The sequence below is a fragment of the Sphingomonas sp. Leaf257 genome, from assembly GCF_001422185.1.
Lineage (GTDB): Bacteria > Pseudomonadota > Alphaproteobacteria > Sphingomonadales > Sphingomonadaceae > Sphingomonas > Sphingomonas yabuuchiae.
Map to the genome: position 1 here is coordinate 1 of NZ_LMMH01000003.1, position 227,928 is coordinate 227,928.

214 protein-coding genes, 3 tRNA genes, 2 riboswitches and 1 other annotated feature (1 of these 220 only partly in view) are annotated in these 227,928 nt (G+C 66.8%); of the genes, 93 read left to right on the forward strand and 124 right to left on the reverse strand.

From position 1 onward, the window contains the following. The 6 genes from ASF14_RS03900 to ASF14_RS03925 form a co-directional block, all read right to left on the reverse strand. Positions 1-1,279: methyl-accepting chemotaxis protein (locus tag ASF14_RS03900; RefSeq protein ID WP_082442074.1), on the reverse strand; the 1,279-nt coding region annotated here is incomplete at its 3' end. A gap of 357 nt (positions 1,280-1,636) precedes the next feature. Beyond that, complete coding sequence (locus ASF14_RS03905; protein WP_056431945.1) at positions 1,637-2,134, reverse strand: chemotaxis protein CheW; 498 nt, start codon at positions 2,132-2,134, stop codon at positions 1,637-1,639. 4 nt (positions 2,135-2,138) lie between these two features. After that, positions 2,139-4,109, reverse strand: coding sequence for a chemotaxis protein CheA (locus tag ASF14_RS03910; protein WP_056431947.1), 1,971 nt, complete (start codon positions 4,107-4,109; stop codon positions 2,139-2,141). Next, a complete protein-coding gene (locus tag ASF14_RS03915; protein ID WP_056431950.1) occupies positions 4,106-4,474 on the reverse strand; it encodes a response regulator in 369 nt (122 codons plus the stop codon). Before ASF14_RS03915 ends, ASF14_RS03910 begins: the two co-directional genes overlap by 4 nt. Continuing rightward, positions 4,471-4,782 (reverse strand): STAS domain-containing protein, encoded by a 312-nt coding sequence (locus tag ASF14_RS03920; protein WP_056431953.1) that lies wholly within the window; start codon positions 4,780-4,782, stop codon positions 4,471-4,473. Before ASF14_RS03920 ends, ASF14_RS03915 begins: the two co-directional genes overlap by 4 nt. 454 nt (positions 4,783-5,236) lie before the next feature. Then, positions 5,237-6,055, reverse strand: a complete 819-nt coding sequence (locus tag ASF14_RS03925; RefSeq protein ID WP_056431955.1) for an arylamine N-acetyltransferase family protein — start codon at positions 6,053-6,055, stop codon at positions 5,237-5,239. 68 nt (positions 6,056-6,123) lie between these two features. Here ASF14_RS03925 and ASF14_RS03930 point away from each other — a divergent pair, with 68 nt between their 5' ends. Next, positions 6,124-7,059 (forward strand): L-threonylcarbamoyladenylate synthase, encoded by a 936-nt coding sequence (locus ASF14_RS03930; RefSeq protein WP_056431958.1) that lies wholly within the window; start codon positions 6,124-6,126, stop codon positions 7,057-7,059. 247 nt (positions 7,060-7,306) lie between these two features. Here the strand turns inward: ASF14_RS03930 and msrA are convergent, their stop codons facing one another. Continuing rightward, the gene (gene msrA / locus ASF14_RS03935) at positions 7,307-7,846 is read right to left on the reverse strand and encodes a peptide-methionine (S)-S-oxide reductase MsrA (protein WP_056431961.1); all 540 of its coding nucleotides are present in this window, start codon (positions 7,844-7,846) and stop codon (positions 7,307-7,309) included. Between the two features lie 79 nt (positions 7,847-7,925). Between msrA and galE the strand changes: the two genes are divergently transcribed. Then, complete coding sequence (galE, locus tag ASF14_RS03940; protein WP_056431964.1) at positions 7,926-8,930, forward strand: UDP-glucose 4-epimerase GalE; 1,005 nt, start codon at positions 7,926-7,928, stop codon at positions 8,928-8,930. 4 nt (positions 8,931-8,934) lie between these two features. Next, the gene (locus ASF14_RS03945) at positions 8,935-9,774 is read left to right on the forward strand and encodes an HpcH/HpaI aldolase/citrate lyase family protein (protein WP_056431967.1); all 840 of its coding nucleotides are present in this window, start codon (positions 8,935-8,937) and stop codon (positions 9,772-9,774) included. Here ASF14_RS03945 and ASF14_RS03950 read toward each other — a convergent pair. The 3 genes from ASF14_RS03950 to ASF14_RS03960 form a co-directional block, all read right to left on the reverse strand. Next, the gene (locus ASF14_RS03950) at positions 9,751-10,482 is read right to left on the reverse strand and encodes a phosphatase PAP2 family protein (protein WP_236696921.1); all 732 of its coding nucleotides are present in this window, start codon (positions 10,480-10,482) and stop codon (positions 9,751-9,753) included. The genes ASF14_RS03945 and ASF14_RS03950 overlap by 24 nt on opposite strands. A gap of 449 nt (positions 10,483-10,931) precedes the next feature. After that, positions 10,932-12,011, reverse strand: a complete 1,080-nt coding sequence (locus ASF14_RS03955; RefSeq protein WP_056431970.1) for a glycosyltransferase family 2 protein — start codon at positions 12,009-12,011, stop codon at positions 10,932-10,934. Continuing rightward, the gene (locus tag ASF14_RS03960) at positions 12,008-14,500 is read right to left on the reverse strand and encodes a DegT/DnrJ/EryC1/StrS family aminotransferase (protein ID WP_056431973.1); all 2,493 of its coding nucleotides are present in this window, start codon (positions 14,498-14,500) and stop codon (positions 12,008-12,010) included. The genes ASF14_RS03955 and ASF14_RS03960 overlap by 4 nt, the downstream gene beginning before the upstream one ends. Positions 14,501-14,718: 218 nt before the next feature. Here ASF14_RS03960 and ASF14_RS03965 point away from each other — a divergent pair, with 218 nt between their 5' ends. Further along, on the forward strand, positions 14,719-15,138 hold the full coding sequence (locus ASF14_RS03965; RefSeq protein ID WP_236696922.1) for a DUF2721 domain-containing protein: 420 nt from the start codon (positions 14,719-14,721) through the stop codon (positions 15,136-15,138). A 17-nt stretch (positions 15,139-15,155) separates the two neighbouring features. Here ASF14_RS03965 and ASF14_RS03970 read toward each other — a convergent pair. Both ASF14_RS03970 and folK read right to left on the reverse strand, forming a co-directional pair. Beyond that, positions 15,156-15,231 (reverse strand) — tRNA-Lys (locus ASF14_RS03970). 20 nt (positions 15,232-15,251) lie between these two features. Further along, on the reverse strand, positions 15,252-15,728 hold the full coding sequence (folK, locus tag ASF14_RS03975; RefSeq protein ID WP_056431975.1) for a 2-amino-4-hydroxy-6-hydroxymethyldihydropteridine diphosphokinase: 477 nt from the start codon (positions 15,726-15,728) through the stop codon (positions 15,252-15,254). Between the two features lie 22 nt (positions 15,729-15,750). Here folK and ASF14_RS03980 point away from each other — a divergent pair, with 22 nt between their 5' ends. Further along, positions 15,751-16,425 (forward strand): uracil-DNA glycosylase, encoded by a 675-nt coding sequence (locus ASF14_RS03980; RefSeq protein WP_056432474.1) that lies wholly within the window; start codon positions 15,751-15,753, stop codon positions 16,423-16,425. A 136-nt stretch (positions 16,426-16,561) separates the two neighbouring features. On the opposite strand, the gene aguB is transcribed toward ASF14_RS03980, so the two are convergent. The 9 genes from aguB to ASF14_RS04025 all read right to left on the reverse strand — a co-directional run bounded on the left by aguB (position 16,562) and on the right by ASF14_RS04025 (position 24,436). Next, on the reverse strand, positions 16,562-17,410 hold the full coding sequence (gene aguB, locus ASF14_RS03985; RefSeq protein WP_056431977.1) for an N-carbamoylputrescine amidase: 849 nt from the start codon (positions 17,408-17,410) through the stop codon (positions 16,562-16,564). A gap of 33 nt (positions 17,411-17,443) precedes the next feature. Further along, a complete protein-coding gene (locus tag ASF14_RS03990; RefSeq protein ID WP_056431981.1) occupies positions 17,444-18,454 on the reverse strand; it encodes a hypothetical protein in 1,011 nt (336 codons plus the stop codon). A gap of 53 nt (positions 18,455-18,507) precedes the next feature. Beyond that, a complete protein-coding gene (locus ASF14_RS03995; protein ID WP_056431983.1) occupies positions 18,508-18,960 on the reverse strand; it encodes a hypothetical protein in 453 nt (150 codons plus the stop codon). A 116-nt stretch (positions 18,961-19,076) separates the two neighbouring features. After that, entirely contained in the window at positions 19,077-20,051 is a 975-nt protein-coding gene (locus ASF14_RS04000; protein WP_056432477.1) for an agmatine deiminase family protein, read from the reverse strand. Positions 20,052-20,062: 11 nt separating this feature from the next. Further along, on the reverse strand, positions 20,063-21,694 hold the full coding sequence (locus ASF14_RS04005; RefSeq protein ID WP_056431986.1) for a M28 family peptidase: 1,632 nt from the start codon (positions 21,692-21,694) through the stop codon (positions 20,063-20,065). 14 nt (positions 21,695-21,708) lie between these two features. Further along, positions 21,709-22,569 (reverse strand): Brp/Blh family beta-carotene 15,15'-dioxygenase, encoded by an 861-nt coding sequence (locus tag ASF14_RS04010; RefSeq protein WP_056431993.1) that lies wholly within the window; start codon positions 22,567-22,569, stop codon positions 21,709-21,711. Beyond that, positions 22,569-23,264 carry a bacteriorhodopsin gene (locus ASF14_RS04015; protein WP_056431997.1) on the reverse strand — a complete coding sequence of 232 codons (696 nt, stop codon included), beginning with the start codon at positions 23,262-23,264 and terminating at the stop codon, positions 22,569-22,571. The genes ASF14_RS04010 and ASF14_RS04015 overlap by 1 nt, the downstream gene beginning before the upstream one ends. A gap of 157 nt (positions 23,265-23,421) precedes the next feature. After that, positions 23,422-24,036: a 30S ribosomal protein S4 gene (gene rpsD, locus ASF14_RS04020; protein WP_042490485.1), complete on the reverse strand. Its 615-nt coding sequence runs from the start codon at positions 24,034-24,036 to the stop codon at positions 23,422-23,424. A gap of 160 nt (positions 24,037-24,196) precedes the next feature. Next, positions 24,197-24,436, reverse strand: coding sequence for a hypothetical protein (locus ASF14_RS04025; RefSeq protein WP_156361034.1), 240 nt, complete (start codon positions 24,434-24,436; stop codon positions 24,197-24,199). An 89-nt stretch (positions 24,437-24,525) separates the two neighbouring features. On the opposite strand from ASF14_RS04025, the gene ASF14_RS04030 reads away from it, so the two are divergent. Then, complete coding sequence (locus ASF14_RS04030; protein WP_056432003.1) at positions 24,526-24,834, forward strand: chorismate mutase; 309 nt, start codon at positions 24,526-24,528, stop codon at positions 24,832-24,834. A gap of 147 nt (positions 24,835-24,981) precedes the next feature. On the opposite strand, the gene ASF14_RS04035 is transcribed toward ASF14_RS04030, so the two are convergent. The 6 genes from ASF14_RS04035 to rpiB all read right to left on the reverse strand — a co-directional run bounded on the left by ASF14_RS04035 (position 24,982) and on the right by rpiB (position 28,639). Beyond that, on the reverse strand, positions 24,982-25,713 hold the full coding sequence (locus tag ASF14_RS04035) for an RNA methyltransferase (RefSeq protein ID WP_056432004.1): 732 nt from the start codon (positions 25,711-25,713) through the stop codon (positions 24,982-24,984). Between the two features lie 3 nt (positions 25,714-25,716). Beyond that, a complete protein-coding gene (locus ASF14_RS22465; protein WP_056432007.1) occupies positions 25,717-26,037 on the reverse strand; it encodes a GIY-YIG nuclease family protein in 321 nt (106 codons plus the stop codon). Positions 26,038-26,207: 170 nt separating this feature from the next. After that, the gene (gene nrdR / locus ASF14_RS04045; protein ID WP_056432010.1) at positions 26,208-26,675 is read right to left on the reverse strand and encodes a transcriptional regulator NrdR; all 468 of its coding nucleotides are present in this window, start codon (positions 26,673-26,675) and stop codon (positions 26,208-26,210) included. After that, positions 26,676-26,867 carry a hypothetical protein gene (locus tag ASF14_RS04050; protein WP_056432013.1) on the reverse strand — a complete coding sequence of 64 codons (192 nt, stop codon included), beginning with the start codon at positions 26,865-26,867 and terminating at the stop codon, positions 26,676-26,678. A gap of 12 nt (positions 26,868-26,879) precedes the next feature. Further along, complete coding sequence (gene glyA, locus ASF14_RS04055; protein ID WP_056432479.1) at positions 26,880-28,178, reverse strand: serine hydroxymethyltransferase; 1,299 nt, start codon at positions 28,176-28,178, stop codon at positions 26,880-26,882. Between the two features lie 17 nt (positions 28,179-28,195). Continuing rightward, a complete protein-coding gene (gene rpiB, locus ASF14_RS04060; protein WP_056432018.1) occupies positions 28,196-28,639 on the reverse strand; it encodes a ribose 5-phosphate isomerase B in 444 nt (147 codons plus the stop codon). Between the two features lie 118 nt (positions 28,640-28,757). Between rpiB and ASF14_RS04065 the strand changes: the two genes are divergently transcribed. After that, positions 28,758-29,207, forward strand: coding sequence for a hypothetical protein (locus tag ASF14_RS04065; protein WP_056432023.1), 450 nt, complete (start codon positions 28,758-28,760; stop codon positions 29,205-29,207). Positions 29,208-29,251: 44 nt separating this feature from the next. Beyond that, positions 29,252-29,800 carry a Uma2 family endonuclease gene (locus ASF14_RS04070; protein WP_056432026.1) on the forward strand — a complete coding sequence of 183 codons (549 nt, stop codon included), beginning with the start codon at positions 29,252-29,254 and terminating at the stop codon, positions 29,798-29,800. 80 nt (positions 29,801-29,880) lie between these two features. Here the strand turns inward: ASF14_RS04070 and hemA are convergent, their stop codons facing one another. From hemA to ASF14_RS04095, 5 genes are all read right to left on the reverse strand, one after another. Continuing rightward, positions 29,881-31,122: a 5-aminolevulinate synthase gene (gene hemA / locus ASF14_RS04075; RefSeq protein WP_056432029.1), complete on the reverse strand. Its 1,242-nt coding sequence runs from the start codon at positions 31,120-31,122 to the stop codon at positions 29,881-29,883. Positions 31,123-31,273: 151 nt separating this feature from the next. Continuing rightward, positions 31,274-32,173, reverse strand: a complete 900-nt coding sequence (locus tag ASF14_RS04080; protein ID WP_056432034.1) for a pirin family protein — start codon at positions 32,171-32,173, stop codon at positions 31,274-31,276. Next, complete coding sequence (locus ASF14_RS04085) at positions 32,166-32,627, reverse strand: NUDIX hydrolase (protein ID WP_056432037.1); 462 nt, start codon at positions 32,625-32,627, stop codon at positions 32,166-32,168. The genes ASF14_RS04080 and ASF14_RS04085 overlap by 8 nt, the downstream gene beginning before the upstream one ends. Beyond that, positions 32,624-33,316 (reverse strand): glutathione S-transferase, encoded by a 693-nt coding sequence (locus ASF14_RS04090; RefSeq protein WP_056432040.1) that lies wholly within the window; start codon positions 33,314-33,316, stop codon positions 32,624-32,626. Before ASF14_RS04090 ends, ASF14_RS04085 begins: the two co-directional genes overlap by 4 nt. A 4-nt stretch (positions 33,317-33,320) precedes the next feature. Then, the gene (locus ASF14_RS04095) at positions 33,321-33,605 is read right to left on the reverse strand and encodes a BolA family protein (protein WP_056432045.1); all 285 of its coding nucleotides are present in this window, start codon (positions 33,603-33,605) and stop codon (positions 33,321-33,323) included. Between the two features lie 40 nt (positions 33,606-33,645). Between ASF14_RS04095 and ASF14_RS04100 the strand changes: the two genes are divergently transcribed. Beyond that, positions 33,646-34,275 (forward strand): J domain-containing protein, encoded by a 630-nt coding sequence (locus ASF14_RS04100; protein ID WP_056432048.1) that lies wholly within the window; start codon positions 33,646-33,648, stop codon positions 34,273-34,275. Between the two features lie 32 nt (positions 34,276-34,307). On the opposite strand, the gene ASF14_RS04105 is transcribed toward ASF14_RS04100, so the two are convergent. Next, positions 34,308-35,072, reverse strand: coding sequence for a VOC family protein (locus ASF14_RS04105; protein WP_056432050.1), 765 nt, complete (start codon positions 35,070-35,072; stop codon positions 34,308-34,310). Between the two features lie 187 nt (positions 35,073-35,259). Here ASF14_RS04105 and cobS point away from each other — a divergent pair, with 187 nt between their 5' ends. The 4 genes from cobS to ASF14_RS04125 all read left to right on the forward strand — a co-directional run bounded on the left by cobS (position 35,260) and on the right by ASF14_RS04125 (position 39,581). After that, positions 35,260-36,264 carry a cobaltochelatase subunit CobS gene (gene cobS, locus ASF14_RS04110; RefSeq protein WP_056432053.1) on the forward strand — a complete coding sequence of 335 codons (1,005 nt, stop codon included), beginning with the start codon at positions 35,260-35,262 and terminating at the stop codon, positions 36,262-36,264. Between the two features lie 5 nt (positions 36,265-36,269). Continuing rightward, a complete protein-coding gene (gene cobT / locus ASF14_RS04115) occupies positions 36,270-38,093 on the forward strand; it encodes a cobaltochelatase subunit CobT (RefSeq protein WP_056432057.1) in 1,824 nt (607 codons plus the stop codon). Continuing rightward, entirely contained in the window at positions 38,090-38,335 is a 246-nt protein-coding gene (locus ASF14_RS04120; RefSeq protein ID WP_056432059.1) for a ribbon-helix-helix domain-containing protein, read from the forward strand. Before cobT ends, ASF14_RS04120 begins: the two co-directional genes overlap by 4 nt. Positions 38,336-38,552: 217 nt before the next feature. Then, positions 38,553-39,581, forward strand: coding sequence for a PepSY-associated TM helix domain-containing protein (locus ASF14_RS04125; protein ID WP_082442063.1), 1,029 nt, complete (start codon positions 38,553-38,555; stop codon positions 39,579-39,581). On the opposite strand, the gene ASF14_RS04130 is transcribed toward ASF14_RS04125, so the two are convergent. Together ASF14_RS04130 and ASF14_RS04135 are read right to left on the reverse strand one after the other, a co-directional pair. Beyond that, positions 39,562-39,918 carry a GntR family transcriptional regulator gene (locus ASF14_RS04130; RefSeq protein ID WP_042487130.1) on the reverse strand — a complete coding sequence of 119 codons (357 nt, stop codon included), beginning with the start codon at positions 39,916-39,918 and terminating at the stop codon, positions 39,562-39,564. The genes ASF14_RS04125 and ASF14_RS04130 overlap by 20 nt on opposite strands. 83 nt (positions 39,919-40,001) lie before the next feature. Beyond that, a complete protein-coding gene (locus tag ASF14_RS04135; RefSeq protein ID WP_082442075.1) occupies positions 40,002-40,592 on the reverse strand; it encodes a nitroreductase family protein in 591 nt (196 codons plus the stop codon). Between the two features lie 129 nt (positions 40,593-40,721). Between ASF14_RS04135 and ASF14_RS04140 the strand changes: the two genes are divergently transcribed. Beyond that, a complete protein-coding gene (locus tag ASF14_RS04140; RefSeq protein WP_056432069.1) occupies positions 40,722-42,308 on the forward strand; it encodes a peptide MFS transporter in 1,587 nt (528 codons plus the stop codon). A 199-nt stretch (positions 42,309-42,507) separates the two neighbouring features. On the opposite strand, the gene ASF14_RS04145 is transcribed toward ASF14_RS04140, so the two are convergent. Both ASF14_RS04145 and ASF14_RS04150 read right to left on the reverse strand, forming a co-directional pair. Continuing rightward, complete coding sequence (locus ASF14_RS04145; RefSeq protein WP_056432072.1) at positions 42,508-43,500, reverse strand: aldo/keto reductase; 993 nt, start codon at positions 43,498-43,500, stop codon at positions 42,508-42,510. Beyond that, on the reverse strand, positions 43,497-44,741 hold the full coding sequence (locus ASF14_RS04150) for a dicarboxylate/amino acid:cation symporter (protein WP_056432075.1): 1,245 nt from the start codon (positions 44,739-44,741) through the stop codon (positions 43,497-43,499). The genes ASF14_RS04145 and ASF14_RS04150 overlap by 4 nt, the downstream gene beginning before the upstream one ends. A 99-nt stretch (positions 44,742-44,840) precedes the next feature. Here ASF14_RS04150 and glmM point away from each other — a divergent pair, with 99 nt between their 5' ends. From glmM to ASF14_RS04175, 5 genes are all read left to right on the forward strand, one after another. Beyond that, positions 44,841-46,181: a phosphoglucosamine mutase gene (gene glmM / locus ASF14_RS04155; RefSeq protein WP_056432077.1), complete on the forward strand. Its 1,341-nt coding sequence runs from the start codon at positions 44,841-44,843 to the stop codon at positions 46,179-46,181. After that, the gene (locus ASF14_RS04160) at positions 46,181-46,405 is read left to right on the forward strand and encodes a DUF1272 domain-containing protein (RefSeq protein ID WP_056432079.1); all 225 of its coding nucleotides are present in this window, start codon (positions 46,181-46,183) and stop codon (positions 46,403-46,405) included. Before glmM ends, ASF14_RS04160 begins: the two co-directional genes overlap by 1 nt. Before the next feature lie 57 nt (positions 46,406-46,462). After that, complete coding sequence (gene gpmA / locus ASF14_RS04165; protein ID WP_056432082.1) at positions 46,463-47,149, forward strand: 2,3-diphosphoglycerate-dependent phosphoglycerate mutase; 687 nt, start codon at positions 46,463-46,465, stop codon at positions 47,147-47,149. Positions 47,150-47,618: 469 nt separating this feature from the next. Then, positions 47,619-48,077 (forward strand): 5-(carboxyamino)imidazole ribonucleotide mutase, encoded by a 459-nt coding sequence (purE, locus tag ASF14_RS04170; protein ID WP_236696923.1) that lies wholly within the window; start codon positions 47,619-47,621, stop codon positions 48,075-48,077. A 4-nt stretch (positions 48,078-48,081) separates the two neighbouring features. Continuing rightward, the gene (locus ASF14_RS04175) at positions 48,082-49,137 is read left to right on the forward strand and encodes a 5-(carboxyamino)imidazole ribonucleotide synthase (RefSeq protein WP_056432097.1); all 1,056 of its coding nucleotides are present in this window, start codon (positions 48,082-48,084) and stop codon (positions 49,135-49,137) included. Between the two features lie 3 nt (positions 49,138-49,140). Here ASF14_RS04175 and ASF14_RS04180 read toward each other — a convergent pair whose 3' ends face one another. The 5 genes from ASF14_RS04180 to ASF14_RS04200 form a co-directional block, all read right to left on the reverse strand. Continuing rightward, positions 49,141-49,689 (reverse strand): DUF2335 domain-containing protein, encoded by a 549-nt coding sequence (locus ASF14_RS04180; RefSeq protein ID WP_056432100.1) that lies wholly within the window; start codon positions 49,687-49,689, stop codon positions 49,141-49,143. 5 nt (positions 49,690-49,694) lie between these two features. Beyond that, entirely contained in the window at positions 49,695-49,898 is a 204-nt protein-coding gene (locus tag ASF14_RS04185; RefSeq protein WP_156361035.1) for a hypothetical protein, read from the reverse strand. A gap of 115 nt (positions 49,899-50,013) precedes the next feature. Next, complete coding sequence (locus ASF14_RS04190) at positions 50,014-51,819, reverse strand: DUF885 domain-containing protein (protein ID WP_056432106.1); 1,806 nt, start codon at positions 51,817-51,819, stop codon at positions 50,014-50,016. 242 nt (positions 51,820-52,061) lie between these two features. After that, positions 52,062-52,361: a hypothetical protein gene (locus ASF14_RS04195; RefSeq protein ID WP_056432109.1), complete on the reverse strand. Its 300-nt coding sequence runs from the start codon at positions 52,359-52,361 to the stop codon at positions 52,062-52,064. Positions 52,362-52,373: 12 nt separating this feature from the next. Continuing rightward, positions 52,374-55,226, reverse strand: a complete 2,853-nt coding sequence (locus tag ASF14_RS04200; protein WP_056432112.1) for a M16 family metallopeptidase — start codon at positions 55,224-55,226, stop codon at positions 52,374-52,376. 212 nt (positions 55,227-55,438) lie between these two features. Between ASF14_RS04200 and clpB the strand changes: the two genes are divergently transcribed. Then, on the forward strand, positions 55,439-58,018 hold the full coding sequence (gene clpB / locus ASF14_RS04205; RefSeq protein WP_056432115.1) for an ATP-dependent chaperone ClpB: 2,580 nt from the start codon (positions 55,439-55,441) through the stop codon (positions 58,016-58,018). 39 nt (positions 58,019-58,057) lie between these two features. Here clpB and ASF14_RS04210 read toward each other — a convergent pair whose 3' ends face one another. The 4 genes from ASF14_RS04210 to ASF14_RS04225 all read right to left on the reverse strand — a co-directional run bounded on the left by ASF14_RS04210 (position 58,058) and on the right by ASF14_RS04225 (position 68,939). Further along, positions 58,058-58,792: a 2OG-Fe(II) oxygenase gene (locus ASF14_RS04210; RefSeq protein ID WP_056432117.1), complete on the reverse strand. Its 735-nt coding sequence runs from the start codon at positions 58,790-58,792 to the stop codon at positions 58,058-58,060. 136 nt (positions 58,793-58,928) lie between these two features. Continuing rightward, complete coding sequence (locus ASF14_RS04215) at positions 58,929-62,195, reverse strand: TonB-dependent receptor (RefSeq protein WP_056432120.1); 3,267 nt, start codon at positions 62,193-62,195, stop codon at positions 58,929-58,931. A 418-nt stretch (positions 62,196-62,613) separates the two neighbouring features. Next, positions 62,614-65,685 carry a TonB-dependent receptor domain-containing protein gene (locus ASF14_RS04220; protein ID WP_056432123.1) on the reverse strand — a complete coding sequence of 1,024 codons (3,072 nt, stop codon included), beginning with the start codon at positions 65,683-65,685 and terminating at the stop codon, positions 62,614-62,616. A gap of 365 nt (positions 65,686-66,050) precedes the next feature. After that, positions 66,051-68,939 carry a TonB-dependent receptor domain-containing protein gene (locus tag ASF14_RS04225; RefSeq protein ID WP_056432126.1) on the reverse strand — a complete coding sequence of 963 codons (2,889 nt, stop codon included), beginning with the start codon at positions 68,937-68,939 and terminating at the stop codon, positions 66,051-66,053. 325 nt (positions 68,940-69,264) lie between these two features. Here ASF14_RS04225 and ASF14_RS04230 point away from each other — a divergent pair, with 325 nt between their 5' ends. Continuing rightward, complete coding sequence (locus ASF14_RS04230) at positions 69,265-69,699, forward strand: hypothetical protein (protein ID WP_056432129.1); 435 nt, start codon at positions 69,265-69,267, stop codon at positions 69,697-69,699. A gap of 4 nt (positions 69,700-69,703) precedes the next feature. Here the strand turns inward: ASF14_RS04230 and ASF14_RS04235 are convergent, their stop codons facing one another. Genes ASF14_RS04235 through xseA form a run of 3 tightly spaced genes read right to left on the reverse strand, consistent with a single transcriptional unit; the run spans position 69,704 to position 72,224 of the window. Continuing rightward, positions 69,704-70,588, reverse strand: a complete 885-nt coding sequence (locus tag ASF14_RS04235) for a M23 family metallopeptidase (RefSeq protein ID WP_082442064.1) — start codon at positions 70,586-70,588, stop codon at positions 69,704-69,706. Next, positions 70,585-70,785 carry a DUF2093 domain-containing protein gene (locus tag ASF14_RS04240; RefSeq protein WP_056432488.1) on the reverse strand — a complete coding sequence of 67 codons (201 nt, stop codon included), beginning with the start codon at positions 70,783-70,785 and terminating at the stop codon, positions 70,585-70,587. The genes ASF14_RS04235 and ASF14_RS04240 overlap by 4 nt, the downstream gene beginning before the upstream one ends. Positions 70,786-70,802: 17 nt before the next feature. Continuing rightward, on the reverse strand, positions 70,803-72,224 hold the full coding sequence (gene xseA / locus ASF14_RS04245; RefSeq protein WP_056432131.1) for an exodeoxyribonuclease VII large subunit: 1,422 nt from the start codon (positions 72,222-72,224) through the stop codon (positions 70,803-70,805). On the opposite strand from xseA, the gene purD reads away from it, so the two are divergent. From purD to ASF14_RS04260, 3 genes are all read left to right on the forward strand, one after another. Continuing rightward, on the forward strand, positions 72,223-73,500 hold the full coding sequence (gene purD / locus ASF14_RS04250; protein ID WP_056432133.1) for a phosphoribosylamine--glycine ligase: 1,278 nt from the start codon (positions 72,223-72,225) through the stop codon (positions 73,498-73,500). The genes xseA and purD overlap by 2 nt on opposite strands. Before the next feature lie 63 nt (positions 73,501-73,563). Beyond that, positions 73,564-74,283, forward strand: a complete 720-nt coding sequence (locus ASF14_RS04255) for a hypothetical protein (RefSeq protein ID WP_056432136.1) — start codon at positions 73,564-73,566, stop codon at positions 74,281-74,283. A gap of 34 nt (positions 74,284-74,317) precedes the next feature. Further along, positions 74,318-74,875 carry a hydrolase gene (locus ASF14_RS04260; RefSeq protein ID WP_056432140.1) on the forward strand — a complete coding sequence of 186 codons (558 nt, stop codon included), beginning with the start codon at positions 74,318-74,320 and terminating at the stop codon, positions 74,873-74,875. 51 nt (positions 74,876-74,926) lie between these two features. On the opposite strand, the gene ASF14_RS04265 is transcribed toward ASF14_RS04260, so the two are convergent. Then, on the reverse strand, positions 74,927-75,271 hold the full coding sequence (locus ASF14_RS04265; protein ID WP_168371500.1) for a hypothetical protein: 345 nt from the start codon (positions 75,269-75,271) through the stop codon (positions 74,927-74,929). A gap of 116 nt (positions 75,272-75,387) precedes the next feature. Continuing rightward, entirely contained in the window at positions 75,388-76,689 is a 1,302-nt protein-coding gene (locus ASF14_RS04270; protein ID WP_056432146.1) for a hemolysin family protein, read from the reverse strand. A 144-nt stretch (positions 76,690-76,833) separates the two neighbouring features. Between ASF14_RS04270 and ASF14_RS04275 the strand changes: the two genes are divergently transcribed. Both ASF14_RS04275 and ASF14_RS04280 read left to right on the forward strand, forming a co-directional pair. Next, entirely contained in the window at positions 76,834-77,511 is a 678-nt protein-coding gene (locus ASF14_RS04275; RefSeq protein WP_056432149.1) for an OmpA family protein, read from the forward strand. Between the two features lie 150 nt (positions 77,512-77,661). Further along, entirely contained in the window at positions 77,662-77,868 is a 207-nt protein-coding gene (locus ASF14_RS04280; protein WP_056432151.1) for a hypothetical protein, read from the forward strand. A gap of 7 nt (positions 77,869-77,875) precedes the next feature. Here ASF14_RS04280 and ASF14_RS04285 read toward each other — a convergent pair whose 3' ends face one another. Together ASF14_RS04285 and ASF14_RS04290 are read right to left on the reverse strand one after the other, a co-directional pair. Then, positions 77,876-78,325 (reverse strand): nucleoside deaminase, encoded by a 450-nt coding sequence (locus tag ASF14_RS04285; protein WP_168371501.1) that lies wholly within the window; start codon positions 78,323-78,325, stop codon positions 77,876-77,878. Between the two features lie 65 nt (positions 78,326-78,390). Then, entirely contained in the window at positions 78,391-78,615 is a 225-nt protein-coding gene (locus ASF14_RS04290) for a hypothetical protein (protein ID WP_056432156.1), read from the reverse strand. Between the two features lie 184 nt (positions 78,616-78,799). On the opposite strand from ASF14_RS04290, the gene rpmB reads away from it, so the two are divergent. Beyond that, positions 78,800-79,108: a 50S ribosomal protein L28 gene (gene rpmB / locus ASF14_RS04295; RefSeq protein ID WP_056432158.1), complete on the forward strand. Its 309-nt coding sequence runs from the start codon at positions 78,800-78,802 to the stop codon at positions 79,106-79,108. Positions 79,109-79,290: 182 nt separating this feature from the next. Here rpmB and ASF14_RS04300 read toward each other — a convergent pair whose 3' ends face one another. Continuing rightward, on the reverse strand, positions 79,291-80,301 hold the full coding sequence (locus ASF14_RS04300; protein ID WP_056432161.1) for an esterase-like activity of phytase family protein: 1,011 nt from the start codon (positions 80,299-80,301) through the stop codon (positions 79,291-79,293). 190 nt (positions 80,302-80,491) lie between these two features. Between ASF14_RS04300 and ASF14_RS04305 the strand changes: the two genes are divergently transcribed. Continuing rightward, positions 80,492-80,830, forward strand: coding sequence for a glycine zipper 2TM domain-containing protein (locus ASF14_RS04305; RefSeq protein ID WP_056432164.1), 339 nt, complete (start codon positions 80,492-80,494; stop codon positions 80,828-80,830). Positions 80,831-80,986: 156 nt separating this feature from the next. On the opposite strand, the gene phbB is transcribed toward ASF14_RS04305, so the two are convergent. The 3 genes from phbB to ASF14_RS04320 all read right to left on the reverse strand — a co-directional run bounded on the left by phbB (position 80,987) and on the right by ASF14_RS04320 (position 85,021). Then, the gene (phbB, locus tag ASF14_RS04310; protein WP_056432167.1) at positions 80,987-81,709 is read right to left on the reverse strand and encodes an acetoacetyl-CoA reductase; all 723 of its coding nucleotides are present in this window, start codon (positions 81,707-81,709) and stop codon (positions 80,987-80,989) included. Positions 81,710-81,794: 85 nt separating this feature from the next. Continuing rightward, the gene (gene hemH / locus ASF14_RS04315; protein ID WP_056432171.1) at positions 81,795-82,808 is read right to left on the reverse strand and encodes a ferrochelatase; all 1,014 of its coding nucleotides are present in this window, start codon (positions 82,806-82,808) and stop codon (positions 81,795-81,797) included. Continuing rightward, positions 82,808-85,021, reverse strand: a complete 2,214-nt coding sequence (locus ASF14_RS04320; RefSeq protein ID WP_056432173.1) for a xanthine dehydrogenase family protein molybdopterin-binding subunit — start codon at positions 85,019-85,021, stop codon at positions 82,808-82,810. The genes hemH and ASF14_RS04320 overlap by 1 nt, the downstream gene beginning before the upstream one ends. 492 nt (positions 85,022-85,513) lie before the next feature. Here ASF14_RS04320 and lgt point away from each other — a divergent pair, with 492 nt between their 5' ends. From lgt to ASF14_RS04345, 5 genes are all read left to right on the forward strand, one after another. Next, positions 85,514-86,398 (forward strand): prolipoprotein diacylglyceryl transferase, encoded by an 885-nt coding sequence (gene lgt / locus ASF14_RS04325; protein ID WP_156361042.1) that lies wholly within the window; start codon positions 85,514-85,516, stop codon positions 86,396-86,398. A gap of 40 nt (positions 86,399-86,438) precedes the next feature. Next, complete coding sequence (locus tag ASF14_RS04330; protein ID WP_056432181.1) at positions 86,439-87,521, forward strand: class I SAM-dependent methyltransferase; 1,083 nt, start codon at positions 86,439-86,441, stop codon at positions 87,519-87,521. Then, the gene (locus ASF14_RS04335) at positions 87,518-88,027 is read left to right on the forward strand and encodes a GNAT family N-acetyltransferase (RefSeq protein WP_056432183.1); all 510 of its coding nucleotides are present in this window, start codon (positions 87,518-87,520) and stop codon (positions 88,025-88,027) included. The genes ASF14_RS04330 and ASF14_RS04335 overlap by 4 nt, the downstream gene beginning before the upstream one ends. After that, positions 88,024-88,788 carry a peptidoglycan editing factor PgeF gene (pgeF, locus tag ASF14_RS04340; protein WP_056432186.1) on the forward strand — a complete coding sequence of 255 codons (765 nt, stop codon included), beginning with the start codon at positions 88,024-88,026 and terminating at the stop codon, positions 88,786-88,788. Before ASF14_RS04335 ends, pgeF begins: the two co-directional genes overlap by 4 nt. Before the next feature lie 79 nt (positions 88,789-88,867). Beyond that, a complete protein-coding gene (locus tag ASF14_RS04345) occupies positions 88,868-90,196 on the forward strand; it encodes a cystathionine gamma-synthase family protein (protein ID WP_056432492.1) in 1,329 nt (442 codons plus the stop codon). A gap of 4 nt (positions 90,197-90,200) precedes the next feature. On the opposite strand, the gene ASF14_RS04350 is transcribed toward ASF14_RS04345, so the two are convergent. Continuing rightward, on the reverse strand, positions 90,201-90,773 hold the full coding sequence (locus ASF14_RS04350; protein WP_056432189.1) for a TetR/AcrR family transcriptional regulator: 573 nt from the start codon (positions 90,771-90,773) through the stop codon (positions 90,201-90,203). Positions 90,774-90,775: 2 nt separating this feature from the next. Continuing rightward, positions 90,776-91,237: a nuclear transport factor 2 family protein gene (locus tag ASF14_RS04355; protein WP_056432192.1), complete on the reverse strand. Its 462-nt coding sequence runs from the start codon at positions 91,235-91,237 to the stop codon at positions 90,776-90,778. A gap of 249 nt (positions 91,238-91,486) precedes the next feature. Here ASF14_RS04355 and ASF14_RS04360 point away from each other — a divergent pair, with 249 nt between their 5' ends. Beyond that, positions 91,487-91,909 carry a globin family protein gene (locus ASF14_RS04360; RefSeq protein ID WP_201780537.1) on the forward strand — a complete coding sequence of 141 codons (423 nt, stop codon included), beginning with the start codon at positions 91,487-91,489 and terminating at the stop codon, positions 91,907-91,909. Continuing rightward, positions 91,909-92,670, forward strand: coding sequence for a methyl-accepting chemotaxis protein (locus ASF14_RS04365; protein WP_056432194.1), 762 nt, complete (start codon positions 91,909-91,911; stop codon positions 92,668-92,670). The genes ASF14_RS04360 and ASF14_RS04365 overlap by 1 nt, the downstream gene beginning before the upstream one ends. A 144-nt stretch (positions 92,671-92,814) precedes the next feature. Here the strand turns inward: ASF14_RS04365 and ASF14_RS22470 are convergent, their stop codons facing one another. Further along, positions 92,815-93,672: a cold-shock protein gene (locus ASF14_RS22470; RefSeq protein WP_056432196.1), complete on the reverse strand. Its 858-nt coding sequence runs from the start codon at positions 93,670-93,672 to the stop codon at positions 92,815-92,817. A gap of 337 nt (positions 93,673-94,009) precedes the next feature. On the opposite strand from ASF14_RS22470, the gene ASF14_RS04375 reads away from it, so the two are divergent. The 7 genes from ASF14_RS04375 (at position 94,010) to ASF14_RS04405 (ending at position 100,034) form a co-directional block, all read left to right on the forward strand. Further along, positions 94,010-94,630 (forward strand): ribonuclease D, encoded by a 621-nt coding sequence (locus ASF14_RS04375; RefSeq protein WP_042487278.1) that lies wholly within the window; start codon positions 94,010-94,012, stop codon positions 94,628-94,630. Positions 94,631-94,668: 38 nt separating this feature from the next. Continuing rightward, complete coding sequence (lptC, locus tag ASF14_RS04380) at positions 94,669-95,295, forward strand: LPS export ABC transporter periplasmic protein LptC (RefSeq protein ID WP_056432199.1); 627 nt, start codon at positions 94,669-94,671, stop codon at positions 95,293-95,295. A 17-nt stretch (positions 95,296-95,312) separates the two neighbouring features. After that, the gene (locus ASF14_RS04385) at positions 95,313-95,855 is read left to right on the forward strand and encodes an LptA/OstA family protein (protein ID WP_056432203.1); all 543 of its coding nucleotides are present in this window, start codon (positions 95,313-95,315) and stop codon (positions 95,853-95,855) included. Positions 95,856-95,922: 67 nt separating this feature from the next. Next, a complete protein-coding gene (lptB, locus tag ASF14_RS04390; RefSeq protein WP_380772688.1) occupies positions 95,923-96,705 on the forward strand; it encodes an LPS export ABC transporter ATP-binding protein in 783 nt (260 codons plus the stop codon). Positions 96,706-96,840: 135 nt separating this feature from the next. Further along, complete coding sequence (rpoN, locus tag ASF14_RS04395) at positions 96,841-98,325, forward strand: RNA polymerase factor sigma-54 (protein ID WP_056432206.1); 1,485 nt, start codon at positions 96,841-96,843, stop codon at positions 98,323-98,325. Positions 98,326-98,396: 71 nt separating this feature from the next. Further along, positions 98,397-98,768 carry a hypothetical protein gene (locus ASF14_RS04400; RefSeq protein ID WP_056432209.1) on the forward strand — a complete coding sequence of 124 codons (372 nt, stop codon included), beginning with the start codon at positions 98,397-98,399 and terminating at the stop codon, positions 98,766-98,768. 774 nt (positions 98,769-99,542) lie between these two features. Further along, entirely contained in the window at positions 99,543-100,034 is a 492-nt protein-coding gene (locus ASF14_RS04405; RefSeq protein WP_056432212.1) for a MucR family transcriptional regulator, read from the forward strand. An 846-nt stretch (positions 100,035-100,880) separates the two neighbouring features. Here ASF14_RS04405 and ASF14_RS04410 read toward each other — a convergent pair. From ASF14_RS04410 to flgB, 13 genes are all read right to left on the reverse strand, one after another. Further along, positions 100,881-101,771: a flagellar motor protein MotB gene (locus tag ASF14_RS04410; protein ID WP_056432215.1), complete on the reverse strand. Its 891-nt coding sequence runs from the start codon at positions 101,769-101,771 to the stop codon at positions 100,881-100,883. A 3-nt stretch (positions 101,772-101,774) separates the two neighbouring features. Then, positions 101,775-102,638, reverse strand: coding sequence for a flagellar motor stator protein MotA (motA, locus tag ASF14_RS04415; protein ID WP_042487297.1), 864 nt, complete (start codon positions 102,636-102,638; stop codon positions 101,775-101,777). 101 nt (positions 102,639-102,739) lie between these two features. Further along, positions 102,740-103,633 carry a flagellin N-terminal helical domain-containing protein gene (locus tag ASF14_RS04420; RefSeq protein WP_056432218.1) on the reverse strand — a complete coding sequence of 298 codons (894 nt, stop codon included), beginning with the start codon at positions 103,631-103,633 and terminating at the stop codon, positions 102,740-102,742. A 5-nt stretch (positions 103,634-103,638) separates the two neighbouring features. Next, positions 103,639-104,982: a flagellar hook-associated protein FlgK gene (flgK, locus tag ASF14_RS04425; protein ID WP_056432221.1), complete on the reverse strand. Its 1,344-nt coding sequence runs from the start codon at positions 104,980-104,982 to the stop codon at positions 103,639-103,641. A gap of 15 nt (positions 104,983-104,997) precedes the next feature. After that, complete coding sequence (locus tag ASF14_RS04430; protein ID WP_236696924.1) at positions 104,998-105,267, reverse strand: rod-binding protein; 270 nt, start codon at positions 105,265-105,267, stop codon at positions 104,998-105,000. 56 nt (positions 105,268-105,323) lie between these two features. Further along, on the reverse strand, positions 105,324-106,421 hold the full coding sequence (locus ASF14_RS04435; RefSeq protein WP_056432224.1) for a flagellar basal body P-ring protein FlgI: 1,098 nt from the start codon (positions 106,419-106,421) through the stop codon (positions 105,324-105,326). An 11-nt stretch (positions 106,422-106,432) separates the two neighbouring features. Further along, positions 106,433-107,101 carry a flagellar basal body L-ring protein FlgH gene (locus ASF14_RS04440; RefSeq protein WP_056432502.1) on the reverse strand — a complete coding sequence of 223 codons (669 nt, stop codon included), beginning with the start codon at positions 107,099-107,101 and terminating at the stop codon, positions 106,433-106,435. Between the two features lie 74 nt (positions 107,102-107,175). After that, on the reverse strand, positions 107,176-107,964 hold the full coding sequence (gene flgG, locus ASF14_RS04445) for a flagellar basal-body rod protein FlgG (RefSeq protein WP_056432226.1): 789 nt from the start codon (positions 107,962-107,964) through the stop codon (positions 107,176-107,178). A gap of 13 nt (positions 107,965-107,977) precedes the next feature. Next, complete coding sequence (locus ASF14_RS04450; RefSeq protein ID WP_056432229.1) at positions 107,978-108,733, reverse strand: flagellar basal body rod protein FlgF; 756 nt, start codon at positions 108,731-108,733, stop codon at positions 107,978-107,980. 30 nt (positions 108,734-108,763) lie between these two features. After that, positions 108,764-110,056, reverse strand: a complete 1,293-nt coding sequence (locus ASF14_RS04455; RefSeq protein WP_056432232.1) for a flagellar hook protein FlgE — start codon at positions 110,054-110,056, stop codon at positions 108,764-108,766. A 29-nt stretch (positions 110,057-110,085) separates the two neighbouring features. Next, positions 110,086-110,781: a flagellar hook assembly protein FlgD gene (locus tag ASF14_RS04460; RefSeq protein ID WP_056432236.1), complete on the reverse strand. Its 696-nt coding sequence runs from the start codon at positions 110,779-110,781 to the stop codon at positions 110,086-110,088. A 2-nt stretch (positions 110,782-110,783) separates the two neighbouring features. Further along, positions 110,784-111,194: a flagellar basal body rod protein FlgC gene (gene flgC, locus ASF14_RS04465; RefSeq protein WP_056432238.1), complete on the reverse strand. Its 411-nt coding sequence runs from the start codon at positions 111,192-111,194 to the stop codon at positions 110,784-110,786. Between the two features lie 3 nt (positions 111,195-111,197). Then, entirely contained in the window at positions 111,198-111,548 is a 351-nt protein-coding gene (flgB, locus tag ASF14_RS04470) for a flagellar basal body rod protein FlgB (RefSeq protein ID WP_056432241.1), read from the reverse strand. A 222-nt stretch (positions 111,549-111,770) separates the two neighbouring features. Between flgB and ASF14_RS04475 the strand changes: the two genes are divergently transcribed. The 9 genes from ASF14_RS04475 (at position 111,771) to ASF14_RS04515 (ending at position 119,523) form a co-directional block, all read left to right on the forward strand. Then, positions 111,771-112,481 carry a motility protein A gene (locus ASF14_RS04475; RefSeq protein ID WP_056432243.1) on the forward strand — a complete coding sequence of 237 codons (711 nt, stop codon included), beginning with the start codon at positions 111,771-111,773 and terminating at the stop codon, positions 112,479-112,481. Further along, a complete protein-coding gene (locus ASF14_RS04480) occupies positions 112,478-113,029 on the forward strand; it encodes a hypothetical protein (protein WP_236696925.1) in 552 nt (183 codons plus the stop codon). Before ASF14_RS04475 ends, ASF14_RS04480 begins: the two co-directional genes overlap by 4 nt. Then, entirely contained in the window at positions 113,026-113,523 is a 498-nt protein-coding gene (locus tag ASF14_RS04485; RefSeq protein ID WP_056432246.1) for a flagella basal body P-ring formation protein FlgA, read from the forward strand. The genes ASF14_RS04480 and ASF14_RS04485 overlap by 4 nt, the downstream gene beginning before the upstream one ends. A 105-nt stretch (positions 113,524-113,628) precedes the next feature. Continuing rightward, positions 113,629-113,919: a flagellar biosynthesis anti-sigma factor FlgM gene (flgM, locus tag ASF14_RS20610; protein WP_076714620.1), complete on the forward strand. Its 291-nt coding sequence runs from the start codon at positions 113,629-113,631 to the stop codon at positions 113,917-113,919. Continuing rightward, the gene (locus ASF14_RS04495) at positions 113,916-114,227 is read left to right on the forward strand and encodes a hypothetical protein (protein WP_056432249.1); all 312 of its coding nucleotides are present in this window, start codon (positions 113,916-113,918) and stop codon (positions 114,225-114,227) included. The genes flgM and ASF14_RS04495 overlap by 4 nt, the downstream gene beginning before the upstream one ends. 221 nt (positions 114,228-114,448) lie before the next feature. After that, positions 114,449-115,306 carry a hypothetical protein gene (locus ASF14_RS04500; protein WP_056432251.1) on the forward strand — a complete coding sequence of 286 codons (858 nt, stop codon included), beginning with the start codon at positions 114,449-114,451 and terminating at the stop codon, positions 115,304-115,306. Between the two features lie 3 nt (positions 115,307-115,309). Beyond that, positions 115,310-117,391 carry a flagellar biosynthesis protein FlhA gene (gene flhA, locus ASF14_RS04505; protein WP_056432254.1) on the forward strand — a complete coding sequence of 694 codons (2,082 nt, stop codon included), beginning with the start codon at positions 115,310-115,312 and terminating at the stop codon, positions 117,389-117,391. Further along, positions 117,388-118,206, forward strand: a complete 819-nt coding sequence (locus tag ASF14_RS04510; protein WP_056432257.1) for a sigma-70 family RNA polymerase sigma factor — start codon at positions 117,388-117,390, stop codon at positions 118,204-118,206. Before flhA ends, ASF14_RS04510 begins: the two co-directional genes overlap by 4 nt. A 90-nt stretch (positions 118,207-118,296) precedes the next feature. Next, complete coding sequence (locus ASF14_RS04515; RefSeq protein ID WP_056432259.1) at positions 118,297-119,523, forward strand: ABC transporter permease; 1,227 nt, start codon at positions 118,297-118,299, stop codon at positions 119,521-119,523. A gap of 134 nt (positions 119,524-119,657) precedes the next feature. Here ASF14_RS04515 and ASF14_RS04520 read toward each other — a convergent pair whose 3' ends face one another. Both ASF14_RS04520 and ASF14_RS04525 read right to left on the reverse strand, forming a co-directional pair. After that, positions 119,658-120,512: a flagellin N-terminal helical domain-containing protein gene (locus ASF14_RS04520; protein ID WP_056432262.1), complete on the reverse strand. Its 855-nt coding sequence runs from the start codon at positions 120,510-120,512 to the stop codon at positions 119,658-119,660. Between the two features lie 213 nt (positions 120,513-120,725). Beyond that, on the reverse strand, positions 120,726-121,652 hold the full coding sequence (locus tag ASF14_RS04525) for a flagellin N-terminal helical domain-containing protein (RefSeq protein ID WP_056432265.1): 927 nt from the start codon (positions 121,650-121,652) through the stop codon (positions 120,726-120,728). A gap of 286 nt (positions 121,653-121,938) precedes the next feature. Here ASF14_RS04525 and ASF14_RS04530 point away from each other — a divergent pair, with 286 nt between their 5' ends. From ASF14_RS04530 to fliS, 18 genes are all read left to right on the forward strand, one after another. Beyond that, positions 121,939-123,222, forward strand: coding sequence for a sigma-54 interaction domain-containing protein (locus tag ASF14_RS04530; RefSeq protein ID WP_056432268.1), 1,284 nt, complete (start codon positions 121,939-121,941; stop codon positions 123,220-123,222). Next, complete coding sequence (fliE, locus tag ASF14_RS04535; protein WP_056432271.1) at positions 123,219-123,593, forward strand: flagellar hook-basal body complex protein FliE; 375 nt, start codon at positions 123,219-123,221, stop codon at positions 123,591-123,593. Before ASF14_RS04530 ends, fliE begins: the two co-directional genes overlap by 4 nt. Position 123,594: 1 nt before the next feature. Further along, positions 123,595-125,406, forward strand: coding sequence for a flagellar basal-body MS-ring/collar protein FliF (fliF, locus tag ASF14_RS04540; RefSeq protein ID WP_056432274.1), 1,812 nt, complete (start codon positions 123,595-123,597; stop codon positions 125,404-125,406). Then, a complete protein-coding gene (fliG, locus tag ASF14_RS04545; RefSeq protein ID WP_056432276.1) occupies positions 125,406-126,419 on the forward strand; it encodes a flagellar motor switch protein FliG in 1,014 nt (337 codons plus the stop codon). Before fliF ends, fliG begins: the two co-directional genes overlap by 1 nt. Then, the gene (locus ASF14_RS04550; RefSeq protein WP_056432279.1) at positions 126,412-127,209 is read left to right on the forward strand and encodes a FliH/SctL family protein; all 798 of its coding nucleotides are present in this window, start codon (positions 126,412-126,414) and stop codon (positions 127,207-127,209) included. Before fliG ends, ASF14_RS04550 begins: the two co-directional genes overlap by 8 nt. After that, entirely contained in the window at positions 127,203-128,552 is a 1,350-nt protein-coding gene (locus ASF14_RS04555) for a FliI/YscN family ATPase (RefSeq protein WP_056432283.1), read from the forward strand. The genes ASF14_RS04550 and ASF14_RS04555 overlap by 7 nt, the downstream gene beginning before the upstream one ends. Positions 128,553-128,575: 23 nt before the next feature. Then, positions 128,576-129,013 (forward strand): hypothetical protein, encoded by a 438-nt coding sequence (locus tag ASF14_RS04560; protein ID WP_236696926.1) that lies wholly within the window; start codon positions 128,576-128,578, stop codon positions 129,011-129,013. A gap of 10 nt (positions 129,014-129,023) precedes the next feature. Further along, positions 129,024-130,616, forward strand: a complete 1,593-nt coding sequence (locus ASF14_RS04565) for a flagellar hook-length control protein FliK (RefSeq protein WP_156361038.1) — start codon at positions 129,024-129,026, stop codon at positions 130,614-130,616. A 10-nt stretch (positions 130,617-130,626) separates the two neighbouring features. Beyond that, a complete protein-coding gene (locus ASF14_RS04570) occupies positions 130,627-131,331 on the forward strand; it encodes a flagellar basal body-associated FliL family protein (RefSeq protein WP_056432291.1) in 705 nt (234 codons plus the stop codon). 3 nt (positions 131,332-131,334) lie between these two features. Continuing rightward, positions 131,335-132,312 (forward strand): flagellar motor switch protein FliM, encoded by a 978-nt coding sequence (locus ASF14_RS04575; RefSeq protein WP_056432294.1) that lies wholly within the window; start codon positions 131,335-131,337, stop codon positions 132,310-132,312. Continuing rightward, positions 132,309-132,599: a flagellar motor switch protein FliN gene (gene fliN, locus ASF14_RS04580; protein ID WP_042487397.1), complete on the forward strand. Its 291-nt coding sequence runs from the start codon at positions 132,309-132,311 to the stop codon at positions 132,597-132,599. The genes ASF14_RS04575 and fliN overlap by 4 nt, the downstream gene beginning before the upstream one ends. Positions 132,600-132,606: 7 nt before the next feature. Beyond that, on the forward strand, positions 132,607-132,963 hold the full coding sequence (locus ASF14_RS04585) for a flagellar biosynthetic protein FliO (RefSeq protein ID WP_056432296.1): 357 nt from the start codon (positions 132,607-132,609) through the stop codon (positions 132,961-132,963). Further along, complete coding sequence (gene fliP / locus ASF14_RS04590) at positions 132,960-133,853, forward strand: flagellar type III secretion system pore protein FliP (protein WP_056432299.1); 894 nt, start codon at positions 132,960-132,962, stop codon at positions 133,851-133,853. Before ASF14_RS04585 ends, fliP begins: the two co-directional genes overlap by 4 nt. Before the next feature lie 257 nt (positions 133,854-134,110). Continuing rightward, a complete protein-coding gene (gene fliQ, locus ASF14_RS04595; protein WP_042487406.1) occupies positions 134,111-134,380 on the forward strand; it encodes a flagellar biosynthesis protein FliQ in 270 nt (89 codons plus the stop codon). 2 nt (positions 134,381-134,382) lie between these two features. Beyond that, on the forward strand, positions 134,383-135,156 hold the full coding sequence (fliR, locus tag ASF14_RS04600; RefSeq protein WP_056432302.1) for a flagellar biosynthetic protein FliR: 774 nt from the start codon (positions 134,383-134,385) through the stop codon (positions 135,154-135,156). Continuing rightward, on the forward strand, positions 135,156-136,283 hold the full coding sequence (locus ASF14_RS04605) for an EscU/YscU/HrcU family type III secretion system export apparatus switch protein (protein ID WP_056432304.1): 1,128 nt from the start codon (positions 135,156-135,158) through the stop codon (positions 136,281-136,283). The genes fliR and ASF14_RS04605 overlap by 1 nt, the downstream gene beginning before the upstream one ends. Before the next feature lie 91 nt (positions 136,284-136,374). Beyond that, positions 136,375-137,853 carry a flagellar filament capping protein FliD gene (fliD, locus tag ASF14_RS04610; RefSeq protein ID WP_056432307.1) on the forward strand — a complete coding sequence of 493 codons (1,479 nt, stop codon included), beginning with the start codon at positions 136,375-136,377 and terminating at the stop codon, positions 137,851-137,853. A 1-nt stretch (position 137,854) separates the two neighbouring features. Continuing rightward, entirely contained in the window at positions 137,855-138,274 is a 420-nt protein-coding gene (fliS, locus tag ASF14_RS04615) for a flagellar export chaperone FliS (protein WP_056432310.1), read from the forward strand. Positions 138,275-138,402: 128 nt separating this feature from the next. Here the strand turns inward: fliS and ASF14_RS04620 are convergent, their stop codons facing one another. From ASF14_RS04620 to argH, 5 genes are all read right to left on the reverse strand, one after another. Further along, a complete protein-coding gene (locus ASF14_RS04620; RefSeq protein WP_056432313.1) occupies positions 138,403-139,356 on the reverse strand; it encodes a zinc transporter ZntB in 954 nt (317 codons plus the stop codon). Beyond that, on the reverse strand, positions 139,353-140,126 hold the full coding sequence (locus ASF14_RS04625) for a precorrin-2 dehydrogenase/sirohydrochlorin ferrochelatase family protein (protein WP_056432316.1): 774 nt from the start codon (positions 140,124-140,126) through the stop codon (positions 139,353-139,355). The genes ASF14_RS04620 and ASF14_RS04625 overlap by 4 nt, the downstream gene beginning before the upstream one ends. 278 nt (positions 140,127-140,404) lie before the next feature. Further along, positions 140,405-141,667 carry a diaminopimelate decarboxylase gene (gene lysA / locus ASF14_RS04630; RefSeq protein ID WP_056432319.1) on the reverse strand — a complete coding sequence of 421 codons (1,263 nt, stop codon included), beginning with the start codon at positions 141,665-141,667 and terminating at the stop codon, positions 140,405-140,407. Beyond that, positions 141,667-141,903: a hypothetical protein gene (locus ASF14_RS04635; RefSeq protein WP_056432321.1), complete on the reverse strand. Its 237-nt coding sequence runs from the start codon at positions 141,901-141,903 to the stop codon at positions 141,667-141,669. The genes lysA and ASF14_RS04635 overlap by 1 nt, the downstream gene beginning before the upstream one ends. Next, positions 141,900-143,267: an argininosuccinate lyase gene (gene argH / locus ASF14_RS04640; RefSeq protein ID WP_082442068.1), complete on the reverse strand. Its 1,368-nt coding sequence runs from the start codon at positions 143,265-143,267 to the stop codon at positions 141,900-141,902. Before argH ends, ASF14_RS04635 begins: the two co-directional genes overlap by 4 nt. A 16-nt stretch (positions 143,268-143,283) precedes the next feature. On the opposite strand from argH, the gene ASF14_RS04645 reads away from it, so the two are divergent. Then, positions 143,284-143,889, forward strand: coding sequence for a TlpA family protein disulfide reductase (locus ASF14_RS04645; protein WP_056432324.1), 606 nt, complete (start codon positions 143,284-143,286; stop codon positions 143,887-143,889). Positions 143,890-143,994: 105 nt separating this feature from the next. Here ASF14_RS04645 and ASF14_RS04650 read toward each other — a convergent pair whose 3' ends face one another. Beyond that, the gene (locus ASF14_RS04650; RefSeq protein ID WP_056432327.1) at positions 143,995-146,982 is read right to left on the reverse strand and encodes a TonB-dependent receptor domain-containing protein; all 2,988 of its coding nucleotides are present in this window, start codon (positions 146,980-146,982) and stop codon (positions 143,995-143,997) included. A 196-nt stretch (positions 146,983-147,178) separates the two neighbouring features. Between ASF14_RS04650 and ASF14_RS04655 the strand changes: the two genes are divergently transcribed. Both ASF14_RS04655 and mdoH read left to right on the forward strand, forming a co-directional pair. Beyond that, positions 147,179-148,726: a glucan biosynthesis protein gene (locus ASF14_RS04655; protein ID WP_236696927.1), complete on the forward strand. Its 1,548-nt coding sequence runs from the start codon at positions 147,179-147,181 to the stop codon at positions 148,724-148,726. After that, entirely contained in the window at positions 148,723-150,522 is a 1,800-nt protein-coding gene (mdoH, locus tag ASF14_RS04660; RefSeq protein WP_082442069.1) for a glucans biosynthesis glucosyltransferase MdoH, read from the forward strand. The genes ASF14_RS04655 and mdoH overlap by 4 nt, the downstream gene beginning before the upstream one ends. 105 nt (positions 150,523-150,627) lie before the next feature. Here the strand turns inward: mdoH and ASF14_RS04665 are convergent, their stop codons facing one another. Beyond that, on the reverse strand, positions 150,628-151,626 hold the full coding sequence (locus ASF14_RS04665; RefSeq protein WP_056432330.1) for a ligase-associated DNA damage response exonuclease: 999 nt from the start codon (positions 151,624-151,626) through the stop codon (positions 150,628-150,630). A gap of 19 nt (positions 151,627-151,645) precedes the next feature. On the opposite strand from ASF14_RS04665, the gene ASF14_RS04670 reads away from it, so the two are divergent. From ASF14_RS04670 to ASF14_RS04685, 4 genes are all read left to right on the forward strand, one after another. After that, on the forward strand, positions 151,646-154,057 hold the full coding sequence (locus tag ASF14_RS04670; protein WP_201780538.1) for a ligase-associated DNA damage response DEXH box helicase: 2,412 nt from the start codon (positions 151,646-151,648) through the stop codon (positions 154,055-154,057). 240 nt (positions 154,058-154,297) lie between these two features. Beyond that, entirely contained in the window at positions 154,298-156,397 is a 2,100-nt protein-coding gene (locus tag ASF14_RS04675) for a RelA/SpoT family protein (protein ID WP_056432333.1), read from the forward strand. 410 nt (positions 156,398-156,807) lie between these two features. Further along, positions 156,808-158,223 (forward strand): M48 family metalloprotease, encoded by a 1,416-nt coding sequence (locus ASF14_RS04680; protein ID WP_056432336.1) that lies wholly within the window; start codon positions 156,808-156,810, stop codon positions 158,221-158,223. Between the two features lie 316 nt (positions 158,224-158,539). Then, positions 158,540-159,532 carry a glycosyltransferase family 2 protein gene (locus ASF14_RS04685; RefSeq protein ID WP_056432339.1) on the forward strand — a complete coding sequence of 331 codons (993 nt, stop codon included), beginning with the start codon at positions 158,540-158,542 and terminating at the stop codon, positions 159,530-159,532. 3 nt (positions 159,533-159,535) lie between these two features. Here ASF14_RS04685 and ASF14_RS04690 read toward each other — a convergent pair whose 3' ends face one another. The 5 genes from ASF14_RS04690 to ASF14_RS04710 form a co-directional block, all read right to left on the reverse strand. After that, complete coding sequence (locus ASF14_RS04690) at positions 159,536-160,684, reverse strand: AAA family ATPase (RefSeq protein ID WP_056432342.1); 1,149 nt, start codon at positions 160,682-160,684, stop codon at positions 159,536-159,538. A 404-nt stretch (positions 160,685-161,088) separates the two neighbouring features. After that, a complete protein-coding gene (gene pnp, locus ASF14_RS04695; RefSeq protein WP_056432345.1) occupies positions 161,089-163,428 on the reverse strand; it encodes a polyribonucleotide nucleotidyltransferase in 2,340 nt (779 codons plus the stop codon). A 244-nt stretch (positions 163,429-163,672) separates the two neighbouring features. Then, on the reverse strand, positions 163,673-163,942 hold the full coding sequence (gene rpsO / locus ASF14_RS04700; RefSeq protein WP_007406197.1) for a 30S ribosomal protein S15: 270 nt from the start codon (positions 163,940-163,942) through the stop codon (positions 163,673-163,675). Positions 163,943-163,954: 12 nt separating this feature from the next. Continuing rightward, positions 163,955-164,956, reverse strand: coding sequence for a tRNA pseudouridine(55) synthase TruB (truB, locus tag ASF14_RS04705; RefSeq protein WP_056432348.1), 1,002 nt, complete (start codon positions 164,954-164,956; stop codon positions 163,955-163,957). A 27-nt stretch (positions 164,957-164,983) separates the two neighbouring features. Next, complete coding sequence (locus tag ASF14_RS04710; protein ID WP_056432351.1) at positions 164,984-165,592, reverse strand: thymidine kinase; 609 nt, start codon at positions 165,590-165,592, stop codon at positions 164,984-164,986. Positions 165,593-165,643: 51 nt separating this feature from the next. On the opposite strand from ASF14_RS04710, the gene ASF14_RS04715 reads away from it, so the two are divergent. Further along, positions 165,644-166,228 carry a YceI family protein gene (locus ASF14_RS04715; RefSeq protein WP_156361039.1) on the forward strand — a complete coding sequence of 195 codons (585 nt, stop codon included), beginning with the start codon at positions 165,644-165,646 and terminating at the stop codon, positions 166,226-166,228. A gap of 418 nt (positions 166,229-166,646) precedes the next feature. Here ASF14_RS04715 and rbfA read toward each other — a convergent pair whose 3' ends face one another. The 6 genes from rbfA to rimP form a co-directional block, all read right to left on the reverse strand. After that, complete coding sequence (rbfA, locus tag ASF14_RS04720) at positions 166,647-167,054, reverse strand: 30S ribosome-binding factor RbfA (protein ID WP_056432357.1); 408 nt, start codon at positions 167,052-167,054, stop codon at positions 166,647-166,649. 104 nt (positions 167,055-167,158) lie between these two features. Continuing rightward, positions 167,159-170,074 (reverse strand): translation initiation factor IF-2, encoded by a 2,916-nt coding sequence (infB, locus tag ASF14_RS04725; protein ID WP_056432360.1) that lies wholly within the window; start codon positions 170,072-170,074, stop codon positions 167,159-167,161. Then, positions 170,071-170,874: a DUF448 domain-containing protein gene (locus tag ASF14_RS04730; protein ID WP_443025752.1), complete on the reverse strand. Its 804-nt coding sequence runs from the start codon at positions 170,872-170,874 to the stop codon at positions 170,071-170,073. Before ASF14_RS04730 ends, infB begins: the two co-directional genes overlap by 4 nt. Next, positions 170,855-171,091 carry a tautomerase family protein gene (locus ASF14_RS04735; protein ID WP_056432362.1) on the reverse strand — a complete coding sequence of 79 codons (237 nt, stop codon included), beginning with the start codon at positions 171,089-171,091 and terminating at the stop codon, positions 170,855-170,857. Before ASF14_RS04735 ends, ASF14_RS04730 begins: the two co-directional genes overlap by 20 nt. Continuing rightward, the gene (nusA, locus tag ASF14_RS04740) at positions 171,091-172,713 is read right to left on the reverse strand and encodes a transcription termination factor NusA (RefSeq protein WP_056432365.1); all 1,623 of its coding nucleotides are present in this window, start codon (positions 172,711-172,713) and stop codon (positions 171,091-171,093) included. The genes ASF14_RS04735 and nusA overlap by 1 nt, the downstream gene beginning before the upstream one ends. Then, positions 172,713-173,291, reverse strand: coding sequence for a ribosome maturation protein RimP (gene rimP, locus ASF14_RS04745; RefSeq protein WP_056432368.1), 579 nt, complete (start codon positions 173,289-173,291; stop codon positions 172,713-172,715). Before rimP ends, nusA begins: the two co-directional genes overlap by 1 nt. Positions 173,292-173,469: 178 nt before the next feature. Here rimP and ASF14_RS04750 point away from each other — a divergent pair, with 178 nt between their 5' ends. Next, complete coding sequence (locus ASF14_RS04750) at positions 173,470-174,672, forward strand: PQQ-dependent sugar dehydrogenase (protein WP_056432518.1); 1,203 nt, start codon at positions 173,470-173,472, stop codon at positions 174,670-174,672. A gap of 163 nt (positions 174,673-174,835) precedes the next feature. Then, complete coding sequence (locus ASF14_RS04755) at positions 174,836-176,080, forward strand: ROK family transcriptional regulator (protein ID WP_236696928.1); 1,245 nt, start codon at positions 174,836-174,838, stop codon at positions 176,078-176,080. A 116-nt stretch (positions 176,081-176,196) separates the two neighbouring features. Here ASF14_RS04755 and ASF14_RS04760 read toward each other — a convergent pair whose 3' ends face one another. Together ASF14_RS04760 and ASF14_RS04765 are read right to left on the reverse strand one after the other, a co-directional pair. Next, the gene (locus ASF14_RS04760) at positions 176,197-177,618 is read right to left on the reverse strand and encodes a sugar porter family MFS transporter (protein ID WP_056432371.1); all 1,422 of its coding nucleotides are present in this window, start codon (positions 177,616-177,618) and stop codon (positions 176,197-176,199) included. A 161-nt stretch (positions 177,619-177,779) separates the two neighbouring features. Then, positions 177,780-178,847: a LacI family DNA-binding transcriptional regulator gene (locus ASF14_RS04765; protein ID WP_056432374.1), complete on the reverse strand. Its 1,068-nt coding sequence runs from the start codon at positions 178,845-178,847 to the stop codon at positions 177,780-177,782. A 112-nt stretch (positions 178,848-178,959) separates the two neighbouring features. Continuing rightward, positions 178,960-179,069, forward strand: a riboswitch (SAM-I-IV-variant riboswitch). Between the two features lie 44 nt (positions 179,070-179,113). Between ASF14_RS04765 and ASF14_RS04770 the strand changes: the two genes are divergently transcribed. Next, positions 179,114-180,184: a threonine aldolase family protein gene (locus tag ASF14_RS04770; RefSeq protein ID WP_056432377.1), complete on the forward strand. Its 1,071-nt coding sequence runs from the start codon at positions 179,114-179,116 to the stop codon at positions 180,182-180,184. Between the two features lie 38 nt (positions 180,185-180,222). On the opposite strand, the gene ASF14_RS04775 is transcribed toward ASF14_RS04770, so the two are convergent. From ASF14_RS04775 to ASF14_RS04810, 8 genes are all read right to left on the reverse strand, one after another. Beyond that, a complete protein-coding gene (locus ASF14_RS04775) occupies positions 180,223-180,567 on the reverse strand; it encodes a hypothetical protein (protein WP_056432379.1) in 345 nt (114 codons plus the stop codon). Between the two features lie 53 nt (positions 180,568-180,620). Continuing rightward, on the reverse strand, positions 180,621-181,160 hold the full coding sequence (locus ASF14_RS21995; protein ID WP_082442070.1) for an OmpA family protein: 540 nt from the start codon (positions 181,158-181,160) through the stop codon (positions 180,621-180,623). Between the two features lie 126 nt (positions 181,161-181,286). Beyond that, positions 181,287-182,366: an AI-2E family transporter gene (locus tag ASF14_RS04785; protein WP_056432384.1), complete on the reverse strand. Its 1,080-nt coding sequence runs from the start codon at positions 182,364-182,366 to the stop codon at positions 181,287-181,289. Positions 182,367-182,681: 315 nt separating this feature from the next. Continuing rightward, positions 182,682-187,196, reverse strand: coding sequence for a glutamate synthase large subunit (gene gltB / locus ASF14_RS04790; RefSeq protein ID WP_056432387.1), 4,515 nt, complete (start codon positions 187,194-187,196; stop codon positions 182,682-182,684). Beyond that, entirely contained in the window at positions 187,196-187,774 is a 579-nt protein-coding gene (locus tag ASF14_RS04795) for a DUF2059 domain-containing protein (RefSeq protein ID WP_156361040.1), read from the reverse strand. Before ASF14_RS04795 ends, gltB begins: the two co-directional genes overlap by 1 nt. Continuing rightward, positions 187,774-189,225, reverse strand: a complete 1,452-nt coding sequence (locus ASF14_RS04800; protein WP_056432392.1) for an NAD(P)-dependent oxidoreductase — start codon at positions 189,223-189,225, stop codon at positions 187,774-187,776. The genes ASF14_RS04795 and ASF14_RS04800 overlap by 1 nt, the downstream gene beginning before the upstream one ends. Positions 189,226-189,390: 165 nt before the next feature. After that, positions 189,391-190,200 (reverse strand): undecaprenyl-diphosphate phosphatase, encoded by an 810-nt coding sequence (locus ASF14_RS04805; protein WP_236696929.1) that lies wholly within the window; start codon positions 190,198-190,200, stop codon positions 189,391-189,393. Between the two features lie 87 nt (positions 190,201-190,287). Further along, the gene (locus ASF14_RS04810; protein ID WP_056432399.1) at positions 190,288-191,220 is read right to left on the reverse strand and encodes a complex I NDUFA9 subunit family protein; all 933 of its coding nucleotides are present in this window, start codon (positions 191,218-191,220) and stop codon (positions 190,288-190,290) included. Positions 191,221-191,324: 104 nt separating this feature from the next. On the opposite strand from ASF14_RS04810, the gene ASF14_RS04815 reads away from it, so the two are divergent. Then, positions 191,325-191,411: transfer RNA gene (locus ASF14_RS04815), tRNA-Leu, on the forward strand. A 166-nt stretch (positions 191,412-191,577) separates the two neighbouring features. Here ASF14_RS04815 and cobA read toward each other — a convergent pair. The 8 genes from cobA to ASF14_RS04855 all read right to left on the reverse strand — a co-directional run bounded on the left by cobA (position 191,578) and on the right by ASF14_RS04855 (position 201,627). Further along, a complete protein-coding gene (gene cobA, locus ASF14_RS04820; RefSeq protein ID WP_056432402.1) occupies positions 191,578-192,369 on the reverse strand; it encodes a uroporphyrinogen-III C-methyltransferase in 792 nt (263 codons plus the stop codon). Further along, positions 192,359-194,950, reverse strand: coding sequence for a nitrate reductase (locus ASF14_RS04825; protein ID WP_056432404.1), 2,592 nt, complete (start codon positions 194,948-194,950; stop codon positions 192,359-192,361). The genes cobA and ASF14_RS04825 overlap by 11 nt, the downstream gene beginning before the upstream one ends. Before the next feature lie 163 nt (positions 194,951-195,113). Next, a complete protein-coding gene (locus tag ASF14_RS22405; protein WP_269083237.1) occupies positions 195,114-195,248 on the reverse strand; it encodes a hypothetical protein in 135 nt (44 codons plus the stop codon). A gap of 132 nt (positions 195,249-195,380) precedes the next feature. Next, positions 195,381-195,719, reverse strand: a complete 339-nt coding sequence (gene nirD, locus ASF14_RS04835) for a nitrite reductase small subunit NirD (protein WP_172839614.1) — start codon at positions 195,717-195,719, stop codon at positions 195,381-195,383. Continuing rightward, positions 195,716-198,196 carry a nitrite reductase large subunit NirB gene (gene nirB, locus ASF14_RS04840; RefSeq protein ID WP_056432410.1) on the reverse strand — a complete coding sequence of 827 codons (2,481 nt, stop codon included), beginning with the start codon at positions 198,194-198,196 and terminating at the stop codon, positions 195,716-195,718. The genes nirD and nirB overlap by 4 nt, the downstream gene beginning before the upstream one ends. A 28-nt stretch (positions 198,197-198,224) precedes the next feature. After that, a complete protein-coding gene (locus tag ASF14_RS04845; protein ID WP_056432413.1) occupies positions 198,225-199,472 on the reverse strand; it encodes a nitrate/nitrite transporter in 1,248 nt (415 codons plus the stop codon). 380 nt (positions 199,473-199,852) lie between these two features. Continuing rightward, complete coding sequence (locus ASF14_RS04850) at positions 199,853-201,049, reverse strand: ABC transporter substrate-binding protein (RefSeq protein WP_056432416.1); 1,197 nt, start codon at positions 201,047-201,049, stop codon at positions 199,853-199,855. Further along, positions 201,046-201,627 carry an ANTAR domain-containing response regulator gene (locus ASF14_RS04855; RefSeq protein WP_056432420.1) on the reverse strand — a complete coding sequence of 194 codons (582 nt, stop codon included), beginning with the start codon at positions 201,625-201,627 and terminating at the stop codon, positions 201,046-201,048. The genes ASF14_RS04850 and ASF14_RS04855 overlap by 4 nt, the downstream gene beginning before the upstream one ends. A 152-nt stretch (positions 201,628-201,779) precedes the next feature. Here ASF14_RS04855 and ASF14_RS04860 point away from each other — a divergent pair, with 152 nt between their 5' ends. Both ASF14_RS04860 and ASF14_RS04865 read left to right on the forward strand, forming a co-directional pair. Next, a complete protein-coding gene (locus tag ASF14_RS04860; protein ID WP_056432423.1) occupies positions 201,780-203,873 on the forward strand; it encodes a TonB-dependent receptor in 2,094 nt (697 codons plus the stop codon). A 241-nt stretch (positions 203,874-204,114) separates the two neighbouring features. After that, entirely contained in the window at positions 204,115-204,570 is a 456-nt protein-coding gene (locus tag ASF14_RS04865; protein ID WP_082442071.1) for a DUF3429 domain-containing protein, read from the forward strand. Positions 204,571-204,574: 4 nt separating this feature from the next. On the opposite strand, the gene ASF14_RS22410 is transcribed toward ASF14_RS04865, so the two are convergent. After that, the gene (locus ASF14_RS22410; protein ID WP_269083238.1) at positions 204,575-204,706 is read right to left on the reverse strand and encodes a hypothetical protein; all 132 of its coding nucleotides are present in this window, start codon (positions 204,704-204,706) and stop codon (positions 204,575-204,577) included. Between the two features lie 85 nt (positions 204,707-204,791). Between ASF14_RS22410 and ASF14_RS04870 the strand changes: the two genes are divergently transcribed. The 6 genes from ASF14_RS04870 to ASF14_RS04900 all read left to right on the forward strand — a co-directional run bounded on the left by ASF14_RS04870 (position 204,792) and on the right by ASF14_RS04900 (position 212,409). After that, positions 204,792-204,866: transfer RNA gene (locus ASF14_RS04870), tRNA-Thr, on the forward strand. A 99-nt stretch (positions 204,867-204,965) separates the two neighbouring features. Further along, entirely contained in the window at positions 204,966-206,258 is a 1,293-nt protein-coding gene (locus tag ASF14_RS04875; RefSeq protein ID WP_056432429.1) for a dicarboxylate/amino acid:cation symporter, read from the forward strand. Positions 206,259-206,331: 73 nt separating this feature from the next. Beyond that, positions 206,332-208,458, forward strand: a complete 2,127-nt coding sequence (locus tag ASF14_RS04880; protein ID WP_056432527.1) for a transglycosylase domain-containing protein — start codon at positions 206,332-206,334, stop codon at positions 208,456-208,458. A gap of 351 nt (positions 208,459-208,809) precedes the next feature. Then, positions 208,810-208,865: a sequence feature (sul1 is cis-regulatory element that is thought to sense ions involved in sulfur or methionine metabolism; They are found in Alphaproteobacteria), on the forward strand. Between the two features lie 69 nt (positions 208,866-208,934). Further along, positions 208,935-210,416: a SulP family inorganic anion transporter gene (locus tag ASF14_RS04890; protein WP_056432435.1), complete on the forward strand. Its 1,482-nt coding sequence runs from the start codon at positions 208,935-208,937 to the stop codon at positions 210,414-210,416. Positions 210,417-210,475: 59 nt separating this feature from the next. Continuing rightward, entirely contained in the window at positions 210,476-211,492 is a 1,017-nt protein-coding gene (locus ASF14_RS04895; protein ID WP_056432438.1) for a threonine aldolase family protein, read from the forward strand. Continuing rightward, positions 211,489-212,409: a DMT family transporter gene (locus tag ASF14_RS04900; RefSeq protein ID WP_056432442.1), complete on the forward strand. Its 921-nt coding sequence runs from the start codon at positions 211,489-211,491 to the stop codon at positions 212,407-212,409. The genes ASF14_RS04895 and ASF14_RS04900 overlap by 4 nt, the downstream gene beginning before the upstream one ends. On the opposite strand, the gene ASF14_RS20615 is transcribed toward ASF14_RS04900, so the two are convergent. After that, positions 212,319-213,134 (reverse strand): NAD(P)-dependent oxidoreductase, encoded by an 816-nt coding sequence (locus ASF14_RS20615; RefSeq protein ID WP_082442080.1) that lies wholly within the window; start codon positions 213,132-213,134, stop codon positions 212,319-212,321. The genes ASF14_RS04900 and ASF14_RS20615 overlap by 91 nt on opposite strands. Positions 213,135-213,285: 151 nt before the next feature. Beyond that, the gene (locus tag ASF14_RS04905; RefSeq protein ID WP_082442072.1) at positions 213,286-214,992 is read right to left on the reverse strand and encodes a M28 family metallopeptidase; all 1,707 of its coding nucleotides are present in this window, start codon (positions 214,990-214,992) and stop codon (positions 213,286-213,288) included. 138 nt (positions 214,993-215,130) lie between these two features. On the opposite strand from ASF14_RS04905, the gene pepN reads away from it, so the two are divergent. Beyond that, positions 215,131-217,734 (forward strand): aminopeptidase N, encoded by a 2,604-nt coding sequence (gene pepN / locus ASF14_RS04910; RefSeq protein ID WP_056432533.1) that lies wholly within the window; start codon positions 215,131-215,133, stop codon positions 217,732-217,734. Positions 217,735-217,860: 126 nt separating this feature from the next. Here the strand turns inward: pepN and ASF14_RS04915 are convergent, their stop codons facing one another. From ASF14_RS04915 to ASF14_RS04935, 5 genes are all read right to left on the reverse strand, one after another. Further along, the gene (locus ASF14_RS04915; protein ID WP_056432445.1) at positions 217,861-218,787 is read right to left on the reverse strand and encodes an alpha/beta hydrolase; all 927 of its coding nucleotides are present in this window, start codon (positions 218,785-218,787) and stop codon (positions 217,861-217,863) included. A gap of 189 nt (positions 218,788-218,976) precedes the next feature. After that, the gene (locus tag ASF14_RS04920) at positions 218,977-219,336 is read right to left on the reverse strand and encodes a tRNA-binding protein (protein ID WP_056432448.1); all 360 of its coding nucleotides are present in this window, start codon (positions 219,334-219,336) and stop codon (positions 218,977-218,979) included. Next, positions 219,323-219,994: a glutathione S-transferase family protein gene (locus ASF14_RS04925; protein WP_007405605.1), complete on the reverse strand. Its 672-nt coding sequence runs from the start codon at positions 219,992-219,994 to the stop codon at positions 219,323-219,325. The genes ASF14_RS04920 and ASF14_RS04925 overlap by 14 nt, the downstream gene beginning before the upstream one ends. Before the next feature lie 86 nt (positions 219,995-220,080). Continuing rightward, positions 220,081-221,469: a PepSY domain-containing protein gene (locus ASF14_RS04930; RefSeq protein ID WP_236696930.1), complete on the reverse strand. Its 1,389-nt coding sequence runs from the start codon at positions 221,467-221,469 to the stop codon at positions 220,081-220,083. 22 nt (positions 221,470-221,491) lie between these two features. Then, entirely contained in the window at positions 221,492-223,621 is a 2,130-nt protein-coding gene (locus tag ASF14_RS04935) for a TonB-dependent receptor (RefSeq protein WP_156361041.1), read from the reverse strand. A 214-nt stretch (positions 223,622-223,835) separates the two neighbouring features. After that, positions 223,836-224,055, reverse strand: a riboswitch (cobalamin riboswitch). A gap of 88 nt (positions 224,056-224,143) precedes the next feature. On the opposite strand from ASF14_RS04935, the gene ASF14_RS04940 reads away from it, so the two are divergent. Next, positions 224,144-224,461 (forward strand): hypothetical protein, encoded by a 318-nt coding sequence (locus ASF14_RS04940; protein WP_056432539.1) that lies wholly within the window; start codon positions 224,144-224,146, stop codon positions 224,459-224,461. Positions 224,462-224,549: 88 nt separating this feature from the next. Here ASF14_RS04940 and ASF14_RS20620 read toward each other — a convergent pair whose 3' ends face one another. Genes ASF14_RS20620 through ASF14_RS04955 form a run of 4 tightly spaced genes read right to left on the reverse strand, consistent with a single transcriptional unit; the run spans position 224,550 to position 225,537 of the window. Beyond that, a complete protein-coding gene (locus tag ASF14_RS20620) occupies positions 224,550-224,696 on the reverse strand; it encodes an entericidin A/B family lipoprotein (RefSeq protein WP_082442073.1) in 147 nt (48 codons plus the stop codon). 58 nt (positions 224,697-224,754) lie between these two features. Beyond that, entirely contained in the window at positions 224,755-224,937 is a 183-nt protein-coding gene (locus tag ASF14_RS04945) for a hypothetical protein (RefSeq protein WP_056432454.1), read from the reverse strand. Next, complete coding sequence (locus tag ASF14_RS04950; protein WP_056432457.1) at positions 224,934-225,188, reverse strand: CsbD family protein; 255 nt, start codon at positions 225,186-225,188, stop codon at positions 224,934-224,936. The genes ASF14_RS04945 and ASF14_RS04950 overlap by 4 nt, the downstream gene beginning before the upstream one ends. 28 nt (positions 225,189-225,216) lie before the next feature. Further along, a complete protein-coding gene (locus ASF14_RS04955) occupies positions 225,217-225,537 on the reverse strand; it encodes a hypothetical protein (RefSeq protein ID WP_042487616.1) in 321 nt (106 codons plus the stop codon). A 324-nt stretch (positions 225,538-225,861) separates the two neighbouring features. Between ASF14_RS04955 and ASF14_RS04960 the strand changes: the two genes are divergently transcribed. Further along, entirely contained in the window at positions 225,862-227,046 is a 1,185-nt protein-coding gene (locus ASF14_RS04960) for an alpha/beta hydrolase-fold protein (protein WP_056432460.1), read from the forward strand. 45 nt (positions 227,047-227,091) lie between these two features. On the opposite strand, the gene ASF14_RS04965 is transcribed toward ASF14_RS04960, so the two are convergent. Beyond that, a complete protein-coding gene (locus ASF14_RS04965) occupies positions 227,092-227,511 on the reverse strand; it encodes a DUF3597 family protein (protein WP_056432462.1) in 420 nt (139 codons plus the stop codon). Positions 227,512-227,663: 152 nt separating this feature from the next. Here ASF14_RS04965 and ASF14_RS04970 point away from each other — a divergent pair, with 152 nt between their 5' ends. Beyond that, on the forward strand, positions 227,664-227,928 hold the start of the coding sequence (locus ASF14_RS04970) for a DUF4142 domain-containing protein (RefSeq protein WP_056432465.1). Its footprint extends 320 nt past the window's final position; the window shows 265 of its 585 coding nt (coding positions 1-265); the start codon lies at positions 227,664-227,666; its stop codon lies off the right edge, out of view.

The following is a 227,928-nucleotide window of genomic DNA, read 5'->3' on the forward strand; positions in this document are numbered from 1 at the left end:
CCTCGGCGGCCACCACCGCAAAGCCGCGCCCATGTTCGCCCGCACGGGCCGCCTCGACCGCCGCATTCAGCGCCAGCAGGTCGGTCTGGCGCGCGATTTCTTGGACGATGCCGATCTTCTCCGCGATGGTGCGCATGGCGACCACGGCCTTCTGCACGGCCTGACCACTCACCTCGGCATCCTGCGAGGACTGGCGCGCGATCTTCTCGGTCTGCGTCGCATTGTCGGCATTCTGTTTGATGTTGGCGGCCATCTGCTCCATCGAGGCAGAGGCTTCCTCGGCAGCGGCGGCCTGTTCGGTCGCGCCCTGGCTCACCTGTTCCGACGAGGACGACAGCTGCTGGCTGCCCGCCGCGACATTCTGCGCCGCCTGGGTCGCATCGCCCACGACACCGCGCAGACGCTCGACCCTCGACACCAGGGCATGGCCCAGCACGTCCTTGTCCGACAGCGGCTGATGCTGGACGGTCAGGTCGCCGCCCGCGATCGTGTCGGCCAGCTGCGCACTCTCGCGCAGGTTGGCGGTCATGCGGTTGACCGTGTCGACCAGGTCCTTGATCTCGTCATTCGAGGTGACGGCCACGTCCTGCGACAGATCGCCGATCGCCACCGCGTCGATCGCCGCCGAAACCTTGTTCAGCCCCTGCGACACGAGACGCGAAATCCACAGCGCACCGCCGACCGCGACCAGCAGCGCCAGTGCCGCCGTGGCGAACAGGACATTGCGGGCATTGGCATATTGGGCGCTGGTATCGGCATCGGCCTGCTTCATCGCGTCCTTGGCAAGGCCGACGATCTGGTCGATCTGGCCGCTGATCTGGCCCGCGACTTCACGCGACTTGGTGACCGAAATCCGTCCGGCTTCGGCATTGCCGTTGGCCAGCGCCAAGGTGCGGATCTGATCGTTGATCGGCACATACTGGTCGAATAGCGACTGGACCTGCATCCAACGCGGCTTGCCCTCCGTCGTGGAGATGGCCAGACCGGCGGCGATCAGCTCGCGCGTTTCGTTGCGCGACTTCAGGACCTCGGCATCGAACTTCCGGGTCAGCGCATTATCATCCGTCAGTGCCATGTTCTTTTCGAACCGCAGCACCCGGTTCATCCGCTCGTTGACGCTGAGTGCGATTTCCAGTCGCTTCGACGGACCGGCGATGACGTCGGTGATCGCGGTGTTCAGCGCGCTCATCTTCATCACGCCGACGCCGACGACCGCCAGCAGAAGGCAGACGATCAGCGCGAATGTCGCGCCCAGCTTCATTTTTATCGTGGCTCGCATGATCAGGATCCTCCCCGAAAATATCGATGGTGGTGTGAAACGCCGACACGCTGTCGGACGCCCGATGAATGGTCGTACAGGCCGGACAAGGGTCCGGCGGGAATGTCAGGAATACTGCCCAATACGCGGGCGTCGGCGGCGATCTCGCCATTCGGCATCGTGCCGGGGCGGTCCCGCGAAATGCGACACGGTCGCTCCCGGGGCGGGAATTTCCCCGCCGGGGGGCTGCACCGGGATGGCCATGATGGACAACCCGACCCGGTGCAGTGCGGTCCGATCCGTTTGCAGAGGCGTCGATACGAAATGCTATCGCATGCTCATGGCCTGAAAGGCGTCCGACGCTCTCTGTGTTAGGGGTCAGTGGATGGTGGTCTCGGCGTCGCTGGTCAGGCGGGCGAACAGCGCCGTCAGGTCCGGCAACACCACGAGGTCGCCCTCGCGCCGCACCAGGCAGCGGACATGGTCGCGTGGCCAGCGCATGCCGATGACCGGCGCCTCCTCGGCATCCCCCGCGTGCAGCACCGTGACCTCGTTCACCCGATCGGCGGTCAGGCCGATCAGAAAGGGGTCGCCATTCACGTCCAGCTCGATCACGATGATCCGGCTGTCGGCGGTGTTGGCATGCGCCTCCATCCCGAACGAGCCGCGCAGATCGGCCAGCGGCACGATGCGGCCGCGAAAGTTGATCACCGAGGCGGCGAGCGGATCGGCGCCCGGCACCATCGTCACCGGCATCATGTCCAGGATTTCGCGGACGATGCCCGCCTCCAGCGCGAAGGTCTCGCCGCCCAGGCCGAAGGTCAGGACCTCCAGGCCGTTCTCGGGCGTCCAATTGGGTACTTTGTGATAGGGCATGGGCTTATCCAGCGGCCAGACGCCGCTCCTCCCTGGGCTGGCTCATCGCGATGAGCTGGGCGATGTCGAGGATCAGGGCGACCGAACCGTCGCCCAGGATGGTCGCGCCCGCAAAGGCCGCGACGTTGCGGTGTAAGGGCGACATGGCCTTGATGACCGTCTGGTGGTTGCCGACGATCTGGTCGACGACCAGTCCGACGCGCTCCGCCCCCGTGCCGACCACCACGATCTTCTGATAGGTGTCGGGCTTGGTCCCGGTCTCGAACAGGTCGCGCAACCGCAGGAAGGGCACCAGGCGTTCGCGCAGCGTGATGATGCTGCGCCCGCGCGAGCGCAGATCCTCCTCCAGCGACAGCTCCAGGCATTCCTCGACCGCGGCGAGCGGGATGACATAGCGTCCCTCGCCCACGCGGACGAGCAGCCCCTCGATGATCGCCAGCGTGAGCGGGATGCGCAGCGTGATGGTCGAGCCCTTGCCCGACACGCTCTTCACGTCGATCGAGCCGCGCAGGCTTTCGATCGTGCGCTTGACCACATCCATGCCGACGCCCCGGCCCGACAGGTTCGTGACCTGCGCCGCCGTCGAGAAGCCGGGGTGGAAGATCAGGCCCAGCAGTTCGTCCTCGCTGACCACCTGGCCCGGCTGGATCAGGCCGTTGGCCTCCGCCTTGGCGCGGACCCGTTCGACATCGATGCCGCGACCGTCATCGGTGATGGTGATCAGGACTTCGCCGCCCGCCTGATGCGCGCTCAGGCGGATGACGCCGTTGGCCGACTTGCCCGCCGCGATACGGTCCTCGGCCTTTTCCAGGCCATGGTCGCAGCTGTTGCGGATGATATGGACCAGCGGGTCGAACAGACGCTCGATGACGGTCTTGTCGACCTCGGTCGTCTCGCCTTCGGTCACCAGCTCGATCGCCTTGCCGGTTTCGTTGGCCAGATCGTGGATCAGGCGGCGGAAACGGCCGAACAGCGTCGACACCGGCACCATGCGCAGGATCATCATCGTGTCGCGCATCTCGCCCGCCAGACGCTCGATCTCTTCGGAGACCGACCGCAGGCTGAGGTCGTGGCCATGCCCGGCCAGCTGCGACAGACGGCTCTGTGCGATCACGAGTTCGCCGACCCGGTCCATCAGCTCGTCGAGACGCTCGGCGGGCACGCGGACATGCTCGCCCTGGGCCCGGTTTGCCGAGGCGGCGCGCGGCGTGATGTCGTTGGCCGCCACCGGCGCATCGACGACGACCGGCGCCTGTTCGGGGGCCGCCGCCACGTCCGCTTCCCCGGCCTCTTCGACCGCCAGCGGGGCGATGGTGATGTCCATATCGTCCATGACGAACAGGAACACGTCCTCGATCGCCTCGCGCGAAATGTCGCCGATCAGCGTGCAGTCCCAGCCGATAAAGCAATGACCGGGGTTGAGATCGTCCAGCGCCGGCAGCTTGTCGAAGGTCGCGACGATGGTCGCCTCACCCAGCTCGCGCAGTTCGTCGAGCAGCGCCAGCGGGCTGGTGCCATTGGCCATCGCGTCGGGCGGCAGGCGAAAGGACAGGGTCCAGCCCTGCTTGCGCGGGGCAGGCGCGGCCACGGGGGCCGAGATACCGGCGGCCGCGTCGACTGCCGTCGCCAGCCGGTCCAGGATCGCCTGACCATGGGCGGCGGGCGCATCGCCATCGACCATCGCGCGCATATGGTCCGCCGCCGACAGGATCACCGACACCAGGTCCGGCGTCGCACGGACATCGCCCTTGCGCACGCGGTCGAACGCGCTCTCGCAGTGATGGGTAAAGGCGGCCAGCGCATCGAAGCCGAACATCGCGCCCGAGCCCTTCAGCGTGTGAAGGCCACGGAACACGGCGTTGACGAGGTTCATGTCGTCCAGCCGGTGCCCCAGGTCGAGCAGGCCCTGTTCGACCTGTTCCAGAAGCTCGCCCGCCTCGATCCGAAAGGCGGCTGTCGGATCTTCGCCGCTCATCGCGCGAGGACCTTCTGGGCGACGCGGATCAGCTGTTCGGGCTGGAAGGGCTTCACCAGCCAGCCGGTCGCGCCCGCTGCCTTGGCCTGCGCCTTCATCGAGTCATCGGACTCGGTGGTCAGGAAGATGATCGGCACGCCCGCCTGGGCGGGCTGCTGGCGCAGCGCACGGATCATCTCCAGACCGTCCATATTGGGCATGTTCAGGTCGGTGACGATCAGGTCGAACCGGGTCCCGGTCGCCTTGGCCAGGCCCTCGGCGCCATCGGCGGCTTCCGTCACCGTATAGCCCGCGCCGGTCAGGGCGATGCGGATCGCCATACGCAGGCTCGCGCTGTCGTCGACGGTCAGGATGGAAGCGGTCATTGGGCGGTATCTCCGTGAAGCCAGAATTGGGTGTCGTCGACCGAGGCGGGCAGGAAGGCCGCGCGGGTCAGCAGGGCGTGAAGCGTCGCGTCGGCGGGCGCCGACAGCGCGAAATCGCACCCCGCCGCCGCCGCATGGACACGCGCCGCCTGGACGAGTTGGATGACGCTAAGGTCCGGTGAGGCGGCGCCGGACAGGTCCAGTCGGACGGTCGCGTCAGGGGCGATCGCGTTCTTCAAATCTTCGGCCAAAGCGCCGATGGTCGGCAGGCACACATCCTCGCTTGCCATCACCATGGTGATCGACATGATCTTTCCTTCAGGTCAAAGGTTCGGACACGCAGGATCGCCCTGCGGCCCCATCAATATTTCACGAAATACGCATCAACGCCGACTGGGCCGTGTACATCACGGCCTGCGAGTGGAATCGCTCGGCTGAACCCCCTCAGTCCCAGCCGGGGCTCATCGCACCCAATCATCTCTTATGTCCCCCAAGTTCATTCGGGGGTGTATCGCGCAATGGTAAAATCCGACTTAAATATACAAGACATATGACGGAAATGGGGAATGGCTGCACCATGGCCCGTTTGCCACGTGCAACACCTTGCATATCGTCGGAATCACGAGGGCAGCCGTCATCTGGCCGTCACCTGAGCGGGCGGTACATGGGCACCACCCGCCAGCCGCCGGCTAACATGGATCAAGCAATAATCTGTCTAACCCGATCCGGATGCCGGATCATGACGGCACAAGAACGAATCAGTTATTCGCTAAACAGCGTACCCGCGTCTTGGCTGCTCAGGTCGATGCCGAACATCAGGCTCAACCGCATCCGATAGACCCGCGGATCGGTGATCGTCGCGGCGGTTTCATCCTCCCCCACGCGGCGGCGATAATGCCGGTCGGTCAGGGCCGCGAAGCCGCGCGGCAGAACGATGCTGACGATCGTCGCCTGACGGAAACGGCTCTCCGGCGCGGTCGAGGTCCAGTGATTGGCCAGCGCCAGGTCGGCGTCCCACACATGGTCGGTGGTGAAGCTGTACTGGGGCTGCCACCCCTCGCCCGTCGCGCGGCCATCGGTCAGGCCGGGATGACCGTTGCGAAGCACCATCCAGCCATGCTGCGGATCGCGGTCCAGCCGGAACAGCGCGCCGTCGGGCGCGGTCGCCTCGGCCCCTTCGACCAACGGCATGGACGGCAGATAGCTGCCCCCGAAGCCCGCATCGGCGATCCAGTCCTGTCCATCGATATGGACGAGGCTAAGCGTGTGGGTCGTCGGCGGCACGTCGGTCGCCGCCAGCCAGACCCGCGCGAGCAGCGGCCGCGCATGGAAGCCATGCGCCGCCAGCGCGTCGAGGAACAGGCGGTTCTGCTCGAAGCAATAGCCGCCGCGCTTGGCCGTCACCAGCTTGGCAAAGACCCCGGCGCTGTCGATCGCGATGGCACGGCCCAGCCGGACATCAATATTCTCGAACGGAATCGCCTGGCGATGCGCCCATTGCAGCCGCCCCAGCCCTTCGGCATCGACGGTCACGCGCGAGGGCAGAGCGATACGGGCGAGATAGGAATCGAGATCGAACATGCGTGCGTCCTTTAAGGGGCCCGGCCCCTTCTGTCACCGCACGCGAGGGGATATAGGCCGGGGCGATCATGACCTTTCCCCTCGAAGACCCGACCCTGCCCTTCGGCCCCGATGCGATCCGCGCCGCCTCGGCAGTGATCCTGGATGGCGGCATCGTCGCCGTGCCGACCGAGACGGTGTATGGCCTCGCCGCCGACGCGACGGCGGCCGAGGCGGTGGCGCGGATCTATGCGGCGAAGGGGCGGCCCTCGTTCAACCCATTGATCGTCCATGTCCCCGATCTGGCGGCGGCGCTGGCGCTGGCGGACTTCGACGACGACGCGCTGGCGCTGGCCCGCGCCTTCTGGCCGGGACCGCTGACGCTGGTGCAGCCGCTGAAAGCGGGGACGGGGATCGCCTCGCTGGTCACGGCGGGGCTGGATACGGTCGCGATCCGCGTGCCGCGCCACCGCGCGATGCAGGCCCTGCTGGCCGAGACCGGCCGCCCGCTCGCCGCCCCCTCCGCCAATGCCAGCGGCGGGATCAGCCCGACCCGCGCCGCCCATGTCCGTGCCAGCCTGGGGCCGGAGGTGCCGGTCCTCGATGACGGTGCGACCGAGGCGGGGCTGGAATCGACCATCGTCTCGGGCCGCACCATCCTGCGTCCTGGCCCGGTCACGGCGGCGATGCTGGCGGCGGTGCTGGGCGATGTGGAGCAAGGCCCGGAAGCCCCCGCCATCGTCACCGCGCCGGGCCAGCTTGCCAGCCATTATGCGCCGCGCAAGCCTCTGCGCCTGAACGTCACGCACGCGGCGGCGGACGAGTGGCTGATCGGTTTCGGAGGTGTAAGCGGGCAGGACAGCCTGTCGGAACGCGGCGATCCGATCGAGGCGGCAGCGCGTCTGTTCGATGCACTCCACCGCGCCGATGCCAGCGATCGCGCGAAGTTGGCCGTGGCGCCGATCCCGGCGGACGGCATCGGCGAGGCGATCAACGACCGGCTGCGGCGCGCGGCGACGCGCTAGGGTCTGGGCCGAGTTCGCGGTGTGCACTTCGACTTCGCTCGGTGCGAGCGGACTTGGGGGATCGCCCCCCCCCCGTTCAGACTGAGCGAAGTCGAAGGCCAAGGGATGCCGCAAGGGCGTTTTTGGGCGAAGGTCCGTGCATGGCCTTCGACTACGCTCAGGCTGAACGGATGTTGGGATTAACTCAAGGCCTCCGTTCACGCTGAAGGAAGCCGAAGCGCACACCCCGGCCCCCCGCCAGGATCCCTTACGCCGTCACCGCCTTAGACCGCGCGGCGAAGCTCTTGCGCAGCTTCTGCAGCTTGGGCGGGATCACCGCCATGCAATAGGGGTTCGACCGGCCCGACGTTTCCCAATAATCCTGATGGTAATCCTCCGCCGGATACCACTGCGCCATCGGCTCGATCGTGGTCACGACCGGCTTGTCCAGCCCGGCTTGGGCCCTCTCGACGGCGGCCTTCATCGCGGCCTCCTGCGTCTCGTCCGCCGGGAACATCGCCGAGCGATATTGCGTGCCGACGTCATTGCCCTGGCGATTGAGCTGCGTCGGGTCATGGGTCGCGAAATAAATGTCGAGCAGATCGCCCAGCGCCAGCTGCTCCGGATCGAAGCCGATGCGGATCGCCTCGGCATGGCCGGTGTCGCCGCCGCACACCTGCTTGTAGGTCGGGTTGGGCACGGTGCCCCCGATATAGCCGCTTTCGACCGATTCGACCCCGATCACGTCCTTGAACACCGCCTCGGTGCACCAGAAACAGCCCCCGGCCAGCGTTACATATTCGGTCACTCGGAATCTCCTTGTCGTCTTGTATGCTTAGATAGGAAGCGGCTAGGCCACGGCAATCCAGCGACTTGGGGCAAAAGTAATGGCGACGATCGACGGTAAGGTGATGGTGACGGGCGGCGCCGGTTATATCGGCAGCCATGCCGTGCTGGCGCTGCTGGATGCAGGCTATGAGGTCGTCGTGCTCGACAATCTCGTCACCGGCTTCGACTGGGCGGTCGATCCGCGCGCATCGCTGGTCGTGGCCAATGTCGCCGACGACGACGCGGTGCGTGCCGCGATCCGTGAGCACCGGGTCCGCGCGATCATGCACTTTGCGGGCTCGATCATCGTACCCGAGTCGGTCACTGACCCGCTCAAATATTATCGCAACAACACCGCCGCCAGCCGCTCGCTGATGGAAAGCGCGGTGGCAGAGGGCGTCGCCCACTTCATCTTCTCGTCGACCGCCGCCACCTATGGCACGCCCGAGCGGGTGCCGATCAAGGAAAGCGATCCCAAGGCGCCGATCAACCCGTACGGCATGTCCAAGCTGATGACCGAGATCATGCTGAAGGACGTCGCCGCCGCGCATCCGATCAATTACTGCGCGCTGCGTTACTTCAATGTCGCGGGCGCCGATCCGCAGGGCCGTTCGGGCCAGTCGACGGTCGGCGCGACGCACCTGATCAAGATCGCGGTCGAGGCGGCGATCGGCAAGCGCGACGCCGTCGGCGTCTATGGCACCGACTTCGCCACCCGCGACGGCACCGGCGTGCGCGACTATATCCACGTCTCCGATCTCGCCGCCGCGCATGTCGCCGCGCTGGAACTGCTGGTCGAGCAGCCGGGCGAGAGCCACACGCTGAACTGCGGCTATGGCCGTGGCTTCTCGGTGCTGGAGGTGCTCGATGCGGTCGACCGCGTGACCAACCTGACGATCGAGCGCCGCATGGAAGGCCGCCGCGCGGGCGACCCGGCCGAGCTGGTCGCCGACAATGGCGCGATCCTGGCCACCCTGTCCTGGCGGCCCGAGCGGGACGATCTGGAAGGCATCGTTCGCGACGCGCTGGCCTGGGAGCGCAAGCTGGCCGAAATGGGCCGCTGATCCGGTGCGGTTGCGCTCGCTCCTCTTCGTGCCGGGCGACCGGCCCGAGCGGATGGCCAAGGCGCTGGGGATGGGCGCGGATGCGCTGATCCTGGACCTGGAGGATGCGGTCGCCCCCGATGCCAAGCCGCGCGCACGCGAAGAAGTGGCTCGGTTCCTGGACCAGCCGCGTCAGCCCGGCGTGCAGCTGTTCGTGCGCATCAACCCGGTCGATGGCCCGCTGGCGGCGGACGATCTGGCCGCGATCCTGCCTGCCCGGCCCGATGGCATCGTCCTGCCCAAGGCCGAGGGGCTGGTCAGCCTGCATGCGCTGGCGGCACGCGGGGTGGCGCATATCCCGATCCTGCCGATCGCGACCGAGACGCCGTTGGCGCTGTTCCGGCTGCACGAATATGCTGGATCGCCGCTGCCGCTCGCCGGGCTGACCTGGGGCGCGGAGGATCTGCCCGCCGCGATCGGTGCCGTCACCTCGCGCGAGGCGGATGGCGGCTATACCGCGCCCTATCAGCTCGCCCGGTCGCTGACCCTGTTCGGGGCCCATGCGGCGAGCGTGGCGGCGATCGAGACGGTCTATCCCGATTTCGCCGATCTAGAAGGGCTGGCCGCCTATGCCGCGCGCGGGCGGCGCGACGGCTTTACCGGCATGATGGCCATCCATCCGAGCCAGGTGGCGGTCATCAACGCCGCCTTCACCCCCTCTCCCGAGGAGCTGGCGCGCGCGCAGGCGATCGTCGATCTGTTTGCGGCGAATCCGGGGGCCGGTGTGCTCCAGCTGAACGGCAAGATGCTCGACGCACCGCACCTGAAGGCGGCGCAGGCGTTACTGGCGCTCGGCCACCCATGACCGGCGGGCCGCCGCCGTCGCCCACCACCAGCCCAGTGCCCAGATCGTGCCGAAGCTCCAGCCAGCCGCCACGTCGGACGGCCAGTGCACGCCCAGATAGACACGGCTGACCCCGATCGCCCCGACCAGCAGCACCGCGATCCCCACAATGGCATGGCGCACCCGGCGATGATCGGTCAGCTGCGTCGCGAGGGCCGCCAGCGTCAGATAGACCATCGCGCTGCCCGCCGCATGGCCGCTGGGGAAACTGGCATTGTGGACATCGACCCAGTGCGGCACCAGGTCGGGCCGTGGGCGCGCGACCATCAGCTTCACCCAGGTCACGACCGCACCGCCGCTGATCCCCGAAAGCGCCGTCATCAGCGCCAGCAGCCACCAGCCGCGCGCCAGCAGCAGGACCGCCGCGCCCACCACCATCAGGACCAGCACCGGCACGCTGCCCAGCGCGGTGAAATCCACCGCCGCCGCGCGCAGCCCCGGCGACGACGCATGGGTCCGCAACCCGGTCAGGATCGCCCGATCCCAATCGAAGGGCCAGTGATCGACCGCCAGTCCGAACAGCAGCAACAGCGCGAGCGCCACCGCCCCCGCCGCCACCCCGCGCAATGCCATCGGCATGGCCGACAGGCGCGGTGGGGCGGCAAGCGGCGAATCACGCGATTCGTCGCGCGACGAATCGCTGCCCGAAAAACGGGTCTGATCGATCATGGGAATGGCCTCGTCATGCCCGGCCTTTGTGGCGAATGCTCTTCAAGGGCAAGCGAATCAGGCTTTCAGACCGGGGCTGAACGAGCTTTTCGTCATGGCCAAGCCATTGAATGGCCGACAGCTCTTTCAGAAACGGTCCGATCGATCAGCGTCATTCGAAAAACGGGTTTGTCTGTTAACCAGTTCTGTTTCATAAATGAGGCACGCCGACGACCACGATTGGCGGGAGAGGACTGCACCACCATGGAAGAGCACATGATTTCGCCGATCGATCGCCTGATGATCCTGACCATCGGTGCGGTATCGAGCTGGCTGGCCGTCGGCGGCGTCGCCCTGGGCGCGTCCAAGCTGATCGAGCACCTTTTCTAAGACAGGTCGGCGCAATCCCCGGCGCTTTCGGCGGCTGGGGATTGCCACGGGAAACGGCGCATGGCTCGGGCTTGATCGGATCAGTCCCGGTCATGGGCGCCCCCTTTCCGATATAGGTGCCGCGCCATACCGATCGCGCGCCATCGCAGCAGATCGTCGACACTGGCATAGCCCAGCCCCAGATGCGGCGGCCGCGACGCCAGCACATCCCCCAGCGTGACCTGGCCGCCCCGCAGCGCCGCCCGCGCCATTTGCCGCCATCGTCGCGCGGTTTCCCAGCGGATCAGCGTCAGGCTCTGCGCATCGGGCGCGAACCGCTCGACGAACGCGCTCTGGAGTTGCGCGATGGCCTGCCCCAGGCGGCGCAGGGTTGCGCCATCCGGGACCGGCACACCCCCCATATTATGCTGGACCAGCAGCCGCGCGACCTCGTCCGCATCGTCGCCAAGCAGCGGCGCATGCGCCTCGGCCAGCACCCGTGTCGCGCTGGCGCGCATCATCGTCGTGAACCGCTTCGACGCGCCGCCTTCATGCTGGCGATAGATCAGCAGCGGCTCATCGAGTCGCGCGATGCGCCCGAATGCGCCGATGCGGTGATACAGGTCGAAATCCTCGGCATAGAGGATTTCGGGCCGGGTGAAGGGGTCGAGCCGCCGCGCGACATCGGCGCGGACCATCACGGTCGACCATGCCAGCGGATTTTCGATCCAGCTCAGCCAGGCGATCAATTCGGGCGTGGTGTGCGGCGCATAGTCCATAGGCAGCACGCGCCGCCCGACCAGCTGCTCGGTCTGGGTGCCGACCAGCACGATATCGGAATGCGCCTCCAGAAACGCGACCTGCCGCGCCAGGCGTTCCGGGCGGCACAGATCGTCCTGGTCCAACCCCGCCAGATAGCGCCCCCGCGCCTCGGCAAATCCCCGGTTGCGCGTTGTCACCGGGCCGCCATTGACCGCATTTTCGATCAGGCGAACGCGGGGATCGGGCCAGTTCCGCACCAGTTCGCGGGTGCCGTCCGACGAACAGTCGTCGACGACCAACGCCTCCCAGCCGGTCAGCGTCTGCTCGCCCAGGCTCGCCAGCGTTTCGCCGATCAGCGCCGCGCCGTTATAGGCGGGGATGACGACGCTGACGACAGGATCGGCGACCGGATCGCTCATGCCGCCGCGCTGCTCCGTGCCGCCGCATCCTGCCTGAGCAGCTGGTCGACGATCATCTGGCCGACATCATTCTGCCAGAGCCACAAGCCATTGGCCTGCCCCCGGAAACTCTTCTCCCCACCCAGCGCGCCCCAGGGTACGAAACCGGCGGAAAGGCCGATGCCAAAGACGCCGGGCACCGGCCGATCCTGATCGTCGAGGACGCGGCAATGCCGGTCGACCATCGGCCGCCCCGCGCGGTGCGCCAGCGCGATCGGCTGTCCGTTGACGTCGAACAGCGGCAGCGCGCGCGGACGATAGCCGAGCGCCCCGACCACCAGGTCGGCCTCGCCGATGATCCGACGCGCTTCGGCATCGTCCTCGCCCGCGATCCGGTGAAGGCGCAGGCGCGGGTCGGGCGTCCGTCCGCCCAGGCCCAGCATCCGCATCACCAGCTCGCGCGACTCCAGCCGAAGCCCGGCAAGGCGCAGCACAAACCCGCTGACCGGGCAGATATCGTCGGCGGTGAAGTCGGTGAAGCCTTCCGCCGCCGCCGCCTCGACCGATGGGAAGAAGGGCTTGGGCGGGGTGCGCACCATCAAAGTGATCGCGCCCGCCCCCCAGGGCAGGTCATGGCATTTGAGCAGCTGCACCGCGGAGGCCAGCGCGCTGGTCGAGGCCCCGACGATCACCACACGCGGCGCGCGCCGGTCGGCCAGCCGTGCCGCCACCGCCTCCAAGCCGCCCCGCCGCAACAGCAGGTCGGAGCGCATCAGCCGGTCACCCGCCAATTCACCCAGGCTGGCGCCCGCAACCCTCTTGTCCGCGACATGCGCGTCGGTCTGGTAGCCGCCGGTCGCCACGACCAGATGGCGCGACGTCAGGATGCGCTGCCCTTCGCGACCGACAATGGTGGTCCGCCAGAGCCCGTCCGCCGTGGCTTGGGCGCTCAGCGCCTCGGTATCGGTGCGGATTTCACCACCATGCGCCGTCACGATGCCGCGCAGCCGCTGCGCGGTCGCCGCCAGCAACGGCGCGGTCTCGGCCAGCGGCGCGCCCAGCGCCCCGCAATGCCGCGCCATCATCTGCCCGGCCGGATGCGTCTCCAGCGCGGCGAGTTCGGGATAAGGGTTGCCGCGCACCGCCGACAGGAAGGTTTCCGCCGTGGTGTCCGAACGGATCGCATAGCCGCCCAGCGCGCCCGGCCCGACATGGGGCGACCGCTCGACCAGCACGAGGCCGTCGCCGGCCAGCCGCTCCAGCAATCCCTTCTTGCTCGCGGCAGTCAGCACGGCGGTGCCCGCCGGTCCGCCGCCGATCATCACGCAGCCCAGCACGGCGTCGCCGCGCGCCTGCCCTGCCCCCGACCCGGCATCGGCAGCAACATGCGCGATCGCGCGCATCAGCCGCCCGGCCACGATCGTCGCATCGCCGGGCTGCATCGCATCGGTGATCGGCAGGCTGAGCATCCGCGCCGAAACATCATCCGCCACCGGCGTCGCCTCGACCAGCGCGGTGTCGCGGAACAGCGTCTGCTCCCCCAGATGCGGGCTGAAATACTGCCCCGTCCCGACCCCGTCCGCCGCCAGGGCTTCGGCGATGGCGGTTCGGCGCGAGGCCAGTTCGGGGGGAAGCAGCACCGGCATGAACTGAGTCGCCTGCCGCCTGGCCGTCCCATGCTGGCAGGTCAGCCCGGTCAGCGCCGCGCGATATTCGCGGTCCAGCGCGGCGCGGGCGTCGCAGATCCTATCGAGTTCGGCCAGCTTGCTCCGTGCCATCAGGCCCAGTATCTCGGGCATCTTGGCGTTGATGCCCGGCAAGGTCGCGTTGCGCCCGCTCTCGAAACCGAAATTCACCATTGCGCGCAGCTGGTCGATCCGGTCGGCATCGCCGCTATAGACCAGCCCGCCCTCGCCGACCGAAAAGGTCTTGGTCGCGTGCATCGAATAGACCAGCGCAAAGGGCGCCCCCGTGCCGAAGCCCCGCCCCGCTTCGTCCAGCGTCCCCAGCGAGGCCGCCGCATCGATGACGACCCCGACCTCGTACCGCCGCGCCAGCCAGGCATAGCGATCCAGGTCGATGACCGTGCCGAAGGTCGCATAGGGCACGACGACACCGATCCGGCCGCCATGCTGCGCCAGCATCCGCTCTTCCTCGGCCGCGTCGGCGGTCCAGTCCTGCGGGTCGATATCGACGATCAGGGGGGTCAGCCCGGCCCAGATCGCCGCCTGCGCCGTCGCGGCAAAGGTCATGGCGGGCATCATGGCGAGCGTGCCGGGCCGGGGATGCAGCCCCGCCGCCTGCCGGATGGCGATCATCAGGCCCAGCGTCGCATTGCCGACCGCCAGCGCCGCACCGCGCCCGTCGAACAGCCGTGCGACCATCTCGGCTTCCAGCACGCGGACCTCGGGGCCGTTATTGCTGAACTGGCCGGACGCCTCGATCCGCTTCAGGCCCTCCATCTGTTCGGACAGCCGGGGCGGTCGCGGCGCGATGAGCGGAAATTCCATCTGCCTTTCCCCCTTAAAACGCCCCGTCTTTCCATATCCGTCCTAAAAAGCTCTTAGCACAAGATGATTGGGATCACACGATCGTCCCCGCCATCCCATTTCGGGAGAGACGTCCCGCCGCTTTATACTGGTCCCGGCCAGCGGCGGTCCTTCGGCGATGCTTATCCCGGGAACATTGGCGCCATTTGTTCGATCGTTGATCTTCCGAGAAGCGAGCCATGATGACCGAACCCCTAAACGCCGCTGCCCGCGTCATCCAATTGGCCCTGACGCCCATCTTCCTGCTGACCGCCGTGGGATCGCTGCTGAACGTCTTTGCGACTCGGCTGGGGCGGATCAGCGACCGGATTCAGGGGTTGAAGCGGGATGGCCGGACGAACGGCTATGAGATGCGCCGCCTGCGCCTGCGCTCGAAGATCCTCGACATCGCCGTCACGCTGACCGCGGCGGCGGGCGCGATGACCTGCTGCGCGGCGATCACCCTGTTCCTGGGGACGCTGCGCGACTCGCGTCATGCGGGGGTGCTGTTCTTCTTTTTCGGCGGCGGACTGATCTGCGCGGTGGCAGGGCTGGCGTGTTTCGTCGGGGAAATCACGATCGCGGGCCGCGCGCTTCGCGACGATCATGACGAAGGCTGATCGGTATATCATCCCGGTGGTGGGTCCGCCGGGACTCGAACCCGGGACCTCTCGATTAAAAGTCGCTTGCTCTACCAACTGAGCTACGGACCCTCCATCGGGGTGGAAGCGACCTAGGGGCGCGGACGCCTGCGGTCAACACCATGTCGCATATGGCGCACAAACCGTCCGTCACGCGGGTCGCGCCAGTCCGCCGCGATCGCCGCCAGCGGGTGCAGCACGAAGTCCCGCGTCGCATAGGCCAGGTGCGGCACGACCAGGCCGGGCGAGCGCCACCGCCCCCCTGACCATAATATGATGTCCAGGTCGATCACCCGCGCACCCCAGCGCTGCCCCCGCCGCCGCCCGAAATCGCGCTCGACGGCTTTCAGCATACGAAGCATCGCGGGCGGGTCCAGCGGGCTTTCGACCAGCGCGGCGGCATTGGCGAAGGCGCGGATCGACGGGCCGATGGGCGCGGTCGTCAGGATCGGCGACACCGCATAGACGCCGGGCAGGGCCGCCAGCGCCGCGCGGATTTCATCCCGCGGGCCGCCATGCCGCCCCGGACGGTTGGAACCCAGTGCAATGGCATAGCTTGTCGTCGTCATGCCCTGCGACTACCCGAGCGCGATGCCTGACGCATCCTTTCCTGTCATCCCGGCGCCCCTGGCCCCGATCCAGCCGCCGCGCGACTGCCCGCTCTGTCCCCGCCTGGTCGAGGTCCGCGAGACCGTCGCCGCCGAATATCCCAATTGGTGGAACGCCCCCGTGCCGCCGTTCGGCGATGGCGAGGCCTGGCTGGCGATCGTCGGCCTCGCCCCCGGCAAGCATGGCGCGCACCGCACCGGCCGCCCCTTCACCGGCGATGGCGCGGGGCCGCTGCTCTATGGCACGCTGGCCAAATTCGGCCTGGCCGAGGGCGAGTTCGCCGCCAAGGTCGATGACGGCGTGACGCTGAAGGGCGCGGTGATCCTGAACGCGGTCAAATGCCTGCCGCCCGAGAACAAGCCGACGCCGGACGAGATCCGTACGTGCCGCACCTTTCTGGAACAGGAACTGGCCGCGCTGCCCCGGCTGTCGGTGGTCATCGCATTGGGCGAGATCGCGCACCGATCGGTCATCAAGGCACTGGGCGGTCGGCTGCCCAAGGCGCGATTCGCGCATATGGCCGAACATCGCCTGCCCGGCGGCGGACCGGTAATTCTCGATAGCTATCACTGCTCGCGCTACAACCAGAATACCGGGAGACTGACGCCCGAGATGTTTGAGGCCGTGTTCGCGCGGGCGATGGAGTTGCGGGGCTGAACCTATTCCTCCCCAAGCTCGCTTGGGGAGGGGGACCACCGCGAAGCGGTGGTGGAGGGGCATCGCCGCGGGCCGGCACGCTCCTCCGTCAGGCCTGACGGCCTGCCACCTCCCCTTACAGGGGAGGAATGAAAAATCAGATATCCTGGACCAGTCGCCCGTACAGTTCCGGCCGCCGGTCACGGAAGAAGCCGAAGGCGGCGCGGTGGCGCTTCACCCGGTCGATGTCGAGCGTGGCGACGATCACGCCCTCTTCCTCGCGGTCCAGCTCGGCCAGGATGTCGCCGCGCTCGTCGCAGATGAAGCTGGTGCCGTAGAAGGTCTGGCCATGTTCGCAACCGACGCGGTTGGCGGCGACGATCGGCACGACGTTGGAGACGGCATGACCGACCATCGCACGGCGCCACAGCCGCGCGGTGTCGAGGCTGTCGTCATGCGGTTCGCTGCCGATCGCGGTCGGATAGAACAGGATTTCCGCGCCCATCAGCATCATCGCGCGCGCCGTCTCGGGATACCATTGGTCCCAGCAGATGCCGACGCCCAGCTTGGTCGCGGGGCCGTCCCACACCTTGAACCCGGTATTGCCGGGGCGGAAATAGAATTTCTCCTCATAGCCCGGACCGTCCGGGATATGGCTCTTGCGATAGACGCCCGCGACCTTGCCGTCCGGGTTGACCATCGCCAGCGAGTTGTAGTGATGCGGCCCGTCCGCCTCGAAGAAGCTGGTCGGGATATGGACCTTCAGCTCAGCGGCCAGTTCCTGCATCGCGCGCACCGCCTGATGCTCGGCGGTCGGCTTGGCGTTGGTGAACAACCCCTCATCCTCGACGCGGCAGAAATATTCGCCCTCGAACAATTCGGGCGGCAGGATCACCTGCGCGCCTTGGCGTGCCGCCTCGCGGACGAGGCGCGACACCTCGGCGATGTTGCGGTCGATATCGGCGGTAAAGGCCAGTTGCAGCGCAGCGACGGTGATCTGGGTCATGGCCCTGCCCTTTAATGGCTCCGCACGCGGGCGTCACCCCGCTTCCGCATCCAGCCGGGCCCGCAAGGCATCGAGAAACGGCCCCGGCTCGTCCAGCCGCAACGCCACCGCCCGCACCGGATCGCGCCGCCACCGCGAGCGCGGCGGCAAGGGCTCGGACAGGCGGATCAGCATATTTTGCCAGGCGAGCAGCGCGATGTTCCAGCTATCGGGTGCGCGCACCGTCTCGCCATCGGGATTGGCCGTCACCGCCACGATCGCCGCATAGGGAATGGTTCGGTCGACCAATAGTCCGGCCCGCAGCCGCACCCCCGCCGGAGTAAGCAAAACCGGCGACAGGCGCAGCGACTTGATCAGGCCGATCAGGTACAGCAGCGACACATCGCTGATGACGAACATCACCATCGCCGCGGCCCGGCTCCAATGCGCGACCAGCAGATGCGTGACGGTGATCTCGATGCAGGAAATGACCAGCAGCGCGATCATCATCGGTTGCAGATGGCGGTGATAGGCAAAAGCGTGCGCCCCCGCCGGGATGTCGGGTGCCGCGCGCCAACGGAACAGCGCGAGGTGGAGCAGCCGGGCCTCCGCCAGCGCCAGTCGCACCAGCGGCCGGGGCAGCATCTCCTCCAGCAGCGCCGACCAGCGATCCGGATCGGCCGGGTTCCATGCGCGCTGCCGCGCCGCCACCCGCCATAGCCCCCATCCGCCATGCAGCGCGATCGCGACGACCGGAACCATCGTCGCCCAGGGCATGGCGAACAGCGCCACCCGGATCGGCGGCGGCGACAGGCTGAATACCGCCATGCCTGCGGACGCCATCGTGGCGATTCCCGCACGCCAACCCGGCCGCCGCGTCCGGCTCAACAACCCCAGCATCATCGCATCCGAGGCGATCCAGAGGAACAGCAGCGCCGCTGCGCGGGGATAAGCCTGCGCTATCGGCAAACGGAGCAAAACCGCCGCACCGGCGATGGCCAAGGCAGGCGCAATGGCGGGGAGGATCGGACGAGCGAACCCGTCGGCGGATCGGACGGCGGTCATGGCGACTCCCCTGATCGGTGGCGCCGCGATGCTAGCCCTTGCCGCCCCGCGCGTCACGCCGTCAGGCGGGATGCCGGGACGGGATCGAGCAGGATCGAGCGCAGGACCACCGGGTAGAAGCTTTTCATCTTCAGGTCGCACAGCGCCATCAACCGCTGGTTGAGCGCGCGGGTCACCCCGACATATTCGTTCCACCGTTCCTCGATGGCGCGGGCGGTCCAGGTTCCGATATGTTTGGAATAGGTCAGGCGCAGTTCGCGCGTCTCGACCACGACCGCCTCGCATCCGGGAATGCTGGCCATCAGCCGCCGTTCGCGCAGCGGGGTCAGCAGCAGTTCGTCCTCGCTCTTCAGATGCTTGGTGATGACCTGCGCGATCCGCGTGCGGGCCGGGCCCAGGAGCGGCGCGGCCTCGGCATAACGCAGGTCGAACAGGGCCATGAGAACGCCGACGGCGCGCGCTATGTCCTCGTGTTGCGCACGGAGCAGATTGATGGTGACTTGCAAGATGTGGGGCTCCGATCCCGGACGGGTGAATGTACCACCCTAGCCAACCCACGGTTTATGCACGGTAAAGGGAAAGGCCCGCGCTTCGACGAAGAAGCACGGGCCAGGGAGACATATCAGCCGATCGTCGGAATCTGCTGCGAGATGCAGTGGAAGCTGCCGCCGCCGGTCAGGATCGCGTCGGCGCGCAGGCCCACGACCTGGCGGTCGGGGAAGATCGCCTGGATCGCGGCGACCCCGGCATCGTCATTCTCGCTGCCGTAGAGCGGCACCACGACCGAGGCGTTGCCGATATAGAAGTTCATATAGCTGGCGGGCACGACCTCGTCGTCGCGCAGCACGCGGCCCGGCGACGGGATGCCGACGACCTCCAGACCGGCGGCCTGCGCGTCACGCTTGGCGGCGGCATAGACCTGCCAGTTGGGGTCGTTCTCGGCGGCTTCGGGGATGGCGACGCGGTTGGGGCCGACGAAGCGTGCCAGATTGTCGACATGGCCATCGGTATGGTCGTTGAGCAGGCCGTTGCCCAGCCACACGATCCGGGTCAGCCCCAGATCGCTGGCCAGCCGCTCGGCGATTGCGACTTCGGTCAGTTCGGGATTGCGATTGGGGTTTAGCAGGCACTGACGCGTCGTCACGACCAGCCCGGTGCCGTCCCCGTCGATCGCGCCGCCCTCCAGCACCCATTCGCAGCGAGTGGCGGAAAGCCCGCGATCCTCGGCCAGCCGCGCGCCGACCGTGTCGTCGCCGGGCAGGTCGTACTTGCCGCCCCAGCCGTTGAACTGGAACAGTCGGGCCGAGCCGTCACCGGTGATGATCGGGCCGGTATCGCGCAGCCAGATATCGCCAAAGGGCTGGACGACCACGTCCGCCATGTCGCCCGCCATCGCGCGCGCGGCATCGGCCGCCTCGCCATCGGCGGCGACCAGGATCACCCGCTCGCCCCGGCCATCGGCATGGACGGCGCGGGCAAAGGCCAGCACCTCCTCGCGCGCCGGGTCGAGATCCTCTTCCCACAGCTCCGGATGGCTGGGAAAGCCGATCCATACGGCGTCATGCGGGGCCCATTCGGGCGGCGGGGGCGTGGTCACGGTTGGCGTGGTCACTGGACGTTCTTCCTGCTTTGATCGCGAATGCCGCGAAATTCGGCGGTGGGATACCAGTTGGGCCACAGGCCCGGCCGGTCGGCGAGCGTCCTGCCCAATTGATAATAGACCGTCAAATCCTCGACCGCGCCCGACCAATCCCAGCGGGGATCATATTCGTCGGCGGGCTTGTGATAGCGGTTGGCGACATAGTCCTCCGACGCCGCCTTGCCCGCGGCGACGCCGCCCATCACCTTGTCCTGCCCCGAGCCGCCGTCGAGCATCGGCACGCCCAGCTTGGCGAACGAGAAATGGTCGGAGCGGTAATAGCTGCCACGCTCGGGATTGGCCTCCTCGCCGATATAGCGGCCCTGCGCGCCGACCAGCGACTTGGCGATATCCTCGATCTCGGACTTGCCCTTGCCGACCAGCACGAAGTCCTTCGACCGGCCGGTGACGTTCAGCCCGTCCATGTTCACCCCGCCCACGGTACGGGCGAGCGGGAAGACGGGATGCTGCGCATAATAGCCCGAGCCGAGCAGCCCGCTTTCCTCCGCCGTCACCGCCAGGAATGCGATGGAGCGCTTGGCCGGTCCCGCCTTGGCTTGCGCCTCGGCCAGAGCGGCCAGCCCCGCCACGCCGGTCGCATTGTCGAGCGCGCCGTTGCAGATATCGTCACCGTCCACCGCGTCGCAGCGGCCCAGATGGTCCCAATGCGCCGAATAGAGGACGTAATCGCCCGGCTCGGCCGTGCCCGGCAGGACGCCGATCACGTTCTTCGACGCCTGGCGCCGGATCGTGTTGGCGAAGCCGCCCGACAGGGTCAGGCCGAGCGGCACCGCCTTGAACCCCTTTTGCTGCGCCGCTTTGGTCAGCGTGGCGAGGTCCTTGCCCGCCGCCTTCAGGATGCGCTGCGCCACCGGTTGCTGTAACCAGCCGATGACCTGGCTCTGGTCCCGATGGTCGCCCGGCTCGTCCAGCTCCAGCTGCGGCCCGGTCCAGGAGGATTGCACCACCGCCCAGGGATAGGCGGCGGGTTCGGTCTGGTGGACGATCAGCGCGGCGGCGGCACCATGCTTGGCGGCATTCTCGAACTTGTAGGGCCAGCGACCATACCAGGTCATGGCGCGGCCCTCGAACGGCCCTTCGCGGCCCATGGTCTGCCAATCGGCATCGTTGATCAGGATGACCACCGTCTTGCCGCGCACATCGACCCCGGCATAATCGTCCCAGCCCTTTTCGGGCGCGGTGATGCCGTATCCGACGAAGACCAGCTCGCTGTCCTTCACGTCGATGCGCGGGGTCACCCGATAGGTGCCGACGACCATGTCGGTGCGATAGGCGAGCGGGATCGGTGCACCCTTGCCCTTGATGGTGAAGGGCTGGACATCGGTGGCGGTGATCTCGACCATCGGCACGTCCTGGGTCCAGCTGCCCTTGTTGCCGGGCTTCAGACCCGCCTTCTGAAAGCGGTCGATGATGTACGCGACCGTCTTGTCCTCGGCCGGGGTGGTCGGCGCGCGGCCTTCATAGGCGTCGGAGGACAGGGTCTGGGTGACCGTCTTCAGCGTATCGACCGAGATGGCGGGCTTGTCCTGCGCCATCGCAGTGCCGGAGAGGAGGAGGGACAACAGAACCAGACGGCGCATGACAGGCATTCCCCTTATGTTTGGGAATGTTGTGCCCGGCCGCCGATCGCAGGGCAAGGGTGTGCGACGGGGCGGCCTGCCCGCTCCTCGAACCATGGTGTCACCAGCAGATGGGGCATCGCCAGGGCCGCGATACCGGCAAACAGGGCACGGACGCCGGTCCCCTCGCGATAGACGAAAAATGCCCCCGCCGCCGCCGCGATGAGAAGGGCCGCAAGCAGGATGGGACCGACCGCGCGAAGATAGGCGCGATGGCTGACGCAACCGATCTCTTGCCGCCGCAGATCGGTCTGCGGAAGCGCGTGCAGAACCAGAAAACCGATCGAAAAGCCGATCAGCGGCGGCAGGACCAGCAACGCGCCGGTGCCGATCAACAGGCGCCCGTCGCGGCGCCGTGCTGCGATGATCAGAACCAGCGCCGTCGCACCGACCCCGGCAACGGTCAGCAGGAGAAGCACGGTCGTCGAAATGTCATGGCCTGCCGCGAAAGCGAGGATGTCGCCATAACCCTCGCGATGCAGGATCACCGGCGTCGCCACCAGCGAGATGCCGCGCGCCGTCCGTTCCAGCGGAGCACCACGGGGTGCATCTTCGACCCCGAAATGAATGGCCGAGGCCGCGAGGAACAGGGGCAACGCAATCTGCGGATACCCCGTCCACCACATCAGGCAGATCAGGGACACAGAGATATACAGGAACAGGAACAAGGGGCGCCGATCCGGTGCGACGATCGCCAGATCGCTGGCCCCGTGCGCCATGCCGAGGACACCGATGGCCAGGATCGCAAAGCCCAGCTGGATCGGCAATGAACCGGCGGAGGCGGCCAGCGCCGCCCCCACCAGCATGGTCCAGCCGATGGCCGGGGCACGGGTCATCAGGCGCGATGGTCGTGCAGCGCCGTCTTCAGATTGGCGGCCGCATAGAAGGCGTAGACGACCTTCGCCAACACATCCATGATCAGGATCGCCCAGACCGACGTCGGATCGCTGATGATCTTCAGGCCTTCCGGCCCGACCAGGAAGACGATCGGGTACAGGAACCAGATCACCGTCAGGAACACGACGTTTTTGCGATAGGCCGTGCCCAGGGCTTCGCCCCGCTCGGCCGCCAGGACGCGCAGCGGCCCCCACAGCAGATACAGCACGCCAACAAAGGCCGCGCACGACCAGAGATACCATACCCATTTCAGCACGGGCACGAGCGCCAGCGACGAGATCAGGCCGGTAACGATCATGAGGACGTCGAGGACGATGATCGCGGTCAGATAGCCGCCGACCTCCCCCGTCTTGCCCCGCTCGTGAAAAGCCAGCAGCACCAGGCTGGCGAGCAGGATCGGCGTCGTGACGGACCAGTCGGCGTAACGGGCCAGATAGGTCACCGATCCGTCGATGTTGATCAGCGTGCCGATGCCGAAGGCCATGGCAAGATAGGCCGTCGCGGCGATAAATGGCACGGCGGCATGGAGCAATGTGTGATGCAGCGACGGCGACGTCTTGCTGCCTTTTGCGTAAATGGCCAGCGAGGCCAGAGACATGATCGTAAAGCCGATCAGGAACGCCATCCAATCCATCTGCAACCCTCCGGTTAAGGGGCGACAGTGGGCCGACCCATGACCTGAACAGCGCATCGGGTTTGTCGATCCGGCATGACGCAAATGTTAGAATGGAAAACAAAAAAGGGCGGCCCCGAAGGACCGCCCTTTCCGAAACTTCGGTAAGACCCGAAACTTAGCGCGAATAGAATTCGACGACCAGGTTCGGTTCCATCTTCACCGGATAAGGCACCTCGTCCAGGGTCGGGATGCGGGTCAGCGCGACCTTGGTGTTGCCGTCGGCGGTGACATAGTCCGGCACTTCACGCTCGGCGAGCTGCTGTGCTTCCATGACCAGCGCCATTTCGGTCGCCTTCGAACCCAGCGAGATCTCGTCACCGACGAAGCAGCGACGCGACGCGATGTTGCACTTCACGCCGTTGACGCGGATGTGGCCGTGGCTGACCAGCTGGCGCGCAGCGAAGATCGTCGGCGCGAACTTGGCGCGGTACACGATCATGTCCAGACGCTGCTCGAGCAGGCCGATCAGGTTCTGCGAGGTATCGCCCTTCATGCGGGCGGCTTCCTGGTAGCAGGCCTTGAACTGCTTCTCGGTCACGTCGCCATAATAGCCCTTCAGCTTCTGCTTGGCGCGCAGCTGCAGACCGAAGTCCGACATCTTGCCCTTGCGACGCTGACCGTGCTGGCCGGGGCCGTATTCACGCTTGTTGACGGGGCTCTTGGGGCGACCCCAGATGTTCTCGCCCATACGGCGATCGAGCTTGTACTTTGCGCTTTGACGCTTCGACATGTGTAATCCTTGGCAATTACGAACGACGTTGGTCCCGGTATCGCACCATGCAAGCCTTTATGGGGACAAGCGCAGGCCCACCGCTTCACCGGGATGCGGGGGCAATTGCGAAGCGGCGCGCCTAGACGACGGGCGCGCCGGAGTCAAGCGAAGCGGGCGATCAGCGTCCGCTGGCGGTGTTCAGCCGCCCAGTGGCGTTTTCCACGTCGTTGCGCGCATTGGCCGCGATCTCGTCCCATTCCGCCTGGGTCTTGCAGATCCGCTTGGCCGACAGGCGCGAGCCGGTGGTTTCCTGGACCCGGCAGATCTTCTTTTCCTTTACCGGCGCGGGCGCGGGTTCGGCCTGTTGCCCGGTCAGGGCCAGCAGCAGCAACGTGGTCAGGATCGTCCTATCTCCCAATTGGAACGCGCCGCCATGCTATCCTGCGCACAGTCCGATCGGCAAGCCGGACTGGACAGCGGGAACGCCACCCGGCAGAGCCTTGGCCCATGACCCAGATTCTCGCCGGACCCGATTGCACCACCATGGCGGAGGTCCGCGCGGGCGTGGACCAGCTCGACCGCGAACTGGTCGCCCTGCTCGCGCGCCGCTTCGCCTATATGGACGCCGCCGCCCGGATCAAACCGACCCGCGACCGCGTGCGCGACGAGGACCGCAAGACCCAGGTCATCGACCAGGCCCGCGACGAAGCCCGCCGCCTGGGCGTCCCCGAAGCCGTCGTCGCCGACATCTGGGAGGTGCTGGTCGAAGGCTCGATCGCCTATGAATTGGCGGCGTTCGACCGGACACGGGGGTAAGCGGGCCCCGTCTCTGCCCCTGCACCCCCATCTCGGTTCAGCCTGAGCGAAGTCGAAGGCCACGCCCCTAGGCCCGCCACAGGGGCCGTTTGGCGGAGGCCATCCCTTGGGCTTCGACTTCGCTCAGCCTGAACGGGCGTGGACGAATTACCGCTGACGCGGCCGTGCCAGTGTCGACAACACGCCGCGCAGCGTCCGCACCTCCTGGCTCGACCAGCCGGGCTTGGTCAGCAGGGTGCGCAGCGTGCGCTTGCTCGCCGGGGTGCGGTCGGGCGGGAAGAAGAACCCCGCATTCTCCAGCATATCCTCCAGCTGGCCGATCATGCCGTCCAGCTCGCCCTGCGGCGCGACTTCGGGCAGTTCGACCTCGGGCGGTTGGGCCAGTGCGATACCCTTGGACCATTCATAGGCGATCAGGATCACCGCCTGTGCCAGGTTCAGGCTGCCGAATTCCGGGTTGATCGGCACCGTCACGATCTTGCGCGCGATGGCGACGTCGTCGGTTTCCAGCCCCGACCGTTCCGGCCCGAACAGGAAGGCCGCGCGGCCCACCGTATCGGCATGGATTTCGCGCGCCGCCTCTTCCGGGGTGACGACCGGCTTGGTCACGCCGCGCTTGCGCACCGTCGTCGCATAGACCTGCGCACAATCGGCGACGGCGTCGGATACGCTTTCGTAGACCTTGGCCTGTTCCAGCACGATGTCCGCGCCCGACGCCGCCGGGCCCGCCTGCGGATTGGGCCAGCCGTCGCGCGGGGTGACGAGGCGCATCTCGACCAGCCCGAAATTCAGCATGGCACGCGCGGCCTTGCCGATATTCTCGCCGAGCTGCGGGCGGACCAGGACGATGACGGGGGGCTGGGATTGGGGCTTGGACAAAATTCAATCTTCCGTTCGCCCTGAGCGAAGTCGAAGGGCACGTTCCGCGCGCGGTATCGCGGCTTCTGTGAGCGCCGTCCAGTCCGATGCGATCAGCGCGGCCTTCTTGGCGCGGGACCCGCCCTTGATCTGGCGTTCGGCGGTCAGGGCTTCGTGGCGGGAGGGGAAGTCCTGGACCCAGGCCAGTTCCACGGGGCGGCGGGCTTGGGTGTAGCAGGCGAGTTCGCCGGAGTGGTGCTGGGCGATGCGATGTTCAAGATTGTCGGTGTGGCCGGTGTAATAGCTGCCGTCGGAGCAAAGCAGGATGTAGCAGTAGAAGGCCATCTCATCAGGCTATCGCTTTTGGAGTTTGCGGCAAGGGAGTCCCTTGGGCTTCGACTTCGCTCAGCCTGAACGGGGGTGGGGGATGAGCGGCGGTCAATACGATGCTGGATTAAAACAGCCGTTCAGGCTGAGCGAAGTCGAAGCCCACGCCCCGACGCCCGCCCCACAGCTCATTCCCCCCGAGGCGCCACCTCTTCAACCGTCCCGGCAAAAGCCTCGAAATCCTTCGCCTCACCGAACTCGCGATAGACGCTGGCGAAGCGGATATACGCCACCGAATCCAGGCCCTTGAGCCCCTCCATCACCATCTCTCCGATCCGCTTGGACGATACCTCGCCCTCGCCGCTCGTCTCGAGCTGGCGCTGGATGCCGGACACCAGCTTCTCCACCCGTACCGGATCGATCGGTCGCTTGCGCGTCGCGATGGCGATGGATCGCACCAGCTTCTCGCGGTCGAAGGGTTCGCGCCGGTCCTCGCTCTTCAGCACGAACAACTCGCGCAGCTGGATGCGTTCGAACGTCGTGAAGCGCGCGCCGCAGCCTTCGCATTGGCGGCGGCGGCGGATGGCCGCCCCGTCTTCGGTGGGGCGGCTGTCCTTTACCTGACTGTCTTCATGGCCACAAAAGGGGCAGCGCATTCAGATCTTCTTCTTGGCCTTGAGATAGGCATAGCCCGCACCCGCCGCCGCGCCGAAGATCGGGCCGACGAACGGCACCGGGATCGCGACGACCGCACCGAGCGCGCCCCATTTCGCCATGCTCTTGCCGAGGCCGGGGGTCGACTTGATGTCGTTCTGCACCTCGGAAAACTTCTGGTCGAACTTGGCCATGCGATTACGTCCTTATCCCTGGTAGATCGGAAAGCGTGCGCAAAGCTCACGCACACGGGCACGAACGTTTGCCTCGACCTCCGGGTCCCCATGTTCGCCCTTGGCCTTCAGCCCGTCGAGCACATCGGCGACCATATGGCCGATCTGTTCGAACTCGGCCGGACCGAAACCGCGCGTGGTCCCGGCGGGCGAGCCGACGCGGATGCCGCTGGTCTTCATCGGCGGCAGCGGATCGTTGGGGATGCCGTTCTTGTTGCAGGTGATGCCCGCCCGCTCCAGCGCCTCGTCGGCGTCGCGGCCGGTGATGCCCAGCGGGGTCAGGTCGACCAGCGCCAGATGCGTGTCGGTGCCGCCCGCGACCAGGTTCGCCCCGCGCGCCTTCAGGGTCGCCGCCAGCGTGCGGGCATTCTCCACGACCGCCGCGATATAGGTCTTGAACTCGGGCTGGAGCGCCTCGCCGAATGCGACCGCCTTGGCGGCGATGACGTGCATCAGCGGGCCGCCCTGCAGGCCGGGGAAGACCGCCGAGTTGATCTTCTTCGCGATCGCCTCGTCATTGGTCATGATCATGCCGCCGCGCGGACCGCGCAGCGTCTTGTGCGTGGTGGTGGTCACGACATGCGCATGGCCGAACGGGGTCGGGTGCAGACCGCCCGCGACGATGCCCGCGAAGTGCGCCATGTCGACCATGAAATAGGCGCCGACCTCGTCCGCGATGGCGCGGAACTTGGCGAAGTCGATGACGCGCGGATAGGCCGAGCCGCCCGCGATGATGATCTTGGGTTGGCACTCGCGCGCGATCCGGGCGACCTCGTCATAGTCGATCAGGTGCGTCTCGGGATCGACGCCGTACTGGACGGCGTTGAACCACTTGCCCGACAGCGCGGCCTTGGCACCGTGCGTCAGGTGGCCGCCCGCGTCGAGCGACAGGCCCATGATCGTGTCGCCCGGCTTGGCCAGCGCCAGCATCACCGCGCCGTTCGCCTGCGCGCCCGAGTGCGGCTGGACGTTGACGAAGTTGCAGCCGAAGATCTGATTGGCGCGGTCGATCGCCAACTGCTCGACCTCATCCGACGGCGCGCAGCCCTGATAATAGCGCTTGCCCGGATAACCCTCGGCATATTTGTTGGTGAAGACGGACCCTTGCGCTTCCATCACCGCTTTGGAGACGATGTTCTCGGAGGCGATCAGCTCGATCTGGGTCTGCTCGCGTTCCAGCTCGTGCGCGACACCGGCGAAGACGGCGGGGTCGGCATCGGCGAGGGTGCGGGTGAAGAAACCGGCGGGCTGGACGTCGTTAAGCGTGCTCATGAGGGTATCCTTGGCGTTCAATTCTGGGCGGGCGCGGTGGACAGCATGTCGACACGGCGCTGATGACGTCCGCCCTCGAACGGGGTGGACAAGAAAGCTGTGAGGCAGGCCTTGGCCATTTCCTCGCCGATGACGCGCGCGCCCATGGCGATGGCGTTGGCGTCGTTATGCTGACGGGCGAGCGCGGCCGACAGCGGCTCGGACACCAGCGCGCAGCGGCAGGCGGGGTTGCGGTTGGCCGCGATCGAGATACCGATGCCCGATCCGCACAGCGCGACGCCACGCTCGGCGCGACCATCGGCCAGCGTTTCGCCGACCGCGCGGCCGAAATCGGGATAATCGACGCTGGCATTGCCGTCGGTGCCCAGGTCCAGCACCTCATGCCCCTGTTCGCGCAGCCAGTCCGCCAGCACGGTCTTCAACGAGACGGCGGCATGATCGGATGCGATCGCGATGCGCATGGGACGGGCGCTCCTGATGGGGTCGAATGGAATGCCCGCGCCTTTACGCGCGCAACGGGCCCATGGCTACCCCTTCGCGCAACGGAACGTGCGCCGCCGTTGGGGGGTTCTGCGCGCCATGAAGCGTATCCTGATCCTCACCGCCCTCTCTGCCCTGACCGCCTGCTCACGCGAGACGCCGGAGGAGGTCAGGAACGCCGCGGCTCCCACCGTCAACGCCACCAGCGCCGCCGCGACGACGGGCCCGGCGGGGGACGGGTCGACCTTCACCGGCCTGCCGAAGAAAAAGGGCCCCGATTATGTCGGCCGCTATGTCGGGGTGGAGGGCATGTACCTCAACATCAAGCACGCAGCGACGCCGGGCCGTTATCGCATGGAGATGCAGTGGGACCTCGACAACAAGGGCGAGTTCCGGGGCGAGCAGGTCGGCGACACCATCGTGTTCGAGCGCGGCGGCGTGCGCGAGACGCTGCGCCCGACCAATGGCGATGCAACGGGATTGAAGTATCTGGCGGGCAAGACCGAGTGCCTGACCGTCAAGACCGGCGAGGGCTATTGCAAGAGGTGAAGCGCGGCTAGGCTCGCGCCGCCCGCCATGATAGGATTGCATCCGTGAACCAGCTGGCCCGCCTCTCCTCGGACACCCGCGCGCGCTTCACGGCGCTCGAATTTCTGCACATGGTCGAAAGCGGTGCCTTCGAGAGCATGAAGGTCGAACTGATCGACGGGGAGCTGGAGCGGATGAACCCGCCAATGGGTAGCCATGCCAGGGCGCAGTCCGATGTCTTGATTGAACTGGCGTCGGTGGTGTCGAAAGACCGGTTATGCGGTGAGATCGGAATCATCCTGAACGACTCGACCGTCGTCGCCTGCGATGCCGCGCTGCTGCGCCAGCCGTTGGTCGAGAACCGCTTCCTGACGCCGTATGATGTGCAGTTGGTCGTCGAGATCGCACAGACCACGCAAAGCCGCGATATGGGGCTCAAGCGGATGCTTTACGCCCAGGCGGGCGTCCCGACCTATTGGGTGATCGACGGGGTGCGCCGCGTCGTCCATGTCTATGCCGATCCGGTCGAGGGCGACTATTGCAGCGTTCACACGGTGCGGTTCGGCGAGGCACTGGCGGTCCCGGGCAGCGACGCCGCAATCACACTCGATTAAGACTCGACCTCAGAAATGGTGACCACCCCGGCGAAGGCCGGGGTCCGGTTCCCATACGATAGATGGCGAAGGGCCGCCCCTTACGCCGCCATCTTCAATTCGAGCCGCTCCCAGATTTCGACCAGCGCCGACACCAGTTCGGCCATCATCGCCTCGTCATGCGCGGGGCCGGGGGTGAAGCGCAGCCGCTCGGTACCGCGGGGCACGGTCGGGTAATTGATCGGCTGGACGTACACGCCATATTCGGCGAGCAGGATGTCGCTGATCTTCTTGGCCTTGACCGGATCGCCGACCATCACCGGCACGATATGCGTCTCGCCCAGCATGACGGGCAGGTTCGCCTCGCTCATCATCGCCTTCAGCTTCGCGGCGGCGGCCTGCTGCCCCTCGCGCTCGACCGAACTCTGCTTCAGGTGACGCACGCTCGCCAGCACGCCCGCGACCAGCACCGGCGACAACGAAGTCGTGAAGATGAATCCCGGCGCATAGGAACGGATCACGTCGACGATCATCCGGTCGGCCGCGATATAGCCGCCCATCACGCCGAACGCCTTGCCCAGCGTGCCCTCGATCACGGTCAGCCGGTGGGCGACGCCGTCGCGCTCCGAAATGCCGCCGCCGCGCGCGCCGTACATGCCGACCGCATGCACCTCGTCGAGATAGGTCAGCGCGTTGTACTTGTCCGCCAGATCGCAGATCGCCGCGATCGGGGCGACATCGCCCTCCATCGAATAGACGCTCTCGAACGCGATCAGCTTGGGCACCGCCGGATCGGCCGCCGCCAGCAGTTCCTCCAGATGCGCCAGATCATTGTGGCGGAAGACCTGCTTCTCGCAGCCCGAATTGCGGATGCCCGCGATCATCGAGGCGTGGTTCAATTCGTCGGAAAAGATCACGCAGCCCGGCAGGATCTTGGCCAAGGTCGCCAGCGTCGCCTCGTTGGAGACATAGCCGCTGGTGAACAGCAGAGCCGCTTCCTTGCCATGCAGATCGGCGAGTTCGCCTTCCAGATCGACATGATAGTGCGTGTTGCCGCCAATGTTGCGCGTGCCGCCTGAACCGGCGCCGACGTCGTGCAGCGCTTCCTCCATCGCGGCGATGACCTTCGGGTGCTGCCCCATCGCCAGATAGTCGTTGGAGCACCAGACCGTGATCGGCTTGGGCCCGTTATGCCCGGCAAAACACCGCGCATTGGGAAACATGCCCTTGTTGCGCAGGATGTCGATGAAGACGCGGTAACGTCCCTCGGCGTGCAGGCGGTCGATCGCCTGGGTGAAGACGCGGGAATAATCCACGCGCACGTCCGTGCCTTCGATGCTCATGGGAGGGGAATGTAGGCGCAAGCCGCCCATGAATCGAGTCGGGAACTGCGCTCACTGTGATCGATCATGGTGGACATATTGTCCCAAGGACCGATCGGTTCCCGATATGCCCAGTTTGGAGCGTCCCCCCCTGCCGGATGAAGCGTTCGAATCACGGATAGCTGACGGTCTTCGGAATCTCCGGGATCTCGATCCGCTCGGCATCGTCGCCCGGCACGGTCGGAAACTCCCGCGCGCGCCAGGCCCGCTTTGCCTCCTCGATCCGCTCGCGACGCGAGGACACGAAATTCCACCATACATGGCGCGGCGTCGTGAACGCATCGCCGCCGCACAGCATCACCCGCCCACCCGATTCGGACCGCAGGGTAGCAGCGATCCCCGGCTTCAGGATGTAGAGACGCTGCGGTTCCAGCGGCATCCCCTCCAGGCTGGCCTCGCCCAGCGCGCAATAGACGGCGCGCTCCTCGGCCGAGGGGTCGATGGGAATGCTGCCGCCCGGCTCCAGCGCGATGTCGGCATAGATGGTACCCGCATAGGTCGTCGTCGGTGCCCTTTGCCCCCACAGCTCGCCCATGATGACCCGCGCGGTGGCACCCTGCCCCTGGATTTCGGGCAGTGCCTCGGCGGGAACATGCTCGAAACAGGGATCGATCTCCTCCTGCGCTTCGGGCAGCGCCAGCCAGGTCTGGATGCCCGACAGGACCGGGCCCTGCGGCCGCATCTCGCCCGGCGAGCGTTCGGAATGGACGATTCCATGGCCTGCGGTCATCAGGTTCACCGCACCCGGCTCGATCACCAGATCGCTGCCCAGCGAATCGCGGTGGCCGATCGCGCCGTCGAACAGATAGGTGACGGTCGCCAGGTTGATATGCGGATGCGGCCGCACGTCGATGCCGGAGCCGGGTTGCAGCTGCGCCGGGCCCATCTGGTCGAAGAAGATGAAGGGGCCGACCATCGTCCGCTCCTTGTTGGGCAGCGTCCGGTGGACCTTGAACCCGCCCAGATCGTGGCTGGAGGGTTGCAGGGTGCGCAGCAGGAAATCGTCAAACATGGCTTTGCTCCGTGGGGGCCGGCTCCGTGGCGTCGAGCAGCGCGATCAGGTCGGTCGGAAAATAGGGTTCGGTATGGGCGGCCAGCTCTTCACGGCTGAACCAGCGCCAGCTCTGCATGACCCGCTGCTCCAGCACGGTGTGCCCCGCCCCCGTCACCTCATGGGCGTCGATGTCGACGCGGAAATAGCGTTCGTCGGCCGCGACCTCGACACCCTCGATGGTCAGGAACTCGACCTGCCGCCGTGCGACCTGCGGCCCGCAATCGCGGTCGAGGCCGGTTTCCTCCAGCAACTCGCGGCGCGCGGCCCGTTCATAGCTTTCCCCCGGATCGACCGCGCCGCCCGGCGTGCACCAGAAGGGCGGGCGATCATCGGGGGTGAAGCGGAACATCAGGGTCCGGCCCGCCCCATCCACCAACAGGATGCGCGCGGCGGGACGGGGTATGCGGGTCATTCGGCGTCAAACTCCAGATAATGGCGGAAGATTCCGTCCTCATTGAACGCCTGTCGCCGGTCGCTGTCCAGATAGGCGGCAATGCCGGGCACGGCCTTTACACGGTCGTACAGGGCGATGAGCGCGGGATAGTCGCCCTCGACCGCCGCCATGCGCCTGGGGAACATGTAGCGCAGACCCGCGATCAACTGGAACAGCGAGGTATCGACCGGCGACCAGCCCCCGCCCGCCATCCACTCGCCGTCACCCAGTGCATCCTCGAAATAACCGAGGAATTTGGGGAGCCGTTCCTGGCGGAACTGGGCGGCGGCGCGGGCGGCCTCGGGCTTCTGTTCGTGATAATAGGCGCCGGTCGCGACCGGATGATGCACATTATGCACCTCGGCCACCATGTCGCTGATCGTCAATTGCAGCTGGTTCAGCCACAGCCGCTCGCCCACCGGTGCCAGATCGTGCCGCTCGGTCAGCCAGTGAAGGATGTTGGCGACCTGCGCGATCGCCTGTCCCCCGGTGCGCAAATATGGCGGGGCGAAGGGCAAACGGCTCCCCTTGCGCATGTCGGCGAGCAGCGCCTCGGCCCCCTCCTCCACGCCCCGGTCGCGATAGGGCAGACCTGCGGCCTCCAGCACCAGCCGGACGAACTCGCCGCGTCCCGGCAGGCCGGGCCAGTACCACAGGTCATAGGGCATGAGATTATTCTCCGGGTGCCTTCGCGCTGATCGCCAGCGCATGGATACGCTCCGACAACAGATCGGCGAGCGCGTGGTTCACCATGCGCTGGCGGGCGACACGCGACTGGCCTGCGAAAGCGGGCGCGACGACGATGACGCGGAAATGGCTCTCGCCGGTGCCGTCATCGCCCAGATGGCCGCGATGCATCGCGCTTTCGTTGATGACTTCCAGGTGCGCAGGCGACAGCGCCTGGGTCAGGCGAGCGGTGATCTGGTCTGCGATCGGGGCGGTGGTGATATCGGTCATGGCCCCTATATAGACGGTTTTTCAGGACAAGCGGATAGCCGTGGCGCGTCGGTCGAGCAGCGATACCCCCAAGGACAAACCCCCAAGGGAAAAAACGGGCGCACGGTTTCACGGCCGCGTCGAGAATAGCGACCGTCTGTGCGACCATGCGGGCTGCACCGAAGCGGGCGAGTTCCGTGCGCCGCCGGCCGAGGGTACGCGCAGCGGCGACGGGCCGGGCCAGTTCCGCTGGTTCTGCCTGGAGCATGTCCGCGCCTTCAACAGCCGCTACAATTTCTTCGACGGCATGAGCGCGGACGAGATCCACCGCGCCCAGCGCCCCTATGCGGGCTGGGAGCGCGAAACCCGCGCCTTTGCGCAGAACGGCACCGATCCGGGGCCGCGCTGGGCCGATTTCTCCGATCCATTGGACGCCATCGCCGCGCGCTATCGCCGCGAGGTCGCGCCCGAGCGATCGGACGGCAAGCCGCTGTCGGGGCAGGATCGTGAAAGCCTGAAGGTGCTGGGGCTGGAGGCGAATGCCGATCGCGGGGCGCTCCGGCGGCGATATAGCGAGTTGGTGCGGCGCTATCACCCCGACCGCAATGGCGGGGATCGTGCCCATGAGGCGCGGCTGCAAAAGGTGATCGCGGCCTATCAGCAACTCCGCCAGGCGCCCGCATTCGCGTGACGCCAAATTCCTCCCCTTGCAGGGGAGGATCATTACTTCCGCGGCCCGACCAGTCCGAATCGCGCGCCCTGCGGGTCGCGGGCGGACAGCGAATAGTCCCCGCCCGGAATCTCCATCGGCCCGAACTCGATCGTACCGCCCCGCTCGACCACCCGCGCCGCCGCCGCATCGATATCGTCCACCGCGACATAGAAATGCCAGCCAGGCTCACCCCCCGGCGGACAGCCCATCAGCGCGCCCAGCACGACAGGCCCATCGGCCAGGAAGCGATACTCCCCCAGCTCGCCCATCGGCATCCCGCCCTGATGGCTCCAGCCGAAATGCCGTCCGAAAAAGGCCAGCGCCCGGTCGGGGTCGCTCGCGATCCGCTCGTTCCAGACGATATGGCCGGTCGCCGGGCCGGTGCCGTGCTCGACGAAGGAACGCGACGGCTGCGCCGCTTCCGGCGCCATGATGTAGAAGGGTGCGCCCAGCGTATCGGTGACCAGCGCCATGCGCCCCACCCCGTCCATCGTCCAGGCGGGCATCAGCACCTGCCCGCCATCCTCGATGATGGCCCCCAGCGATTCGTCAACATCGACCACCGGCAGATATCCGAACCAGACCGGACCGCCCGGCGAACCATCGGGCCGCTGCATCAGCCCGCCGATCGCCTCGCCTTCGGGCGTCGCGAAGATGCGATAATCGATTCCGGCAATACCGCTGTCGCCGATCTGCCAGCCGACGACATGGGTATAGAAATCCTGCGCCGCCGCGATGTCGTCGGTCAGCAATTCGTACCAGATGAAATTCGCCATGATCGCCCCGCCCTTTTACCCGACAGATCAAATGCTTGCCCCGTGACGCGACTCGCACGCCAAGAGCCCGAGGATGACCCCGAAGCCATCGCCCCGCAATCGCCGGAAGACCCGTTTCGTGCGATCACCGCCATTGAGTAGGGAGCCGCGCTTGGCTTAAGGCGTTGAGCGACGAGACGAGGGCCTGATGACCAACATCCCGAATACGCTTCCCGACAGCCGCGATACGACGATTCTCGATGCACCCGACAAGATGGTGTCGGTGCGCGACCTGTTCGGCATCGACACCGACATGGAGGTTCCGGCCTTTTCGGTGTCGGACGAGCGCGTCCCCGATCTCGATCCCGCCTATGTGTTTGATCCCGACACCACGCTGGCGATCCTGGCGGGTTTTGCGCACAACCGCCGCGTGATGGTGCAGGGCTATCACGGCACCGGCAAGTCGAGCCATATCGAACAGGTCGCCGCCCGCCTCAACTGGCCGTGCATCCGCATCAACCTGGACGCGCATATCAGCCGTATCGACCTGATCGGCCGCGACGCCATCGTCCTGAAGGACGGGCAACAGGTGACCGAGTTCCGCGAGGGCCTGCTCCCCTGGGCGCTCCAGACGCCGACCGCGCTCGTCTTCGACGAATATGATGCGGGCCGCCCCGACGTGATGTTCGTGATCCAGCGCGTGCTGGAGACGGAAGGCAAGCTGACCCTGCTCGACCAGAACCGCGTGATCCGCCCGAACAAGTGGTTCCGCCTGTTCGCCACCGCCAACACGGTCGGTCTGGGCGATACCAGCGGCCTGTATCACGGCACGCAGCAGATCAACCAGGGCCAGATGGACCGCTGGAACATCGTGGTCACGCTCAACTATCTGCCCGCCGTCACCGAGGCGCAGATCGTGCTCGCCAAGTCGGGCGAATATGACAAGCCCGATGGCAAGCAGCTGGTCGAGAACATGGTCCGCGTCGCCGACATGACCCGCAAGGGCTTCGTCAACGGCGACATCTCGACCGTGATGAGCCCGCGCACGGTCATCACCTGGGCGCAGAACACGCTGATCTTCGGCGATCCGGGCTTTGCCTTCCGCCTGTCCTTCCTCAACAAGTGCGACGAGAATGAGCGCGCGCTGGTGGCGGAATATTATCAGCGCGTCTTCGGCAAGGACCTGCCCGAAAGCGTCGTCGGCCGGGCCTGATCCCCTTGGGCAACGAAACCCCTCTCGACCGGTTCAAGGCGGTCCTCGGCGGCACGGCGCGCACCATCGCGCAGGAGCCGGAGGTCGAGCTCGCCTTCACCGCCGATGCGCCGACCTCCTCGGGCAAGCATATCCGCGTGCCCATGCCCGGCCGTGCGCTGCCCGCCGAACAGGTGGCCGAGGCGCGCGGGTTCGCCGACGCCTTCGCGCTGCGGCTGAAGCTGCACGACACCGCGCTCCACGCCAAGGCCGCCCCGGTCGAGGCGGTGGCGCGCGCGGTCTATGACGCGGTAGAGACGGCCCGGATCGAGGCACTGGGCGCGCGCGGTTATGCCGGGATCGGCGACAATCTCGCCCATGCGCTGGACGTACGGTTGCGCTCCGACCCGCTGACCCGTGCGCGCAACCGCGACGAGGTGCCCTTGTCGACCGCGCTGGGGCTCATCCTGCGGGAACGGATGACCGGACGGCCTTCGCCTGCCGAAACCGCACCCGCCTTGGCGCTGGTCCGCGACTGGCTGGAGGGGGCGACCAATCTCGACGCGCTGGCGGGCGCGATGGACGACCAGAAGGCGTTCCAGTCGCTGACCGCCAAGATGCTCGCCGATCTCGAACTCGCCGAGCCGCCTGCCGAACCCGATCAGGCCGATGAAGGCGGCGACGATCAGGAAGGCGAGGACGAACAGCAGCAGGACGAGAGCGAAGAGGATAACGACGAACAGGGCCAGGGCGAAGGCGAGGTCGAGGCGCACGCCGAGAAGCGCGACTCGGACAGCGAGGACGGCGAATCGCAGGAGCAGAGCCAGGATTCGCTCGACGATCTCGACGGCGAACCCGGCGAGGATGGCGACGAAGGCAGCCAGCCGACCCGTCCCAACCGCCCGCTCAACGATCTGGCGTCGCAATTCGACTACAAGCCCTGGACCACCCAATATGACGAGGTGATCGCGGCGGGAGAGCTGTGCGACGCCGACGAACTGGCGCGGCTCCGCGGCTATCTCGACCAGCAGCTGGCGCATCTGCAATCGGCGGTGTCGAAGCTCGCCAACCGCTTGCAACGCCGGTTGATGGCACAACAGTCGCGATCCTGGGATTTCGACCAGGAAGAGGGTATTCTCGACGCCGCGCGCCTCGCCCGCGTCGTGGTCAATCCCGGCCAGTCGCTGTCCTATAAGATCGAGCGCGACACCGACTTCCGCGATACGGTCGTCACCCTCCTGATCGACAATTCCGGGTCGATGCGCGGGCGGCCGATCGGCATCGCGGCCATCTCCGCCGACATCCTCGCGCGCACGCTGGAGCGCTGCGGGGTGAAGACCGAGATTCTCGGCTTCACCACCCGTGCGTGGAAGGGCGGACAGAGCCGCGAGACGTGGCTGGCGGCCGGTCGCCCGCCGCAGCCGGGGCGGCTGAACGACATCCGCCACATCGTCTACAAACAGGCCGACGAGCCGTGGCGGCGGGCGCGCAACAATTTGGGCCTGATGATGCGCGAGGGGCTGCTCAAGGAGAATATCGACGGCGAGGCGCTGATGTGGGCGCATAGCCGGTTGATCGCGCGGCCCGAGGAGCGGCGCATCCTGATGGTCATCTCCGACGGCGCGCCGGTCGACGATTCGACGCTGTCGGTCAATTCGGGCAGCTATCTGGAACGCCACCTGCGCCAGGTGATCGGCTGGATCGAAAGCAAGAGCCCGGTCGAACTGATCGCGATCGGCATCGGCCATGACGTGACCCGCTATTATGCGCGCGCGGTGACGATCATGGATGCCGAGCAGCTGGGCGGCACGATCATCGAGCAGCTGGCCAGCCTGTTCGACACCGAATGAGCCGGATCGCGGCCCCGGCGGAAGGATTCGTCGGTCCGGTCAAACGCTCGATCACCATCGCCGGGCACCAGACCTCGATCAGTCTGGAGCCGGTCTTCTGGACCGCGCTCGAAGAGGCGGCGCTGGCGCACGCCCTGCCGCTGTCGGCTCTGGTCGCGGAGATCGATGCGCTGCGGATCGTGGTGGAAGACCCGCCGAATTTGGCCAGTGCGATCCGGTCCTGGTTGTTCCTGCGGCGGTGATTCCTTTCTTAAGGCAGCTACGCCTTCCCCACCTCCGTTCAGCCTGAGCGAAGTCGAAGGCCAAGGGATGGCCTTTGTGATTCAGGCGAGGGCGAGGGCATGGGCTTCGACTTCGCTCAGCCTGAACGGGGGGTGGGGAATGAGGCCGCTATAGAACGCCCCCGATTGACGCCGCCCTTCGCCTCCGGCAGGGCGCGCCGTCTGTTTCGGGGTTTGTGTGGCCGGAATTTCCCTTCGCGATACGGCATTGCAGGTCCATCGCTGGCTGGGGCTGGCGATTGGGTTGATCGCGATCGTCCTGGCGATCTCCGGCGCGATCCTGGCAGCCTCGCCGATGCTGGAGCGGATCGCCAATCCCGCCCGCTTCCGGATCAGCGGCGAACAGCGGCAGGCCGCCTCCCTCTATAGCGACGCCGCGCATCGCCGCCTGCGCCCCGGCGAGCGGATCGCGGCGCTGTCGCTGGAACAGGGTTCGTCGCCCGTCATCGTCACGCTCAAACGAACTGGCAACCGGACCGACGACCGGGCGCAGCGGCTGCTCTTTCTCGACCCGCCGACCGGGCAGGTTCTGGCGAGCGGCTGGAAGGATGGCGGCGTCATCGGTGCCGCACGGCGGGTGCATGACGGACTGTTCCTATCGGGCCTGGGCCGATGGATCGTCGGTCTGGGCGGTATCGGGCTGGTGCTCGCCAGCCTGACCGGGCTTTGGGCGCAGGCGACCCGCGAGCGACCGAAGGCATCCGCCAAGCGCCCCTGCCACGAATCGCGGTGGACGATCATGCACCGTCGCGTCGGCCTATGGTCGGCGATCCCGGTATTGGCGCTGACCGCGACCGGGCTGGCAATCGTCCCGGCACCCGGCATGATCTCCACCCCCGCCGCGCCGCCCGTTACCCGTGCGGCCTTACCTGTCGACCGTGTCGTTGCCAGCGCGAAGGCATGGACGCACGGCACGCTGCGCACGATCGACTGGCCGACCGAGCGTTCGCCCGACTGGATCCTGCATTTCGAGGGTGGCGAACCGAGCGTCGTCAAGGTCGCCGACGATAGCGCCAAGGCCCTGGCCGCGCCCGCTTATGCCGGGCCGGTCATGCTGTCCTGGGTCCGCCGATGGCATGGCGGACAGGGGATGCCATGGATTTGGTGGCCGCTCGCCGCGCTGACGGGGTTGCTCGCGGCCTGGGTCGCGGCGACCGGGCTGATCGCCTGGGGTCGCCGCCCGAAGGTCAGACGCGCTCGGCGTTGAGCAGATCGGCGGGGTCGAGGCCCAGCAGTTCGATATGGTCGCGGATGCGCGGCCATTGCACCGACAGGAAGCTCTGCCGCTCCGCGCTTCGCAACCGGTCGGCCGCGCCCGGCATCACGAACATGCCGACCCCGCGCCGCACCTCGACATAGCCGTCGTCCTGAAAGCTCTGATAGGCCTTGGCGACGGTCAGCGGGTTCGCACCCTGTTCGGCGGCCAGCGCTCGCACCGAGGGAAGCTGGTCCCCCGTGCGATAGGTACCGTTGAGAATGCCCGCCGCGATCGTCCCGCGCAGGCGGATATAGACCGGGCTGTCGTCACCGCTAAGAGCTGTCATGCCGAGTTAATACAGCATGCGCGACGCGATGTCGAGCCGCTATCGCGATAACGTTTGCAAGACCGCCGTGCGGGACGCTCGCTTCATCCGTTCCAGGTCGAGACGATCTGGCCCATGTCGGGGCGCGGCCGTTCGTCGAGCGGACGGCCGGGCGTGCCGATGAAGACGAAGCCGACGATCCGCTCGGGCGCGGTGCCGAACGCATCGCGCACCGCATCGGAAAAAGCGGGCCAACCGGTCAGCCAGCCCCCGGCATAGCCCATGGCATGGACGGCATGGAGCAGGTTCATGCACGCCGCCCCCGCCGACAATTCCTGTTCCCACAGCGGAATATGGCTGTCCGTGCGGGGCGACGACAGGACGACGACCAGATCAGGGGCCTGATGCGCGAATTGTTCGAGCGCGGCGATCTCGGTCGCGCCCGCCTGCGGCCGTTCGGCGCGATAGGCGGTGGTGATGACCTCGGCCAGCTTCGCGCGCGCTTGCCAAGGCACGATCACGAAGCGCCACGGGGCCAGCTTGCCATGATCGGGCGTGCGCGCCGCGATGCTCAGGATCTGCGCCAGTTCGTCCGGACGGGGGCCGGGGGCGATCAGGTCGCGCGGCTTGCCCGAACGGCGGGTTGTCAGCAGCGAAAGCGGGGTCGAGCGGTCATTGAAAGCCATGTCGGTCATGGCTTCGATCCTTACGTCGTCGCGCATGATATTTACAGTCGCGGCTTTGGCGTTAGGTTACCGAACCATTACGCCCCCGCGTGCGCCCCTGGTCGCACCGGGGGCGATCCCGATGGAGTGAACGCCAGTATGGCGAGTGCGTATGAGGCCGCCGCGCGCGGCAAAACGGTTTTGGGACACCCCCGAGGCCTGTTCCTGTTGTTCTTCACCGAAATGTGGGAGCGTTTTTCCTTCTACGGAATGCGCGCCATCCTGGTCTTCTACCTGACCAAGCATTTCCTGTTCACCGACGAACCCGCCTTCGGCATCTATGCCGCCTATATGTCGCTGGTGTATTTCACACCGGTGATCGGCGGCTATCTGGCCGACCGGTATCTGGGGGCCAGACGCGCGGTGCTGGCGGGCGGGGTGTTCATCGCCTTCGGCCATTTGCTGATCGCCGCGATGGAAGGGCCGCAGGGTGCGCAGGGCGTCTATCTAGAAGGTTTCTACCTCGCGCTGGCCGCGATCGTGATCGGCACCGGCTTCCTCAAGGCCAATATCTCGGTGCTGGTGGGACAGCTTTACGCGCGCGACGACATGCGCCGCGATCCCGCCTTCTCGATCTTCTACATGGGCATCAACGGCGGCGGCGCGCTCGGCCCGATCGTGTGCGGCGTCCTGGGTGAAACCGTGGGCTGGGCCTATGGCTTCGGCGCGGCGGGCGTTGGCATGCTCCTCGGTCTGGTCGCCTTTATCGGCCTGAAGCGCGAACTGCATGGCGCAGGCGAAGCGCCTTCGCTGCCCGTCCTGCGTGCGCCGGTCGTGGCCGGTCTGTCGCGCGAGTGGCTCATCTATCTGGGCGGGATCGCCGCGACACTCGTGACGTGGCAGCTGATCCGGTATCAGGACGCGGTCGGCACGCTTTTGATCGTGTTCGGCATCGGCACGGTGGGCTTCATCCTGTGGCGGGCGGTGTTCACCTTGGAAAAGGTCGACCGCGACCGTATTCTGGCCGCGCTGTTCCTGATCGCGCTCTGCCCGCTCTTCTGGGCCTTGTTCGAACAGGCGGGCTCCTCGCTCAACGTCTATACCGACCGCTCGGTCGACCGCAGCCTGCTCGGTTGGACGATTCCGGCCTCGGCCTTCCAGTCGGTGAATTCGATCTTCATCATCGCGTTGGCCCCCGTGTTCGCCGCGGTCTGGACCTTCCTGGCCAAGCGGGGTTGGGAACCGAGCGCGCCGTTCAAGTTCGGCATCGGCCTGGTCGGCGTGGGCGCGGGCTTTCTGGTGCTGGTGGCCGGTGCCGCCCTTTATGCAGGCGCACCGACACCGGTGATCTTCGTCATCCTCGTCTATCTGATCCACACCATGGCGGAACTGTGCTTCTCGCCGGTCGGTCTGTCGGCCATGACGCGGCTGTCGCTGCCCAGCATGACGGGCCTCATGATGGGCACCTGGTTCCTGGCGACGGCGGCGGGCAACTTCATCGCTGGCCTGATCGCGCAGGCGACCGGCGGTGAGGGCGCGGGGCCGGAAAAGGTGCTCGACGTCTATACGCGGATCGGCTGGTTCTCGATCGGGATCGGCGTGGTCGTGCTGGTCGTATCGCCCTTCATCGCCAAGCTGATGCACCTGGACCTGCTGAAGGCCGAAGCCGCGCTGGCCGGGGACAAGGAATTGGCCGAACCGGCGGCGGCGGGCATCGATACGCGGCTGGAGCAGAAGCCGCTGTAACGAAGGGCCGGTCCGTCGTTTCGAGCGGCAGACCGGCTTTTTGGTTCGCGCGGAGGCGCGGAGACGCAGAGAGGTTCGAGCGCGCTTCAACGCCTCAGCGCATTTCGGCGTTCGGCTTTGCCGCACCGTCATAGTGTTAGGCCAGCCTAACGGCTGGATACGCCCCCTCCGCGTCTCCGCGCCTCCGCGCGAACCAAAATCAGAGCCGCGTCATCGCCATCGCTCGCTCGCCGTAGCGCGGCCCCGCCGTTCCACCGCGCGGCGAGGCTTCGTCCAGCTTCGTCAGATCCTCCGCTGACAATTCCAATTCCGCCGCCTTCATCGAGTCCTCCAGCGTTGCGCGTCGCTTGGAGCCGGGGATCGGCACGATATCGTCGCCTTGCGCCAGCAGCCACGCCAGCGCCACCTGCGCCGCACTGGCGTCATGCGCGGCAGCGATCTGCTTCACCACCTCGACGACCTGAAGGTTGCGATCGAAATTCTCCTCCGAATAACGGGGATCGCCCAGGCGATAATCCCCCTCGGGCAGGTCCTCGCGCCGGGTGATCTGCCCGGTCAGGAACCCGCGCCCCAGCGGGCTGTACGGCACGAAGCCGATGCCCAGTTCACGCACCACGGGCAGGATGTCCGCCTCGACATCGCGCTCCCATAGCGAATATTCCGACTGGACCGCCGCGATCGGGTGGACGGCGGCGGCGCGGCGGATCGTCTCGGCGCTCGCCTCCGACAGCCCCAGCCGGCGCACCTTGCCCTGCTCGACAAGGCGGCCCATCGCGCCGACCGTCTCCTCGATCGGGACATTGGGGTCGACGCGGTGCTGGTAGAACAGGTCGATCGTCTCGACACCCAACCGCTTGAGCGATCCCTCGCACGCCCGCTGGACATTGGCGGGGGTGGAGTCGACGCCCGTCATGCCGTTCTCGTCATAGCGAAAACCGAACTTGGTCGCGATCATCACCGCGTCGCGCTTGCCGCGAATAGCCTGGCCGACCAGTTCCTCATTGACCAGCGGGCCATAGATTTCGGCGGTGTCGAACAGGGTCACGCCCAGTTCGATCGCGCGGTGAATGGTCGCGATGCTCTCCGCCTCGTTCGCCTCGCCATACATGTTCCGGCCGACACCGGCCATCGGCATGCAGCCGAGGCCGAGCGCGGAAACCTCGAAATCGGGGCCGAGCGTGCGATACTTCATGAGACGTCCTCGTCGATGGTGCGGCTGCCCCGGGAAACGGTCGCGGTGGCGGCAAGGTCCATGCTGACATTGCCCAGCGTCCGGAAGATGTCGGGAATCGTCTCCACCGCGATGAGCAGCCCCAAGGGCGCGGCAGGCACCCCCAGCGCGACGCAGACCGGCGCGATCGAGGCGAAGAAGGTGATCTGCGACGGCAGGCTGGCCGAGCCGAGCGAGCACAGGATCGCGACCACCACGGCGGCGGCGACCGAGGCCATGCCGGGCACGATGCCGAACCAGTCGGCGATATAGAGCGCCACCGCGACGTTCATCGCGGGCTGCGTCCCCCGGAACATCGCCACCGCCATCGGCAGGACGAGGCCTGCGGTCGCAGGCGCGATGCGTAGCGTCTTCGTCCCCTCGATCATCGCGGGCAGGCTGGCGAGCGAGCTCTGCGTCGAGATGGCGACCGCCTGGGCCGGGGCCAGCGCGCGGGCGAATCGCGACAGCGGCACCCGCGCCGCCAGCAGCGCCACGCCGTACGCCATCAGCATCACGATGACGCCGATACTGGCGATGATCGTGATGTAATGCGCCAGCGCTCCGAACGCCCCGCCCCCCGCCGTCGCGCCCACGACGAAAGCCAGCGCGAAGACGCCCAGAGGTGCCAGCCACAACACCCATCCGATCAGCACCAGCATCGCATCGCGGATCGCGGTGAAGAATTGCAGCAGCATCGCCCGCCCCTCCCCCTCGATCCGTGTGATCGCAAAGGCGAAGGCCAGGGTGAACAGGATCAGCGACAACAGCGCATTGTTCGTGGCGGCGGCGAAGATGTTGGTCGGCACGATGCCGGTCACGAACTCGGCGATCGGCGGCGGCGGCGCGACCGGTTCGGCATGGCCCAGCGCCGCCTTCAGCGCGGCGGCCGCCTCGCGCGGGATGGGCAACAGGTGCAGCAGGGCGGGCGTAACCAGCGCCGCCATCGTCGCGGTCAGTGTGACCAGCACCAGAAAGGTCATGATCGCCCGCCCCGCGATCCGCCCCGCCTGTGCCGCCTGCGCGGTCGAGGCGACGCCGGTGATCAACAGCGTGACGACCAGCGGGATGACCGTCATCTGCAACCCGTTCAGCCACAAGGTCCCGACCGGCCGCGCGACGAACACCGCGCCCGCCGCCATCGACGGGGCGAGCGTCGCCGCCCCCACGCCGATCAGCAGACCGGCGGCAAGGCAAAGAAGGATCAGGGTCGCGCGCGACATGGATGGTTCTCGCCTATTTGGAGCTTTGGCCAAGGTCGCGCTAAAGGATGCGCAACCCGATTGTTCCACATCCTCTTAATCCGGCAGGGACTTGGCCGCATGGCAAGAAAATATTTCGGCACTGATGGCATTCGCGGCGCGACCAACGGCGCGGTCATGACGGCCGAGATGGCGATGAAGGTCGGCATGGCCGCCGGCGCCTATTTCCAGCGCGGCGACCACCGCCACCGCGTCGTCATCGGCAAGGACACCCGCCTGTCGGGCTATATGCTCGAATCGGCGCTGGTCGCGGGGTTCACCAGCGTTGGCATGGATGTCGTCATGCTCGGGCCGCTGCCCACGCCCGCGGTCGCGATGCTGACCCATTCGATGCGCGCCGATATCGGCGTGATGATCTCGGCCAGCCATAACCCTTTCGCCGACAACGGCATCAAGCTGTTCGGCCCCGACGGTTACAAGCTGTCCGACGAGGCGGAGGAGTCGATCGAGGACCTGATTGAGCAGGATGTGCCGCTGGTCCCCTCGGGCAAGATCGGCCGCGCGCGCCGGGTCGACGACGCCGCCGGGCGCTATATCCACTTCGCCAAGTCCACCTTCCCGCAGGCGCTGCGCCTCGACGGCCTGCGCGTCGTGATCGACTGCGCCAATGGTGCCGCCTACAAGGTCGCGCCCGCTGCCTTGTGGGAACTGGGCGCGGATGTGGTCGCGATCGGCGTGACCCCCAACGGGACCAACATCAATGATGGCGTCGGCTCGACCGCGCCGCAGACGCTGGCCGAAACGGTGGTGGCGAGCGGGGCGGATATCGGCATCGCGCTGGACGGCGACGCCGACCGGCTGATCATCGTCGACGAGACCGGCGCGGTGGTCGATGGCGACCAGCTGATGGCGATGATCGCGACCAGCTATGCGCGCGAAGGACGACTGGCGGGTGGCGGCCTGGTCGCGACCGTCATGTCGAATCTGGGTCTGGAGCGGCATCTGGCCGCACAAGGCCTGGGCCTGATCCGCACCAAGGTCGGAGACCGCCATGTGCTGGAGGCGATGCGCACGCGCGGCTATAATGTCGGCGGCGAGCAGTCGGGGCATATCATCCTGTCCGACTATGCCCGCACCGGCGACGGTCTGGTCGCCGCGCTCCAGGTGCTGGCCGAACTCAAGCGCGCGGGCGCGCCCGCCAGCGAGGTGCTGCACCGCTTCGATCCGCTGCCGCAGTTGCTCAAGAATGTCCGCTTCGCGGGCGGCAAGCCGCTGGAGCATGAAAAGGTCCAGGGCGTCATCGCCGCCGCCGAGGCCGAGCTGGCCGGGCGCGGCCGCCTGGTCATCCGCCCGTCGGGCACCGAGCCCGTCATCCGCGTGATGGCCGAGGGCGAGGACAAGCGTCAGGTCGAAACCCTTGTCGACCGCATCTGCGACGTGGTGCGCGAGGTGGCCGCCTGATGCTGGAGATGCGTCCCGATTGCGAGCGCTGCGGCGCGGACCTGCCCCCGAGCCAGGGGGGCGCGTTCATCTGCTCGCTCGAATCCACCTATTGCGCCGAATGCGCCGACGAGCTGGACGAGACCTGCCCCGATTGCGGCGGCGAATTGCTCGACCGACCGACCCGCATGGGCCGCGTACTGAAGGCCAATCCCGCTTCGACGCAACCCCGCTTTCGCGGCTAACCTCGACCCCGCGTGCCCGCGGCTCTATGCGGGCAGTATCACATACAAGGAGTTTCCATGCCCCAGCTCGTCCTGATCCGCCACGGCCAGTCCGCCTGGAACCTGGAGAACCGCTTCACCGGATGGTGGGACGTCGACGTGACGGCGCAGGGTGCCGCCGAGGCGCGCGCGGCGGGCGCGATGATGGCGGAGAAGGGCTTGGACTTCGACCTGACCTTCACCAGCCTTCAGACCCGCGCGATCAAGACGCTGAACCTGGCGCTGGAAACCATGGGTCGCCTCTGGCTCCCGACCGAGAAGCATTGGCGGCTGAACGAGCGCCATTATGGCGGGCTGACCGGCCTGGACAAGGCCGAGACGGCCGCCAAGCATGGCGACGAACAGGTGAAGATCTGGCGCCGCAGCTTTGACGTGCCCCCGCCCCCGGCCGAGGCGGGCGGCGAGTTCGATGTGTCGAACGATATCCGCTACAAGGGTATCGACGTGCCGCAGACCGAAAGCCTGAAGGACACGATCGCCCGCGTCCTGCCCTATTGGGAAGAGCGCATCGCGCCTGCGCTGCGCGACGGCAACCGGGTGCTGATCTCGGCCCATGGCAACTCGCTGCGCGCGCTGGTCAAGCATCTGTCGAACATCCCGGACGACGAGATCACCGGCCTGGAAATCCCGACCGCCCAGCCGATCGTCTATGAACTGGCCGACGACCTGACCCCGACCGACCGCTATTATCTGTCGGAGCGGTAAGCGATCGGGAGACGCGAGGCGATCGAACGTCTGATTGCCTCGCGTCCCAATCACTTTGCGCCGTTGCGGCTTCGCGTGAACCATTTGCTTCTCACGCGAAGCCGCAAAGACACGAAGATCTTATTCGCGCGGAGACGCGGAGGCGCGGAGATTGGTCGGCGGCGCAAGCCTGTCGCCCCAATGGCAGCGCATTGTCGTCTTCCGTTCAAGAGGGTGGGCCACGCGGCCGCCCATACCGGCACCTCCGCGTCTCCGCGTCTCCGCGCGAACCCAACTCTACCCTACGCTCAGGCTGAGCGAAGTCGAAGTCCACGCCGCCACGCCTGCACCAAAATGCGCGAGAGAGTATACGGAAACGCATAGCAATGGTTGCCCCCCTCGCCGCGTGCCGCTAGTCAGCCCGCTTCCCCGGCGACGGGGCCAAAGGGGCTAGAGCGGAACAGCGGATATGATTTCGGTCGGGATCATCATGGGGTCCACGTCGGACTGGGAAACCATGCGGCACGCCGCCGAGACTCTGGAGGCGCTGGGCGTCGACCACGAGACCCGCGTCGTCTCCGCGCACCGCACGCCGCAGCGCCTGTACGATTACGCCACCGGCGCCGCCGATCGCGGGATCAAGGTCATCATCGCCGGTGCGGGCGGTGCCGCGCATTTGCCCGGCATGGCCGCGTCGATGACGCATCTGCCGGTGCTGGGTGTGCCGGTCGAGTCCAAGGCGTTGAAGGGCATGGATAGCCTGCTCTCGATCGTCCAGATGCCCGGCGGCATTCCCGTCGGCACGCTGGCCATCGGCAAGGCGGGCGCGATCAATGCGGGCCTGCTCGCCGCCTCGATCCTTTCGCTGTCCGACGAGGGCCTTGCCGAGCGCCTGAAGGCGTGGCGCCAGCGCCAGACCGACAGCGTCGCCAACGATCCGCAAGGGTAAGCCAATGTTGAAGCCGGGTTCGACGATCGGGATTCTGGGCGGCGGCCAGCTGGGCCGGATGCTGGCGGTGGCCGCCGCACAGCTCGGCTATCGCACCCATGTGCTGGCCCCCGATGAGGAAAGCGTCGCGGCGCAGACCGCGTCCTCGCTGACCCGCGCCGATTATCACAACAAGGTGGTGCTGGCCGATTTCGTCGCCGCCTGCGACGTCGTGACCTACGAATTCGAGAATGTCGACGTGACGCCGGTCGAATGGCTGGCCGAGCGGCTGCCCGTCCACCCCGCTCCGGCAGCGCTCCGCGTCGCGCAGGACCGGATCGCCGAAAAGAGCTTCGTCGAGAAGGTCGGCGGGCGCCCCGCCCCCTGGGCCGAGGTCAACTGCGCCGCCGACCTGACCGCCGCGCTGGAGCGGATCGGCTGCCCCGCCATCCTGAAGACCACGCGCTTCGGCTATGACGGCAAGGGCCAGGTGCTGATCCGCGACATCGCCGAGGCGCCTGCCGCGTTCGAGGCGATCGGCGGCCCCGCCGTGCTGGAAGGATTCATCCACTTCAGCCATGAATTCTCGATCCTGATCGCACGTGGGCTGGACGGCAGGACGGTACGCTACGACCCGCCGCACAATGTCCACCGCGACGCGATCCTGCGCACCTCGACCTTGCCCGCGCCGTCCGAGATAGCGGCGCAGGCCGAGGAAGCGACTGCGCTCGCCATCCGCATCGCCGAAGAACTGGGCTATGTCGGCGTGCTGGCCTGCGAGTTCTTCGCGACCGAGAACGGCCCCGTCTTCAACGAGATGGCCCCGCGCGTCCACAATTCGGGCCACTGGACGATCGAGGGGGCCGAAACCTCGCAGTTCGAGAACCATATCCGCGCGATCTGCGGCCTGCCGCTGGGTGATACGTCGCTGACCGGCGCGCATGTGCAGATGGAAAACCTGATCGGCGACGATGCGTGGGAGTCCGCACTGACCGAGAAGGGCACGCATCTGCACCTTTACGGCAAGGGCGAATCACGGCCCGGTCGCAAGATGGGGCATATCACGCGAGTGCTGCGCTAAGCCCTATTCCGGCTTATCATCGGCCGTTCGCTCACCATAAGCTTCCGCCGCTTTGCCGACTACGAAAATGCCGACGATACCGACCAGAGTTCCGATGGCGACCTTGCCAGCCATGGCAGTGTCGCCAAGATAGGCTAGATATCCGGCAAACAGCAGGATGAAGATAGCAAGCACCAGCGCATAATGCTGGCCGCGGGATTTCAGCGCATATTCCTGCCTCATGAGGTCGTTAGGTATTGCGTGTCTGGCCGCCTGCTCACGCTCTGCCATCCGCATGATGCGCTCGGCAAAACTTTCATCGATCGCTTTATAGTTTGCCAGTTCTCGCGCAGGCGGTAGCGGCCCGGAATGGCGAGTGGTCGTCTGGGATATCTGTGCGAGAATCAGTTCGGCTTTTTGTAGATTTTCCGCCGGGATCAATGGTGCCAGCTGTTCCAGGACTTCAGCCGTTTGCTGATGCTCGGCTTCTTTCTCAGTCAGTGTGGGAGGCGCGTCTTCTTTCGATGGCACGGCCTCCAGCGTCGGGCGGCCTCCCTCAACCGAACCTGCCATGGCGTTTAGCGCAGTCCCGGAAAATCAGCCGCACGGTCGATCGCGTGGCGCAGATAGCGCCCCACGGCATTCCAGTCGCCCGCCATCGCTTCACGGTCACGCGTCGGGACTGGCATTTTCAGATTCTGGTCGAGTGTGATGGTTGCGGCACCCATCAACATCAACGTACCGGCATCCCGTCGACGGAGGCGGCGATGGAACTTGGTCATGGTCCGCATCCTCTTCATGGTTTCGTACATATGGACGTAGACGTCGGTTCTGACAATATACCCGTATAGGGTACTCGATATCCGTAAACGCGCCCTGAACAGGTAGGCTCCGCCGTCAAGTACGCGCCCATTCCTCCCCGACACGACGCAACACGTCGAGCGGTACGCGGCCATGCCGCAGCACGGCGGTATGGAACGCCTTCAGGTCGAAACGGTCGCCCTTTTGCTTCTTGGCGGAATCGCGAATCTCGACGAACACCGAATGGCCGAGCTTGTAGCTCGCCGCCTGACCGGGATTGACGCAGTAACGCTCGACCTCGCGGGTGGCGAAGCCCTCCGCCTCACCTTCCGCCTCGACGAAATGGCGGATCGCCTGTTCGCGGGTCCAGCGCAGATGGTGCAACCCGGTATCGACGACGCAGCGATTGGCGCGGAACAGCAGGAACTTCAGATAGCCCAGCTGCCCCAGCGGATCGTCGTCATACATGCCGATCTCGTCCGCCAACTGCTCGGCATAGAGGGCCCAACCCTCGCCATAGCCCGAAAAGCCGTTGATCTTACGGATCAGCGGCAGGCGCGTGTTCGACAGCGCAAGGCCGCTCTCCATCTGATGGCCCGGCAGCCCCTCGTGATAGACGGTCGTCGCCAGGCAGAATTTGGGCCAGTCGGCGCTGTCCTTCAGGTTGAAATAGACGAGGCCGGGGCGCGAGCCGTCGATCGCGGGAGCCTGCGCAAAGGCCGCCGCCGCGCCCGCCTCGGTCTGCGGCGGCACGCGGCGCACCTCGAAGCCGTAAGGCGGAATGCGCTCGAACACCTGGGGCAGGCGGGTGCGGATCGCGTCCAGCCGCGCGTTGCAATAGGCGATGGCCGCGCGCTTGCCCTCATCGGTATTGGGATAGAGCTGGTCGGCATTCTTGTAGAGCGCGGCCATGCGCTGCCCGACACTGCCCTTGGTATAACCCTGTTTCCGGAGCAGCGCATCGAGCCGCGCCGACAGCATCGCCGCCTGCTCGCGGCCAAAGCGGTGCACCTCATCGGGCGAGAAGCTGGTCGTCGTATTGGCCTTCAGCGCCACCGGATAATAAGCCGCGCCGTCACGCAGTTTCCAGACGCCCGCGTCATGCGTCGCCCTGGCCCGGAGCGCCCTGGCATAGGCGATCTGGCGGTCGAGTGCGGGCAGCACCTCGGCATCGTAAATAGTCCTGGCCTGTGCGGCGTAACGATCGCCCAGCCCCTTTTCGGCCGTGCGACGCGCGAGCGACTGGACGACCAGCGCCTGGTCGGCGGGCTGGCGCGTCTTGCCCATCTGTTCGAGCGCGAGGTCCAGGATGAAGTCGGGCGGCACCACGCCTTGCCCCGCGTCATGGCGCATCCGGTCGGTTTGCGCGTCGATCTGCCGGGCAAAGGCGCGCATCCGCATCAGATAGGCGTCGGCATCGCCCGTGCTGGCGATCTTGTGTTTGGTGTCGAGGAAATCGGGGACCGACTGGTATGCGCCCGACAGCTGCGACACGACATAGGGGCTGGGACCGTAGGAGCTGCCGCCGAAATCGAACGCCTGCACGGCCTGGGCCGAACGGCGGGTATAGAGGATCGATTCCAGGTCGATCCGCTCCTCGGGCGACAGGGCGGCGGGATCGATCGCCCGCAACCGGGTCAGATCGGCCTGGGTCGCGGCCTTCGCCGCCGCGATTCCGGCGGGCGACTGGTCGGAAAGTCGGCTGCGCAGATCGGCATTCGCGCCGGTGTCGAGGCCGAGATTGGTCGCGGCTTCGGGGCTGCGGCGGAGCTGTTCCTGGACCAGCGTGTCGAACAATCCGGTCAGCTGGGTGGACGGCGTGTTCTGTGCAACGACGCCCTCGCTGCCCGCCGCCACGGCGAGTGCCGCCGATCCGCCCAGGAAATGCCGCCGGTCTATCATGCTGGTCCCCTTTTCGGTTTTCGGGGGGCAGCGTAACGGGATTTGGCGGGAATTGAACCGGTTATGTCGCGACGGTTTTCGCGTGGGCTTCGACTTCGCTCAGCCTGAACGGCTGTTGGGGTATGGGACTGGATACCAAATTTCGTTCAGCCTGAGCGAAGTCGAAGCCCACGCCCCACCCCAATGAAAAAGGGCGGCCTGTCCACCGACGCGCCGCCCTTCCACAATTCAGCCCGCGGAAATTACCCCGCGCGCGTGCCGGACAGCGGGAAGCTGCCGAACGCGCCCGCACCGACGGAGCCGGTCAGCATATCGCCATCGGCGGTCGCTTCGCAGTCCAGCGTCATCGGCATCGGCGAGGAGATCGACATCTTCCACGTGATCGTATTGCCCGACACGTCGCCCTCGATCTCCATCGCGCCCATCTGGCCGCCGCCGGAACCGGTGAAGCGATCGCCCTCGGTCGTGACCGTCAGCGTCATTTCCTGGTCACCCAGCGGCGACTTGACGATGCAGTCCCAGGTTCCGTCGATTCCCGCCATTCTCACTCTCCCTTATTGTGCCGCCGGGGCGGTCGCGACGATCGCCGACGGTTCGACCACCTCGACGGGCAGGCCGAGCGTATCGAGCTGCGGCTTGACCGTCTTGGCATCGCCGACCACCACCCAGACGAAGCTCTTGGGGTTCAACGCCGTCTGGATCGACTTGTTCAGCGCCGGCAGGGTCATCGCCTGATAACGCTGGGTGATCGTCGCATAGTAATTGTCCGGGCGACGGTACAGGTCGTTGGCCTGCATCGCCGACAGGACCGCCCCCGAGGTTTCGAAATTACCCGACAGCGAACGGATCGCGCCGGTGATCGCGCGGTCATATTCGACCTGATCCATCGGCTTGGTGGTCAGGAACTCGGCCACGTCGGTGCGCAGCGCGTCGATCGACGGGCCGGTCTTGTCCGCCTGCACCGGTGCCGACATGATATAGGGCGCCGCGAATTCCGACGTCTGGAACCCGCCCCGCACGCCATAGGACCAGTGCTTGTTCTCCCGGATATCGGTGTTGATGCGGCTGAGGAAGCTGCCGCCCAACGCGTCGTTCGCCGTGTTCTGGAGCAGCAGGTCGTCCACCCCCTTCAGCGCGGTCGGCGCGCCCGCCATGATCATCGACTGCGGGCTGTCGGGCCGGTTCACCAGCACGATCTTCGGCGCGGAGGGCTGGCCGGCGGTGAAGCTCTTCACGCCCGCCGTACCGGTGCCCTTCCAGTCGCCGAACACCCGGTCGAGCGCGGCCTTCACCTCGGCCAGCGGACGGTCCGAGGTGACGAAGATCTTCGCCTTGTCGGGACGCAGCCACGCCTGCTGGAACGCGATCAGCTGCTCGCGGGTCATCGCCGCGACCGCCGCCGGATCGCCCGCCCCTTGCGCCTTGGCATAGGGGCTGGTGGGTCCATAGACGAGCGGCGGCAGGACGCGGCCCGCCAGCCCCTGCGGGCTGGTCAGCTCCTGCTTGATGCCCGCCAGTGTCTGCGCCTTCACTCGCGCCAGTTCGGGATCGGGGAAGGCCGGGTTGCGCAAGATATCGGCATAAAGGTCGAGCGCGGGGGCCAGGTTGATGCTCGGCACGTCCAGGCCGACGACGGTGCGGTCGTTCGTCGCGCTCGACCCGATCGAGGCGCCCAGCCGCTCCTGCTCCTCGGCGATGGCGATGGTGTTGCGATGGGTCGTGCCCTCGTCGAGCATCGCCTGCACCATCCGCTGCGTGCCCAGCTTGCCGGGCACGTCGGCGGCGATACCGGCATCGAACGAGGTCGCGATCTGCGTGACCGGCACAGCGGTGCGCTGGGCGTAGATCAGCTCGATGCCATTGGCCAGGCGGCTGCGCTGGACGGCGGGGAAGCTCAGCGGCTTGACCTGTCCGACATCGGGCAGCGGCCCGCGCGTGCCCTTGGGCGCCTGTTCCGGGGCGGCGGGCACATCGGCGCGCGGCGGCACCTTGGCTTCCTCATAGGCGTCCCGCGCCCCCGGCACGACGGTCAGGGTATAGGCCGGGCGCGACAGCCACTTGTTGGCCGCCGCCTTGACGGTCGCGGGCGTCTGCGCGGCGATCCCCTCGAGCTGCTTCTTATATTTGCCGGGATCGTTCGAATAGAGCGTGCCCTCGGCCAGCGCGACCGCCTTGCCGCCGAAGCCGCCGACCGACTCCAGCCCCTGGACGCGACCCGACACGAAGCGGGTCACGGCGCGCTGCACCTCATCGGCGGTCGGGCCGTTCTTCAGGAAGTCGGCGAGGATCTCATCCATCCGCTTGTTGACCAGCGCCGGATCGACGCCGGGACGGACGATCGCCATCATGTTGAACATGCCGACCTGCGAGAAGGGACGGTCGCCCGCCGACACCTGCACCGCCAGCTTTTCCTGCTTGACCAAGATATTGTCGAGCCGCGACGAGGCGAGCCCGCCCAGAATCGAACCGGCCACGACCAGCGAGGCGGTTTCAGGATCGTTCAGCCCCGGCACCGCCCAGTTGCGGCTGATCATGACGGCGGCGACGCGGTCCTTCATCTCTTCGTTGACGGGCGCGGGCAGCGTCGGGATGGTGACGGTCGGCAGCACGCTCTTCGGACCCGGCTGGATCGCACCGAAATATTTCTCGACCAACGGCTTGGCGGTGGCGACATCGATGTCGCCCGCCAGCACCAGCACGGCATTGTTCGGGCCATAATGGCTACGGAACCAGTCCTTCACCGTCTCCAGCGAAGCCTGGTCGAGATCGGCCATCGAGCCGATGGTCGAATGGGCATAAGGATGCCCCTGGGGGAACAGGCCGCTCAGGATCTTGTACTGGGTCAGGCCATAAGGCTGGTTGTCGCCCTGGCGCTTCTCGTTCTGGACGACGCCGCGCTGCTCGTCGAGCACCCCTTGCGTCACCGCGCCGAGCAGATAGCCCATGCGGTCCGATTCCAAGAACAGCGCGCGGTCGAGCGCGGCGGTCGGCACCGTCTCGAAATAATTGGTCCGGTCGAAATAGGTGGTGCCGTTGTAATCGGTGGCGCCCACCGACTTGAGCGGCGCGAAGAAATCGCCCGGCGCATTTTCCGAGCCGTTGAACATCAGATGCTCGAACAGATGGGCAAAACCCGTCTTGCCCTTGGGCTCGTGCTTAGACCCGACGTCATACCACACGCTGACCGCCACGACGGGCGCCTTGCGGTCGGTATGGACGACGACGCGCAGGCCGTTCTTCAGCGTGAAGGTCTGATAGGGGATGTCGACCGCCTTCACGAGCGCCGAGACGGGTGCGGGCTTGGCGGCGGCCACGGTCTTCGGCGCGGCCTGGGCCAGAACGGCCTGCCCCGGCACGACGAACGCAAGGGCGGCGGCGCCGGTCAGCGCCACGGACTTGATACGCATCTTTTTGAGTCTCCCCACTCAGGTGTATGGCCCGAGCATAGCGCCCGCGCGGCGGACCGCAATCCGGCGTGACGTACGGATTTCAGCAGGAAAGTCTTTCGACCCTTTCGTTATCGAAACGGCCATCCCATGTTGCGGACAGGAAATTCCGCCCACCCCTTGTGTTGCCAAAATGCAACACCATCTGATCTGGAAAGCGACAGGAAGACCAGATGAACCTCGAAAAATTCACCGACCGCGCAAAAGGCTTTCTGCAAGCCGCGCAGACCGTGGCGATCCGCAACAGTCATCAGCGTATCGCCCCCGAACACCTGCTCAAGGCGCTGATCGAGGACGATCAGGGCATGGCGTCTGGCCTGATCCAGGCGGCGGGCGGCGATGCCAAGCGCGTCGAGCGCGAGACCGATGCGGCGCTCAGCCGTATTCCGGCCGTCTCCGGCTCGGGTGCACAGAGCTCGCCCGGCCTCGACAATGACCTGGTCCGCGTGCTCGACCAGGCCGAACAGGTTGCGCACAAGGCAGGCGACAGCTTCGTCACCGTCGAGCGGTTGCTGCTGGCGCTGGCGCTGGCTTCCACCACGGCCGCAGGCAAGGCGCTGGCGGCGGGCGGGGTGAATCCACAAGCCCTGAACGGCGCGATCGAGCAGTTGCGCCAGGGCCGCACCGCCGACACGGCGGGCGCGGAGGATCGCTATGACGCGCTGAAGAAGTTCGCCCGCGACCTCACGCAAGTGGCGCGCGACGGCAAGCTCGATCCCGTGATCGGCCGCGACGAGGAAATCCGCCGCACGATTCAGATCCTCGCGCGCCGGACCAAGAATAATCCTGCGCTGATCGGTGAACCCGGCGTCGGCAAGACCGCCATCGCCGAAGGGCTGGCGCTGCGCATCGCCAATGGCGACGTGCCCGACACGCTGAAGGACCGCAAGCTGATGGCGCTCGACATGGGCGCACTGATCGCGGGCGCCAAATATCGCGGCGAGTTCGAGGAACGGCTGAAGGGCGTGCTCGACGAGGTGAAGGCGGCCGAGGGCGACATCATCCTGTTCATCGACGAGATGCACACGCTGATCGGGGCCGGGAAAGGCGACGGGGCGATGGATGCCTCCAACCTCTTGAAGCCCGCTCTCGCTCGCGGTGAGCTTCACTGCGTCGGCGCGACGACGCTCGATGAATATCGCAAATATGTCGAGAAGGACCCCGCACTCCAGCGGCGGTTCCAGCCGGTCTTCGTCGGCGAGCCCACGGTCGAGGACACCATCTCGATCCTGCGCGGGCTGAAGGAGAAATACGAACTCCATCACGGCGTGCGCATCACCGACGGCGCGCTGGTGGCGGCGGCGACCTTATCCAATCGCTACATCACCGACCGCTTCCTGCCCGACAAGGCGATCGACCTGATGGACGAGGCCGCCAGCCGCATCCGCATGGAGGTGGAGTCCAAGCCCGAGGAGATCGAGACGCTCGACCGCCGCATCCTGCGCCTGAAGATCGAGCGCGAGGGACTGCGCCGGGAAAGCGACGCCGCCAGCATCGACCGGCTCGGCCATCTGGAGGAGGAACTCGCCAATCTGGAGGAGCAGTCGCACACGCTGACTCAGCGCTGGCAGGCCGAGAAGGACAAGATCGCGGGCGAGGCCAAGCTGAAGGAACAGCTCGACCAGGCGCGCATCGAACTCGACCAGGCGCAGCGCAGCGGTGACCTCGCCAAGGCGGGCGAGCTCTCCTATGGCCGCATCCCGCAGCTGGAGAAGCAGCTGGCCGAAGCGCAGTCCGCGACCGAGGGTGCGATGCTGCGCGAGGAAGTGACCGCCGACGATATCGCGGGCGTGGTCAGCCGCTGGACGGGCGTGCCGGTCGACCGGATGCTGCAGGGCGAGCGCGAGAAGCTGCTCCGCATGGAGGAGGTGATCGGCAAGCGCGTCATCGGCCAGGAAGATGCGGTCCGCGCCGTTTCCACCGCCGTCCGCCGCGCGCGTGCCGGGCTACAGGACCCGAACCGGCCGCTAGGCTCGTTCCTGTTCCTCGGGCCGACCGGCGTCGGCAAGACCGAGCTGACCAAGGCGCTTGCCGAATTCCTGTTCGACGATCCTTCCGCCATGGTGCGCATCGACATGAGCGAGTTCATGGAGAAGCACAGCGTCGCCCGGCTGATCGGCGCCCCTCCGGGCTATGTCGGCTATGAGGAAGGCGGCGTGCTGACCGAGGCGGTGCGGCGCAGGCCCTATCAGGTCGTGCTGTTCGACGAGGTGGAGAAGGCGCATGGCGACGTGTTCAATGTGCTGCTCCAGGTGCTGGACGATGGCCGCCTGACCGATGGCCAGGGGCGGACGGTCGACTTCTCGAACACGCTGATCATCCTGACCTCGAACCTGGGCAGCCAGTATCTGGCGGCGGTCGAGGACGGACAGAGCGTCGAGAGCGTCGAGCCGCAGGTGATGGAGATCGTGCGCGGCCATTTCCGCCCCGAATTCCTCAACCGGCTGGACGAGATCATCCTGTTCCACCGGCTGGGCCAGAGCCATATGGGCCCGATCGTCGACATCCAGGTCGGCCGCGTCGCCAAGCTGCTGGCGGATCGCAAGATCGGCCTGCACCTGACCGATGCCGCGCGCGAATGGCTGGGCCGGGTGGGTTACGACCCCGTCTATGGCGCACGCCCCCTGCGCCGCGCGGTCCAACGCCACCTCCAGGACCCGCTGGCCGAGGAAATCCTGCGCGGGAATGTGAAGGACGGCGCGACCGTCACCGTCGACGAGGGCGACGGGAAACTGGCGCTGTCGGTGGGGTGAACCCGCGCGAGGCCGGGAAACCGTCCCGGCCTCGCCCCCTCAGACCGGAACCGGCCCGCGCCGCAACCAGCCGGTGATCGCATAACGGCGATAAGGCGCGGCGCGAGTTACTTCCGACACGCTATGCGGTTGCGGCACGGCGAAGATGTTGAGCGTGTTGAACTGCGGCACCCAGGCTTCAGCCGCGTCGCCCTGCACGCCGTGAAACAGCAAGAGCCCGCCCCATTCGCACCGCCATGCCGGCGTCAGCCCCAGCACATAGGCCGCCACCCTGTTCTTGCCCGCCACACCGTCGTCATGGCCGGTCAGGAAATCTCCAGGAGCATAGGCCGTCGCCTGCGCATCGGCCATGGCGACTGCATCATCGCCCACTATCTTGCGCAACATATCGAGCGTCGCTTCCTGCGACATCCAGCGGGCAAAGACCGCCAAGGGATCGTCGCTCGCGATCCGCGCGGCCGCACCATCGGGCGTACGAATGGTCTCGTAACGATATTGGAAGCCATGGCGCGCGCCTGCATAGACGGCATCGTCCAACGCCTGCCGTTGCTCCGGGCTCATGCCCTGGCGCGTCGTGCGATCCAGTTCGAACAGGCGATCGCCACTGTTCACCACCTGACGCCAGTCGCCACGCTGGCGCAGATGCTCATGCCACCAGACCGCGCATTCCTCAGTCAGGATGGCCGGAATCCGCACCCGCCCGTCCCGCGCGAAGTCCCGCGCCAGGCGATCGGTGTCCAGGGACGGATTGAGTCGAAGCGGCGGTCGATTCATGTTGCGACTGTTCAACCATCCGCCAGCCGCCAGCAACCGTAAACACGCCCGATCGATCGTGTGCCGCAGCCAAAGAAAAAGGGGCGGCCCGTCAAGGACCGCCCCCTAGCAGAGTTCGCCGAAGCAAACCCTGGGGTTAGAAGTTCACGCCGAACTGGATACGCGCCGAGCGGCCCGCATTGTACGACGTCGGCAGCGAATAGACCGGCTGCGGCGCACCCGCCGAGGTCGTACCCGTTTCCTGCAGGCGCAGGACCGGCTTCGAGTTGAAGACGTTGAACACCGACAGACGGACAAAGCCGTTGAAGGCGTCGGTCGGCACGGCCACCGTCGCGTCGAGGTTGAGCAGCGCCAGCCAGTCCGACTTGAGCTGCGAACCGCGGTTCACCACCTGCAGGGTGCTGGGGCGCGCGCCACCGGCCCGGTTGAACGGGTCGTTGATGACGGTGAAGCCCGCCGGGTTACGAACGACCGATCCATTGACGAGGTTACAATAGGCGCCGCTGGTCGTGTAATACAGACCGGTGATGCCGCCCGGCGCCGTCGCGTCATAATCGGCACTTGCCGGCGGGCGACCATAGCAGCCGAACTTGCGCGGCGCACTGACCGAGCCGTTGAAGCTGAGCGTCAGCCAGTCCGCGAACTTGTAAGAGCCCCACGCCTTGAAATTGTGGCGGCGATCGTTGGGCAGATACCCGAAAGTGCCGTTGACCAGCACCGGAAGGTCGAAGGCCGTCGTCAGACCGGCGTCGGACTGCGCATTGTCAGACCGGACACCGCCTTCAATGTTCCCGTAGTTCTTCGAGTAGGTGTAGTTCGCGTTCAGCGACCACTTGCCGTCCCATTCACGTTCGAACGTGAAGTTGACGCCGCGATAGGTGCGCTGTGCCTGCGGATATTGCAGCGAAGCCGCCGACAAGGTCACGGTCCGCGGGGTCGCTTCGCCCGGCAGCGGATCGCTCAGCGTGACCGCCACGTCGCGGCCCGGATTGATCAGGGCGAACTGATGGACGCCGTTCCAGATCGAACGGCAATCCGCCGCCGCCTTGCCCTGCGAGATGCAGTAGGGGAGGATCGCCTGATCGAGCGCGGCATCTTCCAGCGAGTTGTTCAGCTTCGTCTGGATGAAGTTGAAGCCCACCTTGATCCGGTTGCCGAGCCGACGTTCCACACCGAAGACGATCTCGTCGACCGACTGCGGCTTCAGGTTCGATGCCACCACCGAGACGGTGCTCGGCACGGTTCCGTCGTTGCGCAGGGTGCAGGCCGTGCCAGCCGGCGAGTTGTTCGGACAGGCGGTAAAGCCCGCCCCGGTCGTGATCGGCGCGCCCAGGATCGGGGTGTTGTCGGCCATCAACCCGCCAAACTGGTAATAGGCGTCATAGTCGAGTTCGCCACCGGCCAGACGGACATTGGTGTTCACCGCAACGGGGATGAAATAACGGCTGTACGACCCGAAGAACTTGGTGCGACCATCACCCAGCGGATCGACACTCGCGCCCAGGCGCGGCGCCCACTGGTTCTTGGCAAGGAAGAAGGTCTGCCCATCGCCATTCTTGTTCTCGAACCGGTCGTTACGGATGCCGAGGTTCAGGTTCAGGCGATCACTCAGCAGATGCCAGTCGTCCTGAACATAAAAGGCCGTGTTGCGGGTCGAGAACTGACCACCCGTACGGAACACACGCCCCTTGATGTAGTTCGTGCCGCCCGGCAGTCCGATGACCGGATCGATCGTCGTTGCCGCGCCCGAGGCCGTCAGAAGCGTGTACTGCGCGCCACCATTGGCGACGCTGATCGAATTTTCGTCCAGATCTTCACGGTCGTAACCACCCCGAATGTGGTGCGATCCCAGAAGTTCGAACCGGATATCGGCATCCGCGCGATAGAAGGTACGCTTGTCGAAATTGAGCGATGCGTTGCTCAGCGTGTTGCCGATGCCGCTATTGGCCCCGTTCCGCTGGTCGGTCACCGATGGCAGATTGGGCAGGCTGGACTCGGTGGTATCCCGGTTCTTGTTGACGCCATAGGCCGCCGACAGGGTCAGCCACTGCGTGAAACTACCCGTATAGCGGAAGACGTAGTTTTCACCGCCCGATTGGTAGACGTTGGTGGCGATGTAACCACCCGGATTGTTGGTGTTCAGATTGTAGCGCTGGCCGCTCGCCAGCGTGTAGCGGCTGGTGCCGTAGACATTCTCGATCCGACGACCGGTGGTGTTCCAATAGGTCGCCTCGAGCCGCTGGCCGTCGACGATAACCGCGTCGATCTTGCCGCCCCAGAACGGGCTGGTGTTGCGATTCTGGCTATAGGAGGTGCCGACGATCTGCTGGTTGAAGGTGCTCAGATCGGCGAAGTTGGCGCACAGTGCCGGGTTGCTGGCGCAACCATTGACCCCCGTCCCCGTGGCCGACGCAACGCCGGTATAGCCCTGGCCGTCGCGAATATCGCGGGCATTGTAGAGGCCATAGAAGAACAGATGGTCCTTGATGATCGGACCCGAGAGCTGTGCGATGAACTCGTGGCGATCCGAATAGGACGAGTCATTATCCGCCCCATAGGTGTTGCGCGTCTTCGACACGAGGCTGTTCGGCTGCCAGTTGAACATCACGCCGCCATGCCACTCGTTCGAGCCGGACTTGGTGGTGCTGTTGATCATGCCGCCGGTGAAGCGACCGAACTCCGCCGGGATACCGCCGATCTTGGTCTGGACCGTCTGATAGAATTCGAACGGGACACCCGCCGCACCCAGCCCGTTGCGGAACTGCGTGACGTTCAGGCCATTGATATAATAGACATTCTCGGAGATCGACGCGCCGTTGATCGACGGGAGCGCCGCGAAACGATTGTCGCCACCGACGGCGCCTGGCGCCAGCAGGACGACCGACGTCAGATCGCGGCTCACCGGAACGCGGGTCGCCAGGTCCGCCACGTCGACGGTCTGGCCGATGGTGTTGCTGCTGAAATCGACGACCTGCACGCGGCCTGCGGTCACGACGATGTCGCCGCCGGTCTCGGCGTTCACCGGCTGAAGATTGAACTGGTTCGCAGCACGGCCCTGAATCAGGCGCACGGCCGGATCGGTGAAGCTGTCGAAGCCATCCGCGCTGATCGTGAAGCTATAGGTACCCTGCGGCAGCGCCGTAATCACATAGGAACCATCAGGCTGCGTCGTCGCGCTGCGGCTGAAGCCCTGTGCCGCCGACGTCACCGTTACCGTCGCACCGCCGATGGCCTTGCCATCCGTGCCGATGACGCGGCCGGTTGCGTTTACCTGCGTATAGTCCTGCGCAGCGGCCGGAGCGGCCGCCACCATGGTACCAACGCCCGCACCGATGATCGCCAACGCCTGAAGCGCGGCACCGTGGCGCAGCACAGCCTTCGAGAAAAAACCTTTTTCCGTCACGTTCTATTCCCCCTCAAGAACGCCGTGATCGGCGCATCTCAATTCGCCTCGTGAAGAAGCGATGACCAACATATGTCAGGAAAATGACGTCAGGCTGCAAAGGATTTTTGATATATTATTCTTTTTAGGCGCCAGACCTTGCGAAAATGCAACAGTTTAAGATTCAATGCCGAACGATTGCTACAATTACGGTCATGCTTCTCCAAGATATGCTCTAAATTTGGGCTGATCCGTCATGGCGACCTAATTCAATACCACACTCAGAGTGTTAGGACAGCAAAGCAGTATATATGATTTTACTGACATAGTGATACAACACACATATCAACATTTTGCCATTTACCGCGCCCAAAGAAAAAGGGGCGGCTCCCGTGGAACCGCCCCTTGCAAGGGGGATCCGCCGAAGCGAACCCTGGGGTTAGAAGTTGAACTTGGCGCCAGCGCGGAACTGGCGGCCGAAGATGCCGTCGCCGCCCTGCACCGCATTGTACAGATACGCGCCGTAGGTGACCGGATCGACCGGGGGCAGGCGGTTGAAGACGTTCAGGACGTTCACATAGAATGTGAACTTGTCGTTGACCTTGAACGACGCGTTCGCGTCCGCGGTGATGTAGCTCTTCACGCGGCAGCCGAAATAGGCCGGAGCCTGGCCGCAATCCTTGTACGCATCGCCTTGGTCCATGGCCGACAGGTCATAGCCCGAGGTGTAGTTGACCGTCCCCGTCAGCGCGAAGTCGCCGAAGTCAAAGGTGTTGACCCAGTTGCCCTTCCACTCGAACGTGCCCGAACCGGCCGTCAGGTTGAAGTTGCCCAGCGTGTCGACATAGGTCTGGCGCTTGCCGTCCACCGTCGTGCTCAGCTCCAGGATCAGGCTGGCGTTCAGGTTGGTGTTCCAGCGGAACGAACCGAAGTCGTAAAAGCCGTTCATGCCGAAATCGATGCCTTCGGACTTGATCGTCTGGGCATTGATGAGCTGCGAACGGACGAAGGCGATCTTCGGCGTGGCGTTCGGGTTGTTCACGTCGACCGCATCGGGGATGACCGTGAAGCCGCCGGGGATCGCGGTACCCGCATAATAGGCGGCGATCGCAGGCGACAGGTCGGGCGTGGTGATCGCCCCGGTCTTGCGGATGTTATAGTAATCCACGGTCAGCGACAGGCCGCGCACCGGATCGACCTTGATACCGGCGGTGAAGCTGCGCGACTTTTCAGGCGCCAGATCCTGCGATGCCAGCGTCGTCTGGCCGATCGAGTAGTTGGAGATATAGCCCGAGCAGTTGGTCGGCGTCTTCTGCGAACAGATCTGACCCGCGCCCGGATTGATGCTGTACTGGCTCAGGAAGGCGTCGGGGATGCTGCTCAGCGACTGGGTCACATAACCCGTGGTGGGCAGCGCGTTCGCCTCGCCGAAGGACGGGATGCGGAAGCCGCGCGAATAGGTGCCGCGCAGCGTCACCTGGCGGATCGGCTTGAAGATCGCACCGAACTTCGGCGAGAAGGCGCTCTGACCGCTCGAATAATGGTCATAGCGACCCGAGGCGTTCAACGTCAGCTGATCGACGACCGGCGCGTTGACCTCGTAGAAAGCCGACGAGACGGTGCGGTTGCCCTTGGTGCCGAATGCATTCAGGCGGAAATAGCGCTGGGTCGGGCCGTTTTCGTCCGAATTGGCGCTGGGCGCGTCGATCGCTTCGTAGAAGATCGAGCCGCCGACCGCGACGCGCAGGTCGCCGCCCGGCAGGGTCATGATCGCCTTGCCCAGCGTGAACTGCGCCTGGAGCAGATCCGAGCTGTCGTTGGTGATGTTGGTCGGCGTCAGATAGTTCAGCGTCGCCTGGCTGTTCTGGCCCGGGTTGATGAAGTTGTAGCTGCCGTCCTTGATCACATCGAGCAGGTGCTGGATGTAGACATAGCCGTTCTGCTCGAGGCGCAGATCGGTGTGCATCGCGGTCGCATCGAAGCGATAGTCGACGTCGTTCAGGATCGTGCCGTTGATCCCGAAGGCGGCGCGGTAGACGCGGCTGCGGGTGTTGGTCGATTCGAAGCTGTTCGGCAGCTGGCCGACCAGACGCGCGACTTGCCCTGCGGCGGCGAAGGGATTGTTCGGGTTCAGCGTCCCGTTGGTCACGTTGCACGCGCCGACCGTCGTGCGCGGGCACACATAGACCGGCAGCGCCAGGATCGCCGAGTTGGGATCGATCGCCGAGGTCGGGTTCTGCGACGTCGAATATTGCGGGAAGAGGATACCGGCGGGGGCATTGGCGCGGATCACCGTCGGGGTGCCGGTATAGCTGGTCGTCGCCTGCTGGAAATTGACCTGCAGATAGGCTTCGGACGTGTCACCGATCTTGGCGGTGAAGCGTGCCGAACCGCCGACACGCTCGATGTCCGGGGTGATGTTGCCGTACAGGCGCTGGGTGTCGACCTGACAGACCGTGCCCGGTGCGGTGGCGTTGGCGGGAAGCGCCAGTTCGGCCGCGGTCGGGTTGTACGGATTGCCGGTGAGGCAGCCCGCCGCCGGGTTCAGCAGCTGATAGCGGCCGAGCGCGGTGGTGTTGGTCGCATCCGCCGGGCGGACATAGAAGTTCGGCGTGTTGATCGCGAAGCCGTTGGTGAACTGGTTGTTCGCGTCCAGGCCGTTGGCGATGTTGTTCGGACCGCAGACCAGCGAGCCGGTGCGGTTGGAGCAGATGCCGCGCTCGTCGCTGGTGTTGTAGGGCGCGGGCAGCTGGCTCGCGCGGACGCCTTCCGAACGATAATAGAAGCCGCTGACATAGGCGTTATAGCCCTGCTCATCCAGGTCGCCGGTGCCTGCGGTCAGCGAGACGCGCTGGTTGGCGTTGTAGCCGCGCTGCGAGATGCCCGCCTCGGCGCGTCCCATCACGCCCTTCACCGAACGCTTGGTGATGATGTTGACCACACCCGCGATCGCGTCCGCGCCGTAGCTCGATGAAGCGCCGTCACGCAGCACTTCGACGCGGTCGACGATGTCGTCCGGAATGGTGTTCAGATCGACGAAGTTGCGCGTGCCGTCGTCCGACAGCGGGTAATAGGCGGCGCGCAGGCCGTCGAACAGCACCAGCGTCGAGTTGGTCGACAGGCCGCGCAGCGACACCGACGAGGCACCGCTCGCAAAGGCGCCATTGGCGGTGAACGAGTTGGTCAGCGCCGGGCCATTGTTCGATGCCAGCGCCTGGATGCCCGCCTGCACCGTGTTGATGCCGCGCACGTCGAGATTCTCGGCGGTGATCGTCGAGACCGGCGACACGCCGGTATCGGCACCGCGAATGATCGAGCCGGTAACGACGATATCGCCGCCGGTGCCCGCGTCCGCCTGTTCGGCGCCCTGCGCCACCTGGGCATTGGCTTCGGCATTCTGATTGGCGGCCGGCACGCTCTGCGCAAACGCGGGCGCGCCCAACAGCATCGACAGCGGCGCAACGGTGGCCAACAGGCCCAGCTTGCGCGGCCCCATCCACGAATAGGTCATAGTCTATACCCCTTTTCCCGTCCGGCGTCCGATTTCGGCTCGCCGGTTTACCTGACTTCATGAAACGGAATTTCCGTTCCGTAACTGAATGTTGCTTGATTGGTACGGAGCAATACCATTGTAAAGATGGGAAAAATGCAACGGGCGACCGAGCGTTACGCCATGACGGATGGGACATACACTCTTACGCAAGGTCATGATATCGATTGTAGGTGAAGGTCGCGGTCACATCTTTGATACATTTTGCGACAATATTTTTGCCATATCGCGCCCTTCAACCACCTGACCGTGGAATGGCTCGACACAAAAAAGGGCGGCGGACCAACAGGTCCACCGCCCCTTCCTTCATGGGTCAGAACGAAGGTTTAGAAAGTGAAACGTACCGAGGCGAAGAAGTCGCGACCCAGCACGTCATAGACGCCCGGATAGGTATTCGACTGTTCCTGGTTCAGACCAAGAACCTTTGGCTTCTTGTCGAACAGGTTATTCACGCCGATCGCAAAATTCATGTTGTTGGTGACATCGAACGCGAAGGTCAGGTCAAACACGTCGTATGCGGGGATACGCTCGACGAAGTAGGTCGTATCAGGATCGTCGTCACGAACGCCCGACAGGTGACGCCAGCGCATGCTGATGGTCGTCGGGCCGTCGAGCAGCGACGCACGGCTCGCCCACTTCCAACGAGGCGTCGGGTTTCCGCACGCCAGCGCGCCAAAGGCTCCCGCGCACTTATTGTTCAAGTCGGGCGCAGTGGCGACCGGCGTCAGGGTGTTCTTACCGGTGTAAGTGCCCTGGAACGAGAAGTTCAGACGGCTGGCCTGCTCTCCACCGAAAATCGAGAAACCGAGCTTGGTGGCGTAATCCACGGCAAAGTCGACACCCTCCACTTCCAGCTTACCGACGTTGGCATTCAGCAGCGACGGAAGGTTCTCACCATCGAACTGACCCAGTGCATTTCGCTTGCCAAGGAAGATTTGGCAATACGGGCTGCTGATGCTCTGGAAGGTATTATAGCAGAGGCTGAGCGAATTGCCGAGACCACCGCCAAAGGTGCTGATCGCATCCTTGACCTTGATATTGAAATAGTCGGCCTTGATCGTCAGCCCGCGGATGAAGGACGGCTGGAACACCGCGCCCGCGGTGATGCTATCCGACACTTCCTGCTTCAGGTTCGGGTTGCCGCCGAAAACGCCCTGGATCTGCGAGTTGATCTGGGTGCTGCTCTGACCAACCGCCGATGCAGGAACGCCGGTCGCGATGCAGAGATTGCGAATCGTGGCGTTGGTTGCGGCCGAGGCCAGCGAGCAGGGGTCGGTCGCGCTCGGGAAGTTAACCGCTGCCCCCTGATACAGCTCAGAGATATTCGGCGCACGAACCGCGCGCTGATACTGAGCGCGGAAAGTGATGTCGCGGATCGGCGCCCACTGCGCGTCGGCCGCATAGGTCCAGACGTTACCCACGCCGCTCAGCGAGTAGCTGGAATAGCGGCCTGCGCCACCCAGCTCGAGGCGGTGGAAGAATGGGCGATCCGAAATGATCGGCACGCGCAACTCGCCAAAGACTTCCTTGACGTTGTAGCTACCGCTGGTGGGATCGCCCGCGTTGAAACCAATCACGTCGCCCGACGACAGTGCCGTATCGGGCACGAACTCAGCCGACATCTTGCGATATTCGCCACCCAGGGCGAATGCCACATCGCCAGCGCCCAGGCCCAGGTTGAACAACGAGCCCGAAACCGAGGCGTTGGCCACCTGCAGCACCGACATATCGCTGTTCTGTGCGACGATCGAAATCTGATCGACCATTGCCGGGGTCAGCGTGCCCGGACCAAAGACGTTGATCGGAGTCGCGGTACCGTTAAGGCCAGCGCTGAACGCCGACTTGGAGATGTTTCCGGCTTGGATGTTCGAGTTGCGAGTACGCGCGTAGGAGTAATAGGCGTCGTAGTTCAGAGCGTCGGTAATCGCGCCACGTACGCCGACCAACAGACGGAACGCATTGCGCTCGTCGAGCGAGTTACGCGAACCGGTTTCATTGACGCGACGCTGGACCGACAGCGGGACGATACCGTCACCCACCGTGTTGCCGCCAGCCGCGATAGCGTCCAGTGCACGAAGGGCGGCGACGTCGTTGGCCGACAGGAACTGCGACACGGAGTTGATGTTGACTTGGTACGTGCCCGTCACCGGGGTCGGCGCCAACTCGTTAGCCACACGATTGTTTACGAAGGTCGCCTCGACATAGGCGGTGTGACCATCCTTGAATTCATAATCGGCATAGCCGCCGAGCAGGTAGCGCTCCTGCGGAACCATCAGGTAATTGTCGACCGCGTAATTATAGAGATCGGTCGGCGTACGGCGGCGGCTGACGCCCGGGGCGGTGAAAAAGGCGCCCGGCGAGCAGAAGACATTGCCGGTTGGACATACAGACGAACCGTAGGTCGAGGTTACACGGCCATTTGGCGTGGTCGACGAACCACCGGGGAACAGGCCGGTCGGATTGCCGTTCGCGTCGAAATTTTCCTGCTGCGCGACGCTCGAAAAGCCACGCGCGCCCTGGAGGATCGAAGCACGATTATAATATTCGCCATAGACAGTCGCATGGCCACGATCGCCCAGCTCGCCGCCAATAGCAACATAGCCCTCATAACGGCGGCCATCGCCACGCTCAGTGATGCCGTACTGACCACCCGCGATCACGCCGTTCAGGTTGTTGCGGAGGCGGAAGTTGACGACACCAGCCAACGCGTCCGAGCCGTACACGGCCGATGCACCGCCGGTCACAACGTCTACGCCTTCGAGCAGGAAGGACGGAATGGTGTTCAGATCGACAACCTGCGAGGTGTCATACGAAACCCAGCGACGACCATTGACCAAGACCATCGTCCGCTGCGGGCCGAGGCCACGCAGGTTCAAGGTCGATACACCGCCGCCTGGATTGTTCGAGAAGGCGGTCGACCCAGGAATCACCTGCGGCAGGGTGTTGATGACCTGCTCGACGTTAACCGTACCCGAAAGCTGAAACTCTTCCTGACCGACGACTGCGATCGGAGCGGCCGTCTGCAGGTCGCGACGCGCAATGCGCGAACCGGTGACGACGACTTCGCCGCCTTCGGGTTGCTGCGTCGTGGGCGAGGTGGTGACGTCGGCGTTACCGCCTGTGGCTGGCGCGGTCTGCGCCTGGGCTGCGGTGCCGATCGTGAAGGCACCCAGCATGAACGTCGTTGCGAGCAAGCGCGAACGCATTCCCTTCATATTCTAACCCCTTTTTTTGTTCATCCGTCTTCGCGGATCGGCGATGTTCACGCGGGAGACGCGCGCCATCGACTGAGTTAAGGTTTATGCAATAGTTCTGACATCAGGCAACAATCTAACACGCACAAACAGCAAAAATAGCGTGGCTTTTCGCAATCTAGTGACAAAACTGACACAGGACGTGTCGGGCGGCAGGAAGGGCAAAAGGCGTAAAATGAAGGCAATGACACCCACAAAGTCCATATTTGTCATAGTCTTAGGATGGACAGCTCTGGGCACAGCCCCAGCCGCCGCGCAGGACGCGGCGGACACCGGCCAATCCGCGTTGCTGATCGACCAGATCACTGCCTGTCGCACGGTCGGCGATGCGGAGCGCCGCCTGGCCTGTTTCGACCGGGCGGCGACGGCGCTGGCCAAGGCTCGAAACGACCGACAGATGGTCGTGCTCGACCGCGGCGAGGTCCGCCAGAAGCGGCAGTCGCTGTTCGGCCTGCGCCTGCCGGAGATCCAGCTATTCGGTCGCGACGAGGCCAAGGAACCCGAAATTCGGGAAGTCCGCTCCAAGGTGGTCCGGCTGGCCCGTTATGGTCGCGACCAATGGACCGTCTGGTTGGAACAGGGCGGTGTGTGGCGCACCACCGAAAAAGCCCGGTTCGATCCCGAGGTCGGTCAATCGGTGCGCATCTTCAAGGCTGCGATGGGCAGCTTCCGGGCATCGTTCGACAATAATCTGGCGGTGCGGATCGAACGGGTCGAATAACCCGTCACGGCATCGGCCCCGTCACCAGCAACGGGTCGAGCTTGCGACCGCGCCATTGCAGGCTCCAGTGGAGATGCGGCCCGGTCGCGCGGCCCGTGGCACCGACCGCGCCAATCGGCTGGCCCTGGCGGACATGATCGCCGACGCGGACATCGATCCGCGACAGGTGCAGGAAAGCGCTGTTCAGCCCCTGGCCGTGGTCGAGCATCAGCAGATGCCCCTCCAGCGTGAAGGGCTGCTGTGCGGCGAGGATCACGACGCCGTCGGCGGGCGCGCGGACGATGGTGCCGGTGGGAACCGCGACGTCGGTGCCGGAGTGATAGCTGCCCGGCTCGCCGCGATAGACGCGCTGCGCCCCGAACAGGCCCGAGATGCGGCCCGTCACCGGCCATGTCAGCGTCTGACGCCAGCCCTCCGCATCGGTCGCCAGCGCGCGGGCGGCCCGAATCTGGGCGAGTTCGGGGGGACGCAGCCGCTGAAACTCGGGATCGGGGACGGGATATTTGGGCAGCGTGTTCAGCCGCTCGATCCGCCAGTCGCGCGGCGCAATGGTCAGCGGCTGCCGCACCTGTCGTCCGTCGGCCAGGGTAGCAAGCAGCTCGGCGGACGGCCCGGCGTCGCGGTCGAACCCGGCCAGGAAGGCGCCGTCCAGGGCCAGCGGAACGGCCTGTCCGTCCAGCGCCACCGATACCGCGCCGGTCGGCGCCTGCCCCCGGATCAGGCCGCCCTGGCTCAGCTGCCCGGTCCAGCGGAACGGGGTCACGGGCGGGGCAACGGTGGGCGGCGCGGGGCGCGGCGTCGAGGCGGTGGGCGGCGCCACCATCGGCTCACCCGGCGCGACGCATCCGGTCAGCGCCACCACCAGCGTCCCGACGCCCCACGCCCTCATTGCGGCGCGAGGACCTTGGCGGTCGCTTCCGCGTCGGCATAGGCTTCCTGCCGCGCCGCGCTCCAATATTTCAGGTCTTCGAGCGGAATGCGCCGCCCCGTCACCGCGCACACGACATGATCGCCCGGCGACAGGACACGAAAGCCATTGGCCATATAGTGAAGCCGCGCGGGGCGATCGGTGTTCGACATCAGCATGTTGGTCTCTTTCGCGGTCAAAGGAGCGTCGGCTGATCCGGCTTGTCCTGTTTGGGCTGCTGCTCCCGCCTGGGCTTGTCATAGGTTTTGGCGGCGGGCCGCTCAAGCCCGGCCGCCTCCACCGCCACGTCCACCGTGCCGTCGCGGAACCGCAAGGTCAGCGTGTCCGCCGCCCGCGCCGCCTCCGCCGAGGACAGGGTCTCGCCGCCCGGCCGCGCGGTGATGCGGGCATAGCCACGCTCCAGGATACGGTCGGGGTTGAGCGACTGGACCAGCCGCCAGGTCGAGGCCAGCCGGTCGCGCCCGCGCTCGACCTGTCGCTCCAGGATCGCCGGGCGCAGCGCCGCGCCCGCCCGGTCCAGCCCGCCGCGCGCCAGCGTCACCCGCCGCTCCAGCCCGCGATCCAGCCGCGCCCCCGCCTCGTCCGCCCGCTGGCGCTGCGGCCCCAGCAACTGGTCGCGCTTGGGCAGCAGCCGTGCCATCGCGTCGAGCCGCTCGCGGCCGCGCTCGACATAGCGGCGGGCGCAGCGCTCGGTACGCTGGCGATGGCTGGCGACCGTCAGGCGCAGATCGGCAAGCACCGGCACCGCGATCTCCGCCGCTGCGGTCGGGGTCGGCGCACGCAAATCGGCGGCATAGTCGCACAGGGTCGTGTCGGTCTCATGCCCCACCGCCGAGATGATCGGGATCGAGCATTCCGCCACCGCACGCACCACGACTTCCTCGTTGAACGACCAGAGATCCTCGATCGAGCCGCCGCCGCGCGCGACGATCACCAGATCGGGTCGCGGCACCGGACCGCCGGGCGCGATCGCGTCGAAGCCTCGGATCGCGGCGGCAACCTCGTCCGCCGAGCCCGCGCCCTGCACCTTGACCGGCCAGACGATGACATGGGTCGGGCAGCGATCCTCCAGCCGGTGGAGGATGTCGCGGATCACCGCGCCGGTCGGCGAGGTGACGACGCCGATCACCGGCGGCATGAAGGGCAGCGGCTTTTTCCGCTCGCGGGCGAACAGCCCCTCGCCCGCCAGTTTCGCCTTCAGCTTCTCGAACAACGCCATCAGCGCGCCCGCACCCGCCAATTCCATCCGCTCGACGACGATCTGGTATTTGGACCGGCCGGGGAAGGTGGTCAGGCGGCCGGTGGCGATCACCTCGATCCCGTCCTGCGGCTTGAAGGGCAGCGTATTCGCCGCGCCCTTCCACATCACCGCGTCGATGACCGCATTCTCATCCTTCAGGCTCATATAGACATGGCCCGAGGTGGCGCGCTTATAGCCCGAAATCTCGCCGCGCAGGCGAACATGGCCGAATTCGCCCTCCACCATCCGCTTCAGCTTCAGGCTGAGTTCGCCGACCGATAGCGCGAGCGCGTTGTCGCCGGCGATCTCCTCGGCTACCAGCCTCGAACTTTCGTCATAGGGATAAGGATCGGGCATGAACGTCCTGCTGCTGGGATCGGGTGGCCGCGAACACGCGCTGGCGTGGAAGCTGGCACAGTCGAACGGGTTAGATACGCTCTACGCCGCGCCCGGCAACCCCGGTATCGCCGCGCACGCGACCTGCGTCGCGCTGAACGCGACCGATCACGCCGCCGTGGTCGCCTTCGTCAAGGAGCATGGCGTGGGCCTGGTCGTGGTCGGCCCCGAGGCGCCGCTGGTCGATGGCCTGGCCGATTCGCTGCGCGCTGAGGGTATCCCGGTGTTCGGGCCGAGCAAGGCCGCCGCGCAGCTGGAGGGGTCGAAGGGCTTCACCAAGGACCTGTGCCGCCGCGCCGACATCCCGACCGCCGGTTATGTCCGCGTGAACACGCTGGCGGAGGCGCAAGCCGCGCTTGCCGGCACCTTCGGCCTGCCGGTCGTCATCAAGGCCGATGGCCTGGCGGCGGGCAAGGGCGTGACCGTCGCCTTCACCAAGGCCGAGGCCGAGGGCGCGATCACCGACCTGTTCTCCGTCCCCGGCGCCGAGGTGGTGATCGAGGAATTCTTGGAGGGCGAAGAAGCGAGCCTGTTCGTGCTGACCGATGGCGAAGCGCTCCTGCCCTTCGGCTCGGCGCAGGATCACAAGCGCGTCGGCGACGGCGATACCGGCCCCAATACCGGCGGCATGGGCGCCTATAGCCCCGCGCGGGTCCTGACGCCCGAGCTGGAGAGCCAAGCGATCGACCGGATCGTCCGCCCGACCGTCGATACGCTTCGCGCCGAGGGGATGCCGTTTTCGGGCGTGCTCTATGCCGGGCTGATGCTGACCGAGCAGGGGCCGAAGCTGATCGAGTATAATGCCCGTTTCGGCGATCCCGAATGCCAGGTGCTGATGCTGCGTTTCCAGGGCGATCTGCTGGCGGTGATGCTGGCGGTGGCCGAGGGGCGGCTGGCCGAACTGCCCGCGCCCGCTTTCTCGGAGGACCCGGCGCTGACCGTCGTCATGGCGGCGGCGGGCTATCCCGGCACGCCCAAGGCGGGTGGCAGCATCGACGCGATCGACGCCGCCGAGGCGACCGGCGCGGTGGTGTTCCAGGCGGGCACCAGGATGGACGGCGAACAGCTGGTCGCCAGCGGCGGCCGCGTGCTGGCCGTGACCGCCAGCGCCGCCACGGTGGGCGAGGCCCAGGCCGCCGCATACCGCGCGGTCGATGCAATCCGCTTCCCCGATGGCTTCTGCCGCCGCGACATCGGCTGGCGCGAGGTTGCGCGCGAAGCGGGAACCGAGGCTTGATCCCAGTGATTGGGGTTCGCGACGCGGGCCCCGGGGCCAATGGGTGGACAATAGGGTAACGCCATGAACGACACGACCGCAGCACCGGCGACAAGCCTCATCCCCGATGGCGTGGCGGCCATCACGACCATCCATTTCGTCCTGCTCGCCATCGTCGCGCTGGCGGCGATCGCGATGATCGTGGTCGGGATGCGCCTGAAGCACCGCCGCAAAAAGGCTGCGCTCCGGGTGGAGGAAAATGCGCAGGAAGCCGGGCTCTCGGTGCGCCAGCCCGACCGCAAGCCGATCAGCGAAGCCTCGCTGACCGAGCCCAAGGCGAGCCCGACGCCCGCTCCGGCTCCGGTTTCGGCGCCAGCCCCGGCCCCGACGCCAGCGCCCGTCCCCGCGCCAGTCATGCCGACGCCCAGTGCACCCGAAGAGCCGACCATCGCGGACGAGCCGCTGAACGACGAGCCGGTCGCCGCCGCCGCGCCGATGACCGCCAGCCCGGCCGCCGAAGCTGCGCCCGCTCCTGCTGAATCTGCGGCCGAACCGGCACGCCCGGAATATCAGCCGATCACACTGCTCAAGGGCCTGGGCCCCAAGCTGACCCAGAAGCTGGCCGAACATGGCATCACCACGGTCGGCGACATGGCCGCGCTCAGCGAAGCACAAGCACAGGCGCTCGATGCGCAGCTGGGGGCCTTTTCGGGCCGCATGGCGCGCGACCGCTGGCTGGAACAGGCGCGACTGCTCGCGGCGGGCGACCGTGCGGGGTTCGAGGCGGTGTTCGGGCGGCTCTGACGGAACGCCCCGCCGCCCGGCCGGTTGAGCCGCGATGACCACGCTCGATCCCGGCACCACCGCCCTTATCCTCATCGACCTGCAACAGGGCATCGTACCGCATGCGGGCGGCCCGCGATCCGGCGACGAGGTGGTGGCGACCGCCAAGACGCTCGTCGCCCGCTTCCGCGAGGCGGGCGCGCCGGTCGTGCTGGTCCATGTCGGCTTCACGCCCGAGACGCTGCCCAGCCTCAACGCCGACCGCCCCAGCCTGCCGCCGGAGGGCACGCCGCCCGCCTTCAGCGAACTGCTCCCCAACCTGCGCCAGCCCGGCGACATCGTGGTGCTGAAGCATCATTGGGGGGCCTTCACCGGCACCGACCTGGACCTGCAATTGCGGCGGCGTGGGGTACGCACGGTGGTGATCGCGGGCATCTCGACGAACATGGGCGTCGAATCGACCGCCCGCTCGGCCTGGGAACTGTCCTATGATGTGGTCATCGCCGAGGACGCCTGCGCCTCGCGCTCGGCCGAACTCCATGCCTTTGCCATCGAGCACATCTTCCCGCTGTTTTCGCGGGTCGTGGCGTCGGGGGATATCGAGTTGGGGTGACGAGCCCGACAGTAAAAACGATCACCAGCGCCAGATGGGAACCGACGGAAGCTACTCGACGTCGCTCTCTTCCCAGATCAATTGCCTGGTGCCCCGCCGATAGCAATAGGTGGGAACACCGCCCACATCGAAATTCCCCAGACCAAAACTCACACATTCTCTGTCCGGCAGAGATACCATCTCGATGGTACGGCCTCCCATGGCCTTTTCGACCGAGATCGAGTCTTTTGCGGCCCAGCGCCGCATGGCATCTTTCACGATCGGTATTTGCGCGTGTGCACTGCGCGGGGCGGGATTCGGCAAATCGCATCCGCCGATCGACGCCATCCAAACACCGCCACGATCCAGGCATCGATCCGAAGACCACGCATCATGACCGAACCAGCCTGTCGCCATGCCAATTGCCAAAGCGAAGACGGACACGACTAGGAGGTGTACACGCATATTCGAATGATGATTCAGCGGTAGCTGGCGGTCAACGCTTCACTCTGGCGGTATGAGAATTCTACGCCTCAAGCCTCGCTGACCAAAAGCTTGTCGATCCGCCGCCCGTCCAGGTCCACCACCTCGAAGCGCCAGCCCTGTTCGACGAAGCTCTCGCCCTCCCCCGGCAGGTGGCGGAACACGGCCAGCGCCAACCCCGCGACGGTCGCATAGTCGCGGTCGTCGGGCAGGTCGATGCCGAGCCGGTCGGCCAAAGCGTCCGCCGCCATGGTGCCCGCGACCAGCAGCGACCCGTCGTCGCGTTCGACCACCGAGGGCGCCTCGCCCGGATCGGCGTCGGAGGCGAATTCGCCCGCGATCGCGGCCAGCAGGTCGGACGGGGTCACGATCCCCTCGAAATGGCCATACTCGTCATGGATCAGCGCCATCGGTACCTCGGCCTGGCGCAGCGCCAGCAGCACGTCCATCGCGTCGATCCGGTCGATCACCACCGGCGCCTTGCGCATCAGGTGCTTGAGGTCGAGCGGCTCGCCCCGGAACAGCGCCATGGCGATGTCGCGCGCCTGCACCACGCCGACCACCGCGTCGATCGAGCCCTCCCCCACCGGCAGGCGGGTGCGCGGGCTTTCCAGCAGCTTGGAACGGATCGCCGCGTCGTCCAGCGTACAGTCCAGCCAGTCGATCTCGGTGCGCGGCGTCATCACCTCGCGCACCGGCCGGTCGGCCAGCCGCACCACGCCCGAAATGATCGAGCGCTCATGCTCCTCGATCACGCCGGACTTGGATGCCTCGGCCACGATCAGGTGGAGCTCCTCCGCCGTCACCTGATCCTCATTGTCGCGGTTCAGGCCCAGCAGCTTGAAGATCACCCCGCTGGTCGAATCGAGCACCCAGACGATCGGCGCGGTGCCGACCGCCAGCCAGCGCATCGGCACCGCGACGAAGGCGGCGATCGGCTCGGGCTTGCGCAGCGCGAATTGCTTGGGGACCAGTTCGCCCAGGATCAGCGAGGCATAGGTGGTCAGGCCGATGACCAGCGCAAAGCCCAGGGTCGCGGCGGTCGAAGGCGACACGCCGAGTGCCTCCAGCCGGGCGGCGGTCGGCGTGCCCAGGCTGGCGCCCGAATAGGCGCCCGCGATGATGCCGGTCAGGGTGATGCCGATCTGGACGGTCGACAGGAACTTGCCCGGATCGGCGGCCAGGGTCAGCGCGGCCTGCGCCCCTTTGCGTCCGCTGCGCGCCATCGCCTCCAGGCGGGCACGGCGAGACGATACGATCGCCAGCTCGCTCATCGCGAATGCGCCATTCAACGCGACGAGCGCGAGAATGATGAGGACGTCGATCCACGGAAAGGGGGGCAGCGTTGCCATCGTTATGGGGTGCTCATAGCGGGCCGGACAGGGCTTCGACAACTCCTGTCGTCATGTTCCGTTCAGTTCACCTGCGGAACAAGGCGGTCCGACGCGGCGTTCCGGGGGTCGAGACGCCGTCCGAAACTAACAAGGATCATGTTTATGCGACTGCCCGCCAAATTTCTGACCGCCGCCGCGCTGTCCGCCCTCGTCGCCACCTCGGCCTGCACCACCGACCCGGAGACGGGGCAGCAGCGCCTGTCCAAGGCCGCGATCGGCGGCATCGGCGGCGCGGTCGGCGGCTATCTGCTGGGCGATCTGGTCGGCGGTCGTCGCGACCGTACCGAGAAGATCCTGGGTGCAGGCATCGGCGGCCTCGCGGGGGCTGGCATCGGCGCCTATATGGACAAGCAGGAGCGCGACCTGCGCGCCCGTACTGCGGGCACCGATGTGCAGGTGGTCCGCCAGGGCGACGACCTGCTGCTGAACCTGCCCTCGGGCATCACTTTCGCCTACAATTCGTCGCAGGTGCAGCCGCAGTTCCGCCAGACGCTGGACCAGGTCGCCGACATCCTGTCGCAGTATAAGCAGACCTATATCGACGTGTATGGCCACACCGACTCGACCGGCAGCGCGGAATACAACCAGCGCCTGTCGGAACAGCGCGCGACGTCGGTCGCCGACTATCTGGCGTCGCGTGGCGTGCAGCCCGCCCGCATCGGCACGCGCGGCTTCGGCAAGTCGCAGCCGATCGCGTCGAACGACACCGAGGAAGGCCGCGCCGCCAACCGCCGCGTCGAGATCAAGATCGTGCCGATCCGCGAGGGCGATCTGCGCTGATCCGATCGCCATCGGCTTGAGGAAGGGGCCCGGGCGAGAAATCGCCCGGGCCCCTTTCTACTTCATCGGGCCGTCATGCTTCCGTCATGGCGGACACACTCTACTGGCCCGTGTTGGATCACTCTTTCCGTAAAAGGGCAGACGAGCCGCATGCCGCAAGGACCGGACAAGAATTCTTCTGCCGTCACGCGGACTGGCGCGCTGCTGACCGGGATACTGGTCTTTGCCGCGCTCCTGATCTTGGATGCATGGGATATCGCGCCCCACTCCGCACTCCGTGCGGGCATCGTCGGCGGAGGGAGCGCCATTGTCGCGATGCTGCTGATTCGCCTCTTCCATAATCGCAAGGCCCCCTGAGGCTGCCCTATCGCCGCACCGCGAAGAAATTGCGGAGCAGGTCAGCGGCCTCCCCCTCACCCATCCCGGCATACACCTCTGGCCGATGATGACAGGTCGGCTGCCCAAAGAAGCGTGGGCCATGCTCTACCGCGCCGCCCTTGGGGTCGCTTGCGGCGTAATAGAGCCGGGCGATTCGGGCATGGGCGATGGCGCCTGCGCACATGGCACAGGGCTCCAGCGTAACCCACAGGTCGCAATCCTCCAGCCGGTCCCGCCCCAGCATCAAGGCCGCCGCGCGAATCGCCTGGATTTCGGCATGGGCGGTGGGGTCGTGGAGGCGGCGGGGCGCGTTGGCGCCGGTCGCGATGATCGTACCGCCCCGCACCACCACCGCACCCACCGGCACCTCGCCTGCCAGCCCCGCCTGGATAGCGGCATCGAGCGCGGCGCGCATCGGAGCGGGGAGCGGAAACATCGCCCCTCCCTGCCCCGCGCCCGTCATCCGGGCAAGGGCGCTTCGGCGTGCTTGCTTTGGCCCACTTACTGGGCGTTGGCCTGGGTCGTGTCGGCGGGCTTTTCGACGCTCACCGTCGGCACTTCGACCGTCTTCTGGGTCGTGCCGACCGACACCTTGGGCCCTTCGGCGCGGAAGCTGGGCGCCTGGACGACCGCCGGGCGGGTCTGGTCGATGCTGATCCAGCCCATCGCCATGGCTCCGGCGGCCAGCAGGAGGACGATGCCCAACAGGACGAGAAAAGCGCGCATGATCCTGGCTCCCAAAGGTTCGTTGCCGTAACAACGCAGCCGACGAAGCGCAGTTGCACCGGCGATCGGCATGGCGGATCGTGGCGAATTGCAGGGGCGATTGCGGGGAATCGGTTGACGCCACCCCCCGGACGGGGTATCGGCGCGGCCTTTCCGGGCACTGCCTGAAACCAGGATAACGATCATGTCGCGCATTTGCGAGCTGACCGGCAAGGGCCGGCAGGTGGGTAACAACGTTTCCCACGCCAACAACAAGACCAAGCGTACGTTCCTGCCGAACCTGCAGAACGTCACGCTGATTTCGGACTCGCTCGAGAAGAGCGTCCGTCTTCGCGTTTCGACTCACGGCCTGCGCTCGGTCGAGCACAATGGCGGCCTGGACAACTGGCTGGTCAAGACCTCGGACGATCAGCTTTCGCTGCGCGTGCGTCGCCTGAAGCGCGACGTCGTCAAGAAGCTGGCCGCCGCCAAGACCGAAGCCGCCGCCGCTTAATCAGCGACGCGTCGGTTGACGGGTTGAAGCCCGCCGCTCCCCGGAGCGGCGGGTTTTCGTCGTTGTGGATTTGAGGTTATCCCTTGGCCTTCGACTTCGCTCAGGCGGAACGGAGCGGAGGAATAAGCCACACACCCTGACATCCGTTCAGCCTGAGCGAAGTCGAAGGCCACGCCGAAGCGCTACCGAATCGCCCCGCGCTCCAGTCGGAACTTCAACAGATAGTTGCGCTGCAGGAACAGCTGATTGTCGTCCGACACCAGCCACAGGATCGTCGCCCCCGCTTCCTGCGTCACCGCCACCCCTTCGAAATTGTCGTGGATCAGCGGCGAATCGAGTTCCGCGAGCAACTGCCCCTGCGCCACCCGCCCCGGCGCGATCTGTGCGGCGGGGACCAGCATGATGCGATTTGAGAAGCGGAAGGGCAGCCGGAAGCGCCGCTCGACGACCACCAGCGATCCGTCGGGCAGCGCGGCCGCATCGGCGACGTCATGGTGCGGCGATACACGATATGCGAAGCGCCGGGCATGGCCGTTTAGCGGATCACCCGGGAAGATCAGCGCCTGACGGCTGTTGCGCCGCGATTCGTCGCTGCCGCGCCAGGCCTTGCGGCGAACCCGGCCCTCTTCTGAAATAGTAACGAATCGGCCATCGGGCATCCGTGCCAGCGATTCGGCACCGCCATTGGGCGGCCAGTCCTTCATGTCGCGTGGCGCGACACGCCCCTCGGCGCGGGCGAAATCCGGCGCATAACGCCAGATCTGGTTGTAACCCTCGAACCCCACCCAGAGTTGGCCCGTCTTCGGATCGACCGCCAGCGATTCGCTGTCGCGGTCTTCCTTCTGCCATCCCGTGCCGGGCCCCGCGGGCAGGTTGGAAAAGCGCAGATCGTGCGGCTGCCAGTCCGCCCCCATGCGAAAGCGGATGATGTTGCCGCCGTCGCTCAACAGCAGGAACTGGTCCCCCGTCACGGTCAGCGAGGAATAGCCACCGAAAGCAGGCAGGCGGCTCGTCAGCGCGATACCGCCCAGATAGGTCAGCGCCCCGACCCGCCGCCGCGACGGATCGCGAGGGTCCAGGTCGACCCGCTGCACATCCATCTGCGGCTTACCCGCGAACAGCGCCAGCCGCTGTTCACCCGTCCATCCCGGCACCAGGGCCAATATCAGCAGACGGGAGAGCAGAATGCGCATGATGCCTCATACGCATTGCGGCGCAGCACGACACCCCTTTCGCTGCCCCCCTGCTGCCCTGCCCGGACGCGTCGCTGCCTGAACGGCGGATAACGGGGACATTCAGGAAGCGCTCAACGCGAATCGGCCAGAAGCAGTGCAACGACGACGGACGGGACCGTCGATCGACACGAGTTTCGGGAGTGAGACCATGATGAAGACCCTGACCCTGGCGGCGACCGCAATGGCGATGATCGGTGGCGCCGTGCTGCCCGCGACCGCCGCGGATGCGCACCGCTATCGCCGGGCCCATCATTCGGATCGCTATTATCGCGGCTATAACGACGGCGCCCGCGCCGAGTATCAGGCGAGCAAGTGCCGCCGCTCGGGCACGACCGGCACCATCGTCGGTGCGGTGGCGGGCGGTTTGCTGGGCCGGACCATCGACACCGATGGCGACCGCACGTTGGGCACGCTGATCGGTGGCGGTGCCGGTGCGCTGGCGGGCCGCGCGATCGAGCGGTCGGGCCGTCCGGGCTATTGCCGCTAAACAGTTAGGGCGGGCGGAGCCTGTATCTGCCCCACCCGCCCCAGTTTTCTCGCGTAGCGTATCGAGGACGGAACGCCGATCTCCCTACCGGAGGTCGGCGTTTTTGCCTTCAAACGCATTCCTCCCCTGCGAGGGGAGGAATGCAGGCGCTCCGCCTCAATACATATGCTGACCGCCGTTGATCGACAGGGTCGAGCCGGTGACGAAGCCCGCCTCGTCCGAGCAGAGAAAGGCGACGCCGCGCGCGATCTCATGCGCCTGGCCCAGGCGGCCGACCGGGATCTTGGCGACGATCTTCTCCAGCACGTCGGCGGGAACCGCGGCGACCATGTCGGTGTCGATATAGCCCGGCGCGATCGCGTTCACGGTCACGCCGACGCGTGCGCCTTCCTGCGCCAGCGCCTTGGTGAAGCCATGGATGCCCGACTTGGCGGCGGCATAGTTGACCTGGCCATATTGACCCGCCTGGCCGTTGATGGAGCCGATATTGACGATCCGGCCCCATTTGCGCTCGCGCATGCCGGGGAACACTGCCTTGGCCATGTTGAAGCAACCGCCCAGATTGGTGTCCATGACCTCTTTCCACATCTGGTAGGTCATCTTGAGCAGCGTGCCGTCACGGGTGATGCCCGCATTGTTGACGACGATATCGACCGGGCCCAGTTCCTCGGCGACCTGGGCGACACCCGCCTGCACGGCGTCATAATCGGCGACGTCCCATTTATACGCCTTGATCCCGGTGCGCTCCGAGAACTCGCGCGCACGCTCGTCATTGCCCGCATAATTGGCGGCGACGGTCACGCCCGCCTCCTTCAGGGCCAGGCTGATCGCCTCGCCGATACCGCGCGTACCACCCGTCACAATCGCGACCCGTGCCATTCAACCTCTCCCAAATTTCGATTGTGGCTTAAAAGGGGCATGCGCCCTCTGCAATGGCGAACACCGGGTGCAACGTAATATTACGCTACGGCAACCAGCCCTGAAGCTCGCGTTCGATCAATCCGCGCAGCATCGCGATACCGACATCACTGTCGTTAAGGCATGGGAGATAGGCGAAATGGGTTCCGCCCGCGCCCTCGAAACTTTCGCGCCCGCGAATCGCCAGTTCTTCCAGCGTCTCGATACAGTCCGCCGAAAAGCCGGGTGCGAGGATCGCGACCTTGCGGATGCCGCGTCCCGGCAGCGCTTCGAGTACCGTGTCGGTCGCGGGCTCCAGCCATTTGGCGCGGCCGAATCGCGACTGGAACGCGACCAGCAGTTCGCGGCCGTTCAGCGTATCCTTCATCGCCTCGGCCAGCAGCCGCGCGGTCTTGCGGCAATGGCAGTGATAGGGATCGCCCAGTTCCAGCGTCCGTTGCGGCATTCCGTGGAAGCTGGCGACCACCGCCTCCGGCTCGAAATCCAGCGAGGCGAGCTGCGCCTCCAATCGGGTCTTGAGCGCATCGATATAGAGCGCATCGTCATAATAGGGCGGCAGGGTGCGGATCGCGGGTTGCCAGCGCAGCGTGGCCAGATGCGCGAAGGCCCGGTCATTGGCGGTGGCGGTCGTCGCCGCGCAATATTGCGGATAGAGCGGGGCGAGCAGGATGCGTTCGCACCCCGCCGCCTTCATCGCCTTCACCTGGTCGGCGATGGCGGGACGACCATAGCGCATCGCCCAGTCGACCATGACGCCCGGCCCGAACGCGTCCTTCAGCGCCACCGCCTGCGCCCGCGTGATCGCGGCCAGCGGCGAGCCATCGTCGCGCCACACCAGCGAATAGGCATGGGCGGACTTTTTCGGCCGGGTATTCAGGATGATCCCGCGCAGGATCGGCTGCCACAGCAGCGCCGGAATCTCGATGACCCGGCGATCCGACAGGAACTCGCGGAGATAGCGCTTCACCGACTTCGGATCGGGCGCATCGGGGGTTCCCAGATTCATCAACAGCACGCCGATCTTCGGGCGCGGGACGGGGGGATGGTCGGGCGGCAGCATCAGGCGGACAACTCCATCGGCAGGCTTCGTATCCGTGGGAAGCCGGGCAGGGTGGCGAGCGCATTGGCGATGGCGGGCGCGACCGGCGGCGCGGCCAGCTCGCTCACCCCGCCGGGCGCTTCGTCGGAGGAAAGCAGTTCGACCGTGATGTCGGGCGTGTCGGCGAGGCGCGGCAGGTTCAGCGCGCCCAGCCGCGACGGTACGGCCCATCCCCGCTCGAACCCGACCGTGCCGCCGCGCAAGGCAGCCAGACCGAAGATCAGCCCGCCCTCGACCTGCTGACGCACGATATCGGGGTTCACCACCCGGCCGCAGTCGATGGCGGCGACCAGCCGGTCGACCACCGGGCGGCCATTCCCGTCCCGGTGCGTCTCCGCCATCACCGCGACATAGCTGCCACGAAAACCGTGCGCGGCGACGCCCTGCCCGCTGCCTGGCCCGCCACCTTCCCAGCCGCCCAGCGAGGCGGCGGTCGACAGACAGCGCGCTAGCCGGGGCTCCTGCCCCAGCATCGCGATCCGCCACGCCAGTGGATCGGCCCCCGCCGCCCGGGCGCATTCGTCGATGAAGGACTCGGTGATGAAGCAGTTGGCGACATGCGCGCCGCCGCGCACATGGCCGGTCGGCACGGCTAGGGCCGCATCGTGATGATGCACCGCCAGCGCCGGGATCGCATAGGGCGGCACCGCGCCACCCATCGCATAGGCATCGCCCCGCCCCGGCCCGCGCATCCCCCAGCGGACCAGCCCGGCGGGCATCACCCGCTCCGCCAGCGCCCGCCCGGTCGAGGGCGTCGCGACTCGGCCGCGCCAGCCGACCAGCTTGCCCCGCTCCAGCCGCGCGGTCATCCGGGCGATGGCGGGCGCGCGCCAGGCGTCGCGGCGCAGATCCTCGGTGCGCGACCATTGGACGTTGACCGGCCGCTTCAGCTTCGCCGCGATCATCGCCGCCTGTGCGACCGCATCCTGCTCCAGCCCCTGGCCGAAGCCGCCGCCGATCGGCATGGCATGGACGATCACCCGATCCTCGGGAATGGCCGCCGCCCGCGCCGCGACCTTGCGCGCCGCCTCGGGGGCCTGGGTCGGCACCCATAGTTCCAGCCCGCCATCCTGCCACGCCGCCACTGCGGCGCGCGGCTCGATCGCGGCATGGACGCCGGTGCCGATCCGGTAACGCGCCTCGATCAGCCCCGGTCCCTCCAGCGCCGCCGCGACATCGCCGCGCGTCAGGACGCTATGGCCTTCTTCCTTGAGCGCGGCCTCCAGTCCTTGGGTGATGGCCTGCGAGGTCGGCACCGCCCCGTCGCTGACCGCACGAGGCGCCGCCGCATCGAGGCCCTTTTGCGCAATCCACCAGCTGCTGGCGGCGACCGCGACCCAATCCTCGCCCTCGATCACCTCGACGACGCCGGGCACCTTCATCGCCGCCGTGCGGTCGATGCGGATCGTGCGCGTCCGGCCCAGCGGTGCATGGCGAAGCGCGACATGCACCATGTCGGGCAGGCGGATATCGGTGGTGAAATTGGCCGAGCCATCGAGTTTGGCGGGCGAATCGAGCCGGGGCACGTCCTTCCCCGCCAGCTTGCCCGCGCCGCCGCTGCCCAGCGGGAGGGGATGGGGCACCGTCTCGCCCGCCGCCGCCTCGGCCAGTTCGGCGAAGCGCAGCCGCTGGTCGCCATGGACGATGAAACCGTCCCTGGCCTCGCAATCGCTCCAGTCGACGCCCCAGCGCCGCGCCGCCGCCTGCGCCATCAGCGCACGCGCGGTCGCGGCGGCGGCGCGCGCGGGCCCCTCGAACATGCGCAGCGAGCTGGACCCGGCGGTCAACATCACCCGGTCGCGCCGCAGCCACTCGTCGCGCATCCCCTCCGGCAGGCGGCCGAACGCACCCTCGAACAGCGAATCGACGCCGACCGGATTGGCGTAGAGCGGACCGGGCGGCGCAGGCTCGACCGCGACGGTGCGCCAGTCCGCGCCCAACTCGTCGGCGACCACCTGCGCCAACGTGGTCGCGATCCCCTGGCCATGCTCGGCCTGCGGCACCGCGACCGTGACGATCCCGTCGCGCCCGATCTTCAACCACGCGCCGAACGCCTGCTCGCCCGGTTCGGTCGTCAGGCTCGGCGGATAGGCGCGCGGCCACAAGCCCCAGGCGACGACCAAACCGGCGCCGAGCCCCCCGCCGACCAAGATATTGCGCCTGTTGTACTCCATCGCGGCCGAGCCTTAGCGGACAAGGGCGTGCAGGCAAGCGGGGGGGATTCACTGTCTCAGAGCGAGGCGGTCGATTGTTCGCGCGAAGCCGCGAAGATTTTGGTTCGCGCGGAGACGCGGAGACGCGGAGGGAATTGGGGGCACGGGTTTTCCTGCCGCCTCGATCGGCAGACCGCGCCGCTCATTACAGAAGGACTGGCCTTGCGGCCGGGCCGAACACCTCCGCGTCTCCGCGTCTCCGCGCGAATCCCTTCTTCTTCGCGGCTTCGCGTGAGCCCTAATTTCCACCGGTCGCAGCGTGGCCTTCGACTGCGCTCAGGCTGAACAGAGGTGGGAAATGATTCTGATACAAGAGCCCGTTCCGCCTGAGCGAAGTCGAAGGCCACGCCCCACCCCGCCCCCATACAGGACGGCACCGAACCCATGTCTTGGTGTTGTCCCACGACCGCTCTATGAAGCGGACCAGAAAGGGAAACGCATTTGATCCTCTCCATGCTTGCCGCCACTGGGCTCGCGGCCGCCAGCGGCCATATCCGGTTCGAGGATCTGGGGTTGCACCCGGATGTGTTCTCGATCGGCTTCTTCACGCTGCGCTGGTACAGCCTGGCCTATATCACCGGCATCCTGTTCGGTTGGTGGTATCTGGGCAAGATGCTCGACCGGCCCGGCGCGCCGATGTCGCGGGCGCATGCCGACGATCTGGTCTTCTATGCCACGCTGGGCATCATCCTGGGCGGGCGGATCGGTTATGTGATCTTCTACGCGCCCGAGATGTTCCTCCACCCGCTGCATATCGTGCGGCTGTGGGACGGCGGCATGAGCTTCCATGGCGGCGCGGCGGGCACCGGGATCGGCGTCATCCTGTTCGCGCGCAAGCACAAGCTCAGCTGGCTGCGCATCCTGGACTATCTGGTCTGCGCCGCGCCGGTCGGACTGTTCCTGGGCCGCCTCGCCAATTTCGTGAATGGCGAATTGTGGGGCAAGCCGTCGGACGCCCCCTGGGCGATCATCTTCCCGCGCACCGTGCCCTTCGGCCTGCCGGACCCTGCCCGCCATCCCAGCCAGCTTTACGAGGCCGGGCTGGAGGGTCTGGTCCTGTTCGCCGTGATGAGCTTTGCCTTCTGGCGCACCAAGGCACGTTACGAGCCGGGCAAGCTGTCGGGCCTGTTCCTGCTCGGCTATGGCATTGCACGCTTCATCGTCGAATTCTTCCGCGAACCCGACCAGCAACTGCGCGCCTTTGCCCAGATGACCGGGCTGCACATGGGCCAGTGGCTCTGCGTACCGATGATCCTGGGCGGGCTGTACCTGATGAACACCGCCAAGGCGCGCCGCGTCCGGGTCGAGCCGATCGCGGGCCCCGACAGCGTTTCCTGATCCCCTTGCGGCGAAGGAATGGGATCGGCAGAGCGGGTTCATGACGAACCCGCTGATCCCCCCCGCCGATCACAAGCCGGAGCCCGAGGACGCGCTGCCCGAACGGTTGGCGCGCGCCATCGCGCTGGCCGGGCCGATCCCGGTGGCGCAGTTCATGGCCGCGGCCAATGCGCATTATTACGGCACGCGCGATCCGCTCGGCGCGGGCGGCGACTTCACCACCAGCCCCGAGATCAGCCAGATGTTCGGCGAACTGGTCGGCCTGTGGTGCGCCGACCTGTGGGACCGGGCGGGGCGGCCGGAGGCATATTGGGTCGAGCTGGGGCCGGGGCGCGGAACCCTCGCCGCCGATGCCCGGCGCGCCATGGCCAAGGCGGGCTTCACGCCCGGCATCCATTTCGTCGAGACCAGCGCCACCCTGCGCACCGCGCAGGGTGAGCGCGTGGCCGATGCGCAATGGCACGACTCGGTCAAGACGCTGCCGACCGACCGACCGCTGATCGTCGTCGCCAACGAGTTCTTCGACGCGCTGCCCATCCGCCAGCTCGTCCGTCGCGGCGAGGGCTGGCACGAGCGGCTGGTCGCGGCGCAGGACCTGCTCTTCCTGCCGATCGCGGGTCCCCCGGTGCCGGGCGAGATCATCCCCGAGCCGCTGCGTGAGGCTGAGGCCGGATCGGTGATCGAGGTTTCCCCCGCCAGCGTCGCGGTGATGCGCACGCTATCGGCGCGGATCGCCGCGCAGGGTGGCGCGGCGTTGATCGTCGACTATGGCTATGAAGGCCCCGCCATCGCCGACACGCTGCAGGCGGTGCGCGGCCATGCCTATGCCAACCCGTTCGACCGGCCCGGCGAGCAGGATCTGAGCGCGCATGTCGACTTCACGACACTGGCCGCCGCGGCGCAAGGCACGGGCCTTGCCGCCTTCGGTCCGGTGACGCAGCGCGACCTGCTGGGCGCACTCGGCATCGACCAGCGGACGGCCAGCCTCGCCCGCGCGCATCCCGACCGGGCCGACGCGCTGCTCGCCGATCGCAACCGGTTGATGCAGGACATGGGCACGCTGTTCCGCGCGCTGGCAGTCACCCGGCCCGACTGGCCGGTGCCTGCGGGCTATGGCGAATGATCGCCTATCGGGACGCCATGCCCGGCGATGGCGAGGCGCTGGCCGCGATGGCGCGCGCCGCCTTCACCGACACCTTCGGCCATCTCTATCCGCCCGCCGACCTGAACGCCTTTCTGAATGAAGCCTTCGGCCCCGAAGGCCTGCCTGCCCAAATCGGCCATGCCGACTTCACCATCCGGCTGGCAACCGAGGATGATGCGATCATCGGCTTCGCCAAGATCGGCCCCGTGGGTTTTCCCGGCGACTGGCCAGACGATGCGGTCGAACTCTATCAGCTCTATGTCGCCTCCAGCCATCTGGGCGCGGGCGTCGGCCCCGTCCTGATGGACTGGGCCATCGCCACGGCGCGGGCGCGCGGGGCGGGCGAGTTGATCCTGTCGGTCTATGTCGACAACCACCGGGCCAAGGCCTTTTATGCCCGCTACGGCTTTGTCGATATCGGGCGCTACGACTTTCCCGTGGGCGGGACGATCGACGAGGACCGGATCATGAGGCTGTCGCTATGACCATCGAAACCCTTCGCACGCCCCTGTTGGAGCCTATCGTGCACGGCTTTCTCGGACGGCGCGGCGGCGTGTCGGCAGGGATCCATGGCGGCCTGAATGTCGGGCTGGGTTCGGAGGACGATGCAGATTCGGTCGCCGAAAATCGCCGTCGCGCGCGCGATGCGGTGCTGCCCGGTTCGCGGCTGATCACCTGCTACCAGATTCACTCGGCAGAGGCGGTGACGCTGCTGTCTCCGCCCGAAGACGATGTCCGCCCGCATGGCGATGCGCTGGTGACGGACCGACCGGGCCTGCTGCTCGGCATCCTGACCGCCGATTGCGCGCCGGTGCTGTTCGCCGATCCGCAAGCGGGCGTCGTCGGCGCGGCCCATGCCGGGTGGAAGGGCGCGCTGGGCGGGATCACCGATGCGACCTTGCTCGCGATGGAGGCGCTGGGCGCCCGGCGTGAGCGGATCGCCGCCGCCATCGGCCCGTGCATCGCCCGCGCCAGCTATGAAGTCGACGCCGCCTTCCTACGCCGCTTCGCGGAGGCCGAACCCGAGAATGAGCGCTTCTTCGCCGATGGCACCCGCGCGGATCATTACCAGTTCGACCTGGAAGCCTATGTCGTCCACCGCCTGGCCGCCGCAGGTGTCGCGCGCGTCGCGGCGCTGGGTGAGGACACCTATGCGCAGGAGGACCGCTTCTTCAGCTTCCGCCGCGCGACGCACCGCAACGAACCCTCTTACGGCCGCCAGATTTCGCTGATCGGCCTCGCCTGAGCCTCGCCAAAGCCATTCGCCGCGTTATCCTGGGGACATGGCCGCCGACAGAGCGGCATCCGTTCCCGAGGAGACCGACATGCCGACCGAATCCGATTTGACCGGCGTCCCGCCGCAAGACCCGAACACGGCCGCCAAGAGCGATGTGACCAGCATCGGCGACCGCAAGCTGAAGCCGTCCACGCTGATGATGGGTCATGGCTTCGACCCGGTGCTGTCCGAAGGCTCGCTGAAGCCGCCGATTTTCCTGACCTCGACCTTCGTCTTCCCCAATGCGGCGGCGGGCAAGCGGCATTTCGAGGGTGTCACCGGCAAGCGGCCGGGCGGTGCCGACGGCCTGGTCTATTCGCGCTTCAACGGACCCAACCAGGAAATCCTGGAGGACCGCCTCGCCATCTGGGACGAGGCGGAGGATGCCCTCACCTTCTCCAGCGGCATGGCGGCGATCGCCACCCTGTTCCTGTCGATGGTCCAGCCGGGCGACGTGATCGTCCATTCCGGCCCGCTCTATGCCGCGACCGAGACGCTGATCGGGCGCATCCTGGGCCGGTTCGGTGTCCAGTGGCTCGACTTCCCCGCGGGCGCGACGCGCGAGGAGATCGACGCGGTGCTGACCAAGGCGGCGGGCATGGGCCGCGTGCCGATGATCTATCTCGAAAGCCCCGCCAACCCGACCAACGCGCTGGTCGATATCGAGGCGGTGGCGGCCGCACGCGATGCGGTCTTTGCCGACACGGCCGAAAAGCCGCCGATCGCGATCGACAACACGTTCCTCGGCCCGCTCTGGCAGCGTCCGCTCAAGCACGGGGCCGATCTGGTCGTCTATTCGCTCACCAAATATGCGGGCGGCCATTCGGATCTGGTCGCGGGCGGCGTGCTGGGGTCGAAGGCGCACATCGCCACCATCCGTTCGATGCGCAACACCATCGGCACCATCTGCGACCCCAATACCGCCTGGATGCTTCTGCGTTCGCTGGAGACGCTGGAGCTGCGCATGAGCCGCGCGGGCGAGAATGCGGCCAAGGTCTGCGCCTTCCTGCGTGATCATCCCAAGGTCGAGCGGGTCGGCTATCTCGGCTTTCTGGAAAGCACGCCGGGGATGGAGCGGCAGGCAGACATTTACCGCCGCCACTGCACCGGCGGCGGATCGACCTTCTCGCTATATCTGAAGGGCGGCGAGGCGGAATCCTTCCGCTTCCTCGACGCGCTTCGCATTGCCAAGCTGGCGGTCAGCTTGGGCGGGACCGAGACGCTGGCCAGCCACCCCGCCGCCATGACGCACCTTTCGGTGCCCGACGAGCGCAAGGCGGCCTTGGGCATCACCGACAATCTGGTGCGCATCTCGATCGGGGTCGAGGATGCCGATGACCTGATCGCCGATTGCGAACAGGCGCTCGCTGCGATCTGATCGTTCAGGCGGCGGCGAGCGCGGTATAGAGCCGCGCCGTCAGCCGCCCCAGCGTCGCGCGGAAAAGCGAAGTATCGTTCAGCGCGCGGGACAGCACGACCGCGCCCTGGATGCCGCTGACCACATCCTGCGCCAGCGTGGCGGCATGATCCTCCGCCACGCCGCCGCGCGCCAAGAGCGTCTGGAGCGCGGCGATCCAGCGCCGGAAATAGCCCGCGATCGAATCGGCAAAGGGATCACGCGTCGCGCCCAGTCCCCAGGCCCCGATCAGGCAGGCCCGCTGCCCTGAGCGGAAATAACGGTCGACCTCGACCATCATCGCATCGATCCCGGCGCGCGGATCGTCAGCCTGCTCCAGCGGCGTGAAGATCACGGCATCGAACCAGCCAGCGACATCGGCGAGCACGGCCGCCGCCATCTCCTGCTTCCCGCCGGGGAAGAAGTGGTAGAGGCTCCCCCGCCCCAGCCCGGTCGCGGTGCCGATCAGCGACAGGCTGGCACCCGCATAGCCATATTCGCGAAACACCTCGGCCAGCCCCGGCAGTGCGTCGGCGCGCTCGGCGATCATCCGCGCCATGGTCAGAGGCCCAATTCGCTCAAGCCGGGATGATCCGCCGGGCGGGTACCGAGCGGCCAGTGGAACAACCGAGCCTCCTCGCTGATCGCCAGATCGTTGATCGACGCGATCCGCCGCCGCATCCGGCCGTCCTCGGCAAAGTCCCAATTCTCATTGCCATAGGATCGGAACCACTGCCCCTGCGCGTCATGCCATTCATAGGCGAAGCGCACCGCGATCCGGCTGTCCTGATGCGCCCAGATTTCCTTGATGAGCCGATAATCCTGCTCGCGTTCCCATTTGTCCCGGAGGAAGGCGACGATCGCGTCGTGCCCCGCCAGGAACCGATCGCGGTTTCGCCAGGGGCAGTCGGGCGTATAGGCCAGCGCGACCCGTTGGGGATCGCGGCTGTTCCAGGCATCTTCGGCCGCGCGCACCTTTTGCATGGCGGTTTCGGTGGTGAATGGTGGCAGGGGCTGGCGCATATTCACGTCCCTTCTCGACCAAAAAGATCAGTCTTTATCGATTGGTACAATTGGAAAGCGGCCGAGGCAAGCGCCATGGTCATTGGGATGCCAGCAAATAATTGAGCCAGGGCGTCGCGCAGGTCCATCGACACTCCGCGACCCATACCCCTGAGTTCGCAGTGGAAAAACCACCGGGCCCGATTCTGGTACCATAGCAGTTACACAAGGACCTTAAGGGTTCGTTTCCACTCCAGCGCTTAGTGTAAAATGATGCTCACGGCTCATCAGATCGACCTTGTCCAGGACAGCTTCGCTGCGGTCCTTCCCCTGACGGACCAGGCGGCTGCCGAATTCTATCGCCGACTTTTCGCGCTGGCGCCCGACACCCGTCCCCTGTTCGGGAACGACATGGAGGCGCAGGGACGCAAGCTGTTCCTGACATTGGCAACGGTCGTCGATGCGCTCGACCGGCTCGATACGGTCGTTCCGGTGGCGCGTGAATTGGCGATTCGGCATGTCGGCTATGGGGCCAAGCCCCATCATTATGAGGCGGTCGGATCGGCGCTGATCGAAACGCTGCGTGTCGGGCTGGGCGGCGGTTTCGACCGCGATACCGAGGCTGCGTGGGGCGCGGCCTATGCCATTCTGTCCGAGACGATGTTGGCGGCTGCGCGCCAGACACCGCACTGATGGCACAACAGGCGTCGCCCGTCGCGCCGAGCCTGGATGCGCACCTGAGTGATATCGCGGACCGCCTGATCGATATTGCGGGCTGCGTCGCATCGGAAGCGGAAGCCGCGACCGCCAGCGTCCGGGGCATGGGCGATCAGGCCGAGCGTGTGGCGTCACTCGCCGCAAGTCTGGAGGCCGCGGCGGGCGTCATGGCTGGAGCCGTCAAGCAACAGGCCGAAGCCCTGGCACTGGCGCGCGAATCGCTCTCCGCCAACAAGCCGGTCGTGGATACGCTGGACCAGTCGATTGGTCGCGTTGCCTCGATCAGCGCCGCCATCGCCACCATCGCACAGGAAAGCCGAATCCTCAGCCTGAATGCCCGGATCGAAGCCGCTCGGGCCGAATCGGGAGCCAGCGCCTTTACCGTTGTCGCAACGGAAATGTCGGTGCTGGCGACCCGGACCAAGACGGCCACCGACGATATCGGGGCCAGCGCGCTGGCCATTGCGCATGATATCGGCGCGGCAGGAGACATGGTGGCGGCCTATGAGATGCTGGTCAGCGAGCAGGACGAACTGCTGACCCGTTCGCTCGATCACGCCGCCGAGCAAAGCGATGCGGCACAGGAATTGGCGACGATCACCGCCGAGGCGGTCGGGACCATCGATCAGGCGGCCTCTGCGATCGGACGGGTTGGTGCCCATGCCGTGGCCGTCAAGGTTCTGGCCCGTCAGCTTTCTCGCCTGAGCCGTCGCGGCGATCACAAGGCCGAGGGATAACCCCTCACCTATTTGAGCAGCGAGCAGCCGCTCTCATTACCGCGCCGTTCTTCCTTATCCCAGATAACGAAAAGGCCCGGCGTCGCATCGCTGCAACGCCGGGCCTCAACGCCCGAAAAGGGAGGCTTATTCAGCCGAGGGGGATCAGCCCTCGTTCTGCAGGTTGACCGCTGCGTACTTGCCGCGACGATCGACCTCGATCTCGAACTGCAGGCGATCGCCTTCGTTCAGCGAGCCCATGCCGGCGCGCTCGACGGCCGAGATGTGCACGAACGCGTCGGGCTGTCCGTCGTCGCGCTGAATGAAGCCGAAGCCCTTCATCGCGTTGAAGAACTTGACCGTACCGGTCGCCTTCTCGCCGGTCAGCTGACGCTGCGGAGCGCCGCCGAAACCACCGGCCGCACCGCCGCGGGGACCGCGATCACGGTCGCCGCCGAAACCGCCTTCGCGCGGCTCGCGGGGGGCACGATCCTGGACCGGCATCGGCTCGCCTTCGATCTTCAGTTCGGTGGCCGAGATGCGGCCGCCGCGATCGACGAGGGTGAAGCCGAGCGGCTGGCCTTCGGCCAGGCCGGTCAGGCCCGCCTGCTCGACGGCCGAGATGTGAACGAACACGTCTTCGCCGCCGTCATCGCGCACGACGAAGCCGAAGCCCTTCTGCGCGTTGAAGAACTTGACGACGCCCGTGCCTTCGCCAACGACCTGGGGGGGCATACCGCCACCGCCGCCACGACCGCCGCCGAAGCCGCCACCGCCGCCGCCACGGAAACCACCGCCGCCGCCGCCGAAGCCGCCGCGATCACCGCCGCCGAAGCCGCCACGATCGCCACCACCGCCGAAGCGGTCGCCGCCACCGAAACCGCCGCCGAAGCCGCCGCCACCGAAGCGGTCACCGCCGCCGAAGCCGCCGCCAAAGCCGCCTTCATCGCCGCCGCCGAAATTGTCCCGCTTGTCGCGGCCACGCGAGCCGCGATTGCCCCGGCTACCTCTATCGAAACTCATAAGCCCTGTTCGTCTTCCCGGTTCGCCCGCAAATCCTGTCCTCAAGAACCGTGCGCCGGACGAAGAGCGCGGATCTTTTGGCGCCAAACCTTTTGCGCCTAGTGGGGATGCATAACGCAGAAGGACAGCCATCGCGAACGAAATCGTGCGAACCAGTCTCGCTTTGGCGCGAACGAGGCAGATTACGTCGGAATTGTGGCCGAAACTCCACAACATCTTCTTGCGAATCGGCGAATCACCGGCCGGCCCCTGCGAGCCTCTGTCGCGACCGCCTTTTCTCCGTCGCCCCGCCCGATCGCGGTTGAGGCTTGGCCCCGCCGCCGCTAGGGCATTCAGAATGACCGTTCACCTGCACGAAGAAGACATTCCCGCCGATCTGTTCGCCCCCGGCGCCTCGATCGCCGTCGATACCGAGACGATGGGCCTCATCACGCCGCGCGACCGGCTGTGCGTCGTCCAGCTGTCGGACGGCGGCCCCGACGAGCATCTCGTCCGCTTCGCGCCCGACAGCGACTATGCCGCGCCGAACCTCCGCGCGCTACTCGCCGATCCGGCGCGGCTGAAGCTCTATCATTTCGGGCGGTTCGATATCGCCGCGATCCGCCATTATCTGGGTGTCGTAGCCGCGCCCGTCTATTGCACCAAGATCGCCTCGCGGCTGATCCGCACCTATACCGACCGCCACGGCCTGAAGGAGCTGGTCCGCGAGTTGCTCGGGGTCGAGCTGTCCAAGGCGCAGCAATCGTCGGACTGGGGCGCGCCCGAGCTGTCCGACGCCCAGCGCGAATATGCCGCGTCGGACGTGCGCTATTTGCACCGGATGAAGGTGGAACTCGACAAAAGGCTGGAGCGCGAAGGCCGGATGGAACTGGCCCAGGCCTGTTTCGATTTTCTGCCTGCACGCGCCGAGCTGGATCTGGCGGGCTGGCCCGAGGTCGATATCTTCGCCCACGCCTGAATCATTGACGCCTGATCCGGGCACGATAGGGAGCCGTCATGTCCGAGATCGCCGACCGCGTCCGTACCCAGCGCCAGCATTGGGCCGCACCGGGCAGCCGTCACGACCGTTTCGTGACGCTGGCGCGCTGGATGCTGCCCAGCGCGATCGGCGTGCTGACGGCGTTCCTGGTAATGGCGCCGATCTATTCGTCCAGCGAAGTGTCCTTCGTCCTCGACAAGAAGAAGGTCGAGGTCGCGCGCGAGCGGATGAAGATCCAGGCGGCGGAGTATCGCGGCGTCGACGACAAGGGGCAGCCCTTCTCGCTCGACGCGGGCTCGGCGATCCAGCGCAGCTCGGCCGAGCCGGTGGTGCAGCTCAACAAGCTGTCCGCCGCCATCCGCCTGTCGGACGGGCCCGCCACGGTCAGCGCCAATTCGGGCCGCTATGACATGCGCACCGAACAGGTGCAGCTGGACGGGCCGCTCGATTTCAAATCGGCGGGCGGATATGATCTGCGCACGCATGACGCGACCATCGACCTGCAACAGCGGACTTTGGTGTCGGGCGGCGCCGTGACCGGCCAAGTGCCGCAGGGCAATTTCAGCGCGAACAAGATGCGGGCGGACCTGGAAAATCGTTCCGTCCGGCTGGAAGGCAACGCCCGCTTGCGCATCGTCCCGTAAAGCCCGAAATAGCCGCCATGCACAAGCTCTTCGCCGCTGCGGCTCCGGCCCTTCTCGTCCTGGCAGTGTCCGCGGCCGCGCAGGTCAAGCACAACAGCCGCGCGCCCGTCGATTTCGGTGCCGACGTCATCGAGTTGCAGGACAAGCAGAACCGCGCCGTCCTGTCGGGCAACGTCTCGCTGCGCCAGGCGGAGATGACGCTGACGGCGGCGCGGATGACGGTATTCTATACCGGCCAGGTGCTGGGCGGAAAGCCGCAGGTGTCGCGCTTCGACGCTTCGGGCGGGGTCGTCGTCAAGCGGCCGGACCAGACGGCGCGCAGCAACTATGCGATCTATGACCTCAACCGGCGGGTCATCACCATGCTGGGCAATGTCACGCTGACCCAGGGTGGCAATACGGTGAATGGCGGACGGCTGACGCTGAACCTCGACACCGGCCGCGCGGTGATCGACGGGTCGTCGGTATCGGGCGGCGCGTCGTCGGGCAATGGCGGCACCGTCAACCGCGCGCCGTCGGGCCGGGTCACGGGCACCTTCTCGGTCCCCGATCGCAACTGAGGCGTGACGCGGGTGCCATGCCCGCGCTAACGTTCGATCAGCTAAGGAAAGAAACGGGCCGATGGACATGGAAACCCCGATTCGCGAGGCAAGTCATCGCAACGCCCCCGTGTCGGAGCCGCCGGTCGCCAATGGCCTGCAGGTCGTGTCGATCGCCAAGAGCTATGACAAGCGCGTCGTCCTGACCGACGTGTCGGTGTCGGTCGGGCGTGGCGAAGTGATCGGGCTGCTCGGCCCCAATGGCGCGGGCAAGACGACCTGCTTCTATTCGGTCATGGGCCTGGTGAAGCCCGATTCGGGCCGCATCATGCTGGACGGCGAGGATATCACCGGGCTGCCCATGTATCGCCGCGCCATTCTGGGTCTGGGCTATCTGCCGCAGGAAACCTCGATCTTCCGGGGCCTCTCGATCGAGAAGAATATCCTGACCGTGCTCGAACTGGCCGAGCCCGACCCGGCCGAGCGCGCGCGCAAGCTCGACAAGCTGCTCGAGGAATTCGGCCTCACCCGCCTGCGCGCGGCGCCCGCCATGGCGCTGTCGGGTGGCGAGCGCCGCCGTGCCGAGATCGCCCGCGCACTGGCCGCCGATCCGTCGATCATGCTGCTCGACGAGCCGTTCGCAGGGATCGACCCCATCTCGATCGCCGACATCCGCGATCTGGTGAAGGACCTGAAACGGCGCGACATCGGTGTGCTGATCACCGACCATAATGTCCGCGAGACGCTGGACATCGTCGACCGCGCCTACATCATCTATGACGGGCGCGTGCTGTTCAGCGGATCGCCGGAGGAACTGGTCGCCGACGCCAATGTCCGCCGCCTGTATCTGGGCGAGGGCTTTTCGCTCTGATCGCATGAGGACCGGCATTCCCTCTATTCCTCCCCTTGCAGGGGAGGTGGCAGGGCGAAGCCCTGACGGAGGGGTGTCCCGCCATCGAGAGGGCGACACATCCTCCGGATGGTGCCCAGCGGCAGGAATGGCCATATGAGCCTCGCCCCGCGTCTCGACATCCGCCAGTCGCAATCGCTGGTGATGACGCCGCAGCTTCAGCAGGCGATCAAGCTGCTGACGCTGTCGAATCTGGAGGTCGAGGCGTTCATCGCCGAGGAGGTGGAGAAGAATCCCCTGCTCGACGCCGGCGCGGTGCGCGAAGTGGCGACACCCGAACGCCCCGAGCGCGAGGCGCCCGCCGGGGCCGACGAACTGGTCGCCGGGACGGCGCCCTCCGAAGACCGGGGCCTCGACCTGGATTACGCGACCGAGAGCCATCAGCAGGACAGCGTCGTCGATGGCGGCACCGGGCCGGACGGCGGCCTATCGCTCAACGGCACGAGCGGCAGCGGCGGACTGGGTGGCGAGGACGGGCCGGACTGGGACTCGCTGCCCGACGATGCGCCCAATCTGGCCGAGCATCTGGAGGCGCAGATTGCGCTGATCCTGTCCGGTACCGACCTGACCATCGCTGCGCATATCATCGACCAGCTGGACGAGGCGGGTTATCTGACCGTGCCGCTGGACGAGATCGCCGGGCGGTTGGGCATCCCCCTCCCCCGCATCGAGTCGGTGTTGAAGGTGGTTCAGGGGCTGGACCCGACTGGTGTCGGGGCGCGCGATCTGGCCGAATGCCTGGCGCTACAGGCCAAGGAGGTCGACCGCTACGACCCGTGCATGGCCAAGCTGATCGCCAATCTCGACCTGCTGGCGCGCGGCGAACTGGTTCGGCTGAAGCGCCTCTGCGGCGTCGACGACGAGGACATGGCGGACATGATCCGCGAGCTGCGCGGCTATGATCCGAAGCCGGGCTGCCGTTACGGCGGCGAGCCGTGCCAGGCGGTGGTGCCCGACCTGTTCGTCACCCGGACCAAGAATGGCTGGGGCATCGAGCTGAACACCGCCACCCTGCCCCGCGTGCTGGTCAACCGCCGCTATTATCAGGAACTGCGCCACGGCCCGCAGGACAAGGGGTCCAAGGCATGGCTGGCCGATTGCCTGGCCAGCGCCAACTGGCTGATGAAGGCACTCGACCAGCGGCAGCGGACGATCATCCGCGTCGCGACCGAGATCGTGAAGCAGCAGGAGGCGTTCTTCCTCCACGGCGTCGCGCATCTGAAGCCGCTGACGCTCGCCCGCGTCGCCGAGGCGATCGGGATGCATGAATCGACCGTCAGCCGCGTGACCAGCAACAAATATCTCAGCTGCGCGCGCGGGCTGTTCGAGCTGAAATTCTTCTTCACCAGCGGTATCGCGGCGGCGGATGGCGGCGACGCCGTATCGGCGGAGGCGGTGAAGAGCGCGATCAAGACGCTGATCGCGAACGAGGGTGCCAAGATCCTGTCGGACGACACGCTGGTCGAGCTGCTCCAGGCCAAGGGTTTCGACATCGCCCGGCGCACGGTCGCCAAATATCGCGAGTCGCTGGGCATCGGCAGCTCGGTCCAGCGTCGCCGCGCCCGCGCTTTGGCGGGGTGACATCGCCTGCCGCTTGAACACCGCGCCAAGTGTATTACATCAAGAATACACAAGATTGCGAGGCCAGGCCGATGGGCAAGAAGAAGCACAAGAAAAAGCAGAAAAAGGCCAAGCTGGACGAACAGCCGGGCACGTCCTCCGGCCCCTCGTCCCTGCACCGGATCGGTCAGGCGCTGCTCGATCAGGCGCGGAGCCCGGCCGGGCGGCAATTGATCGCCACCGGGCTGATCGTCGCGGCCTCGGCCCTCGCGCGCGAGACGACGAAGCGGCCGAGCGACGGCGCAGCATCCTCGCCCGAGCCATCCCAGCCCGAAACACCCGAGCCGCCACAGGAAGGCGGAACCACGAAGTCGGGCATGTCCGAGGTCGTCGCCTTTGCCGGCATGGCGCTATCGGCGCTGGACCAGTTCATCCACCGCTCTCCGTCCGACACGAAGGGGTAAAAGCGGCTCTTCAGGCGGGACGAGTTCGCAGACTCTCCCGTCTCCCCTGGGCGACATGGTCATCAGGTTCGGCCCTTGGCCTTCGACTTCGCCCAGGCTGAACGGGGTCGTGTATCCAGAACCATTCTTCGCTCCGCTCCGCCTGAGCCCGCTCCGCCTGAGCGAAGTCGAAGGCCACGCCGATCCCCAGACGCAGATCGAAACACCGTCAAAGGTGGAAGGTAAATCGGGGGGAGCGACCCAGTCGCTCAACCCCCGGCACCGACGCGCGATGCCGGTTTTCCCGGCGGCTTCCACTCCTGCTTATAACTATCGTTGAAGCGCGGCGATGGGACAGCCTAGGCCGATGTACGGCGGAAGCAAGACAAAAAAAGGGCCGGTCGTGAGACCAGCCCGTGAAAGTTTTTTAGGAGAGGATGCCTGAAAGGCCCGCTCTCTATGCCGAGGCCGGACGATTTACACAAATGCAACCTCATCAATTTTGGTTGCAGGTTTTGCACTCGGCCTGCCAGCGTGATCGATACCGGGATTTGCGAGCCTCTGCCGTGCAATATGCTTTGATCGAAATCAGGATGTTGCCGCTATTTATATCCTGCCCCCCAGATTTCACCTGTCCGATCTTTGGACGATTTTGGCCACCGATCGATGCCATTCTTGAACATCACTCAAATATAAAATCAGTCATAAACCATCTAAATTCGGTCCGATGCTGCACAGAACGGTTGACCTTCTGCGATTGACGGTTAGGTCACATGAAAACAACAGGAGCGTATCATGGCCGACGACCCTATCGATGTGAATGCCGTAGAACTGGCAACTGAGCTGACCATTGCGTGGTTGGGCAATCCCAATACCCGCACCTCGTCGGAAGAGGTTCCGGCGTTCCTCCACAAGATGCACGAGACCGTGTCTTCGCTTCTGGGCAGCGCGCCACAGGCGACCGATGTCGAAGCACCGACCGAATATGTTCCGGCCGTGTCGGTTCGCAAGTCGCTGGCGTCGAAGGATCACATCGTCTCGATGATCGACGGCAAGCCGTACAAGACTCTGCGTCGTCATCTGGCCACCCATGGTCTGACGCCGGAAGAATATCGTGAGCGTTACGGCCTGAAGCCGGACTATCCGATGGTCGCCGAGAGCTATTCGGAAAGCCGTCGCGCGATGGCCAAGAAGATCGGCCTGGGCCGCAAGCCCGGTCCGCGCAACGCTGCGGCCGCCCCCGCCCCGCGCAAGTCGCGCAAGAGCGAGGCCGCCGACGCCGAGTAATCGCGTCGCGATCGATGGATGAAGAACCCGCCCGGCTGCCCATGCTTTTCTCCCGAAGCATGGATGGTCGGGCGGGTTTTCTTTGGGGCACGGCACTCATCTTGGCGGATACGCATTGCAATTGAAGCGGCACCGTCCACCAGCGATGACGGGACGTGATTGATCTTCCGCTTGGGCCGGTCGTTGCCGAACTATCCTGCCTCCCCACCGGGGGCCGACCGCCATGTCGGCGCGGTCATCACGCTCGACCCCCTGTTTACCCAGCATGTCGCCGATCTGTGAGGCGCGGCACATGGCGCGGACGGGTCATGGGCCTATCTGAAATACGGGCCATTCCCGACCCGGCATGACCTTACAACCCATGTCGCGCGCATCAGCGACCTGGAACAGCAGACTTTTTGCCGTCATTCCCAAGACCAACCGACAATCAGATACCCTTCTCTTTCCCCTCGCCCCTCATAGAGGGGAGAGGGTTGCGCAGACTTAGTCTTTGCGAAAGCAAAGGCTTAGTCGCAGCTGGGTGAGGGGTGTGCGCTCGCGAAAGCGGGCGCGCGAGCCAAAGGCTCGCTCAACCCCTCACCCAAGCTACGCTAGCCAGCACGCTGGCAAGCTGCGCTAACCCTCTCCCCTATCCAGGGGAGAGGGAAAAAGACGGGATGAATGTCGATTGCCCCTCCGGCCGGAAGCGGAACCTCGTTCTGCGACATGCCGTCGCGATCGGCTATCGCCGGGGCGTCGGGCTTTGTAATGCGCTGAACGACGCATCCCGATGCGCCGTCAATCGGTTCGGCATTACTTATGAGGGATGTGGCGGAGCTACGGCATCGTCAAGCCCGCCCCCACCCCCTATTGGCCGAACACACCCTTGCGATAGAGCAGCGTGATCGCCACGCGGCGGTTGCGCGGATCGGAGGGATTGCCCGCAATCATCGGTTCGCGGTCGGCCACGCCCTCGATCCGCTCGAACCGCGATTCGGGCAGGCCCCCGGCGGCCAGGCGACGGCGGGTCGACTCGGCGCGGCTGGACGAGAGCAGCCAGTTGTTCATCGCCCGCGGATCGCCGTAAGGCACGCTGTCGGTGTGGCCGCGGATCATGATCGTGTTGGGCACGTCGGCGACCGTCTTGGCGATGGTGCCGATCAGGTCGGACGCCGCCGGGGTCAGGTTCGTCGTGCCGGTCGCGAACATCGAATAATCGGCATTGTCGACCAGATCGATGCGCAGGCCGTCATCGGTCGGGATGAAGCGCACCTGCTGCGCCAGCTTCTTGAGCTGGGGCGTGACCTCCATCTTCTTCAGGAGCTCGCGCTTGATCGCGTCGAAGGTCTTCTGATCCTGCGCCTTGGCGTTGGGATTGCGCAGCGAACCCTTGTCGCCGGTCCCGGCCTTGTCGCCGCCGCCCTCCGACGCCTTGGGCACGATCAGCTGGATACGCCCGGTGATCCCGCTCTGCTGGCGTCCCGCGCCCGGCCCACCGTTGAGCACCCCGCCGCCGATGCCCGTCGACTTGGTGTCGATCAGCGTCGGCGCAAAATAGTCGGCGATGCCCTTGCGCTGCTTCTCGGTGGTCGCACCCAGCAGCCAGAGCAGCAGGAAGAACGCCATCATCGCCGTCACGAAGTCGGCATAGGCCACCTTCCACGCGCCGCCATGATGCCCGCCATGACCATCGGCGATGATCTTCTTGACGATGACGATCTTGGGCGGCTCGTTCTTGCCATGCGGTGCGCGGGCCATGGCTTACTTGCCCCGCAGGCCGTCGAACACCTCGGCGAAGCCGGGCTGGTCCTTGTGCTTGATGCCCGAGCGGGCCGCCTCGATGACCAGCGGCTGGGGATGGCCGTGGAGCGAGGCGATGATGATCTGCTTGACCACGTGATAGATGGCGGCGTCGGCGTCGATCACCTGCTTCAGGCGTCCCGCGAACGGGTTGACGATGCCATAGGCCAGCAGCACGCCCATGAAGGTGCCGACCAGCGCCGAGCCGATCATCCCGCCCAGCACACTCGGCGGCTTGTCGATCGAGCCCATGGTCTTCACGATGCCGAGCACGGCCGCAACGATGCCGAGCGCGGGCAGCGAGTCGGCCAGGCTCTGAAGCGTGCCCTGCGGCCCCTCGACCTCGTGGTGATGGGTCTTGATCGCATTGTCCATGACCTCTTCGACCGCATGCACGTCGAGCGTGCCCGACGACACGACGACCAGGCGAAGCGTGTCGGCGATCAGGTTAACCAGGGTGTGGTCGGCGACCAGCCGGGGATATTCGGCGAAGACGGAAGAGGACTTGGGGTCCTCGACATGCGGTTCCAGCGCGATCGGGCCCTCGGTGCGCAGCATCTTCATCAGCTTCGAGACAAGGAAGATGACGTCGAGATAGTCCTGTTTCTTGTATTTCGGGCCCTTGAAGATCTTGCCCATCGCCCCGCCCAGCGCCTTCAGCTCGGCACCGCTGTTGCCGATGACGAGCGCACCGACGGCCGCGCCGCCGATGATGAGCATTTCGTGCGGGATCGCCTCGAACACGGGGCCGAGCTTGCCGCCGGTGATGGCGAAACCGCCAAACACCATGCCGAGCAGGATGACTAGGCCGATGGCAGGAAACATGGTGAACCGATTCTCCCGAAGACCGGCCGCAGTGCCCGTCAGATCACCGGCCTAGCCTGGTAAGGTCAAAATACAGTTACCGGGCCGATGCCCGGCCGCGATCATTTCAGATAGTCGAACAGCGACAGGCTGCTTAGTTTGGTGAAGCTGGCCTGGGTCGCCTGAAGCACGGTCATCGTCTGTTGCAGCTTCGTAATGGTCTCAACCGGATCGACATCCTCGATGCTGGAGCGCAACTGCGCCCGGTCGGTGCTGGCGGCCTGTTGCAGCCCCTGCTGCAGCTCGACCCGCGCCTCGCGCGCGCCGACCGAGGCCTGCACGGTCGCGACATTGTCGTTGGCCGCCTTCAGCTTGTCCATCGCGTCCTTGACCGTCGCGCTGGCATCGCCGCCCGACTTCAACGCGGTGACGAGGGTGTTGAGGACGTTCAGCGTATCGTCGTTCGCACCCGCCTGGAACACGCGGTCGGCACCGACCGACACGTCGACGCTCTGGCCGTCGGCGATCGGGATATCGGACACATTGGCCTGCGAATAGGTGTAGCGGCCATTGACCATCGTCACCGCATCGGTGCCCGCCGCCGCACCGAACAGCGGCAGGCCGCGCGCGTCCTTGGCATTGGCAAGGCCGAGCAGCGCGTCGCGGATCGAGGCGATCTGGTCGCCCACGCTCGACCGATTGGCGGCGTTCAGGGTGCCGTTCGCCGCCTGGGTCGTCAGCTCCAGCGCCTTCTGCACCTGTTTGCCGATCTGGCCCAGCGTCGTGTCCGCCTGTTGCAGCAACGAGCCCGCCAGCGTCAAATTGGTCTTGTAGACCGCATCGTCGGCATCGCGGCGGTCAAATTCGGCGACCTGGGCGGCGGCGGCGGCGTCGTCCGACGGGTTGGTCAACTTCTTGCCGGTCGAAATCTGGACCTGCAACGCATTCGCCTTGCCGGTCAGTTCGGTCATCCGCCGCGAGGCGGTGTCGTAGAAGAAGCTGGTGGAAATCTGCATGACCGTTACCGCAGCTCGAGAATGGATTGGAAGGTTTCGCGCGCCGCCTGGATCACCCGGCTGGTTGCGGAATAGGCCTGCTGAAAGCGCATCAGCGTCACCGCTTCCGAATCGAGCGTGACGCCCGAGGCCGCCGACAGCGAGGCCTTGGCCCCGTCGCGGATCGCGGACTGCGCATCGGCGACGGTCTGGCGCTGCTTCAGCGTGGTTGCGTTGTCGGTGACGATCTGGGTCAGCTTGTTCTCGAAGCCCGCCGACCCGCGCACGGTTTCCAGCGCGGCCAGATTGTCGGCATTGCGCGAGCCCTGATTGCCCTTTGCTGCCGCGATCTTCGATCCATCGGTCATCAACAGGCTCATCTGCGCGGTGCCTGCCGTCAGGCCGAACATCGCCGTACCGGTTGCGCCGTTCAGGTCCTGGCCGCCGGCCTGAAGGCCGTTGACCGTCTCGACGAAGCTCTTGGCAAGCTGGTTAAAGGCGCCGCGTGCCACGTTGATCCGCTCGGCCCCGTCCAGCATCCCGGCTATCGCGCCGCCGGTCGGCACGAAGTCGCTGATCTGCCCGTTCAAGGCGACCTGGAAGGATACGCTGCCATCGGCGCCGCGCTGATAGGTGACGGCCCCGGTGGAGTCGGTCGCCGCCAGGATCGGCCCGGCCCGATCGCCGAGTCGCACCGTCGCGCGGCCGAGTTCGTCGGTCGTGCTGGTGATGTCGGACAACGCGCTCATCTGGGTCAGGATCTGGTCGCGCTGGTCAGCCAGCTGCGCCGCCGCCGCCGTGCCCGGCTGCGTCCGGCCCAGCCCGTCATTGACGCGGACCAGCGAGGTGGCGAGCGAGGACAGGTCACGGGCCGCCTGCCGCGCCTGACCGTCGAAATCGGCGTTGATCTGGTCGAAGGCCGAGTCGGTTGCGGTAAACGCCGTCGCGGTCGAACGCGCGGTCTCCAGCATCGTGGCGCGCAGCGCGGGCGAGGTCGGCTCGGCCGACAGGGTGCGCGCGGCGGTGAAGAAGGCGGTCAGGCGAGTCTGGACCTGATCGCCGGTCAACGCGCCCTCGATCCGGTTCAGCCAGGTCACGCCCGTCGTGGTGCGCGACAGGTCGGCAGTGGCCGAGCGAACCGCGGCGCTGGCATAGACGTCGGTGGCGCGCGCAATGCCCAGCACCACGACGCCCGAGCCCGCGGAGACCTTGTTCGCCGCCAGACCAGCGGCGGGCGAGATCTCCTGCATCGTGACCGACCGGCGCGAATAGCCGTCCGTTCCGACATTGGCGATATTCTCACCAACGGCGGTCAGCGCGGTCTGATATGCGCGGACGCCCGAAGCGCCGATAGAGAGCAGGTCGCTCATGGTTACTGCGGTACGTTATGTCTGGTTAACGACAGGTTGAGATTTCGCCAGAAAGGCGGTGACGGCCTTGCCGATGCCTAGCGGGGCCTGGGTGGCCATCGTCTGGGCAACCTGTTGATCCTGCATGTCCCGGAACGTGTCCAGCGCCTTGGAGTCGAACATGGTTTCACTCAGCTTGGTCTGGCGCATCGCCTTCAGCATCATGCCGGTGAAGATCGCCTCGAACTGGGTGCCCGCCTTGTCCAGATTGGCGCCGTTCGACAGGCGGCGGGTGTCGGTGGACACCGTGCCCGCGATCGCGGAGGCCGCGGTCGTGGGCGAAGTGGGTGAAATGCTCTGGGTCACAGGACGATCAACTCCGCCTTGAGCGCGCCGGCTTCCTTCAGCGCTTCGAGAATGGCGACCAGGTCGGAGGGGGCCGCGCCGATCGCGTTCACCGCCTTGACGACGTCGGCCAGCTTGGGACCGGGGGCCAGGACGAACATCGGGCGACGCTCTTCCTCGACCGAGACGCCGGACTTCTGCGTCACCGCCGTCTGGCCGCCGCTGAGCGGGCCGGGCTGGCTGACGCGCTGATTCTCGTCGATCTTCACGGTCAGCTTGCCGTGCGTGACCGCCGCCGGGCCGACCCGGACCGCCGAGTTGATGACGACGGTGCCGGTGCGGGCGTTGACGATGACCTTGGCGGGCGGCTCGGCCGAGGTGACGTTCAGATTCTCGATCTCGGACATCAGCGTGGCGCGGACATCGGCGCCCATCGGCGCGCGGACCGCGACCGACACGGCGTCCATCGCCTGCGCGGTGCCCATGCCCAGACGCGAATTGATCGCCTGCGCGACATTCTGCGCGGTGGTGAAGTCGGCGCGCGCCAGGTTGAAGGTCAGGCTGGGCGCGGTGTCGAAGCCGGTGGCGACCGCCCGCTCGACCGTCGCTCCTTCGGGGATGCGACCGACCGAGGGAATGTTGACCACGATCTTCGACCCGTCCGCGCCTTCGGCACCCAGACCGCCGACCGCAAGGTTCCCCTGCGCCATCGCATAGATCTGGCCGTCCGCACCCTGAAGCGGCGTGAGGATCAGGCTGCCGCCGCGAAGCGACTTGGCCTTGCCCATCGAGGCGACGGTGATGTCCAGCTTCTGGCCCGGCTTGGCGAAGGGCGGCAGTTCGGCCGTCACCATCACCACCGCGGCATTCTTCATGCCCGGATTGGCGGTCGGCGGCAGTTGCAGCCCGAAGCGCGAGACCACCGCCTTCAGCGACTGGACGGTATATTCCAGATTGTCGTCGCCCGTGCCCGGCAGACCGACGACGATGCCGTAGCCGGTCAGCTGGTTGGTACGGATGCCCTGGAACCCGCCCAGATCCTTGATCCGGTCGGCCGAGGCCGGACCTGCGATCGCGAAGGTGGCGAAGAGCGCGAGAAAGAAGCGGAGGATCATATGCTATGGCCTCAGAACGGGCTGACGGCTTGGAAGAACCGGCTCAGCCAGCCCTGGCGGCTGGCGCGGGCGACGTCGCCCTTGCCGGTATAGGCGATCTGCGCATCGGCGACGCGGGTCGACTCGACGCGATTGTCGATGCCGACATCGGCCATGCGGACCAGCCCCTTGATCTGGATGAACTCGTCCCCGCGGTTCAGCGTCACGCGCTTCTGCCCCTGGACCAGCATCGTGCCGTTGGGAAACACCTGCGCCACGGTCACGGTGATCTCACCCGACAGCGAGTTGGACTGGTCGGCCGCGCCCGATCCGTTGAAGTTGCGGCTGCCGCTCATGCCGATATCGGTCGACTTGAGCAGCTTGCCCAGCGGGCCGGTGGTCGGCGGGGCCAGGCCCAGATCGCCCTTGGAGCCGAGCTTGGAATTGGCGGACTTGGTTGCCGCCGTCCGCTCGACCAGCACGATGGTCAGGGGATCGCCGACCTTGCGCGCGCGCCACCCTTCGTACAGCGCGGCATAGCCGTCCGACACCTGGAAGATGCCGCCATTGGGCTGGGCGGGCTGCGCGACCGGCTGCATCGGCATCGGGGCCGGGCGCACCGTCGAGAAATCCTCGGCGGGCTTCTTGCGACCGAACAGGCTGGCATGGGCAGGCGCGGGGATCAGCGCGACGGCGACCATGGTGCCCGCCGCCGCCGACAGCGCCAGCTCGGTCCAATAGTCGAAGCGCAGGGTGGGGAAGCGCAGGGTCATGGTCACAGATTCTGGTTCGCGTACTGAAGCATCTCGTCGGTCGACTTGATCATCTTCGAGTTGACTTCATAGGCGCGCTGGGTCTCGATCATGTCGACCAGCTCCTCGACGACGTTGACGTTCGAGCCTTCGAGCATGCCCTGACGGATCTGGCCGCGCCCTTCGAGCCCGGCGACGCCCATGTTCGCCGCGCCCGAGGCGGGGGTTTCGGTCAGGTAATTGTCGCCCTTGGACTGAAGCCCGGCCGAGTTGGGGAAGCTGGCGATCTGGATCTGGCCGATCTCGGCCGCCGCGGTCTGGCCCGGTAGGGTCGCCGAGACGGTGCCGTCGGTGCCGATCGTGATCTGGGTCGTGCCCTCGGGGACGGTGATGCCCGGCATCACCTGATAACCCTCGGCGGTGACCAGCTGCCCCTCGGCCGAGCGCGAGAAATTGCCCGCGCGGGTATAGCCGAGCGTGCCGCCCGGCATCTGCACCTGGAAGAAGCCGTCACCGTCCAGCGCCAGGTCGAGGCTGTTGTTGGTGGTCTGCATCGACCCCTGGGTGTTGATGCGCGCGGTCCCCTGGATCCGCACGCCGGTGCCCAGGTTCAGGCCGGTCGCATATTTGCTTTCGGTCGAGCTGGCCGCGCCGGGCGCGGTGATCGTCTGATAGGCCAGCGTCTCGAACGCGGCGCGATCGCGCTTGAACCCGGTCGTGTTGACGTTGGCCAGGTTGTTCGAAATGACCCGCATACGCATATCCTGGGCATCGAGCCCGGTGCGTGCGACGTGCAAAGCGGCGGAAGACATGTCTCTTTAATCCTCAGCTCGGCAGACGCATCAGCGATGCGCTGTTTTCATCCAACGACTTGGCCTCTTTCATGAGGTTGGCCTGCACCTCGTAGCTGCGCTGGTTCTCGATCATGTCGACCAGCGTCTGGGTCATGTTGACGTTCGACCCTTCCAGCGCGCCCGACTGGACCGTGGCGTCCATGTCCTGCGGCATCGCCCCGCCGCCCTTGACGCGCAGCAGATTGTCGAGACCCTTCACCGTCTGCGTGCCGCGCGTGTCGGCCAGCTTGATGCGGTCGATCACCTGGGGCTGGGTATCCGGCCCCGCGCCCAGCGGCACGATCGACAGCGTACCGTCGGGGGCGACGGCCATCGAATTGTACGGCGGCACCGTGATCGGGCCGTTCTGGCCGATCACCGGATAACCGTCGCCGGTCTGCAGCACGCCCGAGGCCGTGACCTCCAGGTCGCCGCGACGGGTATAGGCTTCGGTCCCGTCCGGGGCCTGCACCGCCAGCCACGCGCTGGACGTCGCGATCGCCACGTCCAGCGCGTTGCCGGTATGCTGGATCGTGCCCGGCTGACGGTCGGCGTCGGTCACTTCCTCGGCGGTGGGCATCCGCGCCTCGAACGCCGCGCCGCCGCCCTTCAGGTCGATGCGGTCGAACACGACGCGGTCGGCGCGGAACCCGATCGTCGAGGCATTGGCCATGTTGTTGGCGATCGCGGTCTGCGCCGCCATATGCGCCCGCATGCCCGTCGATGCCGTATAGACCAGCTTGTCCATCGCGGTTCCCCGTTAGCCCCCGGCGTTCGCTTAGCTGCGGATGTTGAAGATGGTCTGCGAGATCTGGCTCGACGTATCGAGCGCCTTCGCATTCGCCTGGAAATCGCGCTGCGCGGCGATCAGGTTGACCAGCTCCTCGGTGATGTCGACGTTCGACCCCTCGATGGTGCTCGACCGGATCGCGCCGTACGCGCCCTGGTTGGCGGTGCCGAACTTGGCCGCGCCGGACTTGCCGGTCGCCTCCCAATAGCTGTTCCCCTCCTGGCGCAGGCCCGGCATGTTGACGAAGGTCGCCACCGCGACCTTGCCCAGCGCTGCGGTCTCGCCGTTCGAGAAGGAGGCGGTGACCAGGCCGTCGTCGCCGACCGACACACCCGACAACAGGCCCACCGCCTTGCCGTCCTGGGTACGCGAGGCGACCGAGAAGATCGAACCCGACTGCGACGAGCCGGTATAGTCGATCGACAGCGGCTGCGAGATGATCGAGGTGCGCGGGGTGAAATTGTCGAACTTGGTCGCCCCGGTCGGCGCCTTCAGGCTGCCGCCCGAATCGAACGTCATCTTGATCGGGTCCTTCGACCCGCCATTGGTCGTCATCTGCTGATCGCCGACGAAGCTGTAGACCAGCCAGTTGCTGCTGCCGTCCGCAGGCTGGATCGCATTGCCATTGGCATCGACCGGCAGCGGCGCGCGGACATAGTAATTGGTCAGCGTCATGGCATTGCCGGTCGTATCGTAGATCTTGGTCTGGGTCGTATTGTTGTACGTGCCCATATTGGTGCGATCGAACGCGGCGGTCGGTGCGACGGCGGTGCTCGACAGGTTGATGGCCATCGACACCTTCTTGGTGGCGACCGGCGTGCCGCTGGTCGCCGGCAGCTGGAGACTGGTCAGGCCGTCGCTGCCGAACGAGGTGACGTTGCCGTCCTTGTCGACCGGGAACACCTGGACGCGGTTGCCCTGCGTGTCGGTGACGTAATTGTTCGTGTCGACCTGGAACGAGCCGTTGCGCGTATATTGGAGCGTACCCGTGGTGCCGCCGGCCTGCACCGTGAAGAAGCCGTCACCCGAGATGGCAAGGTCCAGCGCGTTCGACGTGCTGGTGTAGTTGCCTTCCTTGAACTCCTGACGGTTGGCCTTGACCACCGTGCCCGAGCCGACCTGCTTGAACGGGTCGGTCGAGAAATTGGCCGCCATCACGTCGGCAAATTCGGCGCGGCTCTTCTTGAAGCCGTTGGTGCCGACGTTCGCGAGGTTGTGCGAGATGACCGACATGTCGGTCTGCGAGGCCTGAAGGCCGCTGAGCGAGGTGTAGAAGGACATGGGCTATCTTCCTGGTGCGTAAAGGGGGATCAGCCGACGGCGCGGACGGCGGAAAGCTGGACCTGGCCCAGACCGGCGACGGTCAGGACCGGCGAGCCGGTGGAGGGCAGCGAGACGGACTGGACGGGCGCCCAGACCAGCGAGCGGCTGGTAACGGCGGCGCTGCCGTTGTTGGCGGACACCGAAATGGTGAAGGGGCCCGATCCGGCGGTCTTGCCGTCGTCGGTCTTGCCGTCCCAGTCATAGCTGGCCGTGCCCGCCTTCTGCGCGCCCAGCGACAGCGACTTGACGACCCCGCCACTGGCATCGGCGATGGTCACCGTCACGTTCGACGCTGCGGCGTCCAGTTCGACCTGGCCCGCCAGGCCGCCGCTGGTGCGGCCATAGGCGGTCGTGCCCTGGGTCAGCACGGTCTTGCCGACATAGTTTATCGCGGCTGCGGGCGTGGTCCCGGTCAGCTTGTTCGCGAGCGATGTCAGCGTGGTGTTCATCTCGGAGATGCCGGCCACGCTGGAGAATTGCGCCATCTGGGCGACCATCTGGGTATTGTCCATCGGCGCGAACGGATCCTGATTCTTGAGCTGCGCGGTCAGCAGCTTCAGGAAATCGGTCTGGCCGAGCGTCGTCTTCTTGGCCGAGGCCGCGGCCGTGGTGCCGCTGGTCGCGCTTCCGGCGCGCGCAATGCCCAGGCTGTCGAGCGTCGAGTCCATCACATCGGATGCCATGATCAGCGTCCCAGCTTGAGGGTATCGAGGATCAGCGACTTGGCCGTCTGCATCACTTCGACATTGTTCTGATAGGTGCGCGAGGTCTCCATCATGTCGACCAGTTCGCGGGTTTCATCGACCGCCGCCTCGAAGACGTTGCCGTCCTTGTCGGCCAGCGGGTTGTTGGGGTCGTGGCGCTTGGTGGGGTCTTCGCCCGCCGTCACGATCTTCTCGACATCGACGGTGGACAGGCCGGTCGCGGCGTCGAAGCTGGTGCGGAACACCGGCTTCATCGTCTTGTACGCGGTGTCGACCGACCCGGCGATGCCACCGGCATTGGCCAGGTTCGATGCGGTGGTGTTCATCCGCACCAGCTGCGCCGACATGGCGCGACCGGCGACCTGGAAGATGGAAAGCGGTCCGTTCGGCATCGCTTATTCGCCCTTCAGCGCACGGGTGATGGTGGAGATGCGACCGTTCAGGAACGACAGCGTCGTCTGATACTGGACCGCATTCTCGGCGAAGGCGGTCTGTTCCTGGTTGAGTTCGACGGTGTTGCCGTCGAGCGAGGTCTGGATCGGCACGCGGTACTTCATCGCATCCGCGATGCCCCGGCCCTGATCCCGACCGCCCTCGACCGAGGCGAGCGCCGCCTTGAAATCGATGTCGCGTGCCTTGAAGCCCGGGGTCGAGGCGTTGGCGATGTTCGACGCCAGCACGCCCATGCGCTGCGCCCGCACCTCCAGTGCGGCACCGTGCACTCCGAAAAGCGTTTCTGCGGCCATCGTTCAACCTCCTTTCCCACGCGGGACTTCGCGATGGCCAAGCCCTCGCAATGACCGTGCCAACTGCTCGATCAGAAGGGCGGCAGGGCGGCGGCAGGCCCGGCCCGGCAAGCGGTTGCCGGTTTTTGCCGGTCGGCGGCAACCAGGCGGCAGAACTCCCGGCAGCCGCCTTGCGCGCCCTTCCCGTGTGCGAATTGGCCCGGTCTTTGCGTGGGTGCGCGCATGACTGCATTTCCTCCGCTTCATCAGTTCTTCGACGCCGCGGCGCTGGCCATCGTGCTGGGCGGAACGCTGATCGCGACGCTGCTGCGCACGCCCTGGCGCGATGCCGGGCGGGCGATGCGCGCACTCGCGGTGCTGCCGAGGCGTCCCTTTTCCGCCGATCCGCTGGTCGAGCAGATCGCGCACCTGTCGCGCATGGCGAAGCGCCAGGGTGTCCTGGCGCTCGACCGCTCGGTCATCACCGACCCCGACATGGCCGAGGCGGTCGCCGCGATCGTCGATGGCGAAGGCGCCGAAGCCGTGGCCGCGCGCCTGAACCTCGCGCGCGCCGCGCGGGTCGAACGGCATGTGGCGACCGCCGATGTCTGGACGGGCGCCGCCGAGATCGCGCCCGCCATGGGCATGGTCGGCACGCTGATCGGCCTGGCGGCCATGTTCGCGACGATGAACGATCCGCAGCGGATCGGCGGCGCCATGGCGATCGCGCTGCTCGCCACGCTCTATGGCGCGCTGTTCGCCAATCTGGTCGCGCAGCCGATCGCGATGCGTCTGCGTCGCGCGGCGCGGATCGAGGCGTTCGAGCGGACCCGGATCGTCACGCCGCTGGCCGCCCTGGCCGCGCGCGAGGCCCCGCGCCCGTCACGCGGGGGCACGGGCCCGGACTCCAAGTCGGGTCCGAAGTCCGGCCCCAATCTGGTCAGTGTCGCATGACCGAGCCGTTTTTTCCCGAAACGCCGCCCGCGCGGCCGATCTGGCTGATCACGCTGGCCGACCTCGCGCTGTTGCTGGTCGGCTTCCTCGTTCTGGTCCAGGCTACGGGTGCGGAACGACGCCCTGCCCTGCTCAACGGCCTGCGCGCGCAGTTCGGCAGCAGCGACCATGTCGACCAGGCGCTGCGGGCGCCCCCTGCCCCGCCGCCCGCCATGCCGGTCGCCACCGCCGCGCTGAACTTCGCCGCCGGGTCCGCCGTGCCGGTCGAGCCCGACGCGCTGTTCGTCCCCTGGGCGCGCGAGGCGCTGGCCGATCCGCGCGTCCGCCTGTCCATCGTCGGCGCGACCGACGGCAGCGCCGCCGATGTCGATCCGGTCACCCGCAGCGCGGTCGTGCTGGCCGCCGATCGCGCCCGCACCGCAGCCGCGCTGATCGGGCCCGCCGCCGCCGACCGCCTGATCCTGTCCACCGCCGGAAAGCCGGGCCCTCGCGTCGCGATGGTCACCCTGGTCTTTGCCGGCGAACCCCCACGGAGACCCTCACGATGATCCTGTCCCTGCTTCTGGCCGGTGCCGCCGGTTTCCAGGATATCGCCGCGCTCGACGCCGCCGTCACCGCCTTTACCGGCCGACCGGTCGGGGTGGAGGGCGGCCCCCGCTCGACGATCGACAACCGGCTGAAGCTCGCCCAGTGCCCGACGGTCGCGTTGTCTTGGCGCACGGAAGCGCATGACGCGGTGGTCGTCACCTGCTCCAGCCCGCAATGGCGCATCTTCGTACCGGTGCTCTCCGCCCCCAGGCCCGCGCCCGAGGCGCGCGTGATCCCGGCGGTGGCGGTGAAGGCCGAACCCGTCATCAAGCGCGGCGACCCGGTCGTGATCGAAGCGGGATCGGACGGCTTTTCCATCACGCGGGAAGGGGTTGCCATGGCCGACGCGGCACCCGGCGGACATTTCCCGGTCCGCATCGAATCCGCCCGCCAGCCGATCCAGGCGGTGGCGCTGGCCAGCGGTCGCGCCACCCTGCCCGGCTGGTCCGAATGAGGGGCGCGGGCGCGGCGGAAAACGGGGAAAAAGCGTAAATTCGCGCTAAAGAATCTCCGGCCCCGGCCGTTATACCCCATGTCAGCGGAACCAGAGGGTGCGGGCATGGTGGAAGTAACAAGGCTGAGTGCCGGGGAAGCGAGGGTCGGGCGGGTCGCCGCCGTGACGCGTCCCAACGCGCTCGCTGAAGCCGCCAGCCCCGCACAGACTCCGGTCAAGGCGAACGACATGAGCGGCGTCAGCAACATGGCCCGCACCCTGGCCGCGCAGCCGCCGGTCGACATGGACCGGGTCGCCCAGATCAAGAAGGCCATCGCCAATGGCGATTTTCCGATCCTGCCGGCGACCATCGCCGACCAGATGATTGCGCTGAAGCTGGACTGGAATGGTAAATGACACGCCGTGACGCCCTGATCCGGGTCATCGAGGCCCTCCACCGCGAAATCGCGGCGCTGAAGGTCAACGACGTGGCCGCGCTGGAACGCGCGACGACCGAGAAGCTGGCCGCGATCGAAGAGGTCGCCGCGCTCGGCACCGGTCCCGCAGGCCCCGAACTGCGCGAGCTGGCCGACGAGGCCAACCGCCTGAACGAGACCTGCCGCATCTATGTGAACCTGATGGCGGCCAATGTGCGCCGCCGCCTGCAGACGCTGACCGGCGATGCGGGCATGGGCTATCGCCCCGCCATGCGCGCCTATGCCTGATTGCCGCTTGCCGGGCGGCAACGGGTTGCCGCTTTGCCGGATCGGCGGCGGCATCCCCGGCAGGGCGATCGGCAACCTGAACTAGCCTGAGCGAACAAGAGCCCGGTTTTCCGGGCTTTTTTATTGCCCTCCGCCGATTCCTGTCGCGCCCCTGACGGCACCGTCAGGAATTGGCACGCCCCTTGCTGTGTATGGCCCGAACAAGGGCTTTTTACCGCAGCATGACCGTCCAACCCGTCTCCCACGCCAGAATCCAATCGGCCATCGCGCTGGCATCCAGCCGCACGGGCGTCGATTTCGGCTATCTGCTCGGCCAGGCGAAGCTGGAGTCCGGCCTGAACGCCAATGCCCGCGCGGGCACCTCCTCCGCCTCGGGGCTCTATCAGTTCGTCGAGCAGAGCTGGCTGGCGGTTGTGAAGAAGCACGGCGCGGAGCATGGCCTGGGCTGGGCCGCCGATGCGATCGGCCAGTCGGGCGGACGCTATTATGTCTCCGGCGGCGCGCGCTCGGCGGTGATGGGGCTGCGCAACGATCCGACCGCCGCCTCGCTGATGGCCGCCGAACATGCCTCGGACAACAAGTCCGCGCTGGAATCGACGCTGGGCCGCGATGCCAACGGCACCGACCTGTACATGGCGCATTTCCTGGGGCTGGGCGGTGCGACCAAGTTCCTGGGCACCATGGCCAGCAACCCGCAGGCCAGCGGCGCCTCGCTGTTCCCCGCCGCCGCGCGCGCCAACCGTTCGGTCTTCTACGCCTCGAACGGCCAGCCGCGCTCGCTCTCGGACATTTACGACCGCTTCTCCGCCAAGCTGGCCGGCACCAAGGCCGACAGCGACGAGACGCGCGCCGCCAATCTGCAATTCGCGGCCCAGGCGCTCGCGCTCCAGGGCATGAACGGCGATGCGACCGTCGTCACCGGCAACAACGAAAGCGCCGCCGATGCGATCGCCTGGGCCAACAGCACCATGAACCAGCTGGGGATGCGCGGAAACGCCACGACCGGCGACAGCGTGCTGCGGCCCAAGCCCGATCATGCGCGCCTCGCCTACATGATGCTCGCACGGATGGGTGGCTAAGCGATGGGCAAGCTCTTCTCTAGCGGCCGCACCATGGCCCTGCCCGCCGCGATCCTGCTGCTGGTGCTGGTCATGGTCGTGCCGATCCCCCCGGCGCTGCTCGACATCTTCTTCGTCGCCAACATCGCGATCAGCCTGGCCGTGCTGATGGTCGCGCTGAACGCCGAAAAGCCGCTCGACTTCTCGGCCTTCCCGACCGTCCTCCTGTTCGCCACCCTGTTCCGCCTGGGCCTCAACGTCGCCTCGACCCGCATCGTGCTGGTCCATGGCCATGAGGGCGAGAGCGCGGCGGGTCACGTCATCGAGGCGTTCGGCACCTTCCTGATCGGCGGCGACTATGTCGTCGGTCTCTTCGTCTTCGCGATCCTGATGATCATCAACCTGATCGTCGTGACCAAGGGCGCGGGCCGCGTGTCGGAAGTGTCCGCGCGTTTCACCCTGGACGCCCTGCCCGGCAAGCAGATGGCGATCGACGCCGACCTGAACGCCGGTCTCATCACGCCGGACCAGGCCAAGGCGCGCCGCGTCGAGGTGTCGACCGAGGCCGATTTCTACGGCTCGATGGACGGTTCGTCCAAGTTCGTGAAGGGCGACGCGGTCGCCGCCATGCTGATCCTGGCGGCCAACGTCATCGGCGGCCTGATCCTGGGTCCGGTCAGCCATGGCATGGGCATCGCCGACGCGGCCAAGACCTATATCCTGCTCGCCATCGGCGACGCGCTGGTCGCGCAGCTCCCCTCGCTGATGCTGTCGATCGCCGCCGCCGCCATCGTGACGCGCGTGTCGTCGGACAGGGATCTGGCGGGCCAGATCGGGTCGCAGTTCGGCGCGTCCAAGACCTGGATCCCGGTCGCCGCGATCCTGGGTCTGCTGGGCGTCCTGCCGGGCATGCCGCATCTGGTGCTGCTGCCCGCCGCCGGGATCGCCGGGTTCACCGCCTGGAAACTGCGCCAGATCGAGAAGCGCCCGGTCATCGCCCCCGCCGCCCCCGCGCCCGAGCCGGTCGACCCCTCGCGCATCGGCTGGGACGAAGTGATCGACGGCATGCAGGTGCATATCGACATCGGTTACGGCCTGGTGCCGCTGGTCGACGAGCGTCGCGGTGCGCCGTTGATGGCCCGCATCACCGGCGTCCGTCGCCAGTTGTCCAAGGACCTGGGCTTCGTCGTGCCGCAGGCGCGCGTGCGCGACGACATCAACCTGGCGCCCTATAGCTATCGCATCATCATCAACGGCGTCGTCGCCGCCGAGGATCAGGTCTCGCCCGACGAGATGCTGGCGCTCGACACCGGCCAGGCCTTTGGCGAACTGAGCGGCAAGCCGGTCAAGGACCCGACCTTCGGCCTGCCCGCCACCTGGATCCTGAAGGGCGACGCCGATGCCGCCACCGGCATGGGCTACCTGGTGGTCGATCCGGGCACCGTCATGGCGACGCACCTGAACCACATCCTGTCCTCGAACGCCGCCGAGCTGCTCGGCCCCGACGAGGTCCAGTCGCTGCTCGACGGCCTGAAGGAGCGCGCCGCGCAACTCGCCGCCTCGCTCAGCCCGAACCCGCTGCCGCTCACCACCCTGACCCAGGTTCTCAAGGGCCTTCTTTCGGAGAACATCACCTTGAAGGAGTTCCGCCGCATCGCCAGCGCGATCGCCGTGGCGGCCCAGAAGACGCTCGACGCCGAAGAGATCGTCGAGCTGATCCGGCCGCAGCTGGGCGCGCTCATCATCCAGAAGCTGTGCGGGATGCGTGAGCCGCTGCGCGTCATGACGCTGGACGGCCAGCTCGAAGGGCTGCTGGGCCAGGCCATGCGCGCCGATACCGGGCGCCGCCATGTGATCGAACCCGATCTGGGCCGCCGCATCACCGAGGCGCTGACCCAGGCCGCCCAGCCGCTGATCGCCGAGGCCAAGCCCTTTGCGCTGGTCGTGCAGCCGGGCGTGCGCATCGCGATGCGCAAGCTGGTCCGCACCTGCCTGCCCGACACGCCCGTCCTCTCCTTCTTCGAAGTGCCCGAGGACAAGGCGGTCGAAGTCGTCGCCGTCATCGGCTCTCCCCATCATCACCAGCAACAGGCGTTGGCCGCATGAGCGCACATCCCCTGAGCGGCGCGTTCATGGACGCGCAGACCTTCAACCCGGCGAATTTCGATCCCGCGCTGGCCAATCCCACGGTCGCCGACCAGCCGCTGACCTATCGTCCCGCGCCGCGTCGCGCCGGGATGCCCGGCGGCGATGCGAATGCGGTCATCCGCCAGCATCTGCCGCTGGTCCGGCGCATCGCGTGGCATGTGCATGGGTCCATGTCGAGCATGATCGAGGTCGAGGATCTGGTGCAGGTCGGCCTGGTCGCGCTGGTCGAGGCCGCCGCCTCGTTCGAGGAGCGCGGCGTCGAGTTCGGCCATTATCTGAAGTCGCGGCTGCGCGGCGCGATGATCGACGAGCTTCGGCGTCAGGCGACGACGACGCGCGGCGCGATGCGTCGCCGCCGCCAGTATCACGAGGCGGTCAACACGCTGTCGCAGACCGAGGGCCAGGCCCCGGCCGACGAGGCGGTCGCCGAAAAGCTGGGCATCACGGTCGAACGGCTGCGCGCCGACTATAAGACCGCCGAGGCCGTTCGCATGGAAGCGATCGACGATGTCTATGCGGACGACCTGCCCTGGTTCGCCGACGACACGCCCGACGCCTTCGAGCAGCTGGCCGAAAGCGACCTGCGCGACGCGCTGATCGCCGCCATCTCCGCGCTCCCCGAGCGCGAGGCGATGGTGATCCAGCTTTATTATGTCGAGGAACTCAACCTGGAGGAAATCGGCCAGGTGCTGGGCGTCGGCGCCGCACGCGTCTGCCAGATCAAGAGCGCGGCGCATGCCCGCCTGAAAAAGGCCCTCGCCAGCCAGCGGTAAATCATTCCTCCCCTGCAAGGGGAGGAATGGGCGCCCATTCCCGACAGACTCCACATATACTAAGCGCGTCCCCGATGACCGGGGACGCCGATGCTCGCACGCCATGAACGCCATCTGATCGCCCGCTATCTGTGGCCGGGTGCGGGTGGGCGGCTGGTCCTTCTGGTGGCGGCGATCGGCTGCACCGGCGTCATGATCGGGGTCGCCGCGCTGGTGCTGGTCATCGCGGTGATGAACGGCGCGCAGACCAGGCTGGCCGACAGCGTCGCGCCGGTCGACGGGCATCTCAGCGTCACCCTGCCCGCCGACGCCCGACCGACCGAGGCGCAGGTCGCCGCTATGATCGCCCGCATCCCGGGCGTCATCCGCACCGAGCCGATCCGCGAGATCACCGCCGGTCTGTCGATCGACGGCCGGATCACGCCCATCACATTGCAGGGCCGCGATCCACGCACACTCTATAGACTTGTGCCGACGATGCGCTCGGCGCTGGCGCATAGTCCCGATCCCGCAAATGCGGTGGCGATCGGTCAGACTGCCGCGCTGCAACTGGGCCTGTTCCCCGGCGACCGGATCGCGATCGGCCGGGTCCTGCTCGGCCCCGACCGCACCCTGTCGCTCGACCTGACCCCGGCGCGGGTCGCGGCCTTTTATCCCGACGACGACAAGGGCGGCGATCGGGTGACGGTCTATGCCCCGCTCGATTCGCTGCCCCTCCTTCAGGACGACTCGGCCGTCACCCGCCGCGTCGCGGTGGTGTTGGCCGACGCCGCGCAAGAAGCGGCCGTGACGGCGGCGATTCGACGGCGGCTGGGTCCGGCCTATCCGATCATCAGCTGGCAACAGGCAAATCGCGCGCTGCTTGCCGCCCTCGTCACCGAAAAGATCGGCATGACGATCGCGGTCGGGCTGGTCACCCTGGTCGCGCTGTTCAACATCCTGTCGTCGATGACCCTGCTCGCACGGGCCAAGCGGCGCGAGATCGCGATCCTGCGCACCATGGGCGTGACGGCGCGCAGCATCATGCGGATCTTCGCCACCGTGGGCAGCATCATCGCATTGATCGGGGCGGGCATCGGCCTGTCGCTGGCCGCCGCCCTGTTGACCCAGCGGGCTGCGATCGTCGCGGCCGTCCGCCATCTGTCACCTGCGCGGCAGGCCGAATGGGACGTGTTCCTGTCGCTGCCGATCGGGATTTCGGCGCGCGAGCTGGCGGTGATCGCGTCGAGCGTGCTGGCGGGTGCGGTGCTGGCCAGCCTCTATCCCGCCTGGCGCGCGGGGCGGACCTCGCCTGCCCTGGTGCTGCGCGCGGATTGAGTCGATACGAGTAAACCCCGGCGGCATCGCTGCCGCCGGGGTTTGTCCTGCAAACCGGTCCGTGAGGATCTCTCGGCCGGTCGGCCCCGTCACCCGAGTGGGGGCGCGGTGCCGGGGCGCTCAGGATTCGGGAATTACTGTCCGAGCAGCTTGAGCACGCCCTGCTGCGACTGGTTGGCCTGGCTCAGCATCGCGGTCGAGGCCTGGCTCAGAATCTGAGCCTTGGCGAGCGCAGTGGTTTCGGCCGAGAAATCGGTGTCCTCGATGCGGCTGCGCGCGTCCGTCAGGTTGGTGACGTTCGAGGTCAGGTTGTTGACCGCCGACTGGAGCCGGTTCTGCGTGGCACCCAGGCCTGCGCGGATATTGGCGACCTTGCCGATGGCCGAGTCGAAATTCTCGAGCGTCGCCGTATCCTTGACCGAGCTGCTCGTCGGCGGGCTGACATTCGGGTCGCCCAGGACCATGACGTTGGTCATTTCGGTCGCCGCCGTCAGGTCGCTGAAATTCATGGTGATGGCATCGCTGGTGTTCGCACCCGCCTGAATCTGGACCGCGCCCGAATTGCCAGCCTGGCCGTTCAGCAGCTTCTGCCCGTTGAACTGGGTGTTGCGAAGGATCGTCGAAACCTGTGCCGCCAGGGCGTTCTGTTCCGAGGTGATGTTCGCCTTGTCGTTGGTCGAATAGATGCCGTTGGCCTTCTGCACCGCCAGTTCGCGCATCCGCTGGAGCATGTTGCTCACTTCCTGGAGCGCACCTTCGGCGGTCTGCGCCATCGAGATGCCGTCGTTGGAATTGCGGATGGCTTGGTTCATGCCGCGCACCTGCGCGGTCATCGACGCGGCGATGGCGAGGCCGGCGGCGTCGTCCTTCGCGGAATTGATACGCTTGCCGGTCGACAGGCGTTCCATTGATACGTTCAGCGCTTCCGATGCGGCGCCGTTGGCGCTCGACGCGCGTAACGCCGAAATATTACTGGCGATAACCGTCATGGTCGTTCTCCAAAGCCGGAGCTCTCCGCCGCCCCCAAGGCGAAGGTCGAGCTGCCAAGACGGGTAACGACCGCCTGGGACCAGACTTTAGAGAAAAGAGTCGTTTGGGCGCGTTTTTTCGGGCGGAGCCCCCCGGCACCCTATTATAAGGTACCGGGGGGTCCACCTTCCGCGACCGAGGGGATAACCGCGGTCGGCATTCGCCCAGGGCGATTAGCCGAGGAGCTTCAGCACGCCCTGCTGCGACTGGTTGGCCTGGCTCAGCATCGCGGTCGACGCCTGGCTCAGGATCTGCGCCTTGGCGAGCGCGGTGGTTTCTTCCGAGAAGTCCGTGTCCTGGATGCGGCTGCGCGCTTCGGACAGATTGGTCATGTTCGAAGTCGCGCTGTTGACCGCCGACTGGAGCCGATTCTGCGTGGCGCCCAGACCTGCGCGAACCTGCGAGACTTGGGCGATCGCCTTATCATAATCGACGAGGCCAGGGTCAGTAGCCGTCCCACCAGATGCCGGGTTCTGCCCCTTCAGAGCGCTCTTCGTCGTATCACTCGCATTGGCGAAATCTACGATGTTCGCCAATGCCGAGCCATTGTCCTGCGTTGGAGGACTAGCAGTCGAATCGCCAGCGGTGAAAGTCGCCGTCATGTCGGTCATCTTGATCGTGACGGTGTCGGACGTGGTCGCGCCAGTCTGAATGGTTACGTCATTGCCGTTGGTAGCCGCAGGCTTCGTGAACAGCGCCTTGTTGTTGAACTTGGTGTTGTTGACCACAGACGCGATTTGCGACGCCAACGTCGCCTGTTCGTTGACGATGTTCGCCTTGTCGGCGGTCGAATAAGTACTGTTCGACGACTGAACCTTCAGTTCGCGCATACGCTGGAGCATGTTACCGACTTCGTTCAGCGCGCCTTCCGCCGTCTGCGCCAGCGAGATGCCGTCATTCGCGTTGCGAATGCCCTGCGCCATGCCCTTGATCTGCGAGGTCATCGACGCCGAAATCGCCAGACCGGCGGCGTCGTCCTTTGCCGAGTTGATGCGCTGGCCGGTCGAGAGGCGCTCCATCGAGGTGCTCAGCGCGAGCGAGGCCGAGGTCGAAGCAGCGGTTGCCCGCATAGCACTGATATTGCTGGCAATAACGGTCATGTGATGTCTCCAAATCTGCCCGGCGATCCGTCTGTGTCCCCTCTGGACCACCGAGCCGCCGAGTGGAGTAACGGCCGCTTTCCGGCAGGCTTTAGCCGGTTCCATGCAAATTTTTGCCGGTGGGCTTGCCGGTTTTGCCGGAACGGTCGCGCGCGCGGCCGGGCGTCGCCCGCACACGTACGGGCGCGCGTCGCGCCCGGAAAAAACTTGCCGTTCGCGTTGCCGAATTAACCACGGTTTTACCAAACAGGGGCCATTGCGGAGTCACGAAAGGACTCCACGCCAGATGTCGTCGATTCACCCCTCCGCTGCGCTCGTTAAGCAGAAATACGCCCTGATTTCCGGGCTGCGGGCCCAGGGCATGGCCATTGCCGAGCAGGGCGCGGCCGCCCAGGCCGGGGACCTGTTCCTCGTCACCGACGGCGACGTGGTCGAGCATCCGGCGCGCACCATCGTCGTGTCCGACGGTCCGGTCCCCGCCATCATCCCGGCAATGGGCGGCCAACCGGCCAGCGTGACCTATTCCGCCGCCGAGTCGGGCGTCGGCAACAGCTTCGTCCGCGCGCTGCTGGCGGGCTCGGCCATGCCGACCGCCGCCGATCCGGAGAGCCTGGCACTGTTCACCTTGGCCGAGCGGGTCGCGCAGGCGGACATCACCGTCCTGATCAACGGCCCGACCGGCACCGGCAAGGAAGTCGTGGCCCGCGCCATCCATGCTCAGTCGGCCCGCGCCAACAAGCCCTTCGTCGCGATCAACTGCGCCGCGCTGCCTGAGTCGATGCTCGAGGCGCTGCTCTTCGGCCACCAGAAGGGCGCGTTCACCGGCGCGGCGCAGGCGGGCGAAGGTTTCTTCCGCGCGGCGGACGGCGGCACGCTGCTGCTCGACGAGATTGCCGAGATGCCGCTCCAGCTCCAGGCCAAGCTGCTCCGCGTGTTGCAGGAGCGCGAGGTGATCCCGCTCGGCGCGTCGATGCCGCAGTCGGTCGACGTCCGCGTCATCGCCTGCGCCAACCGCGACCTGCAGGCCGAAGTGGCCGCCGGCCGGTTCCGCGCCGACTTGTACTACCGCCTGTCGGTCTTCCCGCTGACCACCAAGGCGCTGGCCGAGCGTCGTATGGACATCCCCGCGCTTGCCGCGACGATGATCCTGCGTCACGCTGCGGGCCGCACCGCCATTCCGTGGCCGAGCGCGGCGGCGATCGACAAGCTGGCCATGCACAACTGGCCCGGCAATGTCCGCGAGCTGGAAAACGTCATCCAGCGCGCGCTGCTGTTTGCCGGCGGCGCGACGATCGAGCCCGAGCATATCGTGTTCGACCGTCCGATGGTCGCCAACGACCTGGACGACGAGCCGCTGACCGTGACGACCGCGGAAGCGACGCTCGGCAAGGTCGTACAGATGAGCGAGTTCGCCGCGATCCGCGAAATGCTGGCCGCATGCGGCGGCAACCGGGTCGAGACCGCCAAGCGCCTGGGCATTTCGGAGCGCACCCTGCGCTACCGTCTCGCCAAGGCACGCGAACAGGGCGAGGAGATCATCCGACCCTCTAGCCGGGCCGTGATGGCATGAGCGTCGGTGGTGTCGGCGGTGCGATGAGCGTCGACCGGGTGATGGCGCTTCGTGCGCAGATCCTGGAACGCAATCAGGCACTCAAGGCGGCAAGCCAGGCCGGTGCCAACCAGGCGGCACAGGCCGCCCAGACTCAGCCGGTCGCTTCCCCGACCAGCTTTGCCGATACGCTCGAGTCCGCGCTGAAGGGCGTGAACGAAGGCCAGCAGCAGGCCGCCCGCCTGTCCGAATCCTACGAACGCGGCGAAACGGTCGACATCGCCAAGGTGATGATGGCCCGCCAGCAGGCGTCGGTCGGGTTCGAGGCGACCCTGCAAGTCCGCAACAAACTCCTGTCCGCCTATAAGGACATCATGAGCATGCCGGTGTAAGATGAGCACTGCCCTCACCCCCGCATCCGCCAATCCCGCACCGGCCCTGCCGCCCTTGCCGGAAAAGTTCGCCAACCCGCTTCGCCAGATCAAGTCGGTGATGGCGCAGCCCGCCGTGCGCCGTTCCGCGCCGATGGCGATGCTGATCGGACTGATCGCCGCCGCCGCGCTCGCCTGGATGGCGCTGTCCAGCGCGCCGCAGAAGACGCTGTTCGACAATCTGTCGGACGCGGACAAGCAGGCGGTCACGACCGCGCTGTCGGCCGCGAACATCAAGAGCAAGATCAACGACGGCACCGGCGCGCTGACCGTGAACGAGGAGGATTACTCCAAGGCACGGATGCTGCTGGCGGGCCAGGGTCTGCCCAAGCAGGCGCCCGGCGGCTATGCGATCCTCGACCAGTTGCCGATGGGCGTCAGCCGCGCGGTCGAGGGCGAACGCCTTCGCCAGGCGCGCGAGAGCGAGTTGGCGCGGTCGATCGAGGAGATCGATGCGGTGGCCGAGGCGCGCGTGCACCTCGCCACGCCCGATGCCTCGCCCTTCATCCGCGACAAGTCCTCGCCGTCGGCCTCGGTGGTGCTCAAGCTCAATGCCGGACGCTCGCTGTCGGAATCGCAGGTCCAGTCGATCGTCAATCTCGTCGCCTCGTCGGTGCCGGGCATGAAGCCCGAGGACGTGACCGTGGTCGACCAGATGGGTGGCCTTCTGTCCAAGAAGGGCGCGGACGGCGCGACCGGCGACGATCGCCGCATCGATTTCCAGCGCCGCCTGGAGGAAAAGTACCGCACCCAGCTGATCCAGCTGCTGACCCCGCTGGTCGGTGCGGGCAACTTCACCGCCGAGGTGCAGACCGAGGTCAATCTGGACGAGACCAGCGCGACCCGCGAACGCTATGACAAGGACGGCGCGCTGCGTGCCGAAACCGGCAACTGGACCGGCAATCAGAAGGATCCGACCACCCCCGGCGGCATTCCCGGCGCGCTGTCCAACACGCCGCCGCCCGCCAGCACGCTGCAACAGCCGCAGCCCGCGAACGGCGCGAGCGGCAACCCGCCCGCCGATGGCAAGCCGGTCGCCGGTGGCCCGGGCGTGAACCCGGAAAAGCAGTCGGACGCCTTCCAGCGTGCCTATGACCTGAACAAGGAAGTGTCTGTGACCCGCGCTGCGCCGGGTTCGATCAAGCGGCTGACCGTTGCCGTCCTGCTGCGCGACCCCGCCACCGGCAAGCGCAGCCAGATGGAGATCAACCAGATTTCCGACCTGGTGAAGTCGGCGGTCGGCTTCGACCAGCAGCGCAACGACAATGTGACGGTGATCAGCCGCAAGTTCGCCGACGCCAATGTCGACGACAAGCGCGCCTGGTACGACAATAGCTGGCTGCCCATCGTGGCCCGCAATGCGACCGCGCTCGTGATCGCACTGCTGGTCCTGCTGCTCGGCGTGCGGCCGATGGTGAAGGCCATATCGAAGAAGAAGGACGCGGCCGACGCCGCCAAGGCACTGCCCATGGGTGCGGCCGATGGCGCGGGCGTGGGCAATGTCCTGCTCGGTGCCGATGGCCAGCCGGTGATGGGTCCCGACGGCCAGCCCGTGCGGATCGGTGCCGATGGCCAGCCCATGTGGGTCGGCGCGGACGGCCAGCCCATGGCGGGCATGATCGGCCAGCAGGCGCCTGCCGTGACGCTCGACGAGATCGAAGAGACCAACAATTTCAACGAGCGGATCACCAAGGTGCGTGGCTTCACCCGCGACAATCCGGCGCGCGCCGCGCTCGCCGTCCGTGACATGATCCGTTCGGAGGCGCAGCAGTAATGGCATCGGTCGAAGAGGGGCGCGTCTATTCGGGGGTCGAGCGCGCCGCCGTCCTGATGATGCTGGTCGGCGAGGAAGAAGCCGCCGCCATCCTCCAGAAGCTGGAACCCGATGAAGTGCGCGAGCTGGGCAAGGCGATGTATTCGATCGCCGATGTCAGCGAGCAGGATGTCGGCTTCGTGCTCGACGATTTTGTCGGCTGTGCCCGCGCCCGCGCCTCGATTGCCTTTCAGCCCAAGCCGATCGTCGAGAATGTGATGAACCGCGCGCTCGGCCCCGAGCGCGCGAGCAGCGTCCTGTCGCGCATCGTGCCCGCCGAGGCGCAGTGCGAGATCGAGATGCTCGGCTGGCTCGACCCGATCGACATCGCCAAGATCGTCGAGAAGGAACATCCGCAGATCGGCGCGGTCCTGATCGCCAATTGCGACCCCGCCGTGGCGGGCAAGGTGCTGGAGCTGCTGCCCGAGGTGATGCAGCCCGACATCCTGCACCGTGTCGCCCGGCTGGGTCCGGTGACGCCGCAGGCAATCGACACGCTGAACGGCGTGCTCAAGCGCTGGAGCGAAGGCGGCAGCGGCGGACAGGGCCTGGCCATGGGCGGATCGCGCGAAGCGGCCAAGATCCTGTCGAGCGCGCGCAAGGCAACCGAGCAGCGGGTCATGCCCAAGCTGTTCAAGATCGACCGCGACGTCGCCAAGCAGATCGAGGAAGCGCTGTTCATTTTCGACAACCTGCTCGACATGGACGACAAGAATCTCGGCACCCTCATCCGCAACGTCGATGGCGAAGTCCTCACCCGCGCGCTCAAGGGCGCGGACGAGGCGGCGCGCGAACGTTTCCTGGGCTGCATGTCGGCACGTGCGGCGGCCGGTATCCGCGACGAGATCGAATCGCGCGGTCCGATGAAGCTGTCCGAAGTGCTCGAAGCGCAGAAGTCGATGATCACCACCGCCCGCAACCTCGCCAAGGAAGGCACGATCATGATGGGCGGAGGCGAGGACGATTATGTCTGATTTCGTCGCTGGTTTCTCCGCGCGGCAAAATGCGGCGGCCGCCGCGCTGCAACAGGCGTTCGCACCGCCCGGCGGCTTTGCGCCCTCGGGCATGCCGGGCGTCAACATCGATCTGGGCTCGGGCCCGATCTCGTTCCGGCCGCAGGCACCGACCGGCGGCCTGGGCGCGACCTCGGCCGACAATGTCGCGCCCGGCCAGCCGCGCCATTTCCACCCCGCCAGCCGCGATCACGATCCGACCCAGGGCTGGGACCCCTTTGCCGCCTGCGAGGATGTCGCCGAACCGACGATCGATCCGCTCGCCGCCGCCCATGCATCGGGTCATGCCGAGGGTTATGCCGAGGGGCTGGCCGCCGCCCAGCGTCAGTTCCAGGCGCAGGCCGAGGCCGAGGCGCGCGACGGCCACATGGTCGCTTCCATCGCCGAAGCGCTGTCGGCGCGCATCGATCGCCAGGCCATGGCCGAACAGCTGCGCCAGACCGTGCTGATGCTGGTCGGCAAGCTGGTCGGTGAGATCGGCGTCGATGCCGACCGGCTGACCGGCCGGATCGAGGCGGCGATGGACATGCTGTCCGATGCCAAGGAAGCCGCGATGCTGCGCGTCCATCCCGATGACGTGGCGCTGCTGGCCGAGCGTCTGCCGCAGACCGTGTTCCCCGTCGGCGATCCGAATGTGGAGCGCGGCGGCTTCGTTCTCGAAAGCGCCTCGACCATTGTCGAGGATGGCCCCTCGCTGTGGCTCGACCAGCTCGCCGCCGCGATCGACAAGGTGCCCGTTCCCCAATGCTGAACCGTTTCACGACCGATTATCTGGAAACGCTGTCCCAGGCGGACTTCGCACCGCGCCCGGTCGTGGCGGGGCGGCTGGCCTCCTATGACGGCCTGCTGATGGAAGCGGTCGGGCTGTCGCTGCCGGTCGGCACGGTCTGTGCTATTGGAGAAAGGGGCGGCGAGAAGGACGGGCACTGCGTCGAGGCCGAGGTGATCGGTTTCCGCAACGGCCGCACGCTGATGATGAATCTGGGCGGCCCCGCCCCCCTGCTGCCGCGCGCCCCGGTGCGCCCGCTCGGCCCTCCGGGCGAGGCGGAAGTCGGTGCCGCTATGCTGGGCCGCGTGGTCGACGGGTCGGGCAAGCCGATCGACGGCCTGGGTCCCATTCGCGGTGCCAGCCACTGGCCGCTGGCGGGCAAGATGCAGTCGCCGCTCGACCGGGGCCGCGTGCTGGAGCCTATGGACGTGGGCGTGCGCGCGATCAACGGGCTGCTGACCATCGGTCAGGGCCAGCGTGTCGGCATCATGGCGGGATCGGGCGTCGGCAAGTCCGTGCTGCTGGGCATGATGGTGCGCGCGGCACGCGCCGACGTCATCGTCATCGGCCTGATCGGCGAGCGCAGCCGCGAAGTCGCCGACTTCCTGGAAACCAAGGTCGCAGGAGCGGCGCGCGCCCGCTCGGTCGTGGTCGCGGTGCCCGCCAACCATTCGCCGGTGTTGCGTATCCGGGGCGCCCTGCGCGCCACCGCCATTGCTGAGGCGTTCCGTGCCGAGGGCAAGAAGGTCCTGCTGATCATGGATTCGCTGACCCGTGTGGCGCACGCCGGGCGCGAGATCGGGCTGGCGCTGGGCGAACCCGCCTCGGCCCGTGGCTATCCGCCGTCCGCCATCGCGATGCTGCCCAACCTCATCGAGCGAGCGGGTGCCGATGCGCACGGGACCGGTTCGATCACCGCCATCTACACCGTGCTGGCGGACGGCGACGACGGCAACGATCCGGTCGTCGATTCGGCGCGGTCGATCCTGGACGGGCATATCGTGCTCAACCGCCATCTGGCCGAGCGCGGCGTCTATCCCGCCATCGATATCGGCCCCTCGGTCAGCCGCGTGATGACCGATATCGTCGGCCGCCCGCATGCGCAGGCGGCGCGGACGCTGCGCCGTCATCTGGCGACCTATGAGGAAAATCGCGATCTCGTCCTGATGGGCGCGTACCGCGCGGGCGCGGACCCGGCAATCGATGCCGCCATCGCCTGCCACCCGGCGGTGATGGAATATATCCGGCAGGACGCCGACGAGGTCGTGCCGCTCGACCATGCGGTCGAGGAACTGGTGGGCATTTTCGGCCAGCCGCTCGGCTGATCCGCATTTAAGGGGGGACATGAATGGCATCCCGGCAACAGACGATGCTGGCCCGGCTTCACCGGGTCCGCACGCTGCAACTCAATCTGACCATGGCCGATGAGGCGCGCGCGCAGGAGCGGGTCGCCTCCGAGCATCAGCTGTCGCAGCGTATCGGCCAGCTGATCGATGCGGTGACGCCGACCCCGGCAGTGACCGCGTCCGCCGCCTCGCTGATGGCGAATGCGCATTTTCGTAACCGCCTGCTCGAATCGGCCGATGCCGCGACGGCGCGCATCCAGGTGGCCGAACACCGCGCCGCGCAGGCGGGCGAACAGACCAAGGCCGCCAAGCGCGACCAGACCGCCGTCGAAAAGCTGATGGACCGCGCGCGCCTGGCCGCGATCCGCGCCGAGATGCGCGCGCTGGAGGATATGCCCGCCAGCGGCGGCGCGCGTCGCAATCGGCACGATCCTTGCTGACAGACTTGTCATGATGTCCTCCATCTCCTCGCTCACGCCCTCTGGCACCGCGTCCGCCCGCTCGGCAGCAGGGGGTGTTACCGGCGATCCGATGGCGTCCGCCTTCGCGATGCTCTTCGCGCTGATGCCCGGCATGGGCGATGCGGCGGGTTCGGGCAGCGCCGAGGGCTCGCCCAAGTCGGAAGGCGATACGGCCAAGGACGGCAACGCGACCGAAAAGGACGGCAAGGACGTGCCGAGCGACGCCGCCGCCTTGCCGGTGATGCCGTTCGCGATCCCGACCGTCGCGCTGGCCCCGCCCGAACCCGTCGCGTCGCCGGTCGCCGCATCGGGCGCTTCGCCCGCGCCGATCAACACGCTTCTGGCCGCCATGCCGACCCTGCCGGACGCCGGGCCCGCCCCGACGACCGCAGCGGTGGCAGACACGCCGATCAGCTTCGATCCGCTCAGGGGCACGATGCCCGTACCGCCCGCCATGACGCCGCCCGTTGCGGATGACGGCGCGCCCGAGCTGCCGATCTCGGACCGAACCGCTACGCCGCTGACGGTGACTCCGCCGACCGTTCCGGCCACGACGCCATCGTCTGCATCACCTGTGATGGTGATGCCAAAGGCGGGTTCGGCCATTCCGGCGACGCCCCGCCTCGATAGGTCCGTCGCGGTGATGCCTGGAGATGCGGTGCCCAGTGCCCCGGTGGCGACACAGGCGAATGCGTCCGCGTCCACGGTCGCGCGTGACACGGCGCCAGTCCTCCAGACCGCGCCAGCCCAGCAAGCCGCCGCGCCCATAACCGAGCAGATCGTCCGTGCCGCCGTGCCCGGCATCCCGCTGGCGATTCGCGCCGATGCCTTGCCGACCGCGATTCCGATCGAGGTCCCGGCTACCGACAGCGCATCCACCATGCCCATCCGGCCGGACACGCCCCTCCGCTTTGCGGTGACGAACGGGTCCGCACCGGTGGTCGCCCCCCTGCCGATCGAGGCCCCTGCCCCGATCATCCAGGCGGGCCAGAGCGCATCCGCCATCCAGCTTTTCGGGACCGCGATGCGCGGCGAGCAGAGCTTCGACCCGCGCGCCGATCGCCGCAAGGACGAAGCCGCGCTGTCGGTCGACCCCGCGACGCTGACCCGCGCCGATTCGCTGACCGCCGCGCCGGTCGTCGCGACGACGGGGGCCGATCAGGCCCCGCTCGACATGACGCAGCATCACTGGCCGCAGGGGATGATCGACCGCATCGACCGGATGCGCGAGGACGCCGCCACCGCCGATACTCGAATCCAGCTGTCGCCCGACGCGCTGGGCGGCATCGCGGTGAACCTGCGCCATGAGGACGGGGCGACGCATATCCACTTCACCGCCGATCAGGCGCAGACCGCGTCCCTGCTCGCCGACGCCCAGCCGACACTGGCGCGACTCGCCGAGGAGAAGGGGATGCGCCTGGGTCAGACGGCGGTCGATCTGGGCCAGTCGGGAATGGGCGGCGAGCGACAGGCGCCGCCGCGTCGCCCCGATCCCGTCATGCCGACCCGCCCCGCCTTTGCGGGCACCACCGCTTCCAGCGACGCCGGGGACCCGGCCGCCGCCTCCACCCGAATCGCCTGAGGACTGAACCATGAGTGACGCGAAGGAAACCGACGAAAAGGCGCCCAAGAAGAAGGGCAAGCTGGGCAAGATCATCGTGATGGTGGTCGGCGTGCTCGTCCTGCTGGGCGGGGGCGTGGGGGCCGGGCTGTATGCCGCCAATTCCGGCCTGATCGGCGGTGGCGGCCATGCCAAGGAAGACCATGGCGAGGCCGAGGCCGAGGCCAAGCATCCCGGCCCCAAGCTGGTGCCCAAGTCCGAGCAGAAGCGCGCCGGGGCCGAGGGTGAAGGCGGCGAGGGCGGCGAAGGCGGTCATGGCGGCGGCGAAGGCGGTGGCGAGGGCGGCCATGGCGAAGGCGGCGGCGAGGCCCATGAAAACAAGGGGATGCCGACCCCGGTGGGCGATGGCGGCGAACGCTATGCGTCCAACTATTACGAGCTGCCCAAGGACTTCACCTCGAACATGCGCGACTCGGTGCATATCATCCAGGTGGGGCTGGCCATTTCGACGCCCTATGACGACACGGTCATCAACAACCTGAAGACCAACGACCTGGCGGTCCGTTCGGCCATCCTGATGACCCTGGGCGACGCCAATGAGGAAATGGTGTTTTCCAGCGAGGGCAAGCGCCAGCTGCAACGCAAGCTGGTCGACTCGATCAACGAGATTCTGCGGCAGAAGGAGGGATTCGGAGGCGTCGCTAACGTCTACTTTACCAATTTTGTTGTTCAGTGAGGCATGGTTAACGCCGCCCCTCAGGTTGAACGCCGCGAACGCGGTCGTGAACAGACCGCCGATCACGGCGTGCTGGGCACGACCAAGCTCAATCCGTTCGGCGACCTGCATACGATGCAGCATCTGTCCGCGCGTCTCGCGCGGTCGCTGCGGGGGCTGTTCGAATCCCTTCTGCGTGAGGAACTGCGCTGCTGGGCGGAGCCGCTGGTCGTCCAGCGCTTCGCCGATTACCGGGCCGAGCGTGGCGACGGCCTGAGCGCATGGCTGCCCATGGCGATGACCTCGCCCAGCGGCATCACCTCCGACGCCCAGGCGCTGATCGTCATCGACGGCGCATTCAGCCTGGCGATGATCGACCTGCTGTTCGGCGGCACCGGGGCCGTGCCCGACGTCCTGCCGCCCGAATTCTCGCCCGCCGCCGAGGCGATGGTGAGCCAGCTCGGCGACATGATGGCCGCGCCGCTTCGCGGTGCCTGGGAATCGCTGGCCCGGATCGACTTTCGCGCCGGTCACCCCGAAGCATCGCCCGCCATGCTGTCGGGCATCGAGGGCGACGACGCGATGATCGTCACCCGCTTCGGCATCGACGGCCGCAACCGCCGTCCGACGATGATCGACATCCTCTACCCCGTCAGCGCGTTGAAGCCGCACGGCTCCGCTTTGACCGGCAAGGTCGTCGACAAGCAGGCCGAGGTCGATCCCACCTGGCGCGGCGACCTGACCCGCGCGGTGATGACGGTGCGCTTCCCGGTCCGCTCGGTCCTGGCCGAACCCGTCGTGTCGCTCAGCCGCCTGATGGAGCTGAAGATCGGCGACGTGATCCCGATCAGTTTCGGCCCGGAAGTGCCGGTGATGGTCGGCGGCGACCTGCTCGGCATGGGCACGGTCGGCACCGCGAATGGCCGCGCCGCCGTCCAGCTTACCTCGCTCAACCGGTCCATCGAAGGACTGGCCCGCGCTCACGAAGGATTCGAAGAATGAACGATATGGCCGGGGGCTTCCCCGTCGATACGTCGGTCGCGGCCAATTTCCGGCTGCTTCAGGATGTCGACGTCAAGCTGACCGTGGAGATCGGCTCGACTCAGCTGTCGCTGCGGGAGCTGCTGGCGCTGTCCGAATCGAGCGTGATCGAGCTGGACCGTCAGGCCAACGAGCTGCTCGACGTGCTGGTCAACGGCACGCTGATCGGGCGCGGCGAAGTGGTGACGGTCGGCGACCGGTTCGGCGTGCGCCTGACCGAGCTGGTCAACCCCGACAAGCGCGGCTGATCCAAAGATGCTCTGGTCCTATATCCTGAAGCTGGTCATCCTGCTGCCGCTGATCTGCGGCCTGATGATCGGTTGCCTCTATCTCTGGCGCCGTCTGGAAAGCCGGATGCCGGGTCGCCCCGCCACGCGGCTGATCCATGTCCGCGAGACGATGATGATCTCGCCCGGCCTGCGCCTGGCGGTCATCGAGTTCGAGGGGCGCAACCTGCTCGTCTCGGTCGGGCGCGGCGGCGTCCAGCTGGTCGACAAGGTCGAGGGCAATGGGACCACGCCTGCGGCGCCGAACCCCGCGCCGCCGACGCCGACCACTCCGCGCCGCCCCGATTTCGTCTCGCGCTTCGCACCCAAGACGTTCGACCAATGAGCATTTCCGTAACTCGCCGGGGCACCGGCCCCGCGCTGATCCGCGCGCAGGCCCCCGCCCTGGGCCGTGACATGCCGAAGCGCAGCCTGAAGCCCTTGTGGATCCTGCTCGCCCTGCTGCTGGCGCTGGTCATCGCGATGCCCGCCTTCGCCCAGGCCGCGCCTGCCGCGGCTCCGGCGGCGGCTCCCGCACCGGGCGTCGGCGATGCCGTGGACCGCGCGCTGGGCCAGTTGGGCGGCGGCGCCAATGGCGGCTCGGGCTCGCTGAGCCTGTCGCTCCAGGTCCTGATCATCATGGGCCTGCTGACGATCCTGCCGGGGATCATCCTGATGATGACCAGCTTTACCCGGATCGTCATCGTGCTCGCCATCCTGCGCCAGGCGCTGGGCCTGCAACAGACGCCGCCGAACCAGGTGCTGATCGGCCTGTCGGTCTTCCTGTCGCTGTTCATCATGGCCCCGACGATCAGCCAGATGAACACCAACGCGATCGAACCCTATGCGCAGGGCCGCCTGCCCGGCACCGAGATGATCAAGGCGGCCGGCGCGCCGCTCCACGCCTTCATGGCCAAGCAGACGCGGGTGAAGGACGTGACGATGTTCGCCGAAATGGCGAAGTCCGGCCCCTATGCCAGCCCCAACGACATTCCCTATGCCGTGCTGCTGCCCGCCTTCGTCACGTCGGAGTTGAAGACCGCGTTCCAGATCGGCTTCCTGATCTTCCTGCCCTTCATCGTCATCGACCTGGTCGTCGCCACCGTGCTGATGGCACTGGGCATGATGATGCTGTCGCCGTCGATCATATCCCTGCCCTTCAAGCTTCTGCTCTTCGTGCTGGTCGATGGCTGGGCGCTGACCATGGGCAGCCTGGCGAACAGTTTCGCGACGTAGGGGATGGAGCGGCCCGCATTCCTCCCCTGGAAGGGGAGGTGGCAGGCCGAAGGCCTGACGGAGGGGTGTCGTGCCCTCGAGAGGGGGACACCCCTCCGACGCGCTACGCGCCCCACCTCCCCTTCCAGGGGAGGAATGGATTGTGCTCCAACGCCGAGCGACAGGCCTTCGTTAACCATTTTCGCCGATAATTCGCATCAGCCTGAGCGACGCCGAAGGCGACGGAAAACACCCCATTCGGGACCAAAGACCGCATCATGGACGCCCAATATTTCCTGACGCTGGCCAACCAGAGCATGTGGGTGCTGGCGCTCGCCGCCGCGCCGATCCTGGTGCCCGTGCTCGTCTCGGGCCTGGTGATCGGCATGATCCAGGCCGCGACCTCGATCAACGAACAGACCCTGTCGTTCGTCCCCAAGCTGATCGTCGTCGCCGTCTCGATCCTGATCTTCGGCAGCCTGATCGTCGGATTGCTCAGCGACTTCATGGTCAGCATGTTCGAGCGCATTCCCGATCTCGTGAAGTAACCATGCTCGGCTTCGGCCTCTCGATCGAGCCGCAGGCTTGGGCGATCCTGTTCCTGATGATCCGCATCGGGTCCGCCTTCATCACCGCGCCCGTGTTCGGCGCGGTGTCGATCCCCCTGCCCGTGCGGGTCAGCCTGGCCGGTGCGATCGCCTTTCTGGTGAACTCGGTCCATCCGGTCGTGCCGCCGCCCGTCATCTTCTCGGTCCCCACCATCATGTCGGTCGCGGCCGAGGCGATCGTCGGCCTGGCGCTGGGCCTGATCCTTCAGATCGCCTTTACCGCCCCACTGGTCGCCAGCGAGCTGATCGGCGGGTCGATGGGGCTCAACTTCGCCACGACCGTCGATCCGCTGAACGGCCGGTCGAGCCAGGCGCTGGGCCAGTTCTTCACCGTCATGCTGACGCTGTTGTTTCTGTCGGTCGACGGCCACCTCGTCCTCGTCGAGACGATCGTCAAAAGCTATGAGGCGATGCCACCCGGACAGGCCTGGATGGCCCCGGCGCAGTTCAAGGCGATCGCGCTGTTCGGCGGCTATGCCTTTCTGGCCGGGCTGCTGCTGGCGCTGCCGGTCGGTTTCCTGCTGCTCTGCCTGAACCTCGTCATGGGCATGATGAGCCGCGCCGCGCCCTCGCTCAACCTCTTCTCGGTGGGCATGCCCGCCGCGCTGACCATCGGCGTCATCACCATCGCCGTCGCCTTCCCGGCGATGGGCGACTATATGCTCGTCATCATCCGCGAGGCGCTGGCCGCCACCGAGACATTGGTGATCGGCTGATGTCGGAGGGCGGCGAAAAGACAGAAGCCCCAACCCAAAAGCGCCGCGACAAAGCGCGCGAGGACGGGCAGATCCTGCGCAGCCGCGACCTGGCGGCGGCCCTGGTGATGATGGCGGGTATCGCCTGGCTGATGTTCGCGGGCCCCACCTTGCTGGGCGCGTGCAAGGCGGTGATGGCGACGAGCTTTCAATTCACCCATGCCGATGTCGAGGATTTCGAGCCGTTCCGCCCCTTGCTGGAGGCGGGGGGCAAGCTGTGGCCCTCGCTCGCCTCACTGTTCGCGGTCACGATCGTCGCGACCATCGCGTCGCAGGCGGGCCTCGGCTCGCTCCAGTTCAATCCCAAGGCGATGGCGCCCAAGCCGTCCAAGCTGAATCCCGCCTCGGGCCTGAAGCGCATCTTCGGCGCGCATGGCTGGATCGAACTCGGCAAGTCGCTGCTCAAGGTCGTGCTGCTCGGCGCGCTGGGCGCCTATATGCTGTGGAAATCGTCCCGCACGACCTTGGGGCTGGCGCAGTCGGACCTGAACGGCGCGATCGGATCGCTGGGCGGCACCTTCATCACCATCCTGCTGGTCATGGGCTTCGGCCTGATCCTGATCGCCGGGTTCGACGTGCCGATCCAGATCATCCAGCTCTTCTCCAAGCTCAAGATGACCAAGCAGGAGGTCAAGGACGAGCATAAGGAAAGCGAAGGCAACCCGGAGGCCAAGGCGCATATCCGTGGCAAGCAGCGCGAGATGTCGCGCCGGGCGGTGCGCGCGGCGGTACAGGAGGCGCATGTCATCCTGACCAACCCGACCCATTTCGCCGTCGCCCTGCGTTACGACCGGGGGCAGGACGAGGTTCCGGTGGTGGTCGCCAAGGGACGCGGCGCGACCGCGCTGGCCATTCGCGAACTGGCGGCCGAGCTGGATACGCCGGTGCTGGAATATCCGCAGCTCGCCCGCGCCGTCTATTACACCAGCCGCGAGGGCCAGGAGGTGCGCGCCGACCTGTACCAGGCGATCGCCGTCGTGCTCGCCTTCGTCTTCGGCCTCAATGCGGGGGCGGGCGGTACGTCGCAGCCGCCGGTCGAGGTGCCGGTGGGCGCCCGCTTCGACGAGAACGGCGTCGAGCAGCCATGAGGCGTCTCGCTCCCCGTCATTCGTCGCATCACCCTAAAGCCCGGCGGCTGGCGGCCGTTAAGCATGGCAAGCGCGCGCCGGAGTATCGTCGATGACCACCGTTTCCTCGAGCACATCGTCCAATACCACGACGACCTCCTCCAGCTCGACGAGCTCGACCAATGCGGCGCAGAATGCGACGAAGACCGCCGCCCAGCAGCTGTTCAACTCGTTGCAGGCGGGTTCGGGCATTGACCTGTCGACGGTCGTCCCCTCGCTGATCGAGGCGCAGTTCGCCGCCAAGACCGCGGCGCTCAAGGCGCAGTCGGACACGCTGACCGCAAAGATTTCGGGTGTGTCGTCGATCAAGAGCGCGATCACCGATTTCGCCTCCGCGCTGGCCTCGCTGGCGAGCGGGGGAACGCTGGCGACTCAGGCGACCAGCTCCGATCCGTCGACCATGAGCGTGACGACGGCCGCGGGCGCCAAGCTGGCGGGCATGTCCAAGTCGATCACCGTCAATGCGCTGGCCAGTGCGCAGGTCTCCTCGACCAAGGCGTCCTTTTCCAAGACGGCCTCGCTGGGCACCGGCAGCCTGTCGATCAAGGTCGGATCGAAGGATGCCGTGTCGGTGTCGTTCGGCGCCAACGACTCGACGCCCGACCTGCTGGCGGCCAAGATCAATGCCGCCAATACCGGCATCACCGCATCGGTCGTCACCGATGCCAGCGGCAATGCCTTCCTGTCCTTCACCGGGACCAGCGGCAAGGACAACAGCTTCACCATCACCGCGACCGAAGGCGATACGGCGGGGCTCGCCCGGCTGAACGTCGGCAACGGCGCGACCGGCACCGCGACATCGTCGACCGCCGCCAATGCCAGCATCACGATGGACGGCGTCACCGTCGAGCGGGCCAGCAATACCATCAACGACCTGGTGCCCGGCGTGAACATGACCCTGTCCGCGGTATCGACCAAGCCGCTGACGCTGACCGGCTCCAGCCCCAGCGCGGCGCTCAGCACCGTCGTGTCCAACTTCGTCTCGACCTTCAACGACAATATGACCGCCTTGAACAAGGCGATCGACCCGATCACGGGCGATCTGCGCGCCGATCCCGCCGCGCGTTCGCTGGCCCAGTCGATGCGCTCGCTGACCACCACCAAGCTGGTACCCGGCAGCGACGTCGATCTCGGCCCCAAGACGCTGGCCGACCTGGGCGTCAGGACCGAGAAGGACGGCACGCTGACCATCGACCAGACGCAGCTGTCCAAGGCGCTGTCGACCTATCCCGGTTCCGTCGAGAAGATGTTCCAGGCCAGCGGCGACAATTTGATCGGCCTGTCGGCGCGGATGAACAGCATCCAGCTGTCGGCGACCAGCAGCGTCTATGGCCTGACCGCGTCGTACAGCAACCTGACACAGGCGCAGAAGGACCTGGCGGATCAACAGAGCCGCCTGTCCGACAATCGCGAACGGGCCAGCGACGCGCTGACCGCGCGCTTCGCGGCGATGAACAGCCGCGTGTCGGCCTATAAATCGGCACAGGGTCTCATGGATCAGCAGGTCAAGATGTGGACGAAGAGCAACTGATATGACCTATGCCTCCGCCCTTCTGACCGATCCTGCCGCCGTCTATCGCCAGATCGACGTGGTCGGTCGCACCGCCATGGCCGACGGCCCTGCGCTGGTGCAGCTGCTCTACGAGGAACTGATCTCCGCGCTCCGTTCCGCCGCTTGGGCGACCGAGCATGGCCAGCTCGCGCGCAAGAGCGAGCGGGTGACGCGCGCCACCGCCATCCTGTTCGCGCTGGAGGCTGGCCTGGATTTCGAGAATGGCGGCGAGATGTCGATCACCTTCGCCCGCCTCTATGGCGGCGCGCGCAAGCAGATCGTCGACGCCTCGCTGGGCCAGGACGCGCAGATCTTCCGCAACGTCGCGGCCAGCATCGCCGATATCGCGGAGGCATGGGAAACCGTGCGCAAGATGAACGCGCCGAAGAAGGGTAATTGAATCGGGCCGCGAATCGCCGCCCTCCGTTCGCGCTGAGCGAAGTCGAAGCGCACGTTACGCGCTATGTTACCCTTGGCCTTGGCCTTCGACTACGCTCAGGCTGAACGGAGCATTGGGCTGATCCCGTCTTACCGCCGGAACCAGTGTTTCCGGACGAAGTAGATGACGATCCCCGCCGCGATCAGCGCGCAGGCGCCCAGGATCGCATCGAACGCCCAAGGCTCCTCGGCATAGGGCAGGTTCTTGACGTTCATCCCGTAAAGCCCGGTGATGAAGGTCAGCGGCAGGAACACCATCGCCACGATCGAGATGACCAGCGCGCGATTGTCGATCTGCTCCGCCCGCATGTCGGTCAGCGTTTCGTGGACCAGCGCGGCGCGTTCTCGGATCGACTCCAGCTCCTCGGCCATGCGCGCCGCGCGGTCGGCGGCGGCAGACAGGTGCAGCCGGTCGTCATCGGCCAGCCAGTCGCCGGGCAGCGCCGCCAACTTCTCCAGCGCGGCGCGCTGCGGGTTGAGGAAACGACGGTAACCGATCGCGGCGACGCGCACCCGGCTGACCGTGCGGCGCAGCTGGAAGACGCGGTGTTCGTCCAGCTGCTCCTCGCAACTGTCCAGCTCGTCGCCCAGACTTGCCACATCGGGATCGAGATCGTTGGTGATGGCCGTGGCGAAGGCGGTGATCAGGTCGCCCGGATCGGCGATGGTGCCGCCCTCCACCTCCTTGCGCACCGTATCGACCGCCAGCAGCGGGCGGCGGGTGACCGAATAGACGCGGCCCTTCATCGCCCAGATCCGCACCGAGGCGAGCATGTCCGATCCGTCGAGCGGCGCGCTGCTGCGCCCACGCAGGTTCAGGAACGCCCCCTCGCCCACCGCCTCGCAGCGCGGGCGTGTTTCGGCGGCGGTCAGCGCGTCGATGACGTAATCGGCCAGATGTGCCGAATCGCGCAGCCAGCGCTGCGCCACCGCGTCATTGGTCTCCAGATGCACCCAGACCAGCCGTGCCTTGGCCTCCACCGCCGCGCGGATCGGGATCGCCTCGGCCTTGCCGCCGTCGATGCTGTAGGCGAAGCCGGTCATGCGCTGTGGTCCATGCTCAGGTCGACGATCTGCCCCTCGCCCGGCTCGACCGGGAGCGCGTCGCTTTCGATCCGGACCGCATCGGCGCGGGCCCGGTCGAGGATCGCGGGCGGCACATCGGCGCGGTGATAGACCCGGTCGGCCGCCGCCAGCGCGCGCGCTTGGCGCAGGGTCAGGTCGTCGGGGTCGGTCGAGGTCAGGACGAACGCCTCGACCCGGGCGGCGGGGCGGGCCGCGCCGGCCAGCCAGCCCGCGACATCCGTATGGCCCGCCAGCGGGTCGAGCGCGCCGCCGGGCGACAGCGCCGCGCCGATGGCCCGCCGCCGCTGCGCGCCATCAGGAAAGCGCGCACGCAGGCCCGCGCGCGCCGCATAGAGACCTTCGGCAAGCGCCCCCAGTCCGGCGGGCAGGATCGTCTCCAGCCGCTGGCGCAGCGCCGCCGCGAGTCCCGCCGACACGCCGCCGGTGCCGATCGCGACGATCACCGGCCCGCGTTCGACGATGGCGGGCAGCGTGAAGTCGCACGCGGCGGGACGGTCGACCGCGTTGACCAGCACGCCCCGCGCCTTCAGCCGCGCGATGGCGGCTTGCGCTTCGTCCTCATCCTCGATGGCGACGATGGCGAGCGCGGCTTGGGCATCCTGCCCGACGACCAGCGCCCCGGCGCGTTCGAGCAGGCGGCGCTTGGCCTCGGCGGGTTCGCCCTCGCCCAGCAGGATCACCGGGCGACCGCCCAGCCGGACGAACAGCGGCAGGCTGGCAAGGCTCACCTATTCCTCCCCAAGCTATGCTTGGGGAGGGGGACCGCCGCGAAGCGGTGGTGGAGGGGCGGATGTCCCCGGCCTGAAGCGGCATTTCCGCTGCACAAAATGCGGTCAGCGCCCCCGAATGGTTGTGCCTGACTGGACCAGTCGCACGAATATNAGTCCTTTGCCGACTCGGGAACCTATTTGCGGATACCGCTCAAACTCTTCTATCCGACCGATCGACGCCCTGCGGGCGCGGTCCCCCTCCCCATCAAAGATGGGGAGGAATGGGGCGGCAGGCATCACTTCTTCAGCCACTCCGGCACGCGCTCGGCGGCGATGATCGTCTCGGCGGCGATGCGGTCGGCAACGACGGCGAAGCGGTCGCCCTCGACCATGACTTCGGGCACCAGCGGGCGGCTATTATAGGTCGACGCCATGGTCGCGCCATATGCACCCGCCGTGCGGAACACGGCGAGGTCGCCCGACTTCACCGCGTCGATCTCGCGGTTCATGCCGAAGGTATCGCCCGTCTCGCACACCGGGCCTGCGATATTCGCCATCATCGTCTCGCCGGTCGGCTTCACCGCGACGAAGTCGTGATGCGCGTCGTAGAGCGCGGGCCGCATCAGGTCGTTCATCGCCGCATCGACGATGACGTATGGATTGGCGACGCCGGGCTTCACCCAGACGACTTCGGTCGCCAGCACCCCGGCATTGCCCGCGATCACCCGGCCCGGCTCGAACATCAGTTCGACATCCCAGTCCTTCGTCACGCGCGCGACCATCTCGCCATAAGCGGCAGGCGCGGGCATGACGTCGCCCGGCTTGTACGGCACGCCCAGGCCACCGCCCAGGTCGACGCGGCTGATCCGGTGCCCCGCCCCGCGCAGCTCGGCGACCAACTCGCCAACGCGCTTATAGGCGGCCTCCAGCGGCGCGAGATCGCCCAGCTGGCTGCCGATGTGGCAGGCGACGCCCTTCAGGTCGATGCCGGGCAGACCCGCCAGCCGATCGAACATGCCGAGCGCCTGGTCGATCGGCACGCCGAACTTGTTCTCCTTCCGACCGGTCGAGATCTTGGCATGGGTGCCCGCATCCACGTCCGGGTTCACGCGCAGCGTGGCGGGCGCGACGAGGCCGCGTGCGTGGGCCAGCTCGGCGAGGACCGCGCCCTCTTCTTCCAGCTCCAGGTTGAACTGGCCGATCCCGGCCTCCAGTGCCGCGACCAGCTCTCGCTTCGTCTTGCCGACGCCGGAGAAGACGATGTCCTCGGCCTTCATGCCCGCCGCCAGCGCGCGGCGCATCTCGCCGACCGAGACGACGTCTGCGCCATAGCCTTCATCGGCCAGCACGCGAAGCACGGCGATGTTCGGGTTCGCCTTGATCGCATAGGCCAGATGTACGCGCGGCAGGGCGCTCAGCCCCTCGCGGAACACCTGCGCATGACGGCGGAAGGTCGAGGCGGAGTAGATATAGACCGGCGTGCCGACTTCGGCGGCGATCCGGGATACGGGCACGTCCTCCACATGGAGTTCGCCGTTCGAAAAGTGAAAATGGTCCATCAGCGGGGGGGCAAATCAAATTCGTCCGAACGCCGATCCTGCGACTGGGTCATCAGTTCGTCGGAGCGTTGCGGGCGTTGTTGGGGGGTGGCCGTCAGCAGTTGCTGCGGCGTCGGGGTCGCGGTCGCGCCGCGCGGTGCGACCGGCAGGCTCTCGCCCTTGGCCGGTTGCAGCCGGTTGGCCGCGCCACAGCCGGTCAGCGCCAGCGCGACCAGCAGGGCGATGGCGGGCTTCATGCCCGCAATCCCCGCGCAGTCGCGATCGCGGCGCGGACATTGGCGGGCGCGGTGCCGCCAAAGCTGACCCGGCTGGCGACCGAGGCATCGACCGACAGCACGTCATAGATGCTCTCGTTGATCCGCGCGTCGATGCCGGTCAGGTCGTCGATCGACAGCTGGTGCAGCATCACGCCCTTCTCCTCGGCGAGCTTCACCGCGCGGCCGGTGATGTGATGCGCCTCGCGGAAGGGGATGCCGCCGACACGGACCAGCCAGTCGGCCAGATCGGTCGCGGTCGAGAAGCCCGCCTCCGCCACCGCGCGCATACGTTCGGTGCGGAAGGTCGCGCTCTGCACCATGCCGGTCATCGCCGCGATCGACAGCACCAGCAGGTCGTGCGCCTCGAACACCGGCGGCTTGTCGTCCTGCATGTCCTTGGAATAGGCGAGCGGCAGGCCCTTCATCGTGACCATCAGGCTGGTCATGCAGCCCATGATCCGCCCCGCATGGCCGCGCACCAGCTCGGCCGCGTCGGGGTTGCGCTTCTGCGGCATGATCGAGCTGCCGGTCGACCATTGGTCGGACAGCGCAACGAAGCCGAAGGGCTGCGACGCCCAGAGCACGAACTCCTCGGCCAGCCGCGACAGATGCAGCGAGCAGTTGGTCGCCGCCTGCAGATAGTCGATCGCGAAGTCCCGGTCGCTGACCGCATCGAGCGAGTTGCGCGTCGGCTCGTCGAAGCCCAGCGCTTGCGCCGTCATGTGGCGGTCGACCGGAAAGCCCGTCCCCGCCAGCGCCGCCGAACCCAACGGGCACTGGTTCATCCGCGCCCGCGCCGCGACGAAGCGGCTGGCGTCGCGCACGATCATCTCGTGATAGGCCATCAGGTGATGGCCCAACGTCACCGGCTGCGCCGACTGGAGGTGCGTGAAGCCCGGCATCACGCTGTCGGCATGGTCCTCGGCCCGCGTCAGCAACGCGTTCCGCAACGCGCCGAGCGCCGCCAGCGTCTCGTCGATCGCATCGCGTACCCATAGGCGGAAATCGGTCGCCACCTGGTCGTTGCGCGACCGCGCGGTGTGCAGACGCCCCGCGACCGGGCCGATCAGCGCGGCCAGCTTTGCCTCGGTCTGCATATGGATGTCTTCGAGGGTCAGGTCCTCGGACACGCCGTTGGCGGCATAATCCTCGGCGACCTGGTCCAGCCCGGCGGAAATCGTCGCGGCGTCCTCGGCCGAAACGATGCCCTGTTTGCCCAGCATCGCGACATGCGCTTTCGACCCGGCGATGTCCTGTTTCCACAATCGCTTGTCGAAGGGGATGGACGCGTTTATCTCGCGCATCACCGCGGCGGGACCTTCTGCGAAGCGCCCGCCCCACATTGCGTTGGAGCCGCCCATGTCGTCGCGTACCGTGATCGCCTGTCTCCTGGGGCTGATGGTCGCCGGGTGCGATAAGCAAAGCCCCGCCCCGGAGCAAGCCGCCAACACCTCCAGCGGAGAAGTTTCGAGCGGCGAAGTCACCAGCGGCGAGGCGTCCGGCGCATCGGCCATAGAGGCGCCCAAGCCCACGGGCGCGGTCGACCGCAGCCACAAGGGCGAGGCCGCGCCGCTGCTGCCCTTCACCGCCATGGACGGCAAATCGACCAGCCTCGCCGATTTCCGGGGGCGGCCGGTGCTGGTCAACCTCTGGGCGACCTGGTGCGGGCCGTGCGTCGCGGAAATGCCGACCCTCGCCGCCACCGCCCAGCGGCTGAAGGGCAAGGTCGCGGTGATCGCGGTCGCCCAGGACGACATGGCCAAGGTCAAGCCGTTCCTGGCGGGCAGGAAGCTGGACACGCTGCCCATCTATCTCGACCCGAAGCTGACCCTGAGCGTCCATTACAAGGCCAATCTGCCGACCACGATCCTCTATGGCGCGGACGGCAAGGAGATCTGGCGCGTGACCGGCGGGTTCGACTGGGCCGGGGCGGAAGCGACCAAGCTGCTCGCCGAAGCGAAGTAAGCCGGACGCCCCCATGAAAAAGTCCCGCCCGGGGTGAACCGGACGGGACAGGCTGGGGTAAAATGGTTTGAACCGGGGGCGGCGCTCGACCGCCCCCTTTTCGCATCAGAACTCCGCCGTCAGGCCGATGAACACGGTGCGCCCCACCGCGTCGTACATGCCAGGATAGGTGTTGCCGTTGCCGAACGCGGCCAGCAGGCCCTGCGCGATGATCGGCGGATCCCGGTCGAACAGGTTGTTCACGCCGGCGCGGAAGACGATGCCGTCCTGCACCTTGGCCGTGCCCGCCAGATCGAAGTAATTGTACGTCTTGATCCGGCTGTTGAAGATCGACGGCGTGTTCGCGAAGTTCGGGTCGGTCGAATTGTTGGTCAGCTTGGTCGGGCCGATATAGCGCCAGTTGAGCGAGATCGATCCGACCTTGGCCGCATCGGTCCAAGTGAAGCGCGACTGGTGCCGCCATTCCGGCATGGGCTGGCCACAGGTCGGGCCGAAATAGCCAACGCAGTCGAAGGAGCCGAGGCCGGGCACCGGCTCGTTCACCATCTTGCGGTTCCAGGTGCCCTGGAAATCGACGGCGAGCGAACCCGCGCCGCCCAGCGGCTGGGAATAGCTGAGGCCGAAATCGACGCCCGAGGTGCGCAGCGAGCCGGTATTCTGCGTCGTCGAGACGATATAGCCCTGGTCGCCGAAGATGATGCCGCCGCGCGGATCACGCTTGAACAGGTTGCAGAAGAACGGATTGCCGGTCGCGATGCACTGGCTGATCGTCTGGGGAACCGAGATCGAACCGATATAGTCCCGCACCCGGATGTCGAAATAATCGACCGTCAGCGACAGGCGGCGCAGGAAGGTCGGGGTGAAGACGATGCCCGCCGTATAGGTATCAGCGGTTTCGGGGCGAAGCGCGGGATTGCCGCCGAACTGCGCGGTGCAGGTTTCCGCCGGACAGTCGGTGATGCGGCCATATTGCGCCTGGGTCACGCCGGTGCGGGCGCACTGGGCGAAGGTCGCGGTCGGCGTCGCGGTGGCGCAGGGGTCCTGTGCGCTGACGTTGCCGTTGAACTGCGGCCCGAACAGCTCGGACACATTGGCGGCACGGATCGCGCGGTTATAGCTGCCGCGCAGGCGGATATCGCTGCTCGGCGCCCAGGACAGCTCGGCCTTGTAGGTCGAGACGATCTTGGACAGGTTGGAATAGTCCGATCCGCGATAGCCCGCGTTCAGCGCCAGTTCCTTGACGAAGGGCTTGTTCTGGATCAGCGGCACTTCGATTTCCGCGAACACCTCGTTCACGTCGAAACGGCCCTGGGTTTCCTTGGTGCCCTTTTGCAGCGCCAGCGCGTCGGCCTTGAACTCCAGGCTCTCGTACCGATGCTCGACGCCGAGCACCACGCCGATGCCGTCGTCCGACCAAGGCGACTTGACGCCGTACGTGCCCAGGTCCGCGCTGATGTTGCCGCTGAGCACCGTTTCGCGGTCGACGCCGCGGGTCGAGGTCGGCGCATAGATATAGCCGAACGCCGCGTCCGAAATGCCGTTATAGCGGAAGATGTCGAGCGGCACGCACTGCGGGTCGCTGCCGTCGATCACCGACTTGCAGGTCGGGGTACCGTTGACGTTGACGACCTGGATGCCACGATTGGCACGCGACGGGTCGATGTCGTTCTCATAGGTCTCGTTGTAGAGAACCGTCGAGAACAGCGCGTTGGCGTCATAGCGGATGCCCGGCGCGATCTCACCGCGCACGCCGCCGGTGACGCGGAAATCGGTGTGGCGCAGGTCGTCGCGACGCGGACGGGCGTTCCCGGCCACCGGACGATAGCCGATATAGGCCTGTTGCGTCGCATTGGTGCCATAGGCATTGCCGCACAGGATCTGGCCCTGCTGCGCGCTCAGGAACGGATTGTCGCAGTTGATCGAGTAGGTATAGCCCTGGAACAGCGCGGACGGGGCGACCTGTGAATTGGTATGGTCGTCCATGAACATGAAGCTGCCATAGACTTCGATGGCAGGCGAAATTTCATATTTGGCAAAGGCGCCCGCCGTGTAGCGTGTGTCGTTGCGCTGGAAATAGTTCAGCGGCGCATAATTGTAGCGGAAGCTGGAGTCATAGGGCACCCAGGTCCGGTTGCCGTCGCGGGTGTTGTTGAACCGGCCCGCATCGGCGTTCGGCCCGGTGATCGGGTCGAACAGGCCGTACTGGTTGTTGCTGGAGCCACCACAAGTCAGCGTCGAATTGCCCGTCCCCGCCGGATCGAAGGCGCAGGACGACACGTCGCGGTCGCCCTGCAGCACCGGCTTGGTGTCGCGATAGCCGAAATAGGCAGTGACGTTACCGCGACCGTCGGGGAAGTTGGTGCCGAACGCGACGTTCACGTCCAGCTTCTGCCCGTCCAAGATCATCGGCTGGGCCAGGCGATAATTGGCCTGGCTCTGCACGCCGCGCGCGAACGCGTTGTCATTCTGGTGCTGGGCAAAACCGTACTGGATATCCGTGCGCACGCCGTCCAGGTCGTCACGCAGGATGAAGTTGACGACACCCGAAATCGCGTCCGAGCCATAGACCGCCGACGCGCCGCCGGTGACGACGTCGACCCGCTTGATGAGCGCGGCGGGGATGAAGTTCAGGTCGTTGGCCTGCACCGGCAGCATGCGCTGGCCGTTGACGAGCACGAGGTTCCGGTTGCTGCCCAGGTTGCGCAGGTTGACGCGCGCGGTGCCGTCCGACCCGTTGGAGCCATTCTCGTTCGCGTCCGGCGTCACCTGCGGCAGGCGGTTCAGCACGTTTTCGACCTGGATCGCGCCCTGAAGGCGGATTTCGGTCGCATCGACGACCGTCAGCGGGCTGTTGCTGGTGAAATTGGGACGCTGGAGGCGAGTGCCGGTGACGACGATACCCTCGCCTTCGACGGCAGGATTGCCATCCGAAACCTGTGCCGCATCGGGCGGGCAGGGCTGGTCCGGCAGGCAGCGTGTATCCTCGCTTTGGCCAGCAGCCTTCTTCACCTGCGCCTGAACCGGCGAAACCGAAAGCAACGCGATAGCAATCGCGCCAGCCGAACAGGCCAGCCGCGTGTAATTTCCATTCATCGATGGACCCCTCTTGATCTTATTCTTGCTACATGACCAAAAAACTACCTTTCGTCAAATATAATATACTTTCTTCAAATTAGTGGCAGAGGCGCTTGTGATCGTGCCCCGGCAACCGATCGCCGCATGCTGCGTTGCACAATCAGTCGAATTTCGCGCAGCCGTTATGCGCGCTCCGCTCCGAGCGTTACGGGAGATGCTGAAGCCGATGATGCAGGCCAACCGTCGAGAACTGGTCGCGGCGCTTGCCGTTCTGGGTCTGACCCCGACCGCCGCCGCCCGTGTCGCCGCGCAAGGGAGCGGCGGAGGCGCGTCGCTGGGCGCCCCCAAGCCCTTTTCCTGGGCCGCATTGCAAGCCCAGGCCGAGGCGCTGGCGCGGCAGCCTTACCGAGCGCCGGCCAAGGTCGCGGCGGCCGAAGCCATCGGCTATGACGCGGTCGGCACCATCCGCTACCGCGACGACCGGACACTGGCCGGGGGCATTCGGCTGTTCCCGCTGGGGCGTTATGCGCCCATCCCGGTCGGCATCCACATTGTCGAGAATGGCCAGGCCCGCGCCGTGCCCTTCTCCCCCTCGCTATTCACCGCCGAAGCGGGCCACGCGCCGCCGCTGGGCATTGCCGGGTTCCGCGCGATGACGGCGGACGGGAAGAGCGACTGGCTGGCCTTTCAGGGTGCCTCCTATTTCCGCACGGCGGGTGCGCAGGACCAATATGGCCTGTCGGCGCGGGGCATCGCGATCGACACCGGCATCGACGGGCGCGAGGAATTCCCCGCCTTCACCGATTTCTGGATCGAGCGGACGGGGGCGCAGGGCTATACCGTTTATGCGCTGCTCGACGGACCGAGCGTCAGCGGCGCGTACCGGATCGAGTCGACCAAGGGTACAAGCGGCGTCGAGCAGCGCGTGTCCGCCGTCCTGTTCTTCCGCCGAGACGTGGAACGGCTTGGCATCGCGCCCGCGACCAGCATGTTCTGGTATGGCGAAGGCAATCGCGCCGCCGCGCGCGACTGGCGGCCTGAAATCCATGATTCGGACGGGCTGGCGCTGCTGACCGGCGCAGGCGAGCGGCTGTGGCGACCTTTGGTCAATCCACCGCGCCCGACCCTCGACAGCTTCGCCGACACCAATCCGCGCGGTTTCGGCCTGCTCCAGCGCGACCGGAACTTCGATCATTATCAGGATGACGGGGCCTTTTACGACCGTCGCGCGAATCTGTGGGTGCAGCCGCAGGGCGATTGGGGGCGTGGGCAGGTGATGCTCTATGCCTTTCCCACCGCGAGCGAGACGGTCGACAATATCGTCGCCTTCTGGAACCCCGCCGACGCGCCCAGAGCGGGGCAGAAGCGGCAGTTCGACTATCGCCTGAGCTGGGGCTCCACCGACCTGACGGTCGTGCCGGGCATCGCCCATGCGGTCGACAGCTGGACGGGCGATGCCGGTCGACCGGGTGCCGAGCCGACACCGGGCGCACGCAAGCTGGTCGTCGATTTCACCGGCCCCGCCCTGGCCGGGCTAGACCGGCAGAGCGGCGTCACAGCCGCCATCTCCGTGGCGCGCGGCAGGTTGCTGGCCCAGGCCGCCTATCCGGTCGTCGGCCAGTCGAACCGCTGGCGCGTGACCGCCGATATCGCGCCCGAAGGACCGCCCAATGGAGGGGGCCCCGCCGATGTCCGCCTCTATCTGAAGCAGCAGGCCAGGGCGCTGAGCGAGACGGTGTTGATGCCCGTCTTCCTGCCATGACCGACAGCCCCGCGATGATGCCGCCGCCCGCGCCGCTGACCATGGCGGTGCAGCGGTTCGACGGCCTGCCGCCGCCGCACTCGGCGCCCGAGCCGCGCGAGGGCGTTAACCTGTCGCCCGACGATATCCTGACGCGCCGCCTGCTCTTGGTACTCCTCACCGGATTGCTGGCCACGGCCGCCTCCGCCTCGGTCAAGGAGGCGTTGCTCAGCGACGGGTTCGAATTGCTCGACGGGCTGTTGCTGCTGCTGTTCTTTCCGCTGTTCGCCTGGATCTCGTTCGGGTTCGTGACGGCGGCGATCGGCTTCGTGCTGCTGATCTCGCGCGCGCATCCCGGCATCACCCCCGCGCCCAAGGGCGCCGCGCCACCGAGCGCGCGGACGGCGGTGCTGGTGCCGGTGCATAACGAGGATGTCGACGCGGTATTCGACCGGATCGCCCGCATGGCCGTGATGATCGACCGCGCGGGCGCCGCCGACCGCTTTGCCTTTTTCGTGCTGTCCGATTCGGGCGAGGCCGCCGAAACAGAGGAACGCGCCGCCTGGGAACGCCTGGCCCCCCGGCTGCGCGTGCCGCTCCATTATCGCCGCCGGACCGAGAATAAGGGCCGCAAGCCGGGCAATGTCGCCGAGTGGATCCGCAATTACGGCGGCGGATACGACTTCATGCTGATGCTCGACGCCGACAGCCTGATGGGCGGCGACACGATCGTCGGCATGGCGCAGATCATGGAGCAGCGCCCCTCGATCGCGCTGTTGCAGACAGTACCGATGATCATCGGCGCGACGACCTTCTTCCAACGCTGGATGCAGTTCGCCAGCCGCTTCTACGGGCCGATCTCGACCGCCGGGCTGGTCTGGTGGTCGGGGTCGGAGTCGACCTTCTGGGGGCATAACGCGCTGATCCGGATCAAGGCCTTTGCCGAGAGTTGCGGCCTGCCTGATTTGCCCGGACGCCCGCCTTTCGGCGGTACGATCATGAGCCACGACATGGTCGAGGCGGCGCTGCTCCGGCGGCGCGGCTGGCGGCTGCACATGCTGATGGTCGAGGACAGTTTCGAAGAGTTTCCGCCGACCCTGATCGACCAGGCGGTGCGCGACCGGCGCTGGGCGCAGGGCAATATCCAGCATCTGAAACTGCTGGGCGCGAGCGGTTTCCACTGGATCAGCCGGTTGCAGCTGCTGATCGGCGCCACCGCCTATCTGATGTCGCCCGCCTGGCTGATCCTGATCGCCACATCGATCGCGCAGAGCCTGTCCGACGATGCCGCGACGGTTCATGCCGTCACTTCGGCGCGGGTGCTGGCGGTGACGCTGGTGCTGCTGTTCGGGCCGAAGATCCTCAGCATGATCTGGGCGATGGCGGACCGCGACCGCCGGGCAAGCTATGGCGGGGTGCGCGGCATCCTGTCCTCGGTCGCGCTCGACGTGCCGCTGTCGATCCTGACCGCGCCGGTGATCGCGCTGACCCAGACGATCGACCTGATCAACATCGTGCGCGGCAAGCCTTCGGGCTGGAACCCGCAGAGCCGGGTGCGCGATGGCCTCGCAGCGGCGGACGCGATGCCGCGCTATCGCTGGCATCTGGGGGTCGGCGCGGTGTTGGTGGTCGTGTCGTTCCTGAACCCGATGCTGGGGGCATGGCTGTCACCGGTGACCCTGGGGCTGTTGCTGTCGCCCTGGCTGGCGATGGAGACGGCGAAAGTCCGGCCGGGCGAGCGACTGGCGAAGAAGGGCGTGTTCGCGGTGCCGGGGTCGGAGGTGGCGGAGCCGGTTCGGCCTTTGGCCTTGGCGTGAAGCCCTTGGGCTTCGACTTCGCTTAGCCTGAACGGGGTTTTGGGAAGATATCTATTTACAACAACCGTTCAGCCTGAGCGAAGTCGAAGGCCACGCCCCACCCTATCAATCATCCTCATCCTCGAACCCCACCAGCGCCAAGGCCCGCGCCTTCATCTGCCGCGTCTCGCACCAATGGACCAACGCCTCCTCGCGCCCATGCGTCACCCAGACCTCGCGCGGGGCGATCTCGGTCAGCGTCTGGGTCAGTTCGTCCCAATCGGCATGGTCGGACAGGATCAGCGGCAGCTCGACATTCTTCTGCCGCGCGCGCTGACGCACCCGCATCCAGCCGCTGGCCATCGCCGTGATCGGATCGGGCAGCCGCCGCGACCAGCGATCGTTGAGCGCCCCCGGCGGGCACATCACGACATGCCCGGCCATCTCCGCCTTGGGCGTGTCCGCGACCATGCGCAGCTCGCCCAGCTCGACGCCCAGTTCCTGATAGAGCGCGCATAGCCGCGCCAAAGCGCCGTGCAGATAGATGGGCGCCTCATGCCCGCGCACGCGAAGTTCGGCGATCACCCGCTGCGCCTTGCCCAGCGCATAGGCGCCGACCAGCACGCAGCGCGTCGGATTGGCGTGGAGGCGCGCGATCAGCTTGTCGATCTCGTCACCGGTCTCGGGATGACGGAACACGGGCAGCGCGAAGGTCGCCTCGGTAACGAAGACGTCGCACTTTACCGGCTCGAAGGGCGTGCAGGTCGGGTCGGCGCGGCGCTTATAGTCGCCCGACACCACCACCCGCTCGCCGCGATAATCGAGCACGATCTGCGCCGATCCCAGCACATGGCCCGCGGGCACGAAGCTGACGTCCACCTCGCCCAGCCGGATCGTCTCGCCATAGCCGACGCCGATGCCGTTCTGCGGGCCGTAGCGCGCCGCCATGATCGCCAGCGTATCAGGCGTCGCCCAGACGGTGCCATGGCCGCCGCGCGCATGGTCGGCATGGCCATGGGTCACCAGCGCCTTGGCCTCGGGTTCGGACGGATCGACCCACACATCGGCGGGGGCCACGTAAATCCCATGTTTATGGGGCTGTATCCAGTCGCCGAGCTTGACCATGATACCTATATCCTTCGGGATGCCCCCCGGTTCCCTCCCCTCCGCCCTGACCGACTGGTTCGCCGCCAAGGGCTGGTCGCCACGCACCCATCAGCTGGCGATGCTGGAGGAAGCCCGCGCGGGCCGCCACGCGCTGCTGGTCGCGACGACGGGCGCGGGCAAGACGCTGGCGGGGTTCCTGCCGACGCTGACCGAGCTGATCGAAGCCCCGAGCGAGGGGCTGCACACGCTCTACGTCTCGCCGCTGAAAGCATTGGCGGTCGACATCCGCCGCAACCTCGTCACGCCGATCGAGGAGATGGGCCTCGACATAAGGGTCGAGACGCGCACCGGCGATACTTCGTCGGACAAGAAGGCACGGCAGCGGGTGAAGCCGCCGCAGATCCTGCTGACCACACCGGAATCGCTGTCGCTGCTGCTCAGCTACCCGGATGCCGCAACGATGTTCGCCGGGTTGAAAACCATCGTGGTCGACGAGGTCCACGCCTTCGCCACGGGCAAGCGCGGCGACTTGCTGTCCCTGTGCATGGCGCGGTTGCAGCGTCTGTCCCCCGATCTGCGCCGCGTCGCGCTGTCGGCGACGGTGGCGGACCCAGACGGCTATCGTGCCTGGCTCGCGCCCGATGGCGATATCGATGCGGTCGGCCTCGTCACCGGCGAGCCCGGCGCGCCGCCGGATATCTCGATCCTGCTGCCCGAGGATCGCGTGCCCTGGGCGGGCCATTCGGGCCGCTACGCCGCCGCGCAGGTCATGCGGGTGATCGAGGCGAACCGGACCACCATCCTCTTCTGCAACACGCGCAGCTTGGCCGAGCTGATCTTCCAGGATTTGTGGAAGGCCAATGACAAGAGCCTGCCGATCGGCGTCCATCACGGCTCGCTCTCGCTGGAAGCCCGCCAGAAGGTGGAAGCCGCGATGGCGGACGGCAAGCTCCGCGCGCTGGTCGCGACCGCCAGCCTGGACCTGGGCGTCGACTGGGGCGATGTCGATTGCGTGATCCAGATGGGAGCCCCCAAGGGCTCGTCGCGGCTGCTCCAGCGGATCGGCCGCGCCAATCACCGGCTGGACGAATCGAGCCGTGCGATCCTGGTCCCCGGCAACCGCTTCGAATATCTGGAAGCGCGCGCCGCGCTCGATGCGGTGGAGGCGGGCGAGCTGGACCCCGACATCTTCCGCCAGGGCGCGCTCGACGTGCTGGCGCAGCATGTCATGGCCTGCGCCTGTGCCGCGCCGTTCGAGCAGGGCGCGCTGCTGGACGAAATCCGCTCGGCCATGCCCTATTCGGCGCTGGACGACGAGACGTTCGACCGGGTGCTGCGCTTCATCGCGGACGGCGGCTATGCCTTGCGCGCCTATGACAAGTTCAAGCGGCTGGTCCAGCAATCGGACGGTCTTTGGCGGGTCACCCATCCGCAATTCGTCGCGCAGCATCGCCTGAACGCCGGGATCATCGTCGAGGCGACGATGCTGAAGGTGCGCTTCCGTAACGGCCGTCAGCTCGGCCGCGTCGAGGAGGGATTTGCCGCGACACTGGCGCCGGGCGACACCTTCTTCTTCGCCGGTTTGAGCCTGGAGGTGGAATCGATCGACGGCGAGGATTTGATCGTCCGCGCCACTTCTCGCCCCGCCCGCATCCCGACCTATGGCGGCAGCCGGATGCCGCTGTCGACCAGCCTCGCCGACCGGGTACGGGAGTTCCTGGCCGACCGGCGTGCATGGGACCGTTTTCCCCCGGACGTGCATGACTGGCTGGAGATGCAGGACCGCCGCTCGGTCCTGCCCCGCCCCGGCCAGTTGCTGGTCGAGACCTTCCCGCGCGAGGGGCGGCATTACATGGTCGCCTACAGCTTCGAGGGGTGGAATGCGCACCAGTCGCTGGGGATGCTGATCACCCGGCGGATGGAGGCGCAGGGGCTGAAACCGCTGGGTTTCGTGGCCAGCGACTATGCGCTGGCATGCTATGGGCTGGAAAAGGTGACGGACCCCGCCAGCCTGTTCTCGCCCGACATCCTGGAGAACGAGTTCGTCGATTGGGTGCAGCAATCGCACCTTCTGAAACGGGCATTCCGCGAGGTCGCGGTGATCGGCGGGCTGGTCGACCGCCAACATCCCGGCAAGCGCAAGACCGGGCGGCAGGTGACCTTTTCGACCGACCTGATCTACGACGTGCTGCGCAAATACGAACCCGGCCATCTGCTGCTTCAGGCGGCGTGGGACGATGCGCGGGCGCGGATGACCGATGTCGGGCGGCTGGCGAACCTGCTCGACCGGGCGGGGGGCACGATGCTGCATGTCGATCTGGAGCGGGTCAGCCCGCTGGCGGTGCCGGTGCTGGTGCTGATCGGGCGCGAGAAGGTGTCGACAGGGAGCGCGGATGACGATCTGTTGATCGAGGCGGAGGCGCTGGCGGCGGAGGCGATGGGGGAGTGATTCCCTTGGCCTTCGACTTCGCCTCTGGCCGCTCCCCTCCCGCAGGCGGGAGGGGATGGGGGAGGGCACGGGGTCTCACAGAGACCAGCCCCCGTGGCTCTTGCCCCTCCCCAACCCCTCCCCCTGCCGGGAGAGGGGCTTGAAGAAGAAAGGGGCTTAAGCAGGAAGGGCCACAATTCGATCACCCTGATCGCATCAAAAATGTTGCATTGCCCATCCCTACCACGCAAATCTGATATCGTGCTCCGCCAGTATGAACTCGTCGACCGCGTGCTCGACTATGACCCCCAGGCCGATGAGGCGCTGCTCAATCGCGCCTATGTCTTCTCGATGAAGGCGCATGGCAGCCAGAAGCGTGCCTCGGGCGATCCCTATTTCAGCCATCCGATCGAGGTGGCCGGCATCCTGACCGACCTGCATCTGGATGACGAGACGATCGCCACCGCCATCCTGCACGACACGATCGAGGACACGGTCGCCACCTATGACGAGATCGAGCGGCTGTTCGGTCCCAATGTCGCGCGCCTGGTCGACGGCGTCACCAAGCTGTCCAAGATCGAGGCACAGACCGAAAGCGAGCGTGCGGCCGAAAACCTGCGCAAGTTCCTGCTCGCCATGTCGGACGATATCCGCGTCCTGCTGGTGAAGCTGGCCGACCGCCTCCACAATATGCGCACGCTCCATCACATCGCGAAGCCGGAAAAGCGCCGCCGCATCGCGAAGGAGACGATGGACATCTATGCCCCGCTCGCCGAGCGGATCGGCATGTACGAGTTCATGAAGGAGATGCAGATGCTCTCCTTCCAGCAGCTCGAACCCGAAGCCTATGAATCGATCACGCTGCGGCTGGCCCAGATGAAGGAAGGCGGCGGCGACCGGATTTCCAAGATCGCCTCGGGCCTGAAGCTGTTGATGTCGCGCGGCGGCGTGGATGCCGACGTGACGGGGCGCGAAAAGTCCGCCTTCTCGATCTTCCGCAAGATGAACGAGCGGCATATCAGCTTCGAGCAGCTGTCCGACGTCATGGCCTTCCGCGCGATCGTGCCGACCGAGGAGGATTGCTACCGCGCGCTGGGGCTGATCCATCGCCGCTGGCCGATGGTGCCGGGGCGGTTCAAGGATTATATCTCGACGCCCAAGCGCAACGGCTATCGCTCGCTCCACACCAGCGTCATTCATGCCGACAATGCCCGCATCGAGATTCAGATTCGCACCCCCGAAATGCATGCCGAGGCCGATTTCGGCCTGGCCGCGCACTGGACCTACAAGCAGGCGACGCGCCACGACGCGCAAGTCAGCTGGATTCGTGACCTGGTCGAAATCCTCGATACCTCGGACAGCCCCGAAGAGCTGATCGAGCATACGAAGATGGCGATGTATCAGGATCGCATCTTCGCCTTCACCCCCAAGGGCGAACTGATCCAGCTGCCGAAAGGCGCGACGCCGATCGACTTCGCCTATGCCGTGCATACCGATCTGGGTGACCAGGCGGTGGGCGCCAAGCTGAACGGGCGGGTCGTGCCGCTGTCGACCGTCATCTCGAACGGCGACCAGGTGCAGATATTGCGCTCGGCCGGACAGACGCCGCAGGCCAACTGGCTGAACCTGGCGATCACCGGCAAGGCGCTGGCCGCGATCCGCCGCCACCTGCGCCATGCCGAGCGCACCGAACAGGTCAGCCTGGGCAGCAAGCTGTACGAGGATATCGTCCGCCGCCTGCCCGCCCAGATCGGGCCGGACGCACTGACCCATGCGCTGCAACGGTTGAAGATGCCCGACGAGGCGCATCTGATGATCGCGATCGCGCGCCGTACGGTGTCGGATGCCGCGGTCATGGAGGCGCTGATGCCGGGATCGGCCGGGGCGGACGTCGCCGCCCTCCCGCCGCAGTCGAGCGCCATCTCAATCAAGGGGCTGACGCCGGGCGTCGCCTATGACCTGGCGCAATGCTGTCACCCGGTGCCGGGCGACCGCATCGTCGGCCTGCGCCGCCCCGATGCGGGGATCGAGGTCCATGCGATCCAATGCCCGGTGCTGGCCGAACTGGCCGACCGGACCGACGAGGAAACCGACTGGGTCGACGTCTCCTGGGGCGACGAGAGCGAGGGCGCGACGGCGCGTATCTCGGTCATGGTCAAGAACGAACCCGGTGCGCTGGGCATCCTGGCGACGATCATCGGCCAGCATAAGGCCAACATCATCAACGTCCGTCTGGATACGCGCGACACGCGGTTCCACACCAACCTGATCGATGTCGAGGTGCACGACCTGCAACATCTGATGCGCCTGATCGCAGCATTGCGCGCGGCGGATGTGGTGAGTTTGGTGGAGCGGGTCTGAGTTCGCGGAAACGCGGGGGAATGTAAGCGGCACCGACTGCGCCTGACTCGCTTACTTTATCCTCCCCTTGCAGGGGAGGAAGGTATGCCCGGAACGTCGTGTAGAGCAGGCCGGCCTCTGCGGCGGGGCCAGACACCTCCGCGTCTCCGCGTCTCCGCGCGAACCAATTCTTCCTGTTCCCCGGCGAAGGCCGGGGCCCAGTTGCGGTGAATGATCGAAGACGCAGAGCAGGTGCCTCCCCCGCACCGCTTCGCGCGCCATCGGTGGCGTGGAAACTGGACCCCGGCCTTCGCCGGGGCACGGCACGGTGCCAACGGAATCCTGACAGCAAAATGACGCGTCCGTAACAAAAAGCTGGAACCCGCGCCCGTCACGCGCTTTGAAAAGCGCGAACAGGGAGTCCGTCACCGATGCGTTTCGCCACCGCCGCCGCCATGCTCGCGCTCGTCGCCGCCCCCGTCGCGGCCCAGACCACCCGCTCCATCTCCGCATCCGACAAGGCGCAGGGGGCACAGGCCAATCCGCAGCTCGTGGCGCAATATGGCGGTCGCTACACCGGCCCGCAGGCTGCGTTCGTCGAGCGGGTCGGCAAGCGCGTCGCGGTCCAGTCGGGCCTGTCGAACGCGCAAGGGGACTTCACCGTCACCACGCTCAACTCACCGGTCGAGAACGCCTTCGCCATCCCCGGCGGCTATATCTATGTCACCCGCCAGCTGCTTGCGCTGATGAATTCGGAGGCCGAGCTGGCCTCGGTCTTGGGCCATGAGGTCGGCCATGTCGCCGCGCGCCATTCGCAGAGCCGCAACACCCGCTCGACCATCGGTTCGATCCTGGCGGCGGGTGCGGGCCTGCTGACCGGCAGCAATATCGCCAGCCAGGTCGTCGGCACCGGCGCGCAGCTCTACACGCTGAAATATGGCCGCGATCAGGAATATCAGGCCGATGGCCTCGGCATCCGCTACATGACGGCGGCCGGATACGACCCTTATGCCTCGGCCGACATGCTCGCTTCGCTGGCGGCGTCGAGCAACCTGGCCGCGCGGACCTCGGGCAGGAACGCCAATGCCGTCCCCACCTGGGCCTCGACTCATCCCAACAGCGCGGACCGCGTGCGCCGCGCCGCCGCGCTCGCCAAGCAGACCGGCCGCCCCGAAACCACCCCGCCGCAGGACACCGCCTATCTGCGGATGCTCGACGGCATGCCTTATGGCGACGATCCCAAGGAAGGCATTGTCGACGGCCAGACCTTCCGCCATCCCGGCCTCAAGCTGAAATTCACCGCCCCCAATGGCTATGCCATCGCCAATGGCAGCGATGCGGTGACGGTGGTCGGCCAGGGCGGGCAGGCCGAGATGCGCCTCGCCCAAGGAAGCGACCTTGGCCAGGCGATCACCCAGCGCTTCGGGCAGCTCGGCACCGGCACCCCCTCGGGCCAGCTTCAGAACGGCACGGCGAACGGCGTTCCCTATGCCTATGTCACCACCCGCGCCGCCGCCAACAACCGCGCGGTCGATGCCACGGTGGTCGCCTACCGCTTCCCCTCGGCCACCTATACCTTCACGCTGGTCACGCCCGCTGGCTCGGGCATCGGGCCGTTCCAGCCGCTGCTCGCCTCGGTCGCCCCGCTCTCCACCGCCGAGGCGAACGGCATTCGCGGCAAGAAGATCAGCATCGTGACGGTTCGTCAGGGCGACACGATCGACAGCCTGGCGGCACGCATGGCCTTTCCCGATTACAAGCGCGAACGCTTCGTGACGCTGAACGGCCTCGACCCGGAACAAGCGCTGGCACCGGGTCGTTTGGTCAAGTTGGTCGTGAATGGGTGACGGACGGCTTCGACGCCGCGAGGGTCCGGCCCCATAAGCGGCAACGGTCGTGATTGCCCTGTCGTGTTCGTCCGACAAGAAGCGCGGTGCAGCAGGTAGCGACGCTACCTGCAAGACGTGCGACGCAGGCGGCGGGCGCGACAGGGCAACCGCTGTGCGGAGGGCCGATTTTGCCCCAGTGCGGCGTCGCGAGCCAAAATGGCTTGGGGTCACGATGCGCAAGCATCGCTCCACTCCTCGCTTCTTGCCCTGAACCAAAATCGGCTCCGTCACGACCATTGCCGTTTATGGGGCCGGACCTTAAACCGGCGGCGTCATGAAGCGCCCTGCCCTGTCCGTCGTCGTCCCCTGCTATAACGAAGCCGCTTGCCTGGATGTGCTCCACGCGCGCATCTCGGGTGCGGCGCGCGCGGCGGTGGGCGAGGATTATGAGATCGTCTTGATCAACGACGGCTCGAAGGATGACAGCTGGCCGGTGATGCAGCGGCTGGCCGCCGCCGATCCGCATCTGGTGGCGATCAACCTGTCGCGCAACCACGGCCACCAGCTGGCCCTGACCGCAGGGCTAGACCTGTGCGCGGGCGAGCAGATTCTGATCATCGACGCCGATCTTCAGGACCCGCCCGAACTCCTCACCGACATGCGCGCGACCATGGCGGCGCAAGGGGCGGACGTGGTCTATGCCGTCCGCCGCAAGCGCGCCGGGGAAACGCTGTTCAAAAAGGCGACGGCGGCGCTCTTCTACCGGATGCTCGACCGGCTGACCGATACGCCGATCCCGCTCGACACCGGCGATTTCCGCCTGATGAGCCGCCGCGCGCTCGACGCGCTGCAATCGCTTCCCGAACAGGCGCGCTTCATTCGCGGCATGGTCGCCTGGGTCGGCTTTCGCCAGGTCCCCTTCCCCTATGACCGCGCCGAGCGTCATGCGGGCGAGACCCATTATCCGCTGGGCAAGATGATCGCGCTCGCCTTCGACGCGGTGACGGGGTTCTCCACCGCGCCGCTTCGCTGGGCCAGCCATATCGGCCTTGCGCTGACCGCGGCGTCGTTGTTGCTGATCGTCTATATCGCGATCGGCTGGCTGACCGGCTCGGCGGTGCAGGGCTGGACCTCGACCATGCTCGTCACCGTCATCCTGGGCGCGGTGCAGATGTTCGTGCTGGGCATGATCGGCGAATATCTGGGGCGGCTCTATATCGAGTCGAAGCGGCGACCGCTCTATCTCGTCGCCGATGTGGCGGGGCCGGTGCAGGGCCATGCGCGGCTGGGCTATAGCGCACATGAGGGGGCGAAAGACCCGGCCTGACCGCTATCGACTCGGCCAGGTCCAGCGCGGACGCTGGACATCCTCGACCAGCGTCTCGCCCAGTTCCTTGTACAGGCGGATGCCGCGTGCCTCCGGGCTGCGCTCCAGCGCGTCGACCAGTTGGGCGGCGTGCGACACGGTGATGATCTGGCACCGCGCCGAGGCCCTGACGATCAACCGGGCGAGCGGGGCGAGCAGATCCGGGTGCAGGCTCGCCTCGGGTTCGTTCAGGATCATCAGTTCCGGGGGACGCGGCGACAGGAGCGCGGCGGCGAGCAGGATGTAGCGCGGCGTCCCGTCGGACAGCTCGGCCACCGAAAGCGGGCGCAGCAGGCCATATTGCCGCATCATCACCTCGAACCGCTCGCCGACCTGCAACGTCGCGCCGTCAAAGGCATCGGCGATGGTGTCGGCCAGCGCATCGCCCTCGCCGATCTCGAAGATGGTCTGGATCGCCGCGCCGACATCGCCGCCGTCACCCGCCAGGACCGGGGTGAAGGTCCCCACCTGTGGCCGTCGCGCGGGCGCGTCGCGGTCGGTGCGCAGATCGTCATAAAAGCGCCAGCCGCGCATCCGCTCGCGCAAGGCCAGCAGCTTCAGTCCGTCGCCGCCATCGGCCCAGTGGGTGACCATCGAGTCGAACGACTCCATCGCCCGCCCGTCCGCGCGCCAGGTGCCATCCGCGGCCCGGCGTACCCGCGCATGATCGCCGCGTCGATCCGCGATCAGGTTGGCCCGCCCGATGGCGGGACCCATCCAGAGCGCCTCCACCTTGATCTCGGGGTCATGCATGAACCGCGTCGAGCCCGGGATGGGCAGGCCCAGGTCGATGGCATAGCCATAATCGGCGGATGAAAATCCCAGTTTCAGGCTGACCGGCCCGTCGCGCCGCGTCCCCTGCACCGGTACATCGCCGCTCTTCATCCCCCGGCTGAACTTTTCAGGGCCCGCCCATAAGGTCGAGTTCAGCCCGCCTTCCGCCGCCAGCGAGGCGATCACCCGGCCTTGCGCGACGTCGGACAGCAGCCGTAGCGCGCGGTAGAGGCTCGACTTCCCGCTGCCGTTCGCGCCGGTGACGATGGTCAGCGGGGCGAGCGGGATTACCACGTCGCGTAGCGAGCGATATCCGGAGATGGCCAGGGTTTCGATCACGGGGTCAGGTTATGACGGGCGCTTGCGGCTGTCGATGGCGCTTGGCGGGGGAGGGCGTGGCCTTCGACTTCGCTCAGGCCGAACGGGGGTTTGTATGAGGCCCCACTCCGAACCTCCGTTCAGCCTGAGCCCTTCGGCTGGCTGGCGAGCCAGCCGCTCAGGATAAATTTCGGCGCAAAGCGCCGAAGTCGAAGGCAAAGGGATTCCTGCCCCCCTGCCCCTCCACCACCGCTTCGCGGCGGCCCCCCTCCCCAAGCACAGCTTGGGGAGGAATTGGTGCGCAAATCCTCCCCAATTCCGATGGGAGGGGAGCCGCCCGGTGCAGTCGGGAGCGTAGGGCAAGGCCCAACGAAAAAGGGCCCGGAGTTTCCCCCGAGCCCTTGTCCGTGATCCGAAGATAAGGATCAGTCGCGATCGCCGGTCAGGAAGGCCGGAGCGGCGAATTCGGGCGAACCGCCCTGCTCGCCACCTTCGCGACGGGGACGGTCGCCACGGTCGCGACGCGGGCCGCTGCGGCCTTCGCCGCCACGATCACCACCACGCTCGCCGCCACGGTCACCACCATCGCGGCGCGGACCGCGACCGCCTTCACGGGGACCACGATCGCCGCGCGGTTCACGCGGTTCGCGGGCCGGACGATTGTCCTCTAGCTCGGCACCGGTTTCCTGGTCGACGACGCGCATCGACAGGCGGACCTTGCCGCGCGGATCGATCTCGAGGACCTTGACCTTGACTTCCTGGCCTTCGGTCAGGACGTCCGAGACCTTCTCGACGCGCTCGTTCTTGATCTCCGAGACGTGGACCAGACCGTCCTTGCCGCCCATGAAGTTCACGAACGCGCCGAAATCGACCAGGTTGACGACCTTGCCGTTGTAGATCTTGCCGACCTCGGCCTCTTCGACGATGCCCTTGATCCAGTTCATCGCAGCTTCGATCTGCGAACCATCCGACGAGCTGATCTTGATCACGCCCTCGTCGTCGATGTCGACCTTGGCGCCGGTGGTGGCGACGATCTCGCGGATCACCTTGCCGCCGGTGCCGATGACGTCGCGGATCTTCGACTTGTCGATCGTCATCGTCTCGATGCGCGGGGCATGGGCCGACAGCTCGGTGCGGGTCTCGCCCAGCGCCTTGTTCATCTCGCCCAGGATGTGCGCACGGCCTTCCTTGGCCTGCGCCAGCGCGACCTTCATGATCTCCTCGGTGATACCGGCGATCTTGATGTCCATCTGGAGCGAGGTGATGCCCTCGGAGGTGCCGGCGACCTTGAAGTCCATGTCGCCCAGGTGATCCTCGTCACCCAGGATATCCGACAGGACGGCGAAATCCTTGCCTTCCAGGATCAGGCCCATGGCGATGCCCGAGACCGGGCGCTTCAGCGGAACGCCCGCATCCATCAGCGACAGCGAGCCGCCGCAGACGGTGGCCATCGACGACGAGCCGTTCGACTCGGTGATGTCGCTGGTCACGCGGATGGTGTAGGGGAATTCCTCCTTCGACGGCAGCACCGGGTGCAGCGCACGCCAGGCCAGCTTGCCATGGCCGATCTCGCGACGGCCCGGCGCGCCGAAGCGGCCCACTTCGCCGACCGAATAGGGCGGGAAGTTATAGTGCAGCATGAAGTGCTGGTAGGACAGGCCGTTCAGACCGTCGATCATCTGCTCCGCGTCGCGAGTGCCCAGCGTCGTGGTCGCGATCGTCTGAGTCTCGCCGCGCGTGAACAGCGCCGAGCCGTGCGAACGCGGCAGGAAGTGAACTTCCGCCTCGATCGGACGGATCTGGGTGGTCGAGCGACCGTCGATGCGGCGGCCGTCCTTCAGGATCGCGGTGCGGACGATCTCGGCTTCCAGCTTCTTGACCAGCTTGGCGGCGACCAGCTGCTCCTGTGGGCTACGGTCGGTCATGGCGGCCTTCGCCTTGGCGCGGGCCTCGCCCAGCGCGGTCTGGCGCTGCTGCTTGTCGGTCAGCTTGTAGGCCGCCGTGATGTCCTTGCCGACCAGCTTCTTCAGCTCGGCCTTGACCGCCTTCTGGTCGTCGCCGACCTTCAGCTCCCACGGATCCTTCGCGGCCTGCTCGGCCAGGTCGATGATCGCGTCGATGATCTGCTGCGATGCCTTGTGGGCGAACATGACGGCGCCCAGCATCACTTCCTCGGACAGCTCCTTGGCTTCCGACTCGACCATCATCACCGCGTCGTGGGTGGCGGCGACGACCAGGTCCAGGTCACCGGCCAGCGCCTCGGCGTCGGTCGGGTTCAGCTGATACTCGCCATCGACATAACCGACGCGTGCCGCGCCGATCGGGCCCATGAAGGGCACGCCCGAGATGGTGAGCGCGGCCGACGCGGCGACCAGCGCCAGGATGTCCGGCTCGTTCTCGCCGTCATAGGAGAGCACCTGGCAGATGCAGTTGATCTCGTTGTAGAAACCTTCGGGGAACAGCGGGCGGATCGGACGATCGATCAAGCGGCTGATCAGCGTCTCACGCTCGGTCGCGCCGCGCTCGCGCTTGAAGAAACCGCCGGGGATACGGCCCGCCGACGAGAACTTTTCCTGATAGTGAACGGTGAGCGGGAAGAAGTCCTGCCCTTCCTTCACATTCTTCGCGGCCGTCACGGCGCACAGCACCACCGTCTCGCCCAGCGTCGCGATCACCGCGCCGTCGGCCTGACGGGCCACCTTGCCGGTTTCGAGGGTCAGCGTCTTGCCGCCCCACTCGATGGCCACTTTCTTGGTATTGAACATGGAATATCCTTCACTCCGACGGGCCTATCCCGCCGGGGCCTATGGGTTGAGCCAAGATTGGCTCTGGAGGTCGACCGAATTGCCGATCCTCCGATCCTACCCGCGCAGTTCGACGGGTTTCATGACATAAGGGCTTTGGGGATGCGCATGAGCGCCATCCGGTCGGCCGGGTGCTCTATACACCAGCCGATAAAAAAAGGGCACCCCGTGAGGGATGCCCTTTTTCATGGCTTTCGCCCGAGGCTTACTTGCGCAGGCCGAGCTTGGCGATCAGCGCCAGATAGCGGTCGCCATCCTTGTGACGCAGATAGTCGAGCAGCGAGCGGCGCTTGTTGACCAGCATCAGCAGGCCGCGACGCGAATGGTTGTCCTTCGCGTGGGTCTTGAAGTGCTCGGTCAGGTTCTGAATACGCTGGGTCAGGATCGCGACCTGGACTTCGGGCGAACCCGTGTCACCCTCGGCGCGGGCATGATCCTTGATGATTTCCTGGCGGCGTTCAGCGGTGATCGACATCGTGATCCTTTCTTAATCGAGGTTGAAACCACGAACGACCCGGACTTGTGCGTCCAGCGCCTCCACCAGCGCCACCGGGATATCCCCCAGCATCGCGAAATATTGGCCATCGTCCACGGCAATCCCGGCCAGCACACGCCCCTGACGGAGCGCCCCTGCCTGGTCGGGGTCGAGAGCAAGAGCCGGGATGTCGTCCAGCCCCGCCCTCAGCGGCAGGAGTATCTGTTCAAGGGTGCGCGCCTGCCCCATTTCGTTCAATTTGTCCAGCGATATCGCCGGGGCCAGGGTGAACGGCCCCGCCTTGGTCCGGCGGAGCATGGTGACATGGCCGACGGTGCCGAGCGCGAGCGCGATGTCGCGCGCGAGGGAGCGGATATAGGTGCCCTTCGAGACGTGCGCGGTGAGGGTAACTTCTTCTAGTCCTCCCTGAGCTTGCTCGGGGAGGGGGACCGCGCCCGCAGGGCGTGGTGGAGGGGCATCGCCGGTCCGTCCCGCCCCTCCACCATCGCTGCCGCGATGGTCCCCCTCCCCAAGCGAGCTTGGGGAGGATTGGAGCGAATGAATCGTCACCGCGCGACTCGCCAGCACCACCTCTTCCCCGGCGCGCGCCAGGTCGTAGGCCCGCTCGCCATCGACCTTCAGCGCGGAATAGGCGGGCGGGATCTGGTCGATCGGACCGGTGAAGCGTGGCAGCACCGCCTCCAGCGCGGCGCGGGTGGGCCGCACGTCGCTGGTCGCCACCACCTCGCCCTCGGCGTCCAGCGTCGACGTCTGCTCGCCGAAATGGATGGTGAAGTCATACACCTTGTCGCTGTCGAGCATCCGCCCGGCGAGTTTGGTCGCCTCGCCCACCGCGATCGGCAGCACGCCCGTCGCCAGCGGATCGAGCGTGCCGCCATGGCCGACCTTGATGCCCTTGCCATAACCGCCCTGGCGCAAGCACCGCTTGACCGCGCTCACCCCTTGCGTCGATCCCAGCCCCAGCGGCTTGTCGAGTATGATCCATCCATGCATCGCCAAGGCGTTAGTCGGGCTTGGCCCCTATCTCAAGGACGGCGCCTCAAGCACCGCCCCACCCGCCAGCGCCTCGCCGAAATGGCGGCGGCAGAGCGCGATATAGCGGTCATTGCCGCCGATCTCGGTTTGCGCGCCCTCGGCGATCGCCTTGCCCTGACTATCGACGCGCAGGTTCATCGTCGCCTTCGCGCCGCAGACGCAGACCGATTTGATCTCGCTGAGCGCATCGGCCAGCGCCAGCAGCCGCGCCGAACCGGGGAAGAGCTGTCCCTTGAAGTCGGTGCGCAGGCCATAGCAGAGCACCGGAATACGATGCCGGTCGGCCAGTCGCGCGAGTTGGTCGACCTGTTCGGGCGTCAGGAACTGCGCCTCGTCGACCAGAACGCACGCCAGCGGCGTCTGCCCGTGCCGGTCGAGCGCGCATGCCTCCAGATCGGTGCCCATGTGAAACGGCGTCGCGGGCTGCGACAGGCCGATGCGCGAGGCGATGGTGCCATAGGCGAAGCGGTCGTCGATCGCGGCGGTGAACAGCATCGTGTTCATCCCCCGCTCGCGATAGTTGAAATCGGCCTGCAGCAGCATGGTCGATTTCCCCGCATTCATGCTGGCATAATAGAAATAGAGCTTGGCCATGCGCCGCCCTTATCGGAAGGGGGCGGCCATTTCGAGCATGAGGTGGGTGGGTTGAGAATCGCATATCTCGTGACGGTCGCGGTCGCGACGCTGGCGGGCATGGCTTCAGCGAGCGGCACCGGCGCGATCGGCTATACCATCGCCCCCGCTTATGCCCGTGTCGAGGCCAAGGTCGGCTTTTTCGGCCTGGGCAGCAAGACCGCGCGGTTCCCCCATACGGAGGGGCATGTCGTGCTATCCGATCGCGATGCGAAGGCCGTAACGCTGGACGTGCGGATCGATACCCGGACACTGGAGGCGGGCGATGCGCTCACCCGCTCGCGATTGCGGGGCGCCGACTTTTTCGATGTCGAGCATTATCCGCACGTGACTTTCCATGCGACCGGCATGACTCGCACCGGGCCGCATAGCGCGACGGTGGCGGGCATGATCTCCGCGCGGGATGTCACGCGCCCGGCGATGCTCGCGGTCGACTTCTCGCAGCCCTTCGCCGCGATGACGGGGCGCGAGCCGGTGCATATCGCCGCGACGACGCGGATCGACCGGCGGGATTTCGGGATGACGGCCTATCCGTTGATCGTCGGGCGACAGGTGACGATCGCCATCGACGCGGATTTGATGCCGGGGCACGAGTAACGCCGTCCCACACGCCCGTTCAGCCTGAGCGAAGTCGAAGGCCAAGGGAATCCCCTCGTTTGAGGTTCGCGCAGAGGCGCGGAGGACGCAGAGGGGGTTCGTGAAGTGCCCCCCTATCGCACCACCCCGGCGAAGGCCGGGGTCTGTTTGGGGACCCACGACAGCGCAAGGCATTTGCCTCCCCCGCCTTGGCACAATGCCCCATCGACGCTCAAGATACTGGACCCCGGCCTTCGTCGGGGTGGAGCACGCTATTGAATGCGGGGCCTTCTTCTCTGCGTTCTTCGCGCCTCTGCGCGAACCAAAGACCTTCGCGACTTCGTGGCTTCGCGTGAACCCTATTTTCGACGGTCACAGCATGGCCTTCGACTTCGCTCAGGCTGAACGGCGGGTGGGAGTTAGGCAAGCAGGAAAGCGATCACGCCTCCCCCGCGTCCCCCTCCGCCAGATCCTGCGACACCTTGGGCGAGCGCAGCAGCGAATCGATATGGCTCCCCTCGTCAAAGCTCTCGTCCGCCAGGAACTTCAGCTTGGCGGCGTATTTCATCTTCACCCGGTGGGCGACCTCGCGCTGGAGATAGGCGGTGTTGGTGCGCAGCGCCTTGATCACCACCTCCTCGTCCTTGCCCAGCAACGGCTTCACGAAGACGGTTGCGTGGCGCAGGTCGGGCGACATGCGGACTTCGGTCACGCTGACCATGTGCTTGGCCAGCGTCTCGTCATGCACATCGCCGCGCGCGAGGATTTCGGACAGGATGTGGCGAACCTGCTCGCCGACGCGCAGCAGGCGGACCGAGGGTTCGGCGGGGTTTTTGGACTGGACCATGTCAGTTTCTTCTCAAACGAAAATCGCGGCCGCCATACGGGCGACCGCGATCCATTCCGGCATGAAGCGTGGGCGGCAGGACCTGTCCCGCCGCCCCGCGATCATCAGAGCGAACGCTCGCGCAGTTCGACCTCGAAGGTTTCGAGATAGTCACCCGCCTTGATGTCGGTGAAGTTCTGCGTGAACGTCACACCACATTCCAGACCGGCGCGAACCTCGGCGACATCGTCCTTGAACCGGCGGAGCGAGTTGATCTCGCCCTGGTAGATGATGACGTCGTTGCGCGTGATGCGCGCCTTGAGCGCCTTGCGGATGACACCCTCGGTGACCAGCAGACCGGCGGCCTTGCCGATCTTGCCCGCCGAGAAGACCTCGCGGATTTCGGCGCGGCCGACGACCGTTTCGAACGCCTCGGGGCCCAGCTCACCGGCCATGCCCGCCCGGATCTCGTCGATCAGGTCATAGATGACGTCGTAATATTTCAACGCCACCTTGTTCCGCTCGGCGATCTCGCGCGCCTTGGCGTTGGCACGGACGTTGAAGCCGATGATCGGCGCGCCGGAGGCGGCCGCCAGCGTCACGTCCGACTCGGTGATGCCACCGACGCCCGAGTGCAGGATGCGCGCCTTGATCAGATCCGACTGGATCTTGTTGATCGACGCCACGATCGCCTCGACGGTACCCTGCGTATCCGCCTTCACGACCAGCGGATATTCCTTGGCCTGGTTCGCCTTCAGCGCCGAGAACATTGACTCCAGGCTGGCAGGGGCCGAGGTCGTGCGCTTCTGGAGCACCACGCTCTGGCGATATTCGGCGACCTCACGGGCACGCGCCTCGTTCTCGACGACCTGCAACAGGTCGCCCGCCTGGGGCACGCCCGACAGACCGAGGACCTCGACCGGCATCGCAGGACCAGCCTGCTTCACCTGACGGCCCTTGTCGTCGACCAGCGCACGGACCTTGCCGCTTTCCGCGCCGACGACGAAAACGTCGCCGACCTTCAGCGTGCCGCGCGTGACGAGCACGGTCGCGACCGGACCACGGCCCTTGTCGAGCTTGGCCTCGACCACGCTGCCCTCGGCGGCGCGGTCGGGGTTGGCGGTCAGTTCGAGCAGTTCGGCCTGAAGCTGGATCTTCTCGATCAGCGTATCCAGACCGATCTTCTTGAGCGCCGAAACCTCGACGTCCTGGGTTTCACCGCCCATGTCCTCGACCTGCACGTCATGCTCGAGCAGACGCTCGCGGACGCGCTGGGCATTGGCGTCGTGCTTGTCGATCTTGTTGATCGCCACGATCATCGGCTTGCCCGCCGCCTTGGTGTGGTTGATCGCCTCGATCGTCTGCGGCATCAGCCCGTCATCGGCCGCCACCACCAGCACCACGATATCCGTGACGTCGGCGCCGCGGGCCCGCATCTGGGTAAAGGCCTCGTGGCCCGGCGTGTCGAGGAAGGTGACCTTCGACTTGTCCTTCAGCGTGACCTGATAGGCGCCGATATGCTGGGTGATGCCACCGGCCTCACCGCGCACCACGTCGGTCCCGCGCAGCGCGTCGAGCAGCGAGGTCTTGCCATGATCGACATGGCCCATGATCGTCACGACCGGCGGACGCGGCTGAAGGCTCTCGGCCGCATCCTCGGTGGTGTCGAGCGCCAGATCGATGTCGCTGTCGGAGACGCGGACGATGTTGTGGCCGAATTCGGTCACCAGCAGCTCGGCCGTGTCCTGGTCGATGGTCTGCGTCATGGTGACGGGCATGCCCATCTTGAACAGCGCCTTCACCAGATCCGCGCCCTTTTCGGCCATACGGTTGGCCAGTTCCTGGACGGTGATCGCCTCGGGCACCTGCACGTCGCGGACCTGCTTGACCTGCGGCTCGCGCGGGCCGCCAAAGCCACGCTTTTCCTTCTCGCGGGCACGCTTCAGCGCCGCGAGCGAACGGGCACGCGCGCCGTCCTCGTTCAGGGCACGCGTCACGGTCAGCTTGCCGCCGCGACGCTCGTCACCCTTGCGGTCGCGCTGCTGCGGACGGCCCGGAGGCGCGTTGCGCGGCGTCGGCTGGCCCGAGGGCATCGAACGCGGGGCGCCGCCCGACGGAGCGGAGGCGGTGGTGTTGCTCGGCGCGCTGGCGGCAGGCGCCGCCGCTGCGGCGGGCGCAGGTGCGGGCTTGGGCGCAGGCTTCGGGATTTCCGGACGCTGCACCGGCGAGAAGCGGCGCGGCGCGGGCATCGAGGGATCGCGACCCAGGATCGGCGGCGTCGGCACCACCGGCGCAGGCGCCGGGGTCGGAGCGGGCGCAGGCGCCGGCTTTGCCGCAACCGGAGCAGGCGCGGGCGTCGGCGCAGGAGCCGGGGTCGGGGCGGGTGCCTCGACCTTGGGGGCTTCCACCTTGGGCTCGGGCGCCGGGATCACCGGACGCTCGACCGGACGGAACATGCGCGGCTGAACCGAAATGGTCGGCGCGGCAGGCGCCTCTGCCTGTACGGGGGCCTGCACGGGCGCTTCGGCGACCGGCGCAGGGGCCGGCTCAGCCGCAGGCTGAGGCTCGGGCGCCGCTTCGGGGGCCGGTTCCGGCGCAGGCGGCGGGGCAGCGGCAGCCTCGGCGGCGGCACGCGCACGTTCCTCGGCGCGGACACGCTCGTCCTCGGCGCGCTGCTGACGCTCGGCGTCCTCGCGGCGACGAATCTCTTCCTGCATGGCGAGGCGCTGTTCCTCGGCCTCACGCAGCAGACGGGCCTGACGCTCCTGCGCCGTCTCGTTCGACGGAACGGGGCGCGGCGGGGCGACCGGCGCCGCCGCCACGGGGGCGGCCGGAGCCGGGGCCGGAGTCGGCGCAGGGGCGGCCGCCTCGGGCGCTCCACCCTGCGGGCCCAGGACGCGACGGCGCTTCGTCTCGACGATCACGGTGTTGGACCGGCCGTGGCTGAAGCTCTGCTTCACCTTGCCGGTCTCGACCGTGCGCTTCAGCCCCAGGGGCTGGCGCATTCCGAGTTTCGGCTTGTCGTTGTCGGTCTCGCTCACTCAAAATCCTCGTGTACGGTCACGGCCGTTCGGTCACCGGTAATGTCGGACGCCGATGCGCCTTGCGAGGCCGTTTCGCAAGGCGTTGCCACAGGGTCGGGTCCGATAAAATGCAGCCAGCGGTCGAGCGCTTCGCTCACCCGCTTTGCCGCGTTACGATCTGTCAGGCCGATGTGTACCACATTTTCGCGGCCCAACGCCATTGACAATATGGGGCGTGTGGCGGGCAGTGCCAACCCCTTGAGATCAGAACCTTCGCGATCCGACCCCACGCGCCACGCCTGCGCCAGCTTGCGACAGCCATCGTCGCCCGCATCGGACGCATGATAGAGCGCGTGCAGCTGGCCCGAACGGGCCGCCGTCGCGATCTTGTCCGATCCGGTCAGCAGCATGCCCGAACGCGACTCGAGTCCCAGCCGGTCGAGCGCGTTCCGCTCCAAAGCGGATGCGATCAGATCGGGCAGGTCGTCGGGAATACTGAACTCGCCCGTCTTGAACGCGCGCGCCAGTGCCCCCTTCAACTTGCCCTTGGCGATGGCCGTTTCCAGTTCGCCGCGAGTCACGCCGATCCAGCCGCCCCGGCCCGGCGCCTTGGCGCGGACATCGGGCAGCACCCGCCCATCGGGCGCAAGCGCCAGACGGATCAGGTGCGGGCGTGCGTCATGCTCGCCCGACAGGATGCAGCGGCGGACCGGCCCGTCGATCGAGTCGCGGGCCGCCTTCGCGGACTCTCTGGGACTCCGGCCCTTCCTGGCCGGAGCGCTGTTTACGCCGCCGCGCTCATTGTCCCGGTTCCGCATGCGCGTCTCCCCGGGCGTTGGAGGCAGGGGCATCACGGTCGGCGATCAGCTGACCGCCGGCCCCGTAATTTTCGGTCGAAACCTCCTCGATCACGATCTGGACGGCGGCCGGGTTCTTGCCCAGCCGCTCCACCAGCGAACGAGTCACGTCGGCGACGATCTCGGCCTTTTGCTGCTTGGAGGCGGTGCCCGCCAGACGGATCGAGACGAACGGCATCAGGCTTCGTCGCCCTCCGCCTGCTCTTCACCGGCGTCTGCGGCAGGCTCTTCCTCATCGGTGAACCAGTGCGCACGCGCGGCCATGATGATCTCGTTGCCCTGCTCATCGCTCAGGCCATATTCGGCCAGGATGCCGCCCTTGGGGGCGGGACGCGGGGTGTCATCACCACGACGACGCGGCTCGGCGCGCTTCTTCTCGACCAGCTCGTCGGTCGCCAGATCGGCAAGATCGTCAAGCGTCTTGATGCCCGCCTTGCCGAGCGTGACCAGCATCGCCTCGGTCAGATACGGCATCTCGGCCAGCGCGTCGTCGACGCCCAGGCCACGGCGTTCATCACGCGCAGCCTGTTCGCGGCGATCCAGCGCTTCCTGCGCGCGGCTCTGCAGCTCCTGCGCCAGATCCTCGTCGAAGCCCTCGATCGCGGCCAGCTCGTCCAGCTCGACATAGGCGACCTCTTCCAGCGCGCCGAAGCCCTCGGCGACCAGCAGCTGGGCCAGCGTCTCGTCCACGTCCAGCTCGTTCTGGAACAGCTCGGAATTCGCGACGAATTCCTTCTGACGCTTCTCGGAGGCGTCGGCCTCGGTCAGGATGTCGATCGCCTTGGCGGTCAGCTGGCTGGCCAGACGGACATTCTGGCCGCGACGGCCGATGGCGAGGCTGAGCTGATCGTCGGGGACGACGACCTCGATCCGGTCCTCTTCCTCGTCGATCACGACGCGGCTGACATTCGCGGGCTGAAGCGCGTTCACCACGAAGGTCGCGGTATCGGGCGACCAGGGGATGATGTCGATCTTTTCGCCCTGCATTTCCTGCACGACCGCCTGGACGCGGCTGCCCTTCATGCCGACGCAGGCGCCGACCGGGTCGATCGACGAGTCGTGGCTGATCACGCCGATCTTGGCGCGGCTGCCCGGATCGCGCGCGGCGGCCTTGATCTCGATGATGCCGTCATAGATTTCGGGCACTTCCTGCGCGAACAGCTTCTTCATGAAGTCCGGGTGCGCGCGGCTCAGGAAGATCTGGGGCCCGCGGTTCTCGCGGCGGACGTTCAGGATCAGCGAGCGGATGCGGTCGTTCACGCGGACGACTTCGCGCGGAATCTGCTGGTCGCGACGGATCACGCCCTCGGCGCGGCCCAGATCGACGACGATATGACCGAACTCGACGCGCTTGACGACGCCGGTGATGATCTCGCCCTGGCGATCCTTGAACTCGTCATACTGACGGTCGCGCTCGGCGTCGCGGACCTTCTGGAAGATGACCTGCTTGGCGGCCTGTGCCGCGATGCGGCCGAATTCGATCGGGGGCAGCGGGTCGACGATGAAGTCGCCGATCGCGGCACCCTTTTGCAGCTTCTCGGCACCCTTCAGGTCGATCTGCTTGTAATAGTCGTCGACCTGCTCGACCACCTCGACGACGCGCCACAGACGCAGGTCGCCCGAGTTGGGATCGAGCTTCGCACGGATGTCGTTCTCGGCACCGTAGCGGGCACGGGCGGCGCGCTGGATCGCGTCCTCCATCGCCTCGATCACGATACCCTTGTCGATCATCTTTTCCGAGGCGACCGCATTCGCGATCGCGATCAGTTCCGCCTTGTTGGCGGAAATGGCGGTAGCCATCAGTGCCGTCCTTCCGTGGTGGCGCCGTCCTGTTCGGGCGCATCCTGATAATAAACCTCTTCCGCGCCATCGAGGGACAGCGGCACCGTCGCGGCGATCAGCCGATCGGTCATGACGAGCTTGGCGTCCTCAATCGCGGTGAAGGGCAGTTCGTGGCGAACCTCTTCTCCGTCGACGATGACGACAGTCTCGCCCTCGACCCCGGCCAGATCGCCCTTGAACTGCTTGCGACCGTTCAGCTTCTCGGCCAGCGTGATCCGCGCTTCATGCCCCGCCCAGTCGGCGAAGTCCTTCAGCCGGGTCAGCGGGCGGTCGATACCGGGCGAGGACACCTCCAGCCGGTACGCATGGTCGATCGGGTCGCGGCCCTCGGCCTCCAGCGCGTCCATCACGTCCGAGATGCGGCGCGACAGGTCGGCGCAGTCGTCGATGTTCAGCTGGCGCGTATCGGGACGCTCGGCCATCACCTGCAGCGTGGGATCCGACGTGCCGCCATACATCTTCACGCGCACGAGCTCGAAACCGAGCGCCTTGGCCTCGGGTTCGATGAGTTGCGTCAGAAGGGCGATGTCCGCCATGAAAGCTCCAGATGTGCCGGATCGGTGCCGCGGAACCGGTCCCGCAGCCTCTTTCACCCGACGATGTAAGAGAATGCGGCAGTCTATACGCGCAACGCTCTTGCGAAACAAGCATCGATATCGAAACGTTAGCCGGTGCAATCAGGGCCGCGCTCGGCCCGAGACGGGAGAGACGATGATGAAACTGCCGCTGTTCGCTGCCTTGCCGGTGGCGCTGATCGCCTGCTCGGGCAATGGCCCCGGTCCCAGCGAAACGGGCAACACGTCCCCGGTCACGGTGACGCCCGGCGGCACGCCCTCCCCCTCCCCGTCCGCCACTGCCAGCCCGCCCGCGACGGTGGTGAACGGACAGCCCTTCGGCCGGACGGTCATCGCCGATTTCGACGCGCCCTGGGCGATGACCTTCCTGCCCGACCGGCGCATGCTGGTGACCGAGAAGGACGGCCGGATGCTGCTCGTCGGCGCGGATGGCCAGGCGCGCCAGACGGTCGCGCGGATCGCGGTCGATTCGGCGGGCCAGGGCGGCCTGATGGACGTGGTCCTCGCCCCCGACTTCGCGCAGAGCGGCCGTGTCTATTTCAGCTATTCGGCCGCGGCGGACGGCGGCAAGCGGGTCGTGCTGGCGCGGGGGCGTTTGCAGGAAGCGAACGGCGCCGCGCAGCTGACGGGTATCGAGACCCTCTGGGCGGCCACCCCCGCCGTCACCGGCGATGGTCATTACTCGGGTCGCATCGCCTTCTCGCCCGACGGCCAATATCTGTTCTTCACCGCCGGCGACCGCCAGAAATTCACGCCGGCGCAGGACCCCAAGGCCACGCTCGGCAAGGTGCTGCGCCTGACCCCGGACGGCCAGCCCGCGCCGGGCAATCCGCTGGCGGCGCAAGGTTTCGACCCGGCCGTCTGGTCCTATGGCCATCGCAACCTGCTGGGCATCGCCTTCGATGGTGCGGGCAATCTGTGGCAGCAGGAAATGGGCCCCAAGGGCGGCGACGAGCTGAACCTGATCCTGCCGGGCCGCAACTATGGCTGGCCCAACGCCTCCAACGGATCGCATTATGACGGGCGCGACATTCCCGATCACCGCGCGGGCGACGGGTACGAAGCCCCCAAGGTCTGGTGGAACCCGGTGATCTCGCCGGGCGGGCTGATGATCTATTCGGGCTCGCTCTTCCCGCAATGGCGCGGCGACGCCTTTATCGGCGGATTGTCGAGCAAGGCGCTGATCCGCGTCGACCTGAGCGGCACCAGTGCCACCAAGGGTGACCAGTGGGACATGGGCGCCCGCATCCGTGAGGTCGAGCAGGGACCGGACGGCGCCATCTATGTGCTGGAGGATGGCGGTGATTCGCAAGGCAGGCTCATCAAGCTGACCCCAGCCTGACACCCCCTCGCCGCCCCGACATAAGTCCTGGAAAATAGGACCAATGTGCCGGGGCGGTATGGTCAGGTCCGATGATAGGTCTTGACCTGACCCGGCCTGCGCGCCGATCCTATGGCAAAGACGGGCGATCGGAGTTCGCTCCACCATAGGAGACGAAAACCAGATGATGCGATCGACGCAGCCCATGCCGCCCGAGCGGGGGCCTGCCATCGAGGCGCATTCGCGCGATTCGCGTCTATCGCGCGGGCTGTCGGGCACCAATCTGGAGCGGGCGGGGGATTATAATCTGCGCACCGTCTTGCAGGTCATCCGCCTGCACCGCGAAACGACGCGGATCGCGATCGCCAATCAGACCGGGCTGACCCCGCCGACCATCGCCAACATCACCGGGCGGCTGATCGAGATGGGGCTGATCCGCACCGCCGGGCGGCTGCATCGCGGGCGCGGGCAGCCCGCGCTCAAGATCGAGCTGTGCCCCGACGGTGCATTCGGCATCGGCCTGACCATCGACCGTGACCATCTGGCCATCGCGATCCTCGACCTGTCCGGCACGGTGCGCGCGCGGGCGACCCGCGAGATCGCCTTTGCGACGCCGGACGACGTACTGACCTTTATCGGCGATACGTTGGAACCCGCGCTGGCCGAGGGACAGGTGGACCGTTCGCGCGTGCTGGGCGTCGGCGTGGCGATGCCGGACGGCGTCGACCGCTCGCTGCCCAACCAGACGCGCGGCTATGACGCCTGGAACGGGGTCGACACGGCGGCGTTGCTCGCGCCGCTGCTGCCCTGGCCGATGTACCGCGACAATGATGCCGCCGCCGCCGCCTTGGGCGAGGCGCAGCACGACCATGATTTCGCCTGCCCCAGTTTCTTCTACCTGCTGATCACCGCCGGGCTCGGCGGCGGGCTGGTCATCGACCGGACCTATCATCGCGGCGCGCATCGCCGATCGGGCGAGATCGGGCTGATTCCCGACCCCACGGCGGGACGGCCCGGTGCGATCGTGCAGGATACGGTGTCGCTGGCGGGGCTGGAGGTGCGGCTGAAGGCGGCGGGCTACCGCCTCGATTCGCCCGAGACGCTGGGTGACGGCGACGACCCGATGCTGTGCGCGGTCATCGACCAGTGGATCGAGGATTCGATCGCCGCGCTGCTCCAGCCCATCGTGGCGGTGACGACTTTGTTCGACCCCCATGCGATCCTGATCGGCGGGCGCCTGCCCGACTGGCTGCTCCAGCGACTGACCCAGGGATTGAGCGAAGCGCTGGCCGGGATCGAACTGCCCGCCCGCCCCGCCATCCGTCCCGCCCGCCGCGCGCAGGACGCCCCCGCCGTCGGTGCGGCGATGCTGCCCTTCATGGACCGGCTGTTGCCCTCCGACTCCATCCTGATCCAGGCGGGGCGCTAAGGCCCCCCTCCTCCGTTCAGGCTGAACGGAGGGCGGGAAGCTGACATAGAGGCCAAAAGAAAAGGCCCGCCTCCCATGGGGAAGCGGGCCTGTCAGGCGTTCGACGGTCGGGGCGATCAGCCCGCCATGTCTTCCAGCTCGCGACCGCGCGTCTCGTTGACCATGGCGCGGACGAAGAAGAACGATACCGCCGCGAAGAAGGCGTAGCCGAAATAGGTCACGCTCAGGCCCGGCGACACGGCGAGCGCGGGGAAGCTGACCGAGATGGCGGCATTGGCGATCCACTGGGCAAAGCCCGAGACGGCCAGGCCGGACCCGCGAATCTGGTTCGGGAACATCTCGCCCAGCATGACCCACATCACGGGGCCCCAGCTGGCGTTGAAGAAGATGACGTACAAGTTCGCCGCGACCAGCGCGATCACGCCGTTGTTGCCGGGCAGCGACACCGCGCCGTCGGCACCGGTGACGGCGGTCGAGAAGGCATAGGCGACGATCGCCAGCGTCACCGCCATGCCCGCCGAGCCGATCAGCAGCAACGGCTTGCGGCCGATCTTGTCGACGGTCGCGATGGTGAACAGGCAGGCCGCGATCGACAGCACGCCCGACAGGATGTTGGTCTGGAGCGCGTAATCCTCGGAGAAGCCGACCGCTTCCCACAAAGTCGCGCCATAATAGAAGACGACGTTGATGCCCACGAGCTGTTGGAACACGGCCAGGCCGATACCCGCCCACAGGATCGGGCGGATCTTGCCGGTCGTCTTGTCGACCAGGTCCGACAGCTTGGGCTTGTGCTTGTCGCTGGCTAGCGAACCACGGATTTCGGCCACCTTGCGGGTCGCCTCGGCCTCGCCGAACAGCTTGGTCAGGACCGTATGCGCCTCGGCATCGCGGCCCTTGGCGACCAGGAAGCGCGGGCTTTCCGGGATGATCGAGAGGGCGGCGAAATAGACCGCCGCCGGGATCGCCTGAAGCCAGAACATCCAGCGCCAGGCCGGGAAGCCCAGCCAGAATTCGGCGGTCGAACCACCGGCATAGCGGGCCAGTGCGAAGTTGGCGACGAACGCACCCGTCAGGCCGGTGATGATCATCACCTGCTGCACGCTCGACAATCGGCCGCGAATCGAGGCCGGGGTCACTTCGGAGATATAGACGGGCGAGATGACGCTGGCCGCGCCGACGCCCAGGCCGCCGATGATGCGCGCCAGGATGAAGATCGCCGAGCTGCCGGCGGCGCCCGCCAGGATCGCGCTGACCAGGAAGAGCGCGGCGGCCAGCATCATGACGTTGCGGCGGCCGATCGCATCGGCCAGGCGGCCCGCACCGAACGCACCGATCGCCGAGCCGACCAGGATCGCGCCGACATTGACGCCGACGCCCAGACGGCCGAGGTCGAACGCGGCCTCCAGCCCCTTCTGGGTGCCGTTGATGACGCCCGAGTCATAGCCGAACATGAAACCGCCGATGGTCGCGACAACGACGATCGCGGCGATGAAACCATGATTGACGCGTGCGGCGTCCAATCCCCTTGTGTCGGTCACTTCCGGCCCTCTCCTGATCCGTGCGTGGCGTCTTGGCCTATCCGCACGGCAATGTCCTGTCACCGGCGCGATTCACCGCCAGCCATAATGGTAACGCTATCTTAAAACATCGCGCCGTCAAGCGGGTGCGTACACGGTTCGTCCCGCTTCGCGACCCGCCATCAGAATCCGCGCGGCCTGCGCCGGGGTGCGGCGTCCGACTGACGGCGGATCAGGCTGTAATCCAGCATGCGGTGCGCGGGCGGCTCGGCATTTTTCTGGCGGATGACGGTCGCCATCATCTCCACCGCCGCCCGCGCCATGTCGGCGATCGGTTGGTGAATGGTGGTCAGCTCGGGCCAGATCGTCGTCGACAGCGTGGTGTCGTCGAAGCCGCAGACGGTCAGGTCGCTCGGCACGTCGAGGCCCCGGCGATGCGCCACCGCCACCGTCGCCGCCGCCATGTCGTCGTTCGACGCCAGGATCGCGGTCGGCGGCTCGGCCAGGTCGAGCAGCCGCTCGGCCGCATCCAGACCCGAGCGATAGGTATAGAGACCCGGCGCGACCAGTTCCTCGTCGAACGGCACGCCCACCGCCTCCAGCGCGGCGCGGAACCCCTCGTAACGGCGGGCGCTGGCGGTCAGGTTGGGATTGCCGCAGATGAAGCCGATCCGGCGGTGGCCCAGGGTCATGACATGACGCGTCATTTCCTCGGCGGCCGCGCGGTCGTCGATCTGCACCGCCATCGCCGATTCGGGCATCTCCTGCGGCGCGACGCCGGTCGCCACGACCACGGCGGGCACCCGCGCCTCGCGCAGCAGGGCCAGCACGGCCTCCGCCTCGCACAAGGGCGGCGGCAGGATCACGCCGTCGATCCCACCCGCGATCAGATGGCGCGCAACCTCGACCTCATGGTCGCCGATCTCGCATTTCTCCACGACCATCTGCACATCCAGCCGCGACGCCTGGTCCAGTGTGCCGAGCAGGAACTCGCTGAGGAACCCCTGGCTGGGATTGCTGTAGAGCATGCCGATGCGGATCTGCGCCGCGCCCGCCAGGCTGCGCGCCGCCGGGTTGGGCGCGTAGTTGAGCTGCGCGATCGCCGCCTCCACCTTTTCGCGGGTGGCGGGGCGGACATTGGCCTCGTTGTTGATGACGCGCGAGACGGTCATCAGCGACACACCGGCGGCGCGCGCGACATCGCTGATCGTGGGAGCGCTGCTACCGCGGCGCGAGGTCCTGATGCTCATAACGTTTACGCTTCCACTTTTCGGACGCGATACGCAATGCTTTGAGGGGCGAAAGATGACAGACGCGGCAGTCGGCGCTCTTGCGGACCGGGCCGCCCGCCGCTAAAGGCCGCGCCAGCATCAAGAGTCGGGCCGTCGCCCGGCACCAACCTGCCTCCCGGCAAGGTGGTGCCTTTCCGGATGGAGAGGGATGTGGCCGAACCGGCAACAACGGGACGAACCGCCACTTTCCTCATCCGACTCGTCATAGGTACCAAGGATTTGTGATGAGCGCGGTGGTTCCCCAACATTCTGCCCCCCAGCAATTTGCCAGCGACAATTATGCGGGCATCTGTCCCGAGGCCTGGGCCGCGATGGCCGAGGCGAACCAGGGCTATGTCCCGGCCTATGGCGAGGACCCCTATACCGACCGCGCTGCCGACGCGTTCCGCACCCTGTTCCAGACCAAGTGCGAGGTCTTCTTCGCCTTCAACGGCACGGCGGCCAACTCGCTGGCGCTGGCGGCGCTCTGCCAGAGCTATCACAGCGTCATCTGCTCGGCCTCCGCGCATGTCGAGACCGACGAGTGCGGCGCGCCCGAATTCTTTTCCAACGGATCGAAGCTGCTGGTCGCGCAGACCGAGGACGGCAAGCTGACCCCCGACGCGGTGCGCGCGCTCGCCACCGGCCGGTCGGACATCCACTTTCCCAAGCCGCGCGCGGTGACTATCACCCAGCCGACCGAGACGGGGCAGGTCTATACGCTGGCCGAGATCCACGCGCTGTCGGCGGTGTGCCGCGAGCTGGGGCTGCGGCTGCACATGGACGGCGCGCGCTTCGCCAACGCCTGTGCCGCACTGGGCTGCTCGCCCGCCGACATGACGTGGCGCGCAGGCGTCGATGTCCTCTGCTTCGGCGGCACCAAGAACGGCATGGCGGTCGGCGAGGCCATCCTGTTCTTCGACCCCGTGCTGGCGGAGGATTTCGACTATCGCTGCAAACAGGCGGGGCAGCTGGCGTCCAAGATGCGCTACCTCGCCGCGCCGTGGATCGGGATGCTCGACACCGGCGCATGGCTGACCAATGCCGCGCATGCCAATGCCTGTGCGCAAGCGTTGGCGGCGCGGGTCGCGGGACTGCCCGGCATCGAACCGATGTTCCCGGTCGAGGCGAACGCCGTCTTCCTCAGTGCCCCGCCTGCTGTGCTCGACGGCCTGCGTGCGCGGGGGTGGCGTTTCTACACCTTCATCGGCGGCGGTGCGCGGTTCATGTTCGCCTGGGACGCCGATCCCGCGCGGGTCGACCAGCTGGGCGACGACATCGCAGCGGTCGCGGCGGAGGCGTTGCAGGCGGCGTAGCGCGTATGCTCTTCCTCCCCTTACCGGGGAGGAATGAGTTATTGGTCCTCCGCCGTCAGACGATCGAGCCACGCCTGCGCCTGTTTGGGCTCCCCCACCGCCTCGGGCCCGACCGGCCCGCGCGAGGCGAGAAATTCGGCATGGAGCGCGAAGGGCGGCAGGCCGAGTTGCTCCCGGGCTTCATCGATCTCCTCGCCCATCTCGGTCAGCTGCGCCACCACCGGCGCCGCCGCCGCGCGGGCCACCCGGTCCTTGCGATGGTCGAACAATCCCCATTTGCCCGCCGCCGTGGTCCGCAGCGCGGCGATCAACGCCTCGCGATACTCGCCTTCCATGTCTTCGCGATGCGCGTCGAGCCGCGCCAGTCGATCACCCTTGGCCATGGCATGGCCTTACGATCCGCCCGCCGGGTCGGCAATCGCTCGCGCCGCTTCGATCAGCCGCCGCGGTCGAGTTCGATCTCGACCCGGCGGTTGCGTGCGCGGCCGTCGCTGTCGTCGCTGCCATCGGGCTTGGCGTTGGGCGCGACGGGGCGGGTTTCGCCGAGTGCGATTACCCGCATCCGGCTACGATCCAAGCCCTTGCGCGCCAGATAGTCGCGCACCGCCTCGGCCCGTTTACGCGACATGATGCGATTGGCCTCGTCATCGCCCTCGCTGTCCGAATGGCCGCGCAGGGTCAGGCTGCCGCCGCGCACCGCCGGATCGGCGGCGAGCCGGTCGAGCATCGCCTTGGCCTCGCCATTCAGGCCCCCGCCGCCCTGAGGGAAACCGATAGTGGTCGGGCTGGCACCGGCATCGGCCGTAACGGTATCCGACTGCGCGACGGTCTTGCCCGGAGACGGTGCCGGGACGGGCAGTTCGATCGAAGCACCGCTGGCCCCGGCCTGGCGCGCGACATCGCCGCCGCCGCTGCACCCGGCCAGTGCACAGGCGAGCCCGGCCGTCATGTTCCAGGCCCCCAATCGCAGTCGCATCACGCTACCCCATCATCCGGCCGATCCCCCCGGCCGGTCCGCCCTTTGTCGCGGACCATAGGCAGCGCGATGTTGCAGCGCAAATCGGCTTTAGGGTCAGGGTCGGTCCGATATGAGCCAGCGCCCTTAGGCCACCTCGCCCTCGGGCGGGGCGACGCCGCGTTGCTCGCTCAGGATGCGCCAGCCCGCCAGGAACAGCGCGGCGACGACCGGGCCGACGACGATGCCGCTCAGCCCCAGCAGGTCGATGCCGCCCAGCGTCGTCAGCAGCACGATCCAGTCGGGCAGCCCGGTGTCGCGCCCGACCAGAATGGGCCGCAGGATATTGTCGGCAAGGCCGATGACTAGCACGCCCGAGGCGACGACCACCGCTCCCTGCCAGATCGCGCCGGTCGCGAGCAGATAGATGGCCACCGGCCCCCAGATGATCGCCGGACCGATGGCGGGCAGCAGCGCCGCGATCGCCATCAGCACACCCCACAGCAGAGCGGCGGGTACCCCGACGATCCAGAAGGTGATCGCCCCCAGAGCGCCCTGCACCAGCCCGACGATGACCGAACCCTTGATGGTGGCGCGCACCACCGCGACGAAGGTATCGACCAGCCGCGTCGCGACACCCCGGTCCAGCGGCAGCGCACGGACGAAGGCCGGTCCCAGTCGCTCGCCGTCGCGGATCAGGAAGAAGGCGACGTACAGGCCGACGCCGAAGGCCAGCGCAAAGGCAAAGGCGTTGCGCCCGATCGACAGCGCCTGGGACGCGATCTGGCTGACGCTGCTGCTCAGCGTGCGCGAGATGCGGGATTGCAGTCCCTCGACGCTGTCGATGCCCCAATTGTCCATCGCCTGGCGCAGGCGGGTGGGCAGCGCATCGCGGACCTGCTGGAAATATTGCGCGAAATCGATCTGGCCGCTGCGCACCTTCAGATAGACGCCCGACGCCTGATCGACGACCATGCTGCCGATCAACAGGGTCGGCACCACCACCGCAAAGGTGATGATCAGCATGGTCAGCCCGGCGGCCAGATTGCGCCGCCCGCCGGTCTTGGTCAGCAGCCACTGGAACAGCGACCGGAACAGGATCGCCGCCAGCCCCGCCCAGAGCAGGGCCGCGAGAAAGCCCGACACCACCGCCAGCATCCCGATGGTGATCAGCGCGAGGAACAGGATGAATCCCCCGCGTTCGATCTTCTGGCGATCGATGGTCATGCTGCTGTCCCCTTTTTCATCGCGGCGTAACCGTCACGGCGACGCAACGGTTCCGTAATCTGGGTTAATGGGGCGACGGGGGTGTCATGGATTTGAGCATGCGAGCCGCATGCCCCCGCTCCGTTCAGCCTGAGCGAAGTCGAAGGCCATGCGCTCGTTCACCAAGCGGATGGCAACCGGGCTCCCTTGGCCTTCGACTTCGCTCAGGCTGAACGGATGGTGGGAATGGTGTCATTCCTCCCCTGCAAGGGGAGGTGGCAGGCCGAAGGCCTGACGGAGGGGTGTCACCGCCCGCGATGACACCCCTCCGCAATCTTACTCCGCCGCGACCGCCTCGACGCTGTCGTCGAGCGGATGCGCCAGGCGGGTCAGCATTTCCTTAGGGACAACCTGCCAGAAATGTCCGGCCACCCGGTCCCAATCCTCGAGCAGGCCCTTCGACCATTTGCTGTCGGTCCGCGCCGCATGTTCCTCGACCAGGCCGCGCAGCACGCCTTCCCAATGTGCGGAGGCGAGACGCTGCCACACGATGTTCTCGGGGTTGGCGCGGCGAGGGAAACGCTCCTCGGGGTCGTAGATGAAGGCCATGCCGCCGGTCATGCCCGCGCCGAAGTTCGCGCCGACCTCACCCAACACCACGGCGGTGCCGCCGGTCATGTACTCGCAGCCATTGGCGCCGCAGCCCTCGACCACCACGACCGCGCCCGAGTTGCGGACCGCGAAACGCTCGCCCGCCTGGCCCGCCGCGAACAGACGGCCCGAGGTCGCGCCGTAGAGCACCGTGTTGCCGATGATCGTGTTCTTCTGGCTGGCCAGCGGCGAGCTGACCGCAGGGCGCACGATGATGGTGCCGCCCGACAGGCCCTTGCCGACATAGTCGTTGGCGTCGCCGAACACTTCCAGCGTGATGCCCTTGCACAGGAACGCGCCCAGCGACTGGCCCGCGCTCCCTCGCAAGCGCACGGTGACGTGCCCGTCGGCCAGCTTGCTCATCCCGAACTTGCGGGTGATCTCCGACGACAGCCGCGTACCGACCGCACGGTGCGTGTTGCGCACCGAATAGGTCAGCTGCATCTTCTCGCCGCGCGAGAACACGGCGCTCGCGTCCTTGATGATCTGTGCATCCAGGCTGTCGGGCACTTCGTTGCGGAAGGTCGACAGGCTGAACCGCCGCTCGGCATCGGTCGCATCGACCTTGGCCAGCACCGGGTTGAGATCGAGATCGTCGAGATGCTCGGCACCCCGGCTGACCTGACGCAGCAGCTCGGTGCGCCCGATCACCTCGTCCAGCGAACGCACGCCCAGACGCGCCAGGATGTCGCGGACCTCCTCGGCGATGAAGGTCATCAGGTTGATGACCTTTTCCGGCGTGCCGGTGAACTTGGCGCGAAGCCGCTCGTCCTGCACGCAGACGCCCACCGGGCAGGTGTTGCTATGGCACTGGCGCACCATGATGCAGCCCATCGCCACGAGGCTGAGCGTGCCGATGCCGAATTCCTCCGCGCCCAGGATCGCCGCGATCACGATGTCGCGCCCGGTCTTCAGGCCGCCGTCCGCGCGCAAACGGATGCGACCGCGCAGGCCGTTCAGGGTCAGCGTCTGGTTGACCTCCGACAGGCCCATTTCCCACGGCGTCCCGGCATATTTGATCGAGGTCTGGGGCGACGCGCCCGTGCCGCCGACATGGCCCGACACCAGGATGACGTCGGCATGCGCCTTGGCCACGCCCGCCGCGACCGTGCCGATGCCAGCGGACGACACCAGCTTCACGCAGACGCGCGCCCGCGGGTTGATCTGCTTGCAGTCATAGATGAGCTGCGCCAGATCCTCGATCGAATAGATGTCGTGGTGCGGCGGCGGCGAGATCAGCGTCACGCCCGGCGTCGCATGGCGCAGCTTGGCGATGAACTCGGTCACCTTGAAGCCGGGCAGCTGCCCGCCCTCGCCGGGCTTGGCGCCCTGGGCCACCTTGATCTCGATCTCGTCACAGGCGTTCAGATATTCCGCCGTCACGCCGAAGCGACCGCTCGCGATCTGCTTGATCGTCGAGTTGGCGTTGTCGCCATTGTCGTAGGGCTGGTAGCGCAGCTTGTCCTCCCCGCCCTCGCCCGACACGGCCTTCGCGCCGATCCGGTTCATCGCGATCGCCAGCGTCTCATGCGCTTCCGGGCTCAGCGCGCCCAGCGACATGCCCGGCGTCACGAAGCGCTTGCGGATTTCGGTGATCGCCTCGACCTGATCGACCGGCACGCCCTCGTTCGGGAAGTTGAACTGGAGCAGGTCGCGCAAATAGACCGGCGGCAGGTCGCCGACCCCGCGTGCGAATTGCAGATAGGTCGAATAGCTGTCGGTCGCGACCGCCGTCTGCAACAGGTGCATCAACTGCGCCGAATAGGCATGCGTCTCGCCGCCGTCGCGCTGGCGATAGAAGCCGCCGATCGGCAGCGTCGCGACATGCTGGTCCCAGGCCGCTTCGTGGCGGACCATCGCCGAGTAATGGAGCGAGTTGTAACCCTCGCCCGAAATCTTGGCGGGCATGCCCGGGAACAGGTCGTTGACCAGCGCGCGCGACAGGCCGACCGCTTCGAAGTTGTAGCCGCCGCGATAGCTGGAAATCACTGCGATCCCCATCTTCGCCATGATCTTGAGCAGGCCATCCTCGATCGCGGTGCGATGGTTGGTCAGGCACTGTTCGATGCTCATGTCGCCGAACAGGCCACGGCCATGGCGGTCGACGATCGCGGCTTCGGCCAGATAGGCATTCACCGTGGTGGCGCCGACGCCGATCAGCACCGCATAATAATGGGTGTCGAGGCATTCGGCCGAGCGCACGTTGATCGACGCATAGCTGCGCAGGCCCCGGCGGACGAGATGCGTGTGCACCGCCGCCGCCGCCAACACGCCCGCGATCGCGACACGGCCCTCGGAGACATGCTCGTCGGTCAGGAACAGCTCGGACCGGCCCTCGCGCACCGCCTGTTCGGCCTGGTTGCGGATGCGCTGGATCGCGGCGCGCAGACGGTCGGGACCGCCATCGGCCTCGAAGGTGCAGTCGATCTCCGCGGCCGAACGGCCGAAATGCGCCTTCAGACGGTGCCAGTCGGCACCGGTCAGCACCGGGGATGGCAGGACAAGCACGCGCTCGCGCCGATCCTCGGTGTCGAGGATGTTGGCGAGATTGCCGAACCGGGTCTTGAGCGACATCACATAACGCTCACGCAGCGAGTCGATCGGCGGGTTCGTGACTTGGCTGAAATTCTGGCGGAAGAACTGGCTGATCAGGCGCGGCTTGTCGGAGATGACCGCCAGCGGCGTGTCGTCGCCCATCGAGCCGATGGCTTCCTTGCCCCCCTCGGCCATGGGCGACAGGATCAGCTCCATATCTTCCATGGTCTGCCCTGCCGCGACCTGACGGCGCAGCATTTCCGCGCGCGGCATGCGCACCAGCGCTTCCTCTTCGGACGGCGCGGGCAGTTGGTCCATGGTCAGGAACTCGCCGATCATCGCGGCATAGTCCTGCTCGCCCGAGATCTGGTCCTTGATCGCGCGATCGTCGTACAGCTTGCCCTCGGCCAGATCGACGGCGATCATCTGCCCCGGCCCCAACCGGCCCTTGGCGGTCACGGTGGCCTCGGGCACCACGACCATGCCGCTTTCCGAACCGACGATCAGCAGGCCATCGGCGGTCAGCGTGTAGCGAAGCGGGCGCAGCGCGTTGCGGTCCATGCCCGCCACCGCCCAGCGGCCATCGGTCATCGCCAGCGCGGCCGGACCATCCCACGGCTCCATCACGGAGGCGAGATACTGGTACATGTCGGCATGCGCCTTGGGCGCGTCGAGGTCCTTCTGCCACGCCTCGGGCACCAGCATCAGCTTGGCGGTCGGCGCGTCGCGGCCCGACCGGCAGATCGCCTCGAACACCGCGTCGAGCGCGGCGGTATCGGACGCGCCCGCCGGGATCACCGGCTTGATGTCCTCCGAATTGTCGCCGAACGCGATACTGGCCATCCGGATCTCGTGGCTGAGCATCCAGTTCTTGTTGCCGCGGATCGTGTTGATCTCGCCGTTATGCGCCAGGCAGCGGAAGGGCTGCGCCAGCCACCATTGCGGGAAGGTGTTGGTCGAATAACGCTGGTGGAAGATCGCCACGCGGCTCTCGAACCGGTGATCCTGCAGGTCGGGATAGAAGACCGACAGGCTCTCGGCGAGGAACAGCCCCTTGTAGATGATCGAGCGGCAGGACAGCGAACAGATATAGAAGCCGCTGATCTGCGCCGCGATCACGCGCTTTTCGATGCGGCGGCGGATCAGATACAGGTTCTTCTCGAACTCGGCGGCATCGACCTCGTCGGGCATAGGCCCGGCGATCATGATCTGCTCGATCTCGGGGCGCGTCGCCTGCGCCTTCATGCCGATGACCGACACGTCGACCGGCACCTGGCGCCAGCCATAGATGGTATAGCCCGCCTCGATGATGACGCTCTCGACGATGGTGCGGCAGGTTTCCTGCGCGCCCAGATCGGTGCGCGGCATGAAGACCATGCCGACCGCGAGGCGGTTGGGCAGAACCTTGTGGCCCGACGCGGCGATCGCATCGTCGAAGAAGCGGTGCGGCAGGTCGACATGCAGGCCAGCACCGTCGCCGGTCTTGCCGTCCGCATCCACCGCGCCGCGATGCCACACGGCCTTCAGCGCGTCGATCGCCGACTGGACGACGCGGCGCGAGGGCTGGCCATCGGTGGCCGCGACCATGCCGACGCCGCACGCATCACCCTCGAACTCGGGGCGGTACATGCCATGCTCGGCGAGATATTGGCGCTGATCGGTCATCACTTCTTATCCTGCTTGGTCGCGGCGGGAGCCTGGGTCTTGGCCAGGGCCTCGATGCGGGCGCGAATCTTGGGGAAAGCGGCCATGCCCGCGTCGCGGCCCATCCCCTTGCCGAACTCGGCCAGACGCTGCTGCAACTGCGGCTGCAAGGCGAGCAGATGCTGCCCGGCCTGCGTATTGTAAAAGGCGACGATCGCTTTCAGATCTTCCTCGGAAAAGCTCCGGCGATATTCTTCCGCCGCCGCCTCGCGAATTTCGGGATAGCGGGACCGCATGGCCGCCAGCATTTCCTCGCTCACGATCGCGCGGACCTTGGCCTGCCCCTCCGGGGTCGCCAAGACCTGCTTGATCCCGGCCGGCGCATCGGACGAGGTCTGCATCACGCCCAGCACATTACCTGTCACGAGCGGCATCAAACTCGCGAACTGGAAATCCAGCAGCCGGTCGATGTTCATCTTGTCGACCAGAGCACGGGCGGTTTCAATCCGCCCCCCTGCATCGGGGGTGGCCTCGGTCGGGCCCGTCTGCGCCGCGACCGGCGCAGCGAGCAGCAGCGCCAGCGGGACGAGCGCGCGCATCACGCCGCTTGCCTTTCGCGCGACGCGGTCTTGGCCCGCGCCTTCAGCCACTGGTGCATCGCCTTGGCGACGTCACGACCGTCGCGGATCGCCCACACCACCAGCGACGCCCCGCGCACGATGTCCCCGGCGGCGAATACGCCGTCCAGGCTGGTCATCAGCGTGCGACCATCGACCAGCACCGTACCCCAGCGGCTGACGCCCAGCTCGGCGGTCCCGAACAGGCTCGGCAGATCCTCGGCATCGAAGCCCAGCGCCTTGATGACCATGTCCGCTTCCAGCAGATGATCGGCACCCGGCTCGGCCTCCGGCGCGCGGCGCCCCGAAGCATCCGGCGCGCCGAGGCGCATCTTGGCGGCGCGCACGCCGGTCACCGTCTCGCCGCCCTCGAAGCCGAGCGGGGCGGACAGCCAGACGAACTCGGCACCCTCTTCCTCGGCATTGGCGACTTCGCGTTGCGAGCCCGGCATATTGGCCCGGTCGCGGCGATAGAGGCACTTCACCGACTTGGCACCCTGGCGGATCGCGGTACGGACGCAGTCCATCGCGGTGTCGCCGCCGCCGATCACGACGACATTCTTTCCCTCGGCATTGAGCGAGCCGTTCTCGAACGCCTCGACCGTGTCGCCAAAGCTCTTGCGGTTGGAGGCGGTCAGATAGTCGAGCGCGGCGATCACGCCGTTCGCGCCCGCTCCGTCCACCTCGACATTGCGCGCCTTGTACACGCCGGTGGCGATCAGCACCGCGTCATGGCGACGGCGCAGCTCCTCGAGCGTCGCGTCCTCACCGACCGCAAAGCCTTCGTGGAAAACGATGCCGCCGGCCTTCAACCGCTCGACCCGGCGCATGACGACGGGCTTTTCCAACTTGAAACCGGGAATGCCATAGGTCAGCAGCCCGCCCGCCCGGTCGTGTCGGTCATAGACATGGACCTCATAACCCGAGACGCGCAGATATTCGGCGGCGGTCAGGCCTGCAGGCCCCGCGCCGATCACCGCGACCGACTGGCCGCGCGCGGGTCCGGGGACCAACGGCTCGACCCAGCCCTCTTCCCAGGCAGTGTCGGTGATGAACTTTTCGACCGAGCCGATCGTGACCGCGCCGTGGCCCGAAAACTCGATGACGCAATTGCCCTCACACAGCCGATCCTGCGGGCAGATGCGGCCGCAAATCTCGGGCATGGTCGAGGTGGCGTTGGACAGCTCATAGGCTTCGCGCAACCGCCCCTCGGCGGTCAGGCGCAGCCAGTCGGGGATATGGTTGTGCAGCGGACAGTGCACCGAGCAATAGGGCACGCCGCATTGCGAGCAGCGCCCCGCCTGGTCCTCTGCCGCCGGGGGCGCATAGCGCTCGGCGATCTCGCGGAAATCCTCCGCGCGGGTCTCCGCAGCCCGCTTGGCCGGATAGGCCTGATCGCGGCCTACAAACTTCAGCATAGAATCGTTCGCCATATGCGCCTCCGAAGATGCGGATATTGCGCAGACGACCGTATGTCACCTCGAAATCGACATATATGTCAGCATAGCTTACTAATTAAAATGGGTTTTACGCTGCCGGACCCCTTTATTGCGAGCAACCCGCAATAAAAAAGGACCGCTTCGGTATTAATGCTGCGCTCAGTGCATGGTCAGTAGCGCCAGCGCGATGCTGCCCGCCACGATTCGGTACCATGCAAAGGGGCCGAAACCGTGCCGCCCGACGATTCCGACGAACCAGCGCACGACCAGCAGCGCGACGATGAAGGCGACGACGAAGCCGACCGCGATCTCGATCGGGCCGACGCTGTTTCCGGCACGCATGGCATCCATATGCCCGGCCGTCTCGACGACGCTCGCGCCCAACATGGTAGGAATGGCGAGGAAGAAGCTGAACTCCGCCGCCGTGCGCCGCTCGACGCCCAGGGTCAGCGCGCCCAGGATCGTCGCACCCGAGCGGCTGACGCCGGGGATCATCGCCAGGCACTGGAGGAAACCGACGCCCAGCGCCGTCCTCGCCGGGACCGCCGCGATGCCACGCGTCGTGCCGGGCTTCACCACCCGCTCGATCACCAGGATCGCGATGCCACCGACGATCAGCGCGACCGCCACGACCTTGGGCTGGAGCAGCAGCGCCTCGATATGCTTCTTGGCCAGCACGCCGATGACGGCGGCGGGGATGAAGGCGATCAGCAGGTTGCGCACGAAGCGGACCGAACCGGGATCGCGCTTGAACAGCCCGACCAGGACGGTCCAGAAGGTCCGCCAATAGAGGACGACCACCGCCAGAATCGCGCCCAGCTGGATGACGATGTTGAACATCTGCCACCGCGCATCGTCATAGCCGAGCAGAGCGCCCGCCAGGATCAGATGGCCGGTGGAGGACACCGGCAGGAATTCGGTGACACCCTCGACAATCCCCAGGATGATGGCGGCAATCAGATCGTTCACGCGAGTCCCCACAAGCAAAGGCAGCCCCGCCGCCATAAGGCGACGGGGCTGTCCGCGAAACGATAAAGACTGTCAGCTTGGGACGGTTCAGGCCGCCAGCGTCTCCGCGCGCCGCCCAAACCGGCCCGCCTTGCGGAAACGGATCAGATATTCGGGCGCGACGGTCGCCAGCGGGGCGGCCTCGATGCCCAGCGCAGCCAGACCCGGCGCACCGGCGGCGGCGACATTGTCCTGCTGCAGCATCAGCCACTGGTCCCAGCTGATCGGCGAGCCCGGCAGGCGGGCGAGCAGCGCGCCCGCAAAGTCGGGGATTTCCACGAAGTTGGGCTTGCGACCCAGCGCCTGGGCGATCCACCGGAGCAGCTCGCCCATCGACAGCACGTCCGGGCCACCCAGCTCATAGGTAAGACCGCCATGCGATTCGGGATCGCGCAGCGCGTTGGCGACCGCTTCGCCGACATCGCCCGCAAAGACCGGCTGGAACTTCACGCCCGAACGCAGGACCGGGACGATCGGCGCGCCCATCATGCCCGCGAAGCGATTCACGAACTGATCCTCGCGCCCGAACACGATCGAGGGGCGCAGGATGGTGGCGTTCGGGAAGGCCGCGCGCACCGCCTCTTCGCCCTGCCCCTTGGACCGGGCATAGGCCGCCGCACCATTCGCGTCCGCGCCGATCGCCGACACATGGACCAGCGCCCCGGCACCGGCGTTGCGCGCGGCTTCCGCCACGGCGCGCGCGCCGTCGACATGGATGCGCTGCATATTGCCGCCCATCACACCGACCAGATTGACGACCGCATCGGCGCCTTCGACCGCGCGTGCGACCGTCTCCGGCCGGGCGATATCCGCGGCCACGAACTGCGTCTGGCCCAGCCCGCCCTGAGTACGCAGGAAATAAGCCTGGCGCGGATCGCGCTGCGCCACTCGGACGCGCGTACCGTCCCGCATCAGTTCGCGTGCGACATAGCGGCCCAGAAAGCCCCCGCCGCCGATCAGCGTCACCAGCTTGTTCGTCATGACCGTCCCTATTCGCCAGATTTTTTGTGCACCGCCCCTTTGCCTCGCAAAAAAGCCGTTGACAAGGATTCGAACCCTACCCTAAAGGCGCAGGCCTACCCCGTGCCCAGATGGCGGAATTGGTAGACGCACCAGCTTCAGGTGCTGGCGATCGCAAGGTCGTGGAGGTTCGAGTCCTCTTCTGGGCACCATTCCTTCCCCAGGCTTCCAAGCCTCGGGACTGGCGGAAAACCAAGACTTTCTACCAACGTCACCGTGCGACAGCGCGATGACGAAGTCTTGGCCTCTCCCGCCGCCATAGGGCGCCGAGGCGCGCCCACTCATCCCCTTACAAAGCCGACGCGCCGGTCTTTCGGGTCAGGCGATTAATATCCCTTCGCGGACCCCGCTGGATTGTGCATGTGCGAAAGACGGATCGGCTTCGACCGCTTCGCCGACGATCAGCATGGCGGGATCATGCGCGCTGATCGCCTCGACCAGAAAGGCCAGCGAGGATAGCCGACCCCGGATGATTCGCTCATTGGGCAGCGAGGCGTTGACCACGACCAGCACCGGCGTGTCGGGGCTGCGCCCGGCGGCGACCAGTTGCTGGGCCACGGTCGCGGCGGCGGCGCGGCCCATATAGATGGCCAGCGTCGAATCGGTCGCGGCCAGCGCTGGCCAGTCGAGGTCGAGCGTCGCGCCCGCCTGCGCATGGGCCGTGACCAGGGTCAGGCGACGCGCCACGCCGCGCAGCGTCAGGCTGGTCCCCGCCGAGGCGACGGCCGCGCTGGCGGCAGTGATGCCGGGGCAGATTCGTACCGTCACGCCCGCCGCGCGGCAGGCGGTCACTTCCTCCGCCGTGCGACCGAAGATCGCAGGGTCGCCACCTTTCAACCGGACGACGCGCTTGCCCTTCAGCGCCGCCGCGACGATCAGCGAGTCTATGGTCCGCTGATCCTTGGAATGACGGCCCGAGCGTTTGCCGACGCTGATCCGCTCGGCGCGGGGGCCGATCAGGTCCAGGATGCCGGGGCCGACCAGCGCGTCGTAGAACACGATATCGGCCGCCGCGATCAGCCGCTCGGCCTTGCGGGTCAGCAGATCGGGATCGCCTGGCCCTGCCCCGACCAGCCAGACCGAACCGGCGGGAAATTCGTCATGCGGCATGGATAGTCTCCTCGGCGAGCAGGCGGGCGAGCGCGGGGCGGCAGGATCCGCAATTGGTGCCCGCGCCCAGAGCGGCCCCGATCCCGGCGACATCGGCCAGCCGCTGGTCGCGGATCGCCGCGACGATGGTGCGCATCCCGATATCGAAACAGGCGCAGACGATCGCACCGCGATCCGCCTGCACCCCCGGCGCGCGTCCGGCGAGCAGGGTCGGTGCGGCCTCCGCCTCGGCCAACTGGCCGATCAGCCAGTCACGGCTGGGCAATTCGCCGCTTTCGGTCACGAACAGCGCGGCGATCAGCCGGCCGCCCGACAGGATCGCGATTCGCCTGGTGCCGCGCGCCGCGTCGATCGCCTCGACGCGCTCGCCAGCGGGCAGGCACGACTCCAGCTTCACCGGATCGCCATCGCCCGCCAGTTCCCACAGGCTGCCCGCCGGAACCGCGACGCGCGTCGCCCAGAGGCAGGAGGGACGCCGCACCGGCTCGCCCGCGAGGATCAGGAAACCGCGCCAGCGCGTCGCCACTGCCGCCAGCCTCGCCGGGGTTTGCTTGAAGCCCGGCTGGCCCGACACCGGATCGACCAGCGGACGCGGCAGCAGGCCGGTTCGCCCGCCGCTGGAGGTGCGGTCGGTCCAGTGGATCGGGGTGAAGATCTCGCCCCGCCGCTGCGCAGGCGTCACGCGCACGCGGTAGAGGCTGTCGCCCTGCGGCGTCGCCACCCGCGCCAGTCCGCCATCGGTGACGCCCAATCCGGCGGCATCATCGGGATGCACCTCGACCAAAGGCTCTTCGCGGTGGCGGGCCAGCTTGGGCGCAAGGCCGGTGCGGGTCATGCTATGCCACTGGTCGCGATAGCGTCCGGTGTTGAGCGTCAGCCGCCAGGCGGCGAGCGGTCCGGAAATTGCCTTTTGCACGACCGTCACCAGCCGCGCCCGGCCATCGGCGGTGGAGAAGCGGCCATCGGCAAAGGGGGTGCCGCCCCAGCGGAACGGCGTCATCGCGTCATACTCCGCATTGCCCGCGCTCGACAGACCGGGCAGCGCGAACAGGCGCGCGCCGTCATTCTCATAGGCCGACAGACGGCAATGCTCGCGCCAGATCTCGGCGGGGCGGTCATAGGCGAAGGCGGTCTTCCACCCCATGCGGCGGCCAACCTCCTTGACGATCCACCAGTCGGGCTGCGCCTCGCCGGGCAGCGGAAAGAGCGCGCGCTGGCGGCTGATCGTGCGGTCGCTATTGGTCACGGTCCCGTCCTTCTCGCCCCAGGCGGCGGCGGGCAGGCGGACATGGGCATAGGCCGAGGTGTCGGTGTCGGCGATCACGTCGCTGACCACGACGAAGGGGCAGGCGGCCAGCGCCTCGCGCACGCGGCCCGCATCGGGCATCGACACGGCGGGATTGGTCGCCATCACCCAGAGTGCCTTGATCCGCCCCTCACCCAAGGCGCGGAAGAGGTCGACGGCCTTCAGGCCAGGCTGTTCGGCGATGGTCGGCGCGGCCCAGAAACGCTGGACACGGGCGCGGTTGTCGGGCGCGAAGTCCATATGCGCGGCCAGCGTGGAGGCCAGCCCGCCCACTTCGCGCCCGCCCATGGCGTTCGGCTGACCCGTGATCGAAAAGGGCTGCGCGCCGGGCTTGCCGATGCGCCCCGTCGCGAGATGAACGTTCAGGATCGCATTGACCTGATCGGTCCCGCTCAGCGACTGGTTCACCCCCTGGCTGAACAGGGTGACGGTGCGCGGGGTGGCGGCGAACAGTTCGTAGAAGCGGCGCAGGTCGGCCGGGGGCAGGTCGCAGGTCCTGGCGACCGACCAGAGATCGCTCCCCTCGCCCACCCGCTCCCAGAAATCGGCCGGAACCGACAGATGATCGGCAAGGAACCCCGCGTCGAGCGCCCCCGCCTCGCGGCACCAGGCGAGCAGGCCGTTCATCAGCGCCACGTCGCTGCCGGGACGCAGCGGCAGATGCAGGTCGGCTTCCTCCGCCGTCTCGGTGCGGCGCGGATCGATGACGACCAGCTTGGCACCCGCATCACACCGGGCGCGGATACGCTGATAGACGATGGGGTGGCACCAGGCGGTGTTGCTGCCGACCAGCACGATCAGGTCGGCGGCGTCGATGTCTTCATAAGATGCGGGCACCACGTCCTCGCCGAACGCGCGGGTGTGGCCCGCCACCGCGCTCGACATGCAGAGGCGCGAATTGGTGTCGATATTCGCCGAGCCGATGAATCCCTTCATCAGCTTGTTGGCGACATAATAGTCTTCGGTCAGCAACTGACCGGAGACGTAGAAGGCGACGCTGTCGGGACCATGTTGCGCGATGGTGTCGCGGAAGCGTTTCGCCACCAAATCCAGCGCCTTGTCCCACGAGGCGCGGCGCTTGCCGATCATCGGGGTGAGCAGGCGACCTTCGAGACCGACCGTCTCGCCCAGATGCGTGCCCTTGGAACAGAGCCTGCCGCGATTGGCGGGGTGGTCGGGGTCGCCCTCGATCCGGACGGCACGCTCGCCGGTGACGGTCGCGCGGATGCCGCAACCGACGCCGCAATAGGCGCAGGTGGTGCGGATCGCGTTCATGCGTTGCCCCTCCCCTTCAGGCCTTTGGCGGGCTCGGTCCGATGCCGTGGCGCGACGAGGCGGTGGAGGCCGCGCTGGTTGGACAGGAGCCGAGAAGTCGGGCAATCGGGTAGCAGGATCGAGACGCGNGGGCAGGGGGTGGCATCATTGGTGGGAACCCCGATCAGAACAGGCGCTTGGACTCGGCAAAGTCCCGGAGCGAGGGATGCGCGCGCGCCATGTCGGTAGCCGGATAGAGCAGCCCTTGGGCGATCACGTTTTGTGCAAAAGCCGGGCTCGCCAGAGCCACCACGGCCACACCGGCCGCCTTCGCGCAGCTGACCATGTTGCTGGCGGTGTTCGGTCTCGTCTCGCAGCCCGCCATGGCCGACGTCGGGCAGGAGATGAACAGCCCCTCCCCTGAAGGGGAGGGGGGAAAGCAGCCTCATGCTCACGCCGCCGCCTTCAGGGTGCTGGCGCGGCAGATCAGCACGCGGCCGCCGCTGATCTTCACCGGCACGGTCGGCGTGCAGCCCTTGTCCTCGCCCAGCGCCTCGCCGGTGCTGAGCGAGATGCGCCAATTGTGCAGCGGACACGCCACCGCGCCGCCATGGACGATGCCCTGGCTCAGCCGCCCATGCTTGTGCGGGCAGCGGTCGAGCAGCGCGAAGACCTTGTTCTCGCCGGTGCGGAAGACGGCGATGTCGTGGCCGCCCTCGACCTGCACGGTGCGGCTACCGCGTACCGGGATCTCATTCACCCAGCCGATATCGAGCCATTCGCCGATCATGCCATCTCTCCAACAGGTTGGAAGCGCGCCATCGGCGCATGGATTTCGCGTTCCTCGCCCGCGACGCGCGCGGCCCAGGGATCGTCCTGCGAGAAGCTCTGCGAATAGAAGAAGCGGCGGGCGAGTTCGGCGCGCGCCTCTTCGTCGGGCAACAGCCGCGACTGGATATAGGCCAGGCCCACACGTTCGATCCACGGCGCCGTCCGCTCCAGATAGCGCGCCTCCTCGCGATAGAGCTGGACGAAGGCGGCGCACATCTCCATCGCCTCCGCCTCGGTCGCGACCTTGCAAAGGAGGTCGGTCGCGCGGACCTTGATCCCGCCATTGCCGCCGACATGGAGTTCGTACCCCGAGTCCACGCAGACCACGCCGAAGTCCTTGATCGTCGCCTCGGCACAGTTGCGCGGGCAGCCCGACACCGCGATCTTGAACTTGTGCGGCATCCACGAGCCCCAGGTCGCCCGCTCCAGCTTGACGCCCAGCCCGGTCGAGTCCTGCGTGCCGAAGCGGCACCATTCGGAGCCGACACAGGTCTTCACCGTCCGCAGCGACTTGCCGTACGCATGGCCGCTGACCATCCCGGCCGCGTTCAGATCGGCCCAGACGGCGGGCAGATCCTCCTTCCTGATGCCGAAGATGTCGAGCCGCTGGCCGCCCGTCACCTTGACCATCGGCGCGTTGAACTTCTCGACCACATCGGCGATCGCGCGCAGCTCCTTGGGGCTGGTGATGCCGCCCCACATGCGCGGCACGACCGAATAGGTGCCATCCTTCTGGATATTGGCGTGCATCCGCTCGTTGACGAAGCGGCTCTGCTGGTCGTCGACATATTCGCCGGGCAACGCACAGAGCAGATAATAATTGAGCGCGGGGCGGCAGGACGAACAGCCGTCGGGCGTCGACCAGTGCAGCTTCTGCATGACCTCCGGAATGGAGCGCATGTCCTGCGCGACGATTTCGCGGCGGACATCGTCATGGCCGAAGCTGGTGCATTTGCACATGGTCTTCGGCCCCGCCTCGACCTCGTCGCCCAGCGTCAGCGCGAGCAGCGTCTCGACCAGCCCGGTGCACGAGCCGCAACTGGCCGACGCCTTGCAGGTGGCGCGGACGGCGTCGAGGCTGTGCGCGCCCTTGGCGATGCACGACACGACCTGGCCCTTGGTGACGCCGTTGCAGCCGCAAATCTCCGCCGTGTCGGAGAGCGCCGCAACGGCCGCCTTAGGGTCCGCCTGCCCCCCTCCCGAGGCGAAGGCCTGGCCGAAGATCAGCGCGTCGCGAATGTCGCCGACGCTTTCGCCCTTCTTCAGTAGGTCGAAATACCAGTTGCCGTCGGCGGTATCGCCGTACAGCACCGCGCCGACGATGCGGTCGTCCTTGACCACGACGCGCTTGTAGATGCCGCGGGCCGCGTCGCGCAGCACGATATCCTCTGCGCCGTCCCCGCCGCCGAAATCGCCCGCCGAAAAGACGTCGAGCCCGGCAACCTTCAGCTTGGTCGCGGTGGCGGTGGGGCGATAGCCGCTGGGGCTGCCTGTCAGCGCATCGGCAAGGCTGCGGCACATGTCCCAGAGCGGCGCGACCAGGCCGTATACCTGTCCGTCATGCTCGACGCACTCGCCGACCGCCAGGATGCGCGGATCGGAGGTGACCATATGGTCGTCCACCTTGATCCCGCGCCCGACCTCCAGCCCGGCGGCGCGGGCCAGCGCGACGCAGGGACGGATGCCGACCGCCATCACCACCAGATCGGCAGGGATCTCGCGGCCGTCCTTCAGGCGGATCGCCTCGACCTTGCCGTCGCCCAGGATCGCGGCGGTGTCGGCGCCGCACAACACGGTCTGACCGCGCGCCTCCAGCGCCTGCTTGAGCAGCCAACCCGCCGCTTCGTCCAACTGCCGCTCCATCAGCGTCGGCATCAGATGGAGGACCGTTACCGTCATGCCGCGCAAGCTCAGGCCATGCGCCGCCTCCAGCCCGAGCAGGCCGCCACCGATCACCACCGCGCTGCCACCCCGCTCGGCGGCGGCGAGCATGTGCTCGACATCCTTCATGTCGCGGAAGCTGATGACGCCGGGCAGGTCGTGGCCGGGCACCGGGATGATGAACGGGTCGGAACCGGTCGCGATGAGTAGCCGGTCATAGTCCAGCACCATGCCGCTCTGGGCGGTGACCGTCCGTGCCTCGCGGTCGATGGCGGTGACGGGATCGCCACTGACCAGGGTGATGCCGTTATCGGCATACCAGTCGAGGCCGTTGATAACGATCTCGTCGAACGTCTTCTCGCCCGCCAGCACCGGCGACAGCATGATCCGGTTATAGTTCACCAGCGGTTCGGCACCGAAGATGGTGATGCGGTAACGGGCGGGATCGCGGGCCAGCAATTCCTCGACCGCGCGGCAACCGGCCATGCCGTTGCCGACGACGATCAGGTGTTCGCGGGTATCGACCTTGGCGGCGCTCAGGACTTCGTGTTTCATCGGTTCGATCCGTCGAAGAGGAAAAGCATCAGATCCGCACGCCCTCGGCCGCGCCCCAGCTACGGCGCCAGCGGCTCTTGACCAGCGTCAGGCCCGCCAGCGCGACCAGCGCGAGCGCGGCGAAGATCAGGAACCCGCCCGAAAAGCTGCCCGTCCACTGCTTGGCGAACCCCAGCGACGAGGCGAGGTAGAAGCCGCCGATCCCGCCCGCCATGCCGACCAGGCCGGTCATCACGCCGATCTCGGCGGCGAAACGCTGCGGCACCAGCTGGAAGACCGAGCCATTGCCGACGCCCAATGCCAGCATGGACAGGACGAACAGCGCGAGCGAGGCGGCGAACCCGTCGACCATCGCCACGCCCGTCAGGGTGACGGCGGCGGCGGCGAACACGCCGAGCAGCGCCTTCACCCCGCCGATCGCATCGGCCAGCGCCCCGCCCATCGGCCGCACCAGCGACCCGGCAAAGACGCAGGCCGCCGTGGCGTAACCCGCCTGCACCGGGGTCAGCCCGAAGCGGTCGGTGAAATAGATGGGCAGGCTGGCGGCCAGACCCACGAACCCGCCGAAGGTGACGGCGTAGAAGCCCATCAGCCACCAGGCATCGGCCTGTTTCAGCGGTGCGAGATACTCGACCAGACGCCGTGGGCTCGGCGCACCCGGTGCGTCCTTGGCCATGACCATATAGGCGAAGAAGACGAGGGTCAGCGGCAGGCAGGCCAGGCCGAGGACCGCGTTCCAGCCGAACAGCTTGGCCAGCGCGGGCGCGAACAGCGCGGCGAGCACCGTGCCCGAATTGCCCATGCCCGCCAGGCCCATGGCCTTGCCCTGATGCTCGGGCGGATACCAGCGGCTGGCGAGCGGCAGCGCGATGGCGAAGCTCGCCCCCGCAAAGCCCAGGATGACGCCCAGCGCCAGCGTCCCGCCGAAGCTGTTCACCCCCAGCACCCAGGCGGAAAAGAGGCCGCCGATGACGATCAACTGGCTGATCGCACCCGCGCGCTTCGGCCCGATCCTGTCGACCAACAGGCCGTTGACGACGCGCAGGATCGCCCCCGCCAGCGTCGGCACCGCGACCATCACGCCCTTTTGCGCAGGCGTCAGGCCCAGGCTCGCGGAAATCTGCGGCGCCAGCGGGCCGAGCAGGACCCAGACCATGAAGGCCAGGTCGAAATACAGGAACGCCGCGATCAGTGTCGGCGTATGGCCGCTCGACCAGAAACCGCCGTCATCGCCCGCTTTCGCCGCTTTGCTGTCATCCCAGAATGCCGTCGCCATCGTGCCGCCTCCGTGGGGCCCAGGGCCCAAAACGAAAAAAGCCGCCAGGACGCGAGGCCCTTGCGGGTCGCATCCTGGCGGCTTCGTTGCCTCCAAGCGGAATATGGGGACCGCCCCGCTTCCGCCAGCGCGCCACCCCGTCGTTGGAGCGGACCGCGCCGTTATCTCGTGCCCGACGCCATTGCCGGGCGAATCGAAAATTGCCTGATTCGCGGGCACCGCGCAAGAGGCTTTCGCAAATGCAGCAAAACCAAGTCTATTCCTCCCCTGGAAGGGGAGGTGGCGCGCGCAGCGCGTCGGAGGGGTGTCCCGCTATCGAGAGGGTTACACCCCTCCGTCAGGCCTGACGGCCTGCCACCTCCCCTTTGAGGGGAGGAATCTCAGGGAAGTGCCGCCAGATACCCCGGAATATCATCCGGATCGAACGCCCGCCCGTCGAAGAACCGGTCGCTCCCCAGCACCAGTCGTCCTTGCGTCGAGCCCGCCCCGATCGGCTCGATAAGCGCGCCTTCCAGCTTGGAACTCGCGCCCGGCAACGGCGCGCCCGATCCGACCAGCGCGGCGCGGTACAGGTCCGGGCGGAACACCCCTTGCGCCGTCGCGGCGTCCGCATTCGAGAAGGGCAGCCCTTCCCACCGCACCATCTGCGCATGGAGCCAGCCCGCCTGGCTGCGCCACGGGAAGTTCGCCGCCTCGCGATACTGGAACATGAAGTCGGGATAATGGACCGGCTCGCCGCCCGGCACCACGCGGATGCGGTCGGTGATCGCGCGCAGGATCGCACCCATTGGCGCGTCGAGATAATGGGGGCGCGACAGAATCTCGGCGCTCTGTTCGACCGTCTCGGAATCGATGAAATGTGCCGCCGCCGCGTGCAGCGCGCGGATCAGCCGCAGCACCGCGTCGCGCCGTTCCTCGGCCTGGTCGGCGCGCATCGCCAGCACCTTTTCCACGCCGCGCCGCCAAATCTGCGCGGTCGCCAGCGCGATCCGTCCCACGCCACGATCGACCGCGATCGAGTTCCACGGCTCGCCGACGCAAATGCCGTCCACCTCGCCCGCCGCCAGCGCATCGGCGGCGAAGGGCGGGCTTGTCACGACGATATCGACATCCGTATCCGGCCGGATGCCCACCCCGGCCAGCCAGTAGCGCAGCATGTAATTGTGGCTGGAATGACGGTGCACCACGCCGAAGCGCAATCGCTGTCGCGCCGCCACCGCCCGCAGGGCCGTCCCCACCGCGATCGGATCGCCCAGCCCCTCGCCCAGCCCGCAGGCCTCCCCCAGCGCGGTCGAAAAGGTGATCGCATTGCCGTTCAGCCCCAGGACGAAGGGCACCGCCATCGGCACCGCCGGGCGATCGCGGCCCAGCGTGGTCGCGATGGCGAGCGGGGCGACCATGTGCGCGGCGTCTGTATGCCCATAGAGCAGCCGATCCCGCACCGCCGCCCAGGTGACGTCGCGGACCATTTCGATGCCCACGCCCTGCTCCTCGGCAAAGCCCAGCTCATGCGCCAGGATGGGCAGCGCGGCGTCGACCAGCGGCACGAAGCCGATGCGGAACCGGTCGAGACTCACGGCAACTCTCCCATCAAGGCCTCGCTGGTCACGATCGCCTCGGCCACCTCCGCGATGCGCCGGTTGGATTGCATCGCATGGCCGCGCAGCAACGCATAGGCGGCGGGCTCATCGATCCCGCGCCGGCGCATCAGGATCGCCTTGGCCCGGTCGATCGTCTGGCGGTCGGCCAGTGCGGTCTTCGCCTCGGCCAGTTCGGCCTGGAGCCGCGAAAAGGCCTGGAAACGGCGGATCGCGACATCGAGCACCGGCTTGATCCGCTGCTTCGCCAAGCCGTCGACGACATAGGCCGACACCCCCGCATCGACCGCCGCCAACGCGCTTTCGGCATCCGACTGGTCGACGAACATCGCGATCGGCCGGTCGAGCGCGCGCGACATGGCGAAGAAATCCTCCAGCAGGTCGCGGCCGGGATTCTCCAGATTGATCAGCACCACCTCGGGCGCGCACGCCTCGATCTGGCGGACGATCGGCCCGGCGGGATCGATCAGCACCTGATCGTCCAATCCGGCCTCGCGCAGCCCCTCGGCGATGATCGCCGCGCGTGTCGTGCTGGTGTCGATGATCGCGATCCTCACGGTCGGATGGACTAGCGGCAAAGGCGCATATCATCCAGCCCGGACGATGAAGGGCGGCATGACGTTTTTTTCAGAATAGCCGGGCCGAAGTGTTGCCTTGCAGCATCGCCGCCCTATGAGACGTTGCAACATACCACATCACCGGATTCTCCATGGCCGTTATCGACCACTCCCTTCGCCGTTCCCGCCTGGCCGCGCTGGCCCTTGCCATGACCACCTGCGCCATGCCGCTGTGCGCCAATGCGCAGGAAAGCCAAGGGCAGGAGAAGACCGAGGATCGCTCGGACATCGTGGTGCTGGGCACCCGTCACTCGGTCGACCGTACCCTGTCCTCCGACCCCGCGACCGAGCGCATGTCGCAGTCCAGCCGCTCGCTGGAGCAGGATGTGCTACAGGCGGCGGGCACGTATCGGCTGAACGACGCGCTGGAGCTGGTCAGCGGGTTCAGCCAGCAGAACAACCGCGGCGGCGTGCTCGACAATTTCGCGATTCGCGGCTTTCTGGGGACGCCGGACGGCGGCGCGGAATTCTATGTCGACGGCTTCATCGCCAATCGCGGCATGGTCCCGCCGCGCGACCCCGCGACGGTCGAGCGGATCGAGGTGCTGAAGGGCCCGGCGGGCGCGATCTTTGGCGAGGTCGATCCGGGCGGCCGGGTCAACATCGTCTCGAAGATGCCGCGCTTCACCCCCTATGCCCGGCTGACCGCGACCTATGGCTCGTTCGACACGCGCCGGGTGGAGGCGGATGCCACGGGGCCGCTGTCCGATACGCTGGCCGCGCGGATCGTCGTCGCGGCCGAGGACAGCGATGGCTGGCGCGACACGGTGTCGCTGAAGCGGCGGGTGGTGTCGCCCTCGCTGACCTGGGCGCCGAGCGATTCGCTGCGGCTGACCTATCTGGCCGAGTTCATGCAGTTCGACACGCCGTTCGATCGCGGTATCCCGGCGGTCGGCGACGATGCCAACGCGCTGTCCCGTTCCAACTATTATGGCGAGCCGTCCAACGGCCTTACCCGCTTCCGTAACGAGCGGCACCAGCTGACCGGCCTGGCGCAGCTGGGCGGCGGCTGGACGCTGAACGGCGGCATCGTCTGGCGGACCGGCTCGCTCAAGGGTTTTTCGGCGGACCAGTCGCGCATCGTCGGCACCCAGGTCTGGCGCCAGCGCCGCTCGCGCGATTTCGTGATCGACGATCTGGCCGCGCGGATGGAGCTGGCGGGCAATGTCGGGCGGCACCAGCTGAGCGTCGGCATCAAGGGTTATCGCATGACCTATGGCGAGCGCTGGATGCGGCGCAATCCGTCGGCAGCGGCGCCCTATGCGGTCGATCTCTACGATCCGGCCTCGACCTATGGCGGGACCGCCGCGTCGCTGCTGCCCTTCACCAACAATGACGAGAATCGCTGGGCGGGCACATTCTATGTCCAGGATATGTGGGCGGTGACCGACCGGCTGACCCTGGTCGGTGGTGCGCGGGTCGATCCCTATCGGCAGAAGATCGTCAACAACCGCACCGGCGGCGTCGGGCAGATCGTCGACGAGCCGGTCAAGTTCCGTGCAGGGGCCCGCTATGCGGTGGACGACCATGTCTCGGTCCATGCCAATTGGGGCGAGTCCTTCGTGCTCAATTCCGGCACCGGCCGCACCGGCGACGGATTCCAGCCCGAGGAGGCGCGCGGTTACGAAGTCGGCGTCGCGGGCCGCTGGACCGGGCTGGACCTGGGCATGACCTGGTTCGACATCGCCAAGAGCAACATCCTGACCACCGATCCGGTCGATCCCGGCTTCAACGCGCCGGTCGGCCGGATGAACAGCCGGGGGATCGAGGCCGACGCCTCGCTGCGTCTCGCCCGCCGGTGGCAGGTGATCGCCAACTACGCCTGGGTCCATGCCCGCAACGACGACAAGAGCTTCGCCACCACGGCGGTGCTGGGCGTGCCGACGCATTCTGGAACGGTGCTGGTCGTCCATCATCTGCCGCTGGCCGGGCGCGACTGGCAGTTGAGCGGCGGCGTCGCCTATGTCGGCGACCGCGCCGGTTCGCTCGATGCACAGCCGCTGGTCCTGCCGTCCTATGTGAAGGCCAAGGCGGCGGTCGAAATGCCCGTCACCGACCAGCTGCGCTTCCGGCTGGAGGCCGACAACCTGTTCGACGCGCGCTATGCCGCGAGTTCGTACAGCCGGTTGTGGATCTATCCCGGCGCACCGCGAACGGTGCGGGCGTCGCTGCGGGTGGAGATCTGACATCTTATTCCTCCCCTGCAAGGGGAGGTGGCAGGGCGAAGCCCTGACGGAGGGGTGTCACCCTCTCGATAGCGGGACACCCCTCCACCATGCTGCGCATGTGTGCGGGCTTTGACGTGCCGGGGGCACGTCAAAGCCCGCACACCCTCCCCTTGCAGGGGAGGATCGGGTCTATTCCGAATGAACCAACACGCGGCCCCTGCGTAGCCACCCCGCAACGCCATGTTTCGGGAATGCTGCGATGAATCACACTCGCCTGCCACGACCACCTTTTGTCCTGGGCGCGGCGGGTGTGCTGCCGCCCCTGGCCTGTGTCGGGCTGACGCTGGTCGATCCGGCGCTGACCCTGCCCGCGACGATCGGCGGCGGGCTCTATGCCGCGCTTATCCTGTCCTTCCTGGGCGGTATGTGGTGGATGGAGGCGCTGCTCCGCCGCGACGATCGGGGCTGGCCCTATCTGGTCGCGGTGCTGCCCAGCCTGATCGGATGGGCATTGTTCTTGCAGCCGCTGCTGGCGGGCGGCTCGATCCGGGTCGCGCTAATCCTGCTGGGTCTGGTCATCATGGTCACGCCGCTGGCCGACCTTCGGGTCGGCGATGCGATGCGGGCCATCGCAGGCTGGGCCAGGCTGCGCTGGGCGTTGTCGCTGGGTCTGGGGAGCCTGACCCTGGTCCTGGGGCTGATCGCCCCCCGCTAAGCGGTCAGGCGGACTCGTCGCGCGGGGCGGGATCGGGCGCACGCCCTTCGTCCTGTTCCCGCGCCCGGGCCTTTCGCCGCTTCAGATTTTCCCGGAGCGCCGCCGCCAGCCGCTCCGCCCGTTCGTCTTTTGCCATGGCTTTTCGCATAATCTGCACAAAGGCCGCTTGACAATGCCCGCCCAATCGTCTCTAGGCGCGCTTCCCGCGGTGAAACGCGAGTGCTGCCGTAGCTCAGTGGTAGAGCGCATCCTTGGTAAGGCTGAGGTCGTGAGTTCAATCCTCACCGGCAGCACCATTCTCCCCCCGCCCCGCAAGGGGCCCGAAATGGGGAGCTTTCTGGCCCCCACGCAAAAGTTGATTGGGATCGTTTCGCCGGCTTGCTAGCTATGGTCGGATGAAATTCCGTTTTTCCTTCGGCGCACAGGTGTTCGTCGGCATGGCCGTGGGCCTGCTGCTCGGCCTGCTCGCCCGGTCGCAGGGCCTGGCCGGATTGGCCGAGGGCCTGCGCATCATCGGCGAGAGCTTCGTCCAGCTGCTCAAGGTGCTGGTCGTGCCGCTGGTGTTCACCGCCATCGTGGCGTCGATCGCGGCACTGCGCGACCTGAACAATGCCGCGCGGCTGGTCGCCGCCACCTTCATCTGGTTCGCGATCACCGCGCTGATCGCCGTCACCATCGGCCTGACGCTGGGCACCGTGCTACAACCCGGCCTGCATGCGGGCGTCGCGCCGGGCAGCGCCGTGCGGCCGGATACGGCAGGGTCATGGCTCGACTTCCTGCGCGGGCTGATCCCGTCCAACATCCTGGGCCTGTCCGCCTCGACGAGCGCGGGTGACAATGGCGCGCTGAAGACCGGGCTGTCGTTCAACATCCTGCAGATCATCGTCATGGCGGTCGCGATCGGCGTCGCGGCGGTGCGGGTCGGCGACAAGGGCGAGAGCTTCCTGTCGTTCAACGCCTCCGCGCTCGCCATCTTCCGGCGCATCCTGTCCTGGGTGATCCGGCTGACCCCGCTCGGCTCGGGCGCGCTGCTGGGCAATGCGATCGTACGCTATGGGTGGCAGTCGCTGTCCGCGCTCGGCAGCTTTGCGCTGGCCGTCTATATCGGGCTCGGCCTCGTGCTGTTCGTGGTCTATCCGCTCCTGCTGCTCGCCAATGGCATGTCGCCCAAGCGCTTTTACGCCGCCGCCTGGCCCGCCATCCAGCTGGGCTTCGTGTCGCGCTCCTCGATCGCCACCCTGCCGGTGACCGAAGACGCCGTGGAGCGGCGACTGGGCGTGCCGCGCGCCTATTCGGCCTTTGCGGTGCCCTTTGCCGCGACCACCAAGATGGACGGATGCGCCGCCATCTATCCGGCGATCTCGGCGCTGTTCGTCGCGCAATATTACGGCCTGCCGCTGCACGCGGGCGATTATGTGCTGATCGTGCTGGTGTCGGTGCTGGGCTCGGCGGCGACGGCGGGGCTGACCGGGGCAGTCGTCATGCTGACGCTGACCCTGTCGACGCTGGGCCTGCCGCTAGAGGGGGCCGGGCTGTTGCTGGCGATCGATCCGATCCTCGACATGGGCCGCACCGCGATCAACGTGGCGGGCCAGGCTCTGGTCCCCACCATCGTCGCGCACCGGGCGGGCCTCATCACCGACACGCCCCCGGCGGAGCGCTTGCCGGAGGTGCCGCAAACAGGGTAAACGCGTGCATGAGCTTGCGCGCGGTGTTCTGGTCGAGTAATACACGCGAGTGGCCGACCACCGGAACCCTGTGATGCGCCCCGACCCGTTCAATCCCGATCGTACCCCCCTGGACCGTCCTTACGAGCCGGTGGGGCCCCATTATCCGCTCTATGATGCGGAGACGCAGAGCTGGACCTTCGGCCCCGATGAAGACGATGCGTCCCCCGAGCGGCCGCGTCGCAACATCCGCTGGGGCCGCTGGATCGCGCGCGCCATGGCGGCGGGCATCATCCTGCTGGTCATCGCCATCGCCTGGCTGGCCGTCACCGCGCCGCTGTCGCGCTCGCTCCAGCCGCCGACGCCGCCCTCGATCACGCTGACCGCCGATGACGGCACGCCGATCGCGCGGCGCGGGGCGATCATCGGCGCGCCCGTCGATGCGGCCAAGCTGCCCGCCCATGTGCGCGAGGCGTTCATGGCGATCGAGGACCGGCGTTTCTATTCGCACTGGGGCGTCGATCCGCGCGGCATCCTGCGCGCGGCCTGGCACAATGTCGGATCGGGCGGCGTGCGCGAAGGCGGATCGACCATCACCCAGCAGCTGGCGAAGAATGCCTTTCTCGATTCCGACCGGACGGCGGGGCGCAAGATCCGCGAGGCGATGATCGCCTTCTGGCTGGAGGCGTGGCTGACCAAGGACGAGATCCTGTCGCGCTATCTGTCCAACGTCTATTTCGGCGACAATGTGTACGGCATCACCGCCGCGTCGAAGCATTATTTCGGCCGCACGCCGGACAAGCTGAACATCGGCCAGGCGGCGATGCTGGCCGGGCTGGTCAAGGCGCCGTCGCGCCTCGCCCCCACCACCAACCTCAAGGGCGCGCGCGCCCGGCAGGCGGTCGTCGTCGCGGCGATGGAGGATGCGGGCTTCCTGACCAAGGCGGAGGCCGATGCCGTCCAGCCGCAGCGTGTCCTCGCCTCGCGGCCCGAAACGCTGCCCAGCGGCACCTATTTCGCCGACTGGGTGCTGCCCGAGGCGCGCGACCAGGCGGGCGAGATCAAGACCGAGGCGACCGTCCAGACGACGCTCAATCCCCGGCTGCAACGGATCGCCGAGCGTACGGTGCGCAGCGCCGGGCTGAACCAAGCGCAGGTCGCCTTGATCGCGATGCGCCCCGATGGCCGCGTCGTCGCGATGGTCGGCGGCAAGGATTATTCCAAGAGCCCGTTCAACCGCGCGACCCAGGCGCGCCGCCAGCCGGGTTCGGCGTTCAAGCTGTTCGTCTATCTGGCGGCCTTGCGCTCCGGCATGACCCCGGACTCGACCATCGAGGACGAGCCGGTCGATATCGCCGGGTGGAAGCCGCGCAACAGCGACGGGCGCTATCTGGGCAAGATCACGCTGCGTCAGGCCTTTGCGCGCTCGTCCAACGTGGCCGCCGCCCGGCTGACCCAGGCGGTCGGCGTGAAGTCGGTCATCAAGGCGGCGCGCGATCTGGGGATCACCACGCCGATCCCGAACGAGGCGACCATCGGCCTCGGCACCTCGACCGTCAGCCTGCTCGAGCTGACTGCAGCCTATGCCGCGGTCGCCAATGAAAGCTATCCGGTCGCCGCGCGCGGCCTGAACGACGTCAAGGACAAGGGCTGGTATCAGTCGCTGACCGAGCGCAAGACGGGCTTCGCCTCATCGGTGCATGACGGGATGCTCGACCTTCTGTCCTCCTCGATCAAGACGGGCACGGGGCGGCAGGCGCTGCTGACCGTCGATGCCTATGGCAAGACCGGCACGACGCAGGATTCGCGCGATGCGCTGTTCGTCGGCTTCGCGCGCGACCTGGTGGTCGGCGTGTGGGTCGGCAATGACGACAACACGCCCAATCCCGGCCTGTCGGGCGGCGGCGTGCCCGCCCGCATCTGGCGCGCCTTCATGCAGTCGGCGCTCGACATCCCGCCGGTCGCCGCCCCCGTCGTGCAGGAAGAGGTCGATCCCGACGCCATCTCCAATGGCATGGACGACGGCATGATGCCCGGTGGCCCCGACATGATGCCGGGTTCCGCCGATCCGGTCGGCGAGATCATGCAGGGCCTGGGCATCGACCTGCGCACGGGCGATGACGGTTCGATCACCGTCGGCCCCGGCCGCCGCCGCCCCGACCGCGCCGGTCCCCCGCCGGAGGATCGCCGCCCGCCCGACGAGCGCGACGAAGAGGAATAACACACGCTTTGGTCTTTGCGTGTTCGCGCGAAGACGCGATGGCACGAAGAAATTCGGTTCGCGCAGAGGCGCGGAGGACGCAGAGAGACAATCGACATTCCTCCCCTGCAAGGGGAGGTGGCAGGCCGCAGGCCTGACGGAGGGGTGTACCACTTGTTAGGTGAGACCACGCTCACGCCTGGTGACACCCCTCCACCATCCTACGGATGGTCCCCCTCCCCTTGCAGGGGAGGAATTGAGAGCAGATCACTATCATGCTCTCTGCGTCCTCCGCGCCTCTGCGCGAACCAAACCATGAGACGGAAGGGCTTGCCCTGTCCGCCCCTTCGCCGTTAAACGCGCGGTCATTCGCAAGGACCCGGTGAAATTCCGGGTGGCTATTCCGGCCGCCGATCCGCCGGACAACAGAATGCATGGCCCTATCCCCGCTCCTGCCGTCAGGACGCGCGCCGCCATGCGCGACATTCTGGTATTTCATGACTGTTCAAACCTATCGAACCCAATGGTTCTCCGGCCTGGGAGACGCACGCCGTGACGTGCTCGCCGGGCTGGTCGTCGCCCTCGCGCTGATCCCCGAGGCGATCGGCTTTTCGATCATTTCGGGCGTCGATCCGCGCGTCGGACTCTATGCCTCGGTCGCGATTGCGATCGTCATTTCCTTTACCGGCGGGCGGCCCGCGATGATCTCCGCCGCGACCGCCGCCGTCGCGGTCGTCGTCACGCCGCTGGTCCGCGAGCATGGCGTCGATTACCTGTTTGCCGCGACCATCCTGATGGGCCTGATCCAGATCGCCGCGGGGCTGCTGCGCCTCGACCTCGTGATGCAGTTCGTCTCGCGCTCGGTCATCACGGGCTTCGTCAACGCGCTCGCCATCCTGATCTTCATGGCGCAGCTGCCGCAACTGACCGGCGTGACGTGGCACAGCTACGCGATGGTCGCCGCCGGGCTTGCCATCATCTATCTGTTGCCGCGCGTGACCAAGGCGGTCCCCTCGCCGCTGGTCGCGATCCTGGTGCTGGCGGGGATCAGCATCGCCATGGGCCTGCCGGTGCGCACGGTCGGCGATATGGGACGGCTGCCCGAGGGACTGCCCAGCCTAACGCTGCCCAATGTGCCGCTGACCTGGGAGACGCTGCGCATCATCCTGCCCTATTCGCTGACCATGGCCGCGGTCGGCCTGCTCGAATCGCTGCTGACCGCGCAGATCGTCGACGACATGACCGACACCGACAGCGACAAGCGCCGCGAGTGCATGGGACAGGGCGGCGCCAATATCGCCGCCGCGCTGGTCGGCGGCATGGGCGGTTGCGCGATGATCGGCCAGTCGGTGATCAACGTCACCTCGGGCGGGCGCAAGCGGTTGTCGACGCTAACCGCCGGGGTCGTCTTGCTGATCCTGCTTGCCGGGCTTGGTCCCTTTGTGGGGCGGATCCCGATGCCCGCGCTGGTCGCCGTCATGGTGATGGTGTCGATCGGGACGTTCAGCTGGAACTCGATTCCGAACCTGCGCCGCCATCCGCCGACCTCCTCGGTGGTCATGCTGGTCACGGTCGCGGTGGTCGTCCTGACTCATGACCTGGCCAAGGGTGTGGCGGCGGGCGTGCTGCTGTCGGGTATCTTCTTTGCCGGAAAGGTCCGCCGCCTGTTCGCGGTCGAGCGGATCGAGACGGGTGAGGCGGTGCGCTACCGCGTGACCGGCCAGATTTTCTTCGCCTCGGTCGATCGCTTCACCCGCGCTTTCCAGGCGGAGCCGGGCCGCGATGTCGTGATCGACGTGTCGGCGGCGCATTTCTGGGATATTTCGGGTGTGGGCGCGCTCGACAAGATCGTCGCCCGGCTTCGCCGCGACGGAGCCGGTGTCGAGGTGATCGGCTATAACCAGGCGAGCGCCGATCTGGTCGACCGCTTCGCGTTGCACGACAAGACGGGCGTCGAGCTGGGCCTCGCGCCGCATTGAGGCACCATATGGGGGAGCGGTGTTGACCTGTTCCGCCGCCTCCCCCAAACGCCGGAGCCATGCGCTTCTTCTCGGACAATGCCGCCCGTATCCATCCCAAGGTGATGGAGGCCATCGTCGCCGCCGACCAGATGGACGCCGCCTATGACGGCGACCGCTGGTCCAAGGCGCTGGACGGACGGCTGTCCGAGCTGTTCGGCACCGAGGTAGAGGTGTTGTGGGTGCCCACCGGCACCGCCGCCAACTGCCTGGCGCTGGCCGCGCTGTGCCCGCCTTATGGCGGCGTGGTGTGCCACCGCGATTCGCATATCCAGAATGACGAGGGCGGCGCGCCCGAATTCTACACGCATGGCGCCAAGCTGATGCTCGCCGATGGCGACGGGGCCAAGCTGACCCCCGATACGATCCAGTCGGTGATCGACGCCATCGCCAATGACGTCCACCGGGTCCAGCCGCATGCGATCTCGATCACCAACGCCACCGAATATGGCCGGGTGTACAACCCCGACGAGGTGGCCGCGATCGGCGCATTGGCGAAGGAGCGGGGCCTGGGCTTCCACATGGACGGCGCGCGGTTCGCCAATGCCGTCGCCCGCCTCGGCTGCACGCCCGCCGCACTGACCTGGCAGTCGGGGGTGGACGCGCTGTCCTTCGGCTTCGTCAAGAACGGCGCGATGAGTGCCGAGGCCTTGGTCTTCTTCAAGCCCGGTTTGGCCGACACCACCCGCCGCCGCCGCAAGCGCGCAGGCCTGCTGATGTCCAAGGGCCGCTATCTCGCCGCGCAAGTGCTCTCGATGGTCGAGAACGACCTGTGGATCGCCAACGGCGCGCTCGCCAATGCCTGTGCCGAGCGACTGGCGGGCGCGGCCGGGAACCGGCTGGTCTATCCGGTCGAGGCGAACGAGGTCTTCCTGCGCGCCACGCCGGAGGAAGCCGCCCGCCTGCGCGCACAGGGCTTCGACTTTTACGACTGGGCGGACGGGGAAATCCGCCTCGTCACCGCCTGGGACACGGACGGCCAGCATGTCGCGCGCCTCGCCGACGCGATCGCCGCCCTGGATAAGAGCATGACATGAGCGAGTTCGACACCGCCCCCCGCTCGACCCGCGCCGCCGTCCTGATCCCCTTTGCGATCGTCACGCTGATCTGGGGATCGACCTGGCTGGTCATCCGCGACCAGATCTCGGTCGTCCCCGCCACCTGGTCGGTCAGCTATCGATTCCTGGTCGGCGGGCTCGCCATGGGGGCCTTCGCGCTGGCCCGGCGGGAGAGTTTCCGCCTCGGCACCACCGGCCTCCTGTTCGCCGCCGGGATCGGGCTGTTCCAGTTCGTCCTGAATTTCAACTTCGTCTATCATGCCGAAGGCTACATCACCTCCGGGCTGGTCGCGGTGATCTTCGCGATGCTGCTGATCCCCAATGCGGGGTTCGCGCGCCTTTTCCTGGGACAGCGCATGGGGCGGCAGCTGCTGTTCGGCTCCGCCATCGCGATGGCGGGGGCGGCGCTGCTGTTCGTGCACGAGGCGCGGGTCGACCCGGCGGGACCGGCGCGCGCGCTGACCGGCATCGCGCTGACCATCGTGGCCATCCTGTCCGCCTCCACGGCGAACGTCATGCAGGCGACCAAGACCGCCAAGCGTTTCCCGATGCACGCGACCTTGAGCGTCGCGATGCTGATCGGATCGGCGCTGGATGCGATCATCGCCTATAGCCTGAACGGCCCGCCGGTGTTCGAGATGCGCACCGGTTATGTGCTGGGCATCCTCTATCTCGGGCTGTTCGCCTCGGCGCTGGCCTTTCCGCTCTATTACCGGGTGCTGCGTGCGATCGGCCCGGCCAAGGCGGCCTATTCCAGCGTGATCGTGCCGGTCATCGCGATGAGCCTGTCGACGGTGTTCGAGGGTTATCGCTGGTCGCTGCTGGCGGGCGCGGGCGCGGCGGTGACGGCGGTCGGGCTGGTCATCGCGCTCAAGGCGCGCAGGCCCAACCGGTAATCGGGATAAAGCGGGCGCCAGTTCAGCACCCGCTTGGCCTTGCCGTTGGCCACCCGCCGGTTCTCGGCATAGAAGCCCCGCGCCGCCGCCGACAGGCTCTCCAGCGGCACGAGCGGCGGCGGCGCCAGCCCCGCCAGTTCGGCGGCATAGGCGACGACCGCATCCTGGTCGCACGGGAAATCGTCGGACAGGTTATAGGCCCCCGCAGGCCCGTCGAACCCGGCGATCACGCCCGATACGATGTCGGCGATATGCACCCGGCTGAACACCTGTCCGGGCAGCCCGACCCGGTGCGCGCGACCGGCACGAACCCGGTCGATCGGCGAGCGGCCGGGGCCATAGATGCCGGGCAGTCGGAACACCCGTGCACCCAGGCCCTGCCAGTCCGCATCCGCCGCCGCCCGCGCGGCACGCCGCCCCGAGCCGATGGGGGCGGTCTCGTCCACCCAGGCGCCGCCGGTGTCGCCATACACGCCGGTCGAAGAGAGATAGCCGATCCACGCGTCCGACTTTGCGAGTTGCGCGCCATAGGCGAGCAGCACCGGGTCCGCTTCGTCCACGGGGGGCACGGAGGACAGGATATGCGTGGCGGCGGCGACCTGCGCCTCCACGCCGTCACGGTCGTCGAAACGGATCGTGCCGCCGCGCCCGTCGCGGGTCGTGCCCATGACGGACCAGCCCCGCCCCTCCAGCAAGGCGGCCAAGTGACCGGCGGCATAGCCCATGCCGAAGACGAAGAGACGACCGACCAAACTCAAACCTCCGTTCGTGCTGAGCGAAGTCGAAGCACACGGACCGGCAGTTCCGCATAGCCTTCGACTTCGCTCGGGCGGAACGGTTGGGGGGCGGCTTGGCTGCAAGACGCCTCCCCGCCCCTCACTTCGCCGCCATCGGCCCCTTGTAGAGCGTGCCGAAATAATCGCCCTTGTTCCATACCGGCCGCTCTGGCGCGTCGGCGATCTCGCGGGCGATGGCGTAATTGACGCTGACGAAGCGCGGTCCCTGGCTCCAGTCGATGCCCTGGTCGATCTCGTCGCCGACACGGTGATAGCGGTGGCTCATGAAATCCTCGACCGCCGCCTTGCCCGGCCCCTTCTGGCCCGGCCACAGGAAGACCGAGGGGATGCCCTTCTGCACGAAGCGGAAATGGTCGGAGCGGACGAAGATGCCTTCCTCCGGCATCGGATCGGGCGAGACGGGCAGGTCCATCGCCCCCACCGCCTTGCGCACGATCGGCCCCAGCGTCGAGCGGTCCGCCCCGAACACCACCATATCCTCGAACTTATAGGTCAGGATCGGCATGTCGAGATTGACGTCGGCGACGATCGACTTGAGCGGCACGGTCGGGTGGTTGGCGAAATAGTCGGAGCCGACCAGCCCCTTTTCCTCCGCCGTCACCGCCAGGAACATAACGGTCCGCTTGGGCGCGGCGGCGGCCTTGAAGCGCTTGGCCTCCTCGATCAGGCTGGCGATGCCGATGGCGTTGTCGAGCGCGCCATTGTTGATCCGATCGCCCTCGCCGCCCTCATTGGTGCCGATATGGTCGAGATGCGCGGACAGGACGACGACCTCGTCCTTCAGCTTCGGGTCGCTGCCGGGGATCAGGCCGATGACGTTGCTGCTGTCCATCGGCTTGAAGCTGGTCTTGGACGCGACCGTCAACTGGCCCTTGGCGGTCAGCGGCTTATAGCCGGGCTTGGGGGTGGCGGCGGCCTTCACCACTACGTCCCAGCCCTTGCCGAACAGCTTGGCCGCGCCCGTTTGCGACAGGGTGCCCAGCACCGGGATCGTCGGCGTCATCGCATGGGCGGTGCCGTCCGGGTTCGCCCAGGTGACGCGCGGCGCGTTGTAATAGCGGGCCAGCGAGGCGAAGGGTCGTTGCCGCCCCCCGGCGCGCGGCATGTCGATTTGGATCGCGCCGACCGCGCCGCGCGCCGCCGCCAGCGAGGCCTTGTTCGCCGCCGATCCGAAAAAGGCGCGCTCCTCACCGCCCAGCCCCTCGGGCGTGCCGGGGACGAAGGCGACGATCTTGCCGCGCACATCGACACCCTTGTAATCGGTCAGGCCATATTGTGCCGCATCAATGCCGTAACCGACAAAGACGACCGGCGCCGACAGGCTGGTTTCCTTCGCATTGGGCACGGGCGAGGGCACGAAGTCCTCGCCGAAGACCAGTTCCTGCGCCTGGCCGCCCGCCGGGGTCCACATGGCGCTGCCCTTGTCGGCGACATTATAAGCGACCAACGGCACCTTTTGCAGATAGCCGCCCTGGTCGCCGCCCGGCCGCAGCCCCGCCGCATAGAATTGCGCGGCGACATATTGCGCGGCGATGTCATAGTCGCGGGTCCCCGCCTCGCGTCCGGCCATCGCGTCCGACGCCAGGAACATGACGTGCGCCTTCATTGCGGCCTGATCCTCGGGCAGGGCGGCGGTAATGACGGCATTGCATTCGGCCGGGCTGCGCTGCGCCTTCGCCTCGACCGGCGCGGTGCTAGCGGCTTGATAATGCAGGTGATCGTGATCATGCGCGATCGCGGCGGTGGACAGGAGAAGCAGCGGCAGCAGAGCCGTCGAACGCGACATGCAGGACCTTTCGGGGAAATGGTGTGGCACAGGCGTATCACGCCATCTGGGCCGATCAACCCCGGCCATGACGCACTGTCCCGGTTTTTCATGGCCAGCCCGGTGGCCGCAGCGGGTGCGCGCGGCTATATTCCCGTCATGGACATTCAGCGCAGCGCCGCCCAGCCCAGCATCACCCCCGCCGCCATCCGGCGCGAGGATTACAGCCCCCCCGCCTGGGAGGTGCCGCAGATCGCGCTGGACTTCGCGCTGGACCCCGCCGACACCCGCGTCCACGCCGCGCTGACCGTCACGCGCAGCGGCCCGCATGACGAACCCCTGCGGCTCGACGGTGCCGGGCAGACGCCGCTGTCGGTCAAGGTCGATGGCGTTGCGGTCAACGACTGGCGGATCGAGGGCGAGCAGCTGGTCGTGCCGCTCACCGGCGATTCCCATGTCGTCGAGACCGAGGTGTCGATCGCGCCCGAAAGCAACACCCAATTGATGGGTCTCTATGCCTCGGGCGGCAATCTCTGCACCCAGTGCGAGGCGGAAGGGTTTCGCCGCATCACCTGGTTCCCCGACCGGCCCGATGTGCTGAGCGTCTACCGCGTGCGGATGACGGCGGATCAGGCGCGCTACCCGGTGCTGCTCGCCAATGGCGATCCGGTGACCCAGGGCGAGAATGGCGACGGCACGCATTGGGCCGAGTGGCACGACCCCTTCCCCAAGCCCTCCTATCTGTTCGCGCTGGTGGCGGGCGATCTGGCGGTCAACGCCTCGACCTTCACCACGATGAGCGGACGCGAGGTGCGCTTAGGCATCTGGGTGCGCGCGGCCGACATCGCCAAGACCGACCATGCGCTCCACGCGCTGAAGCTGTCGATGGCGTGGGACGAGCGCGTCTATGGCCGCGAGTACGATCTCGACGTGTTCAACATCGTCGCGGTCGACGATTTCAACTTTGGCGCGATGGAGAATAAGGGGCTGAACATCTTCAACAGCCGCTACATCCTGGCCGACCCCGACACCGCGACCGATTACGATTATGACGCGATCGCCGCCGTCGTCGCGCATGAATATTTCCACAACTGGTCGGGCAACCGGATCACCTGCCGCGACTGGTTCCAGCTTTCCCTGAAGGAAGGCTTCACCGTCTATCGCGACCAGTGTTTCTCCGCCGACCAGGGATCGGCCGCGGTCAAGCGGATCGAGGATGTGCGCGGCCTGCGCGCCAGCCAGTTCCCGGAGGATTCCGGCCCGCTCGCGCATCCGGTGCGCCCGGAAAGCTATATCGAGATCAGCAATTTCTACACGGCGACCATCTATAACAAGGGCGCCGAGCTGATCCGCATGATGGCGACCATGTTGGGGCCGGTGAAGTTCCGCGCCGCCACCGACCTGTATTTCCACCGCTTCGACGGCACGGCCGCCACCTGCGAGGATTTCGTCGCCTGCATGGAGGAAGCGGGCGGCATCGATCTGTCGCAATTCCGCCTCTGGTATTCTCAGGCGGGCACGCCGCGTGTCTCGGCGGGCCTGTCCCACGAACCCGGCGGGGGCCGCGCCGAGCTGCGCCTCGCCCAGCATGTCCCCGCCACGCCGGGGCAGACCATGAAGCAGCCGATGCTGCTGCCGCTCAAGGTCCGTTTGTTCGGCGCGGAGACCGGCCGGCCGCTGACCGACGAGACGCTGGTCCTGCTCGACCAGGTGGCCGAGACGATCGTGTTCGAGGCCATCACCGAGCGTCCCGTCCTGTCGATCAATCGCGGCTTTTCCGCCCCCATCGTGGTCGAGAGCGACCGGACGGCCGAGGACCTGGCCTTCCTGTCGGCGCATGACGACGATCCCTTCGCCCGGTACGAGGCGATGCAGCAGCTGATGCTCGACACGCTGGTCGCGGGCACGATCCATGGCGAGATGAAGGGCCAGGCGGTGATCGACGCCGTCACCCGTACGCTGGAGGCCGAGGGGCTGGAAACCGCCTTCCTCGCCGAGGCGGTGCTGTTGCCGTCGGAGAATTTCATCGGCGACCAGCTCGCCACCGTCGACCCGGACGCGATCCATGCCGCGCGCGAGGCGCTGCGCACGCAACTGGGCCAGGCGCTGCTGCCGACCTGGCGGCGGCTTTATGCCGAGCTGGCGCAGGGTTCTTACGTCTATTCGCCCGAGGCCAAGGGGCGGCGGCGCCTGCGTAATGTCGCGCTCGGCTATATCGCGGCCAGCGGTGCGGAAGACGCCGCCGCGCTGGCCTTCGCGCAGTTCGAGGCGGCCGACAATATGACCGACCGGCAGGCGGCGCTGACCACGCTGGTCAATTCCGACGCGCCCGAGCGCGAAGAGGCGCTGGCGCGTTTCCATGCGCGCTATGCCGGTAACGGGCTGGTCCTCGACAAATGGTTCCAGACCCAGGCGCTGTCGTCCCGCAGCGACACCGGCGCGGTGGTCGAGCGGCTGGTCCGGCATCCCGACTTCACGCTCGCCAACCCCAATCGGGCACGGGCGGTGCTGGGGGCGTTCGGGGTGAACCAGCGCGCGTTCAACGCCGCCGACGGTTCGGGCTATCGCTTCCTGTCCGAGCAGTTGATCGCGCTCGACCGGCTCAACCCGCAGACCGCCGCCAAGCTGCTGCCGCCGCTCGGCCGCTGGCGCCGGTTCGACGCCAAGCGCTCGGCCCTGATGCGCGCCGAGCTGGTGCGGATCGTCGAGACGCCGGGCCTGTCGAAGGATCTGTTCGAGCAGGCGTCCAAGAGCATCGATTGATCCTCCCCGGCACGGGGAGGGGGACCGCCCGCAGGGCGGTGGAGGGGGCTTTCCTCGTAGGAACGTCCTTGCGGCACTCCCCCTCCACCATGCTGCGCATGGTCCCCCTCCCCTTTCAGGGGAGGATTATTCGGCCTTCAAAAACCCTTCCATCACGATCCAGCGATAAAAGGCGTCGAACCAGCCGGTGCTGGTCGTCTTCTTCGGATACATGCCAAAGCCGTGGCCGCCCTGGCCGTAGAGATGGAACTCGACCGGCTTCTTCGCGGCCATCCACTGGTCGATCAGACCGAAGCCTTTGCCCGCGAACAGCGGATCGTCGGCGGCGATCGCGGCGAACATCGGCGGCGCGTCGGCGGGCACCGTCATCGGCTGGAGCGGGCCATAGATGTCGCCGATAAAGGCGGGCTTGGCCTGTCCGTCGAGGACGGTCGCGACGGTCAGCATCGCACCCGCCGAAAAGCCGACCATGCCGATGCGGGTCGGATCGACCTTCCACTCGCCCGCCCGCTGGCGGACCAGTGCGAAGGCGGCGCGGGAATCGGCGATCTGGGGCGCAAGGCCCTTCAACGCCTCCTCCGGGTTCGGCCGCGCGGCGGGGCGCGCTACGCTGGAGAACATTGCGGCCATCGACTTTTCGAACTCGCCCATATCCGCAGGTGTCTGGTTCAGCCGATATTTCAGGACGAACGCCGCGATACCGCGATCGGCCAGCGCCTTGGCCACGTCCCAGCCTTCATTCTGCATCGACAGGGTACGGAAACCGCCGCCGGGCGCGACGATGACGGCGGCACCGGTCGCCTTGGCGGGATCGGGCAGGAAGGGAGTGAGCGTCGCCTCCGTCACGTTGCGGGCAAACACGCTGTTATACTGGCTGTGCCAGCTTTCCTTTTTCTTCGCACCCGGCAACGGTCCGGTGTTCAGCGGAATGGCGGTCGGCTGTGCGGGTATGGCGATCGGGGCCATCTTGTCGGCCTGCGCCATGGCGGGTGCCGCCACCGAGAGCGTTAGCAAAGCGGCCAGCGCATGGCCGGCCCAGCGTTTGGACTTCATATCCCCTCCTATCCTCCGTGGGTTATGTCCCTACGGTCGGACGGGGATGGTACGCTTCGCGGCGTAGGGCGCAAGGGGTAATGTTAAGGCTAACAAGGAAGCGTGGCCTTCGACTTCGCTCAGCCTGAACGGCTTTTGTTTCCCCAACCTCCGTTCAGCCTGAGCGAAGTCGAAGGCCAAGGAAAACCCTCAGAACAACCGCCCCCCATTGGGTACAGGCAAATCCGGCGCGATCAGCACCACCTGCCCCTCCGCATCGGGAAAGCCCAGGGTCAACACCTCGGACATCATCGGCCCGATCTGGCGCGGCGGAAAATTGACCACCGCCGCCACCTGCCGCCCCACCAGGGTCTCCGGCGTATAATGCCGCGTGATCTGCGCCGAGGAGCGCTTTACGCCGATCACATCGCCGAAATCGATGGTCAGCTTGATGGCGGGCTTGCGCGCTTCGGGGAAAGGTTCGGCGGCGATGACGGTGCCGACACGGATGTCGACCGCCAGGAAATCCTCGATCCCGATACGGGTGGCGGGGGCGTCAGAAGTCGACATTGTCGTAATGCGACGGCGGGGTGACCATTTCCATCCGCTCGGACAGCAGCGGGCGGAAGGAGGGGCGGCTCTTCAGCCCGCGATACCAACGCGCGGTCTGTTCATGCCCCTTCCAGTCGATGCCGCCCAGATAATCGGCGACCGAAATCTGCGCCGCCGCCGCCAGATCGGCGAGACTCATCGTCGCCCCGCCCAACCAGTTGCGATGGTCGAGCAGATAATCGGTATAGTCGAGATGGCCGACCGCCGCCTTCATCGCCTCGCGCAGGCCCTTGGCATCGGGGCTTCCGGTGCGTGCGACGCGCTTGACCATACGTTCGTGGAGCAAGGGGCCGGTCACGTCCTGATAGAAATGCGTGTCGAACCACGTCACCAGCCGCCGGATCTCGGCGCGGCCGACGGCGGTGCCGTTGATCATTGCCGACTTCTCGACCGTTTCCTCGAAAAACTCGCTGATCGCCATCGAGTCGACCAGCAGCACGCCGCGTTCCTCGTCGACCATCACCGGGGTCTGCCCGGCGGGGTTCATGTCGAGAAACTCGTCGCGCCGCTGCCACGGCGACTCGCGCACCAACTCGTATCCGACGCCCTTCTCACCCAGCAACAGCCGGACCTTGCGGGAAAAGGGACAGAGCGGGAATTGGTAGAGTTGCCACATGCCGCCCACTTAAGCGGGCGGGACGCACGACGCCAACCCCGATGGCGCGCTTTTCACCCTTTCCCACGCGCAGGGCGGCGCTTTCATCATTTTCCGCGCGCCGGGCGACGCAGGCGCCGCTGCCCAAGCACGACCCCGCTGATCGACAGGACCAGGCCGGCCAGCGACCAGAGCCACATCCAGCCGGTCCAGACCCAGTAATGCGCCGTCAACCAAGGCCAATCCCAGGTGTGGAGCAGCGTATAGACCCAGCGATAGGCGCGCCGCGTGCCGTCCTGCCGCTCGACCAGCGCGCCGCTGACGGGATCGATATAGAGCCAGGTCGCCGCCGCATCGTCGAACCGCAACCGCCAGAGCGGCAGCCGTGTTGCGTCGGTCCAATAGAAGTCGGGTCGCGCCAGCCACTCGCGCGCCACCCGCCGTCCGCCGGGCACCAGCATCGCCGCGCGCAACGGATCGACGGCCCGGGCGGGGGTCAGCGTCGCCTGCTCCAGCCAGTGCGGATGCGGCGACGCGCGATCGATCGCGATCCGCGCGAACCCCGCGTCCCCGCTCCACTCGACGGTGCGCGCATCCGGTGCGATCCGGGCCAGCCGGTTCAGGTCGCGCGGCCGCCCCGCCCGCCCGGCATAGGCCCGCATCGCCGCCACAGGCGCCTCGCCCCCGGCAAAGGCGTGCCCCGGATCGACCGACAGCCAGCCGCTGACGATCCAGGTCGTCAGCATCGCAGCCCCCGCCAGCCCGCTGACATGGTGCCAGAGCATCCAGCCGCGATAGGGCGTCATCCGCCCACCCCGATAGCGCCGCCGCCCCACCCGCAGTCGCAATATGCCGATCCACAGGCCGGTCAGTGCGACCGCGATGCACGGGCCCGCCACCCACATCACCGCCTGCCGCCAAGTCTCCCGGTCGCGACGCAACACGGTCGGGTAGATCCAGTGCGGCACCGAGCCCAGCCAGTTCCAGAACCGCTGGCCCCGCGTCGTCCGCTGCACCGGCTGGCCGGTCAGGCCGGAGATATAGAGTTCGGTCCCAGCCGCATCGGCCAGCGCGACCTTCCACAAAGGGCGATGCCGGTCGAAGCCGTTCGCCACCGTCCATTGGTCGTCCACGATCCGCTCGACCTGGCGAACCGGCCCCGCAAACCGGGTGGCGACGCGTGCGGCGAGTGCGGCATCGACGGGAGCGACCGCTCCGCCGTCCCCTGACAGGATGCGGGTGTCGCCATCGCGGCTCTCGATCCGCCAGACCGGTGCGGCGTCGCGCATCTCCAGCGTGATCCGCCGGGCGTCGGGCGCCACGGGCGCTCGGACGACCCGCTCCCAGTCGATCGGTTGCGCGCCCTTCCAGCTCTCCGCCGGTTTGAGCGACGGATAGGGCACATAGAGCATCACCAGCCCGCTGGCGAACCACATGGCGAAGAACAGGCAGGTGACGATCCCGACCCAGCGATGGGTGAGGAAGGCGAGCCGCAAGCCCGCCTTCCCCCAGGACCGGTCAGAATCCCGCACGGACGCCGATGTCCAGCGCGCGCGGGCGACCCAATATCCATTGCTGGTCGCCGTACGCCGTCACCGCATAGGGTTTGTCGAACAGGTTATAGACACGGACATCGACCGCCAGATGCGGCGTCAGCGCATAGGACAAGGTCGTGTCCACCGTCGCATAGCCGGGGATGCGGAACGCCTCCCCATTGTCCGAAAAACGCCGCCCGACATAACGCAGCCCGGCGCGCGCCTGCAGCTTCGCCGAAGCATCCCAGCGCAGCCAGAGATTGGCCAGAGCCTCGGGCACGTTCGGCGGGGTGCGGCCGCTATAATCCACGCCGCCGGAGCGAAAATCGTCGAACCGCGCATCAAGCAGCGTGCCGTTTGCGTCGATCCCGAAGCCCTGCGGCAGATCGAGCGTCACCGCCGCCTCGACGCCCTGCGACGATCGCTGCCCGACCTGCTCGACGGGGCTCGCCAGCGTGCGCTGGGCGAGAAGCCCGGTCTTGACGATGCGATAGGCCGCCAGCGTGGCGGTGCCATGTCCGTTCGCGAACAGCCACTTGGCCCCCGCTTCGACCTGGTTTCCGCGCGCGTTGCTATACTGCACCTGCCCGGTCGATACGGTGGTCAGGGTGCCCAACGGATCGACGCCGGTGGCATATTGCGCATAGAGCGACAGGGTCGGCACCGGTTGATAGACCAGCCCCGCGCGCCACGTCGCGTTGCGGAACGTCTTTTCCAGCACGAAGCGATCCGGCGTGGCGACGGTCCAGCGACGGACATTGTCCACCTCGTAACGGACGCCGCCGACCACCGACCATTTCGGGCCGAGCGTCACCCGATCTTCGGCAAACACCGCCAGCGCGGTGGTGCGGGTGCGGTAGCGCGGGGCGATTCCCTGCGTATCGAGGAAACGGCCGGGATCGAAGGCGAAGGGATCGACCGCATCGACCTGCTCGACCGAGCCGAAGTCGTTCTCATGGGTGAAGCGGACCAGATTGGCGTCCACCCCGACGACCAGCGCGTTGGCGATGCCCGGCGCGAGTCCCGTGCGCCACGTCACGCTGGCTTGATCGCCCCATTGGGTCAGGTCGTGGCGGATGCCGTAATTGCTGCTTCGGCGGATCGTGGCCGGAATGCCCGTCGATCCGTCCGCGCACGCGCCGCTCGCACCGACCCAGCAATAATTCTCCAGGTTACGCCAGAAACGGTCGCTGGTCAGGACATAAGCGATGTTGGACAGACTGACCGCATTGCTCGGCGTCCAGTCGACCCGGATCGAGGCGCGGTCGTCGCGGAACCGCATCCGCCCGTCGCCGACATTATAGTTGCGGTCCCGCACCCGAAGGTCGAGCCGCCCGTCGATCAGCGGGGTGCCGAAATAGGTCATGGGCCGCTGGTCGCCATGATCGCCGCGCACCGTCACCGCCAGTGTGGAGGACGGCGTCCAGCGCAGCGTCCCCGACAGCGCAACACTGTCCGAACGCCCCCGATCGACATAGCCGTCCGACCGGCGATAGCTGGCATCCACGCGGTAGCCGAGCGTCGGGGTCAGCGGCCCGCCCAGCCCGGCGGCGGCGCGGAAACTGTCCTGCCCGCCATAGCCGATCTCGGCCTGGCCATGGGTCTGGGCGGTGGGCGCACGCATCACGACATTGACCGCGCCGCCCAGCGCGCCCTGCCCGTAAAGGACCGAGGCAGGGCCGCCCAGCACATCGATCCGCTCCACCATCCAGGGATCGGTCGGAAAGGTGATCGTCCCCGCCGCCGGGAACAACCGCACGCCGTCGACCAGTTGCAGCACCGATCCCTGCCCCGAAAAGCCGCGCGCGGCCAGCGCGGTGCCGCCATTTCCGGGATTGGCGACGCTCGACAGGCCGGGCGCACGCGTCTCCGCCTCGACGATCGACACATCGCCGCGCGCGCGGATCGTACCGCCATCGAGCGAGGCGATGCTGGCGGGCGTCTCCAGCGGTGTCAGGCCCAGGCGGCTGCCGGTCGCATTGGGTGTGTCGAGCGCCTGTTTCTCCCGCGTGCCGATCACCAGCACGGTGGCGTCACCCCCCTGCTCCTCGGCCTTTTGCGCCCTTGCCTGCGCCGCCCCCAGCAGAAGCGCCGCGCCACTCCACAGGACCATAGGAGCCTGTCCGAATATGTTACGATATATCATTTCAAAGCCCATAGCGTCTTGTCGCGAACAAGCCGAGGCCTTGCCGCCCGATTTCGGGCAGCCAGGTGCCCTGCGTGCGGCACGCCGTTTTCCGCATTCCACAGGGCCACCCATGCGCCTCCGCCACTTATGGCGTCGCTCGTCGGAACAGACCTAGCCTCGACCATCCCCTGGACCGGGCATGAGCGACCTGACGCCGGCAGGTCTCCTGGCTCACGGGTCGTCGCGGACGGATGCGCCTTCCCAGGTTGCCCCAGTGGCTGGATCGCGCCCATGGCCGATCCGTGCATCGCCGCTCACCGCTTACAGTTGCAGGGACAGCCGCGGATTCGGAGCCAGGCCCCTCACCGTGTTCCCTTTTAATCTCCCTTGTCGGGAGAACCGGCGCGATCATATCGCCGGATCATTCCGGCCCCGTATCGCTACGCGGCGGCGATGGAGGGCGTCAAGCGGGATGAGGTCGCGGCGTCCTTGCGCTATGGCGGCGGCATGGCACGCAGGAACCGTTATCTGATCGCGACGATGCCCGATGGCTATGTGAAGACGATCGGCCCGACATCGCAGCCCTTCACCCATTATTGGCGGATCGTCGCCGATCTGGGCGGGGGCAGGACAGAAGTCTTCTGGGGCCATGCCAAGTCGCGCAAGGCGGCGATGGCGAACGATGCCGCCATGGCGGAAGCGGTGCGGCAGCGCGGCTGGGTCGGGTATCGCTTCGAGGTCGTCGAACTGGTCGAGGCGGATGCGCCACCCGAAACCATGAAGAAACCCTCCCCCGGTAGGGGAGGTGGCAGGGCGAAGGCCTGACGGAGGGGTGTCACCCTCTCGAGAGCAGGACACCCCTCCCCCATCCTGCAGATGGTCCTCCCCCCTGCAGGGGAGGAATGGTCGGAATTTACCTCTTGGGCTTGTCCTGGCCCGAGGCGTCGGACACCGCCGCACCGGCCGAACGCAGGTCGCGGCCCGCGCCGTTCACGGTGTTGCAGGCCGACAGGGTCAGGACGGCGAATAGGGTAGCACCCAGAGCGATCTTCTTGGTCATGACGATCTCCTCGAAAAGGGGGTGCGGCGGGCCCGGTACGCCGGCCCGCCGCGGGTACTCAGCGCAGACGACGGCGGCCGGCCGCCGTTGCGCCAAAGGCGTAGGCACCGGCGCCGACCAGCAGCGCGAGCACCAGGAGGAACGAGGTGTTGGCACCGGCCCCGGCGGCAGCGGCGGCCTGCTTGGCCTTGGCGACCGCTTCGTTCTTGGTCTGAACGAATTCGGCCTTGGCCTGATTCACCTGGGCCTGGGCGCGACGCGCGGCCGCGACCGACCCCGCTCGCGTGCTTCCTCGATCAGGCTGGGGGTGGCATCCGCCACCTCGCCCGCGACCGACTGGTCACGACCGAACAGATGCTCGGCGCTGCCGGCGACCTGATCGGTGACGCCTTCCACCTTCCAGTCGCGGCTGTCGACCGCATCGCCGATCGTCTTTTCCACCTTGCCACCGAAATGGCGCGCATTGCCGTGCAGTTCATGCGTGCTCATCATTCGTTTCCGAAAATGCAAGGAAAGGGCGTCAGGGAGCCACGCCGCAGGTGGCGGCGGCCTTGCCGACTTCCAGTGCGATCTTCGGGTCCTTGATCTCGCCCGCGACCCGGATCAGATCGCCTGCGGTCAGCTGGCCGGGATTGGGATCGTCACGGCGATAGGCCGCGGCGGCATTGCCCAATTGTTGCAGTTGCCCCAGCGACAGGTTGCGTTCCAGCCGCTGGCCGACACAGGTCGAACGCTGGCTGTCCAGGCCATAGCGCTCCAGCCCGGTGGCGATCCGCGTCGAGGGCGGGGTGCACGCCACCGCGACGAGCGCGATGCCGATACTTGCGAGGATTTTGGCCACCCGGTTGCTCCCATGCGACCGGCGGCGAAATGCGACCGATCTGGCCGGGTACAACTTATGATAATTTAAGCCGTTCCTGGTATTTTTTGCGGGAATGGTTGGTAGTCTTCTACCAGTTTCGAGCCGCTGGTCGGCATATGCGCCGGGATGCCAGCACCATCACGCCATTGATGAACGCGGCAGCACCGCAAAGGATTTCATCGACAAGCCTCTGTCTTAACGACGTTTTTTGCCAAACCGCCTTGTGTGATCCGGCCATAAACGGCACCTTCCCCTCTCCGATATGGTCGAAATGAACCAACGGATGACGAGGGAGGATGATCGATGAAGATCCTGTTGGCGGCCGCCTTAACGGTGACGATGGCCGCGTCCATGGCCCCTGCTCAGACCACGCCCCAGACCGCCCCACCGGCGGTGATCGAGGATTTCCGCCCCTCGTCGCTCAACCAGCCTGGCCAGTCCTATCCGCAGGTCAATTCGCAGGGCTATGCCCGTTTCCGCATCACCGCCCCCGATGCCAAGGCGGTGAAGGTCAGCCTGGGTCTGGGCGGACGCGGCGGCACCGTCCTGACCAAAGGCCCCGACGGCAGTTGGACGGGAACGTCGGAAGGCCCGCTCGACGAGGGATTTCATTATTACCATCTGACGGTCGATGGCGGCACCTTCAACGATCCGGGGACGCTGAACTTCTATGGCTCGACCCGCTGGGAAAGCGGCATTGAGATTCCGGCGCATGACGCGGATTTCTATGCGCTGAAGGATGTGCCGCATGGCCGGGTCGAACAGATTCTGTTCCCGTCGCCCAGCACCGGCACGTCGCGACGCGCCTTTATCTACACCCCGCCCGGCTATGACCGGAACACGCGCGATCGTTATCCGGTGCTGTATCTTCAGCATGGTTGGGGCGAGGACGAAACCGCCTGGTCCAACCAGGGCCATGCCAACCTCATCATGGACAATCTAATCGCGGCCGGAAAGACGCGGCCGTTCCTGATCGTCATGACCTATGGCATGACCAACACCATTCGCCCCGGCGCGCCCGGCGGTCTGGCGAGTTTCGACATCCGCCCCTTCCAGACCGTGCTGCTGGACGAGTTGATTCCCTATGTCGACGGGCATTACCGCACCCTGTCCGACCAGCGCCACCGCGCCATGGCCGGGCTCTCGATGGGCGGCTTCGAGACGAAGCTGATCGCGCCCAGGCACCTCGACCGTTTCGCCTATATCGGTCTGCTCAGCGGCGGCACCATGTCGCCGGAGGATGTGAAGGTCACGCCGGGCTATCGCGACAAGGTGAAACTCACCTTTGTCAGCTTCGGCAGCCGCGAACTGGAGGGAGGGCGCAGCGGTCCGCCCGGTGGCCCACGCAGCGATCCCCGCGCCAATGCTGCCGCCCTGACGGCTGCCGGGATCAGGAATGTCTTCTACGTATCGGAGGGCACTGGGCACGAGTTCCAGACGTGGCGGCGCAGTCTTCAGGCAATGGCGCCGCTGCTGTTCCGGGATTGAGGTGATGGGGCGGCGGTCATGCGGACCGCCGCCCCTTCCGGCTCGTCAGTTCCGCAGGCTGTCGGGCACGATCCCGCCATTTTCGGCGAGCTTGGCCATCACCGCCTTGTGAAGCGCGATATTCTGCTCGGCCGAGCCGTCCTCGGCGGCATGCACGCCCAGTTCATTGGCCAGTTCCTTACGCGCCGACAAACTCGAATCCAGGTCGAGCAGCTTCAGGAGATCGACGATCGAGCTCTGGTAATTGCCCCCGCCGCCCTTCATCGACGCCATTTCCGACAGAACCGCACCGACATCCACATTCTGCGGCGCCGGGGTCGGGGCCGCGACGGGGGCCGGGGTCGGGGCGGGTGCAGCGGCCGGTGCGGGTTGTGCCTGGACCGGGGCGGGTGACGGTGCAGGCGCGGCTTCGGCCCTGCTGCCATGGTGGAATATCTTGTTCAGGATATTGCCGAAAATGCTCATCGGGTGGTTCCTTCGCTGATCGGATGCGACGATGCCCGCTCTAACGACGCAAGCGCCTTGCGGGTCCGCTCCTTCAACGAGATGGCCTCTGCGGGAACGTCATGGCCCGACAGACGCTTAGACAGCATCTGTCGTCATTTCAGGGGTTTGCCATGACCATTCGTTCGACCTTCATTGCGACCACCGCCTTGCTTGCACTGGCGGCCTGTGGCCAGAAGCAGGACAATTCGTCGACCTACACGACGAATAGCGCCGATACGTATAACCAGGCAGATGCGTCCGCCCCCGCCCCGGCACAAACCCCTGCCACAAGCGCGGCGCAGAGCTTCGTGAACACCGCCGCGGCCAGCGACGCCTTCGAGATCGAGACGTCCAGGCTCGCGCTCACCAATGGCGCCTCGGCCTCGGTGAAGTCCT

Coding starts and splice junctions, on each gene's coding strand:
- ASF14_RS04145 (WP_056432072.1), bottom strand. CDS start 43,500: ATGAAGTATCGCACGCTCGGCCCCGATTTCGAGGTTTCCGCGCTCGGC.
- flgG (WP_056432226.1), bottom strand. CDS start 107,964: ATGTCTTCCGCCGCTTTGCACGTCGCACGCACCGGGCTCGATGCCCAG.
- rpmB (WP_056432158.1), top strand. CDS start 78,800: ATGTCGCGCATTTGCGAGCTGACCGGCAAGGGCCGGCAGGTGGGTAAC.
- rpsD (WP_042490485.1), bottom strand. CDS start 24,036: ATGTCGAAGCGTCAAAGCGCAAAGTACAAGCTCGATCGCCGTATGGGC.
- ASF14_RS04160 (WP_056432079.1), top strand. CDS start 46,181: ATGCTGGAGATGCGTCCCGATTGCGAGCGCTGCGGCGCGGACCTGCCC.
- ASF14_RS04895 (WP_056432438.1), top strand. CDS start 210,476: ATGCGCTTCTTCTCGGACAATGCCGCCCGTATCCATCCCAAGGTGATG.
- ASF14_RS04140 (WP_056432069.1), top strand. CDS start 40,722: ATGGCGAGTGCGTATGAGGCCGCCGCGCGCGGCAAAACGGTTTTGGGA.
- ASF14_RS03965 (WP_236696922.1), top strand. CDS start 14,719: ATGATGACCGAACCCCTAAACGCCGCTGCCCGCGTCATCCAATTGGCC.
- ASF14_RS04180 (WP_056432100.1), bottom strand. CDS start 49,689: ATGGCAGGTTCGGTTGAGGGAGGCCGCCCGACGCTGGAGGCCGTGCCA.
- ASF14_RS04940 (WP_056432539.1), top strand. CDS start 224,144: ATGGCACGCAGGAACCGTTATCTGATCGCGACGATGCCCGATGGCTAT.
- ASF14_RS04620 (WP_056432313.1), bottom strand. CDS start 139,356: ATGACCGGCTTCGCCTACAGCATCGACGGCGGCAAGGCCGAGGCGATC.
- ASF14_RS04500 (WP_056432251.1), top strand. CDS start 114,449: ATGACCGTCCAACCCGTCTCCCACGCCAGAATCCAATCGGCCATCGCG.
- ASF14_RS20615 (WP_082442080.1), bottom strand. CDS start 213,134: ATGGGCTATGCCGCCGGTCACTTGGCCGCCTTGCTGGAGGGGCGGGGC.
- ASF14_RS04915 (WP_056432445.1), bottom strand. CDS start 218,787: ATGAAGTCCAAACGCTGGGCCGGCCATGCGCTGGCCGCTTTGCTAACG.
- ASF14_RS04305 (WP_056432164.1), top strand. CDS start 80,492: ATGATGAAGACCCTGACCCTGGCGGCGACCGCAATGGCGATGATCGGT.
- ASF14_RS04875 (WP_056432429.1), top strand. CDS start 204,966: ATGAAATTCCGTTTTTCCTTCGGCGCACAGGTGTTCGTCGGCATGGCC.
- flhA (WP_056432254.1), top strand. CDS start 115,310: ATGGGCAAGCTCTTCTCTAGCGGCCGCACCATGGCCCTGCCCGCCGCG.
- fliN (WP_042487397.1), top strand. CDS start 132,309: ATGAACGATATGGCCGGGGGCTTCCCCGTCGATACGTCGGTCGCGGCC.
- ASF14_RS04480 (WP_236696925.1), top strand. CDS start 112,478: ATGACCGAGCCGTTTTTTCCCGAAACGCCGCCCGCGCGGCCGATCTGG.
- ASF14_RS04365 (WP_056432194.1), top strand. CDS start 91,909: ATGGCACAACAGGCGTCGCCCGTCGCGCCGAGCCTGGATGCGCACCTG.
- gpmA (WP_056432082.1), top strand. CDS start 46,463: ATGCCCCAGCTCGTCCTGATCCGCCACGGCCAGTCCGCCTGGAACCTG.
- ASF14_RS04455 (WP_056432232.1), bottom strand. CDS start 110,056: ATGTCCTTCTACACCTCGCTCAGCGGCCTTCAGGCCTCGCAGACCGAC.
- folK (WP_056431975.1), bottom strand. CDS start 15,728: ATGACGACGACAAGCTATGCCATTGCACTGGGTTCCAACCGTCCGGGG.
- ASF14_RS04925 (WP_007405605.1), bottom strand. CDS start 219,994: ATGTGGCAACTCTACCAATTCCCGCTCTGTCCCTTTTCCCGCAAGGTC.
- lysA (WP_056432319.1), bottom strand. CDS start 141,667: ATGGACCATTTTCACTTTTCGAACGGCGAACTCCATGTGGAGGACGTG.
- ASF14_RS04420 (WP_056432218.1), bottom strand. CDS start 103,633: ATGCAGATTTCCACCAGCTTCTTCTACGACACCGCCTCGCGGCGGATG.
- lptB (WP_380772688.1), top strand. CDS start 95,923: ATGGAAACCCCGATTCGCGAGGCAAGTCATCGCAACGCCCCCGTGTCG.
- ASF14_RS04350 (WP_056432189.1), bottom strand. CDS start 90,773: ATGGCGCGGATGATCGCCGAGCGCGCCGACGCACTGCCGGGGCTGGCC.
- ASF14_RS04220 (WP_056432123.1), bottom strand. CDS start 65,685: ATGACCTATTCGTGGATGGGGCCGCGCAAGCTGGGCCTGTTGGCCACC.
- ASF14_RS04785 (WP_056432384.1), bottom strand. CDS start 182,366: ATGACCATCGATCGCCAGAAGATCGAACGCGGGGGATTCATCCTGTTC.
- ASF14_RS04710 (WP_056432351.1), bottom strand. CDS start 165,592: ATGGCCAAGCTCTATTTCTATTATGCCAGCATGAATGCGGGGAAATCG.
- ASF14_RS04880 (WP_056432527.1), top strand. CDS start 206,332: ATGCGCCCCGACCCGTTCAATCCCGATCGTACCCCCCTGGACCGTCCT.
- ASF14_RS04265 (WP_168371500.1), bottom strand. CDS start 75,271: ATGGCGACAGGCTGGTTCGGTCATGATGCGTGGTCTTCGGATCGATGC.
- ASF14_RS04320 (WP_056432173.1), bottom strand. CDS start 85,021: ATGGAGTACAACAGGCGCAATATCTTGGTCGGCGGGGGGCTCGGCGCC.
- ASF14_RS04530 (WP_056432268.1), top strand. CDS start 121,939: ATGTCGTCGATTCACCCCTCCGCTGCGCTCGTTAAGCAGAAATACGCC.
- ASF14_RS04770 (WP_056432377.1), top strand. CDS start 179,114: ATGAGCGCGGTGGTTCCCCAACATTCTGCCCCCCAGCAATTTGCCAGC.
- ASF14_RS03950 (WP_236696921.1), bottom strand. CDS start 10,482: ATGATCGATCAGACCCGTTTTTCGGGCAGCGATTCGTCGCGCGACGAA.
- ASF14_RS04550 (WP_056432279.1), top strand. CDS start 126,412: ATGTCTGATTTCGTCGCTGGTTTCTCCGCGCGGCAAAATGCGGCGGCC.
- ASF14_RS04905 (WP_082442072.1), bottom strand. CDS start 214,992: ATGTCGCGTTCGACGGCTCTGCTGCCGCTGCTTCTCCTGTCCACCGCC.
- flgC (WP_056432238.1), bottom strand. CDS start 111,194: ATGCCGAACGGACCGCTTTCCATCTTCCAGGTCGCCGGTCGCGCCATG.
- fliF (WP_056432274.1), top strand. CDS start 123,595: ATGAGCACTGCCCTCACCCCCGCATCCGCCAATCCCGCACCGGCCCTG.
- ASF14_RS04275 (WP_056432149.1), top strand. CDS start 76,834: ATGCGACTGCCCGCCAAATTTCTGACCGCCGCCGCGCTGTCCGCCCTC.
- ASF14_RS04730 (WP_443025752.1), bottom strand. CDS start 170,874: ATGCGGAACCGGGACAATGAGCGCGGCGGCGTAAACAGCGCTCCGGCC.
- ASF14_RS04555 (WP_056432283.1), top strand. CDS start 127,203: ATGCTGAACCGTTTCACGACCGATTATCTGGAAACGCTGTCCCAGGCG.
- ASF14_RS04765 (WP_056432374.1), bottom strand. CDS start 178,847: ATGAGCATCAGGACCTCGCGCCGCGGTAGCAGCGCTCCCACGATCAGC.
- ASF14_RS04360 (WP_201780537.1), top strand. CDS start 91,487: ATGATGCTCACGGCTCATCAGATCGACCTTGTCCAGGACAGCTTCGCT.
- aguB (WP_056431977.1), bottom strand. CDS start 17,410: ATGACCCAGATCACCGTCGCTGCGCTGCAACTGGCCTTTACCGCCGAT.
- ASF14_RS04335 (WP_056432183.1), top strand. CDS start 87,518: ATGATCGCCTATCGGGACGCCATGCCCGGCGATGGCGAGGCGCTGGCC.
- ASF14_RS04735 (WP_056432362.1), bottom strand. CDS start 171,091: ATGCCGTTCGTCTCGATCCGTCTGGCGGGCACCGCCTCCAAGCAGCAA.
- rpsO (WP_007406197.1), bottom strand. CDS start 163,942: ATGTCGATCACCGCTGAACGCCGCCAGGAAATCATCAAGGATCATGCC.
- ASF14_RS04405 (WP_056432212.1), top strand. CDS start 99,543: ATGGCCGACGACCCTATCGATGTGAATGCCGTAGAACTGGCAACTGAG.
- rpiB (WP_056432018.1), bottom strand. CDS start 28,639: ATGCGCATCGCGATCGCATCCGATCATGCCGCCGTCTCGTTGAAGACC.
- nrdR (WP_056432010.1), bottom strand. CDS start 26,675: ATGCGCTGCCCCTTTTGTGGCCATGAAGACAGTCAGGTAAAGGACAGC.
- ASF14_RS04355 (WP_056432192.1), bottom strand. CDS start 91,237: ATGCGCCAGCCCCTGCCACCATTCACCACCGAAACCGCCATGCAAAAG.
- ASF14_RS04795 (WP_156361040.1), bottom strand. CDS start 187,774: ATGCGCGCGCTCGTCCCGCTGGCGCTGCTGCTCGCTGCGCCGGTCGCG.
- ASF14_RS04665 (WP_056432330.1), bottom strand. CDS start 151,626: ATGGTCAAGCTCGGCGACTGGATACAGCCCCATAAACATGGGATTTAC.
- ASF14_RS04965 (WP_056432462.1), bottom strand. CDS start 227,511: ATGAGCATTTTCGGCAATATCCTGAACAAGATATTCCACCATGGCAGC.
- ASF14_RS04150 (WP_056432075.1), bottom strand. CDS start 44,741: ATGTCGCGCGCGACCCTGATCCTTCTTTGCCTTGCCGCCGGTCTGCTG.
- ASF14_RS04135 (WP_082442075.1), bottom strand. CDS start 40,592: ATGACCGACATGGCTTTCAATGACCGCTCGACCCCGCTTTCGCTGCTG.
- motA (WP_042487297.1), bottom strand. CDS start 102,638: ATGTTTCCTGCCATCGGCCTAGTCATCCTGCTCGGCATGGTGTTTGGC.
- glmM (WP_056432077.1), top strand. CDS start 44,841: ATGGCAAGAAAATATTTCGGCACTGATGGCATTCGCGGCGCGACCAAC.
- ASF14_RS04750 (WP_056432518.1), top strand. CDS start 173,470: ATGAAACTGCCGCTGTTCGCTGCCTTGCCGGTGGCGCTGATCGCCTGC.
- ASF14_RS04920 (WP_056432448.1), bottom strand. CDS start 219,336: ATGTCGACTTCTGACGCCCCCGCCACCCGTATCGGGATCGAGGATTTC.
- ASF14_RS04065 (WP_056432023.1), top strand. CDS start 28,758: ATGAAGCGTATCCTGATCCTCACCGCCCTCTCTGCCCTGACCGCCTGC.
- nirD (WP_172839614.1), bottom strand. CDS start 195,719: ATGATCGGCGAATGGCTCGATATCGGCTGGGTGAATGAGATCCCGGTA.
- ASF14_RS04130 (WP_042487130.1), bottom strand. CDS start 39,918: ATGACAGCTCTTAGCGGTGACGACAGCCCGGTCTATATCCGCCTGCGC.
- ASF14_RS04435 (WP_056432224.1), bottom strand. CDS start 106,421: ATGATCCTCCGCTTCTTTCTCGCGCTCTTCGCCACCTTCGCGATCGCA.
- ASF14_RS04175 (WP_056432097.1), top strand. CDS start 48,082: ATGTTGAAGCCGGGTTCGACGATCGGGATTCTGGGCGGCGGCCAGCTG.
- fliQ (WP_042487406.1), top strand. CDS start 134,111: ATGGACGCCCAATATTTCCTGACGCTGGCCAACCAGAGCATGTGGGTG.
- ASF14_RS04515 (WP_056432259.1), top strand. CDS start 118,297: ATGCTCGCACGCCATGAACGCCATCTGATCGCCCGCTATCTGTGGCCG.
- ASF14_RS04960 (WP_056432460.1), top strand. CDS start 225,862: ATGAAGATCCTGTTGGCGGCCGCCTTAACGGTGACGATGGCCGCGTCC.
- ASF14_RS04080 (WP_056432034.1), bottom strand. CDS start 32,173: ATGTTTGACGATTTCCTGCTGCGCACCCTGCAACCCTCCAGCCACGAT.
- fliP (WP_056432299.1), top strand. CDS start 132,960: ATGAGCATTTCCGTAACTCGCCGGGGCACCGGCCCCGCGCTGATCCGC.
- gltB (WP_056432387.1), bottom strand. CDS start 187,196: ATGACCGATCAGCGCCAATATCTCGCCGAGCATGGCATGTACCGCCCC.
- ASF14_RS04200 (WP_056432112.1), bottom strand. CDS start 55,226: ATGCGTATCAAGTCCGTGGCGCTGACCGGCGCCGCCGCCCTTGCGTTC.
- ASF14_RS04090 (WP_056432040.1), bottom strand. CDS start 33,316: ATGCCCTATGACCTGTGGTACTGGCCCGGCCTGCCGGGACGCGGCGAG.
- ASF14_RS04935 (WP_156361041.1), bottom strand. CDS start 223,621: ATGGTCCTGTGGAGTGGCGCGGCGCTTCTGCTGGGGGCGGCGCAGGCA.
- ASF14_RS04255 (WP_056432136.1), top strand. CDS start 73,564: ATGAACGACACGACCGCAGCACCGGCGACAAGCCTCATCCCCGATGGC.
- ASF14_RS04520 (WP_056432262.1), bottom strand. CDS start 120,512: ATGACGGTTATCGCCAGTAATATTTCGGCGTTACGCGCGTCGAGCGCC.
- ASF14_RS03905 (WP_056431945.1), bottom strand. CDS start 2,134: ATGCCCTATCACAAAGTACCCAATTGGACGCCCGAGAACGGCCTGGAG.
- pnp (WP_056432345.1), bottom strand. CDS start 163,428: ATGTTCAATACCAAGAAAGTGGCCATCGAGTGGGGCGGCAAGACGCTG.
- lgt (WP_156361042.1), top strand. CDS start 85,514: ATGCTTGCCGCCACTGGGCTCGCGGCCGCCAGCGGCCATATCCGGTTC.
- ASF14_RS04585 (WP_056432296.1), top strand. CDS start 132,607: ATGCTCTGGTCCTATATCCTGAAGCTGGTCATCCTGCTGCCGCTGATC.
- flgM (WP_076714620.1), top strand. CDS start 113,629: ATGGTGGAAGTAACAAGGCTGAGTGCCGGGGAAGCGAGGGTCGGGCGG.
- ASF14_RS04300 (WP_056432161.1), bottom strand. CDS start 80,301: ATGCGCATTCTGCTCTCCCGTCTGCTGATATTGGCCCTGGTGCCGGGA.
- fliS (WP_056432310.1), top strand. CDS start 137,855: ATGACCTATGCCTCCGCCCTTCTGACCGATCCTGCCGCCGTCTATCGC.
- ASF14_RS04345 (WP_056432492.1), top strand. CDS start 88,868: ATGCCGACCGAATCCGATTTGACCGGCGTCCCGCCGCAAGACCCGAAC.
- ASF14_RS04195 (WP_056432109.1), bottom strand. CDS start 52,361: ATGGCGGGAATCGACGGAACCTGGGACTGCATCGTCAAGTCGCCGCTG.
- ASF14_RS04010 (WP_056431993.1), bottom strand. CDS start 22,569: ATGACCCGTGCCCCGGCCATCGGCTGGACCATGCTGGTGGGGGCGGCG.
- ASF14_RS04565 (WP_156361038.1), top strand. CDS start 129,024: ATGATGTCCTCCATCTCCTCGCTCACGCCCTCTGGCACCGCGTCCGCC.
- ASF14_RS04670 (WP_201780538.1), top strand. CDS start 151,646: ATGCCCCCCGGTTCCCTCCCCTCCGCCCTGACCGACTGGTTCGCCGCC.
- ASF14_RS04225 (WP_056432126.1), bottom strand. CDS start 68,939: ATGAAGGGAATGCGTTCGCGCTTGCTCGCAACGACGTTCATGCTGGGT.
- ASF14_RS22465 (WP_056432007.1), bottom strand. CDS start 26,037: ATGGCCTTCTACTGCTACATCCTGCTTTGCTCCGACGGCAGCTATTAC.
- ASF14_RS04210 (WP_056432117.1), bottom strand. CDS start 58,792: ATGAATCGACCGCCGCTTCGACTCAATCCGTCCCTGGACACCGATCGC.
- ASF14_RS03920 (WP_056431953.1), bottom strand. CDS start 4,782: ATGTCGATCACCATGGTGATGGCAAGCGAGGATGTGTGCCTGCCGACC.
- ASF14_RS04460 (WP_056432236.1), bottom strand. CDS start 110,781: ATGGCATCCGATGTGATGGACTCGACGCTCGACAGCCTGGGCATTGCG.
- ASF14_RS04185 (WP_156361035.1), bottom strand. CDS start 49,898: ATGACCAAGTTCCATCGCCGCCTCCGTCGACGGGATGCCGGTACGTTG.
- ASF14_RS03960 (WP_056431973.1), bottom strand. CDS start 14,500: ATGGAATTTCCGCTCATCGCGCCGCGACCGCCCCGGCTGTCCGAACAG.
- ASF14_RS04635 (WP_056432321.1), bottom strand. CDS start 141,903: ATGAAGCCCGCCATCGCCCTGCTGGTCGCGCTGGCGCTGACCGGCTGT.
- ASF14_RS04400 (WP_056432209.1), top strand. CDS start 98,397: ATGGGCAAGAAGAAGCACAAGAAAAAGCAGAAAAAGGCCAAGCTGGAC.
- ASF14_RS04825 (WP_056432404.1), bottom strand. CDS start 194,950: ATGAACGCGATCCGCACCACCTGCGCCTATTGCGGCGTCGGTTGCGGC.
- ASF14_RS04900 (WP_056432442.1), top strand. CDS start 211,489: ATGAGCGAGTTCGACACCGCCCCCCGCTCGACCCGCGCCGCCGTCCTG.
- ASF14_RS04330 (WP_056432181.1), top strand. CDS start 86,439: ATGACGAACCCGCTGATCCCCCCCGCCGATCACAAGCCGGAGCCCGAG.
- ASF14_RS04605 (WP_056432304.1), top strand. CDS start 135,156: ATGTCGGAGGGCGGCGAAAAGACAGAAGCCCCAACCCAAAAGCGCCGC.
- ASF14_RS04680 (WP_056432336.1), top strand. CDS start 156,808: ATGCGTTTCGCCACCGCCGCCGCCATGCTCGCGCTCGTCGCCGCCCCC.
- rbfA (WP_056432357.1), bottom strand. CDS start 167,054: ATGGTCCAGTCCAAAAACCCCGCCGAACCCTCGGTCCGCCTGCTGCGC.
- ASF14_RS04685 (WP_056432339.1), top strand. CDS start 158,540: ATGAAGCGCCCTGCCCTGTCCGTCGTCGTCCCCTGCTATAACGAAGCC.
- ASF14_RS04050 (WP_056432013.1), bottom strand. CDS start 26,867: ATGGCCAAGTTCGACCAGAAGTTTTCCGAGGTGCAGAACGACATCAAG.
- ASF14_RS22410 (WP_269083238.1), bottom strand. CDS start 204,706: ATGGCAAAAGACGAACGGGCGGAGCGGCTGGCGGCGGCGCTCCGGGAA.
- ASF14_RS04240 (WP_056432488.1), bottom strand. CDS start 70,785: ATGCTGATGTCGAACACCGATCGCCCCGCGCGGCTTCACTATATGGCC.
- cobA (WP_056432402.1), bottom strand. CDS start 192,369: ATGCCGCATGACGAATTTCCCGCCGGTTCGGTCTGGCTGGTCGGGGCA.
- ASF14_RS04890 (WP_056432435.1), top strand. CDS start 208,935: ATGACTGTTCAAACCTATCGAACCCAATGGTTCTCCGGCCTGGGAGAC.
- ASF14_RS04485 (WP_056432246.1), top strand. CDS start 113,026: ATGATCCTGTCCCTGCTTCTGGCCGGTGCCGCCGGTTTCCAGGATATC.
- ASF14_RS04095 (WP_056432045.1), bottom strand. CDS start 33,605: ATGACCGATATCACCACCGCCCCGATCGCAGACCAGATCACCGCTCGC.
- ASF14_RS21995 (WP_082442070.1), bottom strand. CDS start 181,160: ATGCGACTGCGATTGGGGGCCTGGAACATGACGGCCGGGCTCGCCTGT.
- fliG (WP_056432276.1), top strand. CDS start 125,406: ATGGCATCGGTCGAAGAGGGGCGCGTCTATTCGGGGGTCGAGCGCGCC.
- glyA (WP_056432479.1), bottom strand. CDS start 28,178: ATGAGCACGCTTAACGACGTCCAGCCCGCCGGTTTCTTCACCCGCACC.
- nirB (WP_056432410.1), bottom strand. CDS start 198,196: ATGAAACACGAAGTCCTGAGCGCCGCCAAGGTCGATACCCGCGAACAC.
- ASF14_RS04450 (WP_056432229.1), bottom strand. CDS start 108,733: ATGGACAAGCTGGTCTATACGGCATCGACGGGCATGCGGGCGCATATG.
- ASF14_RS04260 (WP_056432140.1), top strand. CDS start 74,318: ATGACCACGCTCGATCCCGGCACCACCGCCCTTATCCTCATCGACCTG.
- ASF14_RS22470 (WP_056432196.1), bottom strand. CDS start 93,672: ATGAGTTTCGATAGAGGTAGCCGGGGCAATCGCGGCTCGCGTGGCCGC.
- rpoN (WP_056432206.1), top strand. CDS start 96,841: ATGAGCCTCGCCCCGCGTCTCGACATCCGCCAGTCGCAATCGCTGGTG.
- lptC (WP_056432199.1), top strand. CDS start 94,669: ATGTCCGAGATCGCCGACCGCGTCCGTACCCAGCGCCAGCATTGGGCC.
- pgeF (WP_056432186.1), top strand. CDS start 88,024: ATGACCATCGAAACCCTTCGCACGCCCCTGTTGGAGCCTATCGTGCAC.
- ASF14_RS04560 (WP_236696926.1), top strand. CDS start 128,576: ATGGCATCCCGGCAACAGACGATGCTGGCCCGGCTTCACCGGGTCCGC.
- ASF14_RS20620 (WP_082442073.1), bottom strand. CDS start 224,696: ATGACCAAGAAGATCGCTCTGGGTGCTACCCTATTCGCCGTCCTGACC.
- ASF14_RS04645 (WP_056432324.1), top strand. CDS start 143,284: ATGTCGTCGCGTACCGTGATCGCCTGTCTCCTGGGGCTGATGGTCGCC.
- ASF14_RS04810 (WP_056432399.1), bottom strand. CDS start 191,220: ATGACGAACAAGCTGGTGACGCTGATCGGCGGCGGGGGCTTTCTGGGC.
- hemH (WP_056432171.1), bottom strand. CDS start 82,808: ATGCTGCCGCCCGACCATCCCCCCGTCCCGCGCCCGAAGATCGGCGTG.
- ASF14_RS04385 (WP_056432203.1), top strand. CDS start 95,313: ATGCACAAGCTCTTCGCCGCTGCGGCTCCGGCCCTTCTCGTCCTGGCA.
- ASF14_RS03910 (WP_056431947.1), bottom strand. CDS start 4,109: ATGAGCGGCGAAGATCCGACAGCCGCCTTTCGGATCGAGGCGGGCGAG.
- ASF14_RS04570 (WP_056432291.1), top strand. CDS start 130,627: ATGAGTGACGCGAAGGAAACCGACGAAAAGGCGCCCAAGAAGAAGGGC.
- ASF14_RS04775 (WP_056432379.1), bottom strand. CDS start 180,567: ATGGCCAAGGGTGATCGACTGGCGCGGCTCGACGCGCATCGCGAAGAC.
- ASF14_RS04440 (WP_056432502.1), bottom strand. CDS start 107,101: ATGGTCGCCGTCGCGCTGATCCCCGCGCCTGCCCATGCCAGCCTGTTC.
- flgB (WP_056432241.1), bottom strand. CDS start 111,548: ATGGCCGCAGAAACGCTTTTCGGAGTGCACGGTGCCGCACTGGAGGTG.
- ASF14_RS04525 (WP_056432265.1), bottom strand. CDS start 121,652: ATGACCGTTATTGCCAGCAATATCAGTGCTATGCGGGCAACCGCTGCT.
- ASF14_RS04650 (WP_056432327.1), bottom strand. CDS start 146,982: ATGAATGGAAATTACACGCGGCTGGCCTGTTCGGCTGGCGCGATTGCT.
- ASF14_RS04410 (WP_056432215.1), bottom strand. CDS start 101,771: ATGGCCCGCGCACCGCATGGCAAGAACGAGCCGCCCAAGATCGTCATC.
- ASF14_RS03990 (WP_056431981.1), bottom strand. CDS start 18,454: ATGACCGCCGTCCGATCCGCCGACGGGTTCGCTCGTCCGATCCTCCCC.
- argH (WP_082442068.1), bottom strand. CDS start 143,267: ATGTGGGGCGGGCGCTTCGCAGAAGGTCCCGCCGCGGTGATGCGCGAG.
- ASF14_RS04475 (WP_056432243.1), top strand. CDS start 111,771: ATGACTGCATTTCCTCCGCTTCATCAGTTCTTCGACGCCGCGGCGCTG.
- nusA (WP_056432365.1), bottom strand. CDS start 172,713: ATGGCTACCGCCATTTCCGCCAACAAGGCGGAACTGATCGCGATCGCG.
- ASF14_RS04085 (WP_056432037.1), bottom strand. CDS start 32,627: ATGACCCGCATACCCCGTCCCGCCGCGCGCATCCTGTTGGTGGATGGG.
- cobS (WP_056432053.1), top strand. CDS start 35,260: ATGACCAACATCCCGAATACGCTTCCCGACAGCCGCGATACGACGATT.
- ASF14_RS04865 (WP_082442071.1), top strand. CDS start 204,115: ATGAATCACACTCGCCTGCCACGACCACCTTTTGTCCTGGGCGCGGCG.
- ASF14_RS04285 (WP_168371501.1), bottom strand. CDS start 78,325: ATGTTTCCGCTCCCCGCTCCGATGCGCGCCGCGCTCGATGCCGCTATC.
- ASF14_RS04845 (WP_056432413.1), bottom strand. CDS start 199,472: ATGGCGACGGCATTCTGGGATGACAGCAAAGCGGCGAAAGCGGGCGAT.
- ASF14_RS04235 (WP_082442064.1), bottom strand. CDS start 70,588: ATGAGGGCGTGGGGCGTCGGGACGCTGGTGGTGGCGCTGACCGGATGC.
- hemA (WP_056432029.1), bottom strand. CDS start 31,122: ATGAGCATCGAAGGCACGGACGTGCGCGTGGATTATTCCCGCGTCTTC.
- ASF14_RS03930 (WP_056431958.1), top strand. CDS start 6,124: ATGACCTTTCCCCTCGAAGACCCGACCCTGCCCTTCGGCCCCGATGCG.
- ASF14_RS03925 (WP_056431955.1), bottom strand. CDS start 6,055: ATGTTCGATCTCGATTCCTATCTCGCCCGTATCGCTCTGCCCTCGCGC.
- ASF14_RS04030 (WP_056432003.1), top strand. CDS start 24,526: ATGACCCAGATTCTCGCCGGACCCGATTGCACCACCATGGCGGAGGTC.
- ASF14_RS04120 (WP_056432059.1), top strand. CDS start 38,090: ATGAGCCGGATCGCGGCCCCGGCGGAAGGATTCGTCGGTCCGGTCAAA.
- ASF14_RS03955 (WP_056431970.1), bottom strand. CDS start 12,011: ATGAGCGATCCGGTCGCCGATCCTGTCGTCAGCGTCGTCATCCCCGCC.
- ASF14_RS04105 (WP_056432050.1), bottom strand. CDS start 35,072: ATGGCGAATTTCATCTGGTACGAATTGCTGACCGACGACATCGCGGCG.
- purD (WP_056432133.1), top strand. CDS start 72,223: ATGAACGTCCTGCTGCTGGGATCGGGTGGCCGCGAACACGCGCTGGCG.
- ASF14_RS04190 (WP_056432106.1), bottom strand. CDS start 51,819: ATGATAGACCGGCGGCATTTCCTGGGCGGATCGGCGGCACTCGCCGTG.
- ASF14_RS03980 (WP_056432474.1), top strand. CDS start 15,751: ATGCCTGACGCATCCTTTCCTGTCATCCCGGCGCCCCTGGCCCCGATC.
- ASF14_RS04860 (WP_056432423.1), top strand. CDS start 201,780: ATGGCCGTTATCGACCACTCCCTTCGCCGTTCCCGCCTGGCCGCGCTG.
- ASF14_RS04015 (WP_056431997.1), bottom strand. CDS start 23,264: ATGGATTGGATGGCGTTCCTGATCGGCTTTACGATCATGTCTCTGGCC.
- ASF14_RS04495 (WP_056432249.1), top strand. CDS start 113,916: ATGACACGCCGTGACGCCCTGATCCGGGTCATCGAGGCCCTCCACCGC.
- truB (WP_056432348.1), bottom strand. CDS start 164,956: ATGCATGGATGGATCATACTCGACAAGCCGCTGGGGCTGGGATCGACG.
- ASF14_RS04800 (WP_056432392.1), bottom strand. CDS start 189,225: ATGGCGAACGATTCTATGCTGAAGTTTGTAGGCCGCGATCAGGCCTAT.
- ASF14_RS03915 (WP_056431950.1), bottom strand. CDS start 4,474: ATGACCGCTTCCATCCTGACCGTCGACGACAGCGCGAGCCTGCGTATG.
- ASF14_RS04270 (WP_056432146.1), bottom strand. CDS start 76,689: ATGGCAACGCTGCCCCCCTTTCCGTGGATCGACGTCCTCATCATTCTC.
- fliR (WP_056432302.1), top strand. CDS start 134,383: ATGCTCGGCTTCGGCCTCTCGATCGAGCCGCAGGCTTGGGCGATCCTG.
- xseA (WP_056432131.1), bottom strand. CDS start 72,224: ATGCCCGATCCTTATCCCTATGACGAAAGTTCGAGGCTGGTAGCCGAG.
- ASF14_RS04575 (WP_056432294.1), top strand. CDS start 131,335: ATGGTTAACGCCGCCCCTCAGGTTGAACGCCGCGAACGCGGTCGTGAA.
- flgK (WP_056432221.1), bottom strand. CDS start 104,982: ATGAGCGACCTGCTCTCTATCGGCGCTTCGGGCGTCCGCGCATATCAG.
- pepN (WP_056432533.1), top strand. CDS start 215,131: ATGGACATTCAGCGCAGCGCCGCCCAGCCCAGCATCACCCCCGCCGCC.
- fliD (WP_056432307.1), top strand. CDS start 136,375: ATGACCACCGTTTCCTCGAGCACATCGTCCAATACCACGACGACCTCC.
- rimP (WP_056432368.1), bottom strand. CDS start 173,291: ATGGCGGACATCGCCCTTCTGACGCAACTCATCGAACCCGAGGCCAAG.
- ASF14_RS04950 (WP_056432457.1), bottom strand. CDS start 225,188: ATGATGAGCACGCATGAACTGCACGGCAATGCGCGCCATTTCGGTGGC.
- ASF14_RS04375 (WP_042487278.1), top strand. CDS start 94,010: ATGACCGTTCACCTGCACGAAGAAGACATTCCCGCCGATCTGTTCGCC.
- clpB (WP_056432115.1), top strand. CDS start 55,439: ATGAACCTCGAAAAATTCACCGACCGCGCAAAAGGCTTTCTGCAAGCC.
- ASF14_RS04510 (WP_056432257.1), top strand. CDS start 117,388: ATGAGCGCACATCCCCTGAGCGGCGCGTTCATGGACGCGCAGACCTTC.
- phbB (WP_056432167.1), bottom strand. CDS start 81,709: ATGGCACGGGTCGCGATTGTGACGGGTGGTACGCGCGGTATCGGCGAG.
- ASF14_RS04655 (WP_236696927.1), top strand. CDS start 147,179: ATGCTGAAGCCGATGATGCAGGCCAACCGTCGAGAACTGGTCGCGGCG.
- purE (WP_236696923.1), top strand. CDS start 47,619: ATGGGGTCCACGTCGGACTGGGAAACCATGCGGCACGCCGCCGAGACT.
- ASF14_RS04005 (WP_056431986.1), bottom strand. CDS start 21,694: ATGCGCCGTCTGGTTCTGTTGTCCCTCCTCCTCTCCGGCACTGCGATG.
- fliE (WP_056432271.1), top strand. CDS start 123,219: ATGAGCGTCGGTGGTGTCGGCGGTGCGATGAGCGTCGACCGGGTGATG.
- galE (WP_056431964.1), top strand. CDS start 7,926: ATGGCGACGATCGACGGTAAGGTGATGGTGACGGGCGGCGCCGGTTAT.
- ASF14_RS04280 (WP_056432151.1), top strand. CDS start 77,662: ATGCCGCAAGGACCGGACAAGAATTCTTCTGCCGTCACGCGGACTGGC.
- ASF14_RS04755 (WP_236696928.1), top strand. CDS start 174,836: ATGATGCGATCGACGCAGCCCATGCCGCCCGAGCGGGGGCCTGCCATC.
- mdoH (WP_082442069.1), top strand. CDS start 148,723: ATGACCGACAGCCCCGCGATGATGCCGCCGCCCGCGCCGCTGACCATG.
- ASF14_RS04290 (WP_056432156.1), bottom strand. CDS start 78,615: ATGCGCGCTTTTCTCGTCCTGTTGGGCATCGTCCTCCTGCTGGCCGCC.